Below are 230,686 nucleotides of genomic sequence, written 5' to 3'. Positions count from 1 at the left end.
TTTTTTTAATACCCGTTTCATGCGGCGCGAATAGCGTGCCGGTACACACTATTCTTAATTTACTGAAGCGCTTATTTAGTAAACCGTATCCACTTTAACGTCTTTCTCAACCAGCCACTTCACCACTTCACCATCTTTTAGTTCCACTGCAACATCAACAGGTTGTTCACTGTTAATCTCGAGCTGCCACGCAAACGCCACCTCCCATTTGGTCTCATTGTGCGTTCTTAAGTCAAGGTCATCGCTCGTAATAAGTAGTGTATCCGCGCCTTGTTTCACCGTGACACTTTCAATAGCCAGTGTCGCGGGCAGTTGCGAATCTGATTCAAGGTAAATGGCACCATGTAATGTGTTATCTTGTGCTTCACCTATGGTTGGCATTTTATTTAGCCAAAGGTTGCTTTTCATAGTGATGGTCGTAGTAGAGACTTCGACTTGGTTGTCTTGTTGCCATTCTACTTGTGGTGCAGAACAACCCGCTAATGCCACAACACAGGCGGCGAATGCTATTTTTTTCATTACTCTTCTACCTTTGATTTAACCAACTCTTTAAGACTTCAATGTCGTTCTGATATTCGTTGTTAATTTCATCGACCCAATCCGAGATATTCTCCCACCATGCAGGCAGATCCGGTGATTGCGCTTTTTGCGCGACTTGTTGAATTCTCTTCAAACCAATCGAACCTGCAGCCCCTTTGATCTTATGTGCTTCCGAAACAATGTTGGCTTGATCTTTGGCTACCATGTTCGAGTTTAGAATATCCATATAGTCAGGCATCATCTGTTCAAACATCGCAATACTATCGAGTACTGGTTTGGGGCCAACAATATCAACATAAGACTCCAGCATCTCAATATCAAGCAAGCTGGTGTCTATGGTGGTTATTTTAGGTTCAACGATTTGTGCCTCTTCAATCGCCTGCGGAGTATCCGACGGACCGCTCTCTATCAGCTTAGCAATCACATCTTGGATCGCTTTTACCGATAGCGGCTTGCTGATGGCATCGTCCATCCCTTTGTTAAGATACTCTTTTTTGTTGTTAAGCACATTCGCCGTCAACGCCACCAACGGCGGGAGTTCAGAGTACTTCTCACGGTAGTACTTAGCGATATCAAAGCCAGTCATATCTGGGAGTTGAATATCCAGTAACACCAGATCAAACTCTTGTGGATTGAACGCGATCTGAGCCTCTTTACCTGTCATGACGACCGTCACCGTATGGCCTAAACTCTCAAGCAGCGAGCGGGCAACCGTAACATTGAGCTCAATATCTTCCACCATGAAGATGTTCAACTGAGACTGTTTTCTTGGCGTCTTCACTAGAGCTTGAGTATCGTGATTCACAGGCACACGAATCGAGACTGTGAAAGTACTGCCGAAGCCCTCTTCACTGCTCACGGTAATGTCGCCATCCATCATATTGATCAGCTGTTTAGAGACCGCCAAACCGATACCTGTCCCAACCGCATGTAAGTTATCGGACCCCGATTTCACTTGGTAATACATCGCAAAGATCTTGTCGATTTCGCTCTCAGGAATACCAATGCCAGTATCTTCAACTTCCATTGTGATATGCGCGAAGTCGTCTTCGATATCTGCACTCACCGTCATTACCACGCCGCCATCTTTGGTGAACTTCATCGCGTTACTAACGAGATTCCACAGAACTTGGCGCAGGCGAGTGCCATCCACTTCAACTGCAGTTGGCAGATCAGATAACCTTTCAAGATCGAATCTCAGCCCTTTTTGCTCCGCCATCAACGCAGAGATGCTCTCCATCTCAGAGACAAAGTCTTCAAAGTTAATTGGCGTGGGGAACAGCTCAAGCTTGCGTCGATCGAACTTATCCATATCAATAATATCGTTAAAGATATTACCGAGCGTGACAGCACTGACTTTAATGGTCTGCATATGTTTGCGCTGCTCTGTGGTCAGTTGACTATCAAGTAGCATACGACTTAAGCCGATAATACCGTTAAGTGGAGTACGCAGCTCATGGCTAATGGTTGAAATAAACGTCGTCTTGTCACGGCTAGCTTTCTCAAGCGACTCTTCGTGCTCTTTGCGCTCCGTGATATCTCGTCCAAAGCCCACTAATCCAAGATGACGACCATCTTTGCTGTAGAAAGGAACTTTGCGCAGTTCAAAATAACTCTTACGTCCATCTGGGTACTCTAACCACTGCTCGTAAGTGACCGCTTGATTATCTGCAAAGACCTTCTCATCGGTCTCAACGACTTGTTGAGCCACCTCTTTGCTATAGACATCCCAAGGTGTTAAGCCAACCAAGTCTTTCTCTGTTTTTCCGGTCAGCTCTTCAACGGCTCGGTTACATCCTGAGAATACGCCATCTTCGTTGCGGTAATAGATAAGGTCAGGAGAAGCATCAATGAAGGAACGCAAAAGCGCCGTTCGCTCTGCCAATTCAAGCTGAGTGCGTTCGCGCTGGAAGACTTCATTTTCAAGGTCATGCATCGCTTCTGCACGCGCCTCTTCTGCCTTTTCACGCTCCTCAATTTCTTGATTAAGCTTCTCGATATTGAGCTGCAATTTGCTGTTTAGCTCTTGGTCACGCTCGCGCATGTCTCCAAGTTTAGAGACTAATTTAGCGAGACGCTGACGAGACTCCTCTAACTGGTCAACGACGACAGAGAGGAAATAGACGGCCCAAGGGGTGATAACCAGACCAAAGAAAACAGAACGGACAATATCGATATCATCGACACTGCCTTTTAGAGCCAGTGTGATACCAACTTGAACCACAACTGCGAGTGCAACCAGTGCTAATGCGAGGAGAATAGAGAATCGGACGATTCCCAGCTTTACGAGAAGATCTACGTAATACTGGGCAAGATTTTTCATGGGTTTCATTTAAGGCTCCATGCGATAAGACTAGCAATATTCTACCCTGTTTAGGCAGGAGAGGTAAGCTAGCCACATCACATGCAACAACCATATAAGCATTTAATTATGCCTATCTTGGTCTCCTTTTAGACTCATGAGCCAGCGTATGGAAACGCCCGGTTGAGCTAGGGTGAACACTGGTTTGATTGCGTCCATTCGCTTTCGCCTGATAAAGCGCGCTATCCGCCAACGCCACAGCCGACTCCATCTCATCGTCCAAGGTTGGGATATAAGAAACTACCCCGATACTCACCGTTACCCATTCAGAAACCAGTGATTTTTCATGAACAATGCCTAGGCTTTGAATTTCATCATGGATACGTTGCGCCACTAACTGAGCACCTTCAGTCGCCGTGTTTGGCAGTATGAAAGCAAACTCTTCACCACCATAACGTGCAACACAGTCAGAAGAACGGTTCAATACGAGCTTGAAGGCTTTCGACACCTGAATCAGAGCATCATCACCTTGTTGGTGACCATAGAAATCGTTGTAGCCTTTAAAGTAATCGATGTCACATAGCATGATAGTCAATGGTTGTCTTTCTCGAACGTGGAAGTGCCACAGGGTTGAGAGTTGATCATCAAAACGACGACGGTTAGACACTTGAGTCAGACTATCCAAGAAACTCAAGCGCTCTAGCTCTGAATTCGCTTCTTCAAGTTTCTGCTCAGCTAAATAGCGTTCTGAGATATCGCGGGCCATGATCAATACACCACTGGTACTTGATGCGGGATCTTTAAACGGGGATTTCACCACATCGTACCAAGTCTGCTCGCCATTACTAGAGACGACCTTATCGATGTAGCGCAGTGACTTTCCTTGATGAAGCACTTGGTGGTCAGAGTCTGAAAGTCGCATGTACATACTGTTTGGCACAACATCTTGCAGCCGCTTACCGACCAAATCACTCACCTCAGAAATCCCCAAAGCGGTAACAAACGGTTTATTACACGCTTGATAAACCATATTCTCATTGAAAATGCCAATAGAGTCAGGGCTTGCTTCTAAGATATTTTGAAGAATGGTATCTCTTTGAGCCAACGCCACTTCGGTATCTTTACGTTTTTCCATCTCATCGCGCAGTTGCTGCTGCATGTCATGCCAATCCGTCACATCATGACTAATCGAGAGCGTACCAATTCTCTCGCCATTCCCATCAATCAACACACTTTGATACGTTTCGAGCAGGCAGCTTTTTCCATCTTGATCGGTCGTCCAGCTGCGTTGACTGACTCGCCCTTTTTGCGCGCCACTAGACACACTCAGCGTGCCCTCTTCTAATCGACCATGCCAAAACGTCTTAAATGACCGGTTGCTGGCAACCAGGCTACCTCTTTGATCTTTTACATGAATCAATTCCGATAGCGAATCCAAAACGGTACGAGCTACATTAAGCTCTCGCAACTCTTTAGATTGCTCTTCACTGGAGTATTGGTGCGGCACTGTGTAGAGCATCCATACACGTCTACCGCGAAAGATCACTTTACGCCCTTGTACATTGACCTTACAAGATTCGAACTCGGATAGCGCCCACATCAAACATTGTTCAAACGAATGGCTACCTTGGTGATGAGAAAGACACGCAGTGAAGGCCGTTTGACAATCATGAGTTGGATAGCGGAAATGAGTCCCTACTTGGCGGATACCCAATAGTTGCATCGCCTGACGATTCGCGTACACGATTTCACTACTCTTTAAATCGACCATACACAAAGGTGCTGGCGCTATGAGCAGTAGATTTTCGATATGAGCTTGATAACGGGAGTAGAGATACCAACCGAACAAGGTAAACAGCAAAAGAGCAACAATAAACGATCCATAGAACATCGCATTGTCCCACAACCAAATCATCAATGGTTCCATCTACCCTCTATCTGTACAGACTTTTAATAAGGGCGGATCTTATCACTAATCGATCTTTTTATCTCTACATGCCGTTGCAGCTTAATTCGGTGTCGTATTGAGCTGTGGCAAAGTGTAGACAAAAGCTTCGCCATTTTTGCAGCCTTGAGCGCCACTTTTGTCTAGCGAGCGACCAATCTCTGTCATCGCGAGCCAACGATTCTCACACCACAATGGCGAAAGCAAAGTTGGCCTGCGCGCTGCAGAAGAGACTCGATGATAAATCACCTCCGCCGGAGTACGCTGAATCATCTCCGTGGCAACATCGACATACTCTTCTAGAGAGGGGGCCTCTAACTTACCCGCTTTCCACGCTTTAGCCATGGTACTGCCCTCAACAATATGTAGGCCGTGGAGTTTGATTCCGTCCGTACCAACATTTAAAACACGCTCCAAGGTTTCAAGGTTGTCAGCTTTAGTCTCTTTAGGTAGGCCAACGATCAAATGAGTACATACCTTGATTCCCAAAGCTCTGGCACGCTTGGCAATACTCTCGTAGATAGCGAAATCATGACCACGGTTGATACGCTTTAACGTTTGATCATTTGCAGTCTGCAGTCCCAATTCTAACCAGATCTCATAGCCTTGCTTTACATAACCAGCGAGTAATTCTAATACAGAGTCCGGCACACAATCGGGGCGTGTCCCCACACATAATCCAACGATATCAGCCCCCGGTGCTTTCAGTGCCTCTTGATACATATTTTTCAACACCTGAACCTCTGCGTAGGTACTGGTGTAAGCCTGAAAATAAGCGAGATACTTTTTAGCTCGTGCAATTTCACCGGCTCTATCGTTGAGTTGAGCCGCAATACTTTGGACTTGAGTCTCTTCGTCTGCAAACGACGCAACGTTACAAAAAGTACAGCCTCCTCGACCTATGGTTCCATCACGGTTAGGGCAACTGAAACCGCCATGTAGAGTCAGTTTGTGGACCTTTTCGCCATAGCGACGTTGGAGATCTTGACCAATCGTATTGACCAATTCGTGTAATTGCATGAGAGGTGCACCAAGCTAAATAAGAATGAATATCAATTTCATCTATGAAAGTTAATTACAGGATTTCATAAATTAAGCCGGGCAGCTTACTGAAAAGCGTGTGCGAGACACCTAACAAATATCAATAAAAATGCAAAAAAACGGCTCTATTTGCCTAATGTTGCACAAATGTTATGCGAAAAATTCAATTCAAAACGAAAAAAATGGTCTACATCGTTCAACTTTCATTGCAATTATCCTTAACAAAATTGTAGGATACTTACACATATTGGCGATTTTTGAGAATTTTATTACAGCTCAAACTTGCTAATAAATCGGTGTTATCCAAATCCCACCTATATAAACCACTAGTTTGTGGTCAAAAAAAAACGGATATCACTAAGGATTGTTTTTCTCGCAAAATTTTTCCTGCGAGAGACAGAAAGGACTCAAACCGCCAACACAGGGCAGGTTTAGACTCATAAATATAAAAGGACAAGGCTGACGAAGTGCAAACTCGTTACGCCTAGATTTAACTGGAAGGATGTATCTATGGTAGATCAAGAGCAGAACTCACAGGGTCTGTATACTCCTGAATTGGAGCATGACGCTTGTGGTATCGGTTTTGTAGCTCACCTCAAAAACCGTAAGTCTCATGAAGTAGTGACCCAAGCACTAGATATGCTAGCTCGAATGGAACACCGTGGTGGCCAAGGCTGCGATCCGTGTTCAGGTGATGGCGCAGGTATCTTGCTGCAAAAACCACACGAGTTTCTACTTGAAGAGACGGTCAAGCTAGGTATTAAGCTGCCATCTTTTGAAAAATATGGTGTTGGTGTTGTACTTTTCCCTAAAGACGAACACAAACGTGCACAGTGTCGCGACATTCTGGAGCGCAATGCACAACGCCTAGAGTTAGAAGTGATCGGCTACCGTGTGCTGCCAACGGATAACTCAATGATCGGCGCTGATCCACTGAGCACAGAGCCTCAATTTGAACATGTGTTTATCTCTGGTGGCCCTGGTATCACACCGGAAGAGCTAGAGCGTAAACTGTACGTTCTACGTAACTACACGGTTCGCGTATGCCTTGAGAGTGTGTCTAACATCGGTGATGACTTCTACATCAACTCTATGTCTTACAAGACGGTTGTGTACAAAGGTCAACTAACCACTGAACAAGTACCTCAGTACTTCTTAGACCTACAAAACCCAACGATGGTAAGTGCACTTGCACTGGTTCACTCTCGTTTCTCTACCAATACATTCCCTCGCTGGCGTCTAGCACAGCCTTTCCGTTACATCGCTCACAACGGTGAAATCAACACAGTTCGCGGTAACCTGAACTGGATGAAAGCCCGTGAAGCGATCATCGAATCTGACCTGTTCACACAGGCAGAGATCGAGATGCTACTGCCTATCTGTCAGGAAGGCAGCTCAGATTCATCTAACTTCGATATGGCGCTTGAGCTCCTAGTTCTATCTGGTCGCAGCCTGCCACATGCATTGATGATGATGATCCCTGAAGCATGGCAAGAAAACAAAAACATGGATCCAACTCGTCGCGCGTTTTACCAGTACCACGCTAACGTCATGGAACCATGGGATGGCCCAGCATCAGTATGTTTCACTGATGGTGTTCAAGTAGGTGCAACCCTTGACCGTAACGGTCTGCGCCCTTCTCGCTACACAGTAACCAAAGATGACTTCTTAGTAATGGCTTCTGAGTCTGGTGTTGTTGAGATCGAACCAGAGAACGTTGAGTTCCGTGGTCGTCTACAACCAGGTCGTATCTTCGTCGCTGACCTAGAACAAGGTCGCATCATTTCTGATGAAGAAGTGAAAGATGGTATTGCATCAGCACAGCCATACGAGAAGTGGGTTGAAGAGAACCTACTCAGCCTGAAGAAGCTGCCAGATGCGAGCAACGAATTCAGCCAGCCTTCACCAGAGAAACTTCTGCACAAGCAGCAAGCGTTCGGTGTGAGCTCGGAAGAAGTGAACGAAATCATTGTACCGATGGCAAAAGATGGCAAAGAGCCACTTTCTGCAATGGGTGCCGACTGGCCACTAGCGATTCTTTCGCACCAGTCACAACATCTATCAAACTACTTTAAGCAACTGTTTGCTCAGGTAACTAACCCGCCAATCGACCCGATTCGTGAGCGTATGGTTATGTCTCTGAACACTTACCTAGGTAAAGATCAGAACCTACTGGCTGAATCTCCAGAGCACTGTCAAAAAGTAGAACTTGAGTCGCCGGTTCTTTCTAACTCTGAACTTGAGAAGCTACGTGCTATCGATAACGAGCACCTTCAAGCGAAGACGCTAGACATCGTATTCCAAGCAAGCGAAGACGAAGGCAAACTAGAGCGTGCCCTTAAGCGTATCTGTCAGTACGCAGAAGATGCCGTTATCGATGGTTACTCAATCATCCTTCTAACTGACCGCGCGGTTAACTCGAACCACGCTGCAATTCCAGCAATGCTGGCGGTTGGCGCAGTTCACCACCACCTAATCCGTAAGGGTCTACGTGCGAAGTGTGACATTGTGGTTGAGACAGGTGATGCTCGTGAGACGCACCACTTTGCAACTCTAATCGGTTACGGTGCAAACGCAGTGAACCCATACCTAGTTATTGAAACTATGGTTGATCTGCAGCGCACGAAGAAGCTTGATCCAGAGACAAACGTTCGCGATCTATTCGAAAACTACCGTAAGTCAATCAACGGCGGTCTTCTAAAGATCTTCTCGAAGATGGGTATCTCAACACTGCAGTCTTACCACGGTGCACAGATCTTTGAAGCGCTTGGCATCAGTAAATCTGTGGTTGATAAATACTTCACAGGTACGGTTTCACGCATCCAAGGTCTCACGATCGATGACATCGCGAAGGAAGTGCTAGTACGTCACCGTATCGGCTTCCCGACTCGTGAAATCCCAGTACAAGTACTTGATGTGGGTGGTGTTTACCAGTGGAAACAGCGTGGTGAAAAACACCTGTTTAACCCTGAGACAATCTCACTACTACAACAATCTACACGCAACAAAGACTACGCTCAGTTCAAGCAATACGCGAAAGCGGTTGATGACCAAGGCGATAACGCAGCCACGCTACGTAGCCAACTAGACTTTGTTAAAAACCCAGCTGGTTCAATCCCGCTAGAAGAAGTCGAGCCAATCGAAAACATTCTCAAGCGTTTCGCGACAGGGGCAATGTCATTCGGTTCGATCTCTTATGAAGCTCACTCAACATTGGCAGTTGCGATGAACCGCATTGGCGCGAAATCGAACTCTGGTGAGGGTGGCGAAGACCCAATGCGTTTCGAGCGCAAAGAGAACGGTGACTGGGAGCGCTCTGCAATCAAACAGGTTGCTTCGGGTCGTTTCGGTGTGACCTCTTACTACCTAACCAACGCCGATGAGCTGCAGATCAAGATGGCTCAAGGTGCGAAGCCAGGTGAAGGTGGTCAATTACCAGGTGATAAGGTGGATGACTGGATCGGTGCAACGCGTCACTCGACTCCGGGCGTAGGTCTAATCTCGCCACCGCCGCACCATGATATCTACTCAATCGAAGATTTGGCTCAGCTGATCTACGACTTGAAGAACGCAAACCGTGCTGGCCGCGTTAACGTGAAGCTCGTATCGGAAGCGGGTGTAGGTACTATCGCATCTGGTGTAGCGAAAGCGAAAGCCGACGTAGTTCTTATCGCAGGTTTTGATGGCGGTACAGGTGCATCACCAATGTCATCTATCCGTCACACAGGTCTGCCTTGGGAGCTAGGTCTAGCAGAAACACACCAAACGCTTCTTAAAAATGGTCTACGTAACCGTATCGTGGTTCAGTCTGATGGTCAGATGAAAACTCCTCGCGACCTTGCAGTAGCAACACTTCTGGGTGCTGAGGAATGGGGCGTAGCAACAGCAGCGTTGGTTGTTGAAGGCTGTATCATGATGCGTAAGTGTCATAAGAACACCTGTCCTGTTGGTATCGCAACACAAAACAAAACGCTACGTGAGCGCTTCGACGGCCGCGTAGAAGACGTCGTGACATTCTTCCAGTACATGGCAGAAGGTCTACGAGAAGTGATGGCTGAGCTTGGTTACCGCACTATCGATGAGATGGTCGGTCAGTCGCACAAGCTGAAAGTGCGTGAAGACATCCAACACTGGAAATACAAGAACCTCGATCTGTCTCCTGTGCTTCACATTGAGCAAGCTCGTGATGAAGATGGTGTTTACAACCAAACACAGCAGAACCATAACCTAGAAAACGTTCTAGACCGTAAGTTGATTCAAGCTGCTATTCCAGCACTTGAGAAGGGCGAAGCCGTAGACGCAGAGTTCCCTATCATCAACACGGACCGCTCTGCGGGTACTATGCTGTCGAACGAAATCTCTAAGGTATACAAAGACGCAGGTCTGCCTCAACCGATGAACGTCAAGTTCAAAGGTTCTGCGGGCCAATCTTTCGGTGCTTTCCTTGCTAAGGGCGTTAAGTTCGAAGTGGAAGGTGATGCGAACGATTACTGGGGTAAGGGTCTATCTGGCGGTACGCTGGTACTTTACCCAGATGCGAAGTCAACCATCGTTGCTGAAGATAACATCGTTGTAGGTAACGTATGTTTCTACGGTGCGACCTCTGGTGAATCATACATTCGCGGTATGGCGGGTGAGCGTTTCTGTGTGCGTAACTCAGGCGCGAAAGTGGTTGTAGAGGGTGTTGGTGACCACGGTTGTGAATACATGACTGGCGGTGTTGCTGTAATCCTTGGCTCAACTGGCCGTAACTTTGCAGCAGGTATGAGTGGCGGTGTTGCTTACGTTTGGGACAAGTCTGGTGACTTCGAAACTAAGCTAAACCCTGAGTTAGTAGACCTAGATCCTATCGAAGAAGCAGATCGTGAGCTACTGAAAGAGATGCTAACTAAGCAGGTTCAATTCACAGGAAGTGAAGTTGCTCAGTCTTTCCTAGACAACTTTGAAGCAAGCTTAGAGTCAATGGTCAAGGTGATGCCTCGTGACTACAAAGCGGTACTTCAAAAACGTAAGACTGAAGCAGAGCAAGCACAAACGGAACAAGTGGAGGCAGTATAATGGGTAAGCCTACTGGATTTTTAGAGCATGGTCGTGAGCTTCCAAAGAAGCTCGACCCATCAGTTCGTATCGAAGACAACAAAGAGTTCGTACTTAACGAAGAGTTTGGCGACAAGATCAACACACAAGCTTCTCGTTGTATGGACTGTGGTGTCCCTTTCTGCCACAACGGTTGCCCGATTGGTAACATCATCCCAGAGTTTAACGACGCGGTTTACCGTGACAGCTGGGAAGAGGCTTGGAACATTCTAAGTACTACCAACAACTTCCCTGAATTCACAGGTCGTGTGTGCCCTGCTCCTTGTGAGAGCGCATGTGTGCTTGGCATTAACCAAGACCCAATCACCATCTGTAACATTGAGAAGACGATTGTCGAAACTGCGTACCGCGAAGGGTACGCAAAACCTAAAACACCTCGCTCTCGCACAGGTAAAACGGTGGCAATCATCGGCTCTGGCCCTGCAGGTCTGGCAGCTGCTGAACAGCTAAACAGTGCGGGTCACTCAGTAACGGTATTTGAGCGTGATGAAAAAGTTGGCGGCCTACTCCGCTTCGGTATCCCAGACTTCAAACTGGGTATGGACGTGATTGATCGTAAGATCAACCTCATGGCTGAAGCAGGCGTTGAGTTCAAAGTCAACCAACATATCGGTGTTGACGTGAATGCACAACAGCTTCGTCAAGAGTTCGATGTAGTATTACTAACAGGTGGCTCAACGGTTCCACGTGACCTTCCAGTTCCAGGTCGTGAACTAAAAGGCGTTCACTTCGCAATGGAGTTCCTTGGTCAAAACAACCGCCGTGCAAATGACATGGATCTTAAGGGTGAAGAGATTCACGCAAAAGACAAACATGTTGTGGTCATCGGTGGTGGTGATACAGGCTCTGACTGTGTCGGTACCTCTAACCGCCATAAAGCAGCAAGTGTTACTCAGGTTGAGATCATGCCGATCCCACCAGAGAAACGCCCTGCAAATATGCCTTGGCCTCAATACCCAATGATCATGAAGACAACCACTTCTCACGAAGAAGGTTGTGAGCGTCACTGGAACATTCTAACGAAAGAGTTCATCGGTAACGATAAAGGTGAAGTTACTGGTCTACGTATCGCAGACATCGTTTGGCAAGATGCTAAACCAGGTGAGCGCCCAGGGTTTGAAGAAGTCGCAAACTCAGAGCGTGTTATTCCATGTGATATGGCATTCCTAGCGATGGGCTTCCTACACCCAGAGCCAACAGGTGTACTTGCTCAGCTGGATATCAAACTGGATGATCGCGGCAACGTGGCGACTGACGGCTTTGCAACCAACCAGAAAGGTGTGTTTGCAGCGGGTGATATGCGTACCGGTCAATCTCTGGTTGTACGTTGTATCAACGAAGGTCGTGAATGTGCGATTGCTATCGATAACTTCCTGATGGGCAACTCAAACCTAGAAGCGAAAGCAAACTCATTGATGCTTTCAGCATAGAATTTTAATAACAATTCCTTCCAAACTTTTGGCCAACACTCTGTGTTGGCCTTTTTTGTTCCTGCAATACAGTACGCTTTTGATTTATCTATTTATCCATTTTTTATGAATTAAGACGAAAAAATGACATGTAACAATAATGATTAATAATCATTATCAATTGGGTTAATAAGTCTAGAAAACACGACAAAACAATAGAAAAAATCACAACTTGGTCATTTTTATCCCGCATTTACAGATTAATTAACTATTCAAAAACCTCTTCGTTAGAAAGGCAACCACTTGCTATCAATTTTTTAACATGATAAGTATGGAGATCGCTTTAAAAGAACAAAAATCGTTCAAATAAGAAAACCAACATTATCTGCAGGAGCAGTCAGGTTGGTTTCCCCACTCGATGTTGTGAAAGGCTTCACTCGCGAGTGGGATATAAGCTGAGGCTTCGGCACTGTAGTGATACATGCCAAAGGAACCCGCAGTCTCAACTGCAAGCAATCAAGGAAATGATCGAATGAATCAGGAATCTCGCTCGCTTTATGACCGCGAGCATGAACACTCCAGCTGTGGGGTGGGCTTCATCACCGATAAAACTGGTGAACAGACCCATCAATTGCTGTCTCTTGCCCACCAAGCTCTGTGTACTATCCCACATCGTGGAGGTATGAACGCGGAAGGTATTGGTGATGGTGCTGGGGTCAACATTGACCTGTCGATTAACTTTTACCGTCATCTGCTTAAGAGCTCAAATCTTGAGTCTGGCAACTTTGGTGTTGCGAACTTCTTCTTTCCTTTCAATCGTGAACACCATGCTCAAGCAAAACAACTCATAGAAGAAAACCTGACTAAATATCAACTAGATATCGCGCTATGGCGTGAGGTCCCTGTTGACCCATCAGCCGTCAACGACGCGTCACGTCAAGTGCAGCAATCAATCCAGCAAGTGGTGTTTTTAAATGGTGACTTGTCTCGCAGCGCAGATCTTTTCGAACATCAAATCAATCTTGCTTTGGCTGAAATTGAATCTGTAGGCTTCACCGATGATGCTCTGTCTGGTTTTTATCCTCTGTCGATGAGTTCGAAAACTCAAGTTTACAAAGGACGTTTAAACTCTTGGGAAGTCGTACCCTATTTTAGTGATCTTAGCCACCCTGAGCACCACATCACGACTCTATTCTTCCACACACGTTTTTCAACCAACACTGCGCCAGCTACCATGATGGCTCAGCCTTTCCGCCGAATGGCCCACAACGGTGAATTGAACACGGACAAGAAAAACCGACTCAGTGAAGATGCCATCGCACGTCAGCAACAGAAGCGAGTGATCTTTCCAAAAGGTCAGTCGGACTCGGCTCGACTCGACCAGACACTGGCGCGCCGCGTCGTTGAAGATGAGCTAGACATAGTGACCGCTGTATTGGCGATGATGCCACCAGCGTGGGAAAACGATGAGCGACTTTCTCCTGAAGTGAAAGCGATGCTTGAGTACTTCAGTCTTTCTGAAGAGAAAAACGATGGTCCAGCAGCTCTTATTTTCTCCGATGGTCAAAAAGTCGGAGCTCGATTAGACCGACTTGGCCTGCGTCCATTGCGTAGTGTTGAAACAGACCGCTACCTTGCTGTGATGAGTGAAGCAGGTCAGATCGACTTTCCTGCCGAAGAGATTGTGCGCTTTGGACGAATTCAAGCCGGTGGCATGATCTACTTCGATCACGCGACAGGTCGAAGCTACGAGACCAAGGAGATCCTAGAAACCTTGGCTAAAGAGCGTAACTATGGTGCTCTACTTGAATCAGCTCGTATTACCCTTAGTGATCTTGAGACAGCCTCTTTAGATAAGGTGACCGAAAATGAAAACTTCAGCGCCTACAGTCGTCATGTGGCCTACTCTCTGAACCAAGAGAGCTTTAAATTCTTCCTCGATCCTATGATTGAGCATGGTGCTGAGAAGATCACTGCTATGGGCTTTGGCCTTGCGCCAAACGTGCTCACCGATGAAGAAGGCGGCATGTCCAAGTACTTTAGCCAACGTTTTGCACAGGTAACCAATCCGCCTCTCGACTCTTTACGTGAATCGGATGGTATGACGCTACGTGTCGCTCTTGGTGCAAAGCCTAATTTCAGCCCAAGTGAAACCGTACAACTGGTGCTCAAATCACCAATTCTACAACCTCAACAACTTGAACAGATTTTCTCGCAAGATCGAATCAAAGTTGAAACATTTGATGCCCTTTTCAATCCAACATTAAATAGCAGAGAAGATAACGCAAAGCGCGTTTCTGAAGCCCTCACCGAACTCTGTGACCAGATTCAGGCTTCGGTTGAGAACGGCACCAACATCGTGGTACTCAGCGATAAACAGATTGGCAATGGCAAGGCTGCACTGCCAGCGATTCTTACTGCCACTGCCGTCAACCAGAGACTGATTAAACGCGGCCTGCGTTTCGATGCTAGCGTGATTTACCAAACAGGTCAGGCAGCAAGTAGTCACGATATCGCCTGCCTATTAGGTTTTGGTATCTCAGCCGTCTGCCCTATCTCTGTCTACCACCGCGCCAAAACACTGTGTAATAACCAATCGATAGAGCAAGGCTTAAAGAACTTCCAAAAAGCCTGCGAAAAGTCGCTAATGAAAACCATGGGTAAATTTGGTCTTTGTACAGTAGAGAGTTATATCGGTGGTGAGTTCTTCGAGTCTAACTTCCTTGATACCGACTCAGAACAGCTCAACAGGTTCTTCCCGAATATCAGTTCACCAGTTGGCGGGGCTCAATTTGATGATCTCGCGTGGAGCTCAGCAAAGTGGCACTTTAAAGCCCTAGCGATCAACGAAGAAAATCAGATCCCATTACTGGGTCTGTTTAAAGAACGTCAAGATGGTGCGGGCCACAGCTTCGGTAATACCGCGGTTCGTGAATACATCAACATGACACAAGAAGAGGTGCGCTACGTTGATCCAGTTGCTGAACAAGCGCTTGAATCGACTGTCGCCACCAGTGAAGACGTTGCGTATAAGAAGACTGGCTATGAGAAGCTCAGTCCTGAAGAGATCGATAAGTTCCAAATAACGCCGGCTTATCGTGCCTTTGCTGATAATTTGTATCGTGAACGTGAAACTCGCCCTGCAACACTGCGTGACATCTTGCTGCTGCCTCTGAACTTCAATCAAGCGCAAAGTGCCGATGAGTTCTCTCACCTGCTCGACCGTTTCCATTTCGAAGGTAATGTGAATTACCTTTGGTCGGGATTAGAGGTGCAAGCTTCTTCAGACATCGCGAATCACTTCATTCTGACGCTCAATAACCGCGAACGAGTTAACTCACTGCGAATTGCGATTGAGACCACTTGGTCAGAAAAAGTGGAACATGTCGCAGTCGTCGGTGAAACCATTGAACTCACTGCCAAGCCTTCTCTTGAAGCTTTCTTATCTCGCGTCAAAACGACAAGACAACCGATCGCGCTTGAGCAAGTCGAACCCGCTCACCTTATTACACCAGCCTTTGCTTCTGGCGCAATGAGTCACGGCGCCCTGAATGCCAATGCTCACCAAGCCGTAGCGCAAGGTACTAACATCGCTGGCGCGATGAGTAACTCGGGCGAAGGGGGGGAACACTCTTCTCGCTTCAACTCCATCAAATCGAGCAAGATTAAGCAGTTTGCTTCAGGCCGTTTTGGTGTTTGGGTCGGCTACCTTGCAGATCCGCAGCTTGAAGAGATCGAGATCAAAATTGCACAAGGGGCAAAACCAGGTGAAGGTGGTCAGCTGCCATCACCAAAAGTAACGGTAGAAATTGCCGCTGCGCGTGGTGGTACTCCGGGCGTGGAACTTGTCAGCCCACCACCCCACCACGATACCTACTCGATAGAGGACTTGGGCCAGCTAATCCATGACGCGAAAGCCGCACGTGTACGCGTGATCGTTAAGCTCGTATCGTCTGAAGGTATTGGTACCATCGCCGTTGGTGTCGCCAAAGCGGGCGCAGACATCATCAACGTGGCAGGCAACACCGGTGGTACTGGTGCTGCAGCCGTAACCAGTTTGAAGAATACTGGCCGTGCAGCAGAAATCGGTATCGCCGAGGTGCATCAGGCTCTAAGTGAAAATGGCCTGCGCGATAAGGTCACACTGCGTTGTTCAAACGCACACCAAACCGGTATCGACGTAATTAAGTCTGCCATCATGGGGGGCGATTCGTTCGAGTTCGGTACCACAGCACTGATGATGCTCAAGTGCGTCATGGCTAAGAACTGTAATGTGAAATGTCCAGCCGGCCTGACGACTAACCCAGAGTTGTACCAAGGCGATCCACGAGCCCTTGCTCAATACTTCCTTAACGTTGCCCATGAGGTTCGTGAGATCTTGGCTCGCCTCGGCTACAGCAGCTTGCAAGAGATCCGAGGTAAGAGTGAACTGCTTCACCTTGCTAACCACCACAGCATTGTTGGTAAGCTCAATGTGACCGGTTTACTGCGTGAAGTCGACCTTGTTAAGGTTGCGAAACCCGTTTATCTAGAAGCTGACTTCACGCCAGATGACAACCTTATTGAACAGTTACTCGCTGACTACTTTGAACAAGAAGAACGCCACATTGTTCTGGATGCGGGTAAGCTCAATAACCGCAACAAATCAACAGGTGGTCAACTCTCCATCGATATCGAACGTGCACTAAACTACCAAAGCAAGGCGCAGCAACACCCTGCTACACTCACAGCGGCGAATGGTCGTCGCTTCTTTGATGCCGAGTCTATCGTGGTAAAAAGCCATGGCAGCGCAGGTCAAAGTTACGCTGCATTTAACAACAGCGGTCTGGTCATGGAGCACACGGGTACCTGTAACGACGGTGTCGGTAAAGGCTCAAGCGGCGGTCATATTGTGGTGCGTTCACCAAGCCAACGTAAATTGAAAGCAGGTAACAACGTCCTGATCGGCAACTTTGCTCTGTTTGGCGCAACTGGCGGTCAAGCCTTTGTCCAGGGTGAAGCGGGCGACCGTTTTGCAGTGCGTAACTCTGGTGCGGTTGCTGTTGTTGAAGGGGTTGGTGACTTCTGTTGTGAATACATGACTAACGGTTCCGTAATCAACCTTGGAGGCTTTGGTAAGGGCTTCGGCAACGGTATGTCTGGTGGTATTGCTTACCAGTATGACATCGATGGTCAGTTCGTAAATAGCTGCAGCGCCGACTCGGTACTCACCGTGCCTTTGATTGAACAAAACCCAGGGTACGAAGAAGCGCTTAAGTGGCATTTAGAACAGCATGTTCGCTTTACGGGTTCACATAAGGCGCAGCGTATCCTCAAAGATTGGCCGACCAGCCGCACCTTGTTCACGCTTGTGGTTCCATTTGCTCTGCTACATAGCCAACATCCTGAAACGATTCTGAGTTCTCACACGCGTAAGCAGATGCTGGAAGAGCTTATCCAAGGCCAAGCGAATAACCTAATCGAAGCGGTGCACTTTGCCTACCGTGATCAAAAAGCTCTGGCAAATGGATTGAGCCCACAATATGGCGACATGGATACTCCACTCATCTGCGATCTATTAACCCACAGTGGTGTGTTGCATCGAGCTCACCAACTGGCTAAAAACAGCACCAGTGATGCTCAGGTGATTCAACGTATGTTTGAGCTGAAAGATAAAAAGCTCTACGACCAACTGCTTAAAGACGTTAAAGAAGCGGTTTCGAACTACAGTGATGACGAGCTTTCAGTGCTACTCGCTAACAAGCGTATTCAAGATTACAAGGCTTCACTCGAGAGACGCGATGTGTGGGATACCCACAGCCGCGGCACAACTGTGTGGATCATGGCAAGAGAACAAGATATCAGCAAAGAAATGAAAGCGATTGAACCAATCAATCAGCGCTTAGCAACACTTTACTGCTACACCTTTGCCGATGTGATCCGTGAGCAGATCGAACAAGCAAAACAAACAGAACAAGAAGCCCATATAGCCTAAGGACAGGCAGATAAATCAGTAGGAAGAAAAATGAAAGTACCTCATTTGCCACAAGATATACCATTTAATGAAGACCAAAAGACTTGGTTGGCGGGCTTCTTTTCAGGCCTTCATTCACGCCTTTTGGTTAAGGAAGAGTCCGTTGTACATGCGGAGTCTAAGCCTCAAGTAAAAGGGCTAACCATCCTCTATGGTTCACAAACAGGTAACGCAGAGAGCGTTGCCTATGACACGGCAGAGAAAGCCAAAGAGTACGGCTTAACTGCAACTGTTCAAGATATGGATGACGTTGACGCGCAAGTCTTTGTTAAGTCATCGCGTATTCTGATTGTCACCAGTACCTATGGTGAGGGTGAACACCCAGATAACGCAGAGACACTGTGGGAAACCATGAGCAGTGACAATGCACCTCAACTTAGTAATACCTACTTCTCAGTTCTGGCTCTGGGTGACACCAGCTATGATGATTTCTGTCTGGCTGGTAAAGAGTGGGATGAGCGATTGGTTGAGCTTGGGGCAACTCGCGTGACTGACCGTGTCGACTGTGACATCGACTTTGAACAACCTGCAGAAGAGTGGATGATCGCTACCCTACCGGCTATCGCGGCACAAGGCGAAGATAGCGAAGCGGTATCTGGCTCATCACCAGCTGCGAAGCAAAAATCCAAGTACGGTCGTAAGAACCCTCTGCAAGCAACACTGAAACATAAGCGGGTGCTGACCAAGCAAGGCTCAAGTAAAGAGATCGTACACTATGAGCTTTCACTAGAAGGCTCGGGCGAGTTCTACAAACCAGGTGATGCTCTTAATGTGATCCCAGAAAACCAACCTGAGCTAGTGAGCGCGCTACTCGATCACTTCCAGTTCAGTGGTGATGAGAAGCCATCATGGAATGGCGAAAACCACAGCTTGCGTGAGCTGTTCACCCGTAACCTAGATATCCGAACGCCATCAAAAGAGCTAGTCAAAGCTCTCGCAGAAGCAGCCAGCGATCACCGAGTGATCCAGATGCTAGGTAGTGACGATACCAGTGCACTCAATGACTTCCTTTGGGGTAAAGATATCCTCGATCTTGTGAAAGCTTACCCAACCGTGTCGTTGTCACTGGCTGAGATTTTATCTTTACTAAGACCAATTGCACCACGCGCTTACTCGATCTCATCCAGCTTAAACAAACATAATGATGAAGTTCACCTCACCATTGGCAGCGTGCGTTACAACAATGGTGAAAGAGACTACAACGGTACTTGTTCGACATGGCTTGCAGATCTTGTTGAAGAGGGTAAGAAAGTCCCTTGCTACTTTGCTCCAAACAAAAACTTTGCGGTTCCTGAGGATGATAAAGCGCCAATGATCATGGTCGGCCCAGGAACAGGTATCGCGCCATTCCGCGCCTTCCTTGAGGAGCGTGAAGTACAAGCGTCCCCTGGTGACAACTGGTTGATCTTTGGTGACCGCAATAGCGCTACCGATTATATCTACCAAGAAGAGATCGAAGCTTTACAGCAAAAAGAGGTACTGACTCGACTTGATCTCGCGTTCTCACGTGACCAAGAACAGAAGGTGTATGTACAAGATAAGATGCGCGACAGCGGCGCTGAACTATTTGCTTGGCTAGAACGTGGCGGGTACTTCTTTGTCTGTGGTGATGCCTACTACATGGCGAAAGACGTCGATAAAGCGCTGCATGAGATTATTGCCGAGCATGGCGGTCTCGATGACGATGGCGCTAAAGCGTACGTCAATCAGCTCAAAAAGCAGAAACGCTACGTGCGTGATGTTTACTAGGTCTTTTAGTCCGAGGTAACACAAAAAAATAAAAGGATCTCATTAGGGATCCTTTTTCCTTTTTAAGTCATATAATTAACCCTTAGTATTATGACGATCATCAATGGGTAAGCCGTATACTCCCATTAAAGACAAAGGGGAAAATAATGAAAAAAGTCGTCTTGCTCTCCGCCCTTCTTATCGGACTCTCAGGCTGTAGCCAAGGAAATCAAACAATGGAAGACAGAACTAAAAACCCATGTGGCGACAAGCCTAACTGTGTCTCAACTCAAGATTCTCGTGAGCAACACAGCATTGCTCCATTTACTCTCGCAGATGGCGTCAGCCTGTCTCAGATTGAAGCGGTCATCTTGCAGCAGCCTAGAACCAAAACAGCCGTAAAGAATGACGATTACTTACGTGTCGAATTTACCAGCAAGATCATGCGTTTTGTCGATGACTTAGAACTCAAAATTGAAGGCAATAATCTTTTGGTTCGTTCAGAGTCTCGTACCGGTCATTCGGACTTTGGCGTGAACCGCAAACGCGTGGATACCATAAGAGCAGAGCTGACAAAAGCTGGGCTTATTGAGTAATCATACCCGCAGTTGTGATACCGAAGAGAAGTGCACAAGTGCTGTCGCTTGATGCTTCTCTTCCATGCTACAATTTCACCCTATTGTAAAAACAACCTTATTAAGAGACTACACATGAAAATCGGCATCATTGGCGCAATGGAGCAAGAAGTTGCGATCCTAAAATCAGCAATCACAGAGATGACAGAAGTGAAAAAAGGCGGCTGTACCTTTTTCTCAGGTCAGTTAAATGGTGTTGATGTTGTGTTACTGCAATCTGGCATTGGTAAGGTAGCGGCGGCGGTAGGTACTTCTATCCTACTAAGCGAATATCAACCAGACGTGGTTTTAAACACTGGCTCTGCAGGCGGTTTTGATTCAACACTTAACCTAGGCGATGTGGTTATCTCTACTGAAGTTCGTCACCACGATGCAGACGTGACTGCATTTGGTTACGAGATCGGCCAAATGGCAGGTCAACCAGCGGCATTCCAAGCAGATGCGAAGCTAATGGATGTTGCTGAGAAAGCACTAGCACAAATGGAAGACACACACGCAGTGCGCGGCCTAATCTGTACTGGTGATGCCTTCGTGTGCACGGCTGAGCGCCAAGAGTTCATCCGCAAGCACTTCCCATCTGTAGTAGCAGTTGAGATGGAAGCATCTGCAATCGCACAAGCTTGTCACCAATTCGAAGTACCGTTTGTTGTGGTACGCGCAATCTCTGACGTAGCAGACAAAGAGTCACCAATGAGCTTTGAAGAGTTCCTACCGCTAGCAGCGAAGAGCTCTTCTGAGATGGTGATTAAAATGGTAGACCTACTTAAATAAGTCACTCAAGATGCAAACACTGTTTGATCAGGTATTTGCAAATGGCGTGCTCCTCGTTATGTGGGGAGCACTGCTCTTTCATTTAATCTTACCGATTCCTCACTCTGCTCACCCAGTTACCCTCTGGCACAAGTTCGCTGAACTGCTCGCCAACAAGGTCAACAATCATCGCAACTACTCACAGAGCTTAATCTCTGGAACCTTAGCTTGGTTGTTGATGTGTTTTCCTGCGCTCATTCTGCTTATCGCCCTCAAGCCTCTGATGTGGCAGCCACAACTATTTGAACTTGCCCTTCTGTTGCTTGCCATCGATTGGCGCAACAACGAGAAGCTTGCAAGCCAACTGATTCGCGCACTCAGTCAGGATAATAAGCCGCAAGCACGTAAACTGCTCGCGCCTGTGGTTAATCGACAAACCGATACGCTGTCTACATTGGGACTTGGAAAAGCCTCTGCCGAAACTCTGATTATGGGTTACGGTCGCAACGTCATCTGCGTGCTCTTTTGGTACGCCATTGGTGGAGGCATTGCGGCACTCATGTACCGTTTGACCGCAGAGTTAGCGCGCGCTTGGTCACCAAGCCGACAACGCTTTGCTCCATTTGGTTCCAGCGTAGTGAAAGTGGTCGCGGTTCTAGAGTTTATTCCGCTGCGACTGTTTGCCTTGATGATTGTGGTAGGTCACAACGCAAGTAATACCTTCTCGATGATGCTGACTCAGAGCCGTTCTTGGCCACTGCCAGGCCCTGCTTGGCTCATCACTTCAGCGGGTAATAAACTCAAACTTTCCCTAGGCGGTCCAGCAATCTATGACGATGTTAAAGCGGTAAGAGCCAAATTGGGTGGTCGAATTGCACCATCAGCGCTGCATCTAGCCCAATTGCAAAAAATGCTCGCTTGGCGAATACTGGCGTGGCTACTGATTCAAAGCGCTCTATTACTGATTATTCACCAAGGGATTTAATGTGAAGTTTTCTTTCTCTTGTACAGCTATCTCTGTACTTTCACTCTGTTTATGGCAATCCAATGCACAGGCAGAAACTCATAGCGAGGCAAAGCGTGTCATCAGCCTTGCCCCGCACGCTACAGAGCTGGCTTACAGTGCAGGACTTGGTGACAACTTGATTGCAGTGAGCGAAAGAAGCGACTATCCACCCGAAGCGGATAAGCTGCCTAAGGTCGCCAACTATCAAGGGATAAAGGTCGAAAAGATCATCGCGCTTCAACCCGATCTGATTCTGGCTTGGCCCGCAGGCAATCCACCGAGAGAGCTTGCGAAACTCAAACAATTTGGCTTTGAGATCTACTACTCACAAACCAAGAGCCTAGGTAGCATCGCCAGTAATATTGAGCATCTCAGTCAATACTCTAGCGATCCTAGCGTTGGACTCAGTAATGCCAAAGCTTATCGAAACCAGCTTGAACAACTCAAGTCTAAGTATCAAGACGCCGAACCTGTTCAATACTTCTACCAACTGAGTGAAAAACCTATCATCACAGTTGCACAAGGTCACTGGCCAAGTGAAGTCTTTGAGTTCTGTGGTGGCCAAAACATTTTCGAAGACGCTGCGACCTCTTACCCACAAGTGAGCATTGAACAAGTGGTGCTTAAAAAGCCGGAAGTTATCTTCACCTCTCGCCATGCCATTGAGAACGGCACCATGTGGAGCGATTGGGGCGATGAGATCCCTGCGGTTGAAAAAGAGCAAATTTGGTCACTCAATTCTGACTGGATAAATCGCCCTACGACACGAACACTACACGCTATCCAACAGGTGTGTGATTACTTTGATAAAGCACGTCAAAATCGCTAACTATTTGATGCGATTTTTCGTACAATTCGCCGTATACCTGTCCCTACAATTTAAATAAGAGCATCAGTATCATGGACTCCATGCTGCTTTACTTTATCGACTTATTCGGTACGGCTATTTTTGCCATCTCTGGCGTATTTGTCGCTGGCCGCTTGAAAATGGACCCATTTGGTGTCGCAGTTCTAGGCAGTGTGACTGCTATTGGTGGTGGTACGATTCGCGATATGGCGTTGGGTGCCACTCCTGTATTCTGGATCACCGATACCACTTATTTGTGGGTTATCCTTATTACCTGTCTGCTGACAATGATCATCGTAAGGCGTCCCAAGCGTCTCCCTTGGTGGATTCTACCAGTGTGTGATGCGGTCGGTTTGGCTGTGTTTGTTGGTATTGGTGTAGAGAAGTCGCTGAGCTATCAAGACTCTGCACTGGTCGCGATCATCATGGGTGTGATTACTGGCTGCGGCGGCGGTATTATCCGCGATGTATTGGCGCGAGAAGTACCAATGATCCTACGAAGTGAAGTCTATGCCACAGCATGCATCATCGGTGGCGTATTCCACACAACGGCTCTTAGCATGGGACAAGACTCCGAGACAGCTTTCCTAGCCGGTGTCTTCTCTACTCTATTGATTCGCTTGGGAGCCATTCGCTGGCATCTATCTCTGCCAACATTTGCCCTCAATAAATAGTGCTCTAAGCAATTGAACTTCAAACCAAAAATCAAAGGCTCTCCAGAGCCTTTTTTTATACCTGTCGTTCTGGTGGTTGCATTCAAGCTTGCTCTACGTAAAACAAAACAGATTAAATAAAGTTTTTTATTTACTTAGTCATTTTTTGAACTATATTAGTAAACAAATATCTTTATAAAGTTATTTATTTACTAATTAGAGAACACTGGAGGTTCCCATGCAGGCTTATGTTGAACACGCAAATATCACCGTCAGTAATATTGATGACGCCGTCCAATTTATCCAAACCGCGATACCTGAATTTAAAGAGCGCCATCGTGGAAAAACGAATTATCGCTGGTGCCATATTGGTACTGACAACAGTTATATCGCCCTTCAAGAGGTGGTTGAGAGAGAGCAAACCGATCGCTCCCCTTATCTAGATGTGGGTATTAATCACATTGGTATCGTTGTTGATGACGTTGATCGTGTTGAGAAACGCTTATTAGCTGCTGGCTATGAACAGAACGATATCGGAGAGGACAACCCATTTCGCAAGCGCGTCTATTTTTATGATGCAAGCGGTGTTGAGTGGGAGTTCATTGAGTACCTTACTCAAGATGCTGAAAACAAAAATCGCTACGGGGATTAACCAATGAGTCAGATCGGTATTGTTTTCTTCTCTAAGTGTGGTGCAACAAAAGCTGTCGCCCATGCCCTCGCAGAAGGTGTCGAGGCTCAATCTCAATCCGTCACCATGATTGAGGTTTTACCCAGTGAAATTGTAGAAGGTCGCTACATCAACGAGCAAAAAATCAAGCAGCTTGGCGAGTGCGAGGCGATCGTATTTGGATCACCGACTTACATGGGAAGCCCAGCCGCACAATTCAAGGCATTTATGGACGCCAGCAGTGATCCTTACTGTGCTAAAGCTTGGCGCAATAAATTCGCCGCAGGCTTTACCACGGGCGGCAGTCTCAATGGAGAGCAACAACAAACACTATTGAGTTTCTTCACACTGGCGTGTCAGCATGGAATGTTATGGGTTGGGCTCGATGCCTCTAAGCATACCGATAATTTAGGCCTCAATCGCACGGGCTCTAACATCGGCTTAGTGTCAAGTATCGATGATGGTGAAGGTAGCGTAAATGCCAATGACCTACTCACTGCTCGCTACTACGGAACTAGGATCGCAACTCTGGTTCAAGAACTGACAAGTAAACAGTAGAGCCGAAGGTCTGATTGAGATAAGTTGGGAGTATTATTCCCAACTTTCATCAATAATCCTATGCTACTTGAAGGTATTGAAACACTATTAGTACTCAGTAAAGCAAAAACCATGAGCCGTACTGGTAGCCTGTTGTACATCAGTCAGTCAGCGGTCAGTAAACGGATTGCCAACTTAGAAAAGAAGTTAGGTAAAAAGCTGATCGAACCCAACGGGCGACAGATTAAGCTCTCTCCGGACGGCGTTGCTCTTATCGAGAGTATCGGTCCCGCATTCAATGAACTACGTGGACTTATCTACGAACAACAAGAGCTAGAAGATACTACGCTAATCACCTTAGATAGCTCTAAATCACTGATTGCCGGCTACCTCGGTAAGATGATGGGCGACTTTATCCAGCACGATAAATACATCACTATCACCACCAACCACACACCTCGGATCATCGAGCGAGTGCAATCAGGGAAAGCGACGCTAGGATTGTGTGCTGGGGTACTTCCCCCTCACCACGGACTGATGACCTTTCATCTTTTTGACGAACCATTCTACATTGTAAGTTCAACGCATTTAGAGCGTCTACCAGAGCGTGTCATCACCAATGATATGACCAACCCAGCCAATAGCTATCAACTGTCAGTGATTGAGAAGTTTGGTGTTAAGCCACTAATGGAGATGGATGCCTATACCGCAGCCGCGCAGCTAGCATTAGGTGGAATCGGTCCAGCACTGATTCCGCTATCAATCGTCAAAACGCTCAACATTGCTCCTCAGTATCTGTTCAGTTTTAAGGAGCTCAAAAATTTGATTCGCCCGATTCACATCTGCGTGCGACCAAATAGCTATCAATCACCGCGAGTTAAAGCACTGATAGAATCCATTGTTGATGCTGTTCCCAAAGGAGTTTAGAAGCCATCAACATTGACATCACGATCACCAAAGGGCGGATCCACTTTTGTCCTTTGGTAACCACAACCTTGGCACCTAATTGTGCGCCAATAAAGCCGCCAACAGCCATCACTAAACCGAGTTCCCAAATTGGTAGGCCAGCAATAATGAAGAAGATCAGTGCGGCAATATTCGATGTAAAGTTCAGCACTTTGGTACGCGCAGTCGCATCCACTAAAGAAAAGTGACCAATTGCGACAAAGCAGACTGTGAAGATAGAACCGGTGCCCGGTCCAAAGAAGCCATCATAAAAACCCACACCACCACCAACACACAGCGCAAACATCGCCTCCGATACACGTTGCTTCCCTTCGCTGGTCTTAGTTTGTGGGGCTAACAGAAAGTAGAGTGAGATAGCGATCAGTAGTAGTGGGATCAAGCTAGTGAGTAAACTCGCGTCGATATACTGGACTAATTCAGCACCAATAGCAGAACCAATAAAGGTACATAAGATTGCAAAACGCATCTCTTTGATACTGACGATGCCATTTCGGACAAAGTACCAGCTTGCAGAAAAACTACCGAAAGAGCTCTGCAGTTTATTAGTCGCCAACGCTTGAGTCGGCGGAACGCCTGCGGCCAAAAGCGCCGGGAGTGTTAACAGTCCACCACCACCAGCCATCGCATCAATAAAGCCTGCCGCTGTCGCGACAAAAAACAGTATCGCTAGAATCTCAATGGTAATGTCCATGTGTCTCACTCCTTAACGTTGAGAGCACAAATTACCACCGTTACAAAAATGAAAACAACGAAACACGAGACAGTAATCTATTCCATATTTTCATCATTTCATATCTCGCCAAACTAGCAGGCATAAAAAAGGTCGCTCAATTGAGCGACCTTTGCGGCATTTATATCCGTTTAACAGAGATTACGCTTCAGAAGCTTTCACTTGAGCGTGTAGCTCTTGTACTGAAGTGACGCTTGTTTTTGCGTCAGCTGTGTGAGCCATACACGTTGCGAACGCTGCGTTTAGCGTTGTGGTATAGTTCACTTTCTCAGCTAGAGCACCACGACGAAGTACTTTAGAGTCTTCAATCGCTTGACGACCAGCAGCCGTGTTCACGATGTAGGTGTACTCGTTGTTCTTGATGCGGTCAAGAATATGAGGACGACCTTCGTGTACCTTGTTCACTAGACGTGGGTTGATGCCCGCTTCACCAAGGATAACCGCAGTGCCGTGGGTTGCATCTAGTTGGTAACCAAGCTTAGACAGCTTAGATGCCAAGTCAACAACACGCTCTTTATCGCCTTCACGAACAGAAAGTAGCGCACGACCGCCTTCAGGATAAACATTGCCACAACCCAATTCTGCTTTCGCGTAAGCTTCTGCAAACGTTGCACCAACACCCATAACCTCACCGGTAGAGCGCATTTCTGGGCCTAACAGTGGGTCAACACCTGGGAACTTGTTGAACGGCAGTACTACTTCTTTAACAGAGTAGTATGGTGGGATGATTTCTTTGGTGAAGCCTTGAGCTTCTAGAGATTGACCCGCCATAACACGTGCTGCAATTTTAGCGATTGGTGCGCCAGTTGCTTTCGATACAAACGGTACTGTACGCGCTGCACGAGGGTTCACCTCGATTAGGTATACTTTGTTGTTTTTAACCGCAAACTGCGTGTTCATTAGACCGCGAACACCTAGCTCGAATGCTAGCTTTTCAACTTGCTCGCGCATTACGTCTTGGATTTCTTGGCTTAGCGTGTATGCAGGAAGAGAACATGCTGAGTCACCTGAGTGAACGCCCGCTTGTTCGATGTGCTCCATGATACCGCCGATCACTACGCGCTCACCGTCACAGATAGCATCGATATCGACTTCAACTGCGTCGTCTAGGAAGCTATCTAGTAGAACTGGAGATTCGTTTGATACGCTAACCGCTTCGTTGAAGTAGCGACGTAGGTCTTGCTCGTCGTATACGATTTCCATCGCGCGACCACCCAGTACGTAAGAAGGACGTACAACCAGTGGGTAGCCGATTTCACGTGATTTCTCTACCGCTTGCTCCATTGTTGTTACTGTCGCGTTTTCTGGCTGTAGAAGACCTAGACGGTCAACCGCAACTTGGAAACGCTCACGGTCTTCTGCACGGTCGATTGCGTCAGGGCTAGTACCGATGATTGGCACGCCAGCCGCTTCAAGTGCACGAGCCAGTTTAAGAGGTGTTTGACCACCGTACTGAACGATAACGCCTTTTGGTTTCTCAACGCGAGCGATTGCTAGTACATCTTCCAGTGTTACTGGTTCGAAGTACAGACGGTCAGATGTGTCGTAGTCTGTTGAAACAGTCTCAGGGTTACAGTTAACCATGATAGTTTCGTAACCATCTTCACGTAGAGCTAGTGATGCGTGTACACAACAGTAGTCAAATTCGATACCTTGGCCGATACGGTTTGGACCGCCACCAAGAATCATGATCTTGTCTTTATCTGTTGGGTTAGCTTCACACTCGTCATCGTAAGATGAGTACATGTAAGCCGTATCAGAAGAGAACTCAGCCGCACACGTATCAACGCGCTTGTACACTGGGTGGATGTCGTATTGGTCACGTAGACGACGGATTTCGCTTTCCGCAACACCTAGAATCTTAGATAGGCGAGCATCAGCAAAACCTTTACGCTTCAGTTTGTTAAGCTCTTCTTTGTTCAGACCTGCAAAGCCTTTCGCTTTAAGCTCTTGCTCAAGCTTCACGATGTCTTCGATTTGAACTAGGAACCAACGGTCGATTTGCGTTAGATTGAATACACCATCGACTGACATACCCGCACGGAATGCATCCGCGATGTACCAAATACGCTCTGCGCCCGCTTCTTTTAGCTCGTGACGAATTGTTGTTAGTGCGTCTGGCGCATCTAGGTCAACCATTTCGTCAAAGCCAGTCGCGCCAACTTCTAGGCCGCGAAGTGCTTTTTGTAGCGATTCTTGTTGGTTACGGCCGATAGCCATAACTTCACCAACAGACTTCATTTGCGTCGTTAGACGGTCGTTAGCACCTGCAAATTTCTCGAAGTTAAAACGAGGAATCTTAGTTACTACGTAGTCGATGGTTGGTTCGAATGATGCTGGTGTTGCGCCACCCGTGATGTCATTTTGCAGTTCATCTAATGTGTAACCCACAGCCAGTTTCGCTGCAATCTTGGCGATTGGGAAACCTGTCGCTTTAGAAGCTAGAGCAGAAGAACGAGATACACGTGGGTTCATCTCGATGATAACCATACGGCCATCTTTCGGGTTGATACCAAACTGTACGTTTGAACCACCTGTTTCAACACCAATCTCACGCAGTACCGCTAGAGATGCGTTACGCATTAGTTGGTATTCTTTGTCTGTTAGCGTCTGTGCTGGTGCAACTGTGATTGAGTCACCCGTGTGGATGCCCATTGGGTCGAAGTTTTCAATCGCACATACGATGATACAGTTGTCCGCTTTGTCACGAACCACTTCCATCTCGTACTCTTTCCAACCGATTAGAGATTCATCGATTAGAAGTTCGTTTGTTGGAGAAAGGTCTAAACCGCGACGACAGATCTCTTCGAACTCTTCTTTGTTGTATGCGATACCACCGCCAGTACCACCCATAGTGAATGATGGACGGATGATACAAGGAAAGCCAACCATATCTAGAACAGCGTAAGCTTCTTCCATGGTTTTCGCAGTGTCAGCACGTGGACACTCAAGGCCGATAGACTTCATCGCCTTATCGAAACGAGAACGGTCTTCTGCTTTATCGATAGCGTCAGCCGTTGCACCAATCATCTCTACACCGAACTCTTCAAGAACGCCGTGCTTCTCAAGATCTAGTGCACAGTTAAGAGCCGTTTGACCACCCATTGTAGGTAGAACTGCGTCTGGCTTCTCTTTCGCAATGATGTTGCGAACAACTTCCCATTGGATAGGCTCGATGTAAGTTGCATCAGCCATATCAGGGTCAGTCATGATGGTCGCTGGGTTCGAGTTTACAAGAATAACTCGGTAACCTTCTTCGCGAAGCGCTTTACAAGCTTGAGCACCAGAGTAATCGAACTCACATGCTTGGCCGATAACGATCGGGCCAGCACCTAGAATTAGAATACTTTTAATGTCAGTACGTTTTGGCATTGTCTACTACTCCGAATTACGCTGTGTGCTTTTTAATTAGTTCAATGAAGTGGTCGAATAACGGCGCCGCGTCTTCTGGACCTGGGCTCGCTTCTGGGTGACCTTGGAAGCTGAATGCTGGCTTATCTGTGCGGTGGATACCTTGTAGAGAACCATCAAATAGCGACTTGTGCGTTGCACGTAGGTTTTCAGGCAGCGTCTCTTCATCTGCAGCAAAACCGTGGTTTTGTGAAGTGATCATCACAACATTACGATCTAAGTCTTTAACTGGGTGGTTTGCACCGTGGTGACCAAACTTCATTTTCACCGTCTTCGCACCAGAAGCTAACGCTAGGATTTGGTGACCAAGACAGATACCGAAGATTGGTAGACCTTTCTCTAGGAATACTTTTGTCGCTTCAATTGCGTAAGTACATGGTTCTGGGTCACCAGGGCCATTTGAAAGGAAAACACCGTCTGGGTTTAGTGCGAGAACTTCTTCCGCTGACGTTTCAGCTGGAACCACTGTTAGGCGGCAGCCGCGGTCAACAAGCATACGTAAGATGTTGCGTTTTGCACCGAAGTCGTAGGCAACAACGTGATATGGCAATTCTGAGTCTGCTTTCGCTTCAGGAAGTCCACCCGTAAGCGTCCACGAACCTTGTTTCCATTGATACGCTTCTTTTGTTGTAACTTCTTTCGCAAGGTCCATACCTTTTAGGCCTGGGAATTCTTTCGCTTTAGCTAGCGCTAGAGCCTCGTCGATGTTGTTACCCGCTACGATACAACCGTTTTGAGCACCCTTCTCGCGAAGAATACGCGTCAGCTTACGAGTATCGATATCAGCAATACCAACAACGTTTTGCGACTTAAGGTAATCAGAAAGGGATTGTTCATTACGGAAGTTAGAAGCGATAAGAGGGAGATCGCGAATCACAAGGCCTTGAGCGTGGATTGAAGAGGATTCTTCGTCTTCGGAATTGGTTCCGGTATTGCCAATGTGAGGGTAAGTAAGCGTTACAATTTGTTGAGAATAGGAAGGATCAGTGAGGATTTCTTGGTACCCCGTCATCGAGGTATTAAAAACGACTTCACCAACAGCAGAACCGTCTGCGCCAATGGATTCACCGTGGAATACTGTCCCATCTTCTAGGACTAGCAATGCTGACTTTTTCAAGACAACCTCCAGAAATAAAAATGCATTTAAATTGATTTAATTTGCAAATCTACCTTCCTGCAACACCCAAAAGTGCGTGTTTATGGAAATTAGACAAATTGGCGGTATTTTAGTGATGCCCGTGATTTGTGTCAACATTTAACGCAAAAGAAATTAAACATTTGTAGCCACTTATCCAACTTTCTCTTTTAAAGCTCCAAAAGTACTAGTTTCACAGGGCTAACACAGAGAAATTAAGATTTTTTCAACTCTCGATGTCATTTCACTCTAAGTTGCACTGATAGAAATATTGATAAGAAAACGCAAACGTTAAATAAGAAGAGAAAACAATAAATAAAGACAAACTCAAACAAAAAACAACCAAAACAAGACAAAAAACACAACAAACCAAGCGTATTTCCACGACCTTAGTGAAGTTTAATTATCATTAGAATGAGCTAAATAAACAAAGCGCCGGCAATTGCCAGCGCATAATTATCTATTTACAGTTCGTTCAAACCCAGCACATCTGTCATGGTATAAAAGCCTGCAGGTTTACTATCTAACCAAACCGCCGCCTTGATCGCACCGTTCGCAAAAGTCATACGATCGGTTGCTTTGTGGGTAATTTCGACACGCTCACCAATATCTGCAAACATTGCTGTGTGCTCACCAATGATGTCGCCGGCACGAATGGTTGCAAAACCGATCTCATCTTTAGTGCGCTCACCGGTAATGCCTTCACGAGCCCAAACCGCAACGTCATTCAGATCATTACCCATAGCTCCGGCAATCGCTTCGCCCATACCAATCGCAGTGCCTGATGGCGCATCGACTTTATGACGGTGGTGCGCTTCAACAATTTCAACATCACAGTAATCCCCCATTACCTTGGCCGCTTTCTCAAGCAGCTTGAATACTAGGTTAACACCAACACTGTAGTTAGGAGCCATAACAATTGGCATCTCTTTAGACGCAGCGGCAATCACTTGTTTCTCTTCTTCAGAGAAGCCGGTTGTACCAATCACGAGCTTTTTGCCATGCTTCTTGCACAGTTCAATGTTCGCTAGAGTGCTGACAGGCGCAGTAAAGTCGACGATGACGTCAAACTCTTCTACCACTTTTGCTAGATCATCAACCAAGGCAACCTCAAAACGACCTTCACCACACAGCTCACCGATATCGACACCGACCAGCGATGACTCTGGGCGCTCTGAACCAGCACCAACCGTCGCATCTTTGTTTTGATGAGTAGCTTTCACCAAGTTACGGCCCATGCGACCTGCTGCTCCTGCAATTGCAATTCTTACCACTGCATTTATCTCCATTGTTTGGTTTGTCCCCTGCGTACATTCGCAGAGCGACTCAAGTTCACTATCTCTTTAAACTAACAACAATCTCAGACTCAGGCTAGCCCTTACGAGTACTCTTTTACTACACGCTGTAAAATCGGCACGTTTGCTTCTGGGAATTCGTAGTTTGGCAACGCTTCAATCGCAACCCACTGCCCCTGTTGTCCCTCTTTGCCATAAGGCTGCTGCTCGAAAGCAGTGACACAGATGAAATCAAACTTTAGAGACTTGTCTGGATAATCAAACTCTAAGTGTTCAAACAAGCTCTGCTCTGTCACCATAATGCCGATCTCTTCATCAAGCTCACGAACCATAGCTTGTTCAATGGTTTCGCCCTCTTCAACCTTGCCGCCTGGAAACTCCCAAAAGCCGCCTTTGTGTTTATCACTCGGACGCTTGGTAATATAGATTTCCGATTTATCCTGATTGAAGATAATACCCGCTACAATATGGATTCTTTTCATTGATGGTGTTCCTTTCTATATCCGTTATCGCCAACTCACCCATTAAAAACGTCATCCCTAAGAAGGAGGAACGACTGAGTTGGGGATCTAACACGCAAACATTAAGCCAAACAACCAAACTAGATTCCCTATCACGCTCGTGCCTCGCTATAGGGAATAACGGTTCAGTTATCATTCAAAATGACTTAACGACTAAATTCACATACAAAAAGAGCCGCCTAAGCGACTCTTTATATTCTATTTGTCAGTTTTATGAAGCTAAGTTGTAGTGCCTGAGAGCAAGGCGGTGGCACGGAGCTTACGACTGTAAGTGAGTACCACCAACGTAGCTATCATGCGCTACAGCGACGATTCATTAAACTTACGCAATTTTACCATGGCACTGCTTGTACTTCTTGCCACTGCCACATGGACATGGCTCATTACGGCCAACTTTGCGCTCGTCACGTACAACTGGCTGATGCCCTTCTGCTGACTCTTCGCCGTCAGATAGTTGGTTTTCAGCTGAAGCGTGTTGAGCTTGTGCACGGCGTGCCGCCTCTTCAGCTTGAGCTTGACGCTGCGCTTCCATCTTCTCTACTTCTTCTTGTTGCTGAACTCGAACTTTCGAAAGGATAGTAATCACGTCAGACTTAAGCACTTCTAGGAGACCTTCAAACAGCTCAAACGACTCGCGCTTGTACTCTTGTTTCGGGTTCTTCTGTGCGTAACCACGTAGATGGATACCTTGACGCAGGTGATCCATTGCCGCCAAGTGCTCTTTCCACAAACCATCAAGAGTTTGTAGCATGACAGATTTCTCGAAGTTGCGCAGAACTTGTGCGCCAACCACTTCTTCTTTCTGTTTGTAAACATCAACAGCCATGCCTAGGATGCGTTCACGCAGTGCTTCTTCGTAAAGCTTATCGTCTTCGTCTAACCAACCTTGAATATCAAAGTCTAGATCGAAATCGTTTTTCAGACGGTCTTGAAGACCTGAGATATCCCACATGTCTTCTAGTGATTGCGGCGGGATGTATTCATCAATAACTGATGTGAACACATCTTCACGGTTGTGTTCGATCATCTCGCTGATGTCGTCAGAACTCATTAGCTCATCACGCAGTTCGTAAACCACTTTACGCTGATCGTTCGCTACGTCATCGTACTCTAGAAGCTGCTTACGGATATCGAAGTTGCGACCTTCAACCTTACGTTGTGCTTTTTCAATAGAACGAGATAGCATCTTAGATTCAATCGCTTCACCCTCTTCCATACCGCTCTGGATAAGACCAGCCATACGGTCAGATGTGAAGATACGCAGTAGCGAGTCTTCCATTGATAGATAGAAACGAGAAGAACCTGCATCACCCTGACGACCAGAACGACCACGTAGCTGGTTATCGATACGACGAGATTCGTGACGCTCAGTACCAATGATGTGTAGACCACCAGACTCTAGTACTTTGTCATGAACCACTTTCCAATCTGCTTTGATCTTGTCGATCTGCTCTTGAGTTGGGTTTTGTAGTTTTTCAACTTCCGCTTGCCAGCTACCACCTAACACGATATCAGTACCACGACCGGCCATGTTCGTTGCGATAGTCACAGCACCGGGTGTACCCGCTTGCGCTACGATTTCCGCTTCTTTTTCGTGGAACTTCGCATTCAGTACGTTGTGCTTAATTTTTGCTTTTTTCAGAGCGTTCGACAGCAGTTCAGATTTCTCGATAGAAACCGTACCCACCAGCGATGGTTGACCTGCAGCAACACGCTCTTTGATGTCTTCAATGATGGCGTTGAACTTGTCAGCTTCAGTACGATAAACCACGTCAGGCATATCGTTACGAACCATAGGCTTGTTGGTTGGGATAACCACTGTTTCTAAGCCGTAGATCGATTGGAATTCGAATGCTTCTGTGTCTGCCGTACCTGTCATACCTGACAGTTTTTCGTATAGACGGAAGAAGTTCTGGAAAGTAATCGAAGCAAGAGTTTGGTTTTCGTTCTGAATCTTAACGCCTTCTTTTGCCTCAACCGCTTGGTGCAGACCTTCAGACCAACGACGACCAGGCATTGTACGACCAGTGTGTTCATCAACGATAACCACTTCGCCTTCTTCAGTAACGATGTAGTCTACGTTCTTCTCGAACAAGACGTGCGCGCGCAGGGCTGCATTCACATGGTGCAGTAAGCTGATGTTAGCTGGAGAGTAAAGCGTGTCGCCCTCTTCCATCAGGCCGTTTTTCACCATTAGCTCTTCAACAAATTCTTGACCGTTTTCAGTCAAGTGAACCTGTTTAGACTTCTCGTCCATGGTGTAGTGACCTTCACCACGGTACTCTTCTGAGTCTTCTTTATCTTGAAGCTCTAGATGAGGGATCAGAGTGTTGATTCGAGTGTAAAGGTCTGAGCTATCTTCAGCTGGGCCAGAGATAATAAGAGGAGTACGCGCTTCATCGATTAGGATTGAGTCCACCTCATCGACAACTGCGAAAAAGCGTTCACGTTGTACACGGTCTTCCGCGCGGAAAGCCATGTTGTCACGCAGGTAGTCAAAACCGAATTCGTTGTTTGTACCGTATAGGATATCCGCTTGGTAAGCCGCTTTTTTCTCAGGTGGAGCCATGTTTGGTACGTTAACACCAACGGTCATGCCTAAGAATTCAAATAGAGGACGGTTTGTCTCAGCATCACGCTTCGCTAGGTAGTCGTTCACCGTTACAACGTGAACACCCTTGCTTGGAAGTGCGTTTAGGTAAGCAGGTAGAGTCGCTGTTAGTGTTTTACCTTCACCGGTACGCATCTCTGCGATTTGACCAGCGTTAAGAACCATACCACCAATCAGCTGTACGTCGAAATGACGCATGCCGTAAACACGCTTTGATGCTTCACGTACTGTTGCGAATGCTTCTGGTAGAAGTTGGTCTAGTGTTTCACCTTTGTCTAAGCGCTCACGGAACTCAACAGTTTTTGCTTTTAGCTCTTCATCAGACAGAGCCTCAAATGTTGGTTCGTAGTTATTAATTTCTTTTACAATCTTTCTAAGGCGGCGCAGTGTTCTGTCATTGCGACTGCCAATTACCTTTGTCAGCAGCTTAGTAATCATGTGCTTGGAATCTCTTCGTTCTCAGATCGTCCGCGATCTATTTTAAATGCCGTCAGTCTCTACCAGTTGTGAACTCGTGTTAGTTACGAACCAAGGATACTGAGATAAATCTAGTACCTCAGATATTGTGTTGGAGAGTAGAGTTTTCAAGGCTTGAGTTAAAATTATTGGCATCTAGTGTAAGTAATTTTCACCTCAACGACCATTTATGAGGCCATTTGTTTGATGTGGTTTGAACTTTTATTACCAATTGTCGATGGAATAAACAACCTCAAGGCAAACCTAATGCTTATTCCCGTGCTTTATCGCACTTTAACTTTATTACAGATACAAAAAAACCAGGCGCATTGCCTGGTTTTTAAAATCTTTGATTGCAGTTTTACGCCAAAACCATTCCTGGTTCTGCAAAGGCAACTGGAGAGCCTGCTTCTTCTTCGAATGTTGCCCATTCCCAAGCTTCTGCATCAGCAAGAACTGCACGTAGAAGTTGGTTGTTTAGGCCGTGACCCGATTTGTATGCACGGAACTCACCAATGATAGCGTGTCCACACATGTAAAGATCACCAATCGCATCCAGCACTTTGTGAGTAACAAATTCGTTATCAAAACGAAGACCTTCTTCGTTAAGAATGCGGTATTCATCAAGCACGATAGCGTTATCAAAACTACCACCTAGAACTAGGTTCTGAGATTGTAGATATTCGATATCACGCATGAAGCCGAAAGTACGAGCGCGAGAAATCTCTTTAACAAAACCTTGTGAAGAGAAGTCAAACAGAAGACGCTGCTCATCAGCTTCAATCGCTGGGTGGTTGAAGTCGATCTCGAAGTCCATACGGAAGCCGTTGAATGGTACAAACTCTGCCCACTTATCACCGTCTTCAAAACGTACTGGCTTTTTGATACGAATAAAACGCTTCGCTGCATTTTGAGTTTCCACGCCAGCTTGCTGGATTAGATACACAAACGGGCTTGAACTGCCGTCCATGATTGGAATCTCAGGAGCATCTACTTCAACAATAATGTTGTCGATACCCATACCTGCTAATGCTGCATTCAAGTGTTCAACCGTTGAAATACGTACACCTGCGTCATTTACAAGTGCTGTACATAACATAGTGTCACGAACTGATGCTGGATCAGCTGGAAAATCTACAGGAGGGTTTACATCTGTACGACGATATACAATGCCTGTATTTGCAGCTGCCGGGCGAAGAGTAAGTGTGACTTTACGACCAGAGTGGAGACCCACACCAGTTGTTTTCACAATTTCTTTCAGAGTACGTTGTCTGATCATCTGCCTGCCTCTTATCAGTGCTACAAATCACGGCCAGTATTTACCGACCGCGAATTTTACCACTAAATTGACTATAGTCAAATATTGGTTGTTTGTTAATCAGCCTGACGTCGTAAGAATGCTGGAATATCTAAGTACCCACTCTCTTTTTCTGGCTTAGGTGCTGCGTTTTGCGTAGCGCCTGTACCTGAAGAAACAGGTGACGTTGTTGGCTGTGGTTTCACTTGAGGTTTAACCTCAGTTTTTTCTTGCAATGGCTGTGCCACTTTCTCTTCCACTTTTGGTGCAGCTTGTACTGCAGCTTGTGGTTGAGTAGCCGAAGCCACTTTTGCTTTACCACCGGCAACTAACGTAATGTCTGGCTTTCTCTCAGTGCCAATACCTGTTGCTACCACAGTTACGCGGATTTCGTCCGTCATATCTGGGTCTAGAGAAGTACCGATTACTACTGTTGCATTATCAGAAGCAAAGGCTTTAACTGTGTTACCTACGGTTTCGAACTCGTCTAGACGCATATCCAAACCAGCTGTGATGTTAACAAGCACACCACGCGCACCCGCTAGGTCGATGTCTTCTAGTAGTGGGCTAGAAATTGCCGTTTCAGCCGCTTCCTCTGCACGATCTTCGCCTTTCGCGATGCCGCTACCCATCATTGCATGACCCATTTCCGACATTACGGTGCGTACGTCCGCAAAGTCGACGTTAATCATGCCAGGGCGAGTAATTAGCTCTGCAATACCTTGAACCGCGTTCTTAAGAACATCGTTCGCGCTTGCGAATGCTTCTAGAAGTGTGACACCACGACCCAGTACTTTCAGTAGCTTCTCATTTGGAATCGTAATCAATGAATCCACATGTTTAGATAGCTCTTCAATACCTTGTTCAGCAAACGCTAGACGCTTTTTACCTTCGAAGCTAAATGGCTTAGTGACAACAGCGACTGTTAGTACGCCCAGCTCTTTTGCTACTTCAGCAATCACCGGAGCGGCACCAGTACCTGTACCACCACCCATACCAGCTGCGATAAATACCATATCGGCGCCAGTTAGAACTTCTTTAATTCTTTCTCGGTCTTCGAGAGCTGCATCACGGCCAACTTGTGGGTTTGCGCCAGCGCCCAGACCCTTAGTGATGTCACCACCAATTTGGATCACGCTGCTCACGCTAGTCTTGCGAAGTGCTTGAGCATCAGTGTTTACGCTAATGAACTCAACACCTTCAATTGACTCACGTACCATGTGCTCAACAGCGTTACCGCCACCGCCACCAACTCCAACGACTTTAATTACTGCATCGTCAGACATTTCCATCATCGGTTCAAACATGTGTTATCTCCGTTTTCCCTGCAACTCAGGTTAAAACTCTTTTTGTATCCAATTACGCAATCTACCAAACAAACCTGTCATCGAAGGCGCGCTACGCTTTGGCTCGCTGTAATCGCCTTCATCGTTTATTTGGCAGTCTCTTGCGTAATGAAGTAAACCAACCGCCGTAGAATGATACGGCTCTTTAACATAATCGGTTAAGCCACTAACTTCTAACGGCTTACCCACTCGAACTTGATTGCGGAAAACACGTTCCGCACACTCTACTAATCCTTCAATCTGTGCAGCACCACCGGTCAAAACCACCCCGGCAGCAAGATGATGTTTAATACCTTCATCTCTTAACTGTAGTTGAACAGTATCAATAGTTTGATTAACAAGCCCCATTAATTCTGTATAACGTGGTTCAATCACCTCAGAAAGTGTTTGTCTTTGCAAACTACGAGACGGTCGACCACCCACACTTGGGACGTTAACTGAGTCATCCTTGCTTACGAGTTCGCTCAGAGCGCAACCGTGTTTTACTTTGATCTCTTCGGCATCACTGACTGGTGTACCGAATGCGAAGGCAATATCACTGGTTACGGCATTTCCTGCATAGGAAAAGACTTCTGTGTGTCGCAACGCACCACCGGTCCAAATGGAGATATCCATCGTCCCTGCACCAATATCGACCACACACACTCCAAGCTCTCTCTCATCTTCAGTGATTACCGCATTACTTGAGGCAAGCCCTGAAAACACGATCTGCTCTACGGTGAGACCACATCGTTCGACAGCTTTGATAATGTTTCTCGCCATATCACTGTGGCAAGAAATCAGGTGAACACTCACTTCCATTCGAACCCCAGATAAGCCAAGTGGGTTTTTAATACCCTCTTGGTAATCGATGGTGAATTCTTGTGGAATCACGTGCAGAATTCTCTGCTCGTCACCTATTTTAATTGATTTCGCGGTATGGATTGCTCGGTCCATATCGTCCTGTGACACTTCCTCATCCGAGATAGTGCCCATGCCTTTTTCAATTCGGCTTGCGATGTGCTTACCCGATAGTGAGATAAATACATTGCTAATTTGGCATTCAGCCATCAGTTCCGCTTGATCAATGGCACGCTGAACCGATTTAACTACCGACTCTAGGTCGTTGACACCGCCTTTATCCATACCTCTGGATGGGCTCTGCCCAGATCCAATGATATTGATTTGACCATCAGGCAGTACCTCACCCACTAGAGCTGATATGGTTGCAGTGCCTATATCAAGACCAACAATTATGTTGTCATCTGCGGCCTTAGTCATCTGTACTCTCTTCTAACTCTTGCTCTGGAAACCAGCCTACTGCGGCTCCCGTATCATACCTGAGGTCGATGTAGCTCACTCGATTTGCTTTATCACCTAACTCGTTATAAAGCGAAATAAAGCGCTCAACACGCTCATCTAAAGAATCTTTTCCTAGCTCTAGGCGAATACCGTTGTCTAGGATGATTTGCCATGCTCTACGTTCATTCAGAACCAGCGAAGTGATATTCAACCCTACGCTGTTGATCAGCGGGGTGATTTGACGCCACTTGGCGATCACTTCTTGACTCGAATCTTGAGGACCATAGAGTTTGACTCTGTCACCTTCAAGTTGACCTATATCCCCATTAAACACGTCGCCGTTTTCGTTTAGCAACATATTGCCGTTCCAAATCGCGGCAGCTTGGTGCTCAGTCAAAAAAACTTTAATCGTGTCAGGCCATTGCTTACGAATAGAGACAACAGAAACCCATGGAAGTGCCTCTAAACTGTCTTGCAACACATCGATGTCTTGTGACATGAAGGTTCCAATATGTTCAATCTGGCTAAACGCTTGCTGAACATCACTGGCGGAGACATAAGTTAAGTCACCTTGAAGTACAATTTTAGAGAGAGGCAATCGTTGATCGTCCCACATCCAACTTAGAGTGGTATAGAAAAGAAACCCAATGAAAAGCACTACCAAAATCAGAAAAGAACCACCAAAGGCGTGTTTCTTTAACGATGGTAAGCTAAATAGGTGGCGGTTTTCGCTGAAAGTACTTTCTACCAAAACCCGTAGTCCCTGTCGTTGGTTCGCAATTCTATTCCCTATCTTTTCGTAATAGAGGTAAAAGCACTTACTTTAACCTATGAATTATACTGAGCAAAATCAAACTATCAAACGTTGATAATCAGATTTTCGGTTAAATTTGGGTCAAGCGCAAGAAGTGCGCGCTCGACCACAGTATGTGAGAACTTATTCTATTAAGCACTCTGCATTTGATTTATATCTAACTTCAGCGTTTCTAGCTGTTTCGCTACTCGACCAACATCGCCTGCACCTTGTGTTAACACGAGATCACCGCCTTGGATAACATTGGCTAATGTCGAAGGTAGCGCAGTAATATCTGGAACAAAAATAGGGTCGATTTTACCGCGGCCACGAATAGTTCGACTCAATGCACGGCCATCAGCGCCAGCAATCGGTTTTTCACCTGCTGAGTAGACATCAAGCAAGATTAAAACGTCAACCTGCTCAAGAACGTTGGCAAAATCATCGAACAGATCGCGGGTGCGGCTATAACGGTGCGGCTGGAATATCATCACCAGACGCTTGTCTTCCCAACCGCTGCGTGCCGCTTGGATGGTCACGTCGACCTCAGTTGGGTGATGACCGTAATCATCCACCAGCATTGCCACACCTCTTCCGGTTTCGTATTCACCTAAGTGATCGAAACGTCGACCAGTGCCCTGCGTGCCTGCCATAGCTTTTAGGATTGCTTCATCGCTGATGTCATCTTCTGTTGCCACTGCAATAGCAGCCGAAGCATTCAATGCGTTGTGACGACCAGGAATATTGAGTGTGATATCCAGATTCGCTTTACCTTCACGTACGACCGTAAACTTGCCTTGCTGACCTTCTTGGCGGTAGTTCTCAATACGCACATCAGCATCTTCAGAGAAACCGTAAGTAATCACTTGACGACTTACTTGAGGGATAAGCTCACGTACTACTGGATCATCCACACACATCACAGCCTGACCGTAAAATGGCAGATTGTGTAGGAAGTCGATGAAGGTCTGCTTTAACGTTTCGAAGTCACCACCGTAGGTATCCATGTGATCAGCTTCGATGTTAGTAACGATGCTTACCATAGGTTGCAGATGTAAGAATGATGCATCACTCTCATCGGCCTCTGCAATCAGGATGCGGCTTGAACCTAGACGAGCATTGGTGCCCGCACTTTTTACCAAACCGCCATTAACGAACGTTGGATCAAGACCGGCTTCAGAGTAAATCTGTGTGACTAGAGCCGTTGTGGTTGTTTTACCGTGTGTACCTGCCACCGCGATACCGTGACGAAAACGCATCAGCTCTGCGAGCATCTCGGCACGACGCACAATCGGTGTGCGCGCTTCACGAGCCGCAACAATTTCTGGGTTCTCTTCATTGATTGCCGTCGAAACAACAACCACGCTTGCGTTCGCGACATTACTCGCTTGATGGCCAATGTAGACCGTTGCACCCTTGCTAACCAAACGCTCTGTTACTGGGTTTTGAGCAATGTCAGAACCTGTAATCTGGTAGCCTTCGTTTAGCAAGACTTCAGCAATCCCGCTCATACCAGCGCCACCAATACCGATGAAGTGGATAGATTTCACTCGGCGCATCTCTGGCACCATTGCACGAATCTGCGCTAAGTCTTGCGTATGTTCAATCGTCATCAAATTTATCTCGTTATTTTGCTAAAGCTTGAATGGCTTTAGCGACGGTCACATCAGCGTCCAGCTTCGCCGCTTGGCGTGCCTTTGTTGCCATCGTTTTTAATTCATTTCTATCTAGCTGAGCGATAGTCTTCGCTAGCTTTTCTGCCGTTAGATCTGGTTGTTCGATCATCAACGCAGCGCCGCAATCCACTAAGTGGTCGGCATTAAGCGCTTGCTGGCGATCTTTATGCATGAAAGGCACAAAGATAGAGCCAACACCTGCAGCAGAGACTTCAGACACTGTTAACGCACCTGAACGACACACTAATAGATCGGCCCATGCATAGGCTTGCGCTACATCATCAATAAATTCAGTCACTTGAACATTGCACACAGAATGAGAATTATATTGTTCAATAACTTGCTGTTGATTGTTTTTGCCCGCTTGATGCATCACTGTGAAGCCTTCACCAAGCTGACCCAAAGCAACTGGCAAGGTATCATTGAGGATCTTGGCACCTTGGCTACCGCCCATAACTAGGATACGGATATCACCGTCACGTTCCGCCATGCGCTCACTGGGTTCAGGCAGTGCAACAACATCTTCACGTACCGGGTTACCCACAACATCCGCACTAGGGAATGCGCCTGGAAACGCCTGAAACACTTTTTTCGCGATCTTAGATAGCCATTGGTTGGTTAAACCGGCTACTGCATTCTGCTCATGCAGCACCACTGGAATGCCCGATAACCAAGCGGCGATGCCACCTGGACCACTTACATAGCCGCCCATGCCAAGCACGACATCTGGCTGCCATGCCTTAATGTGTTGCTTTGCTTGAAGTATGGCATTAATAATTTGGAAAGGCGCTTTAATTAACTTAGCGATGCCTTGGCCTCGTAGCCCTTTCACCTTAATGAAATCAATCTCGATGCCGTGCTTTGGTACCAGATCGGCTTCCATACGATCAGCCGTACCTAGCCAGCGAATCTCCCAACCTTGCTGTTGTAGCTTTTTCGCGACCGCTAAGCCTGGAAAAACGTGACCGCCAGTACCGCCTGCCATCACCAATAATCTTTTGTTCTTTTTCATGCTGTTACTATTCATTTAATTCGTTTTGATGCTCAGCATCTTGTTGTTCTAATAGGCGACATTCATGGTCAATCCGCAGCAACATAGATACCGCGACCGACATAATGATCAAGCTGGAACCGCCATAACTGATCAATGGCAACGTTAAGCCCTTGGTCGGTACAATACCCGACGCTGCACCGACATTAACCAAAGTTTGGAAAGCAAACCAAATACCGATGCCAAAAGCGAGATAACCGCTAAACACCTGATCGTTTTCAAAGGCTTTCTTACCAATAAAAATTGCTTTAAAAACCAGACTGAAGATCAACATCAATACCAAAGTCACGCCGACAAAACCGAGTTCTTCAGCAAGCACTGCGAAGACGAAGTCAGTATGCGCCTCCGGCAAATACTCTAGCTTCTGAATCGAGTTGCCTAAACCTTGCCCCATCCAATCCCCACGACCAAATGCCATCAGAGATTGGGTTAGCTGGTAGCCACTACCAAACGGGTCATTCCAGGGTTCCCAGAATGAGGTCACACGTCGCACACGGTACGGCTCTATCACAATCAAACCAACAACCGCAGCCACACCAGCGACCATTAGAGCGATAAACTGCGACAGTTTCGCACCAGCAATGAACAGCATGCCAAACAGAGTCACCAACATTACAACCACAGTACCTAAGTCGGGCTGGCCTAGTAGCAACACAGCAAAGGCTCCGAAAACCATAATGGGTTTAGCAAAGCCACCGAAGAAGGTTTTTCTCACTTCATCTTGCTTACGAACCAAGTAACCGGCCATGAAGATAAACAGCGACAACTTCGCGACCTCTGCTGGTTGAAGGTTGAATAACCCCAAAGGGATCCAACGCGATGCGCCGTTAACCGATTTACCAACAGCCAATACCACTACCAGCAAGAAGAAGGATAATCCCAATAAGTACATACTGTATTGAAGCCAGCGCTTCATCGGGATTTGCAGTACTACGCTAGATACACCCAGTGCCAGCAGCAAAAAGATCGCATGGCGGAACATAAAGTGAAAAGGCTGATCGGTTAAGCGAGCACTGATTGGGAACGAAGCAGACGTCACCATTACCAATCCAGTCATCATCAGCCCAAGCGCGATCCAGACCAATTGACGATCGTAAAGCGCCTCTGGCGTTGAGCGGTTAAGCCATTGCCAAATTGAGTGGTTGAGCTGTCTCACTTTCTGCACTGGTTCCCAGTCCTTTAACGATTAAGCGTACTTTTGAGCAAGCTCGGTGAATGCATCACCCCTTGCCATGAAATTACTAAACTGATCGAAGCTTGCACACGCCGGAGACAACATCACCATATCTCCAGCCACCAGCTGTGGTGAGACGGTTTCAATAATCTGCTGCATGGTGTCAAACTTTTGTGCCGATGAATGCAGAGGCATAAACTGGTCAGCATCTTCACCAAAACAGCACAATTGAACGCGGGCGATATTGTTGAGTACCGGTGCAAGCTCACTGAAGTCTGCCCCTTTACCCACACCACCGACTAACAAATAGAGTGTTCCTGCGCACTCTAGACCTGACAAAGCCGCCAAAGTGCTGGCAACGTTGGTTGCTTTAGAGTCGTTAACCCACTTCACATCGCGTTTGTCTGCGACGACTTGGCAACGATGGGTCAGGCCGTTATATGCTTTCAATGCATCAAGACTGTTGGTGTAGTCGATGTTTGCCAGTTTCAGTAGTGCCAAACAAACCAGAGCATTTGATACATTGTGTCGACCAACCAGAGTGAGGTCTTGGGTGCGAATAACGGGTGCGCCATGATCAACAAGCCACTCTTCGCCATCAATCACATCAACGCCGAACTCTTGGTTATCAAAACCAAAGCTTACAACCTGCTGTGAATCGAGCGGATAGGTTTCGCGATCATCACGGTTTACTAGAGCGTATTGCGCATGTTTGAAGATACGGCGCTTAGCATCACAGTAGTCGGCCATGCCTTGATAGCGATCCATATGGTCTTCAGAGAGGTTCAAGAACGCCGCTGCCGCTAATTTAAGGCTGGATGTGGTCTCCAATTGAAAACTCGACAGTTCTAACACATAGAGGTCGGCATCTTGTTCAAGTAGATCCAATGCAGGGACACCTATATTGCCACCAACGCCCACCTTAAGACCAGCAGCTTTGGCAAGTACACCCGTAAGATCTGTCACTGTGCTTTTACCGTTAGAGCCCGTGATTGCCACGACAGGCTTCTCAACCGCCCAAGCGAACAATTCAATATCACCCACAACAGCACCGCCGCGCGCCAACACCGTTTGGATCTCTGGTGTTGCCAGTGCGATACCAGGGTTTGCCACCACAAGGTCGGCTTGTGCCAACCACTCGTTTTGCCAGCTCCCAGAATGCAGAGCAACACCATCCGGCAGTGACTCTTTGCCCGGTGGTTTATCGCGAGTGTCGATCACTCTCACCGTGCAGTGAGGCTGATATTTTACAAGATGTTTAACGACAGAGAGCCCGGTAATACCGAGCCCTACAACCACTACATTTTGAATATTTTGCCAAGGTTCCATTTAAACAAGACGCTCTTAATGTGGATAAAGCCCCGTATTAACGAGGCTTAAAGTGGAGTTAACGAACTTTCAGTGTCGCTAGGCCAATCAAAACAAGAACCATTGAGATGATCCAAAAACGCACGATTACACGCGGCTCTGGCCAACCTTTCAGCTCATAGTGGTGGTGAATTGGTGCCATACGGAAAATACGCTGACCGCGCAGCTTGTAAGAGCCTACCTGTAAAATTACTGATAGCGTCTCCATTACAAATACACCGCCCATAATAACCAGTACCAACTCTTGACGAACCAATACCGCAATCGTACCCAGAGCACCACCGAGTGCTAGAGAGCCAACATCGCCCATGAATACTTGTGCTGGGTAAGTGTTAAACCATAGGAACCCAAGGCCAGCACCGACAATGGCGGTACACACAACAACCAGCTCAGACGTAAACGGGATATAGGGAATATGTAGGTATTCAGCAAAGTTCACGTTACCCGTCGCCCATGCAATAACCGCAAAGCCTGCTGCTACCATTACCGTTGGCATGATCGCTAGACCGTCTAAACCATCTGTTAGGTTAACCGCATTACTGGTACCCACGATAACAAAGTACGTCAACACAATGTAGAGTAAGCCAAGCTGTGGCATCACATCTTTGAAGAAAGGTACAACAAGCTGAGTAGCTGCTGTGTCTTGACCGTGTGCATACAGTGCAAACGCCACAACCAGCGCAATCGCTGACTGCCAGAAGTACTTCCAGCGAGCAATTAGGCCATCGGTGTTCTTACGCACAACTTTGCGATAGTCATCAACAAAACCGACCGCACCATAACCGCCAAGTACTGCCATCACAGCCCATACATAAGGGTTAGAAAGATCAGCCCACAACAAAACGGTAATGATGATCGCAGCCAAGATCATCACACCACCCATGGTTGGTGTACCGCGTTTGCTGAAGTGAGATTCAGGGCCGTCATTACGAACAACTTGACCGATTTGCAGCATTTGCAGACGCTCAATTAAACGAGGTCCCATCCACAGTGACAAGCATAGAGCCGTCAAAATACTCGCGATTGCTCGAAACGAAAGGTATTCAAACAGACGAAAAAAAGAAAAGTGTGGCTGTAGCAGCTCTGCAAGCCAAATAATCATGAAAAGTTCTCCTTTAAAGCAGCGGCAATTTTACTCATTCCTGCACTATTTGCGCCTTTAACTAACAATGTATGCGACGCATTATTTGACAAGCTTAACTGCTGCTCTATATGTGCGATCATCGCTTGATGCGTGGCGAAGTGAATGCCGTTGCAGACCTCACTGATCACCTTTGTATCATCACCGTAAGTGAGTACATGCTCAAAAGCGAATGGGGCAGCATATTCACCGACTTGACGGTGAAGTGCAAGGCTTTCATCGCCTAATTCCGCCATATTGCCTAAAATCAGCCAACGCTGCCCTTTAAAGCTAGACAACAGTTTTGCCGCCGCCTTCATCGCAGGCACGCTGGCATTGTAGCTGTCATCAATTAGCTTAATTTGTTCACTCAGTTGTTGAACCTCAACGCGGCCCTTAACTGAGATTAAGTTTTTCAATCCAGTCTGAATGTCATTCAAACTCGCACCGAACTGGATGCTTAATGCAGCTGCACAAAGCGCATTTGCCACATTATGTTGACCAATAATACCTAGCTCAATGGTGATATCCCCTTGTGGGGTGTGCATCGTAAAGCAGGCTTCACCTTGCTCATTAAGCTCAACTTCGTCGGCAAAATAATCGGCTTCAGGGTTAACATCTGAGAACGTAAGCACTGACTTGTCTGCCAAAACTTCTTCCCAATATGCACCACCATTACTCTCTAAGTTGACGATGGCGGTATCTCCAGCAGAGAGGCCTTGGTAGATTTCACCCTTAGCTTGCTTTACACCATCAATTGAACCGAAGCCTTCAAGGTGCGCTGCGGCCACATTATTGACTACCGCCACTTGCGGCTTCACCAGCTGTGTCGTGTAAGCAATCTCACCGATGTGGTTAGCACCAAGCTCAATCACAGCGAAGTCATCACTTGGTTCACTGCGCAGTAACGTCAGAGGCACTCCGATATCATTATTGAAGTTGCCCGCTGTAAACAGTACTTTTCCGCGCTGCTGTAGAATGCTCGCCACCATCTCTTTGACGGTGGTTTTGCCACAACTACCAGTGATAGCCATTGTCGGTACGTCACATTGAGCATGCACCCACGCACTCAACTGACCCAACGCAAGTTTAGTATCCTCAACAACCACTTGAGTAATATTTAGGTCAAGTTTATGTTCGACTAACAACGCACTCGCCTGCGCCTCAACCGCTTGATGACAAAAGTCGTGCGCATCAAATCGCTCACCAACCAAAGCCACGAACAGAGCACCACTTTGAACGGTACGTGTATCTGTAGATACCGAATGAATCATGGTCGCTTTACCTGCGTCCGCTGATTCAATTAGTTCACCATTTACGGCCTCACAGACCTGTTCTAGTGATACATCAATCATTGTGAATACCTAATAATTGCAGTGCTGACTCTCGGTCAGAGTAGTGCACAGTTTCATCTTTTAATACTTGGTAATCCTCATGGCCCTTGCCTGCCAGTAGGATAATGTCATTGTTACCCGCTTGCTCAAGGGCAAACTTCGCCGCTTGATAGCGATCATGCTCAACGTATGCGGCTTGAGGCTGCTTGAGCCCCACCAGCATGTCTTTGACGATTTCCGCCGGGTCTTCACTGCGAGGGTTATCATCAGAGATAATTATCTTGTCGGCGAACTGTTCCGCCGTCTCCGCCATCATTGGACGCTTGCCTTTATCTCGATCGCCGCCGCAACCAAAAATTGCCCATAAGTTGCCGGAGCAATGCACGCGCAGTGCGGCTAATGCTTTTTCCAGTGCATCTGGCGTGTGAGCATAGTCGACGACGACTTTGGCTTTTTGCGGCGCTTGGAATAATTCCATACGGCCAATCACTGGCTGTAACTTGGGTGCACTATCAACCAGTTGTTGTTTATCAATACCTAAAGCAAGCAGTGTCGCGAACGCCACTAAAACATTCGATGCATTGAATTGACCGATCAAAGGTACCTGCAGTGACCCCGTGCCCCACGCACCATCGAAATCCATACGGATGCCAGTTTCGGCATAAGCCACGTCTGAGGCCCACACTGCATTAGCGCGATCAGTTATAGGATTAAGCGACACGGCAACGGCATCGGATAATTCAGATAACCACGCCAACCCCACTGGATCATCGGCATTAATGATGGCGTGCTGACAGTGATGCTTGGTAAACAGACTCTGTTTGGCTAACGCGTATTCTTCCATCGTGCCATGATAATCAAGGTGGTCTCGACTCAGGTTAGTAAAAACACCGGCTGCGAATTTGAGTGCTTTAACTCGGCCTTGAACTAAGCCGTGTGATGAAATCTCCATCGCGGTATACGCCGCCCCCTGAGCCGATAATTCACTCAAAGTACGCTGAATTTCAATCGCACTACCTGTGGTATTTTTTGCGATTTTCAGGTCGTCGAGAAAGCCATTACCTGTCGTGCCCATAACGCCTGAACGTTGACCAACCAAACCAAGCCACTGAGCGATAAGTTGGGTAATCGTGGTTTTGCCATTGGTGCCTGTCACGCCAATCAGCTGAGTCGCATCCGATTGATAGATACGACCAGCCAGAGCAGAGAGCGCTTGATTCAGATCTTGGATATAAGCGATAGCGACGCCATTACGTAGTTCAACACTACCATGAACATGCTCTTCGCACGCTTGAGCTATCACCGCACGGGCACCTAACTCTATCGCTTTATCGATAAAACGGCGTCCATCGACGGCATGACCAATAACAGCAACGAAAATGTCTCCCGAACTTACCGCTCGGCTATCTAACTCAAGGTGCGTGACCTCGACTTCCGCCAGTTCAGCGCAGTCAAATGCCCCCCAAGGGTTCAGTAAGTTAGACAGTGTTAAACTATTACTCATATCGAATCCTGATTCGCTCTATTCTTGAAATTTGTTTTCATCGGCGGGTACGTTAAGAATCTGCAGTGCACCTTTCATAATCTCTGAGAATACGGGAGCAGCAACAGAGCCACCGTAGTAGAGGTCGCCCTGCGGCTCGTTCACCACCACTACCAGTGATACTCGAGGGTCGCTCACCGGTGCGACGCCAGCAGTAATCGCAATATACTCATCGCTATAACCACCCGCTTCCGCTTTACGAGACGTACCCGTTTTTGCCGCGACGCGATAACCTGGCACTGCCGCGCGCGTTGCTGTACCGCCTTTTTGGGTTACCCCTTCAAGCATCTCTAAAACAAGCTGGGCATTGTCTCTATCAATGATCTGCTTAGAGAAATCTTGCTCGTTGTTTTCAATAATATGGATCGGCTCGTAAACACCTTTGTTCGCCAGTGTTGCGTATGCGTGAGCCAATTGAATTGGGGTGACAGATAGGCCGTAACCAAAAGATAAAGTGGCGATTTCAAACTTTGACCAACGACGTCGATTCGGGAAAATACCGGTTGTCTCACCCACCAGATTCAAGCCAGACATTTCGCCTAAGCCGACCGAACTATAAAGCCCCAACAGAGCTTCAAGCGGCATATCCAATGCCAGCTTCGCCACACCGATGTTACTCGACTTCTTAAGGATCATGGCTAGGTCAGCCTTGCCGACTTTGGAGGTATCACGCACGCGGCTACCGCCGATTTGCATGATGCCATTTCCGGTGTTGATCACGGTATCTGGGGTTGCTGCTCCATTTTCGAGTGCCGCCAATACAACAAATGGCTTAACGGTAGAGCCGGGTTCCATCGCATCCGTCAGCACACGGTTACGCATCTTAAAACTTTGCAGGTCGGCACGGTTGTTAGGGTTATACGATGGCGCATTGACCATGGCTAACACCGCACCGGTTTTGACATCAAGAAGAATCGCCGAGCCAGAGGTTGCTCGGTGATCGGCTACCGCTTGCTTGATTTCACGATAGGCAATCGCTTGTAAACGTTGGTCTATGGTCAAGGTGAGTGGTTTACCTTGCTCACGCTCTTCTAAGGCAATATTTTCAACGACGCGACCATAGCGGTCTTTACGAATCGTGCGTTTACCCGCTTCACCGGTTAACCACTGGTCGTAACTACGTTCAACACCTTCTAAACCGTGACCATCAATACCTGTTACGCCGATAAGGTGTGCGCTGATTTCACCCGCAGGGTAGTAGCGACGAGATTCCGCTTTAAGGCCAACGCCCACTAGCTTGAGATCACGAATGTACTTCGCCATCGCTGGACTCACTTGCCTTTGGAGGTAGATAAAACGACGCTTTTTATTGGCTGTGATCTTATCGATCATCGATTGACGCTCTAGCCCCAATACATCCGCAAGGGCATACCAACGATCAATCTGAGCAAGGCCATCTTTATCAAAAATGGTTTTCGGATCGGCCCATACCGCCTCAACAGGGACACTGACAGCAAGGGGTTCATCGTTTCGATCAGAAATAATACCGCGCGCAGAAGGGATCTCTTTGACGCGAACCGAACGCAAGTCACCTTGGCGAATCAAGTTATCAGGTTCGATGATTTGAATGTAAGCAACACGTGAGACCAATGCTGCAAATGCGAGGAAGACAAACGCAATAACTAAGTTAAAGCGCCATTTGATCAAGATAGGATCAGAGTCCTTTCCGTTCACTGCGGTTGCCTTGGAAGCGGCTGCTTCGGCTTTCTTCGCAGATGCTTTTTCCTTTTTAGCGGTCATTTCAGTGAGATCACAACTTCTTTGTCTGAGTCTGGACGCTTCATATCAAGCTCTTTAATTGCAGAAGCTTGAACTCGGCTGTGTTCGGCAAGCGCAGTCTCTTCGAGCATCAGGTTTCGCCACTCGTCATCCAGCTGCTCACGCTCCACCAAAGCCATATCTTTCTGAGTAATAGCTTGGCGAGACATATGTGTAGTAAGAACGACCCCCATTGCGCTAGCGAAGATAGCAATGAGCAATAACAGTGGGACACGACCCACTGAAATCAGATCAAAGAAGATAATCTTGGCTAGGTTTGGCTTGGCGGTCTTCATTAATTACAGCTTTTCGGCCAAACGAAGTACGGAGCTGCGTGAACGAGTGTTCTCATCCACTTCACTCTTTGAAGGCTTAATTGCTTTACCCACAGGCTTAAGAACTGCACTGCCTAGTGCTTTGATTTGCTCTTCAGTCAGAGGTAGACCGTGTGGCACCTGAGGGCCTTGGCTCTCTTTACGGATAAAACGTTTTACCATGCGATCTTCTAGAGAGTGGAAGCTGATAACTGACAGGCGACCTTGCGGAGCAAGAATGCTGGTTGCACCTTTTAGTGCAGTCGCGATTTCATCCAGTTCACTGTTGATGTAGATACGAAATGCTTGGAATGCACGTGTTGCTGGGTGCTTTTTCTCTTTAAAGCTCTTTGGTGCTACGTCTGAGATAAGCTTTGCCAGTTGACCAGTGCGCGTCAGAGGTTCGTTCTCTTCATTCTCACGGTAAGCCACGATACCTTTAGCAATGCGGCGCGCATGCTTGTCTTCACCAAACTCACGGATAACCCAAGTAATGTCATCCAGCTCTGCATCCATTAGCCACTGTGAAACAGGCATACCTGAAGTAGGGTCCATTCGCATATCCAATGGGCCGTCTTTCATAAAGCTAAAGCCACGCTCAGCATCATCCAGTTGTGGTGAAGAGACGCCTAAATCGAGAAGAACACCGTCTACTTTACCCACTAGATCATAGCGTTCCGCGTATTCCGCCATTCCTGAAAATGGGCCATGGATAATAGTGAAACGAGGATCATCAATTTTTTGTGCTTCAGCGATCGCTTGTGGATCGCGGTCGATACTAAATAGTCGTCCATTCTCGCCCAGTTTAGACAGGATTGTACGGCTATGGCCACCACGACCAAAAGTACCGTCAATGTAGGTACCATCGGGTTTGATCGCCAGTCCGTCAATTGATTCGTTAAGCAATACTGAAATATGTTTGAACGCTTCTGTCATAGTCTTCTCAGTGAATGGATTAAGCCTTTAGTTTGGCTACAAATGATTCTGTTAACGTTTTAGTGTACTGATTTCGCACGTTATCTCCACTACATTGTGTGTAGCGAGTTGGGATTTTTCACCCAAGTCTCTATAAGAAAAGCGGATTTTACGGAAATCTAAATAATTTACGTCAATATAAAGCAAAAAACCCATCACTACTGTTAAGTAATGATGGGTTCTTGGAATAGGTGGAGTCGACATATAAGCCGGGTTCTGTTCCGCTTGCGCGGTAGTAGCCATTCGTCTAGGCCAGCAATCGCTCACTGGCTCAAGCAACCTACCCGCCTCCTTACGCGAGCAACGCAATGTGGAGGCCTATTTGGTCTTGCTCCGGGTGGAGTTTACCCTGCAACGGACTATTGCTAGCCGTCCGGTGCGCTCTTACCGCACCCTTTCACCCTTACCTGTGCCCCTTCCGAAGAAATGAGGCCATCGGCGGTCTTCTCTCTGCTGCACTTGTCGTGGGCTTGCGCCCCCCAGGCGTTACCTGGCACCCTGCTCTATGGAGCCCGGACTTTCCTCCCCTTTGTCAGTCTCCCGAAGGACGTCAACGCCAGTCTCCCAAAGGACTTCAGCGTCAGTCTCCCGAAGGACATCAACAAAGCAGCGACTACCCAGTCAACTCCGAGGGCGGATTGTATAGAGATTAAAGAGACGTGTCTAGCGAGATCACAAATATGATGCAATCAGAGTGTTAACTGGTGGGGAATTGAGCGAAAGAGCGGATGCGAGTGACGGGATGCGGGACACGGGGGCGAGATGAGAAAAGAGTTTAGAACACAGTAGAGATACAGATAAACGGCTTAGTACTCGTTTATCTGTACTCTAACTGCGCAAACTAAAGAAATATTAGTTATCTAGGTGCTCTAAGCCCCATTTGTACAGCGCGTTCTTCTTCAGATTGTAGATCTCTGCAGCCATTGCCGCAGCTTTCTTAAGTGGCAACTCTTTAGTCAGAATAGCCAGAGTACGCGTCGCTTCATCTGGTAAGTCGGTTGTTGCTTCTTCGCGGTGGCCGTGAATCAAAAGCACCATTTCGCCACGTTTGCGGTTAGCGTCTTCTTCAATCCACTCAATCAGCTCACCCAGTGGCATACCTTGAATAGTTTCGAAGGTCTTCGTTAGCTCACGCGCTAGTACAACTTCACGTTCAGGGCCTAAAATATCTAGCATATCTTGTAGAGAATCTGAGATACGGTGCGGTGACTCGTAGAAAATACATGTGCGTTCCGCTTTCGCGATCTCAAGGAACTTATCTTTACGACCTTTGCTCTTAGGTGGTAAGAAGCCTTCAAAACTGAAGCGATCCGACGGTAGACCCGATGCACTTAACGCGGTGATGACAGCACATGCACCTGGAAGTGGTACAACTCTCACACCAGCCTGACGACATTGTGATACAAGGTGGTAACCTGGATCACTGATTAAAGGGGTTCCTGCATCTGAGACTAATGCGATAGACTGACCCTCTAATAATTTTTCTACTAGAACTTGCGCCTTAGTTTGCTCATTATGGTCATGTAAAGCGAACGTTCTGGTGGATATATTGAAGTGAGCAAGCAGCTTACCTGTGTGACGTGTGTCTTCCGCTGCAATAACATCGACACTTGATAATACTTCGATTGCTCTTTGAGTGATGTCTCCCAAATTTCCGATAGGAGTCGGCACAATATAGAGAGTTGGGCTCTCTGTGAGCAAGGTTTTGTTATCTGTCATTTGTTTACCATCACTTCAACGATTAATATAGATACAAATTTATACGGAATTAAAAAGAACTCATGGCAACAATGAACCATAAGAGACTCAGTGTACCACGCTTACTAACTCCAATTGCATTAGCAATTTCATTGGCGGCTTGTTCTTCTGCGCCACAAGCCCCGACGCGTGTTGATATTACACTTGATCCGACACAATCGACAGAAAGTTATATGATGCAAGCAGACAGCAGCAAAGGTAGTCTGCAAAATGATTGGCTGATCATGGCACTAAAATCGTCGGTGCAAGCGGGCAAAACCGATCAAGCAACTTTGCTGATCAAACGCTTGGCAAAACAGCCGCTCACGGAAACTCAACAGGCTGAATGGCAACTGGCACGTGCGCAGCTGCTATTCAATAATCAGCAGACTGAGCAAGCGTATCAACAACTGAACTTCCAACCGTGGTGGAAGCTGCCGAATGAGCAGTGGAAAGACTACCACAACCTGCGTGCTGATATTCTTGAGGTATTGAATCAGTACTTCGAAGCGAGTCGCGAGCTCACTAAACTTGAAGAGTTTGATGACAACCAAGATCAACAGTTGATCGCTGATCGTATCTGGAAAAATCTTAGCAGCTACTCTCAATATGAAGTGCTAGCACTAAAAACCGCGCCAGACGAAGATGTTTTGGCTGGTTGGTTACAGCTTTCTATCTACCTGAAAACCCTAAACGGTAATCTGCCTGAGCTGCAAAGCACACTGCAAGACTGGTTGGCGGAGAATCCGTACCACCCAGCGGCGAAGTACACACCGCAAGCGATCACTGACATTCTGAGCCTAGAGATCAGTAAGCCAACCAGTACAGCCTTACTGCTACCTTTAACTGGTAAGTACAGTAAACAGGCGCAGCTGGTACGTGATGGATTCATTTTTGCGATGATGAACGACAAAGAGCGCGAAGAAGACGCAACGCTAACGGTTTTAGATACCAACACGCAAAGTGCTGAAGAGATCAAACAGACGCTGATTGCCAACAAAGTTGACTTCATCGTCGGCCCATTGGTTAAGAGCAATATCACCAAGCTCCAAGAAGCTCAGAAAGGGAGTGAAAATGCTATTCCAGCACTTGCTCTGAACATTCCAGATCATATAGAGGCAGGCACGAAACTTTGCTACCTGGCACTATCACCAGAACAAGAAGTCGCCCAAGCCGCTAAGCACCTCTTCACTCAGGGTTACAAGTATCCTCTCATCTTGGCACCAAAAGGCCGACTGGGCGATCGTGTACAAGAAGCCTTCAAAGAAGAGTGGTCTAAATACAGTAGCAATGATGTCGCAACGTCATTCTTCTCTGACAAGCGACAGTTACAACGCAATGTAAATCAGATATTCGGACTACAAGAGAGCCAACAGCGCATTGCGCAGATGGATACCCTGATCGATTTGCCACTAGAGACAGAACCGCGCAGCCGTCGCGACGTCGACGCAGTATACATCGTAGCGAATAACTCTGAGCTCACGTTGATCAAACCTTTCATTGAAGTCGCCATTAACCCAGATGCAAAGCAACCGGCGTTGTTCTCGAACTCTTTCAGCAACAGTGGCGGTAAACAGTATGAAGACCTAACCGGTGTTTTCTATAGTGATATTCCGCTGCTTGTAGAGAACAAAGGCGAGCTCAATAAGCAGTTAAATGAACTTTGGCCTTCTCACACTAATGGTCAAAAGCGCCTGCAAGCACTAGGGATGGATGCGTACTACCTAATGGACGCGCTTCCACAAATGAAAGCCGTTGAAGGACATAGTATTTCTGGTGAAACCGGCGTGCTGACTATCGACAACAACTGTGTTGTACAGCGTCAAATCAGCTGGGCAGAGCATGGGGCTCTTTAGTCGAACCAAACTGATACAAAAACTCAACGCCCACAGACAAGTGGGCGATAGGTACGAACGCGTGGCCAGAGATCACCTCAAAGGGCACGGGCTCACTTTAATTGAGCAAAACTTCGTAGCCAAATGTGGTGAAATTGATCTTATAATGCACCACAACCAGACTATTGTGTTTGTTGAAGTCAAATACCGAAAACAGACACGTTATGGGCATGCAGCAGAAATGGTCACCGCCGGCAAGGCGAAAAAGTTGATCAACACCGCCAATCTATGGCTGATGAAGCAAGGCATGTCGGTACACTCGACTAATTTCCGGTTTGATGTTGTGGCTATTGAAGGGCCAAATGAACAGATCAACTGGATACAAAATGCAATTACCCAAGGATAAACATGCTAGATAGCATCAAAGAAAGTTTTACAGAAAGTATTCAGATCCAAATCGCGGCAGCAGAAGCCCTGCCAGATGCTATTACCCACGCTGCGCAAGCCATGGTTGCAACCTTGCTCAACGGCAATAAGATTTTATGTTGTGGTAACGGTGGCTCAGCTTCGAACGCACAGCAGTTTGTCTCTTGCCTACTTAACCGCTTTGAAACTGAGCGCCCTAGCCTGCCAGCAATGGCACTAACCGCCGACAATACTACGCTAACTGCGGTTGCAAACGACTACCACTACGAAGAGATCTTCTCAAAACAGGTGCGTGCTTTTGGTCAAACTGGCGATATCCTTCTTGCTATCTCGACCAGTGGTAATAGCAAAAACATCATCAAAGCAATGGAAGCGGCAGTAACCCGTGACATGACCATCATCGCTTTTACTGGCAAGGACGGTGGTGAGATGGCAGGTCTTCTAGGCGAACACGATGTAGAGATTCGAATCCCATCGCACCGCACCGCTCGTATCCATGAAGTTCATATGGTCACACTGCATTGCCTATGCGATCTGATTGACCAAGTTCTATTCCCAGCTCACGAGGAGTAATTGGAGTAACATGAAGTTTTCTATTGTTAAGTTGCTTAGCGTTTCACTGCTGACGCTATCATTGTCTGGATGTGCGGGACTATTCATTGCCGGCGCTGCGACGACAGCAAACCTAGTTACCGACACTCGCACCACCAAAGAGATTTGGAATGACAACAATATCGAGTTCGAAGTTGCAGCCATCACTAACAAGGCTCCATATCGCGGTAACGTTCGAATCACTGCCAGTTCTTACCGTGGCACAGTGGTGCTGATGGGACAAGCCTCAACGGAGGCAGAGCGCCGCTCATTTGAAAGCGAAGCGAGAAAAGTAGCTGGCGTGAACACTGTCCACAACCAAGTACGCGTTAAACCACCATTGAGCGTGAGTGAGATCAGCAAAGACAGCTGGATAACGACCAAGGTAAAATCGGCTCTATTAGCCAATGCCGAGCTAAATGGCATCAAGGTTAAAGTTATCACCGAAGATAGTGAAGTGTTCCTATTGGGTCTTGTGACTCGTGAGCATGCTGATATTGCAACCGATGTGGCTCGTAATATCTCAGGGGTCAAACAAGTCATTCGAGCATTCGAATATGGTGATGAGGCAACGGTGAAGGCTGAAGCGGCGGCTGAAACTGAAGCGGAAGCTGAAACTGAAGCAGAAACTGTCGTTAACTAACTTCATCCAACCCAATAAAGATCGAGTTATAAAAAAAAGCAGCGAATCATCGCTGCTTTTTTAATGTCATTCGGTTACTTGATAACTCGAAGGCTTGGTCGGCCTTTCGTTGGGCGTGGTGGTTCAGGCTCAGGGTCCGAATCTTCCGCATCAACGTCAACTTCTGTCGTTGCAACACTTAATGAAGGACCTTGTTCCGGAGCTTCAAATGGTCCCTCTTCAATTCCTTCTTCAAGCACATCCATGTAAGCCTCTTCAGGCTCAAACATAGTACCAGCGCCATTTTCGCGAGCGTAGATAGCTTGAACAGCATAAAGCGGTACGATCACTGAGTGAGGACGTCCACTGAAGCGGGCACTGAATGTCACCGCTTCGTTGCCAAGCTCAAGGTTGCCTACCGCACGAGGAGCAATATTCAGGATGATCTGACCATCTTGAATAAACTCTTCTGGTACACGAACACCCGGCAATGTTGCTTCAACAACAAGGTGTGGTGTCAGTTCGTTATCAACCAGCCAATCATAGAATGCACGCAGCATATATGGACGGCGTGGCGTCATCGTTGAAATATCCATAACGATTAACGAGCCAGTCGCATCTCGCGCTCAGCTTCTGTTAGCGAAGCTAGGAATGAATCACGCTCAAATACACGGTTCATGTAAACTTTAAGTTCTTTAGAACCTGGGCCAATTAGCTCGATACCTAGCTCAGGAAGACGCCATAGTAGCGGAGCAAGGTAACAATCGATTAAGCTGAATTCTTCGCTCATGAAGTATTCGTACTCTGCGAAGATAGGAGCCAGTGTTAGTAAGTCATTGCGCAGTTTAGTACGTGCTGCTTCAGACTCTTCTGCATTGCCTTTTACAATCTTCTCAGCAACTGAGTACCAGTTACGTTCGATACGGTACATCATTAGACGGCTGTTACCACGAGCAACAGGGTAAACAGGCATCAATGGTGGATGAGGGAAACGCTCATCTAGGTATTCCATGATGATTTTTGAGTCGTATAGAGCCAACTCGCGATCAACTAGAGTGGGTACTGATTTGTACGGGTTCAGTTCAACAAGTTCTGCTGGAAGATTATTTTCATCAACCAACTCAACTTCAACACTTACGCCTTTTTCAGCAAGAACAATGCGCACCTGATGGCTATACATATCAGAAGCACTTGAGAAAAGAGTCATCACAGAACGTTTATTGGCAGCTACAGCCATGGAGCCCTCCAGTACACTTTAAATAAAAACAATGGAGGCCTAAGCCTCCATTGTACATTAACATAATTTAGGAATTAGCGTGGTATTATAGCACAATTAGTGCACATCACGCCAATACTCTTTCTTCAGTAGAACCACAACGATAGTGAACAATACTAAGAAAGCCATTACCCACCAACCTAGAGCGTGACGCTCAAGTTGAACTGGGTCGCCAGAGTAAACTAGGAAGTTAACCAAATCACGTACAGCTTCGTCGTACTCACCTGCGCTTAGCTCACCAGAACCGTCAGTTTCAGTACCTACAACGACTTCTACCTCTTCACCATCTACGATATGAGTTTCGTAGATTGGTGTTGGGATACCTTGTAGCTCTTCAAGCACATGTGGCATACCAACACTTGGGAAAACAATGTTGTTTACGCCAAATGGACGAGATGGGTCTTCGTAGAAAGTACGAAGGTAAGTGTATAGCCAGTCTGCGCCACGAACACGAGCAACCAGAGTTAGGTCCGGCGGCGGAGCACCGAACCAGTTTGCCGCTTGTTTCGCAGGCATTGCGTTAACCATCAGATCACCAATCTTCGCTTCAGGGTTGAAGACTAGGTTCTCTTTCATCAGATCCACTGGGATCTCAAGGTCGTTAGCAACTCGCTCGTAACGCTGGTATTGCGTAGAGTGACAGCCAAAACAGTAGTTCATGAACAGCTTAGCACCGTTTTGCAGTGAAGCTTGGTCCGTTAAGTCATTGTTCGCTTTGTCTAGCGGAACATTTGCGCCCGCTGCCATAGCTAATGACGGCAACATAGCAAATAAAATTACAATCCATTTTTTCATTTGAATGTCACCCTTTCTGGTAGTGGTTTCGTCGCTTCATTCTTACTGTAGAACCACAGTAGTACGAAGAACATGAAGTAACCTAAGCTAAATACTTGTGCGAGTATTGTGTACGTTGGTGTTGCTGGAAGCGCACCAAGAATACCAAGCGCAATAAAGCTTATTGTGAATTGGATGATGTTAATCAAATGCAGTTTGCTACGGTAACGGTACGAACGTACTTTACAACGGTCGAACCATGGTAGTAGGAATAGCACAACAATCGATGCGCCCATTGCTACAACACCTAGCAGCTTATCAGGAACCGCACGTAGGATTGCGTAGAACGGTGTGAAGTACCATACCGGAGCGATGTGCTCAGGAGTCTTCAGCGGGTTCGCAGCTTCAAAGTTAGGCGGCTCAAGGAAGAATCCACCCATTTCTGGGTTGAAGAACAGCACGTAACAGAAGAAGAACAAGAAGCCAGCAACACCAACCATATCTTTCACCGTCCCGTATGGGTGGAAAGGAATAGAGTCAATGATGTCGTATTTCTTAGTGTAATCCTTGTGGAATGGGAACTGAGTTTTGTAGTCGTCGCCCATTGTGCCTTTAGGAAGCTTAGTCTCGATACCGTCTGGGTTATTCGAACCTACTTCGTGCAGTGCTAGAACGTGAAGAACGATAAGCAGCAGAAGTACGATTGGCAGAGCAATAACGTGTAGCGCGAAGAAACGGTTTAGCGTTGCACCAGAGATGATGTAGTCACCACGGATCCAAAGCGTTAGGTCATCACCGATAACTGGAATCGCACCAAACAGAGAAATGATTACCTGAGCACCCCAGTATGACATTTGACCCCATGGTAGTAGGTAACCCATGAAGGCTTCAGCCATTAGCACTAGGAAGATCAACATACCGAAGATCCAAAGTAGCTCACGAGGCTTTTGGTAAGAACCGTAAATCAGACCACGGAACATATGCAGGTAAACAACAACGAAGAAAGCAGATGCGCCCGTTGAGTGCATATAACGCAGTAGCCATCCGTATTCCACATCACGCATGATGTATTCAACAGATGCGAACGCACCTTCACCAGATGGTACGTAGTTCATTGTTAGCCAAATGCCGGTAAGGATTTGGTTAACCAACACCAACATTGCTAAAGAACCAAAAAGGTACCAAAAGTTAAAGTTCTTAGGCATTGGGTATTCAGATAAGTGCTTTTTATAAGCATTCATCGCGGGTATACGTTTCTCTACCCAATCTAGTAGTCCTTGCATTATGCATCTCCCTCGTCAATACCGATCAGGATCTTGGTGTCACTTAAATACATATGCTTTGGCACAACAAGGTTTAGCGGTGCAGGTACGCCTTGGAATACTCGACCAGCCATATCAAATTTCGAACCATGACATGGACAGAAGAAACCAGACTTAACACCTTGTACTTGTTCTGCGAAAGAATCAGGTAGATAAGTTGGAGAACAACCTAGGTGAGTACAGAAACCAACCGCAACAAAGAATTCCGGCTTAATGGAACGGAACTCATTTTGAGCGTATTCAGGTTGTTGCTCTGCTTCCGATTGAGGATCTCGAAGTTGACCACCAATGGTTTTCAAGTTTTCTAGTACCGACTCAGCACGGCGTACAACCCATACAGGTTTACCTTGCCACTCGACACGAACCATTTGGCCAGCTTCTAATTTACTGACTTCCACTTCCACCGGCGCGCCCGCAGCTTTCGCTTTGGCACTCGGATTCCATGATTTAATAAAAGGCACGGCTACAGCAGCAGCTCCTAAACCACCAACAACAGCTGTTGTTGCGGTTAGGAAACGCCTGCGACCGTTATTTAAAGGCGCGTTGCTCATCCAAACATTCTCCCATTTGCTCCTTTTGGATTGAAATTATTCCGCTTAAAGAGCATGGCTAACAAAATACGTATTTAGTTCTATTTATTGACGGCAAATGATAAATAAAACCCTACTTTTTGACAAGATAAAGCTACCTTTTTGTAACAATCATGAGGCAAAGCGCACATTGGGTTACAAAAGCTATCAAAATATAAGAAATTGGAAATAAAACGAGGGGGGAAAAGCATTTAGCGGGGAGTAGAAAAACAAAAAGCCCGGCATATAGCCGAGCTTTGAACCACAATTCCAGTAATAAAACTGGGAGCGTGTATTTTCCGGTAAAGGAAAATTAACGCTTAGAGAATTGAGGTTTACGACGTGCTTTACGTAGACCAACTTTCTTACGTTCAACGCAACGAGCGTCACGAGTAACGTAGCCAGCTGCACGTAGAGCAGGACGTAGAGTTTCATCGTACTCCATAAGAGCGCGAGTGATACCGTGGCGGATTGCGCCAGCTTGACCAGAGATACCACCACCAGAAACAGTGATGTATAGGTCAAGTTTCTCAGTTAGTTCAACTAGCTCAAGAGGTTGCTTAACAACCATGCGAGAAGTTGGACGACCGAAGTAAACATCAAGGCTACGCTTGTTGATTACGATCTCACCAGAACCTGGTTTGATGAAAACACGAGCTGCTGAGCTTTTGCGACGACCAGTGCCGTAGTATTGATTCTCTGCCATTTTCATAATCCCCAATTAGATGTCTAGTACTTGTGGTTGTTGAGCAACATGGTTGTGCTCAGCACCAGCGTATACTTTTAGCTTACGGTACATAGCGCGGCCTAGAGGACCACGTGGTAGCATACCTTTAACAGCTAGTTCAAGAGCCATCTCTGGCTTACGGTCGATCAGCTTTTCAAAAGTGATAGACTTAAGACCACCAGGGAACTCAGAGTGACGGTAGTAAACCTTACCCTTAGCCTTGTTACCAGTTACAGTAACTTTCTCAGCGTTAACAACGATGATGTAATCACCAGTGTCTACGTGAGGAGTGTATTCAGCTTTGTGCTTACCGCGTAGGCGAGAAGCGATTTCACTTGCAAGACGACCTAGAGTTTTACCTTCAGCGTCTACAACGTACCAGTCGCGTTTTACAGTTTCTGGTTTAGCAACGAAAGTTTTCATGCTAATAATTACCTATTAAAAAAATTTACACTTAAGGAATACTGAGTATTCCCACTGTCTAAGAGTCACCATTCATCACCCCTTCGAGTGTTGGAAAACTCTTGGCATAACGTGATTTAACTCATCGTTAGAGGCCCGCAGTAACGGTAGGTCGCAGGATTATAGAGAAGAGCGAAGAAAAAATCACCTCTTTTTGAACAAAATCACGATTTTTTTCTTCCATTTTCTTAATAAAGAATCCCCAGCCTAACTTAAGTGCTCTTTTGCTAGATAATCATGGCTCTGCATTTCAATTAGGCGTGACTGACAGCGTTTAAATTCAAACTCTAACTGACCATGAGTGTAGAGTTCTTCTAGCGAAACGTCGGCAGAAATAATCAGCTTTACATTGCGTTCGTAAAACTCGTCCACTAAGGCAATAAAGCGTCTTGCTGCGTCGTCAGAGGTCGCGTTCATCTGTTTCACTTCAGCCAGTAACACCGTGTGATAGATCTTAGACAGCTCAATATAGTCATTCTGGCTGCGTGCCGATTGGCAAAGCTGTGCAAAAGTACCATGCAAAACACCATCACTCGCTTCTACCACATCCAATTTACGATGATTAACTTCAATCTGAGTTAATACCTCTTTACCTTCACCGACCAGCTGTTGGTAATAGGTGCGCAAATTGATATCCGCTTGTGCATCCAATGGGTAGTGATAAATTTCCGCTTGTTCCAACGTACGTAGTCGGTAGTCGACGCCGCTGTCTACATTCAAGATTCGACAGTTTTCTTGAATCAGCTTAATCGCGGGTAAAAAGCGTGCACGCTGCAGGCCATTTCGATAGAGGTCTTCAGGTGGAATATTAGATGTCGCCACCAAGATAACGTTGCGAGCAAAGAGCTCTTGGAACAGTGTCCCCAAGATCATCGCATCGGTGATGTCGGAGACAAAGAACTCATCAAAACAGATAATGTCCGCTTCTTGCTTAAACTTATCGGCCACCAACGGCAACGGGTCACTCACCTCCCCCAACGCCTTAAGTTCGTCATGCACTCGGTACATAAAACGGTGAAAGTGGACACGCATTTTGCGTGAGGTTGGCAGTGCATCGCAGAAAGTGTCCATAAGGTAAGTCTTACCTCGCCCAACGCCTCCCCAGAAATAGAGCCCTTTGGGTGGTGTCGGTCGTTGTAGCTTTTTACCCATTAACTTTTGAAAACGCGTCAGCTGTGGCACTGGTGCATTTTGGTATTCTTGGAATTGGTGGAACAATTGATCTAGCGCCTGTACGGCTTGCTCTTGGGCTGGATCTCTTTGAAATCCATGTTCTTTTATATCTTGTTCGTATTTTTTAATGGGATTCATGACGACATTTCCACAATGAAATCGATATCAACCAGAGAAGGAAAAAAGGGCTTCAACAGTACAATAGGCGGGGGCTCAGCGCTGTATGTGCAGCTCTAAACTGATAGCTAGCGCACACGCATTTCTCTTTATACTGCTGCGTTCTCATAGTACCATGAAGCTGCATTATGTGTAACTAAGCAGTAACAAACATGTTAAAAAACAACAATAAGGAGCTGTTATGCCTTGGATGTACGCCGTTGGCGGTTTACTAATCGGACTTATCTTAGGGGTTGCTATTTCTCGCCTCACGACTCCTGAGTACAAGAAGCAAAAGAATGTTCAAAAAGAATTAGACACAGCAAAGTTTGCACTAGAGCAGCAACGCCAAGAGCTTGCCGATCACTTTGCTAAAACAGCTGAAATGTTAGATACCTTAGGTAAAGACTACACCAAGCTGTATCAACATATGGAAAAGACCAGCACTGAGTTAATCCCCAACTTACCAGAACAGGATAACCCATTTGTGAAAACGGCGGCTGCGCACTCTGGTAAGTCATCCGATAAATCAGATAGCACAGTAACAGCCATAGATGAACAACCCAAAGATTACGCCAATGGCGCAACAGGTTTGTTCAGTGATGAAAAGAAAGAGGTCATTGAAGCACCTGAGGTTGTAACAGCGAAAGCTTCTTAAACATCTAAATTCAATGAACTTTACAAAGGTTTTTGAGTCATAATCTTCAATTGTGTTGTATAACATTAGGCAATCGTCCAACTTTATGTGTGTTATAAGGCATTAACTAATGAGGAGTTTATGATGAAAAAACCTTTGCTTGCTTTATCGGTACTGACTTTAAGCTTAAGTTCCATCATCACACCGATTCAGGCAACTGCGGCACTACCATTAAGTGTCGATAACCAACAACTACCTAGCCTTGCGCCAATGCTTGAGAAAGTTACCCCCGCGGTCGTCAGCATTGCAGTGGAAGGTAAACAAGTTCAACGTCAACGCATCCCAGAACAGTTCCAATTCTTCTTTGGCCCAGAGCAAGCACAAGAGCGCCCATTCCGAGGGTTAGGCTCTGGTGTCATCATCGACGCCAAGAAAGGGCATATCGTTACCAACTATCACGTTATCAATAACGCAGACGAGATCCGCGTAAAACTGCATGACGGACGTGAATACGATGCTGAGTTGATTGGCGGTGACGAAATGTCTGATATTGCCCTACTCAAACTCGAAAAAGTCAAAGACCTAACTGAGATCCGTTTTGCTGACTCAGACCAGCTTCGTGTTGGTGACTTCAGTGTTGCTATCGGCAATCCATTTGGTTTAGGTCAGACAGTGACATCCGGTATCGTCTCAGCACTCGGTCGAAGTGGCCTTAATCTCGAAAATTTTGAAAACTTCATCCAAACCGATGCGGCTATTAACAGCGGTAACTCAGGCGGCGCATTGGTCAACCTCAATGGCGAGCTGATCGGTATCAACACAGCAATCCTTGGCCCTAATGGTGGTAACGTCGGTATCGGCTTTGCAATCCCATCTAATATGATGCGTAACCTAACCAACCAAATCTTAGAGTTTGGTGAGGTGAAACGCGGCATGCTTGGTGTTCAAGGTGGCGAAATCACTTCAGAATTAGCGGAGGCACTGGGTTACGAGTCAAGTAAAGGGGCATTTGTAAGTCAAGTGGTTCCAGACAGCGCCGCAGATAAAGCTGGCTTACAAGCTGGCGACATCATCGTGGCCATCAATGGCAAGCGCATTGATACCTTTAGCGAACTAAGAGCTAAAGTCGCCACTCTCGGTGCAGGCAAAGAGATTGAGCTAGGCGTTGTTCGTGATGGTAAAAATAAAACTTTCGACGTCACACTTGGTGAATCAACCAATAGCAAGACTCAAGCAGAGAAACTGCATGAAGGCTTAACGGGTGCAGAACTGACTAACACCAATGATAGTGACCCAGTAAAAGGCGTTAAAGTATCAAGTGTAGCCAAAGGCTCACCTGCTGAAGCATATCAACTTAAGCCAGACGACATCATTATCGGTGTGAACCGTCAAACAGTTAGGAACTTAGCACAGTTCAGATCAATCGTTGAGAAGAACCCAGGCGTATTGGCGCTCAATATCCAACGCGGTCCAAGAACCATTTACCTAGTGATTCGTTAACAATTAATCACTATTATTGAGGGCAGGTTGAACAAGTTCGTATAGAACTTAATCATCCTGCCCTTTTATTTAGATGAATCAAAATGCTATGCTTCACAAGTAATACCAATCGTAGTAAATAATTGCTCACCCTAGCTTGTTAAAATGCTCGATAACTGCGTTAGAATTTTTGATTGTAGAATAACTACTTATCGAAAAATGCTGCCTTGTTCTCAAGCCTTTTTCCTGCGCTATTTTTGATCACCTATTTACTGTGATTGGTATAACTCAAACTGGTCACCCATGTGTGGAGGCTTTATACCTTACCTGCCGAAGAGGGAAACATGCTGTCCTTTCTATTTCGTTCAATTTCCCTTGGATTAGTATCAGCACTGATTATTCTTGTCGCTTTCCCACAGCTTAGACCCAACTTTGTCACTGAAGCGGCGAGTAAGCAGGTAAGCAATATCGGTTCACTGCAACTGTCATTCAATGATGCTGTGAGGCGGGCTGCACCTGCGGTGGTTAACATCTACAGTCGTAAGTACGACGAATCCGATCGCAATAAGCTACTCACTCAAGGTTTGGGCTCTGGCGTTATTGTCAGTGAGAAAGGTTACATCATTACCAATTACCACGTGGTGGCTCAAGCAGACCAAGTCGTGGTTGCTCTTCAAGATGGTCGTGCTGCCGCCGCGCAGTTAGTCGGTTCAGATAAACGAACTGATATCGCCATACTACAAGTCAGCGGCGATAACCTTCCTGTGATTCCTTTAAACCCAAATTACGAAGCTAATGTCGGCGACATCGTACTCGCGATAGGAAACCCATATAACCTTGGCCAGACGACGACATTTGGCATCATCTCCGCAACTGGCCGTTCGTCGATCAGTGCTGACCGCCATCAAGCCTTCATTCAAACAGATGCAGCGATCAACGAGGGTAACTCAGGTGGTGCACTCGTCAACTCGCAAGGTGAACTGGTCGGTATTAACACCGCTTCTTTCCAACAAGCGACTGACATGGAAACCTACGGCATCTCATTTGCTATCCCTTATGGATTGGCGAACAAGATCATGCAGAAGATCATTGCCGATGGTCGCGTGATTCGTGGCTATATCGGTATCGATGGACAAGACATCAACTCGGTGACTTCTCGTTTATTAGGCAACAAAAACATTGGTGGCATTGTGGTGCTCGGGATCGATCCTACAGGCCCCGCTGCTGATGCAGGATTCGAGGTTCAAGATATCATCATCAGTATCGATAACACCAAGATCAATGGACGCCAAAGTGTTATGGATATCGTTACCGACCTAAGACCTGGCACAGTGGTCGATGTGGGCATACTTCGCCAGGGTGAGAATAAAACCCTTAAGGTCACAATTGCAGAAGACAAGCGCTAGCTAAGATCTGATTAAACAAATCGACGGTTAACACTCAGTAGATTGCAATCGAGTAGGAGGAGGCCTCACGGCCTCCGTCCTCTCACACCACCGTACAAGCGTGTATCGCATACGGCGGTTCCAAGGTAGACTAACTTACGTTAGCTTAAGTCCACTATTTAACTTTAACGCCAATGTGGCTTGTCTCTCTTCGCTAGCAACAGATCCGTTTCCGACTTCACCATCATTATTAGCGGAGTTGTAGGGGTTCTACTTTTGACTGAGACTCCATACACACTGAGAATCTGTTAACTGTAGCCTTAAAACCTTGATTCAGGCCTTCCCCACATTGTAGGTACTATGCCCTCTGCTGACTTCTTATCAATCTTCGTCTAGCATCACTGCTAGCCTAGTCTCGCGGACAATTGATAAGACCTCCCGAGGTAAGATGTCACCCTTTCCCATAGCTCTGCCTGATTTACATAATCACACTTCTGTTCGAGACTTTGGGCTATTCTATCTGTTGCTAGGTTACCCAAGTTGATTATGCCTACTATCAGATTTCTGTTCGTCAAAGCTATGTTTTGCCATTTGCTTCCTTCAGATTCCACCTCACGATGGACACCCTTGCATAGGCTAACGCTTCCTGCTCGACAAGGCGCGTAGAGGACTTTCACCTCCTAGGTTGACACCATGCTCGGCGCACAACAACAAAAACCCAGCTCAAGGCTGGGTTTTTATTATCTATAAAGCTGTTTAAGATTACTCGTCACTCTCAATGTCGATACGAGTCACGCGCTGCAGACCTCTTGGCAGTAGACCACCACGACGGCCACGCTCACCGCGGAAGTTATCCAGATCAGCCGGCTTCAAGCCAAGCTTACGCTTACCCGCATACAGCGTCAGCGTTGTCCCTTGAGGGATAGCCATTAGGTGTGAAACAAACTCTTCACGCTCTTTGGCTTTCGCTGATGGGATATTGATGATCTTGTTACCCTTACCTTTACTCAATTGAGGCAGGTCTTTAATTGGGAACAGCAACATACGACCTTGGTTAGTAATCGCCAAAATCTCGTTGGTCTCTAGATCTTCAATCGGACTTGGTAGCATGACTTCAGATGCTTGAGGCAAGTTCACCAGAGCCTTACCGCTCTTGTTCTTCGACAACAGGTCACTGCCTTTACATACGAAGCCGTAACCGGCATCAGAGCCCACCAGCCATAGCTGATCATCATCACCCATCACGACTTGGCGGATCGAACTGCCCGCATTGATATTCAAGCGGCCAGTAATCGGCTCACCTTGGCTACGCGCCGAAGGCAGAGAGTGAGACTCAAGTGAGTAGCTGCGACCATCACTGCCGAGGAATACGGCTTGTTGGTTACTCTTACCACGCGCACTCGCAAGGTATTTGTCACCGGACTTGTAGTTCAAGCCTTCTGGGTCCACGTCATGCCCTTTCGCATGGCGAATCCAACCTTTCTCAGAGAGTACCACTGTGATTGGCTCACTCGGTACAAGGTCGCGCTCTGTCAGTGCTTTCGCTTCTGCACGCTCAACCAGTGGAGAGCGACGATCATCACCGTACTTATCTGCGTCCGCTTGGATCTCTTTCTTAATCAGAGTGTTCAAACGACGCTCAGAGCCGAGTAGTTTCTCTAGCTTCTCACGCTCTTTTTCTAGCTCATCTTGCTCACCGCGGATCTTCATCTCTTCCAGTTTGGCAAGGTGGCGAAGTTTGGTATCTAGGATTGCGTCCGCTTGGATCTCAGTGATACCAAAGCGCTCCATCAGAACCGCTTTAGGATCATCTTCAGTTCGGATGATCTCAATCACTTCATCGAGGTTAAGATAAGCAACCAAAAGACCTTCTAAGATGTGTAAGCGCGCTAGCACTTTATCAAGACGGTGCTGTAGACGACGACGTACTGTTGTACGGCGGAACTCAATCCACTCTTTTAAGATCTGAACAAGACCTTTCACTTGAGGACGGTTATCTAGACCAATCATGTTCAAGTTAACACGGAAGTTCTTCTCAAGATCTGTGGAAGCGAACAGGTGACTCATCAACTGATCACAGTCGATACGGTTCGAGCGAGGAACCACAACGATACGCGTTGGGTTCTCGTGATCGGATTCATCACGCAGATCATCAACCATTGGTAGCTTCTTAGCACGCATCTGGTTAGCAATTTGCTCTAGAAGCTTAGCGCCGGATACTTGGTGAGGCAGAGCTGTGATAACAATATCAGAGCCCTCTTTGTGCCAAACCGCGCGCATCTTGATGCTGCCACGACCCGTTTTGTAGATCTTCTCGATATCTGACTTCGGAGAGATGATCTCAGCTTCGGTTGGGTAGTCTGGACCTTTTACATGCTCCATCACTTCCGACAGTTCCGCTTTCGGGCTGTCGATAAGTTTAATGGTCGCATCGGCAATCTCACGCACGTTATGTGGCGGGATATCTGTTGCCATACCTACCGCGATACCAGTGATACCGTTAAGCAGAATATGAGGCAGGCGCGCAGGCAACATTTGCGGCTCTTTCATCGTGCCGTCAAAGTTTGGTTGCCATTCAACCGTGCCTTGGCCTAATTCACCAAGCAAAACCTCAGCAAACTTAGACAGTTTCGCTTCGGTATAACGCATCGCAGCGAACGATTTCGGATCATCCGGAGCACCCCAGTTACCTTGACCATCGACCAATGGGTAGCGGTAAGAGAACGGTTGTGCCATCAATACCATGGCTTCGTAACACGCCGAGTCGCCGTGTGGGTGGTACTTACCCAGTACATCACCGACGGTACGCGCCGACTTCTTGTATTTAGACGCAGCTGATAAGCCAAGCTCAGACATCGCGTAGATAATACGACGCTGTACAGGCTTAAGACCGTCGCCAATGTAAGGCAATGCACGATCCATGATCACGTACATTGAGTAATTTAAATAGGCATCTTCGGTGAACTTGCGCATTGGCAATTGTTCAACGCCATCAAAAGTAATTTCGTTAGACATTCATTATACCTCGGCCAAATCACCGTTGTTTTGTAGCCATGAACGGCGATCATCAGCACGCTTCTTACCTAGCAGCATGTCCATCATTTCGTTGGTCGCTTCACTGTCATCAATCGTTAGCTGAACCAGACGACGAGTATTTGGATCCATAGTAGTTTCGCGTAACTGAAGTGGGTTCATCTCACCCAGACCTTTGAATCGTTGTACGTTGATCTTGGCTTTCTTCTTCGATAAGCGCTCTAGCACACCATCTTTCTCATCGTCATCAAGGGCATAGAACACCTCTTTGCCACAGTCGATACGATACAGAGGCGGCATAGCCACATAGATATGACCCGCTTCAACCAAAGAGCGGAAGTGACGAGTGAACAGGGCACACAGCAGAGTCGCAATGTGCAGACCATCCGAGTCCGCATCGGCAAGGATACAGATCTTACCGTAACGTAGGCCAGATAGGTCATCGTTGTCTGGGTCGATACCCAAAGCCACCGAGATATCGTGTACTTCTTGAGATGCGAGAACTTGGTCTGCCGATACTTCCCATGTGTTAAGAATCTTACCACGCAGTGGCATCACAGCTTGAAACTCACGGTCGCGAGCTTGTTTTGCTGAACCGCCCGCCGAGTCACCTTCCACAAAGAAAATTTCAGTGCGGTTTAAGTCTTGAACTGAACAATCTGTCAATTTACCTGGTAGTGCTGGACCTGATGCTACCTTCTTACGTACCACCTTCTTGCTGGCACGCATACGACGGTGCGCATTGGCAATACAGGTTTCGGCTAGTTGCTCAGCCAGTTGTGGTTTTTCATTCAACCACAAGCTGAAGGCATCTTTTACAACGCCAGAAACAAACGCAGCGGTTTGACGAGAGGAAAGACGCTCTTTGGTTTGACCTGCAAACTGAGGATCCTGCATCTTAACCGACAGTACGTATGAACAGCGATCGAAGATGTCATCACCGGTTAGCTTAACACCACGCGGCAACAAGTTGCGGAATTCACAGAACTCACGCATCGCATCCAATAGACCTTGGCGCAAACCGTTTACGTGAGTACCACCTTGCTTGGTCGGTACTAGGTTCACGTAGCTCTCAGTGATCATCTCACCGCCTTCTGGCTGCCAGATCACTGCCCAGTTTGCCATTTCAGTTTCAGCTGTGAACTCGCCGATGTACGGCTCTTCAGGTAGTAGGGTGTAACCCTTCACGCCCTCTGCAAGGTAGTCTTTTAGACCATCTTCATAGAACCATTTATGCTCTTCATTATTCACCTTATCACTAAAGGTGATCTCTAAACCTGGACACAGAACGGCTTTGGCGCGCAGGTTGTTCACCAAGCGCAGTACAGAAAATTTAGAGCTGTCGAAGTACTTCGCATCCGGCCAGAAATGGACCGATGTACCGCTATTACGCAGACCACATGAGCCAGTAACAGTTAGGTCGGTGACAGCAACGCCGTTTTCAAATGCGATTTCATGGACTTGACCGTCACGACGAACAGTAACTTCAACGCGCTTTGAGAGTGCGTTCACCACAGAGATACCTACACCGTGCAGGCCACCTGAGAACTTGTAGTTATTGTTTGAGAACTTACCACCTGAGTGGAGCTTAGTTAAGATCAGCTCAACACCTGAGATGCCTTTCTCTGGGTGAATATCGACAGGCATACCACGACCATCATCCACCACTTCTAAAGATTGGTCAGCATGCAAGACCACTTTGATCTTCTTCGCATGGCCAGCCAATGCTTCATCCACAGAGTTATCGATAACTTCTTGGGCTAAGTGGTTTGGCCTTTCAGTCTCTGTATACATCCCCGGACGGTGTCGAACCGGGTCGAGACCTTCAAGAACCTCGAGGTCTTTTGCATTATATTGTTCAGTCATAATACGGAGTTTACTCAAAAAATTTACGTCTGTTCGCTGGGCTCTAATTCGATATAACCGCGTTAGTTGCCGTGAACCCTCACAGCAGAGCGAACGAGCGAAAGTATTGGGGAATATAGTCTGGAAGCAGCGGTTTGATGTCAAGCACGTTCAAAAACTATGACACCAAACTATGATATTTCACCACTGATAGATGAAATAACAGGCAAAAAAGATAAGATGTTGCGGCTGAGGCGACACCTTATAAGGCTAGAAATTCAATTATCTTTTGAGGGTAACGTTCAAAGTCGACAAAGCTGTGGTCGCCACCCTCTTCTACAGTCTGCTTCGCTCCTTGAAACTTAGCCACCGCTTGACGGTAATCTAAAACTTCATCTTCTGTTTGTTGTAGTAGCCAAAAATCATTTGGCTCGGAAATAGAGGCCACGTCGAGCTGTTTGAGCTCATCAATGTGCTTTTCCTCTAAAACATAATGTTCATTAGTGTATGGATTGACCTGTTCACCGAGGTAATCGGCCAACAACTCATAAGGTTTCACTGCTGGATTAACCACAACCGCTTTAAACCCATAATGCGCATTTAGCCACGTCGATAAATAACCGCCTAATGAGCTGCCCACCAACGCAATTTGGTACTGCTCTTTGTGCTCTTCAACAATGTTTTTAAGATGAGCGGCAGCCAGAGCTGGGAAGCTAGGCAATTGTGGCGTCACCACTTTGATATCCGGACGATGTTCAGCACAGTAGTCGGCCATCACATTCGCTTTATGCGAACGCGATGAGCTATTAAAACCGTGGATATAAAGCAACATTGAAGGCTTATTTGTTGACGCAGCAGCTGGCATTAGTACCCCTCGGCGTTGAAGTCAGGTGTGAATAGGCCGCGTTCAAGTCGGCGAACTTCGGTTGCAATCTCACCGTTTGGTTTAAGCTCAAGCTCTCGCCAGCCCGGACTTAGCGTATCAAGTGCAAAATCGTCCGAGTTTGGCTTGAACTGAACACACGTCGATGGTGTCGCCATCACCTGCACACCTAGATGCTCTCGGTTCATATCTTGGTGCACGTGACCACATAAAACGCCACGAACGTTGTCATGTTGCGAGACGACATCCCAGAACTGCTCTGCGTCTTTCAAGCAGTGTTGGTCAAGCCAAGCGCTGCCGACCAATAACGGATGATGATGCAGTAGAACGAGTGTATGCTTGTGCGGATATTCCGTTAATTTCTGTTCTAATAGCTCAAGCTGTTGATCGCTTAAACGACCATGTGGTACCCCGACAACTTGGGAGTCAAGCAGAATCATCTGCCAATGCTCTCCCAGCAACACATGCTCAACACATTGAATTTGAGCCGATGGGATAACGCTGCCCATGTTGGGTTTATAGTCGTGGTTACCTGGCAACCAGTAACAAGGCTTCTCTAAAGGCTGAATGCCAGCCTCAAATTTTTGGTAAGACTCTGCGCTGTGATCTTGAGAGATATCACCCGTCGCTAGAACCGCTTCATATTCAAAACCTTGGTTCACAATGCCATCGACAACAGCACGAAAGCTATCTTCTGTGTTGATGCTCAGCAAGCTGCCATTACTTGGCGCAAAGAGGTGCGTGTCGGTCAGTTGCACTAACTTAATGCTGCTCTCATCTAATTTTGAAGTGTGTGATAATTCCAAAATAACAAATCCAGATACGTTACTGTTAGATCTTCAAAGTATTCAAACGTACGCTAATTCAGCGTAATAGGTGTGCGACTGATTCCATTTTTTAAACAAAACGTTAACCATTCGCCAAGAAACTTATTGAGTTGAAATTTCTCGTCTTTTTGCAAAAGCTTGGTGTTTGGGTAGTCGTATTTCGCTTTGACTCTCGAGAAGTCGCCACTGGCACATACCTCTGCAACGCGAGCGTCGTGATATAGCCTGACAGACATTTTTGGCAAAGGGAATACTGGCATCTCATCACTCTGACATATGTCTATTAATGTGGTGTATTTTGTGACCTCATTCACTGTCAATTGATACACCATGTTAACCGCTTGATAACAACGCACGTCGCCCACCTGATGTTCAGCAGGCAGCAGCGCGTTCAATTTTGCGTAATTGGTTTCATACACTCGCATCAATTCAGCAAGATCAACATGATACGGCTTTTTCACCGCTATATTCGGCATAGCGTTACTCTTTCCACTTTGACTGTAAATCCAGGTAGTTCAGTTGCAACCATTGCAAAGCAATAATAGTAGCACCGTTTTCGAACACACCTTGCTGTACCAATTGATAAGCTTGTTCACGGCTCATCACCTGAACACGAATGTCTTCACCTTCGTAATCGAGTCCATGTACACCACTAGCTGTTGTAGCATTAACACAACCCACCATGACATCCAGCTTCTCAGAGCAACCACCCGATGATGGGTAGTATGAAGTAATCGGTAGAACATGAGTCACTTCAACGCCAGCCTCTTCGACAGCCTCTCGACGGGCGACTTGTTCCGGCGATTCATCGGTATCGATGATTCCCGCGACGATTTCATATTGCCAAGGGTTCTCATGCTCAAGCGCCCCCACTCGGATCTGCTCGACAATCACCACCTCATCTCGAATAGGATCGTAAGGTAGCAATGCAGCAGCATGTCCACGCTCAAACATTTCACGTTCTATTGGCTTACTCCACCCACCTTCAAACAACTTATGTCGAAAGGTGTATCTGACCATTTTGAAAAAACCATGAAAGAGCGTTTCTTTTGAGACAATTTCCACATCTTGTGGAGTAAACTCATGTTGTTGATTGTCATACTGTTGCATTTAGCACCTCACTCAGTGATCTTTATAGTTTACTCATTGTACGAGTTAACTACCAAGGTCTAGGTTCAACTTTTTATACAAAATTTATAATTAAATTTAAGTATCTGAAAATAAATATTGCACAAGTGGACAGTTAAAGGTAAAAAAGTGCAAAGTTTCGAGTAAATTACCATCAAACTGAGTTAAACTCTGTTAAAGAAAAATTCTCTTAAGGCAGGAATAGGAAAATGAGAAAACTGCTTCCACTATTTATCAGTGCGGCAATTGGCAGTCTGAGTTCATCAGCTTTTGCTGATACGCTAGCCGAAGTATATGACCAAGCAAAACAAAACGATCCAACACTTCTTCGTTCAGCTGCGCAGCGTGATGCCGCTTTTGAAGCCGTCACCTCTAGCCGTAGTACACTACTACCGCAAATCAACCTAACTGCGAACTATGACATCAACCGTGGTGACCGTGATTATGATTCAGGAAACAACGCAAACCTCGACAATAACAGTTGGGGTGTTGGTGTAGGATTCACGCAAGAGCTTTACCAACGCTCTTCTTGGATTACTCTAGACACAGCTGAAAAAACAGCACGTCAAGCTGATTCAGCTTACGCGGCAGAGCAGCAGGGGCTGATCCTTCGTGTTGCGACGGCTTACTTTGAAGTACTGCGTGCACAAGACAACCTTGAGTTCGTTCGTGCAGAGAAAGCAGCTGTTGCTCGTCAACTAGAGCAAACCAAGCAACGCTTTGAAGTTGGTCTGTCGGCGATCACTGATGTACACGATGCGCAAGCGCAGTACGATGCAGTACTAGCAGATGAAGTTCTAGCTGAAAACACACTGACTAACAACTACGAAGGTCTACGTGAGATCACCGGTCAAGAGCACTCTAATCTAAGCATCCTTGATACTGACCGCTTCTCAGCAAGCAAGTCTTCAGAGTCAGCAGTAGCACTAGTTGAACAAGCACAAGAGAAAAACTTAAGCTTATTGGCTGCTCGTATCTCTCAAGACATCGCGAAAGACAACATCTCACTAGCGAGCTCTGGTCACCTTCCAAGCCTAACGCTTGATGGTAGCTACTCTCTAGCTGATCAGTCGAACAGCTCTGAAGATTACGATCAAGACGGCTTAAACCTTGGTCTAAACCTAGTTGTGCCCCTATACACAGGTGGCAATACAACCTCGCTGACTAAGCAGGCTGAATACAACTATGTAGCAGCGAGTGAAGATCTTGAAGCGACTTACCGTAGTGTGGTTAAAGACGTTCGCGCGTTCAACAACAACATCAGTGCATCGATCGGCGCGCTACGTGCTTATGAGCAATCGGTAGTTTCAGCTCAATCTGCACTTGAAGCGACAGAAGCCGGTTTCGATGTCGGTACTCGTACTATCGTTGACGTGCTTGATTCAACTCGTCGTCTGTACGATGCGAACAAAAACCTATCTGACGCACGTTACAACTACATCCTAAGCGTACTGCAACTGCGTCAAGCGGTAGGTACACTTAGCGAGCAAGACATTGTTGATGTGAACGCAGGCCTAAAGCCAGCGAGCTAATCACTTAACAAACGGTCTGATAGAGAGTGAGGTCATCGCTCTCTACATATACAGATACAAAAATGCCGCTCATCGAGCGGCATTTTTATTTATCGAACATCAAATCAAGTGAGGCGCTTATCCACGACCACCTTTGATTGCTTCAATGATCTCTGTAGTTGAGCAACCATCTTCAAAGTTGAGCACTTTCACTTCACCACCTGCAGCGATCACTTCTGCACCACCAGCGATCTCTTCTGGCTTGTAATCACCGCCCTTAACGAGAATGCTCGGCAGTACCTCAGAGATTAGGCGCTGTGGCGTGTCTTCAGAGAAAGGAACCACCCAATCTACTGCACCTAAACCGGCAAGAACCGCCATACGACGATCGGTTGGGTTGACCGGACGACCAGGACCTTTCAAGCGTTTAACCGACTCATCCGTGTTTACCGCAACAATCAGGCGATCACCCAGCTCTGCCGCGTGGTTCATGTAAGAGACATGACCCGCATGAAGGATATCGAAACAGCCGTTTGTCATAACAACTTTCTCACCTTTAGCACGAGCTTGTTTTACCGCTTCAATCAGAGCCGCCTCTGAAATCACACCATAATCGGTATCTCGGCTACCATGTACCGCTTCTGCTAGCTCAATCATAGATAGAGTCGAAGTACCCAGCTTACCGACGACAACCCCTGCCGCTGCGTTCGCTAGTGCGCACGCTTCATCAAGTGGCTTACCAGCAGCAACAGAAGCCGCTAGTACCGAGATTACCGTATCACCAGCACCCGTCACGTCATACACTTCTTTCGCTTGTGTTGGCAGGTTGAAAGGTTCTTGACCTTTACGCAACAGGGTCATACCGTGCTCACTACGGGTAACAAGCAGTGCTTCAAAGTCAAACTCTTCAATCAGAGCCAAGCCTTTTGCAACGAGATCCTCTTCTGACTTCACTTTACCCGCGACCAGCTCAAATTCGGCCATGTTCGGTGTTAGCAGTGTTGCACCACGGTAGCGTTCAAAATCCGCACCTTTCGGGTCAATAAACACTGGAACATTTGCTGCACGCGCTTTCTGAATGAAACGCTGTACGTGCTCAAGCGCACCTTTAGCGTAATCAGACAGGATAACAGAACGCACGTTCGGTAGCGCTTGCTCCATACGAGACAGAACCAGTTCAGGATCGGTATTCTCAAACTTGTCTTCAAAATCTAGACGAATCAACTGCTGGCCACGGCTCATCACACGTAGCTTAGTGATGGTTGGGTAATCTTCTAGCTCAACAAAATCACAGTTAACATTAAGCGCACTCAGTGTGTTCTTAAGTACTTGTGCTGGCTCGTCTTTACCCGTTAAACCAACGATATGCGCATGGCCGCCTAGTGAAGCAATATTCATTGCCACGTTAGCTGCACCACCAGGACGCTCCTCGTTATTCTCTACTTTTACTACAGGTACTGGCGCTTCTGGTGAAATACGACCGGTAGGGCCATACCAGTAACGGTCTAGCATCACATCACCGACAATCAACACACCCGATTGGCTGTAGTCAGGTAGAATAGGTTTCATTAGGGATCTCCAAAAATCGAATCTGGATAGAGTCTAGCACACTGATAGTAGTGGCTAAACCATAGAAAAAGACAATGAAGCGGTTTGAGTCACCGCTTCACAATCTAGACGGTTACACTGATACAAGGTTTGCGCTATTCAGCGAGCATCCACTGCTGCCAAGCCTGAGTGACAAGCGCCCTCTCTTGCTCAAACTTATCAATTGCCACATCAGCATCGAGATTAAGTAAGTTGCGATGGTGAATTTCATCACGCAATGTGGTGTAAGCGTGAGTGAGGGCCATCGCTTGTGATTCTTCCATTATGCCCTGTGACATCAGACTCTCGAAGATACGCACATTGTCACACCAACGTGTCAGCTTCGGTTTCTCATGGCTGTACCTCAACACTAGGTATTGAGCAAGAAACTCAACGTCGGTAATTCCACCACGGTCTTGTTTCAGCATAAAACGATCGCTTTTCTTACCGCCTAAGTGAGCGCGCATTTTCTCACGCATCTTGACTACCTCTTGCTTAAGGTCGTCACCATCACGCTCAAGGCATAGTACCTCATGCCGCGTCTTGTTGAACGCCAATGCCAAAGGCTCGTCACCATAGATCATACGCGCGCGAGTCAATGCTTGATGTTCCCACGTCCACGCTTCAGTGTGTTGATACTCGTCAAAGGCATCGGTTGGGCTGACCAGTAGACCAGATGCGCCAGAAGGTCTTAAGCGCGTATCGACTTCATACAGAATCCCTGAGGCAGTGCGAGTCGAGAAGATATGAATAATGCGCTGCGCTAGGCGCAAATAGAATTGACGACCATCAATCTCTTTTTTGCCGTCGGTATAAACATCTACAGGGCAGTCATGCATGAAGACAATATCCAGATCCGAGTTATAGCCTAACTCCCAGCCCCCAACTTTTCCGTAACCAACAACCGCAAAGCCGCGCCCATCACGATCCTTAATGTGGGTAGGCTCGCCATATTTAGCCGACACTTGCAGCCAAGCTTGATTCACTCCAGCTTCTACAATGGCTTCGGCTAAGTAGGTTAAGTGATCACTCACCTTCATCACAGGCAACACACCTGCAATATCTGCCGCTGCAATCCTCAAGATACAGGTCTGCTTAAACTGACGCAGCCCCTCCATCTGTTGTTCCATGTCATCTTCTGGAATGCGTGCAAGATAGTCACGCAGCTCAGTTTTGTACGACTCTAATGGCACAGGGTTATACAACTGCTGAGGATCGATCAATTCATCAAGCAAGATTGGGTAGCGCCCCAGTTGCTCAGAAATCATCGGACTCGCGGTACACAGGCGCACCAACTGAGTCAGAGCCGCAGGGTGCTCATCGAGCAGTTCAAGGTAAGTGGTTCGCGTGACGATTTTTTGCAGCAGGTGCAACACACGCGACAAGCCAAACTCTGCATCTTTGTTGGTGTATAAGGCTTGGAACACTTTCGGCATCAAACGGTTAAGAACTTCGCGTCCTCTTGGGCCCAACGTTTTCTTTGCGAGATCAGTCTTGAACTGAATGATGGTGGTGGCGGCTTTCTGTGGATCAACGGCATTGATATCAGTCTCCAAGACATGCTCGATTACGTCCTGCTTATGTGCCATATCCCACAACTCGCAGAAGTGGCTCGCGATGGGGTTGGCTTCCTCCTCTTCAACACCGATCAGCTCCTCAAACACCCCATGAACATTGGCCATATGCTGACGAGTCTCCTCAATCAGCGCTGACCAATTTTCAAATTGCATTGCAACCGCTAGCTGTAGCTGCTCTTGCTCATTATCGGGCAAGGTTTGGGTCTGCTTGTCGGCCATCGCTTGCAGTAGGTTCTCTAAACGGCGAAGAAATAGGTAAGCCTCTCTAAGGTGTGCAACTTCACCTGACTCTAAAAGCTTCAAGCCGTCTATGGCTTCGAGGGTGTTTAATAGACCACGGTCACGCAAACTCGGCTCTCGTCCACCACGAATCAGTTGAAAGACCTGCGCAATAAACTCCACTTCACGAATCCCACCAGGGCCGAGCTTAATATTATTCGACAAGCCGCGACGACGTACCTCGCTGCTGATCATTGACTTCATACGACGCAAAGACTGAATGGCACTGAAATCGATGTAACGACGGAACACAAACGGGCGCAGCATTTGTCGTAGTTCTTGATACTCAGGGTACATTTCGCTCCCCATCACCCGAGCTTTCACCATCGCATAGCGCTCCCAGTCACGTCCTTGCTCTTGGTAGTAATCTTCTAGCGCTGCGTAACTCATGACCAATGGGCCACTTTCACCAAATGGACGCAGTCGCATGTCAACGCGATAGCAAAAGCCATCAAAGGTCTGTTGGTCGAGAGCTTTAATGATGCGCTGCCCGAGACGTGTGAAAAACTGCGCATTAGCGATACTTCTGCGTGCACCTTGTGTCTCGCCATTCTCTGGATAGGTAAAAATCAGGTCGATATCAGAAGAGAAGTTCAATTCTCCTCCGCCTAACTTACCCATGCCGATGATCAGCATAGGTTGAGCTTCTCCCTGCGCATTACAAGGCGTGCCCCACTCTTTGCAACAAATATTGTATTGCCACTGATAGGTTTCAAAGATCATTGCTTCAGCGAGCATTGAAAGGTGGTTAAGGCTCTGCTCTAGAGGCCAAGACGCAGTAAAGTCTCGCCAAGCGATATATGACATTTCGCGATTACGAAATTGACGCAGAACACGCTGACCACTCATCTCATCGTGACACTCGCTCAAAAGAGCTGCGAGTCTCTCTCGATAACCTTCGGCGCGCTCTTCACTCTCAAGCATGGTGGGCAACACTTTTGCTAACTCACTGTCACGCTGTAAGCAGTCGCCGACGAAGCTACTCAACCCTAAAACATAATTAAGTTGCTCTTGATACTGGGGAGACCAAGCCGAGATCGCTTCGCCTTGATGTTCAAGCAGATTTTCTAAAACCGATTGAGAGTGCTGAGTAAGTGAAGCGGGCAATTGCATTTTTCTTCCTTGTTTGACTAAGCGCATACTGTCTCTATTTATATCAAACTATTGCCAATAAAAAACGCCCACATCAGGAATGTGGGCGTTTTATCGGATTAGAAATAAGACCTAAGCTTGCAAAATCACTCTAGACCTTGAATTGCTTGATCTTACCATCCAGCTCTTCAGCATTGCTTTGCATGATTTGTGAGGTTTCAAGAAGCTCACCAACGACTGTGACCGAAGCTTCAACCAACTCTCGAACATTGGTTAGATTCACATTCATCTCTTCCGCAACACTGCTCTGTTGACCGGCCGCTGTTGCGATTTGGAAGTTCATATCATTAATTTGGTTGACCTGACTCACGATGCCATCAAGCTCAGAGCCCGCGTTGGTGACCAAGTCAACCCCTTCCGCTGCTTCAACAACACTCTTCTCCATCAACTCAACCGCTGAGTTAGCGCTGGTTTGTAGGTGAGTGATCATGTCTTGAATTTCGACTGTCGCCTGTTGGGTGCGCTGGGCTAGGTTACGTACTTCATCAGCCACCACCGCAAAGCCACGCCCTGCTTCACCTGCACGTGCCGCTTCAATTGCCGCGTTCAATGCAAGAAGGTTAGTCTGCTCAGAAATGCCTTGGATAGTACCCACTACGCTACCAATTGAGTCCACACGCTCTTCCACTTGATTTACCGCAGCCGCTGATGCAGCGATATCGGTTGAGAGTTCACTCATTTTAGACACAGAGCCTTGTACAAACTTTTGACCTGTAAGGGCTTGGCCCGATGCTTGCTCGGTAAGAGAAGACGCATTCTGTGCATGCTCAGCGACAGTTTGAACGGTCGAGGTCATTTCACTCATTGCAGTCGCTAGCTGATCAATTTCATTGAACTCTTCCTGCGCTGATTCCTTAGTTTCAGACATGCTGATCGTCATCACTTCGGTCAGAGCGAACAGTTCATCGGATGAAGCCACTTGCGTTTTAATCATGTCATTCAGCTGAACGCGAGTTTTCTCAAGCTCACGAGCGACATCACCATACTCATCTTTACAATCCATATGGATGGGTACTGACAAGTTTTTGTCCGCCATAGTTTTTATAGCTTCACTCAGATACTGAGTTTGGCGCAGCATCACACGAGCTGCAGCCATAAGAAGAACCACAAACACCACAATCATCAAGCCGGTTTGCCAAGCCACCTGCACTAGATATGTCTCGTAGTGCTCTTGTGCGACTTGTGCGTTGTTCGTTGCCGCAAGCAATGAGTCATGGAATGTGCTGGCATCCCACAGCTGTTTGGCAATGATCAAAATGGTACTGAATACCATCAGCATGATCATTTTTGGAACGAGACGAATGTCAGAGATTACCCTTTCCCACGGCTTGAATGACAGTTTAGTCATTGTCAGTTCTCCATTAAGTCTTATATATTGAATGCTTCCATATCCACGCAATAGCAAAGATTTGCTAAAGATTGCGATTTATTTCGAGCTTCGTATGAATGTTAGATAGTACCAAAGACACACCCAAGCCAATGAGCTTATTATCACTGATTCTCTCTTTCTTAGCGTTATTTGTGATCTCTAGCTTATTGTTTGCGCCTATCGATGATGAATCTAAACAAGTTCTTATCGGCCTAGACTTTGTAATCTGTAGTGTTTTTCTTCTGCAGCTCACTGTTGATCTGGTTCGAGCGGAAAACAAAATTTCATACTTAAAGATTCATTGGATTGATTTTCTTGCCAGTATTCCGATGGTCGAACCTTTGCGTTTCGCACGTATCTTTCAGATATTACGGGTTGTTTTGGTTTTACGCTCCAGCAAACGAATTTTTAGAGAGCTGTTTCGCAATCGCCGAGAAACCACGCTCGCATCCATCATTTTATTGCTAGTGCTGCTGCTCACTATCGGTGCCGGTACGATTTTGTTACTCGAACATAAACAACCAGGAGCCAACATTACCACTGGATACGATGCGCTGTGGTGGGCGTTTGTCACGATTAGCACCGTCGGATATGGCGATCACTACCCTGTGACAAGCTCTGGAAAACTGGTGGCCTCTTTAGTGATCATTTGTGGCGTGGGCGTATTCGGTATGATCTCGGGCTTAGTGACATCGCTGATTACCGAGCCGACCGATTTACAGAATAAGAAGCTGGAGAACAAAGACAAAAAGCTCGACCTTATTCTGGAACAACAGCAACAGATCCTTGAACGATTAGATAAGCTAGAACAGCAGATAAAAAAATAGGGCGTAATGCCCTATTTTCATGTTCTATCTGGTGATTGTTAACCTTGCCAATACGGCTCAACTTCAACACTAATTTGGCGCGTCTGCTCCATCGCATGCAGAATAGACACCTCTTGGCGAGCCAACCAACGCTCTAACTGAACTTTTTCATCCCCTTCTAACTTGTCTGTTAGCGGGGCTAATGTTCTTAGCATCAACAGATCATCGATACCTTGGATCATATCCGCCCAAGGTAGACGGAAGCTGTTACGCTCATCAGCATCATACAGACTGGCAAATCCAACACCTGTATAGAGGTTACGCATTAAGCGATACTGCTGATCGATGTAAGCCTGGCTGGTCATCACACGTTCTGGCGGGAAAACTTCCATAAGCTCTGCCCAAGTACGATCTAATTGCTTGACCGAAAACCACTCAATTCCACGTGCCATTTGCTCTCGCGCTTTCTCATCGAGGAACGGCTGCCAGCCACGCGATAGGATCCAACGGCTCAAATCAAGCAACAAACCGGTATAGCGCGCAGAGCTCAGCAGAGTCAGTAGCTCTTCACGGTCTGGAAGTTGCTCTTGCATCTCTTTAAGTTCAGCAACCAAGAACTTGCGAGCGTCTAACTTACGTAAAACGTGGCCTTTGTCTTCTAGCAAGTCTTCTAAATGGTCGTAGCTCTTAAGCCATTCTAGCTCTTGCTCTAACCACTTAAGTTCTTGGCGAAGAATCGCACTCGCACGACGCGGGACAATGCCACCATAAATGGTAAATGTTTGACGGATAAAGCTCAGAGAATGGCTGATTTCATGCAGTGCTTCTATCGACTGGCGCTCAGTAAAGATCTGCTCATGGTAGTGCCAGTGAGACAGAGCGTGCTCTAAAGATTGGATAAAACAGGATTCAACCGTGTCATTCTTGTTGGTCTTCACCAAGGTCAGAGGTTTCACTTCATCGCCTTGGTAACCTTGTGCTAAACGATAACCTTTCGCTGCTTTACTCAAGTTGCCTAGACGCATGCCGCCCTGTTCGCAGAACTGGCGAGACAGTGTGAATAACGAATCGGCCTGTCCAGATTTAAGCTCTAACTCAACCTCACAGATAGGCTCTTGTTGGTCACCAGACTCAACAAAGCCCTGGTCAAACGCCACCTCAATCTGACTACCGTCAGGCATCCCCACCAGCCACTGCTCGCGAGTGAAGTTAGTCGAAAAAAGAGGAATCAGTTCAGATTGCAGTGTCTCGACATCCTTACCGTCTGGCCAGATATCACCTGGGTGAAGAGATAGATTCGGTTGATTGCTATCGTGCTCCGCATTGTACTCTGGTCTCTGGTGTAAACCAGCCACCACACGACCCGCTGTTTTTACGGTTTGTACAAATACGTCATCAAAGCGTCGAATGCGCAAGCCAGTATCATGCTTACGTAGCCAGTTGTCCGGCGTATCAAAGTAGATGTTACCTAGCTCTCGACAACTGTGCTGAAGTACCTTCGTTTCAGCAATTTTATTGCGTAAAGTCTCTGAAAATTCAGGAGAAACAAAAAACTTCAGTTCTATCTCGGTTTCCATAGTTATACCTTTCTGGGAAGATAGGGACAGGATATTGCCAATTTTAAAACTCGGCAAGTCAGAAATATCGCCCATATGATGATCTAAAACAGTTTTAATGAGAGATTGATTAGGTTAACATGCGCGACTTTATAGCCATCGCTTAACATTTCACCACGAATATGGTGTATGTTTTTTTTAAGGTTATTATTTATTAGGTTGGACAACCATGCCAGTAAATACAATTATGGGGTTATTTGCAAAGTCCCCAATTAAACCTTTGCAACGTCACGTTGTGTGTGTGAACGAATGTTGTTCTCACCTAGTAAACTTCTTTGAAGTCTCTTCAAAGGGTGACTGGGAAAAGGCAGCTGAAATTCGTGCGCAGATTTCTCATCTTGAAAAAGAAGCAGATGTCCTAAAACGTGAAATCCGCCTTAAACTTCCTCGCGGTTTGTTTATGCCAGTTGATCGCACCGATATGTTGGAGCTATTAACTCAGCAAGACAAACTTGCAAACCTAGCGAAAGACATCGCTGGCCGCGTTTACGGTCGTCAGCTTGTCGTTCCAGCTCCTCTACAAGAGAATTTCATCGCTTACGTTAAACGTTGTCTAGATGCAGCGAACCAAGCACAAAACGTAATCAATGAACTTGATGAATTACTTGAAACTGGCTTTAAAGGCCGTGAAGTAACACTCGTTGCTGAGATGATTCATCAATTAGATGTAATCGAAGATGATACAGACGCGATGCAGATTGAGCTGCGCCAACAACTCATGGCAATTGAAGCAGATCTAAACCCTGTCGACATCATGTTCTTATACAAGATTCTTGAATGGGTCGGTGGTATTGCAGACCAAGCGCAGCGTGTTGGCGCTCGTCTTGAAGTAATGCTTTCTCGATCTTAAATCAAACGTTAACTATATAACGAAGAGCACTTTTTAACCAAAACCACTTATGCGTTGAGTATTTCTCTCGCTGAGCGGTTTTTTGCGTCTAAATTTGCTCCGCTTGTTATCAAACAACTAGGTATTACGATGGATATCCTTGCTAACTACGGCACTGTCCTGATTCTTATTGCAGCAGCTTTCGGTTTCTTGATGGCTATTGGTATTGGTGCGAATGACGTTGCGAACGCAATGGGCACTTCAGTAGGCTCAAAAGCTCTAACCGTTAAACAAGCGATCATTATCGCAATGATCTTTGAATTTGCTGGTGCTTATCTTGCTGGCGGTGAGGTTACCGATACTATCCGTAAAGGTGTTATCGAGACATCTCTATTTGCACACCAACCTGACGTACTTGTATTCGGCATGATGTCAGCACTGCTTGCTGCTGGTACATGGCTACTACTTGCTTCTTACATGGGCTGGCCTGTATCAACAACACACTCAATCATCGGTGCTATCATCGGTTTCGCTTGCGTGTCTGTGGGTACTGAAGCGGTGGACTGGGGCAGTGTTCAAGGTATTGTTGGTAGCTGGATCATTACGCCTGTTATCTCTGGTTTCTTCGCTTACGTTATCTTCGTAAGTGCTCAGCGTCTAATCTTTGATACTGAGAACCCACTGTTTAACGCTAAACGTTTTGTGCCTGTATACATGTTCATCACAACAATGGTGATCGCGCTGGTAACAATCAAGAAAGGTCTAAAACACGTTGGTCTTCACCTAAGCAACACTGAAGCTTGGATTTGGGCTGCTGGTGTTTCTGCGATCGTTATGGTTGGTGGCTACCTATACATCCAGAAGAAATTCGCTAACCGCGAAGAAGACCACAGCTTTGCTGGCGTGGAAGGTATCTTCTCTGTTCTTATGGTTATCACAGCGTGTGCGATGGCATTTGCTCACGGTTCAAACGACGTAGCGAACGCGATTGGTCCACTGTCTGCTGTTGTATCAACGGTTGAACACATGGGTGAAATCACGGGTAAGAGCACCATCGCATGGTGGATTCTGCCTCTAGGTGGCTTTGGTATTGTTGTTGGTCTAGCAACTCTTGGCCACAAAGTAATGGCGACAGTTGGTACTGGTATTACAGAACTCACACCAAGCCGTGGCTTTGCAGCACAACTTGCAACAGCGTGTACCGTAGTTCTGGCTTCTGGTACTGGTCTACCAATCTCAACAACACAAACACTTGTTGGTGCAGTATTGGGTGTTGGTTTCGCTCGCGGTATCGCGGCTCTAAACCTTGGCGTAGTTCGTAACATCGTTGCTTCTTGGATTGTAACACTGCCAGCAGGTGCACTGCTTGCGGTTGTATTCTTCTACGCAATTCAAGGTATGTTCATTGGCTAACCCCTTTTTAGGGGGCTGAATCCACGTCAGAAAATTGTGAGCTTCAGTAACGATATGTAAATCTCATGTCATTATTGACTCAAATACACAGAAAGGGAGGCTCAGCCTCCCTTCTTTGTTGCACCCTACCGAGAAACTAAATACTATCTGCTAACTGAGGCTGACTTATCGCCCACCCCAATTGAAATCGTTAAGGGATTTACTGTGAAAAAACTGATTAGCTTCGTTTTGTTCGCAATGCTTGCAGCCCCAGCTGCGTTTGCACAAGACCGTTATATTGCTGATAAACTATTTACTTATATGCACTCTGGCCCAAATAATAGCTACCGTATTATTGGTAGTGTCGATGCTGGTGAAAAAATCACATTCCTACAAGCAAATAAGCAAACGGGTTACACCCAAATTCAAGACAACCGTGGCCGTAAAGGCTGGGTTGAGAGTAAGTTTGTCACTTCTCAAGAGAGCATGGCACTGCGTATGCCTAAGCTAGAGAAAGAGCTAGCTGAAGTTAAAGCGAAATTGGCAAATGCGCGTCAAAGCGCAGATAGCGAGAAAGCGGGTTTAATCAGCTCTCTTGAATCTCGCAACACGCAAATTTCTGAGCTAGAGCAGAACTACAGCGAAATCAGCCAACAGCTGACAAGCGTTCAAACGGAAAACCGCGAGCTACGCGCTAAGCTAGACACGCAAAAAGACGACCTACTATTGAAGTACTTCATGTACGGCGGCGGTGTCGCTGGCCTAGGTCTGTTATTTGGTCTGATTCTTCCGCACCTAATCCCGCGTAAGAGAAAATCACCAAACGGTTGGGCGTAATCGCAACAAATCAAATAAGGAGCACTCATGTGCTCCTCAGATTGCTGACGAACCCCACTTTTTGAAGTGGGGTTCTCTTTTTCGAGCGGCCGTAGGCCGCGATCGCGATATTTTTTTATTATGCGAAGTTTGGAAGAGCCCAACACTTAAATTGGCATCTAGACGCCATAATTTGACGTATTTGGGACATATTTAGCCCTATTTTTTGTAAATAGCTCACCACCAAGGCTATCTTCTTGATGTTTTGAGCGGCAGCTGCCAACCAACATTGCATTTGCACTTTCGAGAGCCCGCGGAAGCGGGCATAACGGTGACCATGGTGCTGCTTAGCGTCGGCGAAGCTCCGCTCTACCGTCTCACTTCTTCGCCTATACGTCTTTTTCCATAAGGTGAGAGCCGCATTTGGTTGGCTCTATCCATCGCGTCCGTATAGATATGTCTTGTAATGACTTTCTTTATATTTTTACTTTGCGTACAGTCATCTCTCATTGGACAGAACGCACACTCTTTCGGGTCGGAGTGATACTCACGATACGCATCTCTAGACGTTGTTTTATAGATGAGCTCTTGACCGTTAGGGCAGCGGTAACTGTCTCGCTCTCCATTGTAGATGAAGTGCTTTTTCTTGAACGCATTCTTTGTTCTCGATGGTCTGCGATAACCGAACACGCCTAAGATATTTCGACGCTCTAATGACTCAGCGACTGGCGCAGTGAAGTAGCCCGCGTCGAGTCCAACGGCGATTGGATTAAGGTTAAATTGCTCTAGGGTATAGTCCAGACGCTTCACATAAGGTTGAGAGTCATTGATATTACCTGCTGTGACATGGGTATCTAAGATAATGCCATGCTGTCCATCCACTGTACGGTGGTCGAGATAGAAGAAGCCTTGGGGCTTATTATCTCGAGTCATGAAGCCACTTTCCGGGTCGGTAGTACTCGTTTTGGTGCTCTTAGTTTTAGGCTCAGCGGTACGTGACTTTAGAGGTTTCTTACCCTCTTTCTCTCGGTCTAGCGCGACATCTTCATCGAGCATATCAAGATAAGCACTGGCGCGAACCTTAGTCACTTTGTTCGTGTGCTTATTTTTGTTGGCATTGGCTTTTAGGTGCGTGCTGTCAGTAAATAGTTCTTGGCCTGCGACCAAACCTTTCGCCATTGCCTGCTCTACGATATTGATAAAGATACGCTCAAACACATCGGTACCATTAAAGCGGCGAATACGGTTTTGGCTGAGTGTCGATGCATGGATAACTTTCTCTGTCAGTGACATACGCAGGAACCATCGATAAGCGACATTGACTTCAATCTCTTTCACGAGTTGTCGCTCGCTTTTTATTCCGAAGAGGTAACCAAGCAGGATGATTTTAAACAGGCGTACAGGGTCAACAGGTGGGCGACCGTTGTCTTTACAGTAGAGGTGAGCGACTTCATTACGGATAAACTCGAAGTCGATGGCTTTATCTATCTTACGAACTAAATGGTTCTGAGGAACGAGCTGTTCCATGGTGACCATTTCGAGTTCATATTGTTGAGGTGAAGGCTCTTGAAGCATAGTGAGATATCCATATTTCGATACCCCTATTAGATCAAAGGTCTAGCTTGAAAGCTAGACCTTTGTCAGCAGTCTGAGGAGCACTCATGTGCTCCTTTTTGTTTTTCTAATGTTCAATCGTTTCAGCGATCAACCTTGCCACTCATAAAGCGCAGGAATTTCGATAGCCTGCTCTTCAAACTCCACTACAATAGATTGCGGCTTCACTTCTATCAGCTGCACTTCCGGGGTTATCCAATCCCCTTGTGCCACCTCTTTATCATTGATTTTCACCCAACGCCTCTCTGCACTGCTTGAGTACATATGCGTTTGCAGGTTCAGACTCGGCAAGCGCCCACTCAAGCTCTGAGTATGCGACTCTAACTGAACTGTCGGTTGAGGTCGGTATCGGTCAATATCCACCTCAGACGATGAATCGCTGTTCTCAAGAATGGACTCAATTTTTAGGGCTAACTCCGGTGATAGCTCGGTAAGGTCCAGCCCTTGTAACAGGTCACGCTCGCTCGCGTCATTGTTTGCACTGCCGGTGTTCTGATTCAGTGGTGGGTTGCTCGATTCAGCAGGCGGTTGTTGCGGCTTACTCTCAGAGTCAATTTGAGCGAATGCAGAGTTGTCTTGTTCATTCGATATTTGAGTCTCTTGCTGATCACTGTTAACTGTTTCAGTGTTAACCGATACAAAGCTCATTTGACGCGGCAAAGCTTTCAGTTCACCCACCTGAGGTGCAGGACGAATGCTAAACAGCTCAGACGCCATCAAGCCAGTGTCGAGCTCTGCGACCGCTTGAGTGGGAATCGACTCTGACGTGGCAGGCTCTACCACACTTACTGGCTCAGTCAGTGCAACCTCGCTCTCTTGCTCTTTAGAGGTTTGCTCTTGATAAAGCAAACCACCCGCAACGAGTAATGACGGCACCAATAACAACAGTAGGCTCAACGCGATTGATGCACCGCGATGCGAACGCAACTTTGGAGCTTGAGTCGACACGAGATGTTGCTGGAATCCTGGCATCTGCGATGTTTGTAAACGGCTCATTGTTCGAGACATTACCCTCTCTCCTCATTAATACTCATCAGGATAGGTGAATCTAACTGAGCGATTCGTTGTAGGCGTGAGAGCGTTTTTTTGCCCGCAATGCCATCTACTGACATTCCTTGCCAAATCTGAAACGCCTCGACCTTGCGCTTTAGCTCGTCATCAAACTGATCTTGCCCCGTTACATTTTCTCCCAATGCTTCAGACAGTAACAGGTCAAGCAAAGTGACCGCTTCTCCGGAATCGCCCTCTCTCAGCGTCTCTCTCAGAGGTTGTTTCCATATTGCAACGTAATCCCCCTGCCACAGCGCCTCTAATGTCGTAACCGGCATTTGAACCAAAGATTGATTCACCAATAACTCAACCGACTTGTCAGAAAGGCCATACAGCACCGCATGATAAGCGTGCTCTTCAAAAGTTAATTTCAGCACCACTGGTGAGTTGAGTTCCATCAGTTCACGCAGTGTCGCTTGCCCTTCAGCACAAACAAACACGCTCTGTGGCTCACTCAAACATAAACCATCACGAAGTGAAGATTGATACCCCCATAACTGATACAGGTCTTGGATAGCAGAAGCTCGGCTTGTACCTAGTTTAAGCTGCAGAGCAATATGTTCAGGCAGTAGCAGAGGTTTTGCTTCAACTGGCCTCTCGATGGGCGCCTGAATCGCTGTTTTTACCTGAGGTTCAAGGTCAGACGCCGCTCGTTGATTAGCAAACCACTTGTCGATGTTTTGTGGCAGGATGTTTTGTGGCAGATAGGTAAACGTTCCCCAAGCGAGCCCCAAACCCAGTACACTCAGCGCGCTGTACTGCGCCATTTTTCGCCAAGCCGCTGATTGGCGTTTAACTGGCGCTTGATATACCTCGGCTTGGAACGACATGATCTGCTGACACGCTTGTTCAACGGTGGCTTGAGAAGGCATTTTCTCGCCTTGATGAAAACTCAGCTGAAGCGCTTTGTCACACACAAGGTTTATTAATCTCGGTATACCATGAGTGTATTGAGCAATGGATTTCACCGCGCGATTGGAGAATAGCATTTGCTGTGCACCGGCTGTCTCCAGTCTAAACGCAATGTACTTACCCGCCTCTTGGACATTGAGAGGCAGCAGATGATAACGCCCTGTGATGCGTTGGGCTAGCTGTCGAAGTTGATTGGTTTGCAAATGTTGCTGCAGCTCGGGTTGCCCCACCAGCAGTACTTTCAGTAGTTTACGACGGTCTGTCTCTAGATTGGTCAGAAGGCGTAGCTGTTCTAGAACATCCGCAGCAAGGTGTTGCGCTTCATCGATAACCAGTAGGGTTTGAATACCTTGCTCATGGCTGTCCAACAAGAAACTATGAATAGCCTGACTCAGCTGCTTAAGTGAAGCTTGCTCTGGATAGTCAATCTCGAACTCATCACACACCGCTTCGAGAAGCTCAATGTTAGAGAATGTCGGATTCAGTATAAGGCCAGCTTGTGTCTGGTCATCTAAAGATGCCAGCATCGCCTTAGCAACGGTCGTTTTGCCAGTCCCTACTTCTCCGGTCAGCATGGCAAAGCCACCACCATCACCGAGTCCAGCTTGTAGGTTCTGCATTGCTTCCTGATGACGCTGACTTAAAAACAAGTAGCGAGAATTTGGTACAATCGAGAATGGCATCTCTACGAAGCCAAAATATTCCTTATACATGGGCTGCCCTATAATTACGATAAATGGAAATTACCATTGCTCGCCATAAAGTCCAGCAGTGATAAAAGATTTCGAGGTGATAAGTTGCAAAACTACGATGGCTTACCAGTACACCAGAGCCTAAACAGATATTTAGTAGGTGGTGCCGTACGTGACCAATTACTGAACATTGCGAGCTACGACAAAGATTGGGTTGTCGTCGGCAGTACGCCGCAGCAGATGGAAGAACTCGGGTTTACCGCCGTCGGTAAAGAGTTCCCGGTTTTCTTGCACCCCAAAACGAAAGAAGAGCACGCACTAGCACGAACTGAGAAAAAGTCTGGCTCTGGTTATACCGGCTTTGAGTGTTATTTTGCACCTGACGTTACCCTCGAAGAAGATCTCATGCGTCGCGACCTAACCATCAACGCCATCGCGCAAGATGAACAAGGCACGCTCTACGATCCCTACCATGGTCAACAAGATCTTGAGGACCGCCTCCTAAGACACGTCTCAGACGCCTTTGTCGAAGATCCACTGCGTGTGCTGCGTGTGGCTCGCTTCGCCGCTAAGCTTCATCATTTGGGCTTTACCGTTGCGCCAGAAACTATGGAGATGATGCGACGTATCGTTGAGTCCGGTGAATTAGAGCACCTGACAGCAGAGCGTGTCTGGCAAGAGTGGCACAAATCACTCAGTACACCACATCCAGAAATTTTCTTATCAACCTTGAGAGAGTGCGGTGCCCTAGCCGTGGTACTGCCTGAACTGAATGCGCTGTTTGGCGTCCCGCAGCCAGAAAAGTGGCACCCTGAGATCGATACGGGTATCCACACCTTGATGGTCGCCCAGCAGGCCGCACTGTTAAGCACTTCACTGCCCGTTCGCTTTGCAGCCCAAGTACATGACCTCGGTAAAGGTGTGACCCCACCAAATGAATGGCCTAGCCACAAAATGCACTGTCATACAGGGATCAAGCTGATCAAATCCCTGTGTGAACGAGTTCGTGTGCCGAATGAATTTCGTGATTTAGCACTGCTTGTCTGTGAACAGCACTCCAACATCCATCGTGCAGGTGAGCTCAAGCCATCCACCTTCCTAAAGATCCTCAACAAATTTGATGTGTGGCGTAAACCTGAGAGACTCAATGACATCTTGCTGTGTTGCCAAGCAGATCATGCCGGAAGAAAAGGATTAGAGTCTGATCCTTATCCACAAAAGCCTCGCTTTGAAGCTGCGTATCAAGCTGCATTAGGGGTTGATGTTAAAGCGGTGATTGCCGACGGCTTTAAAGGCAAAGAGATTCGAGATGAGCAAGAGAAACGCCGTGTTCAGGCTATTGAGCGCACTCTAGCTACTTCTAAGCAGTAGCTAACTTGTGTCATTGATTAGAACAACAAAGCCCGCTGAATCAGCGGGCTTTGTGCATTTGAACCTTGAATTAAAGGCTTATTGCATCATCAAGAAAGCAAACAGACCACAGCCTAGAATCAGACGGTAGATAACAAATGGCGTCATACCCATGCGAGAGATTAACTTCAAGAAGAAGTGAATACAGATATAAGCACTGATGAAAGAGACCACAATCCCCGTCAACAAAGTACCAAAATGGATTGGATCGCCACTGGTAACTAGCTTAAGACCTAAGTAGCCGCCCGCTAGCGTGATAATAGGAATCGACATTAAGAAAGAGAAACGCGCTGCCGCTTCACGAGTAAAGCCAAGGTACAACGCAGCTGTGATGGTTGCGCCTGAGCGAGACGTACCCGGGATCATCGCCATCGCTTGCGCCAAACCAATGAATAACGCCTTCTTCCAGCCCGCTTGATACTCATCATCACGCAGTGCTGAGTTCTTATCTACCCACCATAACAACAAACCAAACACGATAGTCGTGGTCGCGATAACCCACGCACTACGCAGGTAAAGCTCAATGATGTCTTTCATCAACAGGCCAAACACACACGCAGGAATGGTCGCTAAGATAATCATCCAAGCCAGTTTCGCTTCTTTACTTCGATCACCTTTGAACACGGAACCAAAAAACGCATTCAGTAGTGAGATAACTTCTTTGCGAAAATAGATCACTACAGCCGCCAATGTCCCAACGTGTACCGCCACATCGAATGCCAAACCTTGGTCTTCCCAGCCAAGTACAGCTGAAGGAAGGATCAAGTGTGCCGAACTTGAGATCGGCAAAAACTCGGTAAAGCCTTGCACCAACGCCAAAATAAACGCTTCAAAATAACTCATTTCTAACCTTAAAAATTTATAGTTCTATATCTACAACAGAGAGAGAGTCTAGCTGCTCCATTTTCTGCCATATTTCACTGACGGTTCGCCCATCCTGAGGGATTACACGAGCAGGACAGAGATCATATAGTGGTTGTGTGACAAAAGGATATTTAAAGATATCACTGCGAGGCAGTTGAGGTTTTTGAGAAGAAACCACATCACCAAACAGCACAATATCGAGATCTAAATTGCGGTCTTGCAACTTATGGGCATCCTTCGTGCGCCCGTATTTAAACTCAATTTTACGCAGCTGTTGTGAAAATTCGGTCAATGACAACAAAGTATCGAGCTCAATCACGAAGTTATAGAACGGATGGCTGTCAAACCCCACTGGTTCACAGTGATAAATTGAGGAGCAACGTAGATTACTCCCCAAAGATTGCAACTCTAGCCAAGCGGCCTTGGCATGTTTGTCACGGTCGATATTGGTGCCGACCCCGACATAAGCAATGGTCATGCTTGGCCTCGTTCGATGACCACACCAACAGCTTTCGCTTGCGGCACCGCGCCCGGTTTCGCTAGGCGGATCTTGATCCACGGCACCGAGAATTGAGTCATAATCAATTCAGCGATCTCTTCTGCGACACGCTCGACCAATAAAAAACGACCATTTTCAATGTGCTCAAGCACCGCTGTGCTCACCTTTGAATAATCTAAAGCATCAACCACATCATCACTTTTACCTGCAGGGCGGTTATCGTGAGCCATTTCTATATCAAGCACTAGCTTTTGCTTAATTTCTTGTTCCCAGTCATACACACCAATCGTTGTGATCACTTCTAACTGTTCGATGAAAACTTTATCCAGTGCCATTAGTTGTCCTTTTAGAGGTCGGATACCCAAAAATGGGAAAAAAACGTATTATTTGCCTAATTCAGGATATGATATCAATTACTCTTGGATTGAGCATTATTTTCGCACCATTAAGGACAGACATGACTCCATTGGCACTCATTATGATCATTGCAGCCTATCTACTAGGTTCAATCTCAAGTGCGGTCTTGATATGCCGAATCGCGCGTCTGCCTGATCCCAGAACGGTGGGCTCAAATAACCCCGGTGCTACCAATGTATTGCGTATCGGTGGTAAAGCCGCGGCAGCCTCTGTACTGCTGTGTGACATGCTAAAGGGCACGATTCCTGTCTGGCTTGGTTACTTTCTCGATATCGACCCTATCATTCTGGGTGTTGTCGCGATTGCCGCATGTTTAGGTCATATGTACCCGATCTTCTTCCACTTTAAAGGTGGCAAAGGTGTCGCGACCGCCTTGGGTGCAATCGCACCTATTGGTCTTGACCTTACTGGTATGATTATGGGTACTTGGCTACTGGTCGCGTTTCTCTTCCGTTACTCATCCTTAGCTGCGATTGTGACTGTGTTAATCACTCCGTTTTATGCATGGATGGTTAAACCGCAATATACGCTGCCCGTTGCGATGTTGTGTTGTCTCATCGTACTGCGTCATCATCAAAATATTCGTCGATTACTCGATGGTAGTGAACCCAAATTAGGACAAAAAAAATCGGCGTAATCGATACAGATTACGCCGACTTTCCAACATTTCGCTGGTGATACTGTTACACCAACAGATGCTTATCTAAGAAGCTCGCAAGCATCTCATTTACAAACTCAGGCTGTTCTAAGCTACTAATATGGCCTGCATTTGGAATTACAGCTAACTCGCTACCTGAAATGCAATCATGCATTAAGTAAGATTCCAATACCGGACGAGGTTTGTCTTCTTGACCTACGGCAACCAAGACTGGCAAAGCAAACTTCTCTATCGATTCGATCATGTCGCGGCGTCCGAACACTATGCGCCCAATGCGTGCGACCTGTTCTGCGTGCTCACCGCTTAGCTGCGACAGAAACTCTGTAAAACCTTTCACTAGCGCAGGGCTATTTTGCTCTGCTTGATTCGCGAAGAACAAAGGAACCACCGCTTCAACAATCGGTGGTGGAACCATCTTGGTCTGGGCGATGGTATCTAATATTGAGAAGTACTTAGCGTGTGCCACTTCTGGCTCTAGACCAACAAAGGTATCCATAAGTACTAGCGTTTTCACGCGAGACGGTGCCAACTCAACCAACTCTGTCCCCCACATGCCGCCTACCGATAGACCAACAATTGAGAACTCCTCAACACCCAAATGATCAAGCAGTGCCAAAACATGTTGAGCATAATCTTTTAGCGTGCGCATTGAGCTTGGCGCCGCATCAGATTGACCGTGTGACCAAAGCTCAGGAACAATACAACGGTACTTAGATTTCAGCGCCTCTAATTGAGGTTGCCACATTGCACTATCCCATAGATAGCTGTGACCGAACACTAGTACAGGCCCTTGCCCCTCATCTAGGTACGCCATGTTTTTGTTTTCAATAGTGAAATTGTTCATTATCTACCCTAAGTCATATAAAAACGGCCGCTACTTCAGCGGCCGTTCAATCATTCAGATTCGATTACTCAGCAATAGGCTCAAGCTGATCGATAGGCCAGCGTGGTGTCGCTTGAACAGAAAGATCAGCCACCTCACCGTTCTTAAGACGCTGCATACCTGCATAAGCGATCATTGCACCGTTATCAGTACAAAACTCAGTGCGAGGGTAATAAACCTCACCACCAATCTTCTTCGCCAGCGCTTCAAGTTCTGCTCGTAACTGCTTGTTTGCACTCACACCACCAGCAATAACTATACGTTTCATGCCAGTCTCCGCCAAGGCACGCTTACACTTGATTACCAAGGTGCCACAAACCGCCTCTTGGAACGCGTATGCGATGTCTGCGCGAGTCTGTTCGCTATCGTCGTTGTCACGAATGGTATTAGCTGCAAAGGTTTTTAGACCAGAGAAGCTCATATCTAGACCAGGACGATCCGTCATTGGACGCGGGAACTTAAAGCGACCCGGCGTGCCCTTTTCTGCCAAGCGAGAAAGCAGTGGACCACCTGGGTAATCTAAACCCATCAGCTTCGCGGTTTTGTCGAAGGCTTCACCAGCTGCGTCATCAATTGACTCACCCAGAATACGATATTCACCAATGCCTTTTACTTCAACCATCATGGTGTGACCACCCGATACCAGCAGTGCCACAAACGGGAACGGTGGTGGGTTATCTTCTAGCATAGGAGCAAGTAGATGGCCTTCCATGTGGTGTACTGGCACGGCTGGAACGCCCCAAGCGTAAGCAATACTGCGACCAATCGTCGCACCAACAAGAAGAGCACCTACCAAACCAGGGCCTGCTGTGTAAGCAACACCACCAATGTCTTTAGAGGTTAAGTTTGCTTCTTTAAGAGCCGCTTTGATCAGTGGAATGGTTTTCTTCACGTGATCACGTGATGCAAGCTCAGGAACAACACCACCGTAATCGGCGTGCAGTTTTACCTGGCTGTAGAGTTGATGAGAAAGCAGACCTTGCTCATCATCATAAATTGCGATTCCTGTTTCATCACAAGAGGTTTCAATACCAATAATGCGCATAATTTTCTCGGCACGCTTTCATCTTTAATGGGAAATTAGCGTAATATTACCCTGCCTGAGCTCAGCAAACAAATATTGTACAGACTATAATCGACAAAGTGCTTTACAAAGCCACTGTGATCGGATTAAAATTCCGCACCATTTTTGATCAAGCTGGTTAAGACTGAATATTTAAGTTCAGCTCACTAAGTTACCAGCGTTAACGAATAACCCCTGAGGTGAAAGGCATATGCCAGTAGTTAAAGTACGTGAAAACGAACCGTTCGACGTTGCACTACGTCGTTTCAAGCGCTCTTGCGAAAAAGCAGGTATCCTTTCTGAAGTGCGTCGTCGTGAGCACTATGAAAAACCAACTACAGTTCGCAAACGCGCTAAAGCAGCAGCTCAAAAGCGTCACGCTAAGAAGCTAGCTCGCGAAAACGCACGTCGCGTTCGCCTGTACTAATAACTTAATCCATAAGGACTGAGTTATGGCTCTTATTGAACAACTCAAAGAAGAGCAAAAATTAGCGATGAAAGCCAAGGACAAACCGCGCCTTGGCACTATCCGTTTAGCTCTTTCAGCTATTAAGCAACGTGAAGTCGACGAACAGATTACTCTGAGCGACGACGACATCCTTGCTGTTCTAGTTAAGATGGTTAAACAGCGTCGCGATTCTGTTGCTCAATATGAATCGGCTGGTCGTCAAGATCTTGCTGACGTGGAACAAGCAGAAATTGCTGTACTTGAAGGCTTTATGCCTCAACCGCTTACTGAAGAAGAAGTCATTGCACTACTTGATAGCGCAATTGCAGAAGCTCAACCTGCGGGCATGCAAGACATGGGTAAAGTAATGGCTATCTTGAAACCACAAATTCAAGGGCGTGCAGATATGGGTAAAGTTAGTGGTTTAGTTCGCTCTAAACTCGCTTAATCCCAAATCAAATTGCAACAAGCCGTGCAATCCTATGGAACGCACGGCTTGTTTGTATCTGTTACCTATTCAAACTATATTATCATCACTCTCAGTTAGTGCATTTTTCTAAGGTTTTATGGCTGGAATTATCCCACGTAGTTTCATTGATGACCTCCTCGCGCGTCTCGATATCGTCGACATCATTGACGCACGCGTAAAACTTAAGAAAAAGGGCAAAAACTACAGTGCTTGTTGTCCATTTCACAACGAAAAAACGCCCTCTTTTAGCGTAAGCCAAGAAAAGCAGTTCTATCACTGTTTTGGTTGCGGCGTGCACGGCAACGCCATCGACTTCATCATGGAGTTCGAGCGCCTTGAGTTTGTTGAAGCTATTGAAGAGCTTGCGAGCTTTCTTGGCCTAGAGGTCCCTCGCGAGCAGCGCAGCGGTGCCATTTCAACTCAGCCGCGCGCCAACACAGAGCAAAAGCGTAATCTCTATGACTTAATGGGTGGTATCAGTCAATTTTATCGCTCACAACTCAAGCTATCTTCGAGTAAGCCTGCGATTGAGTACCTTAAGAATAGAGGGCTTTCAGGCGAAATCGTACAGAAGTTTGGGATTGGTTACGTTGCCGATGAGTGGGATTTAGTTCGTAAGAATTTCGGTCAACAAAAAGAAGCGCAAGACATGCTGGTCACGGGCGGCATGTTAATCGAAAACGACAAGGGTAACCGATACGACCGTTTTCGTGGACGCATCATGTTCCCGATTCGCGATCGTCGTGGTCGAGTGATTGGTTTTGGTGGCCGTGTTCTTGAAGATGGAACACCAAAGTACCTCAACTCCCCTGAGACTCCGATCTTCCATAAAGGCAAAGAGCTATATGGTCTTTACGAAGTCTTACAGGCTTACCGTGAGCCACCTCAAGTCTTGGTGGTTGAAGGTTACATGGATGTTGTCGCGCTAGCGCAATATGGCGTAGATTATTCCGTCGCCTCGCTGGGCACGTCGACAACTGGTGATCATATCCAGATGTTGTTCCGTCAAACCCACACGGTTGTGTGTTGTTATGATGGTGACCGAGCGGGTAAAGAAGCCGCTTGGCGCGCGCTGGAAAATGCGCTTGAATATTTAAAGACGGGTAATACCCTGAAGTTTCTGTTCTTGCCAGATGGCGAAGACCCAGACAGTTATATTCGACAGCACGGCAAAGAAGCCTTTGAACAACTGGTTCAAAACGCGACGCCACTTTCGACTTACTTGTTCGACAACCTAATTGAAATCCATCAATTAAACCTTGGAACAACCGAAGGTAAATCGGCGTTACGAGCCCATGCCAGTGCACTTATCAATAAAATTCCTGATAGCTACTTCCAAGAACTGCTTGAAAAGTTACTGGATGAACGCACGGGGTTTGATAATCAGCTAAGACGAGCTAGAGTTCATAAAAAGAGCTCTAGCCCGCAACCGCATAAAGAGCTTAAACGCACCCCTATGCGAGAAGTGATCGCTTTGCTTCTACAAAATCCGAGCTATGCTGATATGGTACCGGATTTATCAAGTGTACGAGACTTACCATTACCTGGTTTAAGTTTATTCGTAGAGGTACTTGATAAATGCCATGCTAACCCCCATATCAACACCGGCCAGTTGTTAGAGCACTGGCGACATAGTAAACATGAGGCACTTCTGTCTCGTCTCGCGAGCTGGGAAATCCCCCTCGATGATGACAATCAAGAAGATATATTCTTAGACTCATTGGACAATATTCTTGCCCAGTGCGTAGAAAAGCAAATTGAAAACCTGCAGGCCAAAGCAAGAAGTGTCGGTTTATCAGCCGAAGAAAAAAGGGAGCTGCTAGCCTTAATGCTAGATTTAAAAGCGTAACCCTGATTGATTAGTCAGCATTGATAAAATTTGTTAACATTTATGGTTTGCATTTTAAAATGCAACTTCCTTCACCAGACCTGAAGTTGGATATCATCTATGGATCAAAATCCGCAGTCACAGCTAAAATTACTTGTTATTAAAGGCAAGGAACAAGGCTATCTGACCTACGCCGAAGTAAACGACCACCTACCTGCAGAAATTGTTGATTCTGAACAGGTAGAAGACATCATTCAGATGATTAACGACATGGGTATCAAGGTTGTAGAAACCGCACCTGATGCCGATGATCTAGCCCTAAATGATGACGATACCATCACAGATGAAGATGCAGCCGAAGCGGCAGCAGCAGCGCTTTCTAGCGTAGAAAACGAGATTGGCCGTACAACGGACCCAGTACGTATGTACATGCGTGAGATGGGTACTGTTGAGCTATTGACTCGTGAAGGCGAGATCGATATTGCTAAGCGTATCGAAGATGGTATCAACCAAGTTCAGCTCTCTGTTGCTGAATACCCTGGCACTATTCCATACATCTTAGAGCAGTTTGACAAAGTTCAAGCTGAAGAGCTGCGCCTTACCGATCTGATCAGCGGCTTCGTTGACCCAGATGACGATGGTACTGCAGCACCAACAGCAACGCATATCGGTTCTGAGCTGGCAGAATCTGATCTTGACGATGAAGATGCTGAAGACGTAGATGACGAAGATGACGCTGAAGAGGAAGAAGAAGATACAGGTATCGACCCTGAACTTGCTCTTGAGAAGTTCACTGCGCTTCGCACAAGCTTCCAAAATCGTCAACTAGCGATCAACGAATACGGTGCAGAGAGCCCGAAAGCTGTTCTTGCAACAACGATGATGCAAGACGTGTTCAAAGAGTTCCGTCTAACGCCAAAACAGTTCGATTACCTAGTTAATGAACTTCGCACTTCAATGGATCGTGTACGTACTCAAGAGCGCCTAATCATGCGCCAAACGGTTGAGTACGGCAAAATGCCGAAGAAATCTTTCATTGCCCTATTCACAGGCAACGAATCGAGCGAAGCATGGTTAGACGAAGTACTTGCTTCAGACAAGCCATACGCAGAGAAGATCAAACGTAACGAAAGTGATATCCGTCGCTCTATCCAGAAACTGGATATGATCGAAAAAGAGACGTCACTAACAGTACAAAGCATTAAAGACATCAGCCGTCGTATGTCTATCGGTGAAGCGAAAGCTCGTCGTGCGAAGAAAGAGATGGTTGAAGCGAACTTACGTCTAGTAATCTCGATTGCTAAGAAGTACACCAACCGTGGTCTACAATTCTTGGATCTAATCCAAGAAGGTAACATCGGTCTGATGAAAGCGGTTGATAAGTTTGAATACCGCCGTGGTTACAAGTTCTCGACTTACGCTACATGGTGGATCCGTCAAGCAATCACTCGTTCGATTGCCGACCAAGCTCGTACTATCCGTATTCCGGTTCACATGATCGAAACGATCAACAAACTAAACCGTATCTCTCGTCAAATGCTGCAAGAGATGGGTCGTGAGCCGCTACCGGAAGAGTTGGCTGAGCGCATGCAAATGCCGGAAGACAAGATCCGTAAAGTACTGAAGATCGCTAAAGAGCCTATCTCAATGGAGACACCAATCGGTGACGACGAAGATTCGCATCTAGGTGATTTCATCGAGGATACGACTCTAGAACTGCCTCTAGACTCTGCAACGGCAACTAGCCTACGCGGTGCAACTAAAGACGTTCTAGCAGGCCTAACGCCGCGTGAAGCGAAAGTACTACGTATGCGTTTCGGTATCGATATGAACACAGACCACACTCTTGAAGAAGTTGGTAAGCAGTTCGACGTAACTCGTGAACGTATTCGTCAGATCGAAGCAAAAGCGCTACGTAAGCTGCGTCACCCAAGCCGCTCTGAAACGCTACGTAGTTTCCTAGACGAGTAATCTCTCGCGAGATTTGGCTAGCTTTTAAGCATATAAGAAGAAAGGTGAGCTGTAGCTCACCTTTTTTGTATCTATATGATTTAAGTGGCTAAGAACTAAGCGCAATTGCCCCCTTTAGTGGCTAGACACCACTGATTGCATCCCCTATAATCATTGCCCTACGGCCCCTTAGCTCAGTGGTTAGAGCGCACGACTCATAATCGTTCGGTCCCCAGTTCAAATCTGGGAGGGGCCACCAAATTCCGATAAGGCTCATGAAGAAATTCATGGGCCTTTATCTTTTCTAGTCCTTTCCATATCCGGTCTTCGATTACTTCCTGTAAGCACAATTTCATTAGCGCCAGTGAAACACTCCACTTAATCACCACAGAACCCGTAAATATATCTCAGGCTAATATCGACCATCAGTAAGCTCTCTCATCTGTACGGCACGATTCTGCGCTAGTTACATACGACTCAATACCATATTAGAACCTGGTGACTATTAAACAATGATGACCGTTCACCCTCAGTGGTAATAGGTCTGATATCTCTTAAGTGATTCAGGTTAGTAACACTCTAGAGTGAACCACAGAGCGAGAAGCTGCAGTTAATCATTGGACTGGTATTCATACTGAAATCGGCAGTCTCAACGCTAGAAGCGATTCTAGGATGAATATAGTGAGGGTGAGAAGTTGGGTGAGTGTAATCAGGTGGAAATCTAGCATGGGTATCCCGTCGACGACGGCAATAGACCTAAAATCAAGCTGAAAGACCGGACTAGGACCGGACCGACGACGCCGTCGACAAAACCTAGGGAAAGTAATCACTGAAGAAGTCAGGTAGAGCAAGGGCTAGAGAGAGATTACAGGGCCAGTCTAGTGTGACCGACCCAGAGACTTAGGATTTTAGGTTGGTTGGATTTAAAAAAAGTAGCAAGAAACCAAAAGCTGAAGAAGCTCAACAATACTACGCTCAGAGCCAGTCAAAGCAACTGAGTGTCTGAATCCAATTTTAGTGCAAAAAATCTAAACTAATTGCATATCTAGCCGATATTGAACATAACACATAGCCACTAACTGAAATAACTTCGATATCTTAATGGAACTGTATGATGACAAGCATCTCAAGCATTAACACTAACGCACCAACAATGCAGTACCAAAGTCAACTGAACCGCTCTATAGATAAGCAAAACACGTCTATGGAGCGTCTTTCGTCTGGGTTAAAGATCAATACTGCCAAAGATGACGCAGCTGGTCTTCAGATTTCAAATCGGTTACAAGTTCAAAGCCGTGGTATGGATGTGGCAATCAGAAATGCGAATGATGGTATTTCAGTGCTTCAAATAGCTGAAGGAGCAATGAACGAATACACAGAGAATCTAATGCAAATGCGTGATTTGACACTCAGATATGCAAATGGATCTCTATCTAAAAATGACCAAAAATCCATCGAGAAAGAGTATTCTGCACTAAGAGATGAACTCACTAGAATTACTGAAGCTACAAGTTTCGGTGGGAAGAAATTGCTCAATGGAAAACTCTCACAGCTTTCTTTCCAGATAGGCTCAACGAATGGTGAAGCAATTAAAGTAAATTTACCAGATCTAGGTAATAAAATAGACCTTCAAACAGTTAAGACTCAAAAATGGGTCAGTTGGAACTACTCTGATTTAGACTGGAAGTCAAAAGAAGGTGATTCTATAAGTCTCAGAAACTTTAGAAATGGCGAATACCTAGCTCACCGCGTTAATATTACCGCTGGTTCAACCATTTATGATGTCGAGAACTACCTAAATGACGAGTATGGCGATCTCTTAACAACGGAGATAGAACTCGGAGGTCCTGGATACCATGGCTTAAGAAGGCTAATAGTTACGTCAAAAAGCGATGAATATGGTTTTTTTTTGGATGTAATGAATAAAAGTGGAAGTAGAGATATAACTACCAGTCATACCTATCAAGTTGATGAAGAGAAAACGATTTCGGATGTAAAAGGGAGAATTCCTACCCTTACTGAAGCAACAAGCGGTAAATCAGTGACCGACCAACTTGACGAAGTACTACATTATGTCGACTCTGAAAGAAGTAGATTGGGTGCAACGCAAAATCGGCTCTCTCATACTATAAATAATTTATCCCAATCTTCAGAAAATGTTGCAGCGAGCAACCGTCAGATCAGAGATACAGACTTTGCCAAAGAGTCAACTCAGCTAACCAAACAGTCGATATTGAGAGAAGTAAACACATCAATGCTAGCTCAAGCAGGTAACACACCTAGGAGCGCTCTTAATTTACTCAGTTAGCTATAATGAATCCATTAGCAGTTTCATCAACTTCTTTTTATCCTCATTACCTAAGTCTCCCAATAAATTCAAAAAAGCCAGCGCCAGATGAGCTCTTTTGAGGTAAGTCTAGTGTGATCGACCAAGCGATCTAGGATTTTAGGGTAAGATGCCATATTAAGATTCTTCTGGCCTTACAATAATTAACTCATCGCTGTTTAAGCCTGACTGGATAAACAACTCTGGAGTGTTTTCTTCATTTAATCCTTCCATCATCACGAGAGCTTTAGCTTGGTTAAATGCTTTATTTAAAGAAAGCCCAAAACCAATGGCGGAGTAAAATTGTGATGCGAAAATTCTTGCTGCCTCATCTCCAATACTAGTGCTCATACCTATGGCAGCCTCAATGTGCTGGACCACAGCTTCAGCTTGATTAAATGAGAAACATGTGTTGAAAAATACCAATCGTAAATCAGAGGTAGATGCCATCATTGTTTGAACTATAGCTTCTTTGCTAACCAACTTTGCATTTCCTTGAGAGTCTTGAAATACAATCTCATCAGCATCAGAGCCATGTCCGCTGAAATGAACGATAGTAGGATTGAGCTCGTTGATTGCTTGTAGGACATCCATAGGCTGAACTGCCCAGCGACTTTCAAAGATAACTGAATCTCGATGTTTCGATTTGCGAACCATTTCCGTGATTGCTCTTGCTTCTTCATCTAATCTAAGTTGCCCAGCATCTTTTGGGTTGGCAGCTAAGAAAAGAACAACCACTTTTTCGGGAAGCTGTTTTAATTTATCCAAATCTGATTTTATTTCTCGGTGGGTTTTCTCATGATTAGTTAGAGTACTACTTATGCGTTTCAAGTTGTCTTCTTGTTTTTTTCGGATACGTTCGGACTCTTGAGCTCGCTTCTTTAAAGCTTTTTCTTCCTCTTTAGATACTTTACCTTGCTCATTTATTAGCTCTTTATTTTTTCCTGATAGTTTAGTTTCAAGTTCTGCTATTTTCTTTTCAGTATTAGCTAAGTCTTTCTGTAACCTTTCTATTTCACGCAGCTTAGTTCTGATAGTGCTGTCAGATTTGGATCTGCTTATAGCTTGTTGAGCTGAATTGATTTTTATACTGATACTGGCAATTTTCTTCTGCTCTTTAGCTTTATCTTGCTGTAGACGAGCAATCTCATTTTGTTTGCGAACTACGTTTCTTCTATATGTATCTAGCATTACATTTACCTCTTAGTGACTTCCAACTCACTAAGCCGAAAAGTCAGTGAGGACAGATATATATTAAAACTATGATACTGATAATCATGGAGTTTAATATGATCAAGGTTACAACTTTAAATAATCTATCAACCCTACCAACCACTACAACTCTGCAAGAACAAATCAAATCCATACTCACCGAACCATTCCACGATGAAACAGAAACCCAACAGGCATGGGATGAACTGCAATGTGAACTCTGGTTCCTCACCTCAATTAATGAGCTAAACGCTGTCGTCGTCGACGATATCGAACTGCTAAAACGAGCCCTAACCTATACTGAGTTCGAAGATGATCTAGATTACGGAGCTTCTATATCCCTAAGCATTGTCGAGGACAATGGCAAGGGTATCTACCTGCTCATTCCGAAGACACTCCGCACTGAATTACACCAATATTTCTCAATCTTTGATGAGTAAGGAGGTATCCAATGCAATCACGTAAATTCAAATTCAATAAAAGCCAACTTGATTCACTACCGCCGACGCCGTCGACAAGTCGAAGTAAAGAAACTGAGTACACGGATGAGATCTGTAGTGGCCTGAAAATAATTATCAACAGAAAAGGGAGGAAGCGCTTCTTATTCAGCTACACCTATTTTGGCAAGAAAAAATCTGTTCAACTAGGCGAGTATCCAGCGCTAGATATCAATACAGCTAGGCAGATAGCCAATGACCACAAGCGAGAGATAGCACTAGGCAATGACCCAAAGGCTATGAGGGATGAAAAATCCAATGTACTAAGTTTTCAAGAATTTGCGGAGCTGCATTATCTACCCTACGCCCGAATGAACAAACTCACCGCTAAGAATGATGTCGGTAACTTGAAGCTACATTTCTACCCTAAATGGGGCAAGAAAAGCATCACCGATATCAACCAACAAGACATTCAAAAGCTACTCGATGGAGTTTTAGAAACAAGAAAGCCATCCACGGTAAATAGATTGCGGTCCCTAGTTCTTAGGATCTTTAGATTAGCAATGGAGTGGGGATTCGTGGACAAGAATCCGGGGCAGTACATAAGAAAGCTTAAGGAGAATAATTTAAGAAACAGATTCCTGAATCGCAAAGAGGTTTCATCTTTCATCAAGGCATGTAACGAGGAACCTAATCGCACCCAAGGAAACGCCTTAAAATTCGCCCTGCTTACTGGGATACGCATAGGTGAAATTACTAATTCTAAGTGGGACTGCCTTACCGTCGACGACGACGGCAATTGGAGCCTATTTCTTCCCCACACAAAATCGGGGTTATCAAGGACGGTTTTACTCAATAATTTAGCTAAGGAGGTGATACATGACCAACGACGATTTCAGATACGTAAGAACCCCTATATCTTCGCCGGAGATGCACCCGGTAGACCTATCGCACATCCAAAGAAGGCATTCGCTAGAATCAAGAAAGCAGCAGGGATTTATGATGACTTCCGTATACACGACCTCAGGCATAGCTTTGCTTCAATTTTAATCAATAGTGGAAACGCCACGCTCTATGATGTTCAGCATCTACTTGGGCACCAGAGCCCTCAAACTTCGACTAGATATGCTCATTTGGCTAGTTCTAGGTTGAGGGAGGTAAGTGCTAATGTGTCAGAGTTGGTGGGGGATGTGAGTAACGGATAGTGTAAAAGCAGTGAGTATGTTGCTCGCTGTTTTTTTGGCATGAAGAGAGTCAAGTTCATTATCCACTTGCTTGCTAGAAAAACTTTTACTTATATTGTCAATCAGATAACCTTATGACAGAAAGGTTATCGGTGTCTGTTAGTTATGAAAATACTATATAAATATGTAGAAAATCCAAATTTTATTTTGAAGGATGGATACATCCGAGCTTCACAATTATGCGCGTTAAATGATCCTTTCGAAGGGAACTATTGTGAGGAAGGGCTAAGCAAACTTGCCGAAGAAATTAAGCTCGGTTATGGAGTTGATACAAATTTGTGTGAGTTTGTTGAAAATTACAAACACAAAATTGGTGTTGTTTGCCTTACCGAGTCTAAAGAGAACCTATTAATGTGGTCACATTATGCCAAAGAACATAAAGGCTGTGTAATTGGATTTATTGTTAACTCTAAACATGAAACAGAACCATTTCACTTATTTGATGACCTTTTTGAGCATGATAATTTTGAGATAGTCCCATCACCATTCAATGGATCATTTGAAGCAGTTAGTTACAGAAAGCAGCCAAGGTATCGCATAGATAGCTTTGACTGTGACTACTCGAACTTTCATGAAGATCAAATTTTGTACGAGATTTTTCAAAGAAAAAGCGATGAATGGATATATGAAAAAGAGCACAGAGCTATTCTAAGGTTATCACAAGCGGATAAAGTCGTTCTTACAGAAGAAGCGCTACTAACCCACAGAGATCCTTCACACTTTCTAGAGATGGCGAACGATTTAAAATGCTACGAAAAAGTAAAAAATAAGCATCATTTCTTACTAGAAAACATTTCAGATCGTTGTGAGCGGGGATCTATGGCAGATGCATTGGAGAATTTTTCAAAATGTAGAGACGTACTATATTTGTTTAAGCTTGATAAATTATCAATTAGATCAATAACATATGGATACAATTCTTCACTTATCGATAGCGCTTGTGAGTTTAAAGAGATTTTTTCTACTAGATTTTTTGAGCACTGGGAAACCTGTTTAAATAAGACTAATTATACTCTTGATTTTAAAGAGATTGATTTTATTTAAATTATCCCTCCAAACCTAAAATCCTAAGTCACTGGGTCGGTCTCTCTAGACAGGCCCTGTAATCTCTCTCTAGCCCTTGTTCTACCTAACTTCTTCAGTAATTACTTTCCCTAGGTTTTGTCGACGGCGTCGTCGGTCCGGTCCTAGTCCGGTCTTTCTATTCAACTCTAGGGTAATTTAGTGTCTGGGTTGCCGTGGCGATGACTATCGTCGCCGTTGTGCCGCAAAAAAATGCCTAGCACCAAGAAGCCTTTACTTTTATAAGCCACTTCTCTTTTTTCATACGGACAAGGAGGATACAACTACTGGTATCCTCCGCATTTCATGAATCAGGTAGTCTTTGAACTAGCAAGCTTTCCATCTTTTATATTCGTTCAAATCCTCAGAAGCTAAATCGATAGCTAACTTGATAACAAGTGCATCATCGAGATACCCAACTACTGGGATAAAATCAGGGATAACATCTATTGGCGATGCGAAATATACAATCGCACCTGTAATAGCTGCGATTACTCGCCACGGTACGTCCGTGTAATCTCCTTTCACATAATCGGTGATTAAATTCACCATTAACTTAATATCATTCCACAGCTTAGACAATGCGCCTGGAGGGTTACTATCAAGCTGGTCTAACTTCTTATTCCCTTTTTTAGATGCGTATTCAACATCAGTATCATCCACATCTTTTATATCTTCGTAGAATTGCTTGCGAGCCTTTTCTTCTTGCTCTTTACTAATTCCCATGCTCAGCCTCTATTTATTAATACATATCAATACATGCAACAAATGCTAACTGAGCTGTAACAAACAAAACTTGATGATTATCATAATGTTGCACATGCAGTGTCCATACTTGTTTAATTGCTCAAAAATACAACTACTAAAAGTCTGGTACTGGAAACGACTTCAGCTAGAGCTAATAACTCGGCTTTTACTCCCTCGTAATCTTTTGATTTGGTATGCATGTAGATAGAAGACTAAGCCTTCACGGATAAACCTAGACGACGAACGATCGCTGAACAGAAACCTTGATTGTTGGCTGAACCTAATTTGAGGATGTTAGAAAATGGATTGTGTTTTGACGTGGCGTTAGATGCATCAGCTTCTGTATTCGCTGTACTGCCTTTAGATTAGTTCATAGAAACTGTCCTTTATTTATTGAACTAGAAAGAAGGAAGCTCTTACCGGACGAATCCAGTAAGAGCTCTTACAGTTCAATAATATAAATTCGTTTTAATGCTTGTTACGCCTAGGAGTTTTCCCCTGTCTTTCCACCCAGATTTAAACCCATAATCTTGTCGGCGTCGTCGTACTAAACTCCTCCCATCAACCCCGCCGTCGACGTCAGTAAGCTCATGCGGATAATCAGGTAATGTGATTTTGCTGGTGGATTTCGGAGTGATTCTGGGCAGGGTTACTATGTTGACTACAGGGCTGAAGCTTGACTCATAATCGTTCGGTCTCCAGTTCAGACCACCAAATTTAGAAAGGCTCATCAAGAAATTCATGGGCCTTTATCTTTTTCTAGTCCTTTCCATATCCGGTCTTCGATTACTTCCTGTAAGCACCATTCCATTAGCACCACTAAAAACTCGACCTAATCACCATAGAATCTGCAAATATATCTCAGGCTAATATCAACCACCAGTAGGCTCTCTCATCTGTACAACACGATTCTGCACTAGGTAATACCGCTCAATACCATATTAGAACCTGATGGCAACTAAACAATGATGACCGCTCACCCTCAGTGGTAATCGGTCTGATATCTCTTAAGTGATTTAGGTTAGTGACGCTCTAGAGTGAACCACAGAGTGAGACGCAACAGTTAATCATTGGACTAGTATTCATACTGAAGTCGATAATCTCAACGCTAGGAGTGGTTCTAGTGTTGATAAATACAGACAAGGTGGATTATGATGCTTTTTTTATGAAATTTTATGCAAATGGATTTGTTATGCTCAGAGTAATCACTAACCTTTTTCCCATATGGGCTGTTTTGTTTTCTACGGCAGCTTTTTTTAAACCAGATTTATTCATTGGTTTAAAAACATCTATTGTTCCACTATTAACCTTAATAATGCTCGCTATGGGGTTAACTCTGAAGCTTTCTGATTTTGCTAATGTATTAAATAGATTTTCAGCTGTAGCAGTCGGTGTTGTGCTTCAATTCACCATTATGCCACTAGTAGCTTTATTGATTGCCATCTCACTTAATTTTGATGCAGACCTTACGGTCGGATTAGTTCTTGTTGGCTGTGTTGCTGGCGGCACAAGTAGCAATGTTATGTGCTTCCTATCAAAAGGAGATGTCGCTCTTTCTATAACAATGACAGCAATCAGTACCTTACTTGGCGTGCTGATTACTCCGCTTCTAGTTGAATTATTAGCAGGTAAAGCCGTTGATATTCCTGTTATGGGTATGATTACTAGCCTAATCAAGATTGTATTAATACCAGTTATTATTGGCATAGTATTAAACAGTCTCTTTAATTCAGCTCTCGATAAAATCTCCGATGTTTTACCGCTTATCTCTATGATTGCAATCGTTTTAATTATTGCGATTGTTGTTGCTCTAAATGCAGGGAAGCTAGTTGAAGTTGGACCGGTTGTTGCGTTAGCGGTAGTAATACACAATTCAATTGGATTATTTCTGGGGTATTTCTTACCTAAGAAGTTAGGTTTTGAAGAGAGTGAATGCAGAACAATTGCTTTCGAAGTCGGTCTTCAAAATTCTGGCCTTGCAACGGCACTTGCAATGAAATTTTTTGCACCTACTGCTGCTATTGCAGGTACCATTTTCTCTGTTTGGCACAATATCAGCGGTTCGATACTTGCCGGATATTGGTCGAAAAAAACCAAGGTGGAGCGAACGGTCTTAACACAGTAACTTAGCTTAGTTTCAAAGTTAAACTATTGTACTGATTAGGGCGTGTTGACCTTTCGTGGTTGAATTTTGTTCGGATGGGGACGCCTAGTCAAAAGCGTTTTAATCGCGGCGAGGGAGAAGTAGCCTAGTCATTCTAAGCAAATCTCCCTCAACAAAGAGTAAAACGCTTTTAGCCGAACCCTTCGGGCAGCGTTTGCTGGTCATTTCTACTGCGTTATCGGCTTTTCATGTAGGCTAGCTACACATCAAAGCCTCTGCCTTGTATAAATACCCAGCAACTCGCTGCAAAAACCAGCTCGAAAGATCAACACGCCCTAGTTAAGTCTCACTGTTATAATCGTTCGGTCCCAAGAAACCACCCAATTTATGAAAGCCAGAACAGTTTATGCTGCTCTGGCTTTTTGCTTTTCTGGCCTGAATAATTTTCTACCCTTTTCCCAATTCTACTCGCCCTATTTGCCACATCTTTAAGTCGGTTTCCTCAATACTTCTTCACAGCACGGTGTATTCAATCACTTACCTGTGACTTGATTTGCGTTTTTTTGTTTTAAAAGGCGGCACTATGAAAGGTCACAACTTCATCAACTGCTCAGGGAAGACACATGAAAGACGAAACGCTCTCGATTCACTTTGGTTACGAAACTGACCCAACAACCAAATCTGTCGCCACACCTATCTATCAAACGGTGGCTTACGAGTTCGATGATGCTCAGCATGGTGCAGACCTCTTTAACCTGGAAGTTCCAGGCAACATCTATACCCGCATCATGAACCCAACTAATGATGTGTTGGAAAAACGAATGGCAGCGCTTGAGGGTGGTATTGCAGGCTTAGTGGTGAGTGCAGGTAGTGCTGCAATCAACTATGCGATTCAGACCTTGGCGCAAATTGGGGATAACATTGTGTCCACGCCTCAACTATACGGTGGTACATACACTCTGTTTGCACACATGCTGCCAAACCAAGGCATTGAAGTGCGCTTTGCTAAGGACGATAAACCTGAAAGCTTAGCTGAGCTCATCGATGAGAACACCAAGGCGGTTTACTGTGAAAGTATTGGTAACCCTGCTGGTAATATCATCGACCTAGAGCATGTCGCCGAACTTGCCCACGCACAAGGCGTCCCTGTCATCGTCGACAACACAGTTGCAACTCCAGTGCTATGCAAGCCTATCGATTTTGGCGCGGACATTGTTGTGCATTCATTAACGAAATACGTTGGCGGCCACGGTACTACTCTAGGTGGCGTCATTGTCGACTCAGGAAAGTTCCCATGGGCGGAGCATAAAGATCGCTTCCCAGTATTCAACCAACCAGAGCCCTCTTATCACGGTGTGGTGTACACCGAAGCTTTTGGTGAAGCTGCCTTTATCGGACGAGCGCGTACAGTGCCGCTGCGCAATACAGGCTCAGCACTTTCACCAATGAACGCCTTTATGCTGATGCAAGGCTTAGAGACCTTGTCACTGCGTATGGAGCGTCACACTGAAAATGCCCTCAAGGTTGCTGAGTACCTCAAGCAGCATGACAAAGTGAGTTGGGTGAGCTATGCCGGTTTGCCAGACTCTGAGTTCTACCCACTGGCTGAGAAGTACATGCAGGGTAAACCTTCCGCTATCTTGTCTTTTGGCCTCAAGGATGGGTATGAAGCCGGAGTTCGCTTCTATGACGCACTGCAGATCTTCAAACGCTTGGTTAATATTGGTGATGCTAAGTCACTAGCCTGTCACCCAGCGTCAACGACTCACCGTCAGTTAAGTGAGCAAGAACAGAAGCAAGCAGGTGTGTCTCCAGAAATGATTCGTCTCTCTGTTGGTATCGAACATATCGACGATATTCTTGCCGACTTAGAACAAGCATTGAACGCTTAACGCTATGTTTCTATAACAAACGACATTATGTTCTGATAGCAAACAACACCATAAGCCAGCATGTCACGTGCTGGCTTATTTGTTGAGGCTATCGTTCTGTGATTGGTATATCAATTAAGCAATAACGATATCTTCCCTACTTCCTACCTTCTATCAGGATATCTTTCTGCATAAGAGAGACATATCTCCCCCAAACATCTTAATACTCAACCTAAACTTGAACGAAACGGCTGTCATCGCTCGCGCCTCACCACATCAGCTTAATTGACCTTGTCGAAAGAACTCGGGAATCTAAGTCAAACCTATAATAATGACAGCCGATAATGGGAACCTCATGACGACTCGAAACAAAATCCTCCCCCTAATCAAAGCAGCCTCAGTGGCGCTGCTCGCAACCGTTTCACTCTCCGCACAGGCCGCGGAAAAAGTGTATCGCTTAAAACTTGCTGAAACTTGGGGGCCGAATACCCCAATCCTAGGTGATGCCAGCAAGAACATGGCCAAGTTAGCTAATGAAATGTCTAACGGTCGCCTGCAGATCCGCATCGACTCAGCCAATAAGCACAAAGCACCGCTTGGCGTGTTCGATATGGTGAAGTCGGGACAATACGATTTAGGACACTCAAGCTCTTACTACTGGAAAGGTAAGGTGCCAAATACGCTCTACTTCTCCTCAATGCCATTTGGCATGATGACGACCGAGCAATACGCATGGTTTTACCAAGGCGGTGGCATGGAGCTAATGCAAGAGGTGTACGCGCCACATAACCTACTGTCGTTCCCAGGTGGTAACTCTGATATTCAAATGGGTGGCTGGTTTAAGAAAGAGATCAACTCAATCGAGGACCTTAAAGGCTTGAAGATGCGCATTCCAGGCTTTGCTGGCGAAGTGTTCGCTAAGGTAGGTGCGAAGCCAACCAATATTGCACCGGGTGAACTTTATACTTCTCTAGAACGTGGCACGATTGATGCGCTCGAATGGGTTGGCCCTGCCTTTGACCTGCGTATGGGCTTTCAAAAGATTGCACCTTACTACTACACCGCTTGGCATGAGCCGGGATCAGAGACTCAATTCTTAGTGAACAAAAAGACTTGGGATAAGCTACCCAAAGACCTTCAGCTCATTTTAGAAACGTCTTTCCGAGTGGCGGCTTTCGATATGTATACCCAAGCACTTGATGCGAATGCTAATAGCTGGGCAACGATGCAGTCTGAGTACCCAGACATTAAAGTCCGTGACTTCCCGCCTGAAGTGCTACAAACGATGCGCACAGCTACAGACGAACTGCTTGCTGAGCAAGCCGCAAAAGATCCTTTGGCGAAGAAAATCATCGACTCTCAAGCGGATTACGCAAAGAAAGTCCGAGCGTGGACCAACATCTCAACCAAGGCCTACCTCAACCACAAGTAACAATAGCTCAATACCGAAATCGAGTAGGAGGAGGCCTCACGGCCTCCGTCCTCTCACACCACCGTACAAGCGTAGGTCGCATACGGCGGTTCCGAATATATTTTCAGTGACTCATACCCGTCTCGTAACGAGTATAATTCCATCTCATTGAACCATTTAACTGGCATGGCGTGATTCACCTGAGGCGTTAACGTCAGATGCCACCAACCTTTATCTGACATCGCTAGCTTCCACGCATTGCGCTCTGTTACACCTTGTCGCTGTAACCATGTCGCTATGCTGTATCTGCGTTTGCGCTGCTTCAGTCGGTAGCATCTTAATCGACGCCGTATCCATTCGTCTAAACGCTGCATCGCGCTCTTACGCAGGGCGAGCTTGAAGTAGTGCTGCCAACCTCGTAGGTATTGGGTTAACTCGGTGATTATTACCGATAACTCTCGACCTCGATTTCGCTTCGTTATTCTCCGCACTCGCTTCTTCATTTGAGCTTGTGCCGATTTTGATATCAGGATGGTTCCGTCTCTCTTGAAGCTATGGCTTAAATAAGCTCGCTCCGTCACTCTTGTTGCTGCACTTTTCTCACGATTTACCGTGAGCTTTAGCTTCTGCTCCAAGAACCCCGTTATCGACTCTTTGACTCGATGGGCGGCTTCCTCACTACGAACGTAGATTTGGCAGTCATCTGCATATCGACAGAACTTATGCCCTCTACGCTCTAACTCTTTATCCAGTTCATCTAATACGATATTGGAGAGTAACGGAGATAATGGACCACCCTGTGGTGTTCCTCGTTGTCTTCGTTCAACTAACCCATCTCGCATTAAGCCTGCCTGTAGATATGCCCTGATTAGCTTTAATACTCGTTTATCACTAATGTCCTTAGATAACCTGTGCATCAGCCTATCATGGTTCACTGTGTCGAAGTATTTCGCTAGATCGATATCCACTACATAACCTCGACCCTCTCTGATGTAACGGCTTGCGGTCACTAATGCATAATGCGCACTGCGGTTTGGCCTGAACCCATAACTGCTGGCGGAGAACTTAGGCTCATAGATATCAGTCAGCACCGATGTAATTGCCTGTTGAACAACCCTATCAAGCACCGTGGGGATGCCTAGTTGCCTTACACCACCATTAGGTTTAGGGATTTCTGCACCAAGGACTGGTTGAGGTTGATAGCTTCCGTCCAGAAGACTCTGCCGGAGCTCTTGCCCATTTGAAGCTTGTCGAAGTTTACAGATAGTCGCTTCGATATCGAGTCTATCGACACCTGCACAACCCTTATTCTTCTTCACGCGTCGAAGAGCATGGTTCAAATTCACTGGAGAGCAGATTTGCTCCATCAGCGGAGTTGGGGTCACCAAGACTCGTCCTCCTTTCTACGCCGATCATGCTTGTCATTCTTCGTGACCATGAGCTCTACTTGCGGCATTGCCCATTGGGACGTAGAGATGTTTTCCATCTTGCTATGACTCCACATCATTGAGTAAATAGTAACTGCTTCTTGATATATTCAGTTCAGGCCTTCCTTTGAGTTGTACTTCCTCAAAGTACTATGCCTTCTGCTGACTTCTCATTGCCCATCACACAACATCACTGCTGTATTAGTCTCAACTGAGACAAGCAATAAGATCTCCCGAGGTAAGACGTTGCTCTTTCCCTTGGTCGTGCCTGATTTACCTATACACACTTCCCGTCGAGGCATTGGGCTATTCTATCTATTGCTAGGTTACCCAAGTTGTACAGGCCTACTATCAGATTTCTGTTCGTCACAACCAAGTTTTGCCATTTGCTTCCTTCAGATTTCACCTCACGGCGAACACCCTTGCATAGGCTAACGGTTCTCGCTCGACTGAGCCCGTAGAGGACTTTCACCTCCTAGATCAACGCCATGCTCGGCGCACAAACAAAAAGCCCATCATCGTGATGGGCTTTGGTCTATTTATTGATGTAAGTTAACTTACTCTACCGTTACCGCTTTCGCTAGGTTACGAGGTTGGTCAACGTCCGTACCTTTGATTAGCGCTACGTGGTAAGACAGTAGCTGCATTGGAACCGTGTAGTAGATAGGCGCTGTTACTTCACTTACGTGAGGCATCTTGATGATCTTCATGTTCTCATCGCTTTCAAAGCCAGCAGCTTCATCCGCGAATACATACAGCAGGCCGCCACGAGCACGTACTTCTTCAACGTTCGACTTCAGCTTCTCTAGCAGGTCGTTGCTTGGTGCAATAACCACTACAGGCATGTCTGCATCAATCAGAGCGAGAGGGCCGTGCTTAAGCTCACCTGCAGCGTATGCTTCTGCGTGGATGTAAGAAATCTCTTTCAGTTTTAGAGACGCTTCCATCGCGATTGGGTAGTACTCGCCACGACCTAGGAATAGTGTGTGGTGCTTATCAGCAAAGTCAGTCGCTAGCGCTTCGATCTCTTTATCAAACGCCAGTGCTTTCTCGATGTCTGTAGGCAGTTGGTGAAGTGCTTGAACGATTTCAGTCTCTTTCGCTTCATCGATACGGCCTTGTAGACGACCAATTGACGTTACCATCATCAGCATTGCAGCAAGCTGCGTAGTAAATGCTTTTGTTGAAGCTACACCGATCTCTGTCCCTGCACGAGTCATGAACGCAAAATCAGATTCACGAACCAGTGAAGAACCCGCTACGTTACAGATAGTCATTGCTGACATGTAACCTTTCTCTTTCGCAAGGCGAAGTGCTGCTAGCGTATCTGCCGTCTCACCAGATTGAGAAAGCGTCACAAGTAGGCTGTTTGGACGAACGACGAAGTCACGGTAACGGAACTCAGACGCGATCTCTACGTCACAGCTTACGCCCGCTAGAGACTCAAACCAGTAACGCGCCGCCATACCTGAGTTGTAAGAGGTACCACATGCAATGATCTGAACGTGCTCTACTTTGCTTAGGATCTCTTCAGCTTTAACACCGATTGCATTGGTGATAACAGCTGTATCTGAAATACGACCTTCCATTGTGTTGATCAGTGCAGTTGGCTGCTCAAAGATCTCTTTCTGCATGAAGTGACGGTATTTGCCTTTGTCACCTGCATCATGTTCTGCGTTAGATTCAACGATTTCACGCTCAACAGGCTCACCGCTTGCATCAAATACATTAACTTCACGACGAGTCACTTCAGCAACATCGCCCTCTTCTAGGTACATAAAGCGGCGTGTCACGCTCAGTAGTGCTAGTTGGTCAGATGCTAGGAAGTTTTCGCCAACGCCAAAGCCGATTACGATTGGGCTACCAGAACGAGCAACAACAATGCGTGAAGGATCTTTACGATCAACCGCTACCGTGCCGTACGCACCATCAAGTTGCTTCGCTGTTTTTTGTAGAGCTTCAACTAGCGTCTCAGACGTGCGCAGTTCCCACTCAACTAGGTGAGCAATAACTTCTGTATCTGTTTGAGACGTGAACTCATAACCACGACCTTGAAGAAGCGTGCGTAGCTCTTCATGGTTTTCGATGATGCCGTTGTGAACAACTGCAATATCACCAGACATGTGTGGGTGCGCGTTCGCTTCAGAAGGCTCACCGTGCGTTGCCCAACGTGTATGAGCGATACCTGTACCACCGATGACCTGTTGTGCTTCAACCGCGTCAGCCAACTCTTGTACTTTACCTAGGCGACGTACACGAGTCAGGTTGGATTCGCTATCCACAACCGCGACACCTGCAGAGTCGTAACCACGGTACTCAAGACGGCGTAGGCCCTCTACTAGGATTTCTGCTACGTCACGTTGTGCTACTGCACCAACAATTCCACACATAATGTTACTCCATCAATTTTTGGTTATTCCTATCTGGCAGCAAGCAAAGGCCATGTCTCATAGAGATCAATTATAGGAAGTTAAATGCATATAATTAAAATTTGGTTTCTATACTGGCTCGGTAAGAATCACACGTACGCCTTGAGACTCGATACTCTGCTTGGCTTCTTCCGCCAGTTCAGTATCAGTGATCAAGACATTGATGTGCTCCCAAGACAGCTCAAGATTGGGGATTTTGCGACCGACTTTCTCTGATTCAACCATCACCACAACTTCGCGAGATACTTCAGCCATGACCTTACTCAGTCCGACAAGCTCATTAAATGTTGTGGTGCCTCTTTCAAGGTCGATACCGTCAGCGCCAATAAACAGTTGGTCAAAGTCATAAGCACGCAGTACTGATTCTGCGACCTGACCTTGGAACGAGTCTGAGTGTGTATCCCAGGTCCCGCCCGTCATTAGCAATGTAGGTTCGCTTTCAAGTTCATTTAGCGCGTTAGCGACATGCAACGAGTTGGTCATAACCACCAAGCCACGCTTACTGTTTAGCTGTTCGATCAGAGCACCGGTAGTGCTGCCACTGTCGATCACAATGCGGTTATGGTCGCGAATTAGGTCAGCCGCGGCTTTTGCCAGTGAAATCTTTCGAGTCGAAACTTTTTTACCTATCTCATCGTTCACAACTTCTTTCGGCAATGAAACAGCACCGCCATATCGGCGCAAAAGCTGACCATTTTTCTCTAAAGAGGCCAAATCCTTTCTAATTGTGACTTCCGAGGTTTCAAACTTAGCGGACAATTCATCAACACTAACCTCGCCTTTCTCGTTAACTAGATTAGAAATTGCGTGCCTTCTGAGCTGAGTATTTCGTTTCGACATTTAAAAATGAACCATAAGTTTCGATATGAAAGATATTATAGTTACAACGAAAGCATTTAGTCCATTTATTTCGATCCAAAAAATTAATAAATAGCGCTAAAACCTTGTCCTAAGACAATTGTTAAGCAGTGATATTGAATTCATTCGGTGGTAGAATCCGCACCCGAAAAGAAAAAAAATTACAAAAATGACCGTTATTTTTCTGCAACTTTCACCTGATAAATTGGGGTAAGTCACAGAAAACCGATGTTGAATCAAAATCATTTGGTCATAAAATGACTAAAATTGATGAAAGACTTACAACTCTGAAGGGCAATTGATAAGTCCCTCTATTATCGCAGCAGGCACAAAATGCTGACGAAATGGGTAGGCCGCTTCAGAAAACAGATAAATTTCAATTTGTAACAAAACTTACCGGAGAGTACCTTCCATGAAAAAGACCAAAATCGTATGTACGATTGGCCCTAAAACTGAATCTGTAGAGAAGCTAACTGAACTAGTAAACGCAGGCATGAACGTTATGCGTCTTAACTTCTCTCACGGTGACTACGAAGAGCATGGCACTCGTATTGCGAACTTCCGCGAAGTAATGGACAAAGTAGGTAAGCAACTGGCTATCCTTCTTGATACTAAAGGCCCAGAGATCCGTACTATCAAGCTAGAAGGCGGCAACGACGTAGATCTAGTAGCTGGTCAAGAATTCACTTTCACAACTGACACTTCAGTTGTAGGTAACAAAGAGACTGTAGCAGTAACTTACGCAGGTTTCGCAGCTGACCTAAACGTTGGTAACACAATCCTTGTAGATGACGGCCTAATCGAAATGGAAGTTATCTCTACTACTGAAACTGAAGTTAAGTGTAAAGTTCTTAACAACGGTGCACTAGGCGAAAACAAAGGTGTTAACCTTCCTGGCGTTTCTGTTCAACTTCCAGCTCTATCTGAAAAAGATAAGAACGACCTTAAGTTTGGTTGTGAGCAAGGCGTTGACTTCGTAGCTGCTTCTTTCATCCGTAAAGCATCTGACGTTAAAGAGATCCGTGAGATCCTAGACGCGAACGGCGGTAGCGACATCCACATCATCTCTAAAATTGAGAACCAAGAAGGTGTTGATAACTTCGACGAAATCCTAGAGCTTTCTGACGGTATCATGGTTGCTCGTGGTGACCTAGGTGTTGAAATCCCAGCTGAAGAAGTAATCTTCGCTCAGAAGATGATGATCGAGAAGTGTAACCGTGCACGTAAGATGGTTATCACTGCAACTCAAATGCTTGATTCTATGATCAACAACCCACGTCCAACTCGTGCAGAAGCGGGTGACGTTGCGAACGCAATCATGGACGGTACTGATGCTGTAATGCTTTCTGGTGAAACGGCGAAAGGTAAGTACCCAGTTGAAGCGGTAACTATCATGGCTCAAATCGCGAACCGCACTGACAGCGCTCTTAAAGCTGAACTAGGTTCTCGTCTAGACAGCCCACGTCTACGCATCACTGAAGCAGTATGTAAAGGCGCGGTAGACACAGCTGAGAAGCTAGCGGCTCCACTAATCATCGTTGCTACTGAAGGTGGTAAGTCTGCACGTTCTGTACGTAAGTACTTCCCAACTGCAAACATCATCGCTCTAACAACAAACAAGAAGACAGCTGCACAACTTGTTCTTACTAAAGGTGTTCGCCCAGTTCTTGTTGATTCTATCGACAGCACAGATGCGTTCTACCAGATGGGTAAAGAATACGCTCTTAACGCTGAGTTCGGTAGCAAAGGCGACATCGTAGTTATGGTTTCTGGTGCTCTAGTTGCTTCAGGCACTACAAATACAGCTTCTGTACACGTTCTATAAGACTGAAGAGTTTAATCATCAGTTAGATAAAAAAGAGGGCTTCGGCCCTCTTTTTTTATATATTACGTCTTGCCCCAATAATCAGTACGCTGTATTATCAACTTTAGAACTGCGTACTGTTAATTCTATTCTCAGGTCATTTGAATTAACAGGCTAAGAATTCAAATTACATGAGGTCGCACAATGTCTAGCCCCACTCTCACCGACAAAGTATCAAAGATGATTCGCCGAGATATTCTTAATGGTGAATTACTCCCTGGTCAAAAATTGGTTGTGGCAGATCTAAAACAGAAATACAACGTCGGCGCTTCACCGATTCGTGAAGCTCTTGTTCAACTATCATGGAGCAAGTATGTAACACTTCAGCCCCAAAAAGGGTGCTGGGTAGCCCCTGTCTCAAAGAAAGAGCTTAACGACCTCTATGAAAGCTTGCGCGTGGTTTCCTCTGTTCTACTGAAAAAAGCAATCGCTACCGGAGATGAAAACTGGGAACTAGAAGTCCTAACTTCCTACCACAAGCTTTCTCGTATGAACAACAGCGCTGAAGAGTTTGATAGTGCAGAGTGGGAAGAGCGCCATCAGCAATTCCACGTGGCACTTTTAGAAGGTGCGGATTCAAAAAATATGTTCGAATTCTTCAGTGATTTGATTAACCAAGTGAAGCGATACCGTTTCCTAGCATTAGCCGGTGTTCCAGAGTCAGAAGAGCTGTTTAATATCAATGAGCATGAGATGATTATGAAATTGGTACTTGCGAAAGACGCAGAGCAAGCAACAGAACGACTTGATCAGCATTTAATTGGGTCAATGAGACGTATTGAAAAAGTGATTGAAGCGGCGTAAAACCTGCGTAATCCACATACCTTAGAGCGCAAAAACGGAGCTTAATGCTCCGTTTCTTATTTACCACCCAAAAAACTCTTTATGGTGAGTATTAAGTAATAACACCATAGGCAAAAAATAGAGTGCACTAAGCTTAAAACCTAGAATCACTAGTGTACCTATGGTCAATCTCACTAAAAAATCGACAAACATACCACGCCTCATTTCACCAGACAGTATGAATCCCTAACTCTTGCTCCTGTTAACCTAATTCTGCTGGTAGAGTCGATGAAACTGAGCAGATGAATTAAGTTAACCTTGTTATCCCTTTTTTGAGATCTGGTCTCTCAAAAAGAGTCAGTGCAACACCAACTCTGCGAAGCAAGGTAGTTTACTTATTGTTCAGCTTAGTTCAAATTTGCACAAAAATTAGACTTTAGTCTAATCGTACAGATATTGTGACGGATATCTCTCAAAAATAAGACAGGTTGGTTCTACTTTTTTGGCTGACACTCAAACTCAACGAGAAAACTAGGCAATGTCCGCCCGACTGGAACAGACAGAGATAGTATTTCGACCGGAGGACTTTGATTCGTAAAGACCTATATCCGCACACTTGTAGGAGTGGGTGCTATTCGCTGTAAGATCGGTATAACCGATACTGACTGTCACCTTCGTACCTTCAGAGAGTTGAACTTCAATACGTAAGCGATCCAACAATCGTCTCGCTTCGGCTAACGAAGTGTGAGGCATTAAGATTGCAAACTCTTCTCCACCAACGCGCGCGACAAAGTCTGTGGTTCTCAAGCTTTCCTGAAGGATCGCAGCCACTCTAGCGATCACACGATCACCCTCATCATGTCCAAGTTCATCATTGATGCGCTTGAAATTATCGATGTCTATCAATGCTAAACACACTTGAGATTCGTTAGGGAAACGCTCCACCATTCTTGAATATTGCGCCAACTGCTCTTCAAACTTGCGACGATTCCATAACTTACTCAGTGAATCTCGCTCGCTGAGAATACGTAATCGCACTTCTAGCTCTTTGCGTACCGTAATGTCCACCAACGACGTAATGTAGTAACTCACCTTACCTGAATTATTCTTTACCGCTTGCACTCTCATGATCGCTGTAAAAGGAATCCGAAGCTTGCTCTTACAACTCACCTCACCTTCCCAAAGATCATTCTCTTCAAGGTGTTTCCATATACTTTCCACGGTATTAAGCTGTTCACTATTCTCTAACAAGAGCTGCAGAGCATTTTTTCCATCAACCTGCGACGTACTGTAGCCGGTCATATTCTCAAACTCATTGTTGGTCATGATAGTGCGATGCTGCTTATCAGAGATCATCACCGCCGACATGCCACTCAATGCAGCACGAGCCAATTTGCTTTCTAAGCTACGTCTGCGATAGTGAGTCACGAGATAGGCTAACGGGAAGGCGAACACCATCACAGTAAAGAAAACGATCAGCTGCTGTTGTGCTAAATCATGGAGATCGCGTTCAGCTCTGTCTAACAACTGCTCTGAGCTTAGCTGGATAACTAAGTGCATCTTCTGCTGCTGAGCAAGGTCTACGGTATTGAAAGCAAATAGATTTCCATCTTCGAACACATACCCCACACGCTCGGAGGAGATGGCTTGCCATGTTTTTGGGGCAATATGGGCCAGATTGAACTCTTTACGCTCAGGAATCGAATCGCCAAACAGTTTGTTCTTGTTTTGACTGGCTATGTAGTAACCATATTGGTTAACCACTTCAGCGCGAAAATCAAAGTCAGGAGCGAAATTTAAGCGTGACGCTAATCCCCATACATCGAGATTTATCACTAAGTAACCGACACGACGCTCTGATGTTTGGACAGGTGTCATCACTCTCAATATGGGCGTATAAGGATAAGTCAGTTCACCGTGTTCAGTTTCCAACTCAATCCCCCAACCGCCAATTTCTTCTTCCTTCAACGTTTGAGCGTAGTGAAAGTAGCTATAATTCGATTGGTCTTGCAGTTTTGTGGGCAAAGAAACCGTACCTGTTCGTGAGGCATAATCAACTCTTACTGTCTCTTGACCATCAATATCCAGAAGGTGGATCTGGGTGTACCATCTTTGGTTAACCAATAACGACTTCCAAACCTCTTCCAGGAGCTTCTTATTTTCAAGAGAGGGAGAAGTCGCAAAATCAATCAAGCTTTGACTGTGGCTGAGCAATCGCATCATAGAGACCAATTGGTCTTTAAACACATTGTAATCACGTTCAGCGTACACAAGCTGATGAAGAGCTTGTTTTGCTGTGCTTTGGTAACTCTGCTTTTTGACGTCTTGATAGCGCTGTTGGTAATACAATCCAATAGCAGCACAGAAGGTGACGCAAATAACGAGAAGCGTAGCGATTGTTTTTTTATTTCTCATTAATTGCTCAAAATGGGGGGAGTTTTGCGAGAATTATATCATTGTTACAAATGAACAAAATAAAAAACCGCACTTAATGCGGCTTTCTATCTTATCATTTTGTTACGCTTTTAGGGAGCGCTCTCCTCGAGCAATTCCAACCACGCCACTGCGTGCGACCTCAAGTACTTCCGTCACTTCTGATAGCGCTTGAATAAATGCATCCAACTTCTCACTGGTGCCCGCCATCTGTACTGTGTATTGAGAGGCCGTTACGTCAACAATCTGGCCACGGAAGATATCAGCAGTGCGCTTAACCTCTGCACGCGCAAAGCCGCTCGCGCGTACCTTAACCATTAGCAGTTCGCGTTCAATATGATCAAGTTCTGACACTTCTTGAACTTTTAGCACATCAATCAGCTTGTGCAGTTGCTTCTGGATCTGCTCTAGTTGCATCTCATCTGAGTTGGTTGTTACGTTCAGACGTGAAAGCGTTGGGTCATCTGTCGGCGACACGTTTAGTGATTCAATGTTGTAACCACGTTGAGAAAACAAGCCAACCACTCGAGACAAGGCACCCGGTTGGTTTTCCATTAATAGCGAAATAATGTGTCTCATACTATGTTCTCTCCGTTTTGCTTAGCCACATGTTATCCATACCCTCGCCTTTGATCTGCATTGGGTATACGTGCTCTGTATCATCAACACTAATGTCGACGAATACCAAGCGATCTTTCATTGCCAGAGCTTTCTCTAGACCTGATTCAAGTTCATCAGGAGAAGAGATACGCATACCTACGTGACCATACGCTTCCGCGATAGCCGCAAAGTCTGGCACAGAGTCCATGTATGAGTTTGAGTGACGACCTTGGTAAACAATGTCTTGCCACTGCTTTACCATGCCTAAGAAACGGTTATTCAAGTTAATGATCTTAACCGGGATGTTGTATTGCAGTGCTGTGGATAGCTCTTGGATATTCATCTGAATACTGCCATCGCCTGTTACAACAACCACTTCTTCATCCGGTTTAGCGAACTTAACGCCCATACCTGCTGGTAAGCCAAAGCCCATGGTGCCAAGGCCACCTGAGTTGATCCAACGGCGTGGTTTATTGAATGGATAGTAGAGCGCGGCAAACATTTGGTGCTGACCTACATCAGAAGCAACATACGCATCGCCGTTAGTCACTTTATGCAGAGTTTCGATAACCTGCTGAGGTTTGATACGCTCAGGCGATTTATCGTAAGCGAGACACTTACGGTCTTGCCATACTTTAATTTCAGCCCACCATGCATCCAAAGCTTCCGCATCGTTGGTTCCGCCCTGCTCAATAAGCAGGTTCACCATGCTCTCAAGTACTCGCTCAGCAGAGCCTACGATCGGTAGATCCACTTTCACGTTCTTAGAAATCGATGATGGATCGATATCGATGTGCATGATCTTCGCGTTTGGACAGTACTTCTCTAGGTTATTGGTCGTACGATCATCAAAGCGAACACCAACACCAAAGATAAGGTCTGCGTTATGCATAGCCATGTTGGCTTCGTATAAGCCGTGCATACCAAGCATGCCTAGCGAGTTTTTATGTGTACCAGGGAAAGCACCTAGACCCATCAGCGTACTCACAACAGGTAAATTTAGTGCCTCGGAAAGCTTAAGCAGCTGCTTATCAGCTTCTGAGATAACTGCACCACCACCTACATAAAGAACTGGCTTCTTCGCCTCAAGAAGGGCTTTAAGTGCTTTCTTAATTTGTCCTTTGTGGCCTGTTACCGTTGGGTTGTACGAACGCATTTTGATCGTTTCTGGGTATTGGTACGGCAGCTTAATTTGTGGATTAAGTACATCTTTAGGAAGGTCAATCACAACTGGGCCAGGTCGACCTGTGGTCGAAATATAAAAGGCCTTTTTTACGATCTCTGGGATGTCTTCCGCTTTCTTTACCAAGAAGCTGTGTTTTACGATTGGACGAGATACACCTACGATATCACACTCTTGGAATGCGTCATTACCAATCAAGTTATTCGGTACGTTACCCGAAATAACGATCATTGGAATCGAGTCCATGTACGCTGTCGCAATACCCGTTACGGTATTGGTCGCGCCAGGACCTGAACATACTAGTACGACACCAGGCTTACCAGTTGAACGCGTGTAGCCATCGGCCATATGCGTCGCTGCTTGCTCGTGGCGCACTAATACGTGTTTAATCTTGTCAGTTTTTGCATGTAGGGCATCGTAGATATCCAAAACGGAACCGCCTGGATAACCAAAGATCTGCTCAACCCCTTCTTCAATTAGGGACTGAACTACCATTTCCGCGCCGGATAATTGGGCGCACTCTGGCTTAGTTGTCATATTGCTCTCCTTTACCAGTTTCCTTCAGTTGGGTAAGCCGAAGGGCTGGTTTTTACATAGTCTAGGTCTTATTCGTAGCCTAATTCGAAATACTTCCACTTTTTCGGCTATGACTGCTCGTCGTGATAACAACAAGCAGTGGTACGAAACAACTGTAACGTTTTATTATCATTGGGTCTAACACCCCTCAACAGTCAATTATTCGATATAACCATGTTTTAGAGAGAAAACCTCATCTAATACCACTATGAACTTTTAATGCAGAACAAATCACCAACCGTAGTGGTTAAAAAAACTCTAAATATTTCATAACCGCTCTTTTTTCAGTGTGAACACCACGCTAAAGATGTGCTCTCACGCACATTTACCTGATGTCGTGACGTAAAAAATCCCCCTAGTCGGCACCATATACGACTAGGGGGATTTTTAAACAACCAAAAAGTTAACTTAGATAAAATTACTTATCTTTCGACTTTTCAGTGTACATTTCTTCGATTTCGTCCTGATACTTATCGTTAATCACTTTACGACGCAGTTTCTGAGTCGGTGTCAGTTCCCCAGCATCCATAGAGAAGGCTTTTGGCAACAGTTTGAATTTCTTCACTTGCTCAAACTTAGCCAGCTCTTGTTGGAGGTCATTAACGCGCTTTTCTAGCATCTCAACAATCTGGTGATGCTTAATCAACTCAACACGATCGTGGTACTTGATATTGAGCTCTTTCGCGTACTCTTCTAGGGAGTCATAGCATGGTACGATCAATGCAGAAACAAATTTACGTGTATCGGCAATCACGGCAATCTGCTCAATAAAGTGGTCTTTACCGATAGCACCCTCAACCACTTGTGGCGCAATGTATTTACCACCAGAGGTTTTCATCAATTCTTTAATGCGATCGGTAATAAATAGATTACCGTTCTCATCGAAATGCCCCGCATCACCCGTTTTCAAGAAGCCGTGCTCGTCAAACGTCTTAGCGGTCTCTTCTGGCATTTTGTAGTAGCCGCGCATCACCATTGGACCACGTACTAAGATTTCGTTCTGTTCGCCAATTTTTACTTCCGCACCCGGCATAGACATACCGATTGAATCTGGGTTAAAACAGCGGTCATCCCAACATGAAACCGTTGCTGTGGTTTCTGTCATGCCATAGCCAAGTTTCACATTGATGCCAATTGCGTGGAAGAAGCGACCGATGGTTTCGTCAAGCTTCGCACCACCACAAGGCATAAAATTGATGTTTCCACCAAGCAGAGCACGCAGTTTAGATAACACCAGTTTATCTGCCAATGCATGGCTCTTCTTCAACATTAGAGAAGGTGTGCGACCTTCTTGGTGACACGCTGCCAATTTAGCGCCCATGTTTACAGCCCAAGTAAAGAGAACCTTACGAATCAGTGGTGCTTTCGATACTTTCTCGTGAATCGCTGAGAAGATTTTCTCGTAGAAACGTGGAACAGCACACATGACGGTTGGTTTCACATCGCTTAAAGCGTCACGCACCTGCATTGTATCTTGTAGATAACAGTTGGTTGCACCTTTATAAAGGACATAGAAGGTCCAAGCGCGTTCAAATACATGAGATAGCGGTAAGAAACAGAGGGAAACATCATCTTTGCTTAGGCTTAAGCGCTCGTCATGACCTTCTAGTTGAGAGCCAATATTAGCGTAGTCCAACATGACACCTTTCGGTTGACCTGTCGTACCAGAGGTATAGATAAGAGTCAGCAGATCATCCATATTCGCATCGGCAAGACGAACGTCTAATTCCGCTTGCTGAGCTTGTTGACCACGCTCGATGAACTCTTGCCAAGAGATAGCAAAATCATAGCCTTGAGTATCAATGTCATCTGACATCGCCACAATGACTTCAAGCTGCTCGCATTCGTCAAATAAGCTGATTGCTGCATCAAACTGTGGCTGTTCACCAACAAAAAGTACTTTGACGTCTGCATTTTGAACAATGTAGGACGACTGCGCCGCCGTGTTGGTTGGATAAATCGGCACAGTGACAAGACGAGCTTGTAGAGCTGCAAAGTCTGCCACAGTCCATTGAGGCATGTTGTTTGAGTAAATACCGATTTTGTCTTGGATTCTCAATCCTTGAGCCAATAGTGCGAGTGACAGCTTATCGATCTGTTCACCAAATTGCTGCCAGCTAATGCCTTGCCAAACATTATTTACTTTATGCTTTAAAGCCGTGCGGTTGCCGCCCTGAGCAATCTGCTCGCGAAGTCGTTTTACGATATGAAAGTCTAAATTGGCCATCTCTTTACCTTTGGCTTACACCTGTAAGCTTTTTTGAGCGCACAAGTGTACCTCTGATCATGGAAAAGGCAACTGACGGAGCTCAAAGTTATCAGTAATAGTAAACTTAACTCTGAAAAATGAACGAAGTTCGGCGTTCTGTTATGAAAAAGCCCCGAACTAGCAAAGTAGCTCAGGGCTTATAAATCAAGGTGTTCAGCGATTAGTTAAGTGCTACTACTTCACCACAGATCATCATGAGTTGATCTCGTAACCAAATGTGTCCTTTGTCTTTTTCGCTTGATTCATGCCAGCTTAGGAAGCCTGAGATTGCCGCATTATCGAATGGGAAATCTAGAATCTGTAACTGCTCTTTATTCGCTGCATGCTCAACCATCCAACGAGGGGCAATCGTGACGAGTTCAGACTGACCAACAACATATAAAACGTTGCTTAGGCTCGTGCCTTCATAGTAAGGCGTACAGTCTAGGTCGCGGTATGCTTGCTCAGAGAAGCTGCGTTGACCGTGAATGCGAGACAGTTTTGCGTGCTTCTCTTCAAGAAGCTCAGACTCAGTAACCGACCCATTGATGCGTGGGTGTGAAGCTGAAGCGACAACCACAAGCTCATCTTGGAAGATCTCTGTGCTTGAGAAACCTTGCTCATCGAAGCGAGCGTAATCGATAACGAAGTCAATTTCTTGGTAACGCATGCGCTCAGAAAGTTGACGGTCGAACTCCGCGTCCATGTGCAGTTGAACACTTGGCGCAAGCTCATTGATCGTCGACATAATCTTAGGTGCAAAACGCATGTCACAAGGGCTGCAGATCGCCAACTTGAATAGACGAGAAGAGGACTCTGGAGAGAAGACAGAACTTGGCAGTTCGTTGCGCACAAGTTGCAGTGCTTGGCGGATTGGACCAAACAGCTGACGAGCACGTTGAGTCGGTTGAATACCACGACCCTGACGCATAAATAGCTCGTCGTTAAACATCACTTTTAGACGTGCTACAGCGTTACTTACTGCAGGCTGAGACATCCCCAAATTGTGCGCCGCACGGGTAATGTTTTGCTCTTGCATTACAGCATCAAAAACCGTCAACAGGTTTAAGTCTACTCCACGAAGTGTGCTTTCCATTCTGTAGCTTGCAATAGCACTCATTGCGTCTTTTTTCTCTAACATTCAAGTTGCCTCTCGTCGATATGACAGCGTTAAATTGGTAATAGTGTGGGAATAGATAACCACTAGTTTTTATATTTATCTGGCCGATGTGTTTCGGATAACATCTACTATTAACCAATAAATCGAACGCTACCAACAAGATTGATAAAGAATAATTTTATTTTACCTCACTGAATAATTATTCTTTTAATATCATTAACTTATGGTTTTGTAAAAAAACATAAAATAACGATTTTTGGGGTTTTCTTACGACTTATTTGACGGCTCAATCATTCAGTTACATTTGTTACAAATGATTGAGCCTATGAATTGATAGGGTGGAGCATTCAAAAACCTCACCTATGAATCAAGTGATAGAAGCATAACTAGGAAAGTCGACCTTCTCCCATAACTGCCTTCTTAGTTGCTCGTGACAGTGCCAATCTTTCGCCAAAATCCACTCAACAATCGCACTCGCAACATCTGGATAGGTGACCATTTCAGCTTGTTTTTCCCCTAGCCAACTACGCAGGGCAGCAGGGTCAAGGAAGCTCATCATCTGAGCCAAACCTAGCGCCTCTAAAGTCGCCACATTGCTCTGTTGTTCGAATTGGCCCGCCAGTGGTTTAAGCAACAGTTTCTTGCCTAGAGTCATCGCTTCAGAGGGCAACTCAAAGCCACCATTAGCAATAACACCAGAGCACCCTTGCAGGTCGATTTGAAAGCCATCGTGGCTCAGTGGTTTAAACACAATATTCTCAACGATGCACTGCTCTATGACATCTGGGTGATAGCAAATGAACTGGTGAGAGATGAACTTAGTCAAAAGGTCTGTCACATCATCCAAATCTTCAAACGGCAGATACACCAGGCTGAAATTAGCGTTCCTTTCTGCGCATGACGCCTTTTCACGGTTAGACGGCGTATATACGATCGGAGGCAAAATTGGCTGTTCAAAATGATACCAATGCAATCCAATAGAGTGTTCCGTTGGAGCGAAGTGCTGTATCACAGAACGCTCAATCCAGTTCCCTCCTTTCTTGGGCACATCGAAGCGAAATGCATTCTGATGGCTAATACCGATACACGGTACTTTCTGTTTTTTAGCCGCCCAAGCTGACACTGGCTCAAAGTCATTCAAGACTAAGTCGTAGTGTGAGAGATCCAACTCGGCAATTTCACGACCAAGACGCCACAGGCTATTCTTGAGGAAGGTTTTGCCATACTTCACCTGCCCTTGTTCACTGAAAAAAGTTAAGCCGTGGCGAGTCTGGTAGTCGCCAAACGCTTCCATTGAAAAGTACTTGTCCCCTTCACGGCCAGAGAATAGAAAGTCGACATCCACATTCTTCGCTTTCAGAGCATTCGCCATCGCCCGAGCACGTGCAATATGACCATTGCCAGTGCCTTGTACACCATAGAGTATTTTCATGTTCGGTCCTTTGTAGACTCTCGAATCGGAGGAAATGTTGATGAGCCTAAAGCAGCCCATTTAGAGCAAGGTTCGCGCAAGCAATACCAAGTGCCGCACCGATCAAAACATCGGTAAGAAAATGAACACCGAGCAAGATGCGAGAACCTGCGATCAGGCTTGCCCAAACCAGACTCACCAAATAAACCTGCGGATAAAAGTGACCAATGACCGTAGCCATAACAAAAGCCGCCGCCGAATGACCTGATGGCAAGCTGTATTTATCAGAAGGCACGATGTAAGAGTGTAGGAAAGTGGAAAACTCGGCAGGACGACGGCGCTTGATGGTATTTTTTGCCAACCAATAGATGGGGAGTTCAATGGCGAATGCCGCCAAGCCCACCATAAGAAACGCTTTGCCACTTTGCTCATCTAAGAACAGGGCAGCTATGGCAAACAAAAGGTATAGGTGTCCGTCCCCAGTGTGAGATATTGCTTTACTGATCTGCGCGGTTTGCTTGCTATAACGACTCTTTAAGCAAAACATAGAAAATGCCACATCCCAGCGGACAATAGGTTCTATCGTTCTCATGTGTTCCCTCAGCTTATATCATTGCTTTGGGATTACGTTAGAAGTTAGAAATGACAATATGGTGACGATTTTGCGGATAAAAAATGAACATTTCATCCATGTGGTAATTCATCATGGCTGTGAATTATAGATAAAAGAAAAGCGGCTCAAACGCCGCTTCTCATGTTCATATTCTGCTCACTAGATAGTGAGAGGCTCATGTTTCTTCACTAAACCAAAGTCTGCCAAAATCGCATAGGCCGCAGGGATCATAAACAACACCAGTAGCGTGGAAGCGAAGATACCAAACACGATTGAAATCACCAGTGGCTGTATAACCTGAGCCTGCAAACTGGTTTCAGTGAGCAGGGGCAACAGACCTGCCGCAGTCGTCATCGAGGTTAAGAACACGGCACGGAAACGCTCACGACTCGCTTTCACTACAGAGTCATGCACGCTGTCTCCCTCATCCACATGGTGCCGGATGTATTGCACCAAGAGTATCGAGTCGTTAACTACGATCCCAGCTAATGAGACGAAGCCCATCATACTCGGCATGCTCAGAGCGTGTCCCAACAACCAGTGTCCGACCACGACACCAATAAAAGCCAAAGGTATCGCTAGCATCACCACGAAAGGTTCTAAGTAGCTGCGGAATTGATAACTCAATATGGTAAAGACGCCAAACAAGCCCAGTAAGAAGCCTTTCCCCATAGACGCACCCGTCTTAGCGGCATCTTTCGCCTCACCTTCAAAGTCAAAACGCAGTCCAGGGTATTTCTTTAACAACTTAGGCGCTTCATCACGCTGAAACTGCGCCAAGATAGCTGACGAGCTGGCTTTTTTGTTGTTCACATCACCAAAGATGCTGATGGTACGCAGACCATCAATACGCTGGATTCGCACATAGTTTCGCTGAAAATCGAGGGTCGCTAAGGTCGCTAACGGGATCTGACTACCATCGGAAGTGATGATTGGGAAATTCGCCAGTTGCTGAACATCGCCCGCTTGCTGCTTGTCCAAGCGCACTTCAATGGAGATATTCTCAACACCCACCTGAATCTCATCCGCAGTTTGTCCAAAGAACGCCGCACGCAACTGAGACGCAATCATCTGTCCGTTGACGTTATAGGTCTCTGCTCCCGGTCTCAGCTTAACTAAGATCTCCTCTTTACCCATTCGCATGTCATCAAGCACGCCATGCACTCCATCAAACTGATTCAAATACTCTTGGATATCAATCGAAGCCGCTTTCAACTCTTGCAAATCATCATGTTTGGCACGAATTTCAATCGCGCGTCCACCTGGCCCCATCGTGGGCTGCTTGAAAACCAGAGAAATAGGATCAGCCATTTCACCAACATCATCACGCCAAGCATCGATAAAGTCATCGATAATCGTATTTCGGCTTTCGGCACCACGCAGATCCAAACGTACCGTCGCCAAATGTGGACCGGATTCATTGGCATCCGCATTGGCATTAAACTGGCTGGTCATGTGTTCAACTAAGGTATTACCGCCCTCAACTTCATCACTCCATTGCAAGTTCAAACGCTCGGCAGAAGAGACGATATGCTCCACAACTCGTTCAGTTTGCGCCAGCGATGCACCCGGCGGCAAAATCACCCGAGCTTCAGCGATGTCACCATCTAATTCAGGGAACGGCTGGAATTTAACGATACCACCAGCAATCAGAGCGCTCGCAAGGAGCAGCAAACTCACTACACCTCCCATAAAGGCGTATCGAAACGAAACAACACGCTCAACCATGTTCATCAAAGTGGTGTTGCGGAAATGTTCAAATTTCTCCAATAGCACAACTTTAAAACGTAGAGCAGGCTTCTCTTGTTTCTCTTTATGCAGTGAATGCGACAAGTGATTTGGCAAGATCAAGAAGGCTTCAATCAAACTCAACGAGAGTACCAATATCAAGACTTGGGGCACCGCTTTTAGTACCGCCCCCATCTCGCCATCTAAAAACAACAAGCTGCCAAAAATACACACTGTCGTTAAGAATGAAGAGAGTACGCCAGGCAGAACTTTCTTCACTCCATTGTAGACAGCATCATCGACCTTCTGCCCCCGGTCGAGATGTGAGGCTATCGATTCAGCAATCACGATGGCGTCGTCCATCATGATACCGATGGCCATCAACAAACCAACCAGTGACATGATGTTGATGGATAACCCAAGGTTCGCCATCAAGAACAGCCCCCCCATAAAGGCAACCGGCAGGCCAGCGGCAACCCAAAATGAATAACGTAAGCTGAAGAACAACCACATTGTCGCGAACACCAACACGATCCCTTGCCAGCCGTTGCGCACCATCATCGTCAGACGGTCCCACAACACAGACGAAAGATCATTGGTCATTTGCAGTGTGACACCATCAGGGGCGATGACACTCTGCTCTTCAACAAATTGAGTCACGCGCTCTTTGATACGCAGTGCATCATCTTCTTTGTTTTTACTGACCTTAAGCAGAGCCGATGGCTTTCCATCAAACAGTACTTTCTGTTCATCCAATTCAAATCGGTCTGTGATGGTTGCAATGTCTCGCAGGCGAATCACAGAGCCATTTGGCGCAGAGCCAACCACAATGCTTTCAAGTTCTTGTGGCGTTACTCGACGCTCATCAAAACGGATCAGGAAGTTTTTATCCGGCGTTTCGACATTACCACTTGGCAGCTTAACGTTCTGACGCCCAATCTGCTCGGCGATGTCATTGACGGTGAGCCCCAACTGACGAATGGCTTGGGTATCCAGCTCAACCCGATATTGGTGATCAGAAAAACCGCTCACCTCGACCAACGAGACACCATAGTCGAGCTTCATGGTGCGCTTTAACTGCTCGGCATAAGCTTTGAGTTCAGGCCAGGTTGTATCTGCAGTGATTGCCACATCAACCACGGGCTCATTCCAATCAAGTTCTTGAACGACTGGAGATTCAATCTCTGAAGGGAAATCGTTGATCGAATCAATCTGAGTCTGTACGTCCACCAGCATACGACCAATATCCGCTTTCTCATTGAGCTTGAGGATCAGTCGCGCGCTACCTTCAATAGCTTCACATTGCGTTTCTTCAATGTTCGCCAAACCATCAACGGCGTCTTCCATACGAATACATAAGCTCTCCTCCACCTCTTGTGGTGAAGCGCCGGGGTAAACAATACCCGCCATGATGTATGGAGGATCGTACTCAGGAAAGGTTTCTCGCTTAATGTTGGAGAGCGAGGTAAAACCCAGCACCAGCAATCCCAGCATGAGTAGGTTGGCTGCGGTTGGGTGTCGAGAGAAAAACTTGATCATGAATCGCTCTCCTGCTTCGAGACCGAATCATCGCCAGCTTCTCTCAGAAGCATACCCTCTATGGCTGGAAGAACATCATTGAGGATTAACTTATCCCCTTGCTTGAGATCTCCACGAACCACGACCTGATTATCACGGCGGTATAAAACTTCCACCTGAACCATACTCAAGCGCTGCTCACTGTTCATTAAGTACAGAGTATCGCCATGCAGTGCTCGCTCTGGTACAACCCAAGCAGGGTTCGATGCACCTTCAATCAAAGCTTTAACGAACATGCCGTTTACTAAAGGAGGCAAGCTACTTGGATCAAGTTGTGCATAGTCTTGCTGGATCTCTAGTATGACGCCTGCGGTTGCTTGGTTTTCATCCACGGTTTCACTGATACGCGCCACTCGTGCAGGCCATACAGCATTTAAATTTCCGCTGTTAAGTTCAATCGTAGCGCTGATTTCTGAAGTATCGGTGTTAGGAACACCAGACTCATCACGAGTGAATTCACCTAAGCTCGAAGCCAAGGTCTGCATATCGTGAATTGAAAGCTGAGCCTCCACCTCCATTACATCAATACCATGAGCAATAAACATGGTTTGTTGAAGATTGACCACTTGGTTGGTCTCGATATCAACCTGCGCGATACGCATTGCTTTTGGCAGAGTAATGGCGGTTTTTTCCAAAGAGCGCTCTGCTTCTCTTACTTTAGAGACATTCACTTTGATCACCGCCTCAGCGACTCTCTTCTCATCAGGCATTAATGCGATTTGATTTTCGATATCGAGGACCAGTTTGCGCTGCGACAGCGCACTCTGCTCTTGCAGATCAACATCAGACTGAGAGATTAACCCTTTCTTACGAAGATCTTGTTTGCGCTTAAGCTCTTTATTACTGATCACTAAGCGGTTTTTCTCGATCTTCAATGTTTGGTTTAGGTTCTGCTCTTCTTGATTCAACTTAGCCAAAGAGGTTTGAGAAGATTTAAGGTCGGCCTGAGCTTGGGTCAATTTGAGTTCATAATCGAGCGGATCAATCTTAAGCACTTCTGTACCAGCAGGGATCACTTTGCCCTTCTCCAATTCGGGATGGCGATAGACGATCTTGCCCGTCACTTCCGCGATCGCTTTCCACTCAACTTTCGGCACCACTTTGCCAAAGCCAATCGCTAAGGGAGCGATAGATTGAGGCTCCAACACTTGTATGTCGACTAAGCGGGCTCGATCGCCAGCAGGCTTGGTTGGAAGATCAGGCTTGAGATTTATCGCAACAACTAAGCCGACAATGCCTATCGCTAATGCTGGAAAGAACAACCACTTTTTCCCTATTTTCATTCTATTTAGTCCTGAAGTTCTGAGGGACTGCTTGGATTCACAAAGCCTTCACTCATTAGTTTAATATTGTGTTCAATCAGACGGTTAAGGAAGTCTTCATTTAACTCAATGCCATGCAGTGCCAGCAGTGGTGGTGGTGCGATAAAAGGAAAGACCATTAAGCTGATATACGAGACCCGACATAATTTAGGATCCATATCTTTTCTCAGCACACCATGATCAATCAGCTTCTCGAATATCACGTCTTGGGCAGGCTTAGCGATATCGATGAACACCTTTTCAAGAAGCTCTCGCTGAACCTCAGAGGGTGGCATATTCATTACTTGAGCCACTAAGCGAGGGAATTTTGGAACCTTAACCATCTCTTTGTAGTAGGTACGCATAAGGTCGAGAAAATTATCGTGGTTACTCTCATCAATGAGCTTTTGCATCTGCTGCTGCATTGGCCGCAGAGTTTCACGTAACATCGCTTCAAACAGACCCGCTTTATTACCGAAGTAGTAGCGAATCATCGCAATATTAACGCCAGCCCTCTCAGCGACGAGCCGAGTCGATACTTTGTCATAAGGCTGCACGACAAACAGATCCCGGGCATGTTCAATCAAGCGTTGCCGCACCTCTCGATTTTTTTGCGGTCGTCCCGCTTTTTGTCCCACTCTTCGATCACCCTATAATTAATCGTGTGATTAATTATAGGGTGATATTCAAACGGGTGGTGAAGAATAATTACTCACTATTTAATCAAGTGATTAATTAAGTTTTTCGTCTGAATTATTTTCCCGTCATTCACCCTGTAAAAAAGATTTAGTACAAAGTTATAACCTAAACATCATGCAAACGATAAACTAACCGCGCAACCCGAAAGTAAATAAGCAAAATAAAAAACCAATAAACAATCAAAAATCAGCACAAACAAAATGAAAAAGCTCACGATGCACACCGATATTGGATTTTCACGTTTGACGCTCAGAATAAATTACGGTAAATATGGTGTTAACAGTTTATTTACGGATATTTGTGCCATGACGTTTTCTTTTTCTCGACTGCTGAAACTTCTCCTTATCGTGAACCAATCGCGTGGGTAAGTTGTGGGTCAAGAACTGCACAAATATTAAAACCCGCGCTAAGCGGGTTTTTTTGTAACTAAGCTCATTAAAAGAACATCATTCTCAATAATATTTTGGATAGCAATCGATACGATATCGATATAAGGAAGCACCCATGAACGATCAAGTGATAATTTTTGATACGACTTTACGAGACGGCGAGCAGGCACTAGCTGCAAGCCTGACAGTAAAAGAGAAGTTACAAATTGCTTATGCACTTGAAAGACTCGGTGTGGACGTTATTGAAGCGGGTTTCCCAGTTTCATCTCCGGGTGATTTTGAGTCAGTGCAAACCATCGCAAAGAACATCAAAAACAGCCGTATTTGTGCCCTTTCTCGTGCCGTTGCCAAAGATATTGACGCAGCTGCGGAGGCTTTGAAAGTTGCTGAAGCATTTCGTATTCATACCTTTATCTCAACTTCTACAGTCCACGTACAAGACAAGCTTCGTCGTAGCTACGACGACGTGGTTGAGATGGGTGTTAAAGCGGTAAAACACGCACGTAACTACACTGATGATGTTGAATTCTCTTGTGAAGATGCAGGTCGTACACCTATTGATAACCTATGTCGCATGGTAGAAGCCGCGATTGATGCAGGCGCAAAAACCATAAACATTCCAGACACGGTGGGCTACACAGTACCAAATGAGTTCGGTGGCATTATCCAAACACTGTTCAACCGTGTACCAAACATCGACAAAGCGATCATCTCCGTTCACTGTCACGATGATCTAGGTATGTCAGTCGCAAACTCTATTGCTGCGGTACAAGCGGGGGCTCGTCAGGTTGAAGGTACGATCAATGGTATTGGTGAGCGTGCGGGTAACTGTTCTCTTGAAGAGATCGCAATGATCATCAAGACACGTCAAGAGTTGCTAGGCGTTCATACGGGTCTTAAACACGAAGAGATTCACCGTACCAGTAAACTAGTGAGCCAGCTATGTCACATGCCAATCCAAGACAACAAAGCCATTGTCGGTGCGAACGCCTTTAGCCACTCTTCAGGCATCCACCAAGACGGCATGCTTAAGAACAAAAATACCTACGAGATCATGACTCCTGAGTCTATAGGTCTTAAAGATAAAGCGCTAAACCTAACCAGCCGCAGTGGCCGTGCAGCCGTTAAGAGCCACATGGATGCGATGGGTTACCAAGAAAACGAGTACAACCTAGATTCATTGTACGAAGATTTCTTGAAACTAGCAGACCGCAAGGGTCAAGTATTCGATTACGACTTAGAAGCCTTGATGCACTTCGCGAACCTTCGCGACGAAGATGACTTCTACAAGTTGAACTACCTAAGTGTTCAATCTGGCAGTGTTATGTCGACCACCAGCATCAAGCTGCAATGTGGTGATGAAGAGAAGTGTGAAGCAGCAGTCGGTAATGGGCCTGTTGATGCGCTATACCAATGTATCTACCGTTTGACTGGCTACGAAATCGTACTAGACAAGTTCGACCTAACGGCAAAAGGGGAAGGTGAAGATGGTTTGGGTCAAGCAGACATCATCGCTAACTACAAAGGTCGCAAATACCACGGTACAGGCGTTTCAACCGATATCGTAGAAGCATCTGGCCAAGCGCTACTGCACGTTATCAATAGCATTCAACGTGCAGACACGATTGCTGAAATGAAACAGCAACGAATCGAAACCGTATAAACAGAATCACTCGCTGGCTCTCTTACTATAGGAGAGCTAGGAAAAAATTAACGCTCCTCCAAGCTCGAAGAAATTAAAGGATTAACATGACTGACAAATCATACAAAATTGCCGTACTACCTGGCGATGGCATCGGCCCAGAAGTAATGCAACAAGCACATAAAGTGTTAGACGCTATTGAAAAGAAATATGCAATTAGCTTTGCACGTGAAGAGTATGATGTCGGTGGTATCGCGATCGATAACCACGGTTGCCCACTACCGGAGTCAACAGTAAAAGGGTGTGAAGAGTCTGACGCTGTATTGTTCGGTTCTGTCGGTGGCCCTAAGTGGGAACACCTTCCACCAAACGACCAGCCAGAGCGTGGTGCCCTACTTCCTCTACGTAAGCACTTCCAACTGTTCTGTAACCTACGCCCAGCACAGATCCACAAAGGTCTAGAGTCATTCTCACCACTTCGTGCAGATATCTCTGATCGCGGCTTCGACATTGTCGTTGTTCGTGAATTAACGGGTGGTATTTACTTCGGTCAACCAAAAGGTCGTGAAGGCGAAGGTGCCAATGAAAAAGCATTCGATACTGAGGTTTACCACCGCTACGAGATCGAGCGTATCGCTAAAATTGCTTTTGAATCTGCTCGTCTCCGTAACAAGAATGTCTACTCAATTGACAAAGCGAACGTTCTACAAAGCTCCATCTTGTGGCGTGAAGTTGTCGAAGAAGTAGCAAAAGATTACCCAGACGTAACGCTAAACCACATGTACATTGATAACGCGACGATGCAGCTTATCAAAGACCCGTCTCAATTTGACGTGATGCTTTGTTCGAACATCTTTGGTGACATCATCTCAGATGAGTGCGCAATGATCACCGGCTCTATGGGCATGCTACCTTCTGCTAGCTTAAACGAGAGCAACTTCGGTCTATACGAGCCAGCGGGCGGCAGTGCACCTGACATCGCAGGCAAAAACATCGCAAACCCAGTCGCTCAAATCCTGTCTGCAGCATTGATGCTGCGTTACAGCTTAGGTGAAGAAGAGGCAGCACAAGCGATTGAGACGGCAGTATCAAAAGCGCTATCTGCAGGTGAACTAACCGCTGATCTTGCTGGCGACAAACCAGCACTCACCACTTCAGAGATGGGCGATAAGATCGCACAGTACATTCTAGAAGCTTAAGATCACGTAACACTCTATAAGAACAATATCGGCTCACTGACTGCAAAGCGGTGAGCTGAAATAAGCACTGGGATTAATGCTCCCAAGGAAGAACAAGCTATGTCTACAAACCAGCAAGCCAAAACCTTATACGAAAAAGTCTACGACGCGCACGTTGCCGTTGCAGCTGAGGGTGAAAACCCAATCCTATACATCGATCGCCACCTAGTACACGAAGTAACATCACCGCAAGCCTTTGATGGTCTTCGTGAAAAGGGACGTAAAGTTCGCCAAGTTGGTAAGACTTTCGCGACTATGGATCACAACGTTTCGACTCAAACCAAAGACATCAATGCATCAGGTGAGATGGCTCGTATCCAGATGGAAACGCTATCGAAAAACTGTGAAGAGTTTGGTGTTACGCTTTACGATTTGAACCACAAATACCAAGGTATTGTACACGTAATGGGCCCTGAATTGGGTATTACGCTACCGGGTATGACCATCGTTTGTGGTGACTCGCACACAGCGACACACGGCGCATTTGGTTCACTAGCCTTTGGTATCGGTACTTCAGAAGTAGAGCACGTGCTAGCAACTCAAACGCTAAAACAAGCTCGCGCTAAAACCATGAAAATCGAAGTAAAAGGCAAAGTCGCTCCAGGCATTACCGCTAAAGATATCGTATTGGCGATCATCGGCGAAACAACGGCTGCTGGCGGTACAGGCTATGTTGTTGAGTTCTGCGGTGAAGCCATTACCGATCTTACGATGGAAGGTCGTATGACGGTTTGTAACATGGCGATTGAACTCGGTGCCAAAGCGGGTCTTATCGCACCTGACGAAACGACATACGAATACATCAAGGGCCGTAAATTCTCACCACAAGGTGATGACTTTGACGCAGCGGTTGCATACTGGAACACACTGAAAACCGACGAAGATGCAGAGTTTGATGCGGTTGTTACGCTAAATGCTGCAGATATCAAACCGCAAGTGACTTGGGGTACTAACCCAGGCCAGGTTATCTCAGTGGATACTCCTATCCCATCGCCAGACAGCTTCTCTGACCCTGTTGAAAAAGCCTCGGCTGAAAAAGCATTGGCTTACATGGGCTTAGAAGCAGGTAAATCTCTATCTGACTACAACGTTGATAAAGTATTTGTTGGCTCTTGTACTAACTCTCGCATCGAAGACATGCGTGCTGCTGCAGCGGTAGCGAAAGGTCGCAAAGTCGCATCTCATGTACAGGCTTTGATCGTTCCTGGGTCTGAACAAGTTAAGGCGCAAGCGGAAGCGGAGGGGCTGGATGTCATCTTTAAAGAAGCTGGCTTTGAATGGCGTCTACCTGGCTGTTCTATGTGTCTTGCAATGAACAATGACCGCTTAGGTCCTCAAGAGCGTTGTGCATCAACGTCTAACCGTAACTTCGAAGGTCGCCAAGGCCGTGATGGTCGAACACACCTAGTTAGCCCGGCAATGGCCGCTGCTGCTGCGATCGCTGGTCACTTTGTCGATATTCGTGAACTTTAATTTAGAGGATTTAACATGTCAGGTTTCAAACAACACACTGGTTTAGTCGTTCCTCTAGATGCTGCGAACGTTGATACCGATGCCATCATTCCAAAACAGTTCCTACAAAAAGTCTCTCGCTTGGGCTTTGGTAAACACCTTTTCCATGATTGGCGTTTCCTAGATGATGCAGGTCAGCAACCAAACCCAGAGTTTGTAATGAACGCCCCTCGCTATCAAGGCGCTTCTATTTTGTTGGCTCGCGAAAACTTCGGCTGTGGTTCATCACGTGAACACGCGCCTTGGGCACTCGCGGATTACGGTATTAAAGCGATGATCGCTCCGAGCTTCGCCGACATCTTCTACGGTAACTCCATCAATAACCAGATGGTGCCAGTGCGCCTAACTGAGCAAGAAGTCGATGAAATCTTCCAGTTCGTTGAAGCGAATGAAGGCGCTGAAGTTGAAGTAGACTTGGAAGCAAATGTGGTTCGTGCTAACGGTAAAGAGTACTCTTTCGAGATCGACGAATTCCGTCGTCATTGTCTGCTAAATGGTTTAGATAACATTGGTTTAACGCTACAACACGAAGAGAAAATCTCTGCGTATGAGGCAAATATCCCTAGCTTTCTAAAGTAATATCTTAATGTAAGCTAGAATCTGCTGATAACACTCAAAAGGTTGGCTTCGGTCAGCCTTTTTTGATGCCTAGGCTTTAAACTAGCAAAAGTTGAAAGAAAGTGTGGGTAGCCAAGGTCTTATAGATGTCATTAGGGAGAACATTTATGAAAAACCTACTTCTAATTATTAGCCTACTCTTTTCTTCACTGGCTTTTTCAGCGCCAAAATCAGAACTGTGGTCATATTGGGATCAAAGTAATGAGTCAAATAGTGGCACCATTTCTCATGCTACTTGGCAGCAGTTTCTTGATGATTATCTAGTGATCGACGGACAAAACCATCTAGTTCGTTATCAAGCCGTTAGCTCTAATGATCGCTCACAGCTGAAGCAGTATATTGGACAACTCGCCAACACTGACCCTCGACAATTCTCTCGAGCAGAACAATATGCCTACTGGGTAAACCTCTACAATGCGATCACAGTCGAGCTAATCTTAGATGCTTATCCAGTTAAATCGATCACCAAACTCGGCGGTTTATTTAGCTTTGGTCCGTGGGGAGACGAAGTTGTTACCATTAATGGTAAAACACTGACTCTGAACGATATTGAGCACCGTATTTTACGCCCAATTTGGCAAGACCCTAGAACACATTACGCCGTCAACTGTGCCAGCTTAGGTTGCCCTAACCTTCAAACTCAAGCGTTTACGGCTGAAAACACCGAAGCCCTACTAGAACGGGCTGCACACGAGTTTGTGAACAGCGACAAAGGTGTTTTGGTTCTACAGAATAAGTTACAACTCTCTTCAATTTATGACTGGTTTATCGCCGATTTTGGTACTCAGGCGCAACTCATCGAGCACCTCAACCAATATCGTACTCAACCGCTATCAAACGTGAAAAACATCGATTACGAGTATGATTGGGCGCTCAATCAAGCAAAGTAACTTGATTTAATGAATAACTAATAAGACTAGAAACTGGAGTCTGGCTGCTGCAAAAATGCCAGCTCCTCTTGCGTTGAAGCGCGTCCAAGCACTTGATTGCGATGTGGGTAGCGACCAAACTTCTCAATGATCACCTTATGTTTAAACTCAAAATCGAGGTTATGTTCCAAACCCGTTTGGTTAAACAGTTCAACCGCCTTCTCATGAATCATCAACGACTCGCTGTGCATATACGGCATGTATAAGAAACTTTTCTGCTGTTCGCTGAGTTGGTGATCGTAGCCACCAGCTACCGCTTCTTGTGCAAGTACTAGTGCCATCGGGTCGGCTGAGAAGGCTTGTGGCGTATCGCGACCAATGTTTCTTGAAAACTGGTCTAACACAATGATTTCAGCCAGACGCCCTAATGCGCTTTCACGCCATGTATATAGCTCGCCTTGCACAGCCGCAGCGTGAATCTCAGCGAAGCGCTCTGTTATCTGTCGATCTATTTCCTCGCCACCATTGAACCAATCTCGAGGGGCTAATTCGTCAAACCAGAACGCCAAAACATCTTGATAACCAACTGTCATATCTATTCCTTTACACAAAAAGAGCCGCTGTACTGAGCGACTCTACTGATATTATTTGAAGCCTTTGACCTTCTTAATTAGATCGTAAGCATTTTGAATTTCCTGAGATTTCTCTTTGGCAACGTTCATCATCTCTGGCGGTAAACCTTTTGCCATAAGCTTGTCTGGATGGTGCTCATTCATTAGCTTACGGTAGGCTTTCTTCACCGCTTTACCATCTGCCGACTCACTCACACCGAGTACCTTGAAAGCATCCGCCAGTTGGTTTTGTTGAGTCGCTTGCTGCCAGCCCGAAGACTGCCCTTGATGATGACCGCCACCAAAACTGCCACCTTGCTGTTGAAAACGAAAAGCCGCTTCTTGCATTTGTAGACGGCGCTCTAGCTGCTCCGATGAAAAGCCAAGACCTTGAGCTATCTTATGCAGAACTTGGCGTTCACTAGGGTGCAAGCTGCCATCAGCAAACGCTGCTGATACTTGGAGTTCAAGGAAAAACTGCAGCAAATCAAAGCGGCCACCCGATGAAATCTTAACTCGCTCGAGCGTCTCTTTCAGTGGGAAGTCGCTCTCTTTACCTTCACGGAACGCATTCTGAGCGGCAATACGCTGCTCACCATGAAGACTCATGCGCTCCATCATTGTCGATGCTAATTGGATCTCTTCACGTGTTACTTGACCTTTCGCCTTCGCTACGTGTCCCATAACCGCGAATGCCGCTTTAAAGAACTCCTGTTGCTTCTCAGCCTGACTTGGCCCACTACCAAACCCCGACGTGTTAAAGCCTGACTGATTTAAACGACGCGCTTTATCAAATTGATGACCAAGAAATAGACCAAAAATTAGGCCCAAGGGTCCGCCAAACAAGAAACCAAAAAAAGCGCCCAAAATTTTGCCAAATATTTGCATTATGTGTTCTCTATCTATGAATTTTATTCGAGTACTGCTGTCTTATGGTGCTGAATGCTAAGATTTCCTTTATCATAAGGACAAAGCTTTATTAATTGGATTGATACTAGATCAACCCTCCTTCTAGTGACACAGGATAGTTCAACTTCATGCAATGTTTCTCCCGCACCTTGTTAGCCGCATCGATCAGCTCTGCGTTATTTGTGCCGACAACTCAAGCTGAAACAACAATTGATGATAGTGTGCAGGAAATGCCCTCTACAGATCAATGTTTGATCGCACCATCTGAAGATTCACACCTCAATGAGCCGGCGTACGTCGAGGCCGATCGCCTAGAAGCCGTTAACGGTGAGAAAGCAAGTTACTCAGGGTCTGTAAAAGTGACTCAAGGCATCAAAACCATTGAAGCTGAGACGGTCACCCTACACCAGCAAGAGAACATTGTTGTCGCAGAAGGGAATGTGACCTTCAATGATGGTCAGTTCAAAGCCACATCAGATAAAGTGACCAACAACCTCACTACCAATGAGTTTGAGCTGGAAAATACTCAGTATCAGATGTTGTGTGAGTCAGGTCGTGGTGATGCGCGGTATATTGCTCGCACGGGTAAAGCCGTCTACGAGCTGGAAGATGGAACCATTACCTCTTGTCCTCCAGGTGACAAGTCGTGGCGTCTGAAAGCCTCTAATATCGAACTTGATCAAGACGAAGAGAGCGCCACTTTCGTCAATCCTCGTTTCGAGGTATTAGACGTTCCTATTTTCTACCTGCCATACTTAACGGTTCCAGTAGGTGAGAGTCGTAAAACCGGTTTTCTTTACCCAACATTCTCTTACGGCTCAAGCGACGGTTTCGAAACAGAAATACCGTTTTACTGGAACATTGCACCAAATTACGACCTTCAAACTACCGCGAAATACATGTCTGAGCGTGGCACTCAGCTGAATAATGAATTCCGCCATTTAAGTCAGTTTGGTCAAAGTACCGTCACATTTGAGTATTTAGATAACGACAGCAAATTCAAAGAGAAAGGCAGTCGATGGGGCGGCCAGTTTGAGTTTAATGGTATCTACAAAGAAGCGTGGAAGTTTGACGTCGATTACGCAAAGGTCAGTGACGTAGATTACTTCACTGATGTCGATTCGGCTATTGGTAACCGAGAAGATGGCCAACTTTTACAGTCGGGTTCCGTCGCTTATCGCTCTTTAAATTGGGATGCTTCACTGGCAGTGCGTGATTTCCAAGTACTGACCGAAGGTGAAAACCAACCATACCAGCTAATGCCGCAGGTCAAATTCAACTACTATGCGCCTATACTGTGGAACACCGTTGAAATGGATGTTATCAGTCACGTGTCTCGCTTTGAGACCGAGGCAAATGGTAAACCTTCCGCCACTCGAGCGCATATTGAGCCAGGCATTAAGGTTCCTCTGAGTAACACTTGGGGTTCTTGGACAACAGAGGCACGCCTGCTTGGAACTTATTACAGCCAAGACCTTAACGGTGTTGATACCACAAGCGGTGAGTTTTCTGGTTTAGAAAAGACCGTCAGCCGAGTGATCCCTGAGTTTAGAAGTCATGCTGGCATCATTCTTGAGCGAAATACCACTCTTGTCACTGGCTATACCCAGACTCTTGAGCCGCAAGTTCAATATCTCTATGTACCAGAGCAAGACCAAAGTGAGATTGGCTTGTATGACACTACCCTTCTGCAAACTGACTATTACGGCCTATTCCGCAGTCGTAAGTACAGCGGTGTTGATCGTATCGCAGCAGCAAACCAATTGAGCTATGGTGCATCGTCGCGTTTCTTTGACGATGAATACAAAGAGCGTCTCAATATCTCTTTTGGTCAGATCTTTTTCATCGATAAAGACACCAAAAATCCAGATGCAACCGTCGGAGAAGAGGCTCGTTCTAACTACTCATCATGGGCTGTTGAGATCGACTTTAACTATGATGATTACCTCTTCTATCACGGTGGTGTTCAATACGACATTGATGCAGGCGATATGCAGTTAGCGAATAGTACAATTGAGTATCGCATCGATGAAAACGGCTTTGTTCAAGCTAACTATCGCTATGTCACCAAAGAGTATATTGAAGATAATGTAGGCGATACCATCACTAATATTGATGAGATCACCCGTGAGGGTATTTCTCAAGCTGGCTTAGTAACGGGCTACCAGTTCTCACCGAAATGGTATGCAAGTGCTCAGTACTACCATGATATGAATGAAAACATCGCTATCGAGTGGCTCGCCAACCTTCGTTACAAAGACGATTGTTGGTATGTGGGCGTGACCTATAGTAACGAGCTACGAAGCTGGACAGGAACGGGCTATGCCGATATCAACGCCGATCCTGTTTACGAAAATAACTTCAGTATCAACTTCGGTATTGTTGGTTTCGGTACAGCAGCAGGCACAGGATCCAACACCTCTGGCTTTGATAGCTCGGGTAACTCATTAGAGTATGGCCGCCCATTCTTCTTAAATAACTAATTTAGATTTTATTGGTGTTAAACCGGTAAATAGAAAGGACAACACATGACACTGTGGAAACACACATTAATCGCGCTTGCTACTATTTGTACTGCTTCAGTAAGCCACGCTGCTCCAGTAGAGCTCGACAAAGTAAAAGTCATCGTAAATGAGGGCGTTATCCTACAGAGTGATATCGACGCATCGATGAAAACATTGCGCGCCAATGCTAAGAAAAATGGTCAAACTCTTCCTTCTCAAGAGGTATTAAAAGATCAGGTATTAGAGAAACTGATCATCGACACCATTCAAACTCAAGAAGCAGAGCGCATTGGTGTGCGTATTGACGATAGCCGCCTTGATCAAGCCATCGCCGGTATCGCTAAAGACAACAACCAGACTATAGAGCAGCTCACCGCTTCCGTAGCTGAACAAGGTCTAAGCTACAACGCGTTCCGCGAACAAGTAAGAAAAGAGATTGCCGCGAGTGAAGCACGCAATGCGTTGGTTCGTCGTCGAATCAATATTCTACCTGCAGAAGTCGACAACCTAGCTGACATCCTAGCGCAAGAAACCAATGCAACGGTTCAATATAAGATTGGTCACATCCAGCTTCGTTTTAACGATGATCAGACCAAAGAAGAACTAGAAGCACAAGCCAATGAGCTTGTTGAAGAGCTGAACTCAGGTAAAGATTTCAGCACAATGGCTTACACTTACTCCAAAGGTCCTAAAGCACTGCAAGGTGGTGATTGGGGTTGGATGCGTAAAGAAGAGATGCCAACAATCTTTGCAGACCAAATCAAACTTCAGAATAAAGGCAGCATCATCGGCCCGTTCCGAAGTGGTGTGGGTTTCCATATTCTAAAAATCGAAGATGTAAAAGGCCTAGAAACCGTCGCTGTAACTGAAGTCAATGCGCGACACATCCTAGTCAAACCAACGGTTATCTTGAGCGATGAAGGTGCGCAAGAGCTTCTGCTCGACATCACACGTCGCATCAAAGCAGGTGAAGCAACCTTTGGTGAATTAGCACAGCAATATAGCCAAGACCCAGGCTCAGCAGTTCAAGATGGTGAATTGGGCTACCAAACTCCAGACCTGTACGTACCAGAGTTTAAACATCAGGTTGAGACTCTGCCTGAAGGCGATATCAGTGCGCCATTTAAAACCGTTCATGGTTGGCACATTGTTGAAGTTCTTGATCGCCGTGAAGTAGACCGCACCGACTCAGCGCTTAAAAACAAAGCTTACCAGATTCTATTCAATCGCAAGTTCAATGAAGAAGCGGGCGCTTGGCTACAAGAGGTTCGAGCAAGCGCTTTTGTAGAGATGGTTGAGGAAGAGCAAGATGACAACTAGAAGAATTGCGGTAACAGCAGGTGAACCTGCCGGTATCGGGCCAGATTTAGTGCTTGCTCTCTCTCAAAAGAGCTGGCCACATCAGTTGGTGGTGTGTGCGGATAAACAGATGCTGGCTGAACGCGCAAAACTCCTCAATTTAGACGTTGAGCTACTCGACTACAATAGTGAAGATGCACCTCAACCTCAGCAAGCCGGAACCTTAGTGGTTAACCATATTCCAATGGCAGAGCCTACGATTGCAGGCACACTCAACGAAGCCAATGGTCATTATGTATTAAATACATTAGAAACTGCCGCAATGGGCTGTATGAATAATGAATTTGATGCTATTGTCACCGGCCCTGTTCATAAGGGGGTAATTAACCGTGCTGGGGTCGCGTTTAGCGGTCACACTGAGTTCTTTGCTGAGAAGTCCAACACACCATTAGTTGTAATGATGTTGGCAACCGAAGGATTACGTGTTGCGCTTGTCACAACGCATATTCCTTTAGCCTATGTTTCCCAAGCCGTCACCGAAGACAGACTTGCGCAAATCATCGAAATTCTAAATAGAGATCTCGTTGAGAAATTTGCGATTGAGAAACCTAACATTTATGTATGTGGACTAAACCCACATGCCGGCGAAGATGGCTGTTTAGGACGTGAAGAGATTGAAACCATCACTCCAACGCTCGAAAAAATTCGCCAAGAAGATGGCATAAACCTGATTGGTCCATTACCAGCAGACACCATTTTCAATGAAAAATATTTGCAAGATGCAGATGCTGTTTTAGGTATGTATCACGACCAAGTTCTACCTGTACTAAAGTACAAAGGCTTTGGTCGCTCAGTGAATATCACGCTTGGCTTGCCATTTATCCGTACATCGGTCGATCATGGCACCGCCTTAGATTTGGCAGGGAAAGGCCAAGCTGATACAGGGAGCTTTAGAACAGCGCTCACGCACGCCATTGAATTAGTAGAGAAAAAACAATGAGAAATGATGTCCACTTAGGGCACAAAGCGCGTAAACGTTTTGGTCAAAACTTCCTAAACGATCCGTATATTATCGACGGGATCGTATCGAGCATTAATCCACTACCGGGACAAAACCTAGTAGAGATTGGCCCTGGTCTAGGTGCAATCACAGAGCCAGTCGGCAAGCTGGTGGATAAGTTCACCGTAATTGAACTCGATAGAGATCTAGCAGAACGCTTACGCACTCATCCAGACCTAGCGGATAAGCTGACGATCCACGAAGGCGATGCGATGAAGTTCGACTTCGATCAGCTCGTTAAGCCAAACAATAAACTGCGTATCTTCGGTAACCTACCGTACAACATTTCTACGCCGTTAATGTTCCACCTATTTGAATTCCATAAAGACATTAAAGACATGCACTTTATGCTTCAAAAAGAGGTGGTAAACCGTCTAGCAGCGGGACCGGGTAGCAAAGCTTACGGCCGTTTGACGGTTATGGCTCAGTACTACTGTAAAGTAACGCCTGTACTTGAAGTACCACCAACAGCGTTCGTTCCGCCACCGAAAGTAGATTCGGCAGTGGTTCGTCTTCAGCCATATGAAGAGCTTCCGTACCCAGCTAAAGACCTGAAGTGGCTAGATCGCGTATGTCGTGAAGGCTTTAACCAGCGTCGTAAAACAGTCCGTAACTGCTACAAATCTTTGATTAGCAAAGAGGTTCTGGAAGAGTTGGACATCAATCCGAGCATGCGTCCAGAGAACCTGACTCTGGTGCAATTCGTGGATATGGCGAACTGGTTATACGACAACCACAACGCAACAAAATAGATAAAAAGGCTCCTAGCTGCGGTTAGGAGCCTCTTTTTTATGTAATACTCTAGATTGAACAATAACAAAAAGGTGCGAATATGGATGTATCAACGCCTTGTATTAAGTGCCAAGTCCACTCTAAATACATAGAAGACCAATCAGAGCCAACTAAGAACCGCTACGTCTTCGCCTACATCATCACGATCAAAAACCTCAGCCAAGAGACTGTTCAGCTGCTCTCTCGACGTTGGTTGATCACCGACTCAAACGGAAAACAGCTCTCTATTGAGGGAGAAGGTGTGGTCGGTCAGCAGCCAGTTATTGAGTCCAGTGACGAATACACTTACACCAGTGGGACTGTCATCGAAACCCCTGTCGGTGTAATGCAAGGGCATTACGTTATGACTGACAGCAAAGGAGCGGAGTTTATTGCTGAGATTGAACCGTTTCGCTTAGCTATCCCTAATATCCTTAACTAACCCTCCCCCATAGATTGAACAGGAAATAACGTGCCGAATTATATTGTCGGAGATATCCAAGGCTGCTTTGATGAATTTAAGCAACTTCTTGAACAGATCCAATTCAACCCGAGCACAGACACTTTATGGGTTGCGGGAGACTTGGTCGCTCGTGGTCCTAAGTCTTTAGAAACACTGAGATATATCCGTAATCTCGGCGGAGCTGCGAAGGTGGTGTTAGGTAACCATGACTTGCACCTGCTCGCCGTATCTCAAGGCTTATTCCCAGCAAAAGCGAAAGATAAGACTCAACCAATTCTGGAAGCTCCAGACAGAGAAGAGCTATTAAGTTGGTTGCGACAACAGCCACTAATGCAAGAGCACGATGAATTTGTGGTGGCGCATGCTGGTATTTCCCCCCAATGGAGCCTAAAGCGCGCTCGTAAAGAGAGCGACAAGATAAGCAAACTCCTCCAGTCAGACAAATGGCCTTGGCTGATCGAGAATATGTACAGCAACACTCCCGATCTCTGGAGCAAGGATTTAGAAAAAATCGATCGCTACCGCTATGCCATTAACAGCTTTACCCGCATGCGTTTTTGCTTCCCAGATGGGCGTTTGGATATGGGATGTAAACTGCCGCCAAAAGAGGTGTCAGATACTCAGTTTATTCCTTGGTTTAACCTGCCGCAGCGTAAACAACTCGATAAAACGGTACTGTTTGGTCACTGGGCAGCACTAGAAGGCTATCAAGGTAAAGATGTGATTGGCTTGGATACCGGGTGTGTATGGGGAGGAGAACTCACCATCTTACGTTGGGAGGATAAAAAGTTCTTTACACAGAAAGCACTATAAATACGAGATACGAGATACGAGATACGAGATACGAGATACGAGATACGAGATACGAGATACGAGATACGAGATACGAGATACGAGATACGAGAAGCTTGCGCTACTAGTGAGATAGCGCAAGCAGTTACAAACTTTAGACCTTAGCGCTCTAAAATCACAAACTCCATGTTATGTTTGTTTTTCTCATCCGCTTTAAACTGCTCAGAATAGCTTTGCGTCCAACCTTCTCCCCAATCAGGGAACTGAGTATCGCCTTCAACAACAAGATCAATATAGGTTAGATACAGCTTATCCGCTTTCGGTAAACAGTGAGCGTAGATCGAGCCACCACCTATGATCATCACCTCTTCCACATCACCGACCAACTCTAAAGCCTGCTCAACAGACGTCGCCATCGTGACGCCATCAATTTTCAAGGTTTCATCACGGCTCACAACGATATTCAAGCGCCCTGGTAACGGACGGCCAATAGAATCATAAGTTTTACGTCCCATCACAATAGGCTTACCCATTGTCGAACGTTTAAACCACGCAAAATCAGCGGGAAGATGCCAAGGCATTTGATTGTCTTTACCAATGACGCGATTGTCTGCCATTGCCGCTATCATACTGATGATCATATCTACTGAGGTCCTACTCTGAATTGGGTTAATGTTTGCTAAACGATAGGTCTACGGCGGTAGAATAACAGCCCTGGTACTGCTAAGCCAATCGCTAACCCCGCGATAATGAACATCGCTTTAAGGAAATTCTCCATCAACATCGCGACTAACTCAGGTGTATAGCCCGCATTGTTAATCTCAACCATCGCAATCATCGCCTTGAAGGCAAAGACCCCCGGAACCATTGGAATGAGAGCTGCGACCGTAAACACCTTAGGGTGAGCCAGCAGTTTATGCGACCAATGGACACCTATCATGCCAACAAGGGTTGCTGCAAAGAAGGTCCCCCACTCAATAGGCACTCCAAAGTGCATCATTAAATATCGACTTCCGTGACCAATGGCCCCACCAAGCGCACAATAGATAAGTGCTCGCTGTGGAACGTTGAATACCAGCGCAAAGCCAACAGCAGGAATGGCAGCAAAAAACATATCATTGGCTAAACCTAATAATAACTCTAACATTATCCAGCCCACCCCCATACGCCCGACAAGCTCATTGCAGCCACAATGCCAAGGCTAGTTGCCAATGTCAGTAAACTCGCCATAGTAAAGCGCGCTAGCCCCATATTGATGTGGCCTTTAAGCATATCTGCAACAGAGTTAATTAATGGAAAGCCTGGGACCAACATTAATACTGAAGAGGCCATTGCGATAGTGGGTTGACCGCCAATATCGAACAAAACAGCTTGAGCAGAAATGGCTGTAGTCACAAAAGCTGTAACGGCAAAGTTAAGCAGAGGGTTAAAGTGTCGATGACCGATCTCTTGACGAACAATCATGCCGCACGCAGACGCGATAAAAGTCATCATAAATACATGCCAATCGCCTCCAGCTAAACGACTGAATGAAGCACAAGATAACCCTATCATCACCACAACCAACCAGCGGTTGTAGCGCTCAGGGCTGATATCGTTAATCTTCCTCTGTGCTAAGTCAGAATCTAGAATCCCTTTTTCCATCATGATGCAGATGCGTTGAATATCAGTAATCACCCGCATATTGATACCACGATCAGCACAGCTTCGAGTGGTGGTGATACAGTGATCACCCATAACAGTCGTAACCACTAGCGCATTGGCGGACAAAGCGACTTCCACTTCGTCGACACCACATGCAATGCCTATGCGACGCATGATGTCGCCCACTAAGGTACTTTCAGCACCGTGTGCCAATAACATTTGTCCAGATTGAGCGACCAATCGAGATATCGCTCGTTGTTTTGATGCCATGATTTCCTTCCCATTGGCGTTGATACTTAAGAGGTAGATTTTGCCTGATTCATCATCACCGATTCATGATTTAGATACAAAAAAACCGCAATATTAATTGCGGTTTTCGTCTAATCGGCTCAATTAGTCACGAACGTAGATAACATGACCGTCATCTTCTTCGTCATCCCAATCGTCCCAATCATCGTCAGTCACTACATCTTTGCCGCTCATCGCGTCTTTGTGGTAGTCATCCCACATGAAGTCGACTTTCTCTTCTTCAGTCACTTCTTCCTCTTCACGAGGTAGATTTTCCATGAAGTCAGCGAGTTTGTAACAAAGGTCTTTAGTACCCAGTTTGTTCACAGCTGAGATTTGGAAGTACTCGCCTTCCCAACCTAGAGCATCAATAATCTCTTGGATTTTCTCTTGCGCTTCTTCTTCAGGCATGAGATCAACTTTGTTGAACACTAACCAGCGAGGCTTTTGAGCCACTTTTTCGCTGTACTGCTCAAGCTCATCGATGATCGTGAGTGCATTCTGAATAGGATCCGATTGATCAATTGGCATGATATCGATCATATGCAGTAGTACACGACAACGCTCAAGGTGCTTCAAGAATCGAATACCAAGGCCAGCACCATCCGCAGCGCCTTCAATCAGACCTGGGATATCGGCAACCACAAAGCTCTTCTCTGGAACCACACTCACTACACCCAAGCTTGGGATAAGTGTCGTAAACGGATAATCCGCTACTTTTGGTTTCGCTGCAGAAACAGAACGAATGAAGGTAGATTTACCAGCATTTGGTAGACCTAGCATACCTACATCCGCAAGCAGCAGTAGCTCTAGACGAAGTTCACGAACCTCACCTTTAGTACCCATGGTCTTTTGACGAGGTGCTCGGTTAACAGACGACTTAAAACGCGTGTTACCTAGGCCGTGCCAACCGCCTTTTGCGACCATCACTTTCTTGCCGTGCTCAGCAACTTCAGCCACGATTTCATTAGTGTGGATATCAACAGCACGAGTACCTACTGGAACTTTCAATGTGATGTCTTTACCACGCTTACCTGTACAGTTACCACCACGGCCATTCTCACCACGCTCTGCATTGTAAAAACGTTGGAAACGGTAATCGATCAGTGTGTTTAGGTTTTCATCCGCTTGGATGTAAACATCACCACCGTCACCGCCATCACCGCCGTCAGGACCGCCTTTTGCTACGAATTTTTCGCGCCAAAAACTTACTGTACCATTACCACCATCACCGGCTTCTACTTTTACTACCGCTTCATCAACGAATTTCATTTTTAACTCCGCACTTTGCGCTGCGTATCACTCATCAGAGAATGATATAAATTCTAGCAGATCCGTATTTAGATCGATCACCTAAGATCTAGGGTCTATCTGCAACTAAGGAACAAATAAGAAGGGGTTCTTTGCTGTACACGTAACAAGAGCGCCTGCTTTTTTATTCTCGCTTTAATTTCAATCTCATTATAAATAAAAAACCCCGCCTAACGGCAGGGCTTTTAAATTCATCTTGAGACTGAGAAATTACTCAGAATCGATGCTAACGAATTTACGGTTTTTAGGACCTTTCACTTCGAATTTCACTTTACCTTCAGTAAGAGCGAAAAGAGTGTGGTCTTTACCGATACCTACGTTAGTACCAGCGTGGAACTTAGTACCACGTTGACGAACGATAATGTTACCTGCAAGAACAGATTCACCACCGAAACGCTTTACACCAAGACGTTTGCTTTCTGAATCGCGGCCGTTACGAGTAGAACCGCCAGCTTTTTTGTGTGCCATTGTTAAACTCTCCTATAACTTAAGCGTTAATGCCAGTGATTTTCACTTCAGTAAACCACTGACGGTGGCCAGCTTGCTTACGAGAGTGCTTACGACGACGGAACTTAACGATTTTAACTTTATCGCCACGACCGTGTTGTACTACTTCCGCAGTAACCTTACCACCTTCAACAAGAGGTGCACCAACAGTGATTTCTTCACCGTTAGCAACAAGAAGAACTTTATCAAATTCAACAGTTGCACCAGTTTCAACGTCTAATTTCTCTAAACGAAGAGTTTGACCTTCGCTTACACGGTGTTGTTTACCACCAGATTGGAAAACAGCGTACATATTTTACTCCGCTTTTTCCGCACAGCCTCATTTGGGTGTGCGCTAAACTAATCATCAATAGGGCGCAGATTCTACAGAGAAGATACGCCTTTGACAAGCCATATTTTTAAAAAATTGGCGAAAACCTGTTCGCCAAAGAAAAGTGCGGCAATCATGCCCTTAAGCGATGTATTAATCAACGTTTTTTAGTGTATTATTCAACAATTAATACAACGTATAAGCCTTACAGGGTCTAACTTTAGCCGGATGAACAATGGATTTTAAAGCTATCCAAGCGCTTACTGCCAATGATATGGCAAAAGTGAATGAAACAATTCAAGCCCAACTTAATTCTGACGTAAGTTTAATCAACCAACTTGGTTTCTATATCGTGAGCGGTGGCGGCAAGCGCCTTCGCCCTTTGCTTGCTCTTTTATCAGCTCGTGCTCTTGGCTATCAAGGTGACGCTCATATCACCTCGGCAGCCTTTATTGAATTCATCCATACAGCGACTTTATTGCATGATGATGTGGTGGATGAATCGGACATGCGTCGCGGTAAAGCAACAGCGAATGCAGCCTTTGGTAATGCAGCCAGCGTTCTGGTTGGTGATTTTATCTACACTCGTTCATTCCAAATGATGACAAAGTTAGGATCACTAAGGATCCTTGAACTGATGAGTGAAGCGGTAAACGTGATCGCGGAAGGTGAAGTTCAGCAATTAATGAACTGCAATGATCCAAACACCACTGAAGAAAGCTACATGCAGGTGATCTACTCGAAGACTGCACGCCTGTTTGAAGCAGCGACACAAATTGGCGCTATCTTGACTGAATCGTCACCTGAAGTCGAAACGGCAATGCAGAACTACGGTAAATACCTTGGCACCGCTTTCCAGTTGATTGATGATGTGATGGACTACACCGCAGATGGTAAAGAGATGGGTAAAAACGTGGGTGATGACCTTGCAGAAGGTAAACCGACTCTGCCACTGCTTTACGCCATGCGCAACGGTACACCAGAGCAAGCAAGTATGATCCGCGAAGCGATTGAGCACTCTAACGGTATGGAGAAGCTTGACGATATTCTTGCAGCAATGAAGGCGACAGGATCTCTAGAGTACACCACGCAGAAGGCGCACGAAGAGGCGGATAAAGCAATTGCCGAGTTATCTATACTTCCAGATTCAGAATACAAGCAAGCGCTAACAACACTGGCTCACCTAGCGGTAAAACGCAGCAAGTAGTCATTCAGCGCAACTGGGATTCGACAGATTAATAAAAAGAGCCCTCAGAGGCTCTTTTTTAGTTTTTGGGGAGTTAGTAACGGCTAGACTCCAATGAAAGTGGAAGTTGCGTATCAATCGCTTCTAGCTCTTCTAGCGGCACTGCATATTGCTCATGGGTGTGATAAGACTCAACTAAGGCGGTTTGCTCTTGCTCATCAATCACTAGCACCTTACCTAGGTGCCCCAAATATTCGACGTGCGTCCCTTTTTGTACTCGACTCATACCCTACCCTCGGTTTTCCATTTCAACGGGAATACGAGCCTTTAGCAAACAAAGATCAAAAGCCGAGATCAAAAAAACCGCTCATCAGAGCGGCTTTTGAATCAAGACAATCTAAATGCGCTTATTTAGCGAATTCAACACCGATTTCGATGTCGCCATTTAGAGTTTCTAGCATGCTGTCTAGTGCATTGCGCTCAAAGTCGCTGAGTTCACCGTAGCTCAGGATCGCCTCTGCACCTTCTTTACCAAGTTTCACTGGCTGTGCGAAGAATGGTGCGTGCTCGCCTTCACCTTCAACGTATGCACACTCAATAACGCCTTCTTCACCTTGAAGCGCTTTAACAAGTGCTAGACCAAAGCGACAAGCTGCTTGGCCCATAGATAGTGTCGCACTACCACCGCCCGCTTTCGCTTCTACTACTTCAGTACCCGCGTTTTGAATACGAGTTGTCAGTGCTGCGATCTCTTCGTCTGTAAACTCAACACCCTCTACTTGTGAAAGTAGTGGAAGGATTGTTACACCAGAGTGACCACCGATAACTGGTACACGGATATCGCCTGGATCTTTGTCTTTTAGCTCAGCAACGAATGTTTCAGAACGAATAACATCTAGAGTCGTAACACCGAATAGACGACGCTTGTCGTAAACGCCTGCTTTCTTAAGAACTTCAGCAGCGATTGGCACCGTTGTGTTCACTGGGTTCGTGATGATACCCACACAAGCTTTTGGACAAACAACCGCGATTTTTTCAGCTAGAGACTTAACAATACCCGCGTTTACATTGAAAAGATCCGCACGATCCATACCAGGCTTACGTGCAACACCCGCAGAAATAAGAACGACATCAGCACCTTCTAGCGCTGGAGTTGGATCTTCACCCGCGTATCCTTTGATCGAAACCGGCGTTGGGATATGGCTAAGATCAGCAGCAACACCCGGTGTTACTGGAGCGATATCGTAAAGAGCAAGATCAGAACCAGCAGGTAGGCGGTTCTTAAGTAATAGGGCTAGGGCTTGACCGATGCCACCAGCGGCACCAATAACAGCTACTTTCATTTGTTATTCTCCTTGAGAGATTTTCTCTTATAAATTCTTAGTAGGGTGATTTGTGAGCTAATTTAAGTTCAAAAACTATAATAATCACAAAGTGATTACAATCAATTAACGCCAGCTTTGCGACCTCGCGCAAGTCAATAAAACCGTGCTACACAGAGAATTTGTATTATGTGAATAATTGACTGAAATAACAAAGCAAATCGTCATTAATGGCATATTATTCTATTTAATGTTTACAGTGATATGACTAACAAATTGCCTGGATACTTTGGCTAAAACTGAATATGTATGCGAGAATATGCAAATAGATTTGTTTAGAAATAAGAAGACATATGCGCAATACCGAAAAACAAGACAACTTAGTTCGCGCTTTTAAAGCTTTACTAAAAGAAGAGCGCTTTGGCTCTCAAGGTGAGATTGTCGACGCACTCAAGCACGAAGGCTTTGAGAGTATCAACCAATCAAAAGTCTCGCGTATGTTAACTAAGTTTGGTGCGGTTCGAACTCGCAATGCGAAAATGGAGATGGTTTACTGTCTTCCCGCTGAACTAGGTGTTCCAACAGTTTCTAGCTCACTCAGAGAGTTAGTGCTAGATATTGACCACAATAACGCGTTGGTTGTTATTCACACAGGTCCTGGTGCTGCACAGTTAATCGCTCGCTTATTGGACTCTCTAGGTAAGTCTGAAGGCATCCTAGGCGTGGTTGCTGGTGATGACACTATCTTTATTACCCCAACGTTGGCAGTCACAACCAAACAGCTATTTGAGTCGGTATGTGAACTGTTTGAATACGCTGGCTAATGTTTGAAACGCCATAAACATTGCTCATACGAATGGATCATGAACACCTATAAAGTTCGTGATCCAAATCACATCCTGAAATATCCATCTCCAGCCACCAAAAATCACATAACTATTTGATTTTAAAAAATCTAGTTGCAACTAAAACGTTATATTAGTGCACCGTTATTTAGATTTTTTCGCTATAAGTTTTAACATTCGAGTAATTTACTGCCAATTTTTTGATATTATTCAGCCACTTTTTCATCACATGGATTGAAAAAGGTGCCGTTTCCAAAGAGGAAACTCCAGAAGCAACTACACTTGCTTCAGGGTTAATAATGAATAAAGGAAGGGAAATTCATGGCATTTACCAAACTTCTTAAAGTTGGTGCGATTGCAGCTGCTGTAATGGGCGCTGGCGCAGCTAACGCTCAAGAGTTCATCACAATCGGTACAGGTTCTGTTACGGGTGTTTACTACCCTACAGGTGGTGCTATTTGTAAACTCGTGAACAAAGGCCGCAAAGACCACAACATCCGTTGTTCAGTAGAATCAACAGGTGGTTCAATCTACAACGTTAACACTATCCGTGCTGGTGAACTGGATTTCGGTGTTGTTCAATCGGACTGGCAATACCACGGTTACAACGGTACAAGTAAGTTCAAAGATCAAGGCGAGTACAAAAAACTACGCGCTATGTTCTCTCTACACACAGAACCGTTCAACATCATTGCTCGTACAGACGCTGGCATCAATGGCGTTGCTGACCTAGCAGGTAAGCGCGTAAACATTGGTAACCCAGGTTCTGGTGACCGTGCAACTATGGGTGTTGTAATGGACGCTATGGGTTGGACTAACGACAGCTTCAAGCTAGCGTCTGAACTAAAAGGTTCTGAGCGTTCTCAAGCACTTTGTGATAACAAGATTGATGCATTCATCTACATGGTTGGTCACCCGAACGGTTCAATCAAAGAAGCAACAACGTCTTGTGACGCTAAGCTAGTTTCTGCAACAGGTCCTCAAATCGACAAGATCGTTGCTGAAAACCCATACTACGCATACAGCACAGTACCTGCAGGTATGTACCGCGGTACAGACGCTGACGTAAACAGCTTCGGTGTAGCAGCAACTATGGTAACAACGACTGACGTATCAGACGATGTTGCTTACAACGTTGCAAAAGCAGTATTTGAAAACTTTGACACGTTCAAACGTCTTCACCCTGCATTTGCAAACCTGAAGAAAGAGGACATGGTAAAAGCAGGTCTTTCTATCCCTCTACACCCAGGTGCTGAAAAATACTACAAAGAAGTGGGTCTTCTGAAGTAATCCCTCTTCAAACCTACTCTATCCAATAAGGAGGCGAGCCCTCCTTATTGGCTTTTCACGCTTTATAAAAAGAACCTAAGTGAAAAGAGACAAACTTTTAAGTCTCTCCAAATTGGAGAACTTACCTTCGTATCAAGCCTAAGACACAGTTGATCCAAAACGCATTTTCTTGTCAGTTCACTACACTAGATAGGAAGAAAAATTACGTATCGCTGTGACATGCGAAAAGGCTAGACCATCAATAATAAGGATAAAGTACATGACGCAGACAACATCACCGTCTTCTGATGTGCAAGAAATGGTGGCACAATCAGACACTGGAGCACGTAGCCCGAGCGGTATGCAAGGTCGTATTCTATGGTTTGTGCCGCTATGTTGGTCATTGTTCCAACTTTGGTATGCATCTCCGCTACCATTTATTTTTGACTTCGCTGTATTGAACGATACTCAAGCGCGAGCTATCCACCTCACGTTTGCTATCTTTCTTGCATTTACTGCTTACCCAGCATTAAAGAATTCTCCTCGCGACTATATACCAGCTCTTGATTGGATATTGGCGCTTGCTGGTAGTTTCTCTGCTGCTTATATCTACATTTTTTACACGGAGCTCGCTGGCCGTTCAGGCGCTCCGACGACTTTTGATATTGTGGCAGCGGTAACAGGTATGGTACTGCTACTGGAAGCGACACGACGTGCACTTGGTCCACCGCTTATGGTGGTTGCAGCTGTATTCCTGCTGTACACGTTCGGTGGTCCATACATGCCAGACGTGATCGCACACAAAGGTGCAAGTCTCAACAAAGCAATGTCGCATCTATGGTTAACGACTGAAGGTGTGTTTGGTGTTGCTCTGGGTGTTTCTACCTCATTCGTATTCTTGTTCGTACTCTTTGGTGCAATGCTAGAGCGTGCGGGTGCGGGTGCTTACTTCATCAAAGTCGCATTCTCACTGCTTGGTCACATGAAAGGCGGTCCTGCAAAAGCAGCTGTTGTGGCTTCGGGCCTATCTGGTCTTGTTTCTGGCTCTTCGATTGCTAACGTAGTAACCACAGGTACTTTCACGATTCCACTGATGAAACGTGTTGGCTTCCCTGGGACTAAAGCGGGCGCAGTAGAAGTAGCAGCTTCAACCAACGGACAACTCACTCCGCCAATCATGGGTGCAGCTGCATTCTTGATGGTGGAATACGTGGGTATCTCTTATGTTGAGGTTATCAAAGCAGCACTACTACCAGCACTTATCTCTTACATCGCTCTGATTTACATCGTTCACTTAGAAGCGTGTAAAGCGGGCATGACAGGTCTTCCTCGTCGTCACACTCCAACTGTAGTTCAAAGTCTACTATCGTTCACTGGCACGATTTTAGGTCTATGTATCATCAGTGCAGTGGTTTACTACGGTGTTGGTTGGACGAAAGATGTGTTTGGCGCAGCTGCGACACCTATCGTCACAGTCGCTCTACTTCTCTCCTATCTTGGTTTGGTTCGCATCTCAGCAAAATACGCTGAAGAGGGCGGTATCGAAATCGACGAGAACCTAACGGAAGTACCGGATCCAGGTCCAACCATCAAGTCAGGCTTACACTACCTACTGCCTATCGTGGTTCTAGTATGGTGTCTAACCGTTGAGCGCTTCTCTCCGGGTCTATCAGCATTCTGGGCAACGGTATTTATGATCTTTATTCTGATCACTCAACGTCCACTGATGGCGATGATGACCAAATCTGAAGATCTTGCGGCTCAAACAAAAGAAGGCTTTATCGATCTAGCTGAAGCACTGGTTTCAGGTGCGCGTAACATGATCGGTATCGGTGTGGCGACTGCCGCAGCTGGTACAGTGGTAGGTGTGGTAACACTTACTGGTATCGGTCTGGTTATGACTGACTTCGTTGAGTTTATCTCAGGTGGTAGCATCCTACTCATGCTGTTGTTTACTGCGGTAATTAGCTTGATTCTAGGTATGGGTCTACCAACAACAGCAAACTACATTGTTGTTTCAACCCTAATGGCGCCGGTAATCGTAACGCTAGGTGCAGCACACGGTTTGATCATTCCACTGATTGCCGTTCACTTGTTCGTGTTCTACTTCGGTATCTTAGCCGATGATACACCACCTGTTGGTCTAGCAGCTTTTGCAGCCGCGGCGATTGCTAAGTCGGATCCAATCCGTACTGGTATTCAAGGCTTTACTTACGATATCCGTACTGCCATCTTACCGTTCATGTTCATCTTCAATACCCAACTACTGTTGATGGGCATTGATTCATGGTGGCATTTAGCGCTGACGATCTTCTCATCGGTAGCAGCGATGCTGATCTTCTCTGCCGCGACGCAAGGTTGGTGGTTCACTAAGAATAAATGGTGGGAAACAGTACTCTTACTTGTACTTACCTTCTCTTTCTTCCGTCCGGGTTTCTGGTGGGACATGATCTACCCAGCGAAAGTTCTTTCACCAGGTGTTGAGATTGCGCAAGTTACTGAGCAGCTAAATGTAGGACAATCTATCGAACTAAGAGTCGGTGGTGAGAACCTAGAAGGCGAATACTCAGAAAAGACTGTGCGTCTGCCGTTTGATGACAAGGCAGCCACTGCTGAAGAACGTATCTCATCAATGGGTCTGATGCTAACCGAAGCTGACGGCAAGATGATTGTCGACATGGTTGAGTTTGGCAGCCCTGCTGAAGCGGCTGGTATCGATTTTGATTGGGAAATTAAGTCAATCATTCAAGATGCTGACCGACCAATGAAAGAATGGGTATTTGTTCCTACTCTATTGATCCTCATTGGCTTAGGTATGAACCAAAGAAGACGTGCTCGTAAGGATGAGATTAGCGCGTAACGATGGGAAGTGAGAGTATTCCAAACACTTTCACTTCTGTATTACACGGAAAGGATAGTACGGCGTTAGACTCGCTCAGCGCCGCTAAACCAAAGAGACAAAAACATGTACAGACAAATCCTTGTTCCAGTTGATCTTAATGACAAAGGCTTTTCAGACAAAGCCGTTGAACTTGCAGTATGGCACGCCAAACATAGCAACGCAGAGATTCACCTTTTGAACGTTCTGCCAGGTATTCACATGTCTATGGTTGCATCTTACTTCCCGAAAGATGCAGCAAACCAAATGAAGCAAGACGTAAAGCGTCAGCTTCAAGAGTTTGCAGATAAATACATCGATGACGAAGTGATCTACAAAGTACATGTGGCTGAAGGTAAAACCTACTCGACCATTTTAGACCACGCAGAGAAGCTAGGCGCAGACCTTATCGTTATGCCAAGCCATAAGCGCTCTAAGATTGATAAAGTGGTTCTAGGCTCTGTAGCAAGCAAAGTGGTACAGAACTCACCAATCAATGTTTTGGTGGTGAAGCCACAAGGCTAAGTTTATTCCGTTCTCAAGCACAAAAGGTTGGCTTCTATGCCAACCTTTTTATTGGAGGAATTAAACCAAAGACTACGTCACTAGATTTTGAGCGACCCCTGCTGCAAACGCGTCAATGTTATCCATTAGAATATCCGCCAGCTTCTGTATCGCACTATCGCTGCCCCACGCCACATGAGGTGTCAAAATAAGATTAGGTAAGTCACTGTTTGCTAAAAGAGGGTTAGACTTATCTGCCGGCTCAGCCGTGAATACGTCAACACCCGCCCCTGCAATCTCGCCACTGCGCAGCGCTTCAACTAACGCGACTTCATCCACCAGTCCACCGCGTCCTGCATTGATCAGCACACAATTTGGTTTCATCATCTGAAACTCTTCGCTAGAGATTACATTCTCTGTCTGAGCCGTTAACGGGCAGTGTAAGCTGATTGCATCCGCGGTTTTAAGTACCTCTTCAAAGGGCGTGTAACCCTCGCGGCAAGTGCTCGTTCCCTTGCGTTCAGCAAACACCACCTGCATTCCAATCGCTTTGGCCAAAACTGCAGTCGCTTGGCCTAAACTGCCACTCCCCAAGATACCTAAGATGCTGCCAGCAATATCTTGAATTGGGTGCGTGAAAAAGCAGAACTGTTTATCGCGTTGCCATACATCACGCTCGATATCTTGGTGGTAGCCCTTAAGGTTACGCTTTAAGGCGAACAGCATTGCAATCACATGTTCGGGAACGGACTGAGTCGCGTATCCCTGAATGTTACTGACTGAGATTCCATTACCTTGACAGTACTCCAGGTCAATGTTGTTTACGCCAGTAGCAGAGACAGCAATAAAACGCAGTTTAGCGGCGGATGATAAGTTGGAAGCATTCAGCACCACTTTATTCGTGATAACAATCTCTGCGTCTGCTATTCGCTCAGCGACTTGGTTCGGTTGAGTGAAGTCATACTCCACCCACTCATGTTCAAAACTCAACGCTTTTAAAGAGATCTGGGATGGAATGGTTGCCCTATCGAGGAACACCACCTTAGGCTTGCTCATTATTCTTCCTTGTTTCAACATTCGTCTATCAGTCCATTCTAACCTTTCAGCTTTTTGTAGTCTGGTAGTTCCTGCTCAATATCAAAATGTTGAGCGATCTGCGGCTTGGCTTCTGGGTAAAAGTCACACGGGACAAACGCGGTAAATAACTGGTCAGTCGCAGGATGATAAAAACTGAGTTCAGATGCATGAAGCTCTAATCGTTGAGAATAACTGAGTGCTGACTCCGTTGAGTAAAACTCGTCTCCCACTATCGGATGACCCAGTGCCATGGTATGAACACGCAACTGATGAGAACGCCCTGTAATCGGAAGCAAACGTAACAGAGTTGTATGCTCCTCACGCTGCGCTACTTGGTAGCGAGTCTGGGCAGGCTTGCCCTGTTCAAAACACACTTTCTGTCGAGGTCTATTTGGCCAATCACAAATCAAAGGCAGGTCAACCTCCCCTTCAGCCCGCGCCACTTCACCCCACACCCGAGCGTAATAAAGTTTATGAGTTAATCGATACTGAAATTGCTTCTTTAAATGGCGCTCAGCCTGTTTATGCTTGGCAAACAGCATCAGACCTGAGGTCGACATGTCCAAGCGATGCACGGCTTGCGCCTGTGGGTAAGCCTCTACAACTCGGCTCCACATACTGTCATAGTGCTTTGGCTCTCGGCCGGGAACCGACAGTAATCCTGATGGTTTGTTGACCACTAAGATATCTTCATCTTCAAACACAACTTCAATCCAAGGATCGGTCGGAGGCGTGTATTTAACTAATGCCATGATATTTTTTTCGTCTCATAGATTTCTCAAAAATAAAAGCAAACCAAAATGTACATTTATAATTACAAATAAAAGCCAATATCGTACATTTTAATTGACAGTAATTTTAAACATGTTATTGATAAGGAAACAGGAGCTTAACAAGAAAAACCCAAGGATGTATTAATGGAAAACACGGTCACCGCCCCTCACCCCACTCAACCAACGCCGCTATCTGGATTACTGAAATCACTCGGTCCAGGGATAATGATGGCAGCTGCTGCCGTTGGTGGCTCTCACCTAGTCGCATCCACAAAAGCAGGGGCTATGTATGGCTGGCAATTGGCCGCGCTGATCGTTCTGGTCAACCTTTTTAAATACCCATTTTTCCGAGCTGGCATCCAGTACACCTTAGGTACTGGGCAGAGCCTAGTCGAAGGCTACTCTAACCTTGGGCGTCCTTACTTACTCGTCTTCACGGTGCTTAGTGCGATCTCTGCGGTCGTGAATACCGCTGCATTGTTATTGTTCAGCGCGAGCCTACTCAGTTACTTTATTCCTTTCGAACTCGCCACTAGCACGCTATCAATCATTGTGCTTGCGACCTGTTTGATCATTCTGTTTGCAGGACATTATCGTGCTCTAGATATGCTCTCAAAAACGATCATGGCTGTATTAACCATTACCACTTTGGCTGCGGTGGCGATTGCGTTTGGTTCACCCATCGAACCAGCAGCGACCTTTGAGCCACCTTCACCGTGGTCTCTGGCTGCGATTGGATTCATTGTGGTAACCATGGGTTGGATGCCAGCCCCAATTGAGATCTCAAGCATCACCTCGATGTGGCTTAAGAGCCAAAAAACCAAGCATGACGTAACCGCGCAATCCGCTCTGTTTGACTTCAATGTAGGTTACATTGGTACGGCACTACTGGCTTTAGTCTTCGTTGCACTTGGCGCACTGGTACTGCATGGTTCGGGGGTTGAACTCTCAGGTTCTGGTGTTGGTTTTACCCATCAATTAGTTGGTATCTATGCTTCAACCATTGGAGAATGGTCACGCCCTCTGATCGCCATTATCGCTTTCTTTTGTATCTTCGGCAGTACCATTACAGTGATCGACGGTTATTCACGAGTCTTGGCCGAGTCACAACGACTGCTCACCAATAAAGCGGACAGCCCTAAAATGTTACAAGGCTGGATCATTGTCGTCTCCATAGCTGCGATCGCTATTGTCATGTTCTTCACGTCCGCTCTAATGCCGATGCTAAACTTTGCGATGGTGTTGGCGTTCGCTACCACACCATTCTTTGCTCTACTTAACTACATTTTGGTGAGCAAAGCAGAGCTGCCTAAAGCCTTAGCACTAGGGTCAAAACTGAAACTGCTATCAATTGCCGGTTTGGTTTACTTATTCGGCTTCCTTGCTCTGTTTGTCTGGTGGAAGTGGTTCATGTGACACTCTAAATAACGCTTTTAAACAGATCTAAAAAAGGCCTTCATCATGAAGGCCTTTTGGGTATTTACCAGCTAAGAATTAGCCCTGTAGCATCACTCAAATTAGTTGTGCGAAACCACAATCAAACGCAGCGAATCAAGCTGTACTTGCGCTTTAGCAATGTAGCCCGTCAGCTCTTCAATTTGTGTCTCAATCACTTGTAACTCTTCGTCACGAATGTTTGGATTCACCGCTTTCAGTGCTTGTAGACGCTCTAGCTCGCCATTAAGGTTCGCTTGCATCTCTTTCTGAGCTTGCTCTCGAACTTCTTCCACTTTAGGCAGCACTTGCGCTTCACCGGCTTCAATCAACTTATGGATATCCGCTTGCACCGAGTTCACTAGCTTACTTGCTAAATGGCGGTTCACAGGGCTCAATTGACGGTTAAAGCCTTCAAATTCCACCTGTGAAGAGAGATCGTTACCACGCCCATCCATCATCAGACGAATCGGTGTCTTAGGTAAGAACTGGCTGATACCGCTGCGCTTAGGCGCCTGCGCATCAACAAGGTAAACCAACTCTAGAAGAATGGTACCGACAGGTAGGGCTTTGTTCTTCAACAGTGACACAGCTGAAGTACCCACGCCTTCACTCAATAGCAGATCAATACCACCTTGAATCATCGGGTGCTCCCAGCTGATGAAGTTCATATCTTCACGAGACAGCGCCGTATCACGGTCGAAGGTGATCGTTGCACCTTCGTATGGCAGACCTGGGTAGCTTGGAACCATCATGTGCTCAGACGGTGTGACTACCAGTGCGTTTTCACCCTTGTCATCTTGGTTAAGACCGATGGTGTCGAATAGGCTAAGTGCAAACGTCACCAAGTTGGTGTCGCCATCAGTAGAAGCAATTTTCTCAGCGATTTCAGCCGCTTTCTCACCGCCGTTTGAATGCATCTCAAGCAGTCGGTCGCGACCTTTCTCAAGATCAGCTTTAAGGCTCTGGTTGAGCTTCGCCGACTCTTCAATCACTTCATCTAACTGTTCAGTGTTGCCCGATGCCAGCATCTCAATCAGATTTTCTGCGTACTTGTCGTAAACGGTGCGACCTGTTGGACATGTCTCACCAAACGCATTCAAGCCTTCATCAAACCAACGTGCAAGAATTGCTTGTGAGGTACCTTTCAGGTATGGAACGTGGATGTCGATATCACGCTGCTGACCGATACGATCAAGACGACCAATACGCTGCTCAAGCAAGTCTGGGTTAAATGGTAAGTCAAACATCACCAATTGGTTTGCAAACTGGAAGTTACGACCTTCAGAGCCGATCTCACTACAGATCAGAACCTGAGCACCGCCCTCTTCTTGAGCAAAGTATGCCGCCGCTTTGTCACGCTCTAGGATAGACATCCCTTCGTGGAATACCGTTGCACGAATACCTTCACGCTCACGCAATGCCTGCTCAAGTTGCAGAGCTGTGCTCGCACGAGATGCGATCACCAGGACCTTCTCGCTGCGCTTCTCTTGGATCTTCTCTAGCAACCAGTTTACGCGTGAATCGAACTGCCACCAGCTTGATTCTTCACCTTCAAACTCTTGGAAGATCTCTTCTGGGTAGAGCATCTTCATCGCTCGCGCTTCTGGTGTCATCTTGCCACCAATCATGCCCGATACACGCATTGATGTGGTGTACTGAGTTGGGATCTCCATTGGCAGTAGATGAACATTACGCTTAGGGAAGCCTTTAATCGCAGCACGAGTGTTTCTAAATAGAACGCGGCCAGTACCGTGACGATCCATTAGATTATCAATCAGCTCTTGGCGCGCAATCGCCTGCTCTTCTTCTGGGCTGTCGCCTTCTATAACACGGAATAGAGGTTCAACGTCCTGCTCCGAAAGCAGCTCAGTAATCTGGTTTTTCTGGCTATCTTCTAGCTTGATACCAGAGAACAGTGCTGTTACTGCATCTGCAACCGGTGCATATTGCTCTTCTTCTTCAACAAATGCGTCGTAGTCATAGAAGCGATCGGGATCCAGCAGACGCAGACGAGCGAAGTGACTCTCACGACCCAGTTGTTCAGGTGTCGCCGTCAGTAGCAGCACACCCGGAGTATTCTCAGCTAATCCTTCCACCACTTGGTATTGGCGGCTTGGTTTGTCTTGGCTCCACTCTAGGTGGTGCGCTTCATCGACAACCAATAGATCCCACTCACCTTCCAGAGCTTGCTCGTAGCGTTTACGGCTCTTGCGCAGGAAGTCGAGTGAACACAATACATATTGCTGAGTATCGAACGGATTGTCCGATTCAGCGAAGGCTTCAATACAGCGCTCTTCATCAAAGATCGAGAAATGCAGGTTGAAACGACGCATCATTTCGACCAACCATTGATGCTGCAGTGTTTCTGGTACCACAATCAGGATACGCTCAGCACGGCCAGAAAGCACCTGCTGATGGATGATCATACCCGCTTCGATGGTTTTACCTAAGCCCACTTCATCCGCGAGCAGCACGCGCGGTGCGTGACGACGGCCGACTTCATGAGCGATGTATAGCTGGTGAGGGATTAGACCTGCACGCATGCCACATAGACCGCGCATAGGGCTCTTATGTTGCTGATATTGGTTGCTCAATGCACGGTAGCGCAACACAAAGTTGTCCATGCGATCAATTTGACCAGCATAGAGCTTATCTTGAGGTTTGTTAAAACGGATCTGGTTACTTAGGAAGATCTCACGCAGAGAAACACCGCTCTCTTCCGTGTCTTGGCGAGTGCCTAGATAGGTAAACAGGCCTTGCTCTTCAATCACTTCTTCAACCGACAGTGACCAGCCTTCCTGACATTCAATAACATCGCCAACATTAAACGTTACTCGGGTTACGGGAGCATCAGTGCGTGCATAAACACGATTCTCTTCTGACGCGGCAAACATGAGTGTCACTGTGCGAGCATCCATTGCTACAACGGTACCTAAACCTAAATCGCTCTCCGTATCGCTTATCCAGCGCTGCCCCAAAGCAAATGTCATGAATCGACTACCTCAATCTTATCTATGGAATTTGGTCATTTAAGCCATCAATTTCTTATCGGGACTTTGCAATTCCCAGAATAAAAATATAGCTAAAAATGCTTCGTTTGCAGCCACATTCCAATTAAGCGAATTAGATTCTATCGATTGAGAATATGGTGCAGAAAAAGGTCGCTAATCTTACTTGATGCTGTGATTTAGGTCACGCCAAAAGGTGATGATTTCATGCTTTTTTTCCGATTTCGTCTGTGCAATCAAACTGTCAAAAAAGCATGACTATTCTAGATGGCAAAGATTGCTGTTTTTGCATGAATGAACCATATTTAGAGTATCGGCAATATGGTGACATTCCTCTGGCTAAAGTTGAGCTAGGTTGTGAACTGACATGCTCATTAGGCTGTGATCCTAGCTGGCTTTATCCACGTTTATCTGTGATACAAGAAGCCGTATCTGGCAAGGAGATGCTATGGGCGAGACCAATCGGAAACTATTTGTTTTAGACACCAACATTCTACTTCACGAACCCTTCGCAATTTTTTCGTTTCAAGAACACGACGTGGTTATCCCGATGACCGTTCTTGAAGAACTCGACCGAATCAAAGACAGCAAAAGAGATGTCGCACGCGACGCAAGAATCGCTATTCGCGCCTTGGAAGACCTATTCAGAGACGCAACTCCGGATCAAATCTCTGAGGGTATCCCATTTTCCAAAGACTTAAGCTGCGCCTCAGGCAGCATTTCAATTCTTGCAGATTATGAGCTGCAAGAGAGCATCAAGGCATTCGCCGACGACAAAGCCGGTGACAACCGTATTCTTAATGCCGTGCTCTACCTCCAAAACAAACGCGCACCGCGTGAAGTGGTGCTGATCACTAAGGACATCAACATGCGACTGCGCGCCAAAGGCGCCGGTGTACGCTTTGTTGAAGATTATCAAACCGACCAACTGATTGATGACATCCAATATCTAACCAAGGGCTTCCAAACGATAGAGGGCGCATTTTGGGACGGCATTGATAACGTTGATAGCCGAACTCTCGGCGGAAAAACCTATCACACCTTGGCACGCGGCCCATTTGAGCCGACCTTTATTAATCAATATGTGATTGATGAAGAGAGTGACTTCGCCGCCCGTGTTGCTGAAATAGAACCGGAAACCATCACTCTACAAGACATGAGCCGCGAGCGTTTGATGAACCGCCGCGCGTGGGACATCACCCCTAAAAACATCTATCAAGGGATGGCAATTGATGCGTTACTCGACCCAGATATCGACCTAGTGATTCTCACTGGGGCTGCGGGTAGCGGTAAAACATTGCTCGCCATGGCTGCTGCTCTCGAACAAACCATTGAACGTAAGCAGTTCGATAAGATCATAGTAACCCGAAACACACCTGACATCGGTGAATCGATTGGTTTCCTACCCGGCACCGAAGAAGAGAAGATGCTACCTTGGCTTGCTGCGGTCACCGATACCCTAGAGGCGCTGCACAAAAATGATCACTGCACTGAAGGGTCGATGAAGTACATCTGCGACAAAGCCAACATTCAGTTTAAATCGATAAACTTTATGCGTGGTCGCTCAATTCAGAACGCGTTCGTGTTGCTTGATGAGTGCCAGAACCTCACCGCTTCACAGATAAAAACCATCATCACCCGTTGTGGTGAGGGCACCAAGATCGTCTGCTCAGGTAACCTAGCGCAGATCGACTCTTCCTACCTAACCCCAGTGACCTCTGGTCTAACCTACATGGTCGAACGCTTCAAAGACTTTGAAGGCAGCGCCAATATTCACCTCAATGGTGTCGTACGAAGCCGTTTGGCAGAGTTCGCTGAAGAGAATATGTAGTTTTAAACCTAGCTAACAAATACGAAAAAGCGCCTCACTAGAAGGCGCCTTATTTATTCATTAGATGAGGTTACTCAGTACCACCAACAGTCAGCGAGTCTAGCTTCAGCGTTGGCTGACCAACACCTACAGGTACACTTTGACCTGCTTTACCACACACACCTACACCACGGTCAATGCTTAGGTCATTACCGACCATAGATACTTGTTGCATCGCTTCAATGCCAGAGCCAATCAGTGTTGCGCCTTTCACTGGGTGAGTAATCTTGCCATTTTCAATCATGTATGCTTCAGAAGCCGAGAATACAAACTTACCTGAAGTAATATCAACCTGACCACCACCGAAGTTGGGAGCGTAGATACCCTTATCTACGGTTGCGATGATCTCTTCTGGCGTATGCTCTCCTGGCAGCATATAAGTGTTGGTCATGCGAGGCATTGGAAGGTGCGCGTAAGACTCACGACGACCATTACCAGTTGGTGCGACACCCATTAAACGAGCGTTGAGTTTGTCTTGCATGTAACCTTTTAATACGCCGTTTTCAATCAAGGTATTGTATTGACCGTTGACACCTTCGTCATCGACATTCAGCGAGCCTCGAAGATCAGTCAATGTACCGTCATCAACAATCGTACATAGGCTAGATGTTACTTGCTCGCCAATTTTACCAGAGAAAACTGAAGACTCTTTACGGTTGAAATCACCCTCTAAGCCATGACCTACCGCTTCATGCAATAGCACGCCAGGCCAACCAGAACCAAGAACCACTGGCATCGCACCCGCAGGCGCAGCTACAGCTTCAAGGTTAACAAGAGCTTGACGAATCGCTTCGTCAGCAAATTGATACGCCACTTGAGTGCCATTATCGTCGCTCAAAAAGAAGTCATAACCAAAACGACCACCGCCACCAGCACTGCCGCGTTCACGACGATCACCTTTCTGCGCTAACACGCTAATAGACAGACGAACCAACGGGCGAATATCACCAGCGTAGGTACCATCGGTTGCTGCCACAAGCATCTGCTCGTGCACACCACTTAGGCTGATCGATACCTCGGTTACCATTGGTTCTTTAGTACGAATGTAAGCATCTATCGCTTTAAGCAGTTCGGTTTTCTGCTGCTTTTCCCAACTTGCTAGAGGATTTACTGCATCATAATAAGCTTGGTTCATATTGCGCTTGAACGCTTGCACCTTACCGTTTTGACCCTGCTTCGCGATACCACGAGCCGCGATCGCACTCTGTTTTAGACCTTCGAGTTGAATTTGATCTGAGTAGGCAAAGCCGGTCTTTTCACCTGCAACCGCTCGGACGCCAACACCACAATCGATATTAAAAGATCCATCCTTGATGATGCTGTCTTCTAAGACTAGAGATTCATGCCAGCTCGACTGAAAGTAGATATCAGCATAATCAATCTGGCGGGTAGCAATGCTCGCCAATGTATCTGCGATATTTTGCTCCGTAAGCCCTGTCGGGTTAAGTAGCGCTTCTTCAATTTGATTGATGCTCATAAATGGCTCTTATTTGTAATTAAAATTGGTGTGTAAATCGAGAGTGTTGAACGATCGGCATATTCTTTCTGATAGGCTCACATCGGGTCGTATCCAGTTCGACAACCATACTTTCCGGCTCTTGGCCAAGTTGAGCAACCACTCTCCCCCACGGGTCTATGACCATGGAGTGTCCCCAGGTCTCTCGCTGACAAGGGTGCTTACCTCCTTGCCCAACTGCGACGACCCAAGATTGTGTTTCTATAGCGCGGCAGCGCAATAACGCTTCCCAGTGCGCTTCGCCTGTCACCGCGGTAAAAGCAGCCGGCACTAACATAATTTGTGCACCCTGATTTCTTAGTTCAGAGTAGAGATGCGGAAAACGGACATCATAGCAAATACTCAAACCTAAGTGACCGAAAGGTGTTTCCGCAGTGACTACACGATCGCCCGGCGTAAAAATATCGGACTCTCGATAACACTTGTGCGAATCGGCGACATCAACGTCGAACATGTGTAACTTGTCGTAATGAGCAACTACAGAGCCAAAGTCATCAATCACAACAGATGTGGTCGTAACTCCAGCTTCCGTTTTGATAGGCATACTGCCGATAACAATCCACATACGGTGCTGCTTAGCTAAGTCGCACACCTGCGTTTGTAATGGCCCATCACCCAGAGGCTCTGCGTGTTGATGGTAGTCTTGCTTGCTACCAAACACTAACGCATTTTCAGGGCAGATGACCCACTTGGCACCGTGTGCTTTACACTTGATGATCTCTTGAGCGAGAAAACGTAAATTCTCGCTCGGGCTCGGCCCTGACGTCATCTGAATCAAGCCAACACTATCCATGTGTTTTACTCCTATTTCTTCTCTATCTAGCCAAGACCTCTCATCGCTATCAGCGACTTTACTTAGCCATGTCTCTCAGCTTTTCTGGCAGCTTAAACTCACCTTTGCTCCGCGACAACTCACTCACCGTCGGTGAATCAAGCGGCCCTTTCACCGAATAATTCACTTGGGTAAATACCTCAACCACCGGAGAAATTACTGTGGTAATCGCAAGCACATAGAGCGCGGTTTGCGGTGTTACGGCAAATGCGGTCAGAACCGGAATACCCGATGTAATATCTGGGGTGAAGTTCACCTCAGCATCGACTAGGCGACTATTGAGGTTAGCGATGCCTTTGATCTTCATCTCACCCGCTACCGCATCCATTGTCAGGTCGTTGGTTAGGAATATCCCGTTTTGGAACTCACCCGTACCGGTAATACTGTTGAACGCCATGCCTTTGTCGAAGACATCGGAAAAGTCGAGCTGCATTTTGCGAATGATAGAGTCCAGACTGAACAGTCCAAGTAGTCGCGCTGCACCGCTAACATCCGAGATGATCCCCTTACCCAGCTCGGTCTCTACTTTACCATCCAGTGTATCTACCTTGATACCCCAAGGTGAACCGTCCCATTCAAGCTGAGCTTGCATTGCAAACGGGGCTTTTTGGATGCCTGAGGTAATACCAAAACGCTCCATTAGCTCACTATTATTCTCGCCTTCCACATCAATATTCAGTGCCGAATGGCTCTTTGTATCACTCAGCGCCCACCAGCCGCTAAGATCTGCAGTGTTGCTACCACTGCGGACTTGGACTTTATTCCACTCAATACGGTCGCCTTTGCGCTGTAGCTCAACATCCACTTTGCCGACTTTGTAGCCCTGCAACCAAAAATCTTTGATCATTAATGTCACATTTGGCATTGCGTCATGAATTTTTCTATCGAGTTCCGAGATCAACGGAGCGTCTTCATCCATGATCTGTAAGAGCTGCTCTTCACTCTTCTTCTCGCTCCAATCTGGTACAAATAGGTGTACACGATCTAAAGAAACCGTTAAGTCATAAGGCGCTAAATAGTTGATATCACCTTCTATTTCCTGGCTAGAAACCTGCATCTGCCACGCGAGTTTGTTTTTACGAGCGCTCAATTCGACATCGTTCCAAGCAATACCTCCAAGAGTCAGCTCTTTGCTCTCTAGTGTGACTCTGGTTGGCGCTGGAATTGTCGGTGTATTCATCTGGCTAAGCACCGCCGTTGATGGTTTAACCGGCTCCATTGCCACTTCTAACCAGTCATCAAGGTTAAACTCATCAATACGGATTAATGCATGATGCCCTACCACTGGGCTGATCTTAAAACCACCTCGCCCAAGTACTAAATTGGTCGCCTTAAGTACTGGGACTTCTCCAGTAATATCAATTTCGGTTTGGTATTTAGTATTTGGCAACTGCAGACGAGCTGTGATCGACTCTTGATTGCCTGATGCCTGTAGCCGAGCTGTGCCTTTTTCAAAAGTCCGCTTTTGCAGTGGGTACGGATAATCACTCGCCAAATAAGTTAAATCTGAATTTAAGTCTAGTTGATAAGTGAAGCCTATGTCGTTGAGTTGTATATCGATATTAGATTGCCACGGTGCATGTCCAGACAAACGGCTCAGCCACTGCTTTCCGATATAAGGTTCAAGCGGTTTGACGTCCCAGTCCCCTATCACATCAATACCGACCACATAACCAGGGCCATCATTTTGCCCGGTGAAATCAACAGAGATCCCCTGAGTGAGCAACTCAGCAGATAAACCAGTCGCGGTCACGACATCATTATCAAATTCAATACGACCCGTCGTATTTTCCAGCACCATTGGCGGCGCTTCAATCTGAACATGGTTACCTTTTAGGTCGGCATAGCCCCAAGCTCTTGGCTCACGGCTGTTATCAAACGGAATATCAAGTTGAAATTCCGAATAAACATCGCCGTTGACCTGCAGCGCCGTTAACGCAGCACCGACCGAATCCACCAGCGGAGACGCCGTCATATAATCACGGACGGCATTACCTGTCGCCGCTGCTTTAGCTTCAATCTCGATATGGCCACCTTCCCCCAGATAGGGAATGCGCCCTGTAATACGATCAGCAGTAACATCCATCAATTGCGCAGAGCGTGAGTCAAGATGCATCGCGTCGTTTTCAAACAGCAGATCGAGTTGTAAATCCGTGATCAATGGCCATGCGGTATCGAAACTGAAGGTCACATCCTCAAGCCCAACCCAGATCTGAAAGATTCCGTCGTTATTTGCATAAGGGAATTGTTCCAGCTCACCATGCCATAGTAGTTTGACAGAGCTTGAACGACCCGCTTGAATAGCAGTCGATAGATAGTCGGTTAGATCTTGCCCTAACGCCAAAGTGGGTAGATAACGCCAAGTTTCACCGACGTTGTAAGCGTCCGCTTCGCCATAAAAGGAAAGATATGGACTGGCATTATTCGGAAAATCGAGACGAAATGCACCAAGCACCTGCAAGTCGGGGGTTGCTGCTGTCACTTTGTCTGACCACAATCTCCAACCGCTCTCATCTTGCTGCCAAATAATATCAACTTGCCCCTGCTTAATGTTGAGTGGGGCTTGAAATACCTCTCCATATGGGAAGACATCATCAATCACATGGATACTGGCTTTGGCTTCAGTTGTGGAACCCGACACAGAACCTGACACCTGACTAAAACCAGGTAACAGTTCCCACTGCTCCATAGCCAATTCGGAAAATTTTGCGGAGTAACGTAAGCTCTCGATATCGCTTGCCATCGAAACACGAATGTCTTCAACCCGCCCCCCCGGAGATAGCTTATCAACCAACTCGTTAGTACTTTCAGTGTCTGGAAGAAGTTTAATCAATGGGGTAAGCGCGGCGATATCCAGCTCAGAGACATTCAATTGCCAAGGACCTTTCTGCCAACTGAATACAGCGTCGAACTCAGGCCAAACGTGATCATCAGTACGCAGATTAAGTGAGTGGCCATTTACTTGCCACCCAATATCGGTAGGTGTGAGCTTGAAGGTTCCAGACTCAATCATCAGCTCGTGATAACCGTCTTCATTCCAAGCCAGTTCAGAAGGAAGCACCTCAACATAAGCGTCAACAGGCTTACTATTTTTTAGCGTTAACCAGCTGTTTAGGCTGACATTTCCTGCTTCAATTCCAGACTCGGCTTGCATATAACGCGTCAACCAAGGTTTTACTGAAACATTTTCAGCACTGGCATAAAACTGCCCCGTCACATCCGTTAGTGAGCCGCCATCAATAAAGTTAGCACTTACTGACAAAGAGTTAAGGTTCGCATCTTTAATACTGACAACCCCCTCAGCAAGGTGGTGCTTGCCAGAGTTCTGCCACTTAAGGATCTCGATATCGAGTTGACGCTCTTCATCAGAAACGGTGCGATAAAGCAGTGAGGAGTTTTTAGCCGTGACATCGACCAAGGTTTTTAAGAGAAGATTATCGAGCTCTTTAATCACTCGTCCAGACGAATCTGTTCTCTGCTTATTAGCATCATCACTATTACGAGCAGCGAACAGATCAATAGAGCGAATGTCGAGATACATCCCGTTCATCACCAAGTCAGCAACTACTGGGCGCATTTGCAGCGCGGATTGAACCAGATCGAACTCGACCTCAACAGTGTCAACCGAGAAGGTGACGTCTTCAGCTTGTGTAAGATTGGCATGAACGCCTTTCAATGCAATCGAAGGGTGAGTATTACGCCAAAAGCCACTCACATCTTGAATAGAGAATTCAAAACCTGAATGTTGATTTACCCACTGTTCAATCTCAGATTGGTATTTATTCAGGTTAGGGAGTGCAACACGTAAAGTGGTTACTGCAATGGCGAGTGCCACAAGCAAAGTAACCACTAACCATAAACATGCACGAAGCAGCTGAGTAACACTAGAGCTCACAAAGTATCCATTACATCATAACAACGTCAAACTGCTCTTGAATATACAAAGGTTCAGCTTGAATTTTAACTTGTTTACCAATGAAGACTTCAAGCTCAGCCAGTGCATGAGACTCTTCACCCTCAAGGGCTTCGGCTACCGCAGGGGCAGCGTAAACCACGAATTTATCCGCATCGTAGGCGCGATTCACTCGAGTGATTTCACGCAGAATCTCGTAACACACTGTCTCCACCGTTTTCACACTGCCACGCCCTTCACAAGCAGGACAGCTGGAACAGAGGATATGCTCAATGCTTTCACGTGTGCGTTTACGCGTCATTTCAACCAGACCTAACTGAGTGAAGCCGTTGATATTGGTTTTGACGCGATCTTTATCCAGAGCCGACTCTAGTGAAGTAAGTACACGCTTACGGTGCTCTTCAGACAGCATATCGATGAAGTCGATAATGATAATGCCACCGAGGTTACGCAGGCGCAGTTGACGTGCAATCGCTTGAGTTGCTTCGACGTTGGTATTGAAAATCGTCTCTTCAAGATTGCGACGACCGACAAAAGCCCCCGTGTTGATGTCTACCGTGGTCATGGCTTCCGTTTGGTCGATAATCAGGTAACCACCAGATTTGAGCTCAACCTTACGGTCCAACGAACGCTGAATCTCGTTCTCGGTATCGTACATATCGAAAATCGGCTTATCGCCCTCATACAGCTCTAACTTACTCGTTAGCTCTGGTACGTATTCCGAAGTAAACTCTTTCAGGTTTTCAAACTCTTGACGTGAGTCGACTTGAATCTTGCTCAGTTCAGTACCCACAAAATCGCGTAGGATACGTTGACTCAGGCACAGCTCGCCATATAAGCGAGTGCGCGCTTTATGCTTACCACGACGCTCTAAGACTTTTAACCACAAACGCTTTAGGAATGCAGCATCTTGCTCAAGCTCATGAGCATCAGCTCCCTCTGCAGCGGTACGGATAATAAAGCCACCGTGTTCATCACAGTAACGAGAAACCACTTTCTTAAGACGATTACGCTCTGATTCACTATCAATACGCTGAGATACACCTACATGGCTTGCACCAGGCATAAAGACAAGATAGCGAGAAGGAAGTGTAATGTCGGTGGTTAGACGTGCGCCTTTGGTGCCGAGCGGGTCTTTAACAACCTGCACGACAATGTCTTGTCCTTGACGAACAAGCTCCGAAATATCACGAACCTGAAACTGCTTTTTCTCATTCTCTGCTACACACTCCGTGTGAGGAACGATATCTGAAGCGTGCAAAAACGCGGCTTTTTCAAGACCAATATCGACAAATGCTGCCTGCATACCTGGAAGGACGCGGCTGACACGTCCTTTGTAGATGTTTCCTACAATGCCACGACGAGCATCTCTTTCAATATGGATCTCTTGAAGAGCTCCCCCTTCAATCATAGCCACACGAGTTTCACTCGGGGTCACGTTCAGCAACAATTCAGCACTCATGGTGCACCTCAGATTAGTAAATTATAAGAATTCTTGCAGTAGCTGGTCCGTTTCAAATAAAGGTAAGCCGACAACGGCGTAATAACTACCTTCGATTCGAGTGACAAAACGTCCACCCAAACCTTGGATTCCATAGCTACCGGCTTTATCGCATGGCTCCCCTGTTTGCCAGTATTTTTCTATTTCTTGTTCACTGAGGGGTTTGAACCATACGTCGGTAATTACGATTTCTGTTTTTTGTTTGTCTGCAGAAACCACAGACACTGCGGTCATCACTTGATGACGTTGATCAGACAGCTGAGTGAGCATTCGCTTACAGTCAGCTAAATCGCTTGGTTTCTCTAGCACCTGCCCTTGGCTCACAACCACGGTATCTGACCCTAAGACCACAATATTATTTGAACCTAGAGCGATAAGGCTATCTGATTTAGGCTCTTGCTCCGCGATCAAGTCCAAAGCAGCTTTGGCTTTATCAAGCGACAGCCTTTTAACATACGCTTGGGCATCTTCATCCGGCTGTTGTTGCTCTTCAATATCGGTGACGAGAACAGAAAACTCGTAACCCAATTGTGTCAGCAGCTCTTTACGACGTGGCGAGCCAGATGCCAAAACGAGTGATAACTGTTCCATATTCCTTTACCTCACGTGCCAATGGCGACGCACGCGACGCATCAACAAGAACATCCAAGGCCAAAGTATACAGTTAATCAATGCACTCCATAGCGATAATGGATTAAAAACAACGTCTTGAATCAAATATTCACCAAAGAAGATCAATACTTCAAACAAAACGGTCAATGCCGCCAAGATCATCGCTTGTTGCCAAAGCGCCATGTTACGAATCACAAGGAAATTCATGGCAATAATGTACATCACAATCGAAAGCATCATGCCGCGTATGCCGAGGGTGGAACCGATCAACAAGTCCCAAAGCAGACCGAGAATCAGAGCGCTCCCCACATTAACACGGTGTGGCAGTGCCAGTACCCAGTAGCAGGTTACCAGCAGTAACCACGATGGGCGAAATAGGTCTAAACTACCTGGCCACGGAATCGTTTGAAGTATCAGGGCAATCAGAAGCGAGCAAGCGATTACTAACTTACTTCTTAATACGCTATTGGCCATTGTCACCCTCTAACATGGTTTGTTCTATATTAGTCTGATCTGCTTGCATACGCTTGTTTTCATCAGGCCAAATCAATAGCAGATAACGAAGTTTATCAAACTCAACCACAGGTTCTGCTTTGATTACCGCAAACTCACGTTTCGGATCGTAATCAACCGACGACACGTAAGCCACTGGGTAACCTTCTGGATAAACGCCACCCAAACCAGATGTCACGAGCATGTCTTCTTGCTGGATATCGGTACTGGTTGGGATATGCTGAAGTTCGATCTCATCGATGTTGCCGTTACCCGATGCAATCACTCGAATGTCATTACGGATCACCTGCACCGGAATCGCGTTGTTGGCGTCCGTAAGCAGTAAAACGCGACTATTGTGCGCAGCAACAAAGGTGACTTGCCCTACAATACCTTTCTCATTGATCACCGGCTGCCCTTCATAAACACCATCGATCTGGCCTTTATCGATCACCACTTGATGGCGATACGGCGAGGTATCAACCGCCATGACTTCTGTCACCACCTTCTTCTCGTCACGAATAAAAGGCGAGCCTAAAAGCTTACGTAGGCGTTTATTCTCTTCTTGATACTGCTCGAGCAGGATAAGTTCACTTTTGAGGTGAAGCACTTCACGCTTGAGTGAACGGCTTGATTCGATCAGGCCTTTACGCGTGTTAAAACGCTCATAAACACCGTCAAACATGGTTCGAGGCAGATTAGCCGCGTACTGAATTGGCGCTACCATGCTGTTCAATAGATAGCGAACATTTGAGAAAGCATCTAAACGACTATCAGCCAGCATAAGGCTGGCTGATATAATTACAGCAAAAAATAGGCGCAATTGTAGAGAGGGACCTCTACCAAAAATTGGCTTCATTCTATGTTGGTCCTAGGGCTACATTTGATCCTTTAGACAAAGTCCTAGGCTCTCAGCTGGCATAAGAGGCGAAAGAGCCTAACACTCAATGATTACTCTTCGCTGAACAGATCGCCGCCATGCATGTCGATCATCTCTAGGGCTTTACCACCACCTAGAGCAACACACGTTAGTGGCTCTTCTGCAACAACAACAGGAATACCTGTTTCTTCGGTTAGCAGACGGTCAAGATCTTTAAGTAGTGCACCACCACCAGTCAGAACCATACCGTTTTCTGAGATATCTGAAGCAAGCTCAGGTGGGCACTGTTCAAGTGCAACCATTACCGCTGAAACAATACCAGATAGTGGTTCTTGTAGTGCTTCCAGGATCTCATTTGAGTTCAAGCTAAAGCTACGTGGCACACCTTCAGCAAGGTTACGACCGCGTACTTCAATCTCTTCTACTTCATCACCAGGGTACGCTGAGCCGATCTCATGTTTGATCTTCTCGGCCGTTGCTTCACCAATCAAGCTGCCGTAGTTACGACGAACGTAGTTGATGATCGCTTCATCAAAGCGGTCGCCACCGATGCGTACTGAAGATGAGTAAACCACACCGTTTAGTGAGATAACCGCAACTTCTGTTGTACCACCACCGATATCAACAACCATCGAACCTGTTGGCTCTGAAACACGTAGACCAGCACCGATTGCAGCCGCCATTGGCTCATCGATTAAGTAAACCTCACGCGCACCCGCACCTAATGCAGATTCACGGATTGCACGACGCTCAACTTGGGTAGAACCACAAGGAACACAAACAAGAACGCGAGGGCTTGGCTTAAGAACGCTGTTGTCATGCACTTGCTTGATAAAGTGCTGCAGCATTTTTTCTGTTACGTAAAAATCTGCAATTACGCCATCTTTCATTGGGCGAATCGCTGAAATATTACCAGGCGTACGGCCTAGCATCTGTTTTGCTGCGTGACCAACAGCAGCAACACTCTTTGCAGAACCCACACGATCTTGGCGAATAGCTACAACTGAAGGCTCATCAAGAACGATGCCTTGGCCTTTTACATAAATAAGGGTATTGGCAGTACCTAAGTCAATCGATAGGTCGTTTGAAAACATGCCACGAAGTTTTTTAAACATATTCTTCGCTCATCCTGCAAGAATTAGAAGACAAAAATTGCACTAAATGTACCAATGCCTTGCTGTAACGGCAAGGCATTGACGTATAAACATGGGCTGAAACCCGCATTTTCTTACAGATTCCTAACTTAGCGCGCGAAAATTATATTATCGCTGACCTGTAAGGCCACTCTCCCCTCGGTAGATCACGCGATCGTTACCACGGTAGATACCAAATGTGACGACGGTGGAGGGGTCTTGCTCCCCATTAGTATCATCCGAAACTTCATCACTATCCCAGTTATATCTTAGCCACGGCGTATCATCCATATTTTGCCATAATCTAACTTGTTCACGGGTACTGACACCTTCACCTTGAGAAGCGGTTAAGCTACGAGACTCTCCGTCAGAAACAACACCACCATTACCTAGGCTTGCTGTAGTTGTCGTACTGTCATCCTCAGACCAAATTACGCTACTGGCGCTTGTAGAAGCAGCGACATTTGTCGTGCTATCGTCTTCGTTAACAACAAATTGGTTTCCGTTCCAATATTCAGTTCTTAAGGGGATAGCGATCGTTGCACCGGAGTTTCCTCCGACGTCATCGAGATCTATGCGACCAAAGCGGATATCGGGTTCTTTTAAGAGCTGGTCACCATCATTCCAAAACTCAACTGGGTCAATGTTGTCTTCGATCGCCAATCTAATGTCTGTGATATCTCCAGAGACTCCTTCATTAAGATTATATGGCCCATCTTCATAACTAGCTTTAGTCTCTGCTTTAGTTACACAGAAGCTAGTATTTGCTCCGCATTTTCCTGACAAATTAACTGAAAATCGGCCAATACTCTGATTTTCTCCACTCCAAACCCCTTTTCCAAAACTTGGTGAGATAAAACGTTTTGCCAACTCGCTTTCATATAAGGAAAAGCTCGTTTGTAACTTTGGATCAAAATATTGGTAGTTGTGTACTGGTTGAGGCGCTTCAGTTTGACCATTAATGGGTACTTCTTTAGATAATGCCTCTACAGCAAAACTTACTTGCTCAAAGTTCTGGTTCATATAATTGAATGATTGAGCACCAGCATAATTCCAATTTTGATCAGTAACTCGGAAATACTTAGGATAGAAGCGGCCAATCGCCTTGCTACCGGAGAAGCCATCTAAAATGTTCCCATAAAAACTACCCGTTTCCGTAGCTATGAAGTTAAAACTACCCACTTCTGAGTACTTTAGGTTCTCGAACTTGTAGCCTTTGTTGACCCTATCGCCTGTTGAGATCTGCTTCACTAGCTGCTCTGTTGGAGTCAAATCTCCCAATACTGCATCAGGATAGTCAATCACTCTCGGGGTATCTAATGTAGTAGTAACTTCAGTGCTGGCCGTCGACTCAAAATAATTATCAGTTAATAAGTCATCATCAGTACACACTGCGCTTGAAGAAGTATATTTTATTGGCCTAGCATAGACATTAAAGTGTTCTCCAGCGGCAGAGAAACCACTTCCAGCCGAACTTGTACCGTTTGAATCACTATCAGTACAAATAGCAAATTTCCATGGACGGGAATAGATAGAAAATTCGCCCTCAAGTTCATACGTCCCCTCATCAGGACAACCACTGAAACCAGTACAATCAAAAGTGCTATCTTTCAACATCACATTAAAAAGCCCAGATTCTGAAATTGTTAATTGTGGGGATGCACTCCCCATTTTAAACTCAGGCTTATATGTGAGAAGACCATCATCACCAGTCCAAGAGTCATCAAGCTTGTGAGCTATCTGAACTTCATCACCGGCTTCACCAGTGTAGTTCTTCGCTACAACGATCGAATTGTTAGAGTCACAAGCAAGAACCCGCGTTTCTGCCAAAGTTTCTTTCCCTGCAATAACATCGAGTCGATTAGTCACTGTATTACCGTCGACTAATGAGAATCTAAATGGAACAAACTTAAACTGACTTTCTACACTCTCGTTAACATCATCAACTAAAGTGGCGGTGAGTTTATAGGACTCGTCAAAGTCAATATCTTCAGTATCTTTCGCTGTGATTTTTAAGGTTAATTCACCATCTATGTTTGACGAGTAGTTTGGATAAGTTCCAGAGCCTTTTATAACCGAAACGTCAAAATAACTAGGATTAGAAGTGATAGCAGTAGTCACAGCTAAGCTTTCAGCAACGCCATTGTTAGATGTTGTGATCGTAAATTGAGGAGAGTCATCACCACACATCAGGGCTAAATCAGTAGCTGGTGACATCTCAATGTCGTAATCATCCGGAGATACAATACAACTCGTTTCTGCATGTACCAACGCGTTTGATGACATGTTAATTTCTTTCGCGGAAACAGCACCATAAACTCTTGCAGCACCACTCATATCAACCCTTTGCTCACTGTATAGTAAACCGACAAAAGTCGTTTTACTGCTCGAGCCACTGCTGTTTAAACTCACCTGATTTGAGCCATTTTGAAGAACATTAACCCTAAAGTGAGTATCTCCCGCCAGTACTGGTTTATCACCGTTCCAATTAACGATAGGAACCCCGGCAAAGCTTCCGTTATTGACAGATAAATTTTTTGTAAAGATTGTTACTGTATCACCACTCTTGACTCTAAGTTCGCCAGTTCCATTGATATCTAGCCTGCCAATTTTATACTTACCAGCCTCAATCTCTACAACTCCGCCAGTACCGATAGAAATACTATCGTATTCGTAAATTTTCTTACCATTAATAGTGATTGGTAGCGAAGTAACCTGATCTACATAAGGAATATTTAAACCATTGCCAAGATTATCGGGTACATCTTCTAACGCCTCCTTGTTGATCAAAAGATCATCTAAACCCAGACATTTCTGCCCTTCACATGCCGAGTTTGTACGGTCGAAAGTGTTTGCTTCTAAGAAACCAACATAGCGTTTACCATCCTCACGCAATGCGCCAACAATCTTTGGCGAACCATTTAACTCAAGCGTACCACCGGAGCCTATCCAAGTTTGAACAGGGCTTTTGTTGTTAAAGCCTTCACAGATACCAAGTTCATTAGGTCGGTCAAACATGAAGAATCCGACATCTTCAGCAACGTGAGATCTTTCATTGTCTTTATCCATGTCCTCCTCGACAATAAAGTAAACTTTATCTTTCGTGATATCACAGCGACGAATCCAACCGCCATTGTTACCACTGCGAGAGTTCTTATTGGCGACGAGTATCGGTGGTCCATCAAAGCCCGCACTTGCTATCGAAGTATATTCTTCACAACCAATTTCTACCGGAGATATAATTCGCTCATTCAACGTGGTGGTAACTCTTGTTTCACCATTACCAAGAAAAAAACGAGCACCTTGAACGAACCCCGAGCCCTCACCAGCCACAAAAGCAACCTTTTCCTTCGATGATATTGGATTGTTTTTCGTAACTTCAGATTTCTCTAATGCCAATGAAAAACTTTCAACACCGACATTACGAGCCATACCAGTAAACCATGCCGATGCGTTCTCTTTTGTTTGCGGTTGAACAAGAATACCCGGCTTAGAATTAAACGAATCTAAACCATAATCTTCATAACGAATAACATCTGCATTATTTCTCTCACTAGAAATTTGGGATGCGGCAGTTTTTGTCTCTACAAGTCCGGCTACAATTTGACTTTCGCCATTATTTAAAGAAATAACACCTTCTTCAATGACAAAGTAATCAATATAATTACTACTTTTTTGAGGGTTTCCTTGCCCACTCATAGGAGCATCTAAATATTTAATATTATTAGTTTTTTTCTTAGAACTTGGTGCTATTTCTTGAACTATTGTCGCCGTTTGCCAAGTTGTACTAATAACAGATGCGGTAGACGGAAGCTCGGTTGTTCCATCTTCCTTAACAGATAAGCTGGCATCAATAGTCGGCATAACAAAAACCAAAGGCTTAGGTTTGGCCGTGTCATACGTATTGCTAAACTTTAACGTACAGGTAACGACTTGCTTCTTATCTGGGCCTGGTGATGAAATTGTACAGTCACTATCAGTAAGAGTACCAAACTCAAACTGAGGGTTTTGATTGATTGGTGGCTTTGTCGCTTCACAATTAAGATCATCACCATGATGAAGCCAAAAAGTCACATCACCATTATTGTTTTCGTAAAGTGAACTTGAAACGGTTGAGGTATGAGAGCCATTTCTCCATGCTGTTAAGGTTTTATTCGTTTTCGAATATACAAGCCTAATATCATCATCATCTCTAGCATTAGGGTCTCTGATAATAGGGAACTTCCCTGACGATTTATTGCTCCACAAAAGATTGCTCGACTCGGACAATTCTGTATTCGAGTTATGGTCAACCTCATAGGTAATCTCGAACCCATCCTTACCCGATAGATTGATAGTGCAATAATCCCAAGAATTACCCAATGCGAAGTTCGCGACCAAGAATTGAGATATAAAAAAGAAATACTTCCACATAACTACTCCCTCACCCAAACTTCTTGAATACGCTGCACTTGATTAATACCAGAGCCACAGGTTGTTGTTGATTCTATTTTGAAAAAGCCGACGCCATCTAGTACCCCAATTTCATCACAGGTAAGCGAATCTACATTGCAGATCGTCGACATGCCGTGGCTAACCTGATTGGCATTTAAGTTGGTACAAACCGTTCTTACACTTGACGAGACTGCAGGAGAAACGGTGAGTGGGTACACCTGAGTCAATGCCCATTCATTGGCAGAATGTGCCAACAACCATGCTTGTGTACCGAGCTGCTTACGAGTCAAAGTGTCATGGTTGCTCCATTGAACTTGAACGAGTGACGTTGCAAGAAAGCCCATCACCACAATCACAAATACGGCGACAACGAGAACACTGCCCTGTTGATTCGATTTTCTATGGCGCATTGAGTACCTGCACATCTTGTTGGTAAACACTTGTCTCATTATTTTGCTCGAGGACTAGATCTATATGGATGACACCACCACGCTGCAAACTCGGCTCTTCATACCGAAAACGACTTTTTTCATAATTAATGCTATCGGCCACCCTTACACCGTTACGTTCGATTACGCCTTGGTTTTCTGTCGTGTTACTCACTAAACAGTAACTAACAGAATCACTACTGTCATAGATGTAATGGCGTAGCGCGACCGATTGACTGCTTAAACTCACTGAAGTCGCAGTAAACACATTATTTGTTGATACCAATCCTGACACTGGTATTCGTTTTGTCGAACCTGCGCTCAAATCAGAGTGAGTAGTTGGGTTTATGATTAAATAATCATCCTTATCGAGGGCAGGAGTATCTTGCCCAATAATGAAATCTAGGTTATTGCTGTTCTCATCATAATGATAAAAGCCTGAATACTTGATGGCGTAGAACGTCAAACACTTCTGCTCAAACGCCGAGGCAGGTGTAATACTTGTATCAAAGCTGTTGGGCACTGCGTGACTGATCTCACGAGACATTTTCTCAACCACAAACTGGCCTTTTACTTGAACTTTTTGACGGTCAATGGTCTCAGCGTAGCCCTTCATTCCGTATTCAACAAAACCTGCGATGGCTAATCCAATCACGCCCACCACTACGATGGTCACAATCATCTCAATTAAGGTAAAACCACGATTTTTCATCAGTAGTTCCCCTTATATGCAACCAAATTATATTGATTGTTTCCACCGAATATATTGAGCTCTACTCGCTTGAGAGTGCCAATAGCATTGTCATCAACACCGTCCATGTTTTGATCGTAAAACACTGATATTTCAACTCGGAAATTCGCATAGCTTCCTACAATATTCTCATCGAGGATATTTGCCAATTTATACATTGGCGCAGACTGACAAGCCGATTGAGTTGAAGTTGTATACCAACATCCAATATAGTCATCCACATCGTTGAAGGTAGTAGGGGTACTCTCACCATCACCAGTCTCTGCCCCGAGATCATCTGGTAGTGTACATTGCTTATTATAATCCGCATCGCCACAACGCATTGATCCCCCATCAAAATCACTATGATGATCAAAACCACGCGCTAAGATTTGATTCATCAAACTCTGCCCCAGAGCAACGGAGCGATTTTGATATTGCGGGTCTGCCGAGCTTGCAACTTGAGGTGCAAGAAAGCTTGTGATCGTCACCATAGCAATACCTAGGACGACAATCACAATGATACTTTCGATAAGAGTAAAGCCACGTATACGCATCATAAGCAGACTCCTTCACTCACATAGCCCTGAGAGTTAATGCAGACTTGGGCGCTATTACTCGTGGTGGTGGAGTTAATCGTAATGTTGACACCTGAACTAACAGACGGGTTACCTAATAGGTCAAAATCAACCACAGTGTTGGCTGGAGTAAACGTGATCCCGTCTTCGCGAACATGGTCGCTGCGCGCTTCCGCTTGTTGTCTTTGAGTCGAATTATCACGGTTGAGTTTACAAGCCGCAACAGAACCTAGGCAGTCACTATTGATGGCCAAGCGAAAGTTGTCGTTAGCAACTGACACGTTAGATTGCATTCGGTTAACTTGAATTTGACGGATCACTGAAATGGCCTGCTCTTGCGCAGAAAAGGTAGAAAAGCTTGAAGTACCGACGAAACGGCTCGCAGCAAAAGTAGAAATGATGCCGAGTATGATGATGACAATAATCAGCTCTACAAGGGTAAAGCCATAACTTGGGAGACTTCTCTTCATCACAGACCTCTCACTACGGTGTGACTTCAACTATACAAGATATTGATAGGTAAAATGGTATCTCTACCTATGGTTTTAACAGTAATGTGTGGTAGATAGAAAAAAGGCCAGCAGGAGCTGGCCTTAGAAGGTATACATCTACTAGTTAGATGGGTCTGCACATTGTGTTGTATCTTGAACAACACCAATTACAGGTTCACCACCAGTAGTACTAACACCAGTGTAAATTACACAGTCACTAGTGTAATTTTCAATACCGAAGTAAACAGAATTTCCTGTTGTGCTCTTGAAGATAAAATCACTATCAGAATCGATAGCACCAACACCTTGAACAATAGTCATAATTGCACTTGATGTTGCTTCTGGGTAACCGTTAACAGTATTCACATCATTGCTACCAGTGCCAGTACTTACCGCACCAGATGTAGATTCAATACCAGCAATTGCCGCTTTACCATAAATAATGCCCGACGCACCTTGGATAGCGCCTGCTAGACCTTCAAGCGTTGCGTTCTTCGCATCATCTTGCAGGTTTAGGAAACGTGGTGCTGCCGTTACAGCAAGAATACCTAGGATAACAATTACTACCACTAATTCGATTAGGGTGAAACCGCCTTGTTTTTTCATAGTTTGACTCTCTCTATGTTTATAATGCAGGGTTACTGCAACGTTACGGTCACACGACCAGTTTTGATTTCATAAACAAACTGATGCCCAGTATTACCTTCAAGTTGAACGTAAGTACAGGTCGCATCATTTGTATTCGCTTCCGCTGAGTACTTGTAGTTGCTGTCGCTAGCTACATTATCTACATCCCCTACTTTTGGCGGGTTTTGCAGAAGATTGTCCATCAGCTCTGAACAAATTTCGTTGGTTAGACTCTGTGGAAATGAGGTGGAATTCTCATTGAGTGCCCAAGGGTAGCCGTCACGAAAATCAGTATCGACGTTGCTACTGTTCTTCGATCTCGTCAACCAAAAATCAACACCATCATAGTTTACAGTATTGTATGTTTCATTCCCAATTTTTGCTGTTGGGCGAGCTTCAGCTTCCCACTGAGCGCGAGCCGACAACACTGCCGTCGCAAAGCCACCAGCGACACCTTCAATACTCGACTTTTTCGCTTCGTCAGTCACATCTAGAAATTTAGGTAGTGCTGCCACAGCCAACAAACCAACCACAACAATCACAATCACTAATTCAACAAGGGAGAAACCCTTTTGATTTTTAAGCATTTTCTACCTTCTCATCTCATTGCTTATGCGCATTATACATATGCACGCCTATAAAACCATAGAAAACCGTCAAGATTTTCACTAAGCCAAAATATTGGCCATCACACGAAAACGTTCACCTTTGAGTAAAATCTCTATTTGGTATTTTTCTGTATATTTGTAGCGACAATGGTACTCAAATTGATCGCTCAAATTCTCAATTTTAGGACTTTTCAAACCTAAAACTCGTCTATCGGGATATAACTGCTCTAACCAATAATCACAGCTTACATCGCTCTGATCAATAGGTAGTAGCCAACCCGTTCTGGTGTATCGGAGTGGCTCTCCTAAGCTGTTACGTTCCTGATGGCCATTCAGAAGATACTGCTGCTTATAGAGATTGGCACGGTCTAAAATACGCTTACTCACAACGACCAAAGCCGTGTGCGTCGCCTCCGTTTCTACCGAGCGCCAAGCCGATAACAACCCAGTGATAATAGACAGAATAACCACACTCCAAATGACAAAACGTGAGCGTCGTAGGTTATTTATCATGCACTACCCTTTGATTGCATCGAGCATGCCCCACATCGGCAAGAAAATACCCAGAGCCAGTATCAACACCATCCCAGCGACGATTACCAACAAAATCGGTTCGATACGCGCTGTCAGGGTTTTCAAATCGTAATCCACTTCTCGGTCATAAAAGTCCGACACTTCGAGAAGCAGTTCATCAATACGACCTGTCTCTTCCCCCACTGAGATCATTTGTATCACCAGTGGTGTAAAAATCTCGCTGTTAATCGCAGTTGAAGAGACCGTACTGCCCGCTTCAATCGCTGATTTCATCTCTTGGACACGCAACTCTAGGAATCGGTTATCCAGAGCTTCTGCTGATAGCGCCAAAGATTGATTCAATGGCACGCCCGCTTTGAGCATCAGAGCAAAGGTTCGTGAAAAGCGCGACAATAGAGCTCGGTTAACAACCCCACCAATCACTGGCATCTTGAGGCGGAATCTATCCCACGTCTCTAAGCCTTTCTCAGTTTTCACCCAAGCCTTGAACGCGAAAATCAAACCAACAATCACGCCAACCATCAACATCCAGTAGTTGACGAAAAAGTCCGACATACCAATCAAGATTCGCGTTGGCAGCGGCAGGTCAACACCAAAGCGCGCAAACATGGTGGTGAACTGAGGGATCACTTTGATATTCAACACAAACATCGCGACCAAGATAAAGCTGATCACGAACGTTGGGTAACGCATTGCTGTTTTTATGCGTTTGCGAGTCTCGACCTCTTGCTCATAGTAACCAGCGAGTTGAAGCAGAGCCTGATCCAGTCGACCCGTGTTCTCGCCGACTCCGATCATAGAGACGAACAACGGACTAAACACTTTAGGGTGCATCTGCATCGATGCTGAAAGACCACGACCATTGGTGAGCTCATTACTCACTTCCTCAAGTGCAGCTTTGAGTCGCTTGTTCTCACAGTTCTGCGTGAGGCCCTTCATAGAGCGTAGCAAAGGAACACCAGCTTTAGTCAAACTGTATAACTGACGACAGAAAAGCACCAAAACTTCGAGCGGAACGTTAGGTGAGAATAGGCTAGAGACGTCCATCTCCAGCACAGATTCGCCACTTTTGCCCGGTTTAATTGAAGTTGGGATGATCCCCTTCCCCATCAAACTCTCAGCAGCGAGCTCTTCGCTATTCGCCTCTAATTGTCCGGAAACCTGACGACCGTCGGAGCCGCGACCAACATAACGATAAGTAGGCATACTCTACACCTCTACAACAAGATTGGTTCTGCCGAGCCTGAAGCGTCACCTTCACCAAGGTGCATAATTTCATCTAGGCTGACTACCCCTTGCAACGCCAGTTCCATCGCCGATGCGAGCAGTGGTTTATAATTTTCAGAGCGTCTTGCTGTTTGAGCAAAACCGACCGCATCATTAGCGCGAAGGGCATCCATCATATTTTGCTCAAGCTCCAACATTTCAAAAACACCAATTCGGCCACGATAACCGGTGAGGTTACAGTTCTGACAACCGCGACCTTTTACGAATGACGCAGAAACCTGATTGGGGAATCGCTCACTGAGCCACTGTTTACGTGCATCATCTAGCTCATCTTCTACCTTGCAGTCGCTGCACACCTTACGAACCAATCGCTGAGCCACTACCGCACGCACGGCACTAGCCACCAAGTAACCTGGAGCCCCCATATCCATCATACGCAGAGCGCTATCAACAGCATCGTTCGTGTGAAGGGTGCTTAATACCAAGTGACCGGTTAATGCAGCTCGCAGGCCAATCTCGACCGTTTCATGGTCACGCATCTCACCGATTAGGATGATGTCTGGGTCTTGACGCAGGAAGGTTCTCAGAATGGTTGAGAAGTCGAGGTCAATTTTCGGGTTAACCTGTACTTGGTTGATACGTGGTAGACGATATTCCACCGGATCTTCAGCGGTGATGATCTTCTTACCTGGCTCATTGAGCTCACTCAGCGCACCGTAAAGCGTCGTTGTTTTACCTGAACCTGTTGGACCCGTTACCAAGATCATACCGTGTGGTCGACGCAGCTGTTTGCGCAGACGAATCAAGAGATCGGCTGGAATACCTGAAGACTCTAACTTACGTAGGCCCGCCGATTGGTTAAGTAGACGCATCACCACCGACTCGCCGTGCTGCACTGGCATGGTCGACATACGAATGTCCACCGATTGCCCTTTGGCACGAATGTTAAAGCGACCATCTTGTGGTAGACGTTTCTCAGAAATGTCCAAGTTTGCCATCAGCTTTAAACGTAAAACCAGTGCAGACGCGATATTCACTTCGTTAAGCAGTGTCTCGTGCAGCACACCATCAATACGCTGACGTAAGCGCAATACATTGGCATCTGGCTCAATGTGAATATCGGAAGCGCCAACTTGAATCGCATCTTCAAACAGTGAGTTAATAAGCTTAACAACGGTAACTTCGTCGCTATCTTCTTCTGCGATATCAAAATCAAAAGCTCCATTCACTTGATGCTCAGCATGCAGCTGCTCAGCAAATGAGGCGATCTCTTTGGTACGACGATAATAACGGTCAAAGCCGTCAACCAACTGGCGTTCAGGGGCGACCACGAACTCAAGCGCGTAATCGCCTAATTGACCAAGCAGAGCTTCTTGAGCAAACAGATCCGCAGGATCACTCATCGCAACGCGTAGCGTGTCACCTTGTCTGCCAATAACCAACGCACGAAGACGTCGCGCATGCACTTCAGGAAGCAGTTGTACCGCTTCAACATCAACCGCAGCACGGCTTAAGTCAATAAGAGGAATATCAAGCTGTTGCGACAAGAAGCTCAGCATCTGTTGCTCAGACAAGAATCCGAGCTCAATAAGCGTATCACCTAGCTTTCTGCCTGAGCTCTTTTGAGCGGCAAGTGCTTGGTCAACTTGCGCCTCTGTAATAATGCCCTCTTCAACTAATAGGTCACCGAGTCTTTTTCTTAATCTAATCTGCATTCTTGGTGCCCTCTAGGTCTGAGATAACTTTTAGCCTATCGCGAATAAAACTTTGAGATTGTGATGAGATACCGACACGAACCAACGCATTTTGGTAAGACTGCTTTGCATCTTCAAACATCAATTGACGCTCTTGCTGAATAGCTAAACCTAACCACCAGCGCGCGTTGTCTTGCTCTATCTCCGTCAATTTTTGATAACTCTCTAGCGCGATCGTTTCTCGCTGAGCTTTTTGGCTTAGCGCAGCGCGCATTGCAAGGTACTCTTTGGATACGTTACTTGGTAAATACAACAGTGGGCTAAGTGCCGCCTCTGCTTGATCTGCTTTGACTAACAATTTTGATAGTCCTAATCGCAAGGCTTCACTGTCGTTGTTCAAGCGTATACCCGCTTGCAAAAGCTCGTAGGCTCTGCGTGTTTCACCCTTACCAAAATAGAGTATCGCAAGTTTCTGTCTGACTTCTTCATCGCGAGGTGTATAGCGCAGAGCTTCTGTAAACCCTTGCAGTGCACCCTCTAGATTATTGGCATCAAGTGCCTTCTTACCTCGGCCAACGGCATTTGCAGCCAATTGCTCCGGAGTCAGATCAACTTGCTCAACAACGATCCCGCTTGCGTTCTCTTGTGCAGTGGCTGCACTCTCGACTGTTAAGGGTTTCGCTTGAGTTACTGATTTTTTCGGCTGAGCATTCGTTGTTTGCGTGCTTGCCAATAACACTGGTTTTGATGTTGTCACCGTCGGAGTATCGGTAGTTCTTGCGACACTGACGTTGGCTCGACTCGCTTTTTCAAGCGCAGGTTGTGATTCTGCAGACACGATTTTTTTCGTCGGTGACTCTGCTAATACAGGAGATGAAACAACGTTAGTTGCAGTTACCTCATCATTCACTGCGCGGCTTAGCTCAACCGTACCGGACTCCAAACTTGGCCCTTGAGACACAGCCCATCCGCCCATAGCCAGGCTCAATGAGAAGCCAGCCGTTACCCACAGCAATGGAGAGCGTGTTTTAATCTTTGGTACTTCAGCAGCTTCAATCGCCACTTTGGATTCTTTCTTAGCCAATTCTGATAAGGCGTTATTTATGGTACTCATGATTCACTCCAACCCCACAAAATTGGCTTCTTAAACTTAGGTTTTGATACATCGTAGGTTTCATGCATTGCTGAAAATAGGTGCTGATTTTCGACGGCCTGCTTATGCTCGCTAAAGGCCATTAACAGTGCTTTATGACACAGTTGATTAATTAGCCTAGGAACACCTCTACTTGAACGCCAAATCGCTCTCTTATGGTTCAAACTAAATAGGGTTGATGCACCACCAGATTTGCTGATTCGGTTGTCGATATAGGCAACAGTCTCATCAAGATTCAGTGTTCGCAAACAAGAACTAAAAGAGATGCGTTGACGCAATTGTCTTAGATGATGTGCATTTAGGCGAGTCTCTAATTCCGGCTGGCCTAACAGTACGATCTGCAGCAGTTTGGTCGATTCCGTCTCTAAATTACCAAACAGACGCAAGGTTTCTAGTGCTTCATCCGACAAAGCCTGAGCTTCGTCCAAAATCGCCACGACTCTTTTTCCGGAGCGATTTAGTTCGATCAGCTTGTGTTGGATCTCATCCACCAGCATGGCTTGGTTTTGAACATCGAGACCCAACTCTTTAGCGACGGCGTATCGCAAGTCATCTCCTGACAATACGGGATTAGGCAAATAAATTAATGCCGTGTTGTCACCCAAATGGTTTATCAACATACGACAAACCATTGTTTTACCTGTCCCAACTTCACCGGTGATCTTAATGAGACCTTCACCCATATCGAGTGCCGCAAGCACCGTCTGAATCGCTTCAAAATGCGGGGCTAAGCCATAAAAAAGATCCGTATTTGGCGTCAGAGAGAATGGCGACTGTTCAAAACCAAAGTGAGCTTGATACATCACTACTCACCTCTGTGACGCCGCCATTACGTAAAACTGCGGATTACTCTTCATCAGGGAACCATTGCTGCAGCAGATCACGTGAACGCTCAAGCTCACTCTGCCAAGTATTCACACCAACAACTGTCGGTTTTAGTAAGATCACTAGCTCGGTTTTTTGGGTCAACTGACTGGTGTTTCGGAACAAATGACCAAGTACAGGGATGTCACCCAAAAATGGCACCTTAGAAGTCATATCACTGGAGTTAGATTTCATCAATCCACCGATCACAACAACATCACCGTTTCGTGCACGAATCACCGAATCTGACTCACGGATCGAGCTTCTTGCTAACGGCAATTCGACGATGCCTGTTGTTGAACCGAGGTTTAGGGACTTAGTCTCCTCGCTCACATCAATAACTGCAGGATGGACATGAAGGAACACGTTGCCTGTGTCGTCAATCTGAGGCGTAACATCGAGAGAAATACCAGAGAAGAATGGGGTTAGTTCAACTTCTGGTGCAACATTAGCGTTGTCGCCACTGCCTACAGAGCTCGACAAGTCCGTCACGTAGTATTGATCGGTACCTACTTTGATCACCGCTTTTTGATTGTTGGATGCCGTTACTCGTGGACTAGATAGTACGTTCAGGTCGCCTTGAGTACCCATAAAGCTCAATACTGCTTCAAAGCTACCGCCAGAGACAACAATATTCGATTGACCACCGAGCAGCGCACCAACCGGATCAAGCCCAGGTAGCGTCCCAGGAGTGATGACACCCGCTGTATCTTTAACAATGTTGCCCGTGCCTATGGTGTAGTTAGTACCATTGGATGAGAACATCTTGGTCCAGTTAATACCTTGCTGGTAGCCATCGCTTAGAGTGACCTCCAAGATCTTAGCTTCCAAGATAACTTGACGCTGTAAGCGCTCCTGAGAAACACCTAAAAACTGACGAACCTCACGAATCTCATCAGGGTACGCGCGAACAGTAATCACGCTGGCTTGAGGTGTCACAACAACGCTTTGTCCATTGCCACTACCAATTAAATGCTTCACCGCCGCTTCCAGCTGAGGCCAGAAATCACTCTCAGACGTGGTTTCAATCTCAGTTCCCCCTGTCGAAGACGAAGAATTTGAAGATGTAGAAGCGTTGTTTGAGTTAGAGCTTGAGCTAGAGCTAGAAGAATTCGATGAATTCGAGTCTGAGTTCGTGATCGTCCCTGTTGTAATCGTCGTCAATGAACGACCTGCTCGCTTGAGCTGCAAGTAGTCAACAGGAATAGTCACGGTGCGCAAGCCAGCAGGGAAGATTTGGATAACCTTACCGCGCTTCTCGATATCGTAGCCGTAAAGATCTTGTACGACAGACAGCACTTCATCCAGAGTAACGTCGGTCAAATTAACGGTAATATTGCCCGTAACACTTGGGTGAATTGCGGCACTAAACTCCGTCCCTTTGACTAAGCTTGCAAAGAAAGCTCGAGCATCAACGCGATTGGCTTGAATACGAAAACGCTTAACCGTCTCCATATTTGGCGACATTGGATCATCGTCAAATTGCGGCATAAGATCGTCTTGAACCGATGAAGGAAGCTCACTCAGTGCGCGGCTATTGGCTTCATTAATGGATTCATTTAAAGACGCTTTGATCTCTACTGGGTCACGGTGGCCCATAGAACAACCGACTAAAGATGAAACTAGAATTGCTACTACAAGTTGACGCATGTCTTCACTCAAACCTTAATTATTCTTAATATCCAAAGAGAACAGCTCTAACTTCCACTGCTGAGTACTTCTCTGAAGAGTGACATATTCTGAATCTATTTTTTTTACTTTATATCCACGAACCATCTCGCCTTGCGAGACAACCTGACCATTCAAAATGGCATAGCACGGGCTTTCCCCTTTGCACACTATGCTCTGTAATGAAGGTAACCGATAACGAGTTGGGGTCTTTTTAACGGGTGCTGCTTTCTGTTCTTTGGGAACCAACCACCCTAGCGGTGCGGTTGGATCTTGCGCGGCGAAAACCGATGAGCTACAAAACAGCAGAGACACGAAAAGAACTCTAACCACCGATAAACTCCTGTCTTGTCCCTAATGTGTAAACCTCAAATACCAAACGAGCTTGCGGGTACTCTTCTACCTTATATTGGAAGGTTCGCCAGTAATAACGAACAGAAAGAGACTCTAATGCCTGTAGATAAGCCGAGATATCAAAGTACGAGCCTGTTAGCTCCATACGAACGGGATGCACGTAGTAACCCGAGTACTCACTGGTGCCTTTTTTATTTGAAATTGGCTCCGGTTTTAGTGACTCCAACGACGCAAGTTTCAACCCTTTACCAGAACTCAAAACACTCTCTAACAGCTCTGTCATTTGCGATGGCGAAATCAAGCCATCGACCATTTGAGCCAGATCCATTGAAAGCGCTTGGCTCTGAGCCATCAGTGATTTGAACTCAATATCAATCTCTTTGTCTGGATTTTTATTGAGCTTAGCTTGCAGCACCAAAAGTTCACCTTCAAGTCTTTGATTTGACTGAGTCAAATTCATACTCTTTGCTCGCTTGGCTTGTAAATCATTGTATGCAGGCTCAACCAATACACTGAATAGGAGCATAAATAGGCCGACGAAACCACACAGTAAAACCAGCCATTTTTCTCTTGAGCTTAGCGCTAGAAATTTATCGCTATACTGCCCCCACCTTTGCATTACTAATTCTCCCTACGGGTGCTTAATTCAAACGTCACAACATCTTGGTCATTGCGACCAATCTTCAGTTTTTCAAACGCGCGCCCCACGAGATTAAGCTCATTTTTGAACTGCCCAACCCAATTAGGAATCACCTCGGCACTGCGAGCGAAACCTGAAAGATCAAGTGAGTCATGAGTCATATAAATGCGAGAAAGCGAGATGTCATTACGCCCCAATTTAGCCAGGGCGTTCATGACGCCAGAATACCCCATTTGCTGGCTCTCGTCGTATTGACCTACCGCCAGTAATGCGTCTTTTTTTGCTTGAATCTCACGTTTGAGACGCTCAACGGCCGCCACTTTCTCTGGAGAGGGCTTATGTTGCACTAATTCAGCATTAAGCTGCTTCACCTGACTGTTTAATTGATTGGATTTTTGTTGAAGAACAACCAGTTCATCTGCAACATTAATTGTTTGATAGTGTATAAAACCGTAAGCTGAGATCATGACAGCAGAAAGTAAAACCCAAGATGCTGCGACATTGGTTAGAGTAAAATACTCTTTTTTCGGCTTTAAATGCTCTGGATAGAGATTAACTCTGAATTCAGAGTGTGCTTGTGCGAGCTCTACAAGCAGCGATTCGGAACTTTCACGCCCATTCTCACTGATCAGAGACACACTAGAACTTAAGGTATTAGATAGCGCCTCTTTTAGCTCTGCTTCATCCTCTTCATCGCAGCATATTTTTAGCTGTCGCAGTTGCACACCTTTGATCTGTGAAGAGAGGTAATCAATTGAACGTTGCAGCTCAAGCGCCAGACCGTCCATTTGAAGAGCACTCGAGGCAACTCCAGTTAACGGTGGCACAACACTACGAATAGAGCGCTGGAAACACACGGTATGATCGACAAAAGCACCTAGCTTAAAGTGCGCGTTTTTGCTGCGTTGCAATAAAATGAAGTTCGATAACTGACCCGCGCTGTAACCCCACAGTTCATCTTCAGGTGCCACACCACTAAGTGTCACTTGAGCTTGGCCTGCTACATTCAATAGTTTATCGAGGAGCTTTTTTGCAAGAACATACACTTGAAGTTTGTTCGACGTAGGCAAAGCAACCGCACTAGCGGTGATTTCAGTAACACGCTCTGACACAAGGTCTTTGAGCAAGAAAGGCAACGCGACCGGCCATTCACTTTCAGGAATTTCCGGCTTATCAATTTGATAGGTTTGGTAGTAGTTAGCACTCACGATCAATTGCAGGCTAGCGCTATTGAAAGCATCACTTGCAAGTGACTTTTTCAAGGCACTCTCCCAATCACCATTCATGATTGGTGTAGCAATAACGCTATTGTCTGCTGCTGAAACATAAACAGCTTCGCTGCTTAATAAAGCCACCTGAGCTTGTGGGCCATTTGAGGCTGGCTTTATTTTATTTAAAATCGCTTTTAACTTCATGGTTAACTACTACTCTTACGCCATCGATTTCTTCGGCCAACTTTAACTACCGACTCTGTTTTTAACTTAGGCTTATCCAGTTGAGGAACCGGAATAATTTGCCTCTCTTCATCAAACAATCGTCCTTGATAGCCGTGGATTCCCAACTCAAGTAGAGTATTTTTCTCTGAGTTCGTTTCTACACCAACCGCAATAACCTGCGTTGGAGAATCTCCACAAGCTCCAATCAAACTGCGTACAAACAGTTGATTTTCATGCCTTTGATCGATCTTCTTAACCAAGCTTCTATGCAGCTTAATAAAGTCGATTTTCAAATCCTTAATATAGTGAGTGCTAACAATCGTTCGACCCGCTTGACCAACCGTCACTTTGCATCCAAGTCCTTTCAGCATTTTTGTGACAGGTCTCATGTAATCCAAGTGGGCGATCACATGACCTTCTGAAAATTCAAAACCTAAATGCGCACGTTGCTGAGTTGAAAGCTGCAATAACTCACTTCTAAACCACTTAAAGTGCTGCTTATTCGCGAAAGGAGTAACATTCAGATTAATAGAGTAATGCATCAGTTCCGCGGATTCTTTTACTGACTTCAATAAAACCCGTAAAACTGACTGATCCATTTGCGCTTGGTAACCTATCTGCTCTACTGCAGGCATAAACCGAGAAGACTTGAGTAAACCTTTCTCTGGGTCTTGAATCCTTACAAATATTTCTCTATGTAATTCATAAGGTTGACCTTTGCTTGACATAAGATAACACTGCTGTGCAAAGATTACTAAGTTTTCCGGCTGTAATGCCCTATCCAGTAATGTTCGCCAACGAACACTACCGCGATCCAAATCATTCTTATTGAGTTTAGGGTAACGACTCCAGTTATTACTTCGCTCTAACTGAGCACTTTTTAGTGCCGTCTCTGCTTCATCCATAATTTGACTATGGCGCTCCCCCTCTGCATACATGGTCACACCAATGTGGCACCAATTATCCACATCTAGCGGTTCCGGTGGGGTCAATTTATCAAGTTGTCTCAAACATTGGGCAGCCAATGTCGCAATATCTTTACTACCTTGATGAGGAATGAACACGGCAAAGTCGGCATCGTAATATCGAGAGAAGATAACATCAGGATAACGTTGGACGATATTGGACAAAACTTCACCTACTTCAACGATAAAGGCGTCAGTGACTTGCTTGTCGTTGCTATCTCGAACTTGCTCCCACTCGTCGATACGGACAAGAAGCACACCGCCACGCGCACCACTCTCATGCAGAGCCGATTCCAGTTTGTTATCGAAAAGTACTCGATTAGCCGTACCGGTGAGTTTATCTAAGAAGGTATGTGTGCGAATAAAGGTGTCAAAACGACTGCGCTCTTGTCGGGCGTCTTGCAACTCTTCAATCAACACATCAAGAGCCTCACTCGCTGTATATGGCCACTCTCGCTCATCCCCTTTAGCATGAGACTCCACTTGCCCAGCAAGAATCATTCGTCCGCGCTCTTCGAGCATTTCAGAGCCCATTAATTGCTCTTTAAGCCACCGCACTCCTCTCGCTAAGCAGAAAATGATCAGAGCAACCGCTAAAGTTATCGACCACATCGCTTCCATTGAGTAGTTGTAACCAATATAAGGAGGTAAAGCCTTAAACTCGATTTGGTATCCATTATTTCGCTCCAATACAAAAGTACGCTCATAAAGGCGATCTGGGTCGATTTGCGGAGACGTGTCTTTAAAGCGATAAACAATACCGGTGGAGTTTGAGAGCTTCATCTCGACGATATTGCTAGCCTGCAACATTTTGGGCATCCAACGCTGCATAGAATACGCGGCATCAGGATCTTCCATCTCTTTATCCACAACATCGACAATCCCGACCAAATAGTGATCGAGATACTCTTGCCCAATGCGCTTGAAAGAGAGTGTGCCCCCGATGAATAGAATAAACATTGCACTGATAACAATAACAGTAACGAATGCAACCAAACGGGTGCTCAACTTAAGGGTTGGGGTATATCTCATGAATAACGAAATCCTTTTCAACTCACATTATACCGTACTGCTTCGTTATACTATATTTTGCGGTTGTAAATAAAGCGTTAAGCCTTTTGGGTAGCAAAAAGCCGCGACAAGCGCGGCTTTTCCATTTCAATACTTGTTTTCTGATTTATGAAAAACAGAATCAGATCTCAGGTAATTGCTAGAACGGGATGTCGTCATCAAAATCCATTGGAGGCTCATTATATTGAGGTTGAGCCTGTTGGGGAGCTTGCTGTTGAGGTGCTTGCTGCTGAGCAGGTGCACTGTATTGCTGCTGTTGTGGTTGCTGAGGTTGACCCCAACCACCTTGTTGCTGTTGACCACCCATACCGCCTTGAGCTGGTGCGCCGCCTTGAGCACGACCGCCAAGCATTTGCATTACACCGTTAAAGCCTTGAACCACAACTTCTGTTGTGTAGCGATCTTGACCGCTTTGATCTTGCCATTTACGGGTTTGCAGTTGGCCTTCAATGTAAACTTGAGAACCTTTACGTAGGTATTCACCTGCAACTTCTGCTAGTTTGCCGAACAGAGCGACACGGTGCCATTCTGTTTTCTCGCGCTGCTCGCCAGTTGCTTTATCACGCCATGATTCTGACGTTGCAATGGTAATGTTCGCTACTGCACCGCCATTTGGCATGTAACGAATTTCAGGGTCATTACCTAGGTTACCCACTAATATAACTTTGTTAACTCCACGGCTAGCCATGATTTGCTCCGTCTAAATTCATAGTCTTAAAAATTTTAGCGCATAAGAATAACACGCTTTTTAACAGTGATAAATCGCAATCCGATTCTCTATTGAATCGAAAGAATAAAAACGTAACAAATCATGATATTCAGACGAATGTTGTTTTTTTCGCCACTTACAAACCACTCATTTACTTGGTCAATTGATATTCAACGCAAGTCATAATATAGCGACTAGTGATGAAATTCACATCATGACAGTGTGAACGCTTCTAAATTATAGAAGGAGCTTTCATATGAAGGTATCAAGATATACTCGCACCCTACACTTTTTATGCTCAGATACAGAACAGAGTCACCTGTACATCAATGAAATAGAAAAGTTGCTGTCTATTCCAATGTATAGAATGCCTCCGGGAGAGTTGATGTGTGTTAATAAAAAGCAGAGCAACCGAATCCTCTTGGTCGACTACAAGCAACTGCCTGAGCTGTTTGAGGCTTTCCCCAATCTTGCCGTTTTGTGGAAGAACTTTGAAATCATTCTGTTCAATGTTGAAAAGCCGTTGCAAACTCAAGAGATCATCCGCTTCGGCCACTTAAAAGGGTTATTCTACTGCAGCGATACAAAACCAAAGATAGCCAAAGGCATCACTAAGATCATTGATGGTGAGAATTGGCTACCTCGAAAAATCACCAGTCAGTTGCTGTTCTACTATCGCAATATCGTCAACATCAGCACTTGTCCCATTACGGTCGACTTAACTATCCGTGAATTACAAGTGATACGCTGTCTTCAAACTGGCGCTTCGAATACCCAAATCGCAGAAGATCTCTTCATCAGTGAGTTCACAGTCAAATCCCATCTTTATCAAATCTTTCGTAAACTGGCTGTAAAGAATCGAGTGCAAGCTATAGCGTGGGCAAACCAGAACCTAATTTCATAACATGCCAATATTAATATTTTTGAGGGCAGCTCCAATAAAGCATACGGATTGTTGCTGAATTTTCGACATTACCTGTGCTAGAGTTGCCCTCAGAAATGTTCAGCGCACTAAGCTGATTCGATAATTATTAAAGATATAGGGTTTTTACCATGATTAAAAAGTGCCTTTTCCCGGCAGCTGGCTACGGTACACGTTTCTTACCTGCAACTAAATCGATGCCAAAAGAGATGATGCCTGTTGTGAGCAAACCACTCATCGAATATGGCGTTGAAGAAGCCATTGAAGCAGGCATGGACGGCATGTGTATCGTAACAGGTCGTGGTAAGCACTCGATCATGGACCACTTCGACAAGAACTACGAACTTGAGCACCAAATCAGTGGCACTAATAAAGAAGAACTGCTGTATAACATTCGTGAAACGATTGAAGCGGCAAACTTCACCTACATCCGTCAGCGTGAAATGAAGGGCTTAGGTCACGCTATCTTAACTGGTCGTGAGCTTGTTGGTGATGAACCGTTTGCCGTGGTATTGGCTGATGACTTATGCGTGAACGAGCAGCAGGGTGTACTTGCGCAGATGGTCGCACTTTACAAACAGTTCCGTTGTTCAATCGTTGCGGTACAAGAAGTGCCAGAAGACGAAACACACAAATACGGTGTGATCTCAGGTGAAATGATTAAAGATGACCTTTACCGCGTGGATGACATGGTAGAAAAACCAGAGCAAGGCACCGCTCCAAGTAACCTAGCTATCATTGGTCGCTACATTCTGACTCCAGATATCTTCGAGCTGATTGAGAATACTGAACCTGGCAAAGGCGGCGAGATTCAAATCACCGATGCGCTACTAAAACAGGCTCAATCAGGCTGTGTACTTGCCTACAAATTCAAAGGTAAACGCTTCGACTGTGGTAGCATTGAAGGCTATATCGAAGCAACAAACTTCTGCTACGAGAACCTATACAAAAAAGACGAGCAAAAAGTCGAGCTAGATAAACACTCAACCAAGAAAGAAGCTTAATCGCATCCTGCTTTAAATGTATTTTGAAGGCAGCTCAATCGAGCTGCCTTTTTTGTACTGTTTTTTTATCCAGTAAAACTTTGCACAAAACTCACACTATGTAATACTTTAGCCACTGAAAACTACATGGTTGCCCGAAATGGATAAAATTGAAGTAAGGGGTGCTCGCACGCACAACCTCAAAGATATAAACCTAACAATCCCAAGAGATAAGCTAATTGTGATTACGGGTTTGTCTGGATCTGGTAAGTCTTCATTGGCTTTCGACACCCTCTATGCAGAAGGTCAACGCCGCTACGTTGAGTCACTGTCTGCCTACGCTCGTCAATTTTTATCCCTGATGGAAAAACCCGATGTTGACCACATTGAAGGACTGTCTCCAGCGATCTCTATCGAGCAAAAGTCAACATCTCATAACCCGCGTTCAACCGTCGGTACGATTACCGAAGTCTATGATTACCTGAGACTTTTGTATGCTCGTGTTGGTGAACCTCGTTGTCCAGATCACCACATCCCTCTTGCTGCGCAAACCATCAGTCAAATGGTAGACAAGGTACTAGAGCTGCCAGAGGGCTCGAAGATGATGCTGCTGGCACCTATCGTTAAAGAGCGTAAGGGTGAGCATGTTAAGACACTACAAAACCTTGCGGCTCAAGGCTTTATTAGAGCAAGGATCGACGGAGAGACTTGTGATCTTTCCGATCCACCAGCACTAGAACTGCATAAGAAACACACGATTGAAGTGGTAGTGGATCGCTTTAAGGTTCGCCCTGATCTACAACAGCGACTCGCTGAGTCTTTTGAGACGACTCTAGAGCTATCTGGCGGTATCGCTGTTGTCGATTGGATGGACGATAGTGATCAAGAAGAGATCGTATTTTCGGCTAACTTCGCTTGCCCGAAATGTGGTTACAGCATGCAAGAGCTTGAACCACGACTGTTCTCTTTCAACAACCCTGCCGGTGCTTGTGGTACCTGTGATGGCCTTGGTGTTCAACAATATTTTGATCCAAGCCGTATTATTGTTGACGACAACCTAAGTATTGCAGACGGTGCCATCAAAGGTTGGGATCAAAAGAACTATTACTACTTCCAAATGCTCACCTCGCTAGCTGAGCACTATGGATTTGATCTATTTGCCCCGTTCAACTCTTTACCAAAGAAAACTCAAGACATCATCTTGAAAGGCTCAGGTCGAACAGAGGTTGAATTTAAGTACATCAATGATCGTGGCGATATTCGAGTTAAGCGTCACCCGTTTGAAGGTATTCTGAATACGTTAGAGAGACGCTACCGTGATACGGAGTCAAACTCGGTTCGTGAAGATCTAGCGAAATACATCTCAACCAAGTCATGTTCCAGCTGTGGTGGCACTCGTCTAAGACTCGAAGCACGTAGTGTCTTTATTGGTGATACTACCCTACCGCAAATTGTCGAGCTGAGTATTGCTGATGCATTGGCATTCTTCCAAAATCTACAATTAAGCGGTCAGCGCGCCCAAATTGCTGAAAAGGTAATGAAAGAGATCAACGACCGCCTGCACTTCCTGGTCAACGTTGGCTTGAACTATCTCAACCTATCACGCAGCGCAGAGACACTTTCGGGTGGTGAAGCACAACGAATCCGACTTGCAAGCCAAATTGGTGCAGGTCTGGTTGGCGTTATGTATGTTCTGGATGAACCTTCCATTGGTCTCCACCAGCGCGACAATGAGCGACTACTACAGACTCTCGTACACCTTCGCGATCTTGGTAACACGGTATTGGTGGTAGAGCATGATGAAGATGCGATTCGTTGCGCCGATCACGTGATTGATATTGGCCCGGGCGCTGGTGTTCATGGTGGCAATGTTGTAGCCGAAGGCACCATGCAAGAGATCATCGACAATCCAAACTCTTTAACTGGTCAGTACCTAAGCGGCGTAAAAGAAATTGCCGTACCAAAAGAGCGTACTCCAATCGACAAGAAGAAAGTCGTAGAGCTAATTGGCGCAACTGGCAACAACCTTAAAGAGGTGACAGCGACAATCCCTGTCGGTCTGTTCAGCTGTATTACAGGCGTGTCAGGTTCAGGAAAATCGACCCTGATTAACGATACTTTCTTTAAGATAGCCCACACGCAACTTAACGGCGCAACCACGGCAGTACCAGCACCATATAAGAAGATAAAAGGCTTAGAGCATTTCGATAAGGTTATCGATATCGACCAAAGCCCAATTGGACGCACCCCACGCTCTAACCCTGCAACCTATACTGGTATCTTCACACCGATTCGTGAACTGTTTTCGGGTACACAAGAAGCGCGTTCTCGTGGTTACAAGCCGGGCCGCTTTAGCTTCAACGTTCGAGGTGGACGCTGTGAAGCTTGCCAGGGTGATGGGGTTATTAAAGTAGAAATGCACTTCTTACCAGATGTATACGTTCCTTGTGATGTATGTAAAGGGAAACGCTATAACCGTGAAACGTTGGAAGTACGCTACAAAGGCAAGACCATCGATGAAGTGTTAGAGATGACGGTCGAAGATGCTCGCGAATTCTTTAACCCAGTTCCAGTGATCGCACGCAAGCTCCAAACATTAATGGACGTGGGCTTGTCATATATTCGACTCGGACAAGCCGCGACAACGCTGTCTGGTGGTGAAGCGCAGCGTGTTAAACTGGCTCGTGAACTATCTAAACGTGATACCGGTAAGACTCTTTATATCCTAGATGAACCGACCACAGGCCTACACTTCCACGATATCCAACAGCTATTGACCGTTCTACACCGTCTGCGTGACCACGGAAATACCGTCGTAGTCATCGAACACAACTTGGATGTGATTAAAACCGCAGACTGGATCATCGATCTTGGCCCAGAGGGTGGCCAAGGTGGTGGTGAAATTATTGCCGCTGGTACACCAGAAGATGTGGCATTAGTCGAAGGTTCTCACACCGCTCGTTTTCTTAAGCCTATGTTAACTATGAAATAGGTCTACAATAGCGCTCAGCGAATAAGACGAAAAGTGTTACAGTATCGGGGCTTGTTCTATGTGGACAAGCCCCGTTTTTATAAGGTTAAGGATCTATGGCGACAATACACACCAGTGGTACACAGCTTGAGGCTCAAGTGACGCAACTTCCGCTCAATAAGCCCTTTTTGGTTTCTTTGGCTGTTGTCTTTCTCATCGCTATGCACTTTTTTATGCCCAACCCTGGTGGATCAGGCCTAGCGCTCTCCTTCAACCCAACCACATGGCTTGCCTTGAGCTTTACTCTGGCAATTGGCTTTTATCAAATGGCCAATAACCGTGTCATCAAATACTCAAAGCTCACTATTGGGCTTCTGATTAGCTGCATAATTCTTACCGTGCCAGTTTTATACAGTAATGCTGCACTTTCCGGAGCTTCAGGTCGCTTACTTGGACTATGGACTGGTTTCGCGTTGTTTGTTCTTCTTCAGCAGTTCAAATTCAGTAACAAACACAAGCAGCGCTTACTGTGGTTCATTGTACTTGCCGTGATGCTTCAAGCTCTGTTTGGTTACTTCCAGTACTTTTTCTTAGAAGCGGGCAATATGTTTGGTTACAACACCAAAACCAACCGTCCTTATGGTATTTTTCAACAACCAAATGTGATGGCAAGTTTTCTCGCAACTGGGTTTGTACTTTCTGCTTATCTACTGGCAAGACAACCAACCAAGTACAACCTCAAACTGAGTGAATCATTTCTGCTTTATCTGATGCCAGCGATCACAGTACCACTGCTGATCATCATCGCATCCAGAACGGGTTGGCTAGCCAGCGTGCTAAGCTTTGTCCTTATCCTGCCATACCTTTACAAATTTTCGACCAAGAAACGTTTTTACGGCTGGTGTGGTTCTGTCGTACTTGGGCTGATTGCCGGTTTCGCTATCATCAACTTACAAGCAGCGGATAGCTTAGCCAGCAAGCGCACGCATTTAGAAAGTGCTCGCGCCTATACTTTCCCACAAGCCCTAGACATGATGGTGGAAAAGCCATTTTCGGGTTACGGCTATGGTAAGTTTGAGTCTGAATATACACTCTATACAGCACGTCAACATCAACTTAATCCCAACTATCACCCTGGCCTTCCAGCGATGGACCATCCACACAATGAGTTGTTATTTTGGGGCGTCGAAGGCGGTATCGTGCCTATTATCGGTATTCTGCTTGCAGCGGCTTTAGTCGCAGGTCGGATAACCACTGCAACAAAAGGAACGCGGCTCGCACTGTTCGCGTTGTTTATTCCAATCGTTTTACACTCACAACTTGAGTACCCGTTTTACCACTCAGCGATTCACTGGATCACCTTTATCGTGCTCCTTTACTGGGTAGATCAACGCACTTCCCAGCATTACCAAAAGGGATTTAGCGTTATCAGTAAGACGTTGTTTAGAGTAACGAGCTTGGTTGTGCCTATTCTTGTCAGCTTTTATATGTTAAGTGCCCTGCATACCAACTATGTATTGACCAAGTTTGAGAAGTCTCAGCCTAAAAATCCGGACATTCTAAAAGAGGTTTCGAACCCTGTAGTTTGGAAAGATCGTTACGATTGGGATATCTACAGTACTTATCTCAATATCGGACTCTATCAAGAAGATCCGAAGCTGATTCAGCCGTATATCGATTGGTCTTTGAATATCATCAAGTCGAAGCCTCGACCTGCGTTTTACAACAACCTGATCTTGGCTTACCAAGGCTTAGGGGACGAAAGCAAAGCAGAGCAGATTCGTAGCGAAGCGCAATTCCTGTTCCCTAATCGAGATTTTTCAACGGTGCAGTACCAGCGCCCATCACAGGTAAAATCATCGACATCATCAGCTCAAAGCGGCGCTCAATAGCAACGCAATAAAAAAGGCGAACGAGATGATTCGTTCGCCTTTCAAATCAATGAGTCACTCTGTTTACTTCAAAACATCCGCCAGAGCTTTCAAACACAAAGCAACATTCTCTTTGCGAGCACCATAACCCATTAAGCCAATTCGCCACGCTTTCCCGGCTAATGCGCCAAGACCTGCGCCAATCTCTAGGTTGTACTCTTCAAGCAGTCGTGTTCGAACCGCCGCTTCATCAATCCCTTCAGGGAAATACACCGCGTTCAATTGCGGTAGTCGACTTCCCTCTTCAACCACAAAGCTTAGACCCAGCGATTCAAGCCCTGCCTTTAACTCACGATGCGCTGATTGATGACGCTCCCAAGCATTCTCTAACCCTTCATTGCGTAGAATCACCAATGACTCATGCAAAGCGTACAGGCTATTTACCGGTGCAGTATGGTGGTAGCTACGCTTTCCTTCACCACTCCAGTACCCCAGTACCAAACTCTGATCTAAGAACCAACTCTGCACCGGCGATTGACGCGCTTTCATCTTCTCTACCGCCTTTTGCGAAAACGTCACTGGCGAAAGACCCGGAACACAAGATAAACACTTCTGACTACCCGAATAGACGGCATCTAACTGCCATTCGTCCACCAGCAGCGGGACACCACCCAATGAAGTCACAGCATCCACGATGGTTAGTGCGTCAAAACGACGAGCAACCTGAGAAATCGCTTCCGCATCTGTAAGGGCGCCCGTTGATGTTTCTGCGTGAACAAACGCAACCGCGACCGCATCTGGGTGCTCAGTGAGTGCTTGCTCCACCTTATCGACCGATACAGGTTTCCCCCACTCATCATCAACCAAAATAGCTTCGCCACCACAGCGAACTACGTTTTCACGCATTCGCTCACCAAATACACCATTACGGCACACAATCACTTTTTCGCCAGGTTCAATCAGATTGACGAAGCAGGTTTCCATACCTGCACTACCCGGTGCTGAAACCGCAATCGTAAACTCGTTTTCCGTTTGGAAGGCGTACTTTAGTAGCTGTTTCACTTCATCCATCATATTGATAAACAGAGGATCTAAGTGACCGATAGTAGGACGACTCAGCGCCTGTAGCACTCGTGGGGAAATATCAGAAGGCCCTGGCCCCATTAACGTGCGATGAGGAGGAAAGAAGCTTTCAGCGATTGAGGTTGTGTGCAGGTTCGACATAATTATCCTTTATGTTTATGACATCAACCTTCCACACTAAAGCAAATCTACAACCTCAGCAATTAGTCGAAAGTCTCGAGGTCAAACCAGTGTCACAGAATTGTTAAATTTATTTTCACTTTATCTTGAGTTATCGATTGACATTCTTACCGCAAACACGTTCAATAAATCAGCTATCAAGCAGAAGAGGAGCACTGCCCAGGTAGATGTTTTGTGGAACCACATTTCCAATACAGAGCATTCAGGGGGAGCAGTGCCGAGGTAACTGAAACATGTCGGGTTTCTGTTATCGGTTAATTGGGCTGAATCCCATTAACTGTCATCATTCCAATATGATGAGGAGCTTCTGAGGTTTACAATTCAAATACACACCTCTCTTTTTGCTCTAAACCCTCTCTTCAAAACATTGGACGTTGGATTACCAACAGTAATTTTTATTTTAGGAAGTCGGGAGATTTATCGTGAGCGCATCTAATGTAGCTGGTTCTTTTAATGTCGCCAAATTCGGTGGGACAAGCGTTGCTAACTTTGAAGCAATGAGTCGCTGTGCAGCCATTATTGAGAATAACCCAAATACCAAGCTTGTTGTCAGCAGTGCGTGTTCAGGCGTCACCAATCTTTTAGTTGAACTGGCAAACGGTGTACAAGACCAAGCCCGCCGCCAAGAGTTAATGAGTCAACTAACCGATATTCATCACGCGATTTTGGATCAACTCGCAGAGCCTATGAGTGTCGAGAAAGAGATCCATGCGATTTTGGACAACGTTGCCAGTGCTGCAGAAGCTGCATCTTTTCACTCCAGTGCCAAGTTAACTGACCATCTAGTGGCGTGTGGTGAGCTAATGTCGACCCACCTTTTTGCGCAAATTCTTCGAGAGCGTGGCGTATCCGCAGTCAGATTTGATATTAGAGAAGTGTTGCGTACCAATGACGCTTACGGCAAAGCAGAGCCTCAACTGGAGCAGATCTCTCAGCTTGCTCAAGAGAAACTGATTCCTCTATGCCGAGAGCATGTCGTGATCACTCAAGGTTTTATTGGTGCGGACGATGAAGGCAATACAACCACACTCGGTCGTGGCGGAAGCGACTATTCAGCAGCACTCATTGCAGAGTCAGTATTAGCTTCTGGTCTAGAGATTTGGACTGATGTCCCGGGGATCTACACCACAGATCCTCGTATCGCCCCTAAAGCTTCACCAATTCCAGAGATCAGCTTCAGTGAAGCCTCTGAGATGGCGAACTTTGGCGCTAAGATCTTGCACCCTTCTACATTGGTGCCAGCGCTACGTCATAAAATTCCTGTCTTTGTCGGGTCATCTAAAGAACCTGAAAAAGGCGGTACTTGGATTCGTCAACAAGTTGAGAGTTCGCCACTGTTCAGAGCTCTTGCCCTTCGTTGTAACCAAACTATGGTCACACTGCGCAGTGCGAACATGTTCCACGCATACGGCTTCCTAGCAAAAGTATTTGAAATCCTCGCTAAGCATAAGATCTCTGTCGATCTTATTACAACGTCAGAGATCAGTGTCTCTCTGACGCTCGATCAGACAGACACTTCTGGTGGTGCTCCGGAATTGCCTGAAGTTGTACGCAAAGAGCTTGAAGAGCTATGTACAGTAGAAGTTGAACACAACCTATGCCTTGTGGCACTTATCGGTAACAATATGAGTGAGAGCAAAGGCTATGCAAAACAGGTATTCAGCACTCTTGAAGACTTTAACTTGCGTATGATCTGCTACGGAGCAAGCCCACACAACCTTTGTTTCCTTGTGCATGAGTCAGTTTCTCGCTCGGCAATTCAGAAACTCCACCAAGAGTTGTTTGAGCAAGAGTAATACATTCAAACAGATACAAAAAAGGGTTGCGCAATGGCAACCCTTTCACTTTCTAGTCGATCTTAGTTAATGTTTGGACCTAACCACTTCTCAGCTTCCAGCGCATCCCAGCCCTTGCGATCAGCGTAGCTATCTACTTGATCTTGCTGAATCTGAGCAATGGCAAAGTAACGTGAATCAGGGTGAGAGAAATACCAACCCGATACTGATGCACCTGGCCACATCGCGTAACTGCTCGTCAAAGACATATCGATCGTCTCTTCCACTTTCAGTAGCTCCCACAATGAGCCTTTTTCTGTATGCTCAGGACATGCAGGATAACCCGGTGCTGGACGAATACCTTGGTACTTCTCACGAATCAACTCATCATTCGATAGGTTTTCATCGGCGGAGTAGCCCCAGATATCTTTACGTACTTGCTCATGTAAGTACTCGGCAAATGCTTCAGCAAGTCGGTCAGCGACCGCTTGAATCATGATGGCATTGTAGTCATCGCCCGCCGCTTTGTATTCATCAGCAAGCTCACGCTCTCCAATGCCACCTGTTACGGCAAAGGCACCGATCCAATCTTTCTTACCTGACTCTTTTGGTGCAATGTAATCAGACAGACAGTAGTTAAAACCTCTTGGCTTTTCTGTTTGCTGACGTAGGTTATGAAGAACCTTAGCCACCTCAGTGCGTGATTCATCAGTATAAACTTCAATATCATCACCAACGCTTGCCGCAGGGAACAGCGCACACATACCACGAGCTTTAAGTAAGCCCTCACGTTCAACTCGATCAAGCAGGTCATTGGCGTCTTTAAATAGACGCTTTGCCTCTTCGCCCACTTCCTCATGTTCAAGAATGGCAGGGTATTTGCCCACTAGTGACCAAGTCATGAAGAACGGAGTCCAATCAATGTAACGACGCAAGGTTGCTACATCAAAGTCATCATAAACATGCACACCCGGCTTAGCTGGAGCTGGCGGCGTATAGCTTTCCCAATCAATAGCCACTTTATTCGCTCGAGCTTGCTCTAACGTTACCGGCTTAGTGCGAGGCTTCTTGCGATTGTGCTGATCGCGGACACGCTCGTAGTCCAAATCTAGCTTCTCAACAAACGCCGGGCGAAGCTCATCAGATAATAGAGAAGTACATACCCCAACCGCTCGTGATGCGTTGTTTACATACACCACTGGGTTCTTGTAGTTCTGTTCGATCTTAACGGCAGTATGTGCTTTAGAAGTTGTCGCACCACCAATCAAAAGTGGCAAGTCGAAATCCAAACGCTCCATCTCTTTAGCGACATGTACCATCTCATCCAGTGATGGAGTAATTAGGCCAGATAAACCGATAATGTCGACATTCTCTTCTTTAGCGACTTTTAGAATCTGTTCACAAGGAACCATCACCCCAAGGTCAATAATCTCGTAGTTATTACACTGCAGTACCACGCCCACAATGTTCTTACCGATATCGTGAACATCGCCTTTTACGGTAGCGAGCAAGATCTTACCGTTTGAAGAACCTGCTTGTTTAGATGCGTTGATGTAAGGCTCTAAATGCGCAACCGCTTGTTTCATTACACGTGCAGACTTTACTACTTGAGGAAGGAACATCTTACCTTCACCAAACAGATCACCCACCACGTTCATACCATCCATTAGAGGGCCTTCAATGACCTCTAGTGGTTTACTGGCATTCAAACGAGCTTCTTCAGTATCTTCGACGATAAACTCAGTGATACCTTTAACCAGTGCATGCTCTAAACGCTTCTCAACCGACCAAGTACGCCACTCGAGTGCAGAAGCATCTTCCTCTTTACCGACACCTTTATTAGCGTATTCCGCAGCGATATCCAGTAATCTTTCAGTCGAGTCATCACGACGGTTAAGTACTACATCTTCTACCGCTTCACGCAGTTTATCCGGGACGTTATCGTAAATTTCAAGCTGACCTGCATTAACGATCCCCATGTCCATACCGTTTTTGAAACAGTGATATAGGAATACCGCGTGAATCGCTTCTCGTACGTAGTTGTTACCACGGAAAGAGAACGATACGTTAGATACACCACCCGAAATCATCGCATATGGAAGGTCGCGTTTGATGTCTGCTACCGCGTCAATGAAATCAACCGCGTAGTTGTTGTGCTCTTCAATACCGGTCGCAACAGCAAAGATGTTCGGGTCGAAGATAATATCTTCCGGCGGGAAACCAACTTCATCCACCAAGATATTGTATGCGTTAGTACAAATCTCTAGCTTACGCTGACGGGTTTCTGCTTGACCGACTTCGTCAAAAGCCATCACGATAACCGCAGCACCATAACGGCGAATCAGCTTAGCTTGCTCAACAAATTTCTCTTTACCTTCTTTCAAGGAGATCGAGTTAACGATGCCCTTACCTTGAATACATTTCAGGCCGGCTTCGATGACTTCCCATTTCGAGGAGTCGACCATAATAGGCACTTTAGAGATTTCAGGTTCAGACGCACATAGATTTAAGAAACGCACCATGCACGCCTCAGCGTCTAGCATGCCTTCGTCCATGTTGATATCGATGATTTGTGCGCCATTCTCAACTTGTTGACGAGCAACTTCCAGAGCCTCGTCATAAAGCTCTTCTTTAATTAGACGCTTAAATCGAGCAGAGCCAGTCACGTTGGTACGCTCACCAACATTGACGAACAAGGTATCTTTTTCGATAGTGAGGGGCTCTAACCCTGATAGGCGGCATGAAACAGCTAACTCAGGTAAAGCACGCGGCTTAACGTTGTCGACCACATTAGCCATATGGCGAATATGTTCTGGAGTGGTACCACAACAACCACCGATTAGATTTAGGAAGCCGCTCTCCGCCCACTCTTTTACATGAGAGGCCATATCTTCAGGAGAGAGATCGTATTCACCAAATGCGTTAGGAAGACCAGCATTAGGGTGAACTGAAACAAAGGTTTCTGAAATGCGAGAAAGCTCATCGACATAAGGACGTAGTTCATCAGGCCCAAGGGCACAGTTCAAGCCAAAGGACAGTGGGCGAACGTGACGCAATGAATTGTAGAAAGCTTCTGTTGTTTGACCGGAAAGCGTTCGACCTGATGCGTCTGTGATAGTACCTGAGATCATGACTGGAAGAGTAATCCCTAACTCCTCGAACACAGTATCAACGGCAAATGCACAAGCCTTAGCATTTAGAGTATCGAAAATGGTCTCAATCAGGATCAGATCAGAACCACCTTTAATCAGCGCTCGAGTTGATTCGGAGTAAGCCTCCACTAACTCATCAAAGCTAACATTTCGATAGCCAGGGTCATTTACATCAGGGGAAATCGAACAAGTACGGTTCGTTGGGCCAAGCACGCCAGCTACGTAACGAGGCTTGTCAGGTGTTTTTGCAGTCCACTCATCGGCAGCTTCACGCGCCAACTTAGCAGCAGCAAAGTTAATCTCTTCACTGAGGCTTTCCATATCATAGTCAGCCATCGCAATGGTAGTTGCGTTAAAGGTATTGGTTTCAAGGATGTCTGCGCCAGCTTCTAAGTAAGCCGAATGTATGTCCTTAATAAGCTGAGGTTGAGTAAGCACCAAAAGGTCGTTATTGCCTTTAAGATCACTATGCCAATTGGCAAAGCGCTCACCTCGATAGTCCTGCTCTTCCAGTTTATAATTCTGGATCATGGTGCCCATACCACCATCGATCAATAGAATTCGTTGCTCTAACTGAGCTTCGATCTGTTGCTTTACATTACTTCCCACAGTACAGCCTCATTCCTTTAATTATCACTCCATCCTATCACACATTAAAAAGGAGTCTAGACGTCTAAACGGAGAAATTGATAACTAATCTATGACAAAAAACCGTTTGCTATTTGAGCGATAGAGGACGAAAATTCATTTTCATATTTTGTTACATATCGGAAATCCAATGTCGGTCTACTACACACTTTGCTTTTTATCTGCAGCCGCTATGTTGATAGCGTTTGTAAACAGCAAGATAGGAAAGATGCAAACCACAATCGCTATTACTGCTGGTTCGATGATGCTTTCACTAATTATCCTGATTGCTGGTCAAAACGATTGGTTTCAGCTGTCTGAGATCGCTTCAGAGACAGTGGCGAGTATCAACTTCGAAGATTTTCTACTCAAAGGGATTTTAGGTTTCCTACTATTTGCAGGTGGGCTAGGGATTAAACTCCCTAACCTCAAAGATCAGAAATGGGAAATTACTGTGCTCGCGTTAGGGGCAACTCTATTTTCGACTTTTTTCATTGGGTTTGCGCTTTACGGATTTTGCCAAGTTATCGGCATTCAGTTTGATCTTATCTACTGCTTACTGTTTGGATCTCTTATCTCTCCGACTGACCCGATTGCAGTCTTAGCGATTGTTAAGAAACTCAATGCCCCAAAACGTATTTCAACCCAAATTGAAGGTGAGTCACTGTTCAATGATGGTTTCGGTCTGGTTATCTTTGTCACTCTGTTTACTATCGCATTTGGTAGCGAAGCTCCAACAGTGGGCAGCGTAACGATGCTATTTATTCAAGAAGCGATTGGTGGGATTGTTTATGGTTTCGTATTGGGGCTTATATTCCACTACTTAATCAGCAATACTGACGATCACTCTATGGAGTTGTTACTAACGATTGGTATCCCAACCGCCGGATACGCGTTTGCAGAAGTGCTTCATGTATCGGGCCCATTAGCTATGGTCGTATCAGGTATTATGATTGGCAACTGGACACGCTTTATCGGTTTCTCAAAAGAGAGTGAAGATCACTTAGACCACTTCTGGGAGCTCATCGATGAGTTTCTAAATGGCGTGCTATTCCTACTGATCGGTATGTCGATGCTGCTTTTTGAATTCCATAAAGAAGACTGGATCTTAATGGCTTTCTCTGTACCGTTAGTACTAGGAGCGCGTTACCTCAGTGTATTTTTGTCATACATTGGCTTTAAGCGCTTTAGAAGCTATAACCCGTGCTCAGTTAACATCCTCACGTGGGGTGGATTACGTGGTGGCTTAGCACTTGCAATGGCTCTATCTATCCCATCAGGTATCTGGGTCATCGAAGACAAACTGATTGATGTAAAAGAGATCATTCTAGTCATGACATACTCAGTTGTGGTGTTCTCAATCTTAATTCAAGGCTCAACGATTACACCAATGATTGAGAAAGCTAAGCTAGCAGAAAAAGAGTTAAACAAATAACACTCCTACCCTACATAGAGGCTGCCTCCTAAGTAGCCTCTATACCGTTCCTATCAAAATCTTCCCCTCCAGTCCAAACTAAGCCTTTGTAGATTGCGAGGTCGTTTATCGTTGGATGTAATTAACGATGTCAGCGACAAGCATGATACCAAATACTACTAACAGAATTCATGCTCCATAGTCGTTTACACATTGTCTGTAGTTGGCATTTATTCAAATGATCTTTAATCTGGTACAAATTAAGCAACTAAAATAGAGAATCATGTTAATTTTCAACTGTACTAAAGCAGCTAGTGATTTCTTCACCGTGACTCGAAAAGGAAGAGAGTTCTCACCAATAGCCTCTGCTCCATGCAAGTTAATAGCTGATGATACTGATTACTTGAAAGAAAATGATGGCAGTACTCCAAAAGAGCTCTGTGAGTGGTTGGTGCATGTAGTCCGAGTTCAACGTAAACCCATCATCTTCGCTATTGAGAAAGATACGCGGTATGTGATGACCTTCGTTGATCTTAAGAAGGGTGAGTACCAACGGTTTCTAACCGACTTCATTGAGCGCATAGCTAACTTGGTTCAGTACTTCGGTGAAGATCTGATGATCATGAATGACGATACCTTTGAGCCTATGCTGAATAACTTCTTGGCAGCAAACAGCGAATACCGTTTCTTTAGTCGCTCAGATAGAAGCATGCAATCACATATCAACGAAATAGCCTGGTTCTTTAAGGATACCGCTGATAATTCTGGTTGCTTACCTGATACCGAGCAAGTGATGTGCTTTGATGCTGACATGAACAGTATGCTGAGACAGTATAAAGGGCTTAAGGACATGATCTATCCTGCGAATCAGATGCTGTTCCATTGGTTAAGAAACTACTGTGATTACGATGAGAAACAGATTAAGGATGTCTCTGAGCGTATACGTGAACTTAAGCGGGCTATGTCCGGCTCGCCTATGTCCATAGAGATGAGTACAGATCACGAAGAGTGGGATCTACAGAAACAACCAGAATCTATACAAGATAACGTGATCGTGTTCCCTACCAAGCGATAGGTAGTATCCCCAGTCGATTTCTCCCTTCCCCCATCCGACCTGATATGAACCGAAAAACAGGTTAGGAAAGTATAGAGGAATCGTTGAATAGGGAAATGGGGAAGAGCAGTATGGGTAGTTTGAATTTATTGAACGATAGCTATGAAAAAGCCTCAGTCTTTCAACTGAGGCCTTAAAGATGGCAGGGGTGGAGAGAGTCGACTGGGCTGGCACTCCAACTCCCAACACGTGCGCTTTTGGTAGTGGCAGAATCCGCTGCTCTTTTCTTCCGCCAAATAAAAAGGCTCTAGTCTTTCGACTAGAGCCTTGGATATGGCAGGGGTGGAGAGATTCGAACTCCCAACACGCGGATTTGGAATCCGCTGCTCTGCCAATTGGAGCTACACCCCTAAAATTGGTAATCAAATTTTCGATGGATTAGGAGATTTAAACTCCCAACACGCGCCATCTTGCAAACTTTGAGGAATCAACTGTTTTACCAGTTGGAGCTTATACCCTTAAAGTTTCAATATTATAGATTCGAAAAAACCTCACACTAGGCGAGGCTCTCGAATAAGTGGCGGAGTGGACGGGACTCGAACCCGCGACCCCCGGCGTGACAGGCCGGTATTCTAACCAACTGAACTACCACTCCGCAGTGGCTTACTTGCTTTAAGCAAGTGTCCATAATTTAAAGCCTGGCGATGTCCTACTCTCACATGGGGAAGCCCCACACTACCATCGGCGCTATTGCGTTTCACTTCTGAGTTCGGCATGGAATCAGGTGGGTCCACAACGCTATGGTCGCCAAGCAAATTCTTTCTTCTCTGATTTTCTTTCAGAAAAGTAATCTGGAAAGCTGTTTCTGTTCTCTCAAACTCATTCAAGCGTTTGTATCTTTGAGTCCATCAAAACCCCTTGGGTGTTGTATGGTTAAGCCTCACGGGCAATTAGTACAGGTTAGCTCAACGCCTCACAGCGCTTACACACCCTGCCTATCAACGTTCTAGTCTTGAACAACCCTTTAGGACACTTAAAGTGCCAGGGAAGACTCATCTCAGGGCTCGCTTCCCGCTTAGATGCTTTCAGCGGTTATCGATTCCGAACTTAGCTACCGGGCAATGCCATTGGCATGACAACCCGAACACCAGAGGTTCGTCCACTCCGGTCCTCTCGTACTAGGAGCAGCCCCCTTCAATCTTCCAACGCCCACGGCAGATAGGGACCGAACTGTCTCACGACGTTCTAAACCCAGCTCGCGTACCACTTTAAATGGCGAACAGCCATACCCTTGGGACCGACTTCAGCCCCAGGATGTGATGAGCCGACATCGAGGTGCCAAACACCGCCGTCGATATGAACTCTTGGGCGGTATCAGCCTGTTATCCCCGGAGTACCTTTTATCCGTTGAGCGATGGCCCTTCCATTCAGAACCACCGGATCACTATGACCTGCTTTCGCACCTGCTCGAATTGTCATTCTCGCAGTCAAGCGGGCTTATGCCATTGCACTAACCTCACGATGTCCAACCGTGATTAGCCCACCTTCGTGCTCCTCCGTTACTCTTTGGGAGGAGACCGCCCCAGTCAAACTACCCACCAGGCACTGTCCGTAATCCCGATTCAGGGACCAACGTTAGAACATCAACACTACAAGGGTGGTATTTCAAGGACGACTCCACCACATCTAGCGACGCGGTTTCAAAGTCTCCCACCTATCCTACACATGTAGGGTCAATGTTCAGTGCCAAGCTGTAGTAAAGGTTCACGGGGTCTTTCCGTCTAGCCGCGGGTACACTGCATCTTCACAGCGATTTCAATTTCACTGAGTCTCGGGTGGAGACAGCGTGGCCATCATTACGCCATTCGTGCAGGTCGGAACTTACCCGACAAGGAATTTCGCTACCTTAGGACCGTTATAGTTACGGCCGCCGTTTACCGGGGCTTCGATCAAGAGCTTCGACCGAAGTCTAACCCCATCAATTAACCTTCCGGCACCGGGCAGGCGTCACACCGTATACGTCATCTTACGATTTTGCACAGTGCTGTGTTTTTAATAAACAGTTGCAGCCACCTGGTATCTGCGACTCTCGTCAGCTCCATCCGCAAGGGACTTCACCGATAAGAGCGTACCTTCTCCCGAAGTTACGGTACCATTTTGCCTAGTTCCTTCACCCGAGTTCTCTCAAGCGCCTTGGTATTCTCTACCCGACCACCTGTGTCGGTTTGGGGTACGATTCCTTACAATCTGAAGCTTAGAGGCTTTTCCTGGAAGCATGGCATCAATGACTTCACCACCGTAGTGGCTCGACATCGTATCTCAGCGTTAAGAAAGTCCGGATTTACCTAAACTTTCCGCCTACGTACTTGAACCTGGACAACCGTCGCCAGGCCCACCTAGCCTTCTCCGTCCCCCCATCGCAATTGTAAGAAGTACGGGAATATTAACCCGTTTCCCATCGACTACGCCTTTCGGCCTCGCCTTAGGGGTCGACTTACCCTGCCCCGATTAACGTTGGACAGGAACCCTTGGTCTTCCGGCGAGGGAGTTTTTCACTCCCTTTATCGTTACTCATGTCAGCATTCGCACTTCTGATACCTCCAGCAGCCCTTACAGACCACCTTCAACGGCTTACAGAACGCTCCCCTACCCCGCATACTAAAGTATGCGGCCGCAGCTTCGGTGTATAGCTTAGCCCCGTTACATCTTCCGCGCAGGCCGACTCGACCAGTGAGCTATTACGCTTTCTTTAAATGATGGCTGCTTCTAAGCCAACATCCTGGCTGTCTGAGCCTTCCCACATCGTTTCCCACTTAGCTATACTTTGGGACCTTAGCTGGCGGTCTGGGTTGTTTCCCTCTCCACGACGGACGTTAGCACCCGCCGTGTGTCTCCCGGATAGTACTTACTGGTATTCGGAGTTTGCAAAGGGTTGGTAAGTCGGGATGACCCCCCTAGCCTTAACAGTGCTCTACCCCCAGTAGTATTCGTCCGAGGCGCTACCTAAATAGCTTTCGGGGAGAACCAGCTATCTCCAGGTTTGATTGGCCTTTCACCCCTAGCCACAAGTCATCCGCTAATTTTTCAACATTAGTCGGTTCGGTCCTCCAGTTGATGTTACTCAACCTTCAACCTGCCCATGGCTAGATCACCTGGTTTCGGGTCTATATCCAGAGACTGAACGCCCAGTTAAGACTCGGTTTCCCTACGGCTCCCCTAAACGGTTAACCTTGCCACTGAATATAAGTCGCTGACCCATTATACAAAAGGTACGCAGTCACACCACGAAGGTGCTCCTACTGCTTGTACGTACACGGTTTCAGGTTCTATTTCACTCCCCTCACAGGGGTTCTTTTCGCCTTTCCCTCACGGTACTGGTTCACTATCGGTCAGTCAGTAGTATTTAGCCTTGGAGGATGGTCCCCCCATATTCAGACAGGATATCACGTGTCCCGCCCTACTCGATTTCACTGATTATGATGTGTCGGTTACGGGGCTATCACCCTTTATTGCGGCACTTTCCAGAGCCTTCACCTGCATCATTAAAAGCTTAAGGGCTAATCCAATTTCGCTCGCCGCTACTTTCGGAATCTCGGTTGATTTCTCTTCCTCGGGGTACTTAGATGTTTCAGTTCCCCCGGTTTGCCTCTTGTTGCTATGTATTCACAACAAGATACTTACTTATGTAAGTGGGTTTCCCCATTCGGAAATCCCAGACTCAAAAGGTTTTTACTACCTAATCTGGGCTTATCGCAAGTTAATACGTCCTTCATCGCCTCTGACTGCCAAGGCATCCACCGTGTACGCTTAGTCACTTAACCATACAACCCGAAAGGGTCTTAATGTATGACTGTTTGCTTTCACTTGCTTATTTGATTTCACTTTAAAAAGTAAAGACAAATGGCAGTGAAGACAAACGAGCAACCAAGGTTTTTGGTTGTAATAAGAAGGGTTAGTTCTTATTACGTGTTTGCCGGACTCAATGGTGAATCAATATAAACATTGATTCGAATACAAGACACTTGAATGTGTTTGTGTTGTGTTTACTTCGAAAAGTAAACATTGAGAACTTTTAATTTGATTTAAATAACTACGTTATTTAAATCAGTCAGCTTTCCAAATTGTTAAAGAGCAGATTCGCTTTCTATTTAAAGAAATGAACCATTTTTAAAAGCACTATCGCTAATGCGCTTAAAGATGGTGGAGCTAAGCAGGATCGAACTGCTGACCTCCTGCGTGCAAGGCAGGCGCTCTCCCAGCTGAGCTATAGCCCCAACGAAATCGATATTGACCGCTATCTCTGGGAAAAGATAGTGGTGGGTCTGAGTGGACTTGAACCACCGACCTCCCGCTTATCAGGCGAGCGCTCTAACCAGCTGAGCTACAGACCCAATATCGTCTCTTAACTTTCTAAACCATATCAATCTGTGTGGACACTTATCGTGAACATCTTCGTATAAGGAGGTGATCCAGCCCCAGGTTCCCCTAGGGCTACCTTGTTACGACTTCACCCCAGTCATGAACCACAAAGTGGTGAGCGTCCTCCCGAAGGTTAAACTACCCACTTCTTTTGCAGCCCACTCCCATGGTGTGACGGGCGGTGTGTACAAGGCCCGGGAACGTATTCACCGTAGCATTCTGATCTACGATTACTAGCGATTCCGACTTCATGGAGTCGAGTTGCAGACTCCAATCCGGACTACGACGCACTTTTTGGGATTCGCTCACTCTCGCGAGTTGGCCGCCCTCTGTATGCGCCATTGTAGCACGTGTGTAGCCCTACTCGTAAGGGCCATGATGACTTGACGTCGTCCCCACCTTCCTCCGGTTTATCACCGGCAGTCTCCCTGGAGTTCCCGACATTACTCGCTGGCAAACAAGGATAAGGGTTGCGCTCGTTGCGGGACTTAACCCAACATTTCACAACACGAGCTGACGACAGCCATGCAGCACCTGTCTCAGAGTTCCCGAAGGCACACCTGCGTCTCCGCTGGCTTCTCTGGATGTCAAGAGTAGGTAAGGTTCTTCGCGTTGCATCGAATTAAACCACATGCTCCACCGCTTGTGCGGGCCCCCGTCAATTCATTTGAGTTTTAATCTTGCGACCGTACTCCCCAGGCGGTCTACTTAACGCGTTAGCTCCGAAAGCCACGGCTCAAGGCCACAACCTCCAAGTAGACATCGTTTACGGCGTGGACTACCAGGGTATCTAATCCTGTTTGCTCCCCACGCTTTCGCATCTGAGTGTCAGTATCTGTCCAGGGGGCCGCCTTCGCCACTGGTATTCCTTCAGATCTCTACGCATTTCACCGCTACACCTGAAATTCTACCCCCCCTCTACAGTACTCTAGTTTGCCAGTTTCAAATGCAGTTCCGAGGTTGAGCCCCGGGCTTTCACATCTGACTTAACAAACCACCTGCATGCGCTTTACGCCCAGTAATTCCGATTAACGCTCGCACCCTCCGTATTACCGCGGCTGCTGGCACGGAGTTAGCCGGTGCTTCTTCTGCAGCTAACGTCAAGAAATGCCGCTATTAACGACACCCCCTTCCTCACTGCTGAAAGTACTTTACAACCCGAAGGCCTTCTTCATACACGCGGCATGGCTGCATCAGGCTTGCGCCCATTGTGCAATATTCCCCCACTGCTGCCTCCCGTAGGAGTCTGGACCGTGTCTCAGTTCCAGTGTGGCTGATCATCCTCTCAGACCAGCTAGGGATCGTCGCCTTGGTGAGCCATTACCTCACCAACTAGCTAATCCCACCTAGGCATATCTTGACGCGAGAGGCCCGAAGGTCCCCCTCTTTGGCCCGTAGGCATTATGCGGTATTAGCCATCGTTTCCAATGGTTATCCCCCACATCAAGGCAATTTCCTAGGCATTACTCACCCGTCCGCCGCTCGACGCCGTTATCGTTCCCCGAAGGTTCAGACAACTCGTTTCCGCTCGACTTGCATGTGTTAGGCCTGCCGCCAGCGTTCAATCTGAGCCATGATCAAACTCTTCAATTTAAGATTTTGTGACTCAATGAATACTGATTACATTCCCTATTCTTACGAATAGTGACTGTGAATTGACTGTGCCGATAATAAATTATCGATTGGTCACTCAGTTCATTGAAATCAAGTTGAAACCGAAGTTTCATTTTTGATATTCATCAACGAGTGCCCACACAGATTGATAGGTTTAAATTGTTAAAGAGCTTCTCTAAAAAGAGAGTGCTATCAACGCTTTAGCGTCGAAGCGGATGCGTATAATACGCGATTGACTCTGTAAGTCAACATAAAACTCTAAGTTTTTTACTTAAAATCCTATGTTGACTCGTCTCATCGAGACAAGTCGAAATCAAAGCCTGGCGATGTCCTACTCTCACATGGGGAAGCCCCACACTACCATCGGCGCTATTGCGTTTCACTTCTGAGTTCGGCATGGAATCAGGTGGGTCCACAACGCTATGGTCGCCAAGCAAATTCTTTCTTCTCTGATTTTCTTTCAGAAAAGTAATCTGGAAAGCTGTTTCTGTTCTCTCAAACTCATTCAAGCGTTTGTATCTTTGAGTCCATCAAAACCCCTTGGGTGTTGTATGGTTAAGCCTCACGGGCAATTAGTACAGGTTAGCTCAACGCCTCACAGCGCTTACACACCCTGCCTATCAACGTTCTAGTCTTGAACAACCCTTTAGGACGCTTAAAGCGCCAGGGAAGACTCATCTCAGGGCTCGCTTCCCGCTTAGATGCTTTCAGCGGTTATCGATTCCGAACTTAGCTACCGGGCAATGCCATTGGCATGACAACCCGAACACCAGAGGTTCGTCCACTCCGGTCCTCTCGTACTAGGAGCAGCCCCCTTCAATCTTCCAACGCCCACGGCAGATAGGGACCGAACTGTCTCACGACGTTCTAAACCCAGCTCGCGTACCACTTTAAATGGCGAACAGCCATACCCTTGGGACCGACTTCAGCCCCAGGATGTGATGAGCCGACATCGAGGTGCCAAACACCGCCGTCGATATGAACTCTTGGGCGGTATCAGCCTGTTATCCCCGGAGTACCTTTTATCCGTTGAGCGATGGCCCTTCCATTCAGAACCACCGGATCACTATGACCTGCTTTCGCACCTGCTCGAATTGTCATTCTCGCAGTCAAGCGGGCTTATGCCATTGCACTAACCTCACGATGTCCAACCGTGATTAGCCCACCTTCGTGCTCCTCCGTTACTCTTTGGGAGGAGACCGCCCCAGTCAAACTACCCACCAGGCACTGTCCGTAATCCCGATTCAGGGACCAACGTTAGAACATCAACACTACAAGGGTGGTATTTCAAGGACGACTCCACCACATCTAGCGACGCGGTTTCAAAGTCTCCCACCTATCCTACACATGTAGGGTCAATGTTCAGTGCCAAGCTGTAGTAAAGGTTCACGGGGTCTTTCCGTCTAGCCGCGGGTACACTGCATCTTCACAGCGATTTCAATTTCACTGAGTCTCGGGTGGAGACAGCGTGGCCATCATTACGCCATTCGTGCAGGTCGGAACTTACCCGACAAGGAATTTCGCTACCTTAGGACCGTTATAGTTACGGCCGCCGTTTACCGGGGCTTCGATCAAGAGCTTCGACCGAAGTCTAACCCCATCAATTAACCTTCCGGCACCGGGCAGGCGTCACACCGTATACGTCATCTTACGATTTTGCACAGTGCTGTGTTTTTAATAAACAGTTGCAGCCACCTGGTATCTGCGACTCTCGTCAGCTCCATCCGCAAGGGACTTCACCGATAAGAGCGTACCTTCTCCCGAAGTTACGGTACCATTTTGCCTAGTTCCTTCACCCGAGTTCTCTCAAGCGCCTTGGTATTCTCTACCCGACCACCTGTGTCGGTTTGGGGTACGATTCCTTACAATCTGAAGCTTAGAGGCTTTTCCTGGAAGCATGGCATCAATGACTTCACCACCGTAGTGGCTCGACATCGTATCTCAGCGTTAAGAAAGTCCGGATTTACCTAAACTTTCCGCCTACGTACTTGAACCTGGACAACCGTCGCCAGGCCCACCTAGCCTTCTCCGTCCCCCCATCGCAATTGTAAGAAGTACGGGAATATTAACCCGTTTCCCATCGACTACGCCTTTCGGCCTCGCCTTAGGGGTCGACTTACCCTGCCCCGATTAACGTTGGACAGGAACCCTTGGTCTTCCGGCGAGGGAGTTTTTCACTCCCTTTATCGTTACTCATGTCAGCATTCGCACTTCTGATACCTCCAGCAGCCCTTACAGACCACCTTCAACGGCTTACAGAACGCTCCCCTACCCCGCATACTAAAGTATGCGGCCGCAGCTTCGGTGTATAGCTTAGCCCCGTTACATCTTCCGCGCAGGCCGACTCGACCAGTGAGCTATTACGCTTTCTTTAAATGATGGCTGCTTCTAAGCCAACATCCTGGCTGTCTGAGCCTTCCCACATCGTTTCCCACTTAGCTATACTTTGGGACCTTAGCTGGCGGTCTGGGTTGTTTCCCTCTCCACGACGGACGTTAGCACCCGCCGTGTGTCTCCCGGATAGTACTTACTGGTATTCGGAGTTTGCAAAGGGTTGGTAAGTCGGGATGACCCCCTAGCCTTAACAGTGCTCTACCCCCCAGTAGTATTCGTCCGAGGCGCTACCTAAATAGCTTTCGGGGAGAACCAGCTATCTCCAGGTTTGATTGGCCTTTCACCCCTAGCCACAAGTCATCCGCTAATTTTTCAACATTAGTCGGTTCGGTCCTCCAGTTGATGTTACTCAACCTTCAACCTGCCCATGGCTAGATCACCTGGTTTCGGGTCTATATCCAGAGACTGAACGCCCAGTTAAGACTCGGTTTCCCTACGGCTCCCCTAAACGGTTAACCTTGCCACTGAATATAAGTCGCTGACCCATTATACAAAAGGTACGCAGTCACACCACGAAGGTGCTCCTACTGCTTGTACGTACACGGTTTCAGGTTCTATTTCACTCCCCTCACAGGGGTTCTTTTCGCCTTTCCCTCACGGTACTGGTTCACTATCGGTCAGTCAGTAGTATTTAGCCTTGGAGGATGGTCCCCCCATATTCAGACAGGATATCACGTGTCCCGCCCTACTCGATTTCACTGATTATGATGTGTCGGTTACGGGGCTATCACCCTTTATTGCGGCACTTTCCAGAGCCTTCACCTGCATCATTAAAAGCTTAAGGACTAATCCAATTTCGCTCGCCGCTACTTTCGGAATCTCGGTTGATTTCTCTTCCTCGGGGTACTTAGATGTTTCAGTTCCCCCCGGTTTGCCTCTTGTTGCTATGTATTCACAACAAGATACTTACTTGTGTAAGTGGGTTTCCCCATTCGGAAATCCCAGACTCAAAAGGTTTTTACTACCTAATCTGGGCTTATCGCAAGTTAATACGTCCTTCATCGCCTCTGACTGCCAAGGCATCCACCGTGTACGCTTAGTCACTTAACCATACAACCCG

General features: G+C 46.1%; 171 protein-coding genes, 5 tRNA genes, 5 rRNA genes, 1 other RNA gene and 1 riboswitch. Of the genes, 65 read left to right on the top strand and 117 right to left on the bottom strand.

The window, feature by feature from the left end:
* Positions 1 to 75: 75 nt before the first annotated feature.
* The 4 genes from AC6I7V_RS02285 to mnmL all read right to left on the bottom strand — a co-directional run bounded on the left by AC6I7V_RS02285 (position 76) and on the right by mnmL (position 5,807).
* Positions 76 to 519, bottom strand: coding sequence for a hypothetical protein (locus AC6I7V_RS02285; protein ID WP_498011258.1), 444 nt, complete (start codon positions 517 to 519; stop codon positions 76 to 78).
* 7 nt (positions 520 to 526) lie between these two features.
* On the bottom strand, positions 527 to 2,872 hold the full coding sequence (gene arcB / locus AC6I7V_RS02280) for an aerobic respiration two-component sensor histidine kinase ArcB (protein ID WP_255231449.1): 2,346 nt from the start codon (positions 2,870 to 2,872) through the stop codon (positions 527 to 529).
* 103 nt (positions 2,873 to 2,975) lie between these two features.
* On the bottom strand, positions 2,976 to 4,769 hold the full coding sequence (locus AC6I7V_RS02275; RefSeq protein ID WP_498011257.1) for a GGDEF domain-containing protein: 1,794 nt from the start codon (positions 4,767 to 4,769) through the stop codon (positions 2,976 to 2,978).
* 81 nt (positions 4,770 to 4,850) lie between these two features.
* Positions 4,851 to 5,807 (bottom strand): tRNA modification radical SAM protein MnmL/YtqA, encoded by a 957-nt coding sequence (gene mnmL, locus AC6I7V_RS02270; protein ID WP_255231451.1) that lies wholly within the window; start codon positions 5,805 to 5,807, stop codon positions 4,851 to 4,853.
* Positions 5,808 to 6,338: 531 nt separating this feature from the next.
* Between mnmL and gltB the strand changes: the two genes are divergently transcribed.
* The 12 genes from gltB (at position 6,339) to AC6I7V_RS02210 (ending at position 26,100) form a co-directional block, all read left to right on the top strand.
* Positions 6,339 to 10,886: a glutamate synthase large subunit gene (gltB, locus tag AC6I7V_RS02265; protein ID WP_498011256.1), complete on the top strand. Its 4,548-nt coding sequence runs from the start codon at positions 6,339 to 6,341 to the stop codon at positions 10,884 to 10,886.
* Positions 10,886 to 12,355: a glutamate synthase subunit beta gene (locus AC6I7V_RS02260; RefSeq protein ID WP_255231453.1), complete on the top strand. Its 1,470-nt coding sequence runs from the start codon at positions 10,886 to 10,888 to the stop codon at positions 12,353 to 12,355. Before gltB ends, AC6I7V_RS02260 begins: the two co-directional genes overlap by 1 nt.
* A 511-nt stretch (positions 12,356 to 12,866) precedes the next feature.
* Positions 12,867 to 18,308, top strand: a complete 5,442-nt coding sequence (locus AC6I7V_RS02255) for a glutamate synthase-related protein (RefSeq protein ID WP_498011255.1) — start codon at positions 12,867 to 12,869, stop codon at positions 18,306 to 18,308.
* Between the two features lie 30 nt (positions 18,309 to 18,338).
* Complete coding sequence (locus tag AC6I7V_RS02250; protein WP_498011254.1) at positions 18,339 to 20,096, top strand: diflavin oxidoreductase; 1,758 nt, start codon at positions 18,339 to 18,341, stop codon at positions 20,094 to 20,096.
* A 146-nt stretch (positions 20,097 to 20,242) separates the two neighbouring features.
* Positions 20,243 to 20,671, top strand: coding sequence for a DUF1499 domain-containing protein (locus AC6I7V_RS02245; protein ID WP_498011253.1), 429 nt, complete (start codon positions 20,243 to 20,245; stop codon positions 20,669 to 20,671).
* A gap of 114 nt (positions 20,672 to 20,785) precedes the next feature.
* Positions 20,786 to 21,481, top strand: a complete 696-nt coding sequence (mtnN, locus tag AC6I7V_RS02240; protein WP_032553134.1) for a 5'-methylthioadenosine/S-adenosylhomocysteine nucleosidase — start codon at positions 20,786 to 20,788, stop codon at positions 21,479 to 21,481.
* Between the two features lie 10 nt (positions 21,482 to 21,491).
* Positions 21,492 to 22,445: a cobalamin biosynthesis family protein gene (locus AC6I7V_RS02235; protein WP_498011252.1), complete on the top strand. Its 954-nt coding sequence runs from the start codon at positions 21,492 to 21,494 to the stop codon at positions 22,443 to 22,445.
* Between the two features lie 28 nt (positions 22,446 to 22,473).
* Positions 22,474 to 23,295 carry a cobalamin-binding protein gene (locus tag AC6I7V_RS02230; protein WP_498011632.1) on the top strand — a complete coding sequence of 274 codons (822 nt, stop codon included), beginning with the start codon at positions 22,474 to 22,476 and terminating at the stop codon, positions 23,293 to 23,295.
* Between the two features lie 71 nt (positions 23,296 to 23,366).
* The gene (locus AC6I7V_RS02225) at positions 23,367 to 23,987 is read left to right on the top strand and encodes a TRIC cation channel family protein (RefSeq protein ID WP_255231458.1); all 621 of its coding nucleotides are present in this window, start codon (positions 23,367 to 23,369) and stop codon (positions 23,985 to 23,987) included.
* Positions 23,988 to 24,204: 217 nt separating this feature from the next.
* A complete protein-coding gene (locus AC6I7V_RS02220; RefSeq protein WP_498011251.1) occupies positions 24,205 to 24,618 on the top strand; it encodes a VOC family protein in 414 nt (137 codons plus the stop codon).
* 3 nt (positions 24,619 to 24,621) lie between these two features.
* Entirely contained in the window at positions 24,622 to 25,194 is a 573-nt protein-coding gene (locus AC6I7V_RS02215; RefSeq protein WP_498011250.1) for a flavodoxin family protein, read from the top strand.
* A gap of 60 nt (positions 25,195 to 25,254) precedes the next feature.
* Positions 25,255 to 26,100 (top strand): LysR family transcriptional regulator, encoded by an 846-nt coding sequence (locus AC6I7V_RS02210; protein ID WP_498011631.1) that lies wholly within the window; start codon positions 25,255 to 25,257, stop codon positions 26,098 to 26,100.
* Here AC6I7V_RS02210 and AC6I7V_RS02205 read toward each other — a convergent pair.
* The 22 genes from AC6I7V_RS02205 to rsmI all read right to left on the bottom strand — a co-directional run bounded on the left by AC6I7V_RS02205 (position 26,051) and on the right by rsmI (position 55,047).
* Positions 26,051 to 26,830: a TSUP family transporter gene (locus AC6I7V_RS02205; protein ID WP_255231461.1), complete on the bottom strand. Its 780-nt coding sequence runs from the start codon at positions 26,828 to 26,830 to the stop codon at positions 26,051 to 26,053. The two genes, AC6I7V_RS02210 and AC6I7V_RS02205, sit on opposite strands and share 50 nt — an antisense overlap.
* A gap of 180 nt (positions 26,831 to 27,010) precedes the next feature.
* Positions 27,011 to 30,241 (bottom strand): carbamoyl-phosphate synthase large subunit, encoded by a 3,231-nt coding sequence (gene carB / locus AC6I7V_RS02200; protein WP_255231462.1) that lies wholly within the window; start codon positions 30,239 to 30,241, stop codon positions 27,011 to 27,013.
* A 16-nt stretch (positions 30,242 to 30,257) separates the two neighbouring features.
* Positions 30,258 to 31,397, bottom strand: coding sequence for a glutamine-hydrolyzing carbamoyl-phosphate synthase small subunit (carA, locus tag AC6I7V_RS02195; RefSeq protein WP_255231463.1), 1,140 nt, complete (start codon positions 31,395 to 31,397; stop codon positions 30,258 to 30,260).
* A 482-nt stretch (positions 31,398 to 31,879) separates the two neighbouring features.
* Positions 31,880 to 32,704 carry a 4-hydroxy-tetrahydrodipicolinate reductase gene (gene dapB, locus AC6I7V_RS02190; protein WP_172974216.1) on the bottom strand — a complete coding sequence of 275 codons (825 nt, stop codon included), beginning with the start codon at positions 32,702 to 32,704 and terminating at the stop codon, positions 31,880 to 31,882.
* Positions 32,705 to 32,793: 89 nt separating this feature from the next.
* Positions 32,794 to 33,192, bottom strand: a complete 399-nt coding sequence (gene mutT / locus AC6I7V_RS02185; protein ID WP_498011249.1) for an 8-oxo-dGTP diphosphatase MutT — start codon at positions 33,190 to 33,192, stop codon at positions 32,794 to 32,796.
* A gap of 361 nt (positions 33,193 to 33,553) precedes the next feature.
* Positions 33,554 to 36,280, bottom strand: a complete 2,727-nt coding sequence (gene secA, locus AC6I7V_RS02180; protein WP_261882567.1) for a preprotein translocase subunit SecA — start codon at positions 36,278 to 36,280, stop codon at positions 33,554 to 33,556.
* A gap of 379 nt (positions 36,281 to 36,659) precedes the next feature.
* Positions 36,660 to 37,577 carry a UDP-3-O-acyl-N-acetylglucosamine deacetylase gene (gene lpxC, locus AC6I7V_RS02175; protein WP_032553123.1) on the bottom strand — a complete coding sequence of 306 codons (918 nt, stop codon included), beginning with the start codon at positions 37,575 to 37,577 and terminating at the stop codon, positions 36,660 to 36,662.
* Between the two features lie 95 nt (positions 37,578 to 37,672).
* Entirely contained in the window at positions 37,673 to 38,902 is a 1,230-nt protein-coding gene (gene ftsZ / locus AC6I7V_RS02170; protein ID WP_261882566.1) for a cell division protein FtsZ, read from the bottom strand.
* Between the two features lie 30 nt (positions 38,903 to 38,932).
* On the bottom strand, positions 38,933 to 40,201 hold the full coding sequence (gene ftsA / locus AC6I7V_RS02165; RefSeq protein ID WP_255231468.1) for a cell division protein FtsA: 1,269 nt from the start codon (positions 40,199 to 40,201) through the stop codon (positions 38,933 to 38,935).
* Positions 40,194 to 40,973: a cell division protein FtsQ/DivIB gene (locus AC6I7V_RS02160; protein WP_255231469.1), complete on the bottom strand. Its 780-nt coding sequence runs from the start codon at positions 40,971 to 40,973 to the stop codon at positions 40,194 to 40,196. Before AC6I7V_RS02160 ends, ftsA begins: the two co-directional genes overlap by 8 nt.
* 194 nt (positions 40,974 to 41,167) lie before the next feature.
* Positions 41,168 to 42,628: a UDP-N-acetylmuramate--L-alanine ligase gene (murC, locus tag AC6I7V_RS02155; RefSeq protein ID WP_255231470.1), complete on the bottom strand. Its 1,461-nt coding sequence runs from the start codon at positions 42,626 to 42,628 to the stop codon at positions 41,168 to 41,170.
* 13 nt (positions 42,629 to 42,641) lie between these two features.
* Positions 42,642 to 43,703: an undecaprenyldiphospho-muramoylpentapeptide beta-N-acetylglucosaminyltransferase gene (gene murG, locus AC6I7V_RS02150; RefSeq protein ID WP_498011248.1), complete on the bottom strand. Its 1,062-nt coding sequence runs from the start codon at positions 43,701 to 43,703 to the stop codon at positions 42,642 to 42,644.
* 7 nt (positions 43,704 to 43,710) lie between these two features.
* Complete coding sequence (gene ftsW, locus AC6I7V_RS02145; RefSeq protein WP_498011630.1) at positions 43,711 to 44,898, bottom strand: cell division protein FtsW; 1,188 nt, start codon at positions 44,896 to 44,898, stop codon at positions 43,711 to 43,713.
* Between the two features lie 30 nt (positions 44,899 to 44,928).
* Positions 44,929 to 46,245: a UDP-N-acetylmuramoyl-L-alanine--D-glutamate ligase gene (gene murD, locus AC6I7V_RS02140; RefSeq protein WP_498011247.1), complete on the bottom strand. Its 1,317-nt coding sequence runs from the start codon at positions 46,243 to 46,245 to the stop codon at positions 44,929 to 44,931.
* Positions 46,246 to 46,303: 58 nt separating this feature from the next.
* Positions 46,304 to 47,386: a phospho-N-acetylmuramoyl-pentapeptide-transferase gene (mraY, locus tag AC6I7V_RS02135; protein WP_032553116.1), complete on the bottom strand. Its 1,083-nt coding sequence runs from the start codon at positions 47,384 to 47,386 to the stop codon at positions 46,304 to 46,306.
* Positions 47,383 to 48,759: a UDP-N-acetylmuramoyl-tripeptide--D-alanyl-D-alanine ligase gene (locus AC6I7V_RS02130; RefSeq protein ID WP_498011246.1), complete on the bottom strand. Its 1,377-nt coding sequence runs from the start codon at positions 48,757 to 48,759 to the stop codon at positions 47,383 to 47,385. Before AC6I7V_RS02130 ends, mraY begins: the two co-directional genes overlap by 4 nt.
* The gene (murE, locus tag AC6I7V_RS02125) at positions 48,752 to 50,242 is read right to left on the bottom strand and encodes a UDP-N-acetylmuramoyl-L-alanyl-D-glutamate--2,6-diaminopimelate ligase (protein ID WP_498011245.1); all 1,491 of its coding nucleotides are present in this window, start codon (positions 50,240 to 50,242) and stop codon (positions 48,752 to 48,754) included. The genes AC6I7V_RS02130 and murE overlap by 8 nt, the downstream gene beginning before the upstream one ends.
* A gap of 18 nt (positions 50,243 to 50,260) precedes the next feature.
* Entirely contained in the window at positions 50,261 to 52,021 is a 1,761-nt protein-coding gene (locus AC6I7V_RS02120) for a penicillin-binding transpeptidase domain-containing protein (protein WP_498011244.1), read from the bottom strand.
* Positions 52,018 to 52,335, bottom strand: a complete 318-nt coding sequence (gene ftsL / locus AC6I7V_RS02115; RefSeq protein WP_150870876.1) for a cell division protein FtsL — start codon at positions 52,333 to 52,335, stop codon at positions 52,018 to 52,020. The genes AC6I7V_RS02120 and ftsL overlap by 4 nt, the downstream gene beginning before the upstream one ends.
* A 3-nt stretch (positions 52,336 to 52,338) precedes the next feature.
* On the bottom strand, positions 52,339 to 53,289 hold the full coding sequence (gene rsmH / locus AC6I7V_RS02110; protein WP_032553111.1) for a 16S rRNA (cytosine(1402)-N(4))-methyltransferase RsmH: 951 nt from the start codon (positions 53,287 to 53,289) through the stop codon (positions 52,339 to 52,341).
* Positions 53,290 to 53,517: 228 nt separating this feature from the next.
* Positions 53,518 to 53,957, bottom strand: an RNA gene (gene rnpB, locus AC6I7V_RS02105) — RNase P RNA component class A.
* A 223-nt stretch (positions 53,958 to 54,180) separates the two neighbouring features.
* On the bottom strand, positions 54,181 to 55,047 hold the full coding sequence (rsmI, locus tag AC6I7V_RS02100; RefSeq protein WP_150895845.1) for a 16S rRNA (cytidine(1402)-2'-O)-methyltransferase: 867 nt from the start codon (positions 55,045 to 55,047) through the stop codon (positions 54,181 to 54,183).
* 62 nt (positions 55,048 to 55,109) lie between these two features.
* Here rsmI and AC6I7V_RS02095 point away from each other — a divergent pair, with 62 nt between their 5' ends.
* Genes AC6I7V_RS02095 through AC6I7V_RS02080 form a run of 4 tightly spaced genes read left to right on the top strand, consistent with a single transcriptional unit; the run spans position 55,110 to position 58,560 of the window.
* Positions 55,110 to 56,921 (top strand): penicillin-binding protein activator, encoded by a 1,812-nt coding sequence (locus AC6I7V_RS02095; protein WP_498011243.1) that lies wholly within the window; start codon positions 55,110 to 55,112, stop codon positions 56,919 to 56,921.
* Positions 56,908 to 57,306: a YraN family protein gene (locus AC6I7V_RS02090; RefSeq protein WP_261883110.1), complete on the top strand. Its 399-nt coding sequence runs from the start codon at positions 56,908 to 56,910 to the stop codon at positions 57,304 to 57,306. The genes AC6I7V_RS02095 and AC6I7V_RS02090 overlap by 14 nt, the downstream gene beginning before the upstream one ends.
* 2 nt (positions 57,307 to 57,308) lie before the next feature.
* Positions 57,309 to 57,899 (top strand): phosphoheptose isomerase, encoded by a 591-nt coding sequence (locus AC6I7V_RS02085; RefSeq protein ID WP_004729817.1) that lies wholly within the window; start codon positions 57,309 to 57,311, stop codon positions 57,897 to 57,899.
* A gap of 10 nt (positions 57,900 to 57,909) precedes the next feature.
* Entirely contained in the window at positions 57,910 to 58,560 is a 651-nt protein-coding gene (locus AC6I7V_RS02080; protein ID WP_255231480.1) for a BON domain-containing protein, read from the top strand.
* 74 nt (positions 58,561 to 58,634) lie between these two features.
* On the opposite strand, the gene sspB is transcribed toward AC6I7V_RS02080, so the two are convergent.
* The 8 genes from sspB to zapE all read right to left on the bottom strand — a co-directional run bounded on the left by sspB (position 58,635) and on the right by zapE (position 64,980).
* Positions 58,635 to 59,120, bottom strand: a complete 486-nt coding sequence (gene sspB / locus AC6I7V_RS02075; protein ID WP_261883109.1) for a ClpXP protease specificity-enhancing factor — start codon at positions 59,118 to 59,120, stop codon at positions 58,635 to 58,637.
* A gap of 20 nt (positions 59,121 to 59,140) precedes the next feature.
* Positions 59,141 to 59,776 carry a stringent starvation protein SspA gene (gene sspA, locus AC6I7V_RS02070; RefSeq protein ID WP_032553106.1) on the bottom strand — a complete coding sequence of 212 codons (636 nt, stop codon included), beginning with the start codon at positions 59,774 to 59,776 and terminating at the stop codon, positions 59,141 to 59,143.
* Between the two features lie 96 nt (positions 59,777 to 59,872).
* A complete protein-coding gene (locus AC6I7V_RS02065) occupies positions 59,873 to 60,610 on the bottom strand; it encodes a cytochrome c1 (RefSeq protein WP_255231482.1) in 738 nt (245 codons plus the stop codon).
* On the bottom strand, positions 60,607 to 61,872 hold the full coding sequence (locus AC6I7V_RS02060) for a cytochrome b (protein WP_032553104.1): 1,266 nt from the start codon (positions 61,870 to 61,872) through the stop codon (positions 60,607 to 60,609). Before AC6I7V_RS02060 ends, AC6I7V_RS02065 begins: the two co-directional genes overlap by 4 nt.
* The gene (gene petA / locus AC6I7V_RS02055) at positions 61,872 to 62,462 is read right to left on the bottom strand and encodes a ubiquinol-cytochrome c reductase iron-sulfur subunit (RefSeq protein WP_032553103.1); all 591 of its coding nucleotides are present in this window, start codon (positions 62,460 to 62,462) and stop codon (positions 61,872 to 61,874) included. Before petA ends, AC6I7V_RS02060 begins: the two co-directional genes overlap by 1 nt.
* A gap of 331 nt (positions 62,463 to 62,793) precedes the next feature.
* Positions 62,794 to 63,186 (bottom strand): 30S ribosomal protein S9, encoded by a 393-nt coding sequence (gene rpsI / locus AC6I7V_RS02050; protein ID WP_004740758.1) that lies wholly within the window; start codon positions 63,184 to 63,186, stop codon positions 62,794 to 62,796.
* Between the two features lie 15 nt (positions 63,187 to 63,201).
* Positions 63,202 to 63,630 carry a 50S ribosomal protein L13 gene (gene rplM / locus AC6I7V_RS02045; RefSeq protein WP_032553102.1) on the bottom strand — a complete coding sequence of 143 codons (429 nt, stop codon included), beginning with the start codon at positions 63,628 to 63,630 and terminating at the stop codon, positions 63,202 to 63,204.
* A 246-nt stretch (positions 63,631 to 63,876) separates the two neighbouring features.
* The gene (zapE, locus tag AC6I7V_RS02040; protein ID WP_255231483.1) at positions 63,877 to 64,980 is read right to left on the bottom strand and encodes a cell division protein ZapE; all 1,104 of its coding nucleotides are present in this window, start codon (positions 64,978 to 64,980) and stop codon (positions 63,877 to 63,879) included.
* Between the two features lie 220 nt (positions 64,981 to 65,200).
* On the opposite strand from zapE, the gene zapG reads away from it, so the two are divergent.
* From zapG to degS, 3 genes are all read left to right on the top strand, one after another.
* Complete coding sequence (gene zapG, locus AC6I7V_RS02035) at positions 65,201 to 65,656, top strand: Z-ring associated protein ZapG (RefSeq protein ID WP_255231484.1); 456 nt, start codon at positions 65,201 to 65,203, stop codon at positions 65,654 to 65,656.
* A gap of 123 nt (positions 65,657 to 65,779) precedes the next feature.
* Positions 65,780 to 67,135 carry a Do family serine endopeptidase gene (locus AC6I7V_RS02030; RefSeq protein ID WP_255231772.1) on the top strand — a complete coding sequence of 452 codons (1,356 nt, stop codon included), beginning with the start codon at positions 65,780 to 65,782 and terminating at the stop codon, positions 67,133 to 67,135.
* Positions 67,136 to 67,458: 323 nt separating this feature from the next.
* A complete protein-coding gene (degS, locus tag AC6I7V_RS02025; protein WP_261882555.1) occupies positions 67,459 to 68,520 on the top strand; it encodes an outer membrane-stress sensor serine endopeptidase DegS in 1,062 nt (353 codons plus the stop codon).
* Positions 68,521 to 69,261: 741 nt separating this feature from the next.
* Here degS and parC read toward each other — a convergent pair.
* The 6 genes from parC to nudF all read right to left on the bottom strand — a co-directional run bounded on the left by parC (position 69,262) and on the right by nudF (position 76,197).
* The gene (gene parC, locus AC6I7V_RS02020) at positions 69,262 to 71,514 is read right to left on the bottom strand and encodes a DNA topoisomerase IV subunit A (RefSeq protein ID WP_261882554.1); all 2,253 of its coding nucleotides are present in this window, start codon (positions 71,512 to 71,514) and stop codon (positions 69,262 to 69,264) included.
* 3 nt (positions 71,515 to 71,517) lie between these two features.
* Positions 71,518 to 73,398, bottom strand: a complete 1,881-nt coding sequence (parE, locus tag AC6I7V_RS02015) for a DNA topoisomerase IV subunit B (protein ID WP_032553096.1) — start codon at positions 73,396 to 73,398, stop codon at positions 71,518 to 71,520.
* Positions 73,399 to 73,639: 241 nt separating this feature from the next.
* Entirely contained in the window at positions 73,640 to 74,242 is a 603-nt protein-coding gene (yqiA, locus tag AC6I7V_RS02010) for an esterase YqiA (RefSeq protein WP_255231487.1), read from the bottom strand.
* Entirely contained in the window at positions 74,242 to 75,066 is an 825-nt protein-coding gene (gene cpdA, locus AC6I7V_RS02005) for a 3',5'-cyclic-AMP phosphodiesterase (RefSeq protein ID WP_261882552.1), read from the bottom strand. The genes yqiA and cpdA overlap by 1 nt, the downstream gene beginning before the upstream one ends.
* Before the next feature lie 53 nt (positions 75,067 to 75,119).
* Positions 75,120 to 75,563, bottom strand: a complete 444-nt coding sequence (locus tag AC6I7V_RS02000; RefSeq protein WP_255231489.1) for a DUF1249 family protein — start codon at positions 75,561 to 75,563, stop codon at positions 75,120 to 75,122.
* A 4-nt stretch (positions 75,564 to 75,567) separates the two neighbouring features.
* Positions 75,568 to 76,197, bottom strand: a complete 630-nt coding sequence (nudF, locus tag AC6I7V_RS01995; RefSeq protein WP_498011242.1) for an ADP-ribose diphosphatase — start codon at positions 76,195 to 76,197, stop codon at positions 75,568 to 75,570.
* 227 nt (positions 76,198 to 76,424) lie between these two features.
* Between nudF and tolC the strand changes: the two genes are divergently transcribed.
* Positions 76,425 to 77,747 carry an outer membrane channel protein TolC gene (gene tolC, locus AC6I7V_RS01990; RefSeq protein ID WP_255231491.1) on the top strand — a complete coding sequence of 441 codons (1,323 nt, stop codon included), beginning with the start codon at positions 76,425 to 76,427 and terminating at the stop codon, positions 77,745 to 77,747.
* Between the two features lie 117 nt (positions 77,748 to 77,864).
* Here tolC and hldE read toward each other — a convergent pair whose 3' ends face one another.
* The 3 genes from hldE to AC6I7V_RS01975 all read right to left on the bottom strand — a co-directional run bounded on the left by hldE (position 77,865) and on the right by AC6I7V_RS01975 (position 83,669).
* Positions 77,865 to 79,295, bottom strand: a complete 1,431-nt coding sequence (gene hldE / locus AC6I7V_RS01985) for a bifunctional D-glycero-beta-D-manno-heptose-7-phosphate kinase/D-glycero-beta-D-manno-heptose 1-phosphate adenylyltransferase HldE (protein ID WP_255231492.1) — start codon at positions 79,293 to 79,295, stop codon at positions 77,865 to 77,867.
* Positions 79,296 to 79,429: 134 nt separating this feature from the next.
* Positions 79,430 to 82,282: a bifunctional [glutamate--ammonia ligase]-adenylyl-L-tyrosine phosphorylase/[glutamate--ammonia-ligase] adenylyltransferase gene (gene glnE, locus AC6I7V_RS01980; protein ID WP_498011629.1), complete on the bottom strand. Its 2,853-nt coding sequence runs from the start codon at positions 82,280 to 82,282 to the stop codon at positions 79,430 to 79,432.
* Between the two features lie 130 nt (positions 82,283 to 82,412).
* On the bottom strand, positions 82,413 to 83,669 hold the full coding sequence (locus tag AC6I7V_RS01975; protein WP_498011241.1) for a methyl-accepting chemotaxis protein: 1,257 nt from the start codon (positions 83,667 to 83,669) through the stop codon (positions 82,413 to 82,415).
* A gap of 98 nt (positions 83,670 to 83,767) precedes the next feature.
* Between AC6I7V_RS01975 and AC6I7V_RS01970 the strand changes: the two genes are divergently transcribed.
* Positions 83,768 to 84,517: a potassium channel family protein gene (locus AC6I7V_RS01970; protein WP_261882548.1), complete on the top strand. Its 750-nt coding sequence runs from the start codon at positions 83,768 to 83,770 to the stop codon at positions 84,515 to 84,517.
* Positions 84,518 to 84,555: 38 nt separating this feature from the next.
* Here the strand turns inward: AC6I7V_RS01970 and AC6I7V_RS01965 are convergent, their stop codons facing one another.
* Positions 84,556 to 86,073, bottom strand: a complete 1,518-nt coding sequence (locus AC6I7V_RS01965) for a CYTH and CHAD domain-containing protein (protein WP_498011240.1) — start codon at positions 86,071 to 86,073, stop codon at positions 84,556 to 84,558.
* A 208-nt stretch (positions 86,074 to 86,281) separates the two neighbouring features.
* Here AC6I7V_RS01965 and AC6I7V_RS01960 point away from each other — a divergent pair, with 208 nt between their 5' ends.
* The 3 genes from AC6I7V_RS01960 to AC6I7V_RS01950 all read left to right on the top strand — a co-directional run bounded on the left by AC6I7V_RS01960 (position 86,282) and on the right by AC6I7V_RS01950 (position 89,170).
* The gene (locus AC6I7V_RS01960) at positions 86,282 to 86,962 is read left to right on the top strand and encodes a TIGR00153 family protein (RefSeq protein ID WP_255231496.1); all 681 of its coding nucleotides are present in this window, start codon (positions 86,282 to 86,284) and stop codon (positions 86,960 to 86,962) included.
* A gap of 129 nt (positions 86,963 to 87,091) precedes the next feature.
* Positions 87,092 to 88,354 carry an inorganic phosphate transporter gene (locus AC6I7V_RS01955; protein WP_255231497.1) on the top strand — a complete coding sequence of 421 codons (1,263 nt, stop codon included), beginning with the start codon at positions 87,092 to 87,094 and terminating at the stop codon, positions 88,352 to 88,354.
* Positions 88,355 to 88,558: 204 nt separating this feature from the next.
* Entirely contained in the window at positions 88,559 to 89,170 is a 612-nt protein-coding gene (locus tag AC6I7V_RS01950; protein WP_255231498.1) for a TIGR04211 family SH3 domain-containing protein, read from the top strand.
* A gap of 118 nt (positions 89,171 to 89,288) precedes the next feature.
* Here AC6I7V_RS01950 and AC6I7V_RS01945 read toward each other — a convergent pair.
* The 3 genes from AC6I7V_RS01945 to AC6I7V_RS01935 all read right to left on the bottom strand — a co-directional run bounded on the left by AC6I7V_RS01945 (position 89,289) and on the right by AC6I7V_RS01935 (position 93,438).
* Positions 89,289 to 90,724 (bottom strand): IS1182 family transposase gene (locus tag AC6I7V_RS01945; RefSeq protein WP_498010782.1). Its coding sequence is split into 2 segments (ribosomal slippage): positions 89,289 to 89,551 and positions 89,551 to 90,724, totalling 1,437 coding nucleotides; the frame shifts between segments, so codons are not numbered across the junction.
* Positions 90,725 to 90,853: 129 nt separating this feature from the next.
* Complete coding sequence (locus AC6I7V_RS01940; RefSeq protein ID WP_498011239.1) at positions 90,854 to 91,771, bottom strand: general secretion pathway protein GspB; 918 nt, start codon at positions 91,769 to 91,771, stop codon at positions 90,854 to 90,856.
* Positions 91,771 to 93,438 (bottom strand): ExeA family protein, encoded by a 1,668-nt coding sequence (locus AC6I7V_RS01935; protein WP_498011238.1) that lies wholly within the window; start codon positions 93,436 to 93,438, stop codon positions 91,771 to 91,773. The genes AC6I7V_RS01940 and AC6I7V_RS01935 overlap by 1 nt, the downstream gene beginning before the upstream one ends.
* Before the next feature lie 36 nt (positions 93,439 to 93,474).
* Between AC6I7V_RS01935 and AC6I7V_RS01930 the strand changes: the two genes are divergently transcribed.
* Complete coding sequence (locus AC6I7V_RS01930) at positions 93,475 to 94,788, top strand: multifunctional CCA addition/repair protein (RefSeq protein ID WP_498011237.1); 1,314 nt, start codon at positions 93,475 to 93,477, stop codon at positions 94,786 to 94,788.
* A 78-nt stretch (positions 94,789 to 94,866) separates the two neighbouring features.
* Here AC6I7V_RS01930 and AC6I7V_RS01925 read toward each other — a convergent pair whose 3' ends face one another.
* The 3 genes from AC6I7V_RS01925 to folB are packed head-to-tail and all read right to left on the bottom strand — an operon-like array spanning position 94,867 to position 96,525.
* Positions 94,867 to 95,670 carry an undecaprenyl-diphosphate phosphatase gene (locus AC6I7V_RS01925; protein WP_255231502.1) on the bottom strand — a complete coding sequence of 268 codons (804 nt, stop codon included), beginning with the start codon at positions 95,668 to 95,670 and terminating at the stop codon, positions 94,867 to 94,869.
* Between the two features lie 16 nt (positions 95,671 to 95,686).
* The gene (gene folK, locus AC6I7V_RS01920; protein WP_498011236.1) at positions 95,687 to 96,169 is read right to left on the bottom strand and encodes a 2-amino-4-hydroxy-6-hydroxymethyldihydropteridine diphosphokinase; all 483 of its coding nucleotides are present in this window, start codon (positions 96,167 to 96,169) and stop codon (positions 95,687 to 95,689) included.
* A complete protein-coding gene (folB, locus tag AC6I7V_RS01915) occupies positions 96,166 to 96,525 on the bottom strand; it encodes a dihydroneopterin aldolase (protein ID WP_032553075.1) in 360 nt (119 codons plus the stop codon). The genes folK and folB overlap by 4 nt, the downstream gene beginning before the upstream one ends.
* A gap of 122 nt (positions 96,526 to 96,647) precedes the next feature.
* Here folB and plsY point away from each other — a divergent pair, with 122 nt between their 5' ends.
* Entirely contained in the window at positions 96,648 to 97,244 is a 597-nt protein-coding gene (gene plsY, locus AC6I7V_RS01910; protein ID WP_498011235.1) for a glycerol-3-phosphate 1-O-acyltransferase PlsY, read from the top strand.
* A 46-nt stretch (positions 97,245 to 97,290) separates the two neighbouring features.
* Here plsY and AC6I7V_RS01905 read toward each other — a convergent pair whose 3' ends face one another.
* Positions 97,291 to 98,109 carry an alpha/beta fold hydrolase gene (locus AC6I7V_RS01905; RefSeq protein WP_498011234.1) on the bottom strand — a complete coding sequence of 273 codons (819 nt, stop codon included), beginning with the start codon at positions 98,107 to 98,109 and terminating at the stop codon, positions 97,291 to 97,293.
* 64 nt (positions 98,110 to 98,173) lie between these two features.
* Positions 98,174 to 99,193, bottom strand: coding sequence for a tRNA (adenosine(37)-N6)-threonylcarbamoyltransferase complex transferase subunit TsaD (gene tsaD, locus AC6I7V_RS01900; RefSeq protein ID WP_255231506.1), 1,020 nt, complete (start codon positions 99,191 to 99,193; stop codon positions 98,174 to 98,176).
* Between the two features lie 229 nt (positions 99,194 to 99,422).
* On the opposite strand from tsaD, the gene rpsU reads away from it, so the two are divergent.
* The 6 genes from rpsU (at position 99,423) to AC6I7V_RS01870 (ending at position 106,214) form a co-directional block, all read left to right on the top strand.
* Positions 99,423 to 99,638, top strand: a complete 216-nt coding sequence (gene rpsU, locus AC6I7V_RS01895; RefSeq protein ID WP_001145625.1) for a 30S ribosomal protein S21 — start codon at positions 99,423 to 99,425, stop codon at positions 99,636 to 99,638.
* Positions 99,639 to 99,663: 25 nt separating this feature from the next.
* Positions 99,664 to 100,107: a GatB/YqeY domain-containing protein gene (locus AC6I7V_RS01890; protein ID WP_152468123.1), complete on the top strand. Its 444-nt coding sequence runs from the start codon at positions 99,664 to 99,666 to the stop codon at positions 100,105 to 100,107.
* Between the two features lie 118 nt (positions 100,108 to 100,225).
* Positions 100,226 to 101,977 carry a DNA primase gene (gene dnaG, locus AC6I7V_RS01885; protein WP_255231507.1) on the top strand — a complete coding sequence of 584 codons (1,752 nt, stop codon included), beginning with the start codon at positions 100,226 to 100,228 and terminating at the stop codon, positions 101,975 to 101,977.
* 99 nt (positions 101,978 to 102,076) lie between these two features.
* A complete protein-coding gene (rpoD, locus tag AC6I7V_RS01880) occupies positions 102,077 to 103,927 on the top strand; it encodes an RNA polymerase sigma factor RpoD (protein ID WP_255231508.1) in 1,851 nt (616 codons plus the stop codon).
* A 162-nt stretch (positions 103,928 to 104,089) separates the two neighbouring features.
* Positions 104,090 to 104,165 (top strand) — tRNA-Ile (locus tag AC6I7V_RS01875).
* An 852-nt stretch (positions 104,166 to 105,017) separates the two neighbouring features.
* Positions 105,018 to 106,214, top strand: coding sequence for a flagellin N-terminal helical domain-containing protein (locus AC6I7V_RS01870; RefSeq protein WP_498011233.1), 1,197 nt, complete (start codon positions 105,018 to 105,020; stop codon positions 106,212 to 106,214).
* A 156-nt stretch (positions 106,215 to 106,370) separates the two neighbouring features.
* Here the strand turns inward: AC6I7V_RS01870 and AC6I7V_RS01865 are convergent, their stop codons facing one another.
* Positions 106,371 to 107,423, bottom strand: a complete 1,053-nt coding sequence (locus tag AC6I7V_RS01865; RefSeq protein WP_498011232.1) for a CHAT domain-containing protein — start codon at positions 107,421 to 107,423, stop codon at positions 106,371 to 106,373.
* Between the two features lie 98 nt (positions 107,424 to 107,521).
* Here AC6I7V_RS01865 and AC6I7V_RS01860 point away from each other — a divergent pair, with 98 nt between their 5' ends.
* The 3 genes from AC6I7V_RS01860 to AC6I7V_RS01850 all read left to right on the top strand — a co-directional run bounded on the left by AC6I7V_RS01860 (position 107,522) and on the right by AC6I7V_RS01850 (position 110,169).
* The gene (locus tag AC6I7V_RS01860) at positions 107,522 to 107,884 is read left to right on the top strand and encodes a hypothetical protein (protein WP_498011231.1); all 363 of its coding nucleotides are present in this window, start codon (positions 107,522 to 107,524) and stop codon (positions 107,882 to 107,884) included.
* Between the two features lie 11 nt (positions 107,885 to 107,895).
* Positions 107,896 to 109,086, top strand: a complete 1,191-nt coding sequence (locus AC6I7V_RS01855; RefSeq protein WP_498011230.1) for a site-specific integrase — start codon at positions 107,896 to 107,898, stop codon at positions 109,084 to 109,086.
* Between the two features lie 144 nt (positions 109,087 to 109,230).
* A complete protein-coding gene (locus AC6I7V_RS01850) occupies positions 109,231 to 110,169 on the top strand; it encodes a DUF2971 domain-containing protein (RefSeq protein ID WP_498011229.1) in 939 nt (312 codons plus the stop codon).
* A 345-nt stretch (positions 110,170 to 110,514) separates the two neighbouring features.
* Here the strand turns inward: AC6I7V_RS01850 and AC6I7V_RS01845 are convergent, their stop codons facing one another.
* A complete protein-coding gene (locus tag AC6I7V_RS01845) occupies positions 110,515 to 110,913 on the bottom strand; it encodes a YkvA family protein (protein ID WP_010434547.1) in 399 nt (132 codons plus the stop codon).
* 1,213 nt (positions 110,914 to 112,126) lie between these two features.
* Between AC6I7V_RS01845 and AC6I7V_RS01840 the strand changes: the two genes are divergently transcribed.
* The 3 genes from AC6I7V_RS01840 to AC6I7V_RS01830 all read left to right on the top strand — a co-directional run bounded on the left by AC6I7V_RS01840 (position 112,127) and on the right by AC6I7V_RS01830 (position 116,341).
* Positions 112,127 to 113,059: a bile acid:sodium symporter family protein gene (locus tag AC6I7V_RS01840; RefSeq protein ID WP_498011628.1), complete on the top strand. Its 933-nt coding sequence runs from the start codon at positions 112,127 to 112,129 to the stop codon at positions 113,057 to 113,059.
* A 602-nt stretch (positions 113,060 to 113,661) separates the two neighbouring features.
* Positions 113,662 to 114,930: an O-acetylhomoserine aminocarboxypropyltransferase/cysteine synthase family protein gene (locus tag AC6I7V_RS01835; protein ID WP_498011228.1), complete on the top strand. Its 1,269-nt coding sequence runs from the start codon at positions 113,662 to 113,664 to the stop codon at positions 114,928 to 114,930.
* Between the two features lie 334 nt (positions 114,931 to 115,264).
* Positions 115,265 to 116,341: a TRAP transporter substrate-binding protein gene (locus AC6I7V_RS01830; RefSeq protein WP_498011227.1), complete on the top strand. Its 1,077-nt coding sequence runs from the start codon at positions 115,265 to 115,267 to the stop codon at positions 116,339 to 116,341.
* 53 nt (positions 116,342 to 116,394) lie between these two features.
* On the opposite strand, the gene ltrA is transcribed toward AC6I7V_RS01830, so the two are convergent.
* The 3 genes from ltrA to AC6I7V_RS01815 form a co-directional block, all read right to left on the bottom strand.
* On the bottom strand, positions 116,395 to 117,687 hold the full coding sequence (gene ltrA, locus AC6I7V_RS01825; protein WP_498011627.1) for a group II intron reverse transcriptase/maturase: 1,293 nt from the start codon (positions 117,685 to 117,687) through the stop codon (positions 116,395 to 116,397).
* A gap of 617 nt (positions 117,688 to 118,304) precedes the next feature.
* Positions 118,305 to 120,137, bottom strand: coding sequence for a glutamine--fructose-6-phosphate transaminase (isomerizing) (glmS, locus tag AC6I7V_RS01820; protein WP_032553065.1), 1,833 nt, complete (start codon positions 120,135 to 120,137; stop codon positions 118,305 to 118,307).
* A gap of 108 nt (positions 120,138 to 120,245) precedes the next feature.
* Positions 120,246 to 121,016 carry a DeoR/GlpR family DNA-binding transcription regulator gene (locus AC6I7V_RS01815; protein WP_255231511.1) on the bottom strand — a complete coding sequence of 257 codons (771 nt, stop codon included), beginning with the start codon at positions 121,014 to 121,016 and terminating at the stop codon, positions 120,246 to 120,248.
* Positions 121,017 to 121,446: 430 nt separating this feature from the next.
* Between AC6I7V_RS01815 and pykF the strand changes: the two genes are divergently transcribed.
* Together pykF and AC6I7V_RS01805 are read left to right on the top strand one after the other, a co-directional pair.
* Complete coding sequence (gene pykF, locus AC6I7V_RS01810; RefSeq protein ID WP_032553063.1) at positions 121,447 to 122,859, top strand: pyruvate kinase PykF; 1,413 nt, start codon at positions 121,447 to 121,449, stop codon at positions 122,857 to 122,859.
* A gap of 219 nt (positions 122,860 to 123,078) precedes the next feature.
* On the top strand, positions 123,079 to 123,702 hold the full coding sequence (locus AC6I7V_RS01805) for a GntR family transcriptional regulator (protein WP_498011626.1): 624 nt from the start codon (positions 123,079 to 123,081) through the stop codon (positions 123,700 to 123,702).
* A gap of 510 nt (positions 123,703 to 124,212) precedes the next feature.
* Here the strand turns inward: AC6I7V_RS01805 and AC6I7V_RS01800 are convergent.
* The 10 genes from AC6I7V_RS01800 to AC6I7V_RS01755 all read right to left on the bottom strand — a co-directional run bounded on the left by AC6I7V_RS01800 (position 124,213) and on the right by AC6I7V_RS01755 (position 139,110).
* Complete coding sequence (locus tag AC6I7V_RS01800) at positions 124,213 to 126,096, bottom strand: sensor domain-containing diguanylate cyclase (protein WP_498011226.1); 1,884 nt, start codon at positions 126,094 to 126,096, stop codon at positions 124,213 to 124,215.
* A 102-nt stretch (positions 126,097 to 126,198) separates the two neighbouring features.
* Positions 126,199 to 126,693, bottom strand: coding sequence for an acetolactate synthase small subunit (gene ilvN, locus AC6I7V_RS01795; protein WP_032553060.1), 495 nt, complete (start codon positions 126,691 to 126,693; stop codon positions 126,199 to 126,201).
* Between the two features lies 1 nt (position 126,694).
* Positions 126,695 to 128,434 (bottom strand): acetolactate synthase 3 large subunit, encoded by a 1,740-nt coding sequence (locus AC6I7V_RS01790; protein WP_255231514.1) that lies wholly within the window; start codon positions 128,432 to 128,434, stop codon positions 126,695 to 126,697.
* Positions 128,435 to 128,891: 457 nt separating this feature from the next.
* A complete protein-coding gene (locus tag AC6I7V_RS01785; RefSeq protein ID WP_255231515.1) occupies positions 128,892 to 130,700 on the bottom strand; it encodes an AMP-dependent synthetase/ligase in 1,809 nt (602 codons plus the stop codon).
* A gap of 202 nt (positions 130,701 to 130,902) precedes the next feature.
* Entirely contained in the window at positions 130,903 to 131,862 is a 960-nt protein-coding gene (gene leuO, locus AC6I7V_RS01780; RefSeq protein ID WP_255231516.1) for a transcriptional regulator LeuO, read from the bottom strand.
* 346 nt (positions 131,863 to 132,208) lie between these two features.
* Positions 132,209 to 133,273: an MJ1255/VC2487 family glycosyltransferase gene (locus AC6I7V_RS01775; RefSeq protein ID WP_498011225.1), complete on the bottom strand. Its 1,065-nt coding sequence runs from the start codon at positions 133,271 to 133,273 to the stop codon at positions 132,209 to 132,211.
* Between the two features lie 46 nt (positions 133,274 to 133,319).
* On the bottom strand, positions 133,320 to 133,844 hold the full coding sequence (locus AC6I7V_RS01770; protein WP_261882534.1) for a phosphatase PAP2 family protein: 525 nt from the start codon (positions 133,842 to 133,844) through the stop codon (positions 133,320 to 133,322).
* Positions 133,845 to 134,024: 180 nt separating this feature from the next.
* Complete coding sequence (locus AC6I7V_RS01765; protein WP_498011224.1) at positions 134,025 to 137,132, bottom strand: efflux RND transporter permease subunit; 3,108 nt, start codon at positions 137,130 to 137,132, stop codon at positions 134,025 to 134,027.
* Positions 137,129 to 138,454: an efflux RND transporter periplasmic adaptor subunit gene (locus tag AC6I7V_RS01760; protein WP_498011223.1), complete on the bottom strand. Its 1,326-nt coding sequence runs from the start codon at positions 138,452 to 138,454 to the stop codon at positions 137,129 to 137,131. The genes AC6I7V_RS01765 and AC6I7V_RS01760 overlap by 4 nt, the downstream gene beginning before the upstream one ends.
* 5 nt (positions 138,455 to 138,459) lie before the next feature.
* Complete coding sequence (locus tag AC6I7V_RS01755; RefSeq protein WP_498011222.1) at positions 138,460 to 139,110, bottom strand: TetR/AcrR family transcriptional regulator; 651 nt, start codon at positions 139,108 to 139,110, stop codon at positions 138,460 to 138,462.
* Between the two features lie 565 nt (positions 139,111 to 139,675).
* Here AC6I7V_RS01755 and leuA point away from each other — a divergent pair.
* From leuA to AC6I7V_RS01730, 5 genes are all read left to right on the top strand, one after another.
* On the top strand, positions 139,676 to 141,223 hold the full coding sequence (gene leuA / locus AC6I7V_RS01750) for a 2-isopropylmalate synthase (protein ID WP_032553051.1): 1,548 nt from the start codon (positions 139,676 to 139,678) through the stop codon (positions 141,221 to 141,223).
* A gap of 86 nt (positions 141,224 to 141,309) precedes the next feature.
* A complete protein-coding gene (gene leuB, locus AC6I7V_RS01745; RefSeq protein ID WP_498011221.1) occupies positions 141,310 to 142,401 on the top strand; it encodes a 3-isopropylmalate dehydrogenase in 1,092 nt (363 codons plus the stop codon).
* Between the two features lie 99 nt (positions 142,402 to 142,500).
* Entirely contained in the window at positions 142,501 to 143,913 is a 1,413-nt protein-coding gene (gene leuC / locus AC6I7V_RS01740; protein ID WP_498011220.1) for a 3-isopropylmalate dehydratase large subunit, read from the top strand.
* Between the two features lie 15 nt (positions 143,914 to 143,928).
* Positions 143,929 to 144,531, top strand: a complete 603-nt coding sequence (gene leuD, locus AC6I7V_RS01735) for a 3-isopropylmalate dehydratase small subunit (protein ID WP_032553047.1) — start codon at positions 143,929 to 143,931, stop codon at positions 144,529 to 144,531.
* Positions 144,532 to 144,677: 146 nt separating this feature from the next.
* Positions 144,678 to 145,460 (top strand): DUF547 domain-containing protein, encoded by a 783-nt coding sequence (locus tag AC6I7V_RS01730; protein ID WP_498011219.1) that lies wholly within the window; start codon positions 144,678 to 144,680, stop codon positions 145,458 to 145,460.
* Positions 145,461 to 145,486: 26 nt separating this feature from the next.
* Here the strand turns inward: AC6I7V_RS01730 and AC6I7V_RS01725 are convergent, their stop codons facing one another.
* Together AC6I7V_RS01725 and djlA are read right to left on the bottom strand one after the other, a co-directional pair.
* Positions 145,487 to 146,032 carry a DUF924 family protein gene (locus AC6I7V_RS01725; RefSeq protein WP_498011218.1) on the bottom strand — a complete coding sequence of 182 codons (546 nt, stop codon included), beginning with the start codon at positions 146,030 to 146,032 and terminating at the stop codon, positions 145,487 to 145,489.
* 51 nt (positions 146,033 to 146,083) lie between these two features.
* Positions 146,084 to 146,938, bottom strand: a complete 855-nt coding sequence (gene djlA, locus AC6I7V_RS01720) for a co-chaperone DjlA (RefSeq protein ID WP_498011217.1) — start codon at positions 146,936 to 146,938, stop codon at positions 146,084 to 146,086.
* Positions 146,939 to 147,087: 149 nt separating this feature from the next.
* Here djlA and lptD point away from each other — a divergent pair, with 149 nt between their 5' ends.
* The 6 genes from lptD (at position 147,088) to AC6I7V_RS01690 (ending at position 153,869) form a co-directional block, all read left to right on the top strand.
* Positions 147,088 to 149,442 (top strand): LPS assembly protein LptD, encoded by a 2,355-nt coding sequence (gene lptD / locus AC6I7V_RS01715; protein ID WP_498011216.1) that lies wholly within the window; start codon positions 147,088 to 147,090, stop codon positions 149,440 to 149,442.
* 45 nt (positions 149,443 to 149,487) lie between these two features.
* Complete coding sequence (gene surA, locus AC6I7V_RS01710; protein WP_498011215.1) at positions 149,488 to 150,783, top strand: peptidylprolyl isomerase SurA; 1,296 nt, start codon at positions 149,488 to 149,490, stop codon at positions 150,781 to 150,783.
* A complete protein-coding gene (gene pdxA / locus AC6I7V_RS01705; RefSeq protein WP_498011214.1) occupies positions 150,773 to 151,762 on the top strand; it encodes a 4-hydroxythreonine-4-phosphate dehydrogenase PdxA in 990 nt (329 codons plus the stop codon). The genes surA and pdxA overlap by 11 nt, the downstream gene beginning before the upstream one ends.
* The gene (gene rsmA, locus AC6I7V_RS01700) at positions 151,759 to 152,574 is read left to right on the top strand and encodes a 16S rRNA (adenine(1518)-N(6)/adenine(1519)-N(6))-dimethyltransferase RsmA (protein WP_032553036.1); all 816 of its coding nucleotides are present in this window, start codon (positions 151,759 to 151,761) and stop codon (positions 152,572 to 152,574) included. The genes pdxA and rsmA overlap by 4 nt, the downstream gene beginning before the upstream one ends.
* Positions 152,575 to 152,654: 80 nt before the next feature.
* Complete coding sequence (gene apaG / locus AC6I7V_RS01695) at positions 152,655 to 153,035, top strand: Co2+/Mg2+ efflux facilitator ApaG/CorD (RefSeq protein ID WP_255231531.1); 381 nt, start codon at positions 152,655 to 152,657, stop codon at positions 153,033 to 153,035.
* Positions 153,036 to 153,065: 30 nt separating this feature from the next.
* Positions 153,066 to 153,869 carry a symmetrical bis(5'-nucleosyl)-tetraphosphatase gene (locus AC6I7V_RS01690; RefSeq protein WP_498011213.1) on the top strand — a complete coding sequence of 268 codons (804 nt, stop codon included), beginning with the start codon at positions 153,066 to 153,068 and terminating at the stop codon, positions 153,867 to 153,869.
* A 140-nt stretch (positions 153,870 to 154,009) separates the two neighbouring features.
* Here AC6I7V_RS01690 and folA read toward each other — a convergent pair whose 3' ends face one another.
* The 6 genes from folA to rplU form a co-directional block, all read right to left on the bottom strand.
* A complete protein-coding gene (folA, locus tag AC6I7V_RS01685) occupies positions 154,010 to 154,489 on the bottom strand; it encodes a type 3 dihydrofolate reductase (RefSeq protein WP_498011212.1) in 480 nt (159 codons plus the stop codon).
* A gap of 38 nt (positions 154,490 to 154,527) precedes the next feature.
* A complete protein-coding gene (locus AC6I7V_RS01680) occupies positions 154,528 to 155,013 on the bottom strand; it encodes a threonine/serine exporter family protein (protein ID WP_255231534.1) in 486 nt (161 codons plus the stop codon).
* Positions 154,995 to 155,762 (bottom strand): threonine/serine exporter family protein, encoded by a 768-nt coding sequence (locus tag AC6I7V_RS01675; RefSeq protein ID WP_255231535.1) that lies wholly within the window; start codon positions 155,760 to 155,762, stop codon positions 154,995 to 154,997. The genes AC6I7V_RS01680 and AC6I7V_RS01675 overlap by 19 nt, the downstream gene beginning before the upstream one ends.
* 123 nt (positions 155,763 to 155,885) lie before the next feature.
* A complete protein-coding gene (cgtA, locus tag AC6I7V_RS01670; protein ID WP_150895887.1) occupies positions 155,886 to 157,052 on the bottom strand; it encodes an Obg family GTPase CgtA in 1,167 nt (388 codons plus the stop codon).
* A 249-nt stretch (positions 157,053 to 157,301) separates the two neighbouring features.
* Positions 157,302 to 157,559 carry a 50S ribosomal protein L27 gene (gene rpmA / locus AC6I7V_RS01665; RefSeq protein ID WP_032553028.1) on the bottom strand — a complete coding sequence of 86 codons (258 nt, stop codon included), beginning with the start codon at positions 157,557 to 157,559 and terminating at the stop codon, positions 157,302 to 157,304.
* Between the two features lie 19 nt (positions 157,560 to 157,578).
* Positions 157,579 to 157,890, bottom strand: a complete 312-nt coding sequence (rplU, locus tag AC6I7V_RS01660; RefSeq protein ID WP_032553027.1) for a 50S ribosomal protein L21 — start codon at positions 157,888 to 157,890, stop codon at positions 157,579 to 157,581.
* A 253-nt stretch (positions 157,891 to 158,143) separates the two neighbouring features.
* Here rplU and ispB point away from each other — a divergent pair, with 253 nt between their 5' ends.
* Positions 158,144 to 159,115 carry an octaprenyl diphosphate synthase gene (gene ispB / locus AC6I7V_RS01655; protein WP_255231536.1) on the top strand — a complete coding sequence of 324 codons (972 nt, stop codon included), beginning with the start codon at positions 158,144 to 158,146 and terminating at the stop codon, positions 159,113 to 159,115.
* A gap of 73 nt (positions 159,116 to 159,188) precedes the next feature.
* Here the strand turns inward: ispB and AC6I7V_RS01650 are convergent, their stop codons facing one another.
* Together AC6I7V_RS01650 and mdh are read right to left on the bottom strand one after the other, a co-directional pair.
* On the bottom strand, positions 159,189 to 159,380 hold the full coding sequence (locus AC6I7V_RS01650) for a hypothetical protein (RefSeq protein WP_372064143.1): 192 nt from the start codon (positions 159,378 to 159,380) through the stop codon (positions 159,189 to 159,191).
* Between the two features lie 121 nt (positions 159,381 to 159,501).
* The gene (gene mdh, locus AC6I7V_RS01645) at positions 159,502 to 160,437 is read right to left on the bottom strand and encodes a malate dehydrogenase (RefSeq protein ID WP_032553024.1); all 936 of its coding nucleotides are present in this window, start codon (positions 160,435 to 160,437) and stop codon (positions 159,502 to 159,504) included.
* 332 nt (positions 160,438 to 160,769) lie between these two features.
* Between mdh and argR the strand changes: the two genes are divergently transcribed.
* The 4 genes from argR (at position 160,770) to AC6I7V_RS01625 (ending at position 165,933) form a co-directional block, all read left to right on the top strand.
* Entirely contained in the window at positions 160,770 to 161,240 is a 471-nt protein-coding gene (gene argR / locus AC6I7V_RS01640; protein WP_032553023.1) for a transcriptional regulator ArgR, read from the top strand.
* Between the two features lie 342 nt (positions 161,241 to 161,582).
* A complete protein-coding gene (locus AC6I7V_RS01635) occupies positions 161,583 to 162,551 on the top strand; it encodes a TAXI family TRAP transporter solute-binding subunit (protein WP_255231538.1) in 969 nt (322 codons plus the stop codon).
* Positions 162,552 to 162,810: 259 nt separating this feature from the next.
* Positions 162,811 to 165,390: a TRAP transporter permease gene (locus AC6I7V_RS01630; protein ID WP_255231539.1), complete on the top strand. Its 2,580-nt coding sequence runs from the start codon at positions 162,811 to 162,813 to the stop codon at positions 165,388 to 165,390.
* A 105-nt stretch (positions 165,391 to 165,495) separates the two neighbouring features.
* Positions 165,496 to 165,933: a universal stress protein gene (locus tag AC6I7V_RS01625; RefSeq protein ID WP_255231540.1), complete on the top strand. Its 438-nt coding sequence runs from the start codon at positions 165,496 to 165,498 to the stop codon at positions 165,931 to 165,933.
* 72 nt (positions 165,934 to 166,005) lie between these two features.
* On the opposite strand, the gene AC6I7V_RS01620 is transcribed toward AC6I7V_RS01625, so the two are convergent.
* Together AC6I7V_RS01620 and rluA are read right to left on the bottom strand one after the other, a co-directional pair.
* Complete coding sequence (locus tag AC6I7V_RS01620; protein WP_498011211.1) at positions 166,006 to 166,968, bottom strand: D-2-hydroxyacid dehydrogenase; 963 nt, start codon at positions 166,966 to 166,968, stop codon at positions 166,006 to 166,008.
* A 38-nt stretch (positions 166,969 to 167,006) separates the two neighbouring features.
* Positions 167,007 to 167,741 carry a bifunctional tRNA pseudouridine(32) synthase/23S rRNA pseudouridine(746) synthase RluA gene (gene rluA / locus AC6I7V_RS01615; protein ID WP_498011210.1) on the bottom strand — a complete coding sequence of 245 codons (735 nt, stop codon included), beginning with the start codon at positions 167,739 to 167,741 and terminating at the stop codon, positions 167,007 to 167,009.
* A 165-nt stretch (positions 167,742 to 167,906) separates the two neighbouring features.
* Here rluA and AC6I7V_RS01610 point away from each other — a divergent pair, with 165 nt between their 5' ends.
* Entirely contained in the window at positions 167,907 to 169,178 is a 1,272-nt protein-coding gene (locus tag AC6I7V_RS01610) for an NRAMP family divalent metal transporter (RefSeq protein ID WP_255231543.1), read from the top strand.
* A 101-nt stretch (positions 169,179 to 169,279) separates the two neighbouring features.
* On the opposite strand, the gene rapA is transcribed toward AC6I7V_RS01610, so the two are convergent.
* Positions 169,280 to 172,189: an RNA polymerase-associated protein RapA gene (rapA, locus tag AC6I7V_RS01605; protein WP_498011209.1), complete on the bottom strand. Its 2,910-nt coding sequence runs from the start codon at positions 172,187 to 172,189 to the stop codon at positions 169,280 to 169,282.
* A 466-nt stretch (positions 172,190 to 172,655) separates the two neighbouring features.
* Between rapA and AC6I7V_RS01600 the strand changes: the two genes are divergently transcribed.
* The gene (locus AC6I7V_RS01600; RefSeq protein ID WP_255231545.1) at positions 172,656 to 174,038 is read left to right on the top strand and encodes a PhoH family protein; all 1,383 of its coding nucleotides are present in this window, start codon (positions 172,656 to 172,658) and stop codon (positions 174,036 to 174,038) included.
* A 70-nt stretch (positions 174,039 to 174,108) separates the two neighbouring features.
* On the opposite strand, the gene tldD is transcribed toward AC6I7V_RS01600, so the two are convergent.
* From tldD to AC6I7V_RS01470, 26 genes are all read right to left on the bottom strand, one after another.
* A complete protein-coding gene (gene tldD / locus AC6I7V_RS01595; protein WP_498011208.1) occupies positions 174,109 to 175,554 on the bottom strand; it encodes a metalloprotease TldD in 1,446 nt (481 codons plus the stop codon).
* Positions 175,555 to 175,573: 19 nt separating this feature from the next.
* Positions 175,574 to 176,386 (bottom strand): carbon-nitrogen hydrolase family protein, encoded by an 813-nt coding sequence (locus AC6I7V_RS01590; RefSeq protein WP_498011207.1) that lies wholly within the window; start codon positions 176,384 to 176,386, stop codon positions 175,574 to 175,576.
* A gap of 58 nt (positions 176,387 to 176,444) precedes the next feature.
* Positions 176,445 to 180,320, bottom strand: coding sequence for a YhdP family protein (locus tag AC6I7V_RS01585; protein ID WP_498011206.1), 3,876 nt, complete (start codon positions 180,318 to 180,320; stop codon positions 176,445 to 176,447).
* Positions 180,321 to 180,330: 10 nt separating this feature from the next.
* Positions 180,331 to 181,800 (bottom strand): ribonuclease G, encoded by a 1,470-nt coding sequence (rng, locus tag AC6I7V_RS01580; RefSeq protein ID WP_239841701.1) that lies wholly within the window; start codon positions 181,798 to 181,800, stop codon positions 180,331 to 180,333.
* Between the two features lie 21 nt (positions 181,801 to 181,821).
* Positions 181,822 to 182,430 carry a Maf family protein gene (locus tag AC6I7V_RS01575; protein WP_498011205.1) on the bottom strand — a complete coding sequence of 203 codons (609 nt, stop codon included), beginning with the start codon at positions 182,428 to 182,430 and terminating at the stop codon, positions 181,822 to 181,824.
* 6 nt (positions 182,431 to 182,436) lie between these two features.
* Positions 182,437 to 182,925 (bottom strand): rod shape-determining protein MreD, encoded by a 489-nt coding sequence (gene mreD / locus AC6I7V_RS01570; protein ID WP_498011204.1) that lies wholly within the window; start codon positions 182,923 to 182,925, stop codon positions 182,437 to 182,439.
* A complete protein-coding gene (gene mreC, locus AC6I7V_RS01565) occupies positions 182,915 to 183,802 on the bottom strand; it encodes a rod shape-determining protein MreC (protein ID WP_255231550.1) in 888 nt (295 codons plus the stop codon). Before mreC ends, mreD begins: the two co-directional genes overlap by 11 nt.
* A 92-nt stretch (positions 183,803 to 183,894) precedes the next feature.
* Positions 183,895 to 184,938, bottom strand: coding sequence for a rod shape-determining protein (locus AC6I7V_RS01560; protein WP_004740843.1), 1,044 nt, complete (start codon positions 184,936 to 184,938; stop codon positions 183,895 to 183,897).
* A gap of 147 nt (positions 184,939 to 185,085) precedes the next feature.
* Positions 185,086 to 189,369 (bottom strand): DUF6701 domain-containing protein, encoded by a 4,284-nt coding sequence (locus AC6I7V_RS01555; RefSeq protein WP_498011203.1) that lies wholly within the window; start codon positions 189,367 to 189,369, stop codon positions 185,086 to 185,088.
* Positions 189,370 to 189,371: 2 nt separating this feature from the next.
* Positions 189,372 to 189,800 carry an MSHA biogenesis protein MshP gene (locus AC6I7V_RS01550; protein ID WP_498011202.1) on the bottom strand — a complete coding sequence of 143 codons (429 nt, stop codon included), beginning with the start codon at positions 189,798 to 189,800 and terminating at the stop codon, positions 189,372 to 189,374.
* Positions 189,790 to 190,530: a prepilin-type N-terminal cleavage/methylation domain-containing protein gene (locus AC6I7V_RS01545; protein ID WP_498011201.1), complete on the bottom strand. Its 741-nt coding sequence runs from the start codon at positions 190,528 to 190,530 to the stop codon at positions 189,790 to 189,792. The genes AC6I7V_RS01550 and AC6I7V_RS01545 overlap by 11 nt, the downstream gene beginning before the upstream one ends.
* Positions 190,530 to 191,108: a type IV pilus modification PilV family protein gene (locus tag AC6I7V_RS01540; RefSeq protein WP_498011200.1), complete on the bottom strand. Its 579-nt coding sequence runs from the start codon at positions 191,106 to 191,108 to the stop codon at positions 190,530 to 190,532. Before AC6I7V_RS01540 ends, AC6I7V_RS01545 begins: the two co-directional genes overlap by 1 nt.
* Complete coding sequence (locus tag AC6I7V_RS01535) at positions 191,105 to 191,596, bottom strand: prepilin-type N-terminal cleavage/methylation domain-containing protein (RefSeq protein ID WP_498011199.1); 492 nt, start codon at positions 191,594 to 191,596, stop codon at positions 191,105 to 191,107. The genes AC6I7V_RS01540 and AC6I7V_RS01535 overlap by 4 nt, the downstream gene beginning before the upstream one ends.
* 141 nt (positions 191,597 to 191,737) lie before the next feature.
* On the bottom strand, positions 191,738 to 192,223 hold the full coding sequence (locus AC6I7V_RS01530; RefSeq protein WP_498011198.1) for a type II secretion system protein: 486 nt from the start codon (positions 192,221 to 192,223) through the stop codon (positions 191,738 to 191,740).
* Positions 192,224 to 192,255: 32 nt separating this feature from the next.
* Entirely contained in the window at positions 192,256 to 192,831 is a 576-nt protein-coding gene (locus AC6I7V_RS01525; protein WP_255231557.1) for a prepilin-type N-terminal cleavage/methylation domain-containing protein, read from the bottom strand.
* Between the two features lie 81 nt (positions 192,832 to 192,912).
* The gene (locus tag AC6I7V_RS01520; RefSeq protein ID WP_498011197.1) at positions 192,913 to 193,365 is read right to left on the bottom strand and encodes an MSHA biogenesis protein MshF; all 453 of its coding nucleotides are present in this window, start codon (positions 193,363 to 193,365) and stop codon (positions 192,913 to 192,915) included.
* A 3-nt stretch (positions 193,366 to 193,368) separates the two neighbouring features.
* Positions 193,369 to 194,592, bottom strand: a complete 1,224-nt coding sequence (locus tag AC6I7V_RS01515) for a type II secretion system F family protein (RefSeq protein WP_498011196.1) — start codon at positions 194,590 to 194,592, stop codon at positions 193,369 to 193,371.
* Positions 194,593 to 194,603: 11 nt separating this feature from the next.
* A complete protein-coding gene (gene mshE / locus AC6I7V_RS01510; protein WP_255231560.1) occupies positions 194,604 to 196,328 on the bottom strand; it encodes an MSHA fimbrial ATPase MshE in 1,725 nt (574 codons plus the stop codon).
* Positions 196,318 to 197,421: a tetratricopeptide repeat protein gene (locus AC6I7V_RS01505; RefSeq protein WP_498011195.1), complete on the bottom strand. Its 1,104-nt coding sequence runs from the start codon at positions 197,419 to 197,421 to the stop codon at positions 196,318 to 196,320. The genes mshE and AC6I7V_RS01505 overlap by 11 nt, the downstream gene beginning before the upstream one ends.
* On the bottom strand, positions 197,418 to 198,263 hold the full coding sequence (locus tag AC6I7V_RS01500; RefSeq protein WP_498011194.1) for an ExeA family protein: 846 nt from the start codon (positions 198,261 to 198,263) through the stop codon (positions 197,418 to 197,420). The genes AC6I7V_RS01505 and AC6I7V_RS01500 overlap by 4 nt, the downstream gene beginning before the upstream one ends.
* 43 nt (positions 198,264 to 198,306) lie before the next feature.
* The gene (gene mshL / locus AC6I7V_RS01495) at positions 198,307 to 199,974 is read right to left on the bottom strand and encodes a pilus (MSHA type) biogenesis protein MshL (protein WP_255231563.1); all 1,668 of its coding nucleotides are present in this window, start codon (positions 199,972 to 199,974) and stop codon (positions 198,307 to 198,309) included.
* A gap of 15 nt (positions 199,975 to 199,989) precedes the next feature.
* Positions 199,990 to 200,325 (bottom strand): MSHA biogenesis protein MshK, encoded by a 336-nt coding sequence (locus AC6I7V_RS01490; protein WP_255231564.1) that lies wholly within the window; start codon positions 200,323 to 200,325, stop codon positions 199,990 to 199,992.
* Entirely contained in the window at positions 200,318 to 200,965 is a 648-nt protein-coding gene (locus AC6I7V_RS01485) for a type 4a pilus biogenesis protein PilO (protein ID WP_255231565.1), read from the bottom strand. The genes AC6I7V_RS01490 and AC6I7V_RS01485 overlap by 8 nt, the downstream gene beginning before the upstream one ends.
* A 2-nt stretch (positions 200,966 to 200,967) precedes the next feature.
* Positions 200,968 to 202,401, bottom strand: a complete 1,434-nt coding sequence (locus tag AC6I7V_RS01480) for an MSHA biogenesis protein MshI (RefSeq protein ID WP_498011193.1) — start codon at positions 202,399 to 202,401, stop codon at positions 200,968 to 200,970.
* 2 nt (positions 202,402 to 202,403) lie between these two features.
* On the bottom strand, positions 202,404 to 204,419 hold the full coding sequence (gene csrD / locus AC6I7V_RS01475) for an RNase E specificity factor CsrD (protein ID WP_498011192.1): 2,016 nt from the start codon (positions 204,417 to 204,419) through the stop codon (positions 202,404 to 202,406).
* Between the two features lie 178 nt (positions 204,420 to 204,597).
* A complete protein-coding gene (locus AC6I7V_RS01470; protein ID WP_032552989.1) occupies positions 204,598 to 205,146 on the bottom strand; it encodes a single-stranded DNA-binding protein in 549 nt (182 codons plus the stop codon).
* A 277-nt stretch (positions 205,147 to 205,423) separates the two neighbouring features.
* Between AC6I7V_RS01470 and AC6I7V_RS01465 the strand changes: the two genes are divergently transcribed.
* From AC6I7V_RS01465 to AC6I7V_RS01450, 4 genes are all read left to right on the top strand, one after another.
* On the top strand, positions 205,424 to 206,071 hold the full coding sequence (locus AC6I7V_RS01465; RefSeq protein WP_498011191.1) for a LuxR C-terminal-related transcriptional regulator: 648 nt from the start codon (positions 205,424 to 205,426) through the stop codon (positions 206,069 to 206,071).
* 149 nt (positions 206,072 to 206,220) lie between these two features.
* Positions 206,221 to 207,093 (top strand): UTP--glucose-1-phosphate uridylyltransferase GalU, encoded by an 873-nt coding sequence (gene galU / locus AC6I7V_RS01460; RefSeq protein WP_255231569.1) that lies wholly within the window; start codon positions 206,221 to 206,223, stop codon positions 207,091 to 207,093.
* 139 nt (positions 207,094 to 207,232) lie between these two features.
* On the top strand, positions 207,233 to 210,064 hold the full coding sequence (uvrA, locus tag AC6I7V_RS01455; RefSeq protein WP_498011190.1) for an excinuclease ABC subunit UvrA: 2,832 nt from the start codon (positions 207,233 to 207,235) through the stop codon (positions 210,062 to 210,064).
* 95 nt (positions 210,065 to 210,159) lie between these two features.
* Positions 210,160 to 211,935: a PglL family O-oligosaccharyltransferase gene (locus AC6I7V_RS01450; RefSeq protein WP_498011189.1), complete on the top strand. Its 1,776-nt coding sequence runs from the start codon at positions 210,160 to 210,162 to the stop codon at positions 211,933 to 211,935.
* A 63-nt stretch (positions 211,936 to 211,998) separates the two neighbouring features.
* Here the strand turns inward: AC6I7V_RS01450 and AC6I7V_RS01445 are convergent, their stop codons facing one another.
* Positions 211,999 to 213,138 (bottom strand): pyridoxal-phosphate-dependent aminotransferase family protein, encoded by a 1,140-nt coding sequence (locus tag AC6I7V_RS01445; RefSeq protein ID WP_498011188.1) that lies wholly within the window; start codon positions 213,136 to 213,138, stop codon positions 211,999 to 212,001.
* A gap of 176 nt (positions 213,139 to 213,314) precedes the next feature.
* A riboswitch (Lysine riboswitch) is annotated at positions 213,315 to 213,492 on the top strand.
* 107 nt (positions 213,493 to 213,599) lie between these two features.
* Here AC6I7V_RS01445 and lysC point away from each other — a divergent pair.
* The gene (lysC, locus tag AC6I7V_RS01440; RefSeq protein ID WP_498011187.1) at positions 213,600 to 214,973 is read left to right on the top strand and encodes a lysine-sensitive aspartokinase 3; all 1,374 of its coding nucleotides are present in this window, start codon (positions 213,600 to 213,602) and stop codon (positions 214,971 to 214,973) included.
* A 62-nt stretch (positions 214,974 to 215,035) separates the two neighbouring features.
* Here the strand turns inward: lysC and metH are convergent, their stop codons facing one another.
* Positions 215,036 to 218,713: a methionine synthase gene (metH, locus tag AC6I7V_RS01435; RefSeq protein ID WP_498011186.1), complete on the bottom strand. Its 3,678-nt coding sequence runs from the start codon at positions 218,711 to 218,713 to the stop codon at positions 215,036 to 215,038.
* 169 nt (positions 218,714 to 218,882) lie between these two features.
* Between metH and AC6I7V_RS01430 the strand changes: the two genes are divergently transcribed.
* Together AC6I7V_RS01430 and AC6I7V_RS01425 are read left to right on the top strand one after the other, a co-directional pair.
* On the top strand, positions 218,883 to 220,166 hold the full coding sequence (locus AC6I7V_RS01430) for a cation:proton antiporter (protein WP_255231575.1): 1,284 nt from the start codon (positions 218,883 to 218,885) through the stop codon (positions 220,164 to 220,166).
* A gap of 262 nt (positions 220,167 to 220,428) precedes the next feature.
* A complete protein-coding gene (locus AC6I7V_RS01425) occupies positions 220,429 to 221,220 on the top strand; it encodes a DUF6933 domain-containing protein (protein ID WP_498011185.1) in 792 nt (263 codons plus the stop codon).
* Positions 221,221 to 221,533: 313 nt separating this feature from the next.
* Here AC6I7V_RS01425 and AC6I7V_RS01420 read toward each other — a convergent pair.
* The 9 genes from AC6I7V_RS01420 to AC6I7V_RS01380 all read right to left on the bottom strand — a co-directional run bounded on the left by AC6I7V_RS01420 (position 221,534) and on the right by AC6I7V_RS01380 (position 230,676).
* Positions 221,534 to 221,610: transfer RNA gene (locus AC6I7V_RS01420), tRNA-Trp, on the bottom strand.
* A 167-nt stretch (positions 221,611 to 221,777) separates the two neighbouring features.
* Positions 221,778 to 221,854 (bottom strand) — tRNA-Asp (locus tag AC6I7V_RS01415).
* 41 nt (positions 221,855 to 221,895) lie between these two features.
* Positions 221,896 to 222,011 (bottom strand): 5S ribosomal RNA (gene rrf / locus AC6I7V_RS01410).
* A gap of 117 nt (positions 222,012 to 222,128) precedes the next feature.
* Positions 222,129 to 225,020 (bottom strand): 23S ribosomal RNA (locus tag AC6I7V_RS01405).
* Between the two features lie 377 nt (positions 225,021 to 225,397).
* Positions 225,398 to 225,473 (bottom strand) — tRNA-Ala (locus AC6I7V_RS01400).
* A gap of 40 nt (positions 225,474 to 225,513) precedes the next feature.
* A tRNA-Ile gene (locus AC6I7V_RS01395) sits at positions 225,514 to 225,590 on the bottom strand.
* 66 nt (positions 225,591 to 225,656) lie between these two features.
* A 16S ribosomal RNA gene (locus tag AC6I7V_RS01390) occupies positions 225,657 to 227,211 on the bottom strand.
* A 339-nt stretch (positions 227,212 to 227,550) separates the two neighbouring features.
* Positions 227,551 to 227,666, bottom strand: a 5S ribosomal RNA gene (gene rrf / locus AC6I7V_RS01385).
* A gap of 117 nt (positions 227,667 to 227,783) precedes the next feature.
* Positions 227,784 to 230,676 (bottom strand): 23S ribosomal RNA (locus AC6I7V_RS01380).
* The 16S, 23S and 5S rRNA genes sit together here with 4 tRNA genes alongside, the layout of an rRNA operon.
* Between the last annotated feature and the right edge of the window lie 10 nt (positions 230,677 to 230,686).

It is taken from the genome of Vibrio sp. KUL70 (genome assembly GCF_059725515.1).
The sequence above is the reverse complement of the archived record's forward strand: the minus strand, read 5'-3'. Positions and strand labels throughout refer to the sequence as shown.

Bases quoted from the DNA above. Each gene is read 5' to 3' on its own strand.
- AC6I7V_RS02285 (WP_498011258.1), bottom strand. From the start codon at position 519: ATGAAAAAAATAGCATTCGCCGCCTGTGTTGTGGCATTAGCGGGTTGT.
- arcB (WP_255231449.1), bottom strand. From the start codon at position 2,872: ATGAAACCCATGAAAAATCTTGCCCAGTATTACGTAGATCTTCTCGTA.
- AC6I7V_RS02275 (WP_498011257.1), bottom strand. From the start codon at position 4,769: ATGGAACCATTGATGATTTGGTTGTGGGACAATGCGATGTTCTATGGA.
- mnmL (WP_255231451.1), bottom strand. From the start codon at position 5,807: ATGCAATTACACGAATTGGTCAATACGATTGGTCAAGATCTCCAACGT.
- gltB (WP_498011256.1), top strand. From the start codon at position 6,339: ATGGTAGATCAAGAGCAGAACTCACAGGGTCTGTATACTCCTGAATTG.
- AC6I7V_RS02260 (WP_255231453.1), top strand. From the start codon at position 10,886: ATGGGTAAGCCTACTGGATTTTTAGAGCATGGTCGTGAGCTTCCAAAG.
- AC6I7V_RS02255 (WP_498011255.1), top strand. From the start codon at position 12,867: ATGAATCAGGAATCTCGCTCGCTTTATGACCGCGAGCATGAACACTCC.
- AC6I7V_RS02250 (WP_498011254.1), top strand. From the start codon at position 18,339: ATGAAAGTACCTCATTTGCCACAAGATATACCATTTAATGAAGACCAA.
- AC6I7V_RS02245 (WP_498011253.1), top strand. From the start codon at position 20,243: ATGAAAAAAGTCGTCTTGCTCTCCGCCCTTCTTATCGGACTCTCAGGC.
- mtnN (WP_032553134.1), top strand. From the start codon at position 20,786: ATGAAAATCGGCATCATTGGCGCAATGGAGCAAGAAGTTGCGATCCTA.
- AC6I7V_RS02235 (WP_498011252.1), top strand. From the start codon at position 21,492: ATGCAAACACTGTTTGATCAGGTATTTGCAAATGGCGTGCTCCTCGTT.
- AC6I7V_RS02225 (WP_255231458.1), top strand. From the start codon at position 23,367: ATGGACTCCATGCTGCTTTACTTTATCGACTTATTCGGTACGGCTATT.
- AC6I7V_RS02220 (WP_498011251.1), top strand. From the start codon at position 24,205: ATGCAGGCTTATGTTGAACACGCAAATATCACCGTCAGTAATATTGAT.
- AC6I7V_RS02215 (WP_498011250.1), top strand. From the start codon at position 24,622: ATGAGTCAGATCGGTATTGTTTTCTTCTCTAAGTGTGGTGCAACAAAA.
- AC6I7V_RS02210 (WP_498011631.1), top strand. From the start codon at position 25,255: ATGCTACTTGAAGGTATTGAAACACTATTAGTACTCAGTAAAGCAAAA.
- AC6I7V_RS02205 (WP_255231461.1), bottom strand. From the start codon at position 26,830: ATGGACATTACCATTGAGATTCTAGCGATACTGTTTTTTGTCGCGACA.
- carB (WP_255231462.1), bottom strand. From the start codon at position 30,241: ATGCCAAAACGTACTGACATTAAAAGTATTCTAATTCTAGGTGCTGGC.
- dapB (WP_172974216.1), bottom strand. From the start codon at position 32,704: ATGGAGATAAATGCAGTGGTAAGAATTGCAATTGCAGGAGCAGCAGGT.
- mutT (WP_498011249.1), bottom strand. From the start codon at position 33,192: ATGAAAAGAATCCATATTGTAGCGGGTATTATCTTCAATCAGGATAAA.
- secA (WP_261882567.1), bottom strand. From the start codon at position 36,280: ATGATTACTAAGCTGCTGACAAAGGTAATTGGCAGTCGCAATGACAGA.
- lpxC (WP_032553123.1), bottom strand. From the start codon at position 37,577: ATGATCAGACAACGTACTCTGAAAGAAATTGTGAAAACAACTGGTGTG.
- ftsZ (WP_261882566.1), bottom strand. From the start codon at position 38,902: ATGTTTGAACCGATGATGGAAATGTCTGACGATGCAGTAATTAAAGTC.
- ftsA (WP_255231468.1), bottom strand. From the start codon at position 40,201: ATGACTAAGGCCGCAGATGACAACATAATTGTTGGTCTTGATATAGGC.
- murC (WP_255231470.1), bottom strand. From the start codon at position 42,628: ATGACGATTGAACATACGCAAGACTTAGCGCAGATTCGTGCAATGGTG.
- murG (WP_498011248.1), bottom strand. From the start codon at position 43,703: ATGAAAAAGAACAAAAGATTATTGGTGATGGCAGGCGGTACTGGCGGT.
- murD (WP_498011247.1), bottom strand. From the start codon at position 46,245: ATGGAACCTTGGCAAAATATTCAAAATGTAGTGGTTGTAGGGCTCGGT.
- mraY (WP_032553116.1), bottom strand. From the start codon at position 47,386: ATGATTATTTGGCTTGCAGAGCTGCTACAGCCACACTTTTCTTTTTTT.
- AC6I7V_RS02130 (WP_498011246.1), bottom strand. From the start codon at position 48,759: ATGATTGATGTATCACTAGAACAGGTCTGTGAGGCCGTAAATGGTGAA.
- murE (WP_498011245.1), bottom strand. From the start codon at position 50,242: ATGAGTAATAGTTTAACACTGTCTAACTTACTGAACCCTTGGGGGGCA.
- AC6I7V_RS02120 (WP_498011244.1), bottom strand. From the start codon at position 52,021: ATGACCGCTAAAAAGGAAAAAGCATCTGCGAAGAAAGCCGAAGCAGCC.
- ftsL (WP_150870876.1), bottom strand. From the start codon at position 52,335: ATGAAGACCGCCAAGCCAAACCTAGCCAAGATTATCTTCTTTGATCTG.
- rsmH (WP_032553111.1), bottom strand. From the start codon at position 53,289: ATGACAGAAGCGTTCAAACATATTTCAGTATTGCTTAACGAATCAATT.
- rsmI (WP_150895845.1), bottom strand. From the start codon at position 55,047: ATGACAGATAACAAAACCTTGCTCACAGAGAGCCCAACTCTCTATATT.
- AC6I7V_RS02095 (WP_498011243.1), top strand. From the start codon at position 55,110: ATGGCAACAATGAACCATAAGAGACTCAGTGTACCACGCTTACTAACT.
- AC6I7V_RS02090 (WP_261883110.1), top strand. From the start codon at position 56,908: ATGGGGCTCTTTAGTCGAACCAAACTGATACAAAAACTCAACGCCCAC.
- AC6I7V_RS02085 (WP_004729817.1), top strand. From the start codon at position 57,309: ATGCTAGATAGCATCAAAGAAAGTTTTACAGAAAGTATTCAGATCCAA.
- AC6I7V_RS02080 (WP_255231480.1), top strand. From the start codon at position 57,910: ATGAAGTTTTCTATTGTTAAGTTGCTTAGCGTTTCACTGCTGACGCTA.
- sspB (WP_261883109.1), bottom strand. From the start codon at position 59,120: ATGACGCCACGCCGTCCATATATGCTGCGTGCATTCTATGATTGGCTG.
- sspA (WP_032553106.1), bottom strand. From the start codon at position 59,776: ATGGCTGTAGCTGCCAATAAACGTTCTGTGATGACTCTTTTCTCAAGT.
- AC6I7V_RS02065 (WP_255231482.1), bottom strand. From the start codon at position 60,610: ATGAAAAAATGGATTGTAATTTTATTTGCTATGTTGCCGTCATTAGCT.
- AC6I7V_RS02060 (WP_032553104.1), bottom strand. From the start codon at position 61,872: ATGCAAGGACTACTAGATTGGGTAGAGAAACGTATACCCGCGATGAAT.
- petA (WP_032553103.1), bottom strand. From the start codon at position 62,462: ATGAGCAACGCGCCTTTAAATAACGGTCGCAGGCGTTTCCTAACCGCA.
- rpsI (WP_004740758.1), bottom strand. From the start codon at position 63,186: ATGGCAGAGAATCAATACTACGGCACTGGTCGTCGCAAAAGCTCAGCA.
- rplM (WP_032553102.1), bottom strand. From the start codon at position 63,630: ATGAAAACTTTCGTTGCTAAACCAGAAACTGTAAAACGCGACTGGTAC.
- zapE (WP_255231483.1), bottom strand. From the start codon at position 64,980: ATGAATCCCATTAAAAAATACGAACAAGATATAAAAGAACATGGATTT.
- zapG (WP_255231484.1), top strand. From the start codon at position 65,201: ATGCCTTGGATGTACGCCGTTGGCGGTTTACTAATCGGACTTATCTTA.
- AC6I7V_RS02030 (WP_255231772.1), top strand. From the start codon at position 65,780: ATGAAAAAACCTTTGCTTGCTTTATCGGTACTGACTTTAAGCTTAAGT.
- degS (WP_261882555.1), top strand. From the start codon at position 67,459: ATGCTGTCCTTTCTATTTCGTTCAATTTCCCTTGGATTAGTATCAGCA.
- parC (WP_261882554.1), bottom strand. From the start codon at position 71,514: ATGTCTAACGAAATTACTTTTGATGGCGTTGAACAATTGCCAATGCGC.
- parE (WP_032553096.1), bottom strand. From the start codon at position 73,398: ATGACTGAACAATATAATGCAAAAGACCTCGAGGTTCTTGAAGGTCTC.
- yqiA (WP_255231487.1), bottom strand. From the start codon at position 74,242: ATGCCAGCTGCTGCGTCAACAAATAAGCCTTCAATGTTGCTTTATATC.
- AC6I7V_RS02000 (WP_255231489.1), bottom strand. From the start codon at position 75,563: ATGCCGAATATAGCGGTGAAAAAGCCGTATCATGTTGATCTTGCTGAA.
- nudF (WP_498011242.1), bottom strand. From the start codon at position 76,197: ATGCAACAGTATGACAATCAACAACATGAGTTTACTCCACAAGATGTG.
- tolC (WP_255231491.1), top strand. From the start codon at position 76,425: ATGAGAAAACTGCTTCCACTATTTATCAGTGCGGCAATTGGCAGTCTG.
- hldE (WP_255231492.1), bottom strand. From the start codon at position 79,295: ATGAAACCTATTCTACCTGACTACAGCCAATCGGGTGTGTTGATTGTC.
- glnE (WP_498011629.1), bottom strand. From the start codon at position 82,282: ATGCAATTGCCCGCTTCACTTACTCAGCACTCTCAATCGGTTTTAGAA.
- AC6I7V_RS01975 (WP_498011241.1), bottom strand. From the start codon at position 83,669: ATGACTAAACTGTCATTCAAGCCGTGGGAAAGGGTAATCTCTGACATT.
- AC6I7V_RS01970 (WP_261882548.1), top strand. From the start codon at position 83,768: ATGTTAGATAGTACCAAAGACACACCCAAGCCAATGAGCTTATTATCA.
- AC6I7V_RS01965 (WP_498011240.1), bottom strand. From the start codon at position 86,073: ATGGAAACCGAGATAGAACTGAAGTTTTTTGTTTCTCCTGAATTTTCA.
- AC6I7V_RS01960 (WP_255231496.1), top strand. From the start codon at position 86,282: ATGCCAGTAAATACAATTATGGGGTTATTTGCAAAGTCCCCAATTAAA.
- AC6I7V_RS01955 (WP_255231497.1), top strand. From the start codon at position 87,092: ATGGATATCCTTGCTAACTACGGCACTGTCCTGATTCTTATTGCAGCA.
- AC6I7V_RS01940 (WP_498011239.1), bottom strand. From the start codon at position 91,771: ATGTCTCGAACAATGAGCCGTTTACAAACATCGCAGATGCCAGGATTC.
- AC6I7V_RS01935 (WP_498011238.1), bottom strand. From the start codon at position 93,438: ATGTATAAGGAATATTTTGGCTTCGTAGAGATGCCATTCTCGATTGTA.
- AC6I7V_RS01925 (WP_255231502.1), bottom strand. From the start codon at position 95,670: ATGAGTTATTTTGAAGCGTTTATTTTGGCGTTGGTGCAAGGCTTTACC.
- folK (WP_498011236.1), bottom strand. From the start codon at position 96,169: ATGACCATTGCTTATGTCGGGGTCGGCACCAATATCGACCGTGACAAA.
- folB (WP_032553075.1), bottom strand. From the start codon at position 96,525: ATGGCACTGGATAAAGTTTTCATCGAACAGTTAGAAGTGATCACAACG.
- plsY (WP_498011235.1), top strand. From the start codon at position 96,648: ATGACTCCATTGGCACTCATTATGATCATTGCAGCCTATCTACTAGGT.
- AC6I7V_RS01905 (WP_498011234.1), bottom strand. From the start codon at position 98,109: ATGAACAATTTCACTATTGAAAACAAAAACATGGCGTACCTAGATGAG.
- tsaD (WP_255231506.1), bottom strand. From the start codon at position 99,193: ATGCGCATTATTGGTATTGAAACCTCTTGTGATGAAACAGGAATCGCA.
- rpsU (WP_001145625.1), top strand. From the start codon at position 99,423: ATGCCAGTAGTTAAAGTACGTGAAAACGAACCGTTCGACGTTGCACTA.
- AC6I7V_RS01890 (WP_152468123.1), top strand. From the start codon at position 99,664: ATGGCTCTTATTGAACAACTCAAAGAAGAGCAAAAATTAGCGATGAAA.
- dnaG (WP_255231507.1), top strand. From the start codon at position 100,226: ATGGCTGGAATTATCCCACGTAGTTTCATTGATGACCTCCTCGCGCGT.
- rpoD (WP_255231508.1), top strand. From the start codon at position 102,077: ATGGATCAAAATCCGCAGTCACAGCTAAAATTACTTGTTATTAAAGGC.
- AC6I7V_RS01870 (WP_498011233.1), top strand. From the start codon at position 105,018: ATGATGACAAGCATCTCAAGCATTAACACTAACGCACCAACAATGCAG.
- AC6I7V_RS01865 (WP_498011232.1), bottom strand. From the start codon at position 107,423: ATGCTAGATACATATAGAAGAAACGTAGTTCGCAAACAAAATGAGATT.
- AC6I7V_RS01860 (WP_498011231.1), top strand. From the start codon at position 107,522: ATGATCAAGGTTACAACTTTAAATAATCTATCAACCCTACCAACCACT.
- AC6I7V_RS01855 (WP_498011230.1), top strand. From the start codon at position 107,896: ATGCAATCACGTAAATTCAAATTCAATAAAAGCCAACTTGATTCACTA.
- AC6I7V_RS01850 (WP_498011229.1), top strand. From the start codon at position 109,231: ATGAAAATACTATATAAATATGTAGAAAATCCAAATTTTATTTTGAAG.
- AC6I7V_RS01845 (WP_010434547.1), bottom strand. From the start codon at position 110,913: ATGGGAATTAGTAAAGAGCAAGAAGAAAAGGCTCGCAAGCAATTCTAC.
- AC6I7V_RS01840 (WP_498011628.1), top strand. From the start codon at position 112,127: ATGCTCAGAGTAATCACTAACCTTTTTCCCATATGGGCTGTTTTGTTT.
- AC6I7V_RS01835 (WP_498011228.1), top strand. From the start codon at position 113,662: ATGAAAGACGAAACGCTCTCGATTCACTTTGGTTACGAAACTGACCCA.
- AC6I7V_RS01830 (WP_498011227.1), top strand. From the start codon at position 115,265: ATGACGACTCGAAACAAAATCCTCCCCCTAATCAAAGCAGCCTCAGTG.
- ltrA (WP_498011627.1), bottom strand. From the start codon at position 117,687: ATGGAGCAAATCTGCTCTCCAGTGAATTTGAACCATGCTCTTCGACGC.
- glmS (WP_032553065.1), bottom strand. From the start codon at position 120,137: ATGTGTGGAATTGTTGGTGCAGTAGCACAACGTGACGTAGCAGAAATC.
- AC6I7V_RS01815 (WP_255231511.1), bottom strand. From the start codon at position 121,016: ATGTCGAAACGAAATACTCAGCTCAGAAGGCACGCAATTTCTAATCTA.
- pykF (WP_032553063.1), top strand. From the start codon at position 121,447: ATGAAAAAGACCAAAATCGTATGTACGATTGGCCCTAAAACTGAATCT.
- AC6I7V_RS01805 (WP_498011626.1), top strand. From the start codon at position 123,079: ATGATTCGCCGAGATATTCTTAATGGTGAATTACTCCCTGGTCAAAAA.
- AC6I7V_RS01800 (WP_498011226.1), bottom strand. From the start codon at position 126,096: ATGAGAAATAAAAAAACAATCGCTACGCTTCTCGTTATTTGCGTCACC.
- ilvN (WP_032553060.1), bottom strand. From the start codon at position 126,693: ATGAGACACATTATTTCGCTATTAATGGAAAACCAACCGGGTGCCTTG.
- AC6I7V_RS01790 (WP_255231514.1), bottom strand. From the start codon at position 128,434: ATGACAACTAAGCCAGAGTGCGCCCAATTATCCGGCGCGGAAATGGTA.
- AC6I7V_RS01785 (WP_255231515.1), bottom strand. From the start codon at position 130,700: ATGGCCAATTTAGACTTTCATATCGTAAAACGACTTCGCGAGCAGATT.
- leuO (WP_255231516.1), bottom strand. From the start codon at position 131,862: ATGTTAGAGAAAAAAGACGCAATGAGTGCTATTGCAAGCTACAGAATG.
- AC6I7V_RS01775 (WP_498011225.1), bottom strand. From the start codon at position 133,273: ATGAAAATACTCTATGGTGTACAAGGCACTGGCAATGGTCATATTGCA.
- AC6I7V_RS01770 (WP_261882534.1), bottom strand. From the start codon at position 133,844: ATGAGAACGATAGAACCTATTGTCCGCTGGGATGTGGCATTTTCTATG.
- AC6I7V_RS01765 (WP_498011224.1), bottom strand. From the start codon at position 137,132: ATGATCAAGTTTTTCTCTCGACACCCAACCGCAGCCAACCTACTCATG.
- AC6I7V_RS01760 (WP_498011223.1), bottom strand. From the start codon at position 138,454: ATGAAAATAGGGAAAAAGTGGTTGTTCTTTCCAGCATTAGCGATAGGC.
- leuA (WP_032553051.1), top strand. From the start codon at position 139,676: ATGAACGATCAAGTGATAATTTTTGATACGACTTTACGAGACGGCGAG.
- leuB (WP_498011221.1), top strand. From the start codon at position 141,310: ATGACTGACAAATCATACAAAATTGCCGTACTACCTGGCGATGGCATC.
- leuC (WP_498011220.1), top strand. From the start codon at position 142,501: ATGTCTACAAACCAGCAAGCCAAAACCTTATACGAAAAAGTCTACGAC.
- leuD (WP_032553047.1), top strand. From the start codon at position 143,929: ATGTCAGGTTTCAAACAACACACTGGTTTAGTCGTTCCTCTAGATGCT.
- AC6I7V_RS01730 (WP_498011219.1), top strand. From the start codon at position 144,678: ATGAAAAACCTACTTCTAATTATTAGCCTACTCTTTTCTTCACTGGCT.
- AC6I7V_RS01725 (WP_498011218.1), bottom strand. From the start codon at position 146,032: ATGACAGTTGGTTATCAAGATGTTTTGGCGTTCTGGTTTGACGAATTA.
- djlA (WP_498011217.1), bottom strand. From the start codon at position 146,938: ATGCAAATATTTGGCAAAATTTTGGGCGCTTTTTTTGGTTTCTTGTTT.
- lptD (WP_498011216.1), top strand. From the start codon at position 147,088: ATGCAATGTTTCTCCCGCACCTTGTTAGCCGCATCGATCAGCTCTGCG.
- surA (WP_498011215.1), top strand. From the start codon at position 149,488: ATGACACTGTGGAAACACACATTAATCGCGCTTGCTACTATTTGTACT.
- pdxA (WP_498011214.1), top strand. From the start codon at position 150,773: ATGACAACTAGAAGAATTGCGGTAACAGCAGGTGAACCTGCCGGTATC.
- rsmA (WP_032553036.1), top strand. From the start codon at position 151,759: ATGAGAAATGATGTCCACTTAGGGCACAAAGCGCGTAAACGTTTTGGT.
- apaG (WP_255231531.1), top strand. From the start codon at position 152,655: ATGGATGTATCAACGCCTTGTATTAAGTGCCAAGTCCACTCTAAATAC.
- folA (WP_498011212.1), bottom strand. From the start codon at position 154,489: ATGATCATCAGTATGATAGCGGCAATGGCAGACAATCGCGTCATTGGT.
- AC6I7V_RS01680 (WP_255231534.1), bottom strand. From the start codon at position 155,013: ATGGGGGTGGGCTGGATAATGTTAGAGTTATTATTAGGTTTAGCCAAT.
- AC6I7V_RS01675 (WP_255231535.1), bottom strand. From the start codon at position 155,762: ATGGCATCAAAACAACGAGCGATATCTCGATTGGTCGCTCAATCTGGA.
- cgtA (WP_150895887.1), bottom strand. From the start codon at position 157,052: ATGAAATTCGTTGATGAAGCGGTAGTAAAAGTAGAAGCCGGTGATGGT.
- rpmA (WP_032553028.1), bottom strand. From the start codon at position 157,559: ATGGCACACAAAAAAGCTGGCGGTTCTACTCGTAACGGCCGCGATTCA.
- rplU (WP_032553027.1), bottom strand. From the start codon at position 157,890: ATGTACGCTGTTTTCCAATCTGGTGGTAAACAACACCGTGTAAGCGAA.
- ispB (WP_255231536.1), top strand. From the start codon at position 158,144: ATGGATTTTAAAGCTATCCAAGCGCTTACTGCCAATGATATGGCAAAA.
- AC6I7V_RS01650 (WP_372064143.1), bottom strand. From the start codon at position 159,380: ATGAGTCGAGTACAAAAAGGGACGCACGTCGAATATTTGGGGCACCTA.
- mdh (WP_032553024.1), bottom strand. From the start codon at position 160,437: ATGAAAGTAGCTGTTATTGGTGCCGCTGGTGGCATCGGTCAAGCCCTA.
- argR (WP_032553023.1), top strand. From the start codon at position 160,770: ATGCGCAATACCGAAAAACAAGACAACTTAGTTCGCGCTTTTAAAGCT.
- AC6I7V_RS01635 (WP_255231538.1), top strand. From the start codon at position 161,583: ATGGCATTTACCAAACTTCTTAAAGTTGGTGCGATTGCAGCTGCTGTA.
- AC6I7V_RS01630 (WP_255231539.1), top strand. From the start codon at position 162,811: ATGACGCAGACAACATCACCGTCTTCTGATGTGCAAGAAATGGTGGCA.
- AC6I7V_RS01625 (WP_255231540.1), top strand. From the start codon at position 165,496: ATGTACAGACAAATCCTTGTTCCAGTTGATCTTAATGACAAAGGCTTT.
- AC6I7V_RS01620 (WP_498011211.1), bottom strand. From the start codon at position 166,968: ATGAGCAAGCCTAAGGTGGTGTTCCTCGATAGGGCAACCATTCCATCC.
- rluA (WP_498011210.1), bottom strand. From the start codon at position 167,741: ATGGCATTAGTTAAATACACGCCTCCGACCGATCCTTGGATTGAAGTT.
- AC6I7V_RS01610 (WP_255231543.1), top strand. From the start codon at position 167,907: ATGGAAAACACGGTCACCGCCCCTCACCCCACTCAACCAACGCCGCTA.
- rapA (WP_498011209.1), bottom strand. From the start codon at position 172,189: ATGACATTTGCTTTGGGGCAGCGCTGGATAAGCGATACGGAGAGCGAT.
- AC6I7V_RS01600 (WP_255231545.1), top strand. From the start codon at position 172,656: ATGGGCGAGACCAATCGGAAACTATTTGTTTTAGACACCAACATTCTA.
- tldD (WP_498011208.1), bottom strand. From the start codon at position 175,554: ATGAGCATCAATCAAATTGAAGAAGCGCTACTTAACCCGACAGGGCTT.
- AC6I7V_RS01590 (WP_498011207.1), bottom strand. From the start codon at position 176,386: ATGGATAGTGTTGGCTTGATTCAGATGACGTCAGGGCCGAGCCCGAGC.
- rng (WP_239841701.1), bottom strand. From the start codon at position 181,800: ATGAGTGCTGAATTGTTGCTGAACGTGACCCCGAGTGAAACTCGTGTG.
- AC6I7V_RS01575 (WP_498011205.1), bottom strand. From the start codon at position 182,430: ATGGAACAGTTATCACTCGTTTTGGCATCTGGCTCGCCACGTCGTAAA.
- mreD (WP_498011204.1), bottom strand. From the start codon at position 182,925: ATGGCCAATAGCGTATTAAGAAGTAAGTTAGTAATCGCTTGCTCGCTT.
- mreC (WP_255231550.1), bottom strand. From the start codon at position 183,802: ATGAAGCCAATTTTTGGTAGAGGTCCCTCTCTACAATTGCGCCTATTT.
- AC6I7V_RS01560 (WP_004740843.1), bottom strand. From the start codon at position 184,938: ATGTTTAAAAAACTTCGTGGCATGTTTTCAAACGACCTATCGATTGAC.
- AC6I7V_RS01555 (WP_498011203.1), bottom strand. From the start codon at position 189,369: ATGTGGAAGTATTTCTTTTTTATATCTCAATTCTTGGTCGCGAACTTC.
- AC6I7V_RS01550 (WP_498011202.1), bottom strand. From the start codon at position 189,800: ATGCGCCATAGAAAATCGAATCAACAGGGCAGTGTTCTCGTTGTCGCC.
- AC6I7V_RS01545 (WP_498011201.1), bottom strand. From the start codon at position 190,530: ATGAAAAATCGTGGTTTTACCTTAATTGAGATGATTGTGACCATCGTA.
- AC6I7V_RS01540 (WP_498011200.1), bottom strand. From the start codon at position 191,108: ATGATGCGTATACGTGGCTTTACTCTTATCGAAAGTATCATTGTGATT.
- AC6I7V_RS01535 (WP_498011199.1), bottom strand. From the start codon at position 191,596: ATGAAGAGAAGTCTCCCAAGTTATGGCTTTACCCTTGTAGAGCTGATT.
- AC6I7V_RS01530 (WP_498011198.1), bottom strand. From the start codon at position 192,223: ATGAAAAAACAAGGCGGTTTCACCCTAATCGAATTAGTGGTAGTAATT.
- AC6I7V_RS01525 (WP_255231557.1), bottom strand. From the start codon at position 192,831: ATGCTTAAAAATCAAAAGGGTTTCTCCCTTGTTGAATTAGTGATTGTG.
- AC6I7V_RS01520 (WP_498011197.1), bottom strand. From the start codon at position 193,365: ATGATAAATAACCTACGACGCTCACGTTTTGTCATTTGGAGTGTGGTT.
- AC6I7V_RS01515 (WP_498011196.1), bottom strand. From the start codon at position 194,592: ATGCCTACTTATCGTTATGTTGGTCGCGGCTCCGACGGTCGTCAGGTT.
- mshE (WP_255231560.1), bottom strand. From the start codon at position 196,328: ATGCAGATTAGATTAAGAAAAAGACTCGGTGACCTATTAGTTGAAGAG.
- AC6I7V_RS01505 (WP_498011195.1), bottom strand. From the start codon at position 197,421: ATGAGTACCATAAATAACGCCTTATCAGAATTGGCTAAGAAAGAATCC.
- AC6I7V_RS01500 (WP_498011194.1), bottom strand. From the start codon at position 198,263: ATGTATCAAGCTCACTTTGGTTTTGAACAGTCGCCATTCTCTCTGACG.
- mshL (WP_255231563.1), bottom strand. From the start codon at position 199,974: ATGCGTCAACTTGTAGTAGCAATTCTAGTTTCATCTTTAGTCGGTTGT.
- AC6I7V_RS01485 (WP_255231565.1), bottom strand. From the start codon at position 200,965: ATGCAAAGGTGGGGGCAGTATAGCGATAAATTTCTAGCGCTAAGCTCA.
- AC6I7V_RS01480 (WP_498011193.1), bottom strand. From the start codon at position 202,401: ATGAAGTTAAAAGCGATTTTAAATAAAATAAAGCCAGCCTCAAATGGC.
- csrD (WP_498011192.1), bottom strand. From the start codon at position 204,419: ATGAGATATACCCCAACCCTTAAGTTGAGCACCCGTTTGGTTGCATTC.
- AC6I7V_RS01470 (WP_032552989.1), bottom strand. From the start codon at position 205,146: ATGGCTAGCCGTGGAGTTAACAAAGTTATATTAGTGGGTAACCTAGGT.
- AC6I7V_RS01465 (WP_498011191.1), top strand. From the start codon at position 205,424: ATGAAGGTATCAAGATATACTCGCACCCTACACTTTTTATGCTCAGAT.
- galU (WP_255231569.1), top strand. From the start codon at position 206,221: ATGATTAAAAAGTGCCTTTTCCCGGCAGCTGGCTACGGTACACGTTTC.
- uvrA (WP_498011190.1), top strand. From the start codon at position 207,233: ATGGATAAAATTGAAGTAAGGGGTGCTCGCACGCACAACCTCAAAGAT.
- AC6I7V_RS01450 (WP_498011189.1), top strand. From the start codon at position 210,160: ATGGCGACAATACACACCAGTGGTACACAGCTTGAGGCTCAAGTGACG.
- AC6I7V_RS01445 (WP_498011188.1), bottom strand. From the start codon at position 213,138: ATGTCGAACCTGCACACAACCTCAATCGCTGAAAGCTTCTTTCCTCCT.
- AC6I7V_RS01430 (WP_255231575.1), top strand. From the start codon at position 218,883: ATGTCGGTCTACTACACACTTTGCTTTTTATCTGCAGCCGCTATGTTG.
- AC6I7V_RS01425 (WP_498011185.1), top strand. From the start codon at position 220,429: ATGTTAATTTTCAACTGTACTAAAGCAGCTAGTGATTTCTTCACCGTG.